We start from the raw sequence: 230,686 nt of genomic DNA, 5'->3' as shown, positions 1-230,686 counted from the left end.
TACTCGATCCGACTTAATCATAAGTCCTTGTCGCGATGCATTCGTTAGGGACGCCCAAAACACCTGTGTATGATTTCGAAATGTCTTTGAGCTTACCTCTTGTTCAAGGGATTCATGATAAACCGCAAAACCCAATTCATCGTTTAGGTTTCTATAATTTGCATGGGGTCCTTTTCCAAAATACGCCAAGGTATCATAAGCACGCTTTAATGGAATTGCAATTCCAATCATTGAGAGTCCTGAGTGATTTGCCGGTTTAAAGGTTTGTCGCACCCAAATACGTCCATCAGCAAAGATCTTATAAACAGTATGGGCCACAGACCCGTTTACAAGCACACTACGTGTTGTAATCCGAATTCTTGAATCATTAACGACTACAATAGAAAAATGCTGTGCTGACGATTTAACGCCTTCCTGCGCCCACGCATGTGTAAAAGTATTCCAATGCTCATTGTCTTCATAATTCATGGGACCACGATTACACAACAAAGACATCGGTCGTGAAAGCATTTCATCCCCATCGTATCGGTATGAGTCCATAAAACCCGTTTCTTTATCAAACGATAACGAGAACTTCTCACCTGTTACCGTGCAACGGGTTTGTGTCTCCACGACTGATAGCGGTTTAAATTCCTCCGACATTGTTACTTCTTGCTTTACCAAATGATGCAGACGTATTTGATGACACAATACCGCTTCATCGGTATAAGGGTCCATAACGTATAGATTTAGATGATACATCGCATCAAATTCATAAAAACTTGGTACATCGATACTTATTTCTTGAGTCTCACCCACATCTAAAACCAGGCTGAAACTTGACTTTGATCCTTCAATGCTGTGCCCATCCTTGAGCACACACGACCGAAACACCGCATGTTCCGTGTTTAGATACTTAAAATTATTGCGTACACTTATTGTTTTAGTTTGAGGATTAAATTGCGTAAACGTCAAAACGTGATAGCGTGGCGAAAAATGCCCCGATATCTTACCCTGACACCATTCATGAAGTTCATCCAATTGTTTTTTTATTGAACACTTCGTTGGTTTCGAATAATCATGTTTATACGACCCATCACAATCTGTATACCTTGGTTTTGTAGCAATGCATAACTGCCTATCTACACCTACGTCATTACCAAAACATCCACTTAGAAAATGACCGCTAACCTTCGGAATACTTATTGTTTTTTTCTTAGAGCTACACGGAAGTTCATCTTCCTGACTCTTCAACTCAATCTGATCGCATTTCATGATTTCGCCTCCTTAAAACACCTTGCATTTGAATGCGCTTTCTAAAAAGATACCACCCCAAAGTGTTGATGTCAAATATTATTCAATCCATAAGTAATTCGAGGCATATTCCTTTTTATATATACCCCCTGTGGTATAATGGTTGTGTAATAATAAGAGGTGAACAAAGATGTTTAATGAAGCATTGCAGAAATTAAAGTCACCGAGGTCTTTGATGAAACTTGCGTTGTTTACGATTTTCTTTCTAGGAATCTATACGCTCATCGATTCTTTCAACCTCAGTTACCGTGAGATGATGCTTGAATATGGTATTTATCTCGTTATTATCAATGTGTTTATGAATCTACTCATGGCCCTACTCAGTGGCCTGTTGATGGTATTAAACACAGTAATGGTAGATCTCAAAGGTATCGAAAGTAAAGGAGCAAATCTCAGCTTTGTATCCATTCTTTTCGGAATTCTTACCTACGGGTGTACCCCTTGTGTTATTGCATTTTTTGCGAATATCGGAATTGCATTCTCTGTGATTGCACTTCCTTTAGCCGGACTTCCGTACAAATTACTTTCTCTCGTATTAATCCTTCTCGGACTGATCTGGACTCGTTATGAAATCAATAATACAACATGTAAAATAAAAGCACCTACTGCATAGGTGCTTTTGTTTTTGTATTTAAATGTGTTTTAACGAGACTTTACAATAAGGTTGATTGCATCTTGAACCCGTTCATGATCACGACCCGATTCATCGACACAATCAAGGAGGTTATCTACGGCTATGAGTTTAATGATACGATCCACACTTGATCGAACAGCAGTCAATTGGACTAGCACATCCTGACAACTCTCTCCTTCTTCAAGCATACGTGTAACGCCACGTATTTGACCTTCCGCACGTTTTAAACGGTTTAATAATTGTTTTTCACATGTCATAGTGACATCGCTCCCTTATAAATCGACATACCACCCATTACATTCACAACATGATATCCTTTGTCCGCAAGAAAACGTGATGCCTCTTGAGAACGATGTCCCGTAAGACAAATAATATGGTACGTAATCTCTTTCGAAAGATTGGTATAGTGACGGTTTAATTCACCCAGTGGAATATTGATTGCGCCATCAATATGACCGCTTTCATATTCCCATTCATCCCGGACATCAATTATATTTAAAGGCACTTTGCGACCAAGTTGTGATTCTAATTCGGGGGTCATAATAGTTTTATACATAGTTATACCCTTCCTAAAAAATATAATGTGGCACTTGCCACATTATATAATATCTTTATAAATTATAATTTACTGTCTAAGTATTTTTCAAGTGCTTGTTTTGGTTGGAATCCACTGATTTTTTCAATAGGTTCGCCATCTTTAAACAAGATCATTGTCGGAATACTCATAACATTAAATTCCGTTGCTGTTTGACGGTTTTCATCAATGTCTAATTTCGCTACTTTAATTTTGCCTTCATATTTATCTGCAAGCTCATCAATAACAGGTGCGAGCATCTTACATGGTCCACACCATTCCGCAAAGAAATCTACAAATACAAGTCCCTCTGAAGTTTGTTCTTTAAAATCTTTATCTGTTATATGTAATGTCATAATTGTTACACTCCTTTTGGTTATTTACCTTATGACACTATTATACCCCCTACGGTATAATAGTAAAGACATTTGCTTAAAAAAAGACAATCTTTTAAAAGATTGTCCTTTTCTTATTCATGATGATCTTCAAGATCATTAAAGCGTTGTAGATCTTTTTCTTCTACCAATACAAAGAAGAGATCACCTTCGCGTACTTTGTATTCTGGACTCACAAGAATTTGAAATTCTTGATTATTATCACATTTCATACCAAGAATATTAAAACCGTATTCTTGACGAAGATTTAAGTCGTTAATGCTTTTACCATACCATGATGAGAGTGCATGAATCTCAACAATATTGTATCGATCATCAATGCGCAAGGCATCAATTACACTGTGTTTCGCAATTTCGTTTGCAAGTCTTTTTCCCATTTCAACTTCCGGTAAAACAACACGATCGGCTCCTACTTTTTTAAGAACTTCATAGTAATCCATATTTTTTGTTTTCACAATAACATGTTTACAGCCCAATTTTTTGAGATTTAGGACACCAAGGATTGTGGATTCCAAACGTTCTCCCGATGCAATAATTGCGATATCGGCATTTGCGACATCTGCAGCTTCGAGTTGTTCAAGTTTGGTGAAGTCTGCTTGGACTGCATGCTCCACTAAATTCGCTACTTCTTCAACACGTTCCATTTTCGAATCCATCGCAATAACATCAACTTTATGTCGCGCTAATGTTTTCGCAATCGATGCTCCAAATAATCCAAGCCCTAAGATAGCAACAGTTTTATTTGTCATTATTTCGCTCCTTTATCCGATTAAGACGTTCCCTTCAGGGTAACGAATTAACGGTTCTTTCTTTTCTGCACGGCCACCAAACGAGAGGAAGAATGTTAATAATCCAATTCGCCCAGCAAACATTAATACGATTAATACAATTTTACCAATCACTGTTAGATTTGGTGTGAGGCCCATGGTTAGACCCACAGTTCCAAAACACGAGAATACTTCTACCAATACGTATTCAATACCATAACGCTCAGGTATCGTTTCTGTAATCAGAAGGATGAGTGAAGCAAGTAAGACCATAATAATCCCAGCAAATACAATTAAGAGCGCCTTCTCTACTTTTTCATGAGAGATGGATCGATTCTTAAAATGTGTTTGTTCATCTCTTAATTTAGCACGAACAAAGAGCACAATGGTAGCAACGGTTGTTACTTTAACACCACCACCGGTTGAACCCGCTGAAGCACCAATAAACATTAAGAGAATTGTAACAAAAATACCCATTGACGAAACCGTCGCATAGTTAACATTCGCATAACCTGCCGTACGCGGGGTAATCGCCATAAAGAGATAATTAATAAGTTGCATATGGAATGGTAAATCCGCAAACGTTCCATTGCGACTCTCACTTAACCAAAAGAGTAAAAAACTTACTCCTAATATGGAAAGTGTGGTTATCAGTGTAAGTTTGGTATGCATAAGTAATTTACGATTTCGTCGATACGATAACACATCGCGCCAGACGATAAACCCTAAGCCACCCACGACTATAAGACCACCAATTGTAAGGATTACAAGTGGATTTTGAGTGAACCCTTCCAAACTGTCGCCAAATAAATCAAATCCTGCATTACAAAATGCGGATATACTATGGAAAACAGAGAAATAGATTCCTTTTAATATTCCAAATCTCGGAATAAAATCAATCGCCAAAAGGGATGCTCCAATTGCTTGAATTGTGAGCGAAAAGCGAATGATATAACGAATGAGAAACTGCGCATCCGATAAACTATCCGTATTTATGGCTTCACGAACAATCAGACGTTGACGCAGATTGAGACGTTTTCCTATAAAGACAAAAAACATCACGATAATTGACATGAACCCAAGTCCACCAATTTCAATTAAAGTAATGATCACCGTTTTTCCAAAATAGTTCCAATGTTCTGCGGTATTGAGTGTAACCTGACCTGTCACGCAGACTGCAGATGTCGCCGTAAATAATGCATCCAAAAAATTGGTTGCATGACCGCTTTGACTCGATATTGGCAAAGACAACAAGGTCGCACCAACAAAAATTGTTAGTGCGAAACCGAGTGCAATATATTGAGGAATTGTAAGTTTTTTAAATTTACGTTTCATTTTTTCAACCTCAACCTCGATAATGAACGCATAAGAGCAAGCTGAGCTCGTTTTAAATCAAGTCCATCCTCATACTCTTTCTTTTCATTTAGACGCTTTTCGGCACGAATTCGTGCCTGTTCAGCACGATGGAAATCAATTTCTTCTTCACTTTCAATTGTAGAAACCAAAAGTGTTCCTTGATTGTCTTCAAATGTGAACAACCCTTCCGAAACTGCAAAATTTTCTCTTCCATCTTTCGATTTTGTATACATAATTCCAATTTCAATTGGCAATACGATTGCCATATGTTCTTGGAGCACCGTGCGTTGCCCATCAGAAGTTGGGAGTGTGATGGAATCAATCTCCACACTCCGATATGCTCCTTCTGGTGTAACTATTTTTAGATTAAACATTTTCTTTTGTTACGCCTGCCTTACGGTAAACGTCATCAATTGTAGATGCGAACAAGAATGCTTGTTCTGGTAAGTGATCCACTTCCCCATCTAAAATTGCTTTAAAGCTACGGATTGTGTCAGCAATTGGCACATACGACCCTGGAATTCCTGAGAACGTCTCCGCAACAAAGAATGGTTGGGACAAGAAGTTACGGATTTTACGCGCACGGTTAACCGTCAACTTATCATCTTCACTTAATTCATCCATACCTAAAATTGCAATAATATCTTGTAAATCTTTATAACGTTGTAAGATTTTTTGAACTTCTGTTGCTACGTAAACGTGCTCTGCACCTACAACATCTTCCGATAGTAGATTACTGCTTGATTCAAGTGGATCAACCGCTGGATAAATACCAAGCGCTGCAATATTACGATCCAATACCGTTTTTGCATCTAAGTGCGTAAACGTAATGGCAGCAGCTGGATCCGTAAGGTCATCCGCTGGTACATAAATTGCTTGAATCGATGTAATCGATCCTGATTTTGTCGACGTAATACGTTCTTGTAATTGACCCATTTCAGTTGCAAGAGTTGGTTGGTATCCAACAGCAGAAGGCATACGCCCAAGTAGCGCGGAAACCTCTGATCCTGCTTGAGTAAAACGGAAAATATTATCGATGAAAAGCAGAACATCTTGTTTGTTTTGATCACGGAAATTTTCAGCCATGGTTAAAGCCGACAACGCAACGCGCATCCGAGCTCCAGGTGACTCATTCATTTGACCATAAACAAGAACTGTATTTTCAAGAACTTTCGCATCTTTCATTTCGTGATAGAGGTCATTCCCTTCACGTGTCCGTTCACCAACACCCGCAACAACAGAAAGACCACTGTGTTCAATTGCGATGTTATGAATTAATTCTTGCATTAAAACCGTCTTACCAACACCCGCTCCACCAAAGAGACCAATTTTTCCTCCTTGTGGGTACGGACAAAGTAAGTCAATAACCTTAATACCTGTTTCTAACACAGTATTAGTAGTTTGTTGATCTTTAAAGGGTGGCGCTTCACGGTGAATTTCATGCATTTCAACACCTTCTGTGTTAAATGTTTGTTCATCGATTGGCTCTCCCAATACATTAAACATTCGGCCTAAAATTTCTTTTCCGACCGGAACTTTGATAGCAAAACCTGTATCCTCAACTTCGAGGCCACGCGATAAGCCATCTGTAGGACCCATAGAAATACAACGCGCTAAATCATTTCCAATGTGTTGTGATACCTCAAGGGTAACATCCATTGATTCATGTTTTACTTTTAATGCATTGTATAGTTTTGGCATGTGCTCTTTATCAAAGCGAACATCCACAACAGGACCGACAATTTGTACGATACGACCTTTCATCTAAGAAACCTCCATTCCAGAAACAATTTCTGATATTTCTTGTGTGATTGCTTCTTGACGCACACGATTGTACTTGCGGCCAAGATCGTCAATCATATCTTGAGCACTATCAGTTGCTTTTTCCATCGCAATCCGACGTGTTGTATGTTCACTAACTTTTGAAGTTAGATATGTATATTTAACGAGACTCATCAATGATTGTTTAATCATCATTTCCGATGCTTCTTCAAAGCTTGGTTCATAGATGACATCATCACGACGACCGCTTGATTTCGTATTCAAGATATGAAGTTTAAAATCAAGGGTCATCGCATTTTCATACTCGGGTATGATTGCGACAATTTGATGTGTAGATACATACGGGTTAATCGTTTTAATAATATCGTGAAGTTCAATACGTTCGCTTGAAACTTCTTGATTAATGATGTTTACACCTCGTGTTTTTAAAAATTCATAAGCTTGGGCACCAAGACTGATAACCATATCCTCCTCACGATAAACTTCTAACAGTTTACGTGCAAGACCTTGGGTATATGCAGAACACAACCCTAAATCCGGCATGACTACAAGGTACAATCGCGGGGTGTCATCAATAATCGCCTCATCAAAATGAATAAATTGTTCAGAAACCTTAGTTACGGCTTCATAATATTCTTTGAACTCACTCATTTGATCACGATAACGTTGTAATTTACTCAAAGAAACAAGTTTCATCGCCTTTGTAATTTTTTGAGTTGAAGAGATTGATTTAATACGTTTTTTTATACCTGAAGTATTAGGCATGATGCGCCGCCTTAAAATCACTTATTTCTTCATCGATAATTGTTTTTAAGTCTTCGATTAATGCATCATCAAGGACATAGTCCTTTTTAATGCGATCAAGCACATCGGTATGTGTTTGAACAAAACGACCATGTAAATGTTTTTCAAACGGTAAAACTTCCTTAACCTCTAATTGGTCAAGATAGCCATATTTATTTAAAAACATACTAATAATCATCAACTCATGTGGTGTCTTTGTAAGTGCACCTTGTTTTAGAAGTTCTGTTAAACGACGACCATGGTCAATCGTTTTTTGAGTTGCTTCATCAATGTCTGAACTAAATTGAGCAAAACTCAATAATTCATGATACGTTGCAAGTTCTAGTTTTAGTGACGATGCTACATGTTTCATTGCTTTTGTTTGTGCTGCTGAACCTACACGTGAAACAGACATTCCGCTATCTACAGCAGGACGAACCCCACTGTTGAATGCATCTAAGTTTAAGAATAGCTGACCATCCGTAATTGAAATAACGTTTGTAGGAATATAAGCTGAAATATCACCTGCTTGCGTTTCAATAATTGGTAACGCAGTCATTGAACCGCCGCCGTAATTTTCATTAAGCTTTGCAGAACGTTCGAGTAAGCGTGAGTGAAGATAGAAAACATCTCCAGGATACGCTTCACGACCTGCAGGTCTTCTTAAGAGGAGTGAAATGGTTCGATAAGCAACCGCATGTTTGGATAAATCATCATAGACAATAAGAACATCTTCGCCATTATCCATCCAATGCTCTCCAATTGCACATCCTGTATAAGGTGCAAGGTATTGTAGCGGTGCTAATTCACTTGCAGTACTTGAAACAACAACTGTATAATCCAGTGCATCATGTTCTTTAAGTTTTTCAACAACCATTGCAACCGTTGATGCTTTTTGACCAATCGCAACATAGATACATTTCACATTTTGACCTTTTTGATTCAAAATAGCGTTTAAAGCAATACTTGTTTTTCCAGTTTGACGGTCACCAATAATTAACTCACGTTGTCCCTTTCCAATTGGAATCATTGAGTCAACGACTTTAATTCCAGTATGAAGTGGTTCGTGTACCGATTTACGCGTCATAACCCCAGGTGCCACACGTTCAATAGGACGGACATCAACCGTTTCAATGGCTCCTTGACCATCAATTGGTTGACCTAAAGCATTAACAACACGTCCTAAAAGTGCATCACCAACACCAACTTCAATAATATGGTTTGTACGGTAAACAACATCGCCCTCTTTTACAAGTTTGTCGTTACCTAAAAGTACAACCCCAACTTGGTTTTCTTCTAAGTTTAGTGCCAAACCAAATACTTCATCATTGAAACGGAGCATCTCACCAGATAGAACTTGATCTAAACCGCGCACAAAGGCAATACCATCACCAACTTTGAAGACTTTACCAACATCTACATTGGCTTCATCAAATTCGATAGTACTAATTTTTTCCTTTAACATCTGTAAGATGTTTTCAGTTTGGTTACTCATTCTCTAATCCTCCCTGGTTTAAGATTCGATCTAATTTACTTTTAATACTTGTGTCATAAATATCATGGTTGACACGTACCACAAGACCCTTAATCAACGAAGCATCAACATTATAGTCAATCTCAAAAACACCTTCATAGCGTAATTTTAAATTGGCCATTAATTGTTCTTTTTCGTTTTCACTTAATACATTTGGACTTGTAACCTCAACAACATTGAGATGCTTACCTTCTTCAAGGAAATCACGATATTCTCGTACAATACGATCAAAATCGCTCATCAACTTCGCATCTTGAATCATCTTGAGAAATTTTACAACTTCTTGAGGAAATGTTTTCCCCAATTCACTCCATACTGGTTCCAACGCATCTTGATCCAAGAACGTTGCCGTCATAATACGATAAAATTCTTCATCGTTTAAAAATTCTTGAAACGTTTGTAATGCGTTATAGAATTCCATGGGGTTTCTTGTTTCAACACCCACTTGATAAAGTGCCTCTGCGTAGACTTTAGTGCTTATAATCATAAGCATTCATTTCCTTCGCAAGATCATCCATCATATTTAGATTGTTGAGTTCCGCATCTTGTAAAACCTTACGGTTTACATCGACCGCAACTTGCAGCATGTATTGTTGAACTTCTGTATAAAGTTTTTTCTTTTCTAATTCATATTCTTTTTGCAATGCAGCTTCTCGACGATCGATTTCTACTTGAGCAGACGCAATAATATCTTTACGTTTTGCTTCAGCATCGGCCATCATATCGCCTTCAATTTTCTTTAGGCGCTCCATTGCGACAACATACTCATGACGTTGTTCTTCTTTAAGTTTTTTTGATTCTAGCTTAAGTGCTTCTGCTTCTTTTACTTCGCTCTCAATTAATTCCGAACGTTTTTCTAAGTATTCTTGAACAGGTTCGTGTAAATATTTTTTATACATCAAATATATTACGAATGTAGCACCAAGCTGAGCTGCCATCGTCAAGAGATTTGGCATTAACTTTTGTGCAATATCGATAGTCATAGAACCCTCCTAATATCTTACTTAAATACAAAGATTAACAAGAATGAAATTAACATACCATAAATAGCAGCTGTTTCAGCAATACCAGCACCAAGAATTAACATAGCGCGGATTTTACTTTCTGCTTCTGGATTTTTACCTACAGCTTCAACAGCTTTAGCCGCTGCGTAACCTTGTCCAATTGTTGAGAAAATCCCTGTCATAACCGCTAAAGCAGCAGCAATCGCTACTAACCCTCTACCAACACTAACTGTATCCATTTTAAATCCTCCTTATTCTGAATACTCGACAGCAATTAAAATTGATGTCAATGAAATAAATATAAATGCCTGCAAAAATGCAGAAAACAAATCAAAATACAAATGCAATACTGGGGCTACAATTACACCCATAAAGTTGAATCCACCAATTACTGGAACAAAACTACTTACCCATGCTGTAAACGTATAGAGTAATGTCATAATGACCGTTCCCGATAATACGTTCCCAAATAAACGTAATGACAAACTAATGAGCGGTGCAACTGTACCGAAAAAGTTTGGAATTACAAACGGGAAGAACGGTTCAAAGAAACCTTTGATGTATCCTTTAACACCATTCGCGTCAATCTTTGCAATTTGGATGAGAACAAACGTTATAATCGCAAGAACGAGTGTAACACTATAGTTACTTGTCGGTGCTTCTAATCCCGTTAAACCCATCATATTTGCTAAGAGAATGTAAATAAATACACTCCCAATGTACGCCGCCATGCGCTTCCCATGTTTTTCACCCATGTTCTGCACAGTAAACGTAGTTATGGTTTGAACATAGAGTACTGCTTTAAGTACCAATCCTTTCGGACGCTCCTCAAGCGTTAAATCTTTAAGCTTTGTACCAATAACATAAATCAAGGCGGAGACAGCAATCGTTAAGATCAAGACTGAATAGAGCTCACTCTGTACCATGCTTATTCTCCTTTGTAAATAATCCCGACATAAATAATATGAGTCGATCGATCAAATACGATGCCGCTAATGCATACGGGTTAATTGCATTAGGAAACATAAATGCAAGTAATAATGGTAACCATAAGATTACAAATACAAATATGATATACCGGATATATTTCCCTACAGTAAATTGATCCTCATCGAGCATAACCGCATAAAATTTTTCTCTGAAAAATCCCAACGTTAAGAGGCATGCCCAGCCAATGAGCCAACCAAGAGTCATTCGCCAATCAAAGAACATTAGAATCATTGCCACAATCGCAATCACACCAACTTGAATTTTCTTTGCCATAAGCACCTCCATAATCTCAAAAAAACCCCGTTTTGTTCGCATCCACTTTCTGTAAGAAAAGTTAGACATTCATAACGGGTTATCGACTCCTTCATTCAACACTGTGAATACGGGTAAATCGTAACACATTGAAGGTTTTTTTTCAATGAATAATACACCAGGGTATGTACGACATTTACGAAAGAAAACGCTTCAATTTGCCCCTATATAAATAGGATAGGAAAACGACCTTTTCACCACCAAAATTTAACACAAGCTTAACAAATCCTTGTTGTTCTTTTATTGTTTTTCAATCATTCTTTCGTCAAAGCACAAAAAAAGCCTTCACCTTTACGTAGATGAAGACCATTTTTTCTTATGAATTTGATTGTGACATGGGAATCATTGAAAGTTGAACACGTTGTTTGGCAGCATCCACATCCACAACCCAAACTTTCACAACATCACCAACTGCAACGACATCCGTCGGATGTTTCACAAATTGATTGCTTAGTTTGGAAATATGTACGAGTCCATCTTGCTTTACGCCAATGTCCACAAACGCTCCAAAATCGACAACATTTCGAACAGTACCATTTAGTTCCATCCCTGATTTCAGATCCTCCATCGTTAAAACATCTGAACGTAGAAGTGGACCACTCATCGCATCACGCATATCACGACCAGGGGCGATTAATGCTTTAAGGATGTCGTTAAGTGTCTCTTTTCCTAAATCGTATTTCTCCGATAATGCATTGATTGATAAGGACTCCAAATGTTTTCGTGTCGCTTCCGTACCAAGATCCTTCAGTGCAATGCCTTCATCGCTTAGAAGTTGTTTGGTGATGACATAGGTTTCAGGGTGAATTCCTGTGTTATCTAAAATATTTTTTCCTTTAGGAATGCGAAGAAATCCAATGGCTTGTTCAAATGATTTCGGCCCTAATCGAGGTACCTTTTTGATTTGTGTCCGCGAATCGAAGGAACCATTCTCTTCACGATACGTCACGATGTTTTGCGCAGTTGTTTTAGTGAGTCCTGCAACATGTTCCAATAATTGTGGACTCGCAGTATTGACATCAACACCGACTTGGTTAACGGCCGTTTCAACCACAAAATCCAGCTGATTTGATAAGTTTTTCTGACTTACATCATGTTGATATTGTCCAACTCCGACAGATTTTGGATCGATTTTAACCAACTCCGCTAAGGGGTCTTGTATTCGGCGTGCAATACTTACCGCCGAACGTTGTTCAACCTGTAAATCCGGAAATTCTTTGCGTGCAATATCACTTGCTGAATACACCGATGCACCCGCTTCGTTCACGATGAGGTAGAAGGTTTTTGTCGTTACTTTTTTAAGGTTTTCAGCTACGAATACTTCCGATTCTCGACTTGCTGTACCATTTCCAATCGCCACCATATCAACATGATATTTCTCAATTAAATCGATAAAAAGCTGAGCCGCTTCACGTTGCTTATGGGCAGGTGCGGGATTGTGTGGATAAATGACATCAATCGCTAAGACTTTCCCCGTTTCATCTACAATAGCGAGCTTGCATCCGGTACGATATGCAGGATCAAATCCCATGACAGTACGACCTTTTAACGGTGCTTGCAGCAGTAGATTTCGTAAGTTTTCTCCAAAAATAGATATGGCTTGTTTATCCGCTTCCTCCGTCAACATATTCCGAACTTCGCGCTCAATCGCTGGTTTAATAAATCGTTTATAACTGTCCTCATAAGCCGCTCTGACCCTGTGAACCGTTGGAGAATCCGTCTTGTTTCCAATAATTTGATGATCCAAATAACGCATTATTTTTGTTTCGTCGACAACGATATCGACCTTTATAACACCCTCTTTTTCAGCTCGATTAACTGCTAAAACCCGATGCGATGCAGCATTTTTAACGGGTTGGGTAAACGCGTAATACATCTCATAAACATGACGTTCATCTTTGGTGTCATCCTTTAGGACTGTCGATAAAACACCTGTATTTATTGTATAATCTCGAATCCACTCTCTAAATGCTGGCTCATCCCCGACGCGTTCCGCAATAATTTCATGAACCCCTTGGTAAACATCTTCCAACGTAATTAAGTCAAATTCAGCATTTAAATAGGACGTTCCTTGAGCTTCATCATTAAAATCACGTGGACAGGAGAAAACATCATCCGCGAGTGGTTCCAGACCTTTTTCCTTCGCAATCGTTGCTTTTGTGCGCCGTTTTTGCTTATAAGGACGATACAAATCTTCAACTTTTTGAAGTACGGTTGCGTTCCCAATCTCCAGCGCCAAAGAATCCGTTAACTTTCCTTGCTCATCAATAAGACGGAGCACTTCTTCTTTACGCGTTTCTAACGTTTCAAGATAGTGATGACGTTCTTCAATTTCTCGAATTTGGACTTCATCCAACGTCCCCGTAACCTCTTTACGATAACGAGCAATAAAGGGCACGGTATTTCCGTCTTCCAATAATTTTAAAACCGCATCAATTTGATGCGGACTGTACGCTTTAAGTTCTTGCTTGAGTAAATCAACTATATTTTTTTCCATTAAATTTCCTCACTTCTTCTCTTATTTTAACACACCTTTAAATAAATAAAAAAGCGTGCATCACGCTTTTGAAAATTCAGCTAATAAGCCTTCATATACGACCTCAAATGCCTCGACCTTTGTGAAATCATAAGGATGAACAAGATAAGCAGGTGTTTCCCAGAAAACAAGATTCGCTTGTTCCATAACCTCTGCAACAAACTCGGAGCAATAATATCCGTTCTCACGGGCTATGCGTCGATTAAACGCCGCACCAACAAGCCCCACAAAATTATAATGGTAATCATCCATATTTTCGACAAACACGCCGACATTCGCCTTTAATTGTGCATACGTCTCCAATTCAACATCCAGCTTTAAGACCAAACAACGGGTATTCTTAAAACGCTTAAACGTTCCTTCATAGAAACTTTCCTTCACAAAGCCGCCCCAAAACGGATTGTGCGGTTGTTTACGCCCAAAACTGTATAGTGTATGTAACGACGCATCAAAGGATATAGAGACATGATTATAAGGTGCTCCCGTAACCATTTTAATAACGCGCGTTAAAAGACTCCCCGTATCACTTAATACGATATAAACTTCTTTATGTTCCACAACTCACCTCAAATATTAATGAAGATATTATAGCACAACTTCTAACGCAATCCAGTCACCTTACCATCGATATAATCCATATCGACTGCATTTGGGTGTTTCGGCAACCCTGGCATTGTTAGAATATTCCCTAATAAAACGACGACAAATCCAGCCCCAGCAGCAAGGCGAACATCGCGTACATGTACCGAAAAATTTGCGGGTGCATTGAGTTTTTTTGGATCATCGCTAAATGATGTTTGTGTCTTCGCAATGCAAACTGGAAGACCATCAGGGTATTGTGATTCGATATCCTTAAGCTTCTCAAGGGCACTCTCAGAATATGAAACTGAATCGGCTCGATAGATTCTATGCGCTATCGTTTCAATCTCTTGTCTTAAACTTTGCGTTAGCGGATATAAAGGCTTGAAATTAGAAGGACGTTGACACATTTCAATAACAGCACGCCCCAATGCTTCACCGCCTTCTCCCCCTCTGGCAAACACGTTGGTTAAGACAACCTCACAACCCAGTTCCTGTCCCAAGTGTTTTAAATAATTGATTTCCTCTTGCGTGTCTGTTTCAAATTGATTAATCGCAATCATCACGTTATCTGAAAACTGCTTTAGATTTTCGTAATGTTGAATTAGGTTTTTTGATCCTTCCATTAATGCAGCGATGTTTTCGTCTTCCAATTCCGAAAGGGGAACACCACCATTATATTTAAGTGCTCGAATCGTTGCGACCAAAACCGTCGCATCCGGGACGAGATTGGCACCGCGACATTTTATGTCATAAAACTTTTCTGCACCAAGATCAGCCCCAAAACCGGCTTCTGTGACAACATAGTCGCTTACTTTGAGAGCCATTCGTGTCGCAATAACAGAATTACATCCATGGGCAATATTCGCAAACGGACCACCATGAATCAGCGCTGGTGTATTTTCGGTTGTTTGAACTAAATTGGGTTTGATTGCATCTTTTAGAAGCAAGGCCATGGCCCCCACCGCATCAAAATCTTGTGCTGTCAGCATCTCACCTTCAAATGTATACCCTACTACAATACGACTTAAGCGTTGCTTCAAGTCATCCATATCTTCCGCAAGACACAAGATAGCCATAATTTCCGATGCGACCGTAATATCAAATGACGTCGCATGTGAGACACGCTTACCAACAATTTCCAGTTCCCGAAGCGAGCGATCATTCATATCCATCACCCGATGCCATACAAGTCGCTCAGGATCAATACCCATTTCATTCCCATGATAGATATGGTTATCGATTAATGCTGCAAGAAGATTGTGTGCCGAGGTAATCGCATGAAAATCTCCCGTAAAATGAAGATTGATATCATCCATCGGTACAACTTGAGCATAACCCCCTCCGGTAGCACCACCCTTCATACCAAAACACGGACCCAAAGAAGGTTCACGGAGGGCACTGACAGCAGATACACCCAAACGGTTCAAAGCCATCGAGAGACCGATATTTACCGTCGTCTTCCCCTCGCCTGCCGGCGTCGGATTAATCGCAGTTACAAGAATCAACTTTCCCTGTTCAGGTTGTTTCATAATTTCCAATGAAAGTTTGGCCTTGCTGTTACCATAAGGTTCAATAAGATTGGCAGAAATTCCCAATTTATCCGCAATCGATTGCACCGGTAATATTTTTGTTGCTTCAGAGATCTCTACATCTGTTTTCATAACATTCCTCCTAAAATTTAAGAAAGCATAGGATGCCTATGCTTTCGTTAATCGAGTTTTATAAGGTTTCATATAGTCCAAAACCTTTTTAATGACAAAAATCTTAATGGGAAGCATAACTAAAGATTTCGTTACGCGAACGGGTATCATCGCAAGATAACTCTTTCCAAGTACCAAACTTAACCAATACGTATTTAATAACAAATTGATGGCAATCGTATTAAAAAGCGCAATCCCGACAATAACGGATAAGCGGCAATCTGCATCCTTCAACAATCCATACATCGCGCCAATAATAAATGCTGATAAGGTAAAACCGGGAAAATAAGCACCCCCTTGTGGGAAGAGCACTGCTCCCAATACATCTGCAAGTGCAGCTGCAACGCCACCAAATAACCAACCATATAAATACCCTGCAATTGCCATTGGTACATAGGTAAAACTAATCTTAACGATGGGTGTTGGTATTGCTAAAAACCGTGAAACAACGATTTGAAGCACCACAAACATCGCAAGATGTGTAAGCTTTCGTGTATTCATCATAAATTCCTCTTTTCTTTGTCAAGCAAAAAGAAAAGCTCTCGCAACGGACGCAATAACACATCGCGCTTTCGCTTCGTCATACAGCAACTTCCCATCCGTATGCACTTAACGCGTGTCATTTACTTTGCTTGATAAATTAAGAATACCAAGACTGCCCTAAGAAATCAACTTATGTTACTATATACTCAAATGAGGTGTAAAATGAAAAAAACGAACGCAATGCGCATTCTTGATCAAAAGAAAATTGACTATACCATGCGCGAATATCAAAGTGATGGCATTAATATTGATGGCATCTCGGTTGCCAAACAAATTCAAGAATCAGCCGAAAAGGTTTTTAAAACCATCGTCTTGCATAATGGAAATCAATATTTTGTTGCTCTAATCCCTGTTGCCGACCATATCGATCTCAAAGCATGTGCAAAAGGGTTAGGGGTCAAAAAACTTGAATTGCTACATGTGAAGGAATTATTCGACCTAACCGGGTATGTTCGAGGTGGTTGCTCGCCGATCGGTATGAAAAAACAATTCCCTACAATTATTGATGAAACGTGTTTGCTCTTTGAGACTATAATCTTTTCTGGTGGACGCATTGGAACGCAAATTGAGATGAAACCTGAAGCACTCATTAAACTGATTAATGCAAAAACCGGTGCAATCACTGCTATCGAAAATTTATAAATAAACAGAATCCGCTTAAGCTGTTAATTCAGGCCATCCAAAAAGGTAACACATCATCCGCGTTACCTTTTTTTGCGTTTAATTAATAATATCATCTAATTGGATAAATCCTGTTCAACATAAACGGTCCGAGTTGGAAACGGTAGTGTAATATCATGGGCTTCAAGTGCATAAATAATTACACGACGAAGATCACGCTCAACTGCCCAGTTTTTTCCTACATACGTTTTACATGTAATACGAATATTTAACGAACTTTCTTCATATGCTGTAACGCCTTGAACAATCGGTGTTTGCATAATCGATCCTGGATTTTGATAGTGTTTCACTGTATTATTTAAAATTTCTAAAATCGTATCCAGATCTTTGTCATAAGGAACCGGTACATCAACAACCGCAAACATAAATTCCTTCGACATATTCGTAACCATCTTAATTTCACCATTAGGTATGATATAAACTTTACCATCCGTCCCATTACGCAATCGCGTCGTCCGCAATGTGATGTCCTCGACTGTGCCTGTTACATTCGATAAGGACACAACATCACCGACATTAAATTGATTCTCCGATAAAATAAAGAATCCATTAATAACATCCTTCACAAGTTGTTGTGCACCAAATCCTACCGCAACACTCCCTATACTTGTGACTGCAAGAATGGGCTTCGTATCCAATCCGATTGTTTCTAAAATAATGATAAACGCAATAAAATACACAACATACACAAGTGTTCTCGAAATAATTGGGTAAACCGTACGTTGTTGTTTGCCAAGCGGAACTTTATTTTCAATTTTAACAAGACTCTTACGAATGATACGAACCACTACGAACACAATAAAAAGCGTTACAGCGATGCTTACCAAACGTAAGACAAATGGTTTTTCAAAAAAAAGAATCAATTTTTCCATAAACGTCAACTCCCTTTAAATATATTAACAAGGTTCTACACGCATTACAATTCAAAACAAAAAGAAACACCGTGGTGCTTCTTAGTCTTGTAAGTGTTCTGAATTGTCCTCAACCTCTGTAATGGCATCTTCCTTTACTGGGTGTTTGTTTTCAATATGATCATGAATAAACTTTTCTTCTCGTTCATCGATTTTTTCATTTGTTTTTTCCAGAATGGATATCAGTCGATGCTTCCCTTGAACAGGTAATGAATCATCACGAACAACATAGTTTATGCAATATCCAAAAAAGACAACCCAAGCGATAATCCACCCTGAAATTAAGAGAATCATTATCGATGCGAGTGGACCATAAATGGTTTGGTAATTCGAATATTGATTAATGTACACAAAGAAAAGGCGGCCTAATAGAATTAAGATGATTGAAGTAATTGCAGATCCCCAAATAACATCGCGAAATCGCGTGTATTTAAATGACAACAATCGGTAGAAAAAAACGAAGAAAAATGTAATGACTATTGGACTCGTAAATTTATTGATAAATGGAACATATCCAATTAAGATTCCAAAAGCCATGATTCCTAAAACAATCATGATAAAGTAAATACACGCTAAAATTCTTAAAAAGAAATGATTAATATTGACCCCATCTTGTTCACTACTTAACAGTAGGAACGAATAAATACTTTTTGAAGCAACCCAAATCGATACCCCAAGCAATGAGATGATCAACCATAAATTCGACAAATCCGATGTTTGAATGTAATCCACAAATGGCAGAATTAAGTCCGCTGGGACATAACGTTGTAAAAGTTGAATAATCTGTGATACATCGTATACATACGTCCCCACAAACACCACCGATATAATGATAAACGGTGCAATACCAACGATAATTGAATATGCCAAAGCATATGTAAAGAGTGTCCCTTCATTTGAGGACATCATCTCCATAACAGTTTGGATTTTTTTTATTATTTTTTTCATGCACCACTTCTCCTTATATCAATGTAACAAAAAGACTGGAATAATTCCAGTCTAAATGATTTTTTCGAAAAATGCGTTTACTTTAGATGGGTTTGTATCGAGCAATACCTCATCGCCACCGATTAAGGCAGGCGTTGCCATAATCCCATGATCCAACGCGATTGATTTAAAACGTTCTGGGTTTTCCTCTCGCTTTACCACTTCGATATGTTCGGCATATTTATTACGAAGTCCCAACTCGAGGTAGTTCTTTAATGCCATACATTTTGGACAGTTGTCCTGAGTTAACATCATAACTTTTGTCATTATCGTGTAATCCTTTCTTTATCAAAGAAGAAGTCATCATCATGTAATGATTCAGATTTCATTTTTTGATAACCATTTCCCTTCATCGAGAAGTTATCCATTGTTTTTGTTTCAGTGTTTAATCCATTAAGTACAACAGGGTTTACTTCTTCATATTCGTAATATGCATCAAACCCAAGATTCATCATGGCTTTGTTCGCATTGTAACGAACAAAGATCTTAACATCGTGCGATAATTCTACGGGATCATAAATTGTTTCAATGAGTTCAACTTCTTCCTCATAGATTGCATCGAGATAGGTTGTAAGCCATTCATAGAGCGACGCTTGTGTCTCAGCATCGAACTTGCGATAAAGTTCCATCGCCAAGTTTCCAATATAAAGCCCATGGATACTTTCATCACGCAAGATAAGATTAATGATTTCTCCAGCTTGCATTAATTTCCCTTGACCATAAAAATAGAGGGGATAATAGAAACCACTATAGAAGAGACACGATTCCAAGAACACGCTTGCAACCATGGCTTTCCACTGTGCAACATCAAATTCAAAGTCATCCACTGGATCCCCTAAATCTGCATATTGCTTGCGATAGGTAAGACGATCTAAGTTTTCATAGTAACCAACAATTAAAGCAAGAATATTTTGCATATTCTTATTTTGTTCGCCCCATCGATATAGGTCATCAATTTCTTCGTTTTTCATATATGTCATAAAAATATTTGAATAACTTTTCGCATGCACAGCATTTTCCATAGCTGCCATAAAGTTCAACACCGACTTACGCTGATGATATTTATGATCAATCGATCGCGAAACAACAGGCATTCCTATATCACCTTGATATGTATCGAGGAACGTAAGTACGAGTAAGTTTCGTCCATAGGCCAGTTTCACATCTTCAGGTAAACTCGCCCATAAATTTAAATCAGGCTGAAGACTAATGTCTTCCGGTCTCCAAAACTGACTTAAATTTTGTTCGTAAAACGTCTGTGTAAAATTATCTTCATGTTCATTCCAATTCGCGCCATCGTATTCGCGATCCGCCTTAATCTCATTAATTTGCTTTAACATCATCGTTTTCCTCCTCCTTAAACCGCACAACTTTCACATTCATCAATTCTCAATTTTTGTGTTCGTGTATAGTACAACGTCTTAATTCCTTGGTAATGTGCATAGAGGTAATAGCGTTGTAGACTACGTGTTGTCTCATCCGAAGTAATGCATAACTCAAATGAAATTCCTTGATCAACATGCTTTTGAGCCGTAGCAATCACGTCGATAATCTTATACTTATCCATTTGATATGCTGATTCGTACATAAACCCTGCAACATCCGCAGCAGGCATTGGGAAGTATGTTTTTGAATTTCCATACGTACGTTCTTCGACAATTTGTTTAATTGGCGTTAAGGAAGGTGTAGCACTCATAACATATGCAATCGAACCATTCGGTGCAACCGCTAATCGATTTGAGTTGTAGAGTCCATGGGTCATTACATCTTCTTTTAATTGAGCCCAGTCTTCATCCGTTGGTATTTCAATATCCGACAACAAGCCACGAACCACGTCAGTCTTTGGTAATACTTGACCCCGATCGTTGAAATAACTGCCGTCCGCATACGAACTTCGCTCAAAACCATAGAATTTCTCGCCGGTTTCTTTCGCTTTCTCCATTGAATGCACAAGACTATAATAGTTAATTAAACTAAAGAACACATCAATTAAGTCAATATCTTCTTCACTACCGTAACCAATGTAATTTTCCGCAATATAACCATGATGTCCCATAATACCAAAACCAACACTACGCATAATGCGGTTTGCGCGCGCTACAGCGGGAACATGCGCAATATTTGTTTTTTCGGAAACAGAGTTCATAATTTCCATTGCAGCAAATACGGTCTCTTTAATGGAGTTATTTTTGATCATATTTCCCATATGACCGCTCGCAAGGTTACAAGAAATATCGAGACCGATTTCATCTTCATCACGGCGATGATAATCACCATAGTGAGATACAATCGACGGCTGTAAAATTTCTGTACATAAATTCGAGAACTTGATTGGATCAGCAAGTGGATTTTCTTTGTTTACGTTGTCCGCATACATAATGTATGGATAACCTGACTCCCCTTGTAATTGCGCAATCATATCAAATAACTTACGTGGATTGATTTTGCGTTTGCGCACTTTAGGATTTTCAACCAACTTGTCGTACCATTCATCCATCTTAATGGCGACATCTGAGAATGGAATCCCGTATTCTTTATAGACCGTGTGTGGATAGAAGACATACATGTCTTTATCTTCACGCGCTAATTCAATCATTTTATCGGGCATCACAACCCCCATTGAGAGCGTTTTAACACGAACATCATCATCGGCATTGAGTTTTTTTGTTTGCAAGAAATCTTCAATATCAGCATGGAATACATTTAAGTAGACAGCTCCTGCACCTTGACGTTGTCCCATTTGGTCGGCGTATCGGAATGCATTATCTAAAAGTTTTGCTACCCCAACAACACCTTTCGCAACGTTTGGAATGTCTTTAATTGATTCGCCTTTTGCACGTAAATTGGTCAAGTTAATGGAAACGCCACCACCCAATTTTGAAAGTTGCATCGCAAATTCTTGAACTCGTGCAATATCGTTTAACGAGTCATCCACTTCCAATAAGAAACACGATACAAATTCACCGCGTTTTTTCTTACCGGTATTGAGAAGTGTTGGTGTTGCCGGTGTAAAATCTTGCGCAATTAACGACGTAATCAGTCTTTTAGCAAGTTCAAAGTCGCCATCCGCATGATAAAGTGCAATTACCGAAAGACGGTCTTCATAACGTTCTAAAAACACACGTTCCGCGTCAATGGATTTAAGTGCGTAATCATTATAAAACTTAAACGCTCCCATATATGTCGGGAAACGGAATTTGGCATCATATGCAATATCATAGACCGCTTGAATTTGATCAAACGTATACTTTTCTAAAAATTCTGTTTCGTAATAATCATTCGTTGTAAGATATTCCAATTTTTCTTCAAGTGAGTGAAAAAACTGAGTTTTCTTATTGATTTCATTTAAAAAGTAAGAGCGGACTGCCTCTTTATCTTTATTTAAATCCTTAATATTTCCATCGCCATCAACGATTTGATTATTTAGAATTACCCATTCTGGAATTTGATTTGATTTATTTTGTACTGTCATTTATTTTGTCCTCCCCTTATATGATTCAAGCCATTGTTGAACAATCTCCACATCTTTTGTGAATCCTGATCCTTCAAACTTTAAAACAAGTTCAATATTGTATTCATCATGAATTTTATCGCCTGCTGCACCGAAGTTTGTGCCCCAATTGCGATTGCCACCAACCGCAACGCCAACGACCTTTGCAGCTTCTTGTTCCAAAAATGCTTTGGTCTCTTCCGTTACCTTACCGAAATCCCATGACCGCGTTACCAAAAAAATGTCTTCATCCATCGGTTCATACTCTAAGATATCAATACATGGTACGCCAAGTTTTTCCGCAAATCGTTGACATTGCCCCGTTAAACTGTCAAAAACCACAATCACATCGTCACATCCTTTCGAACTAATTTCATTTAAACATAACCCTCCCCGAAATTCTTGAGTATTGCATGAAATTCCCGCGAAATCGAAGAATGTAAACTTGAAAGATAAATTAATTAACGTTTATCATTGTTAGTAACTTTGTTTTTCATTTCTCATTCTTTTTTGTGAGTTTTTATATTTTACATATTGACACACAAAACAAGCATTAAAACTCGGTTTTGAAACCGCTTTAAATTTATGCACGAACATTCGTGCAAAAGTCCCTATGGAACTAAAAACCAGAGATATGTATGATAAAGGCGAGCAAAGGAAAGAGAGGTGACTCAATGAATACATTAATGGATTGTATTATTGAAATCCCAGAAAAATTAAATCATTTACGTGATCAACGTGATGTGATTGCAACCGCAATAAACCAAGCGACACATGGAGATACTGTACGCAAAGTTGTGGTTGTGGGTTCGGGTTCATCTTACAATACGGCATTTACCACAAAAACATTTGCGGAATCTACATGCCACATTGAAGTTGAATTAATGTACCCCAGTATTTTTGTTGAACACTATAACCGAGCACTTTGTGATCAACATGCACTCTATATCTTCATTTCACAAGGAGGCCAAACAAAACTTGTGTACGAAGCGATTGAATGCGCCAATCAATTAGGACTGAAAACAGTTTCGATTACCGAGTCGCTTGAAACACCGATTGCGAAAAAGGCACAGACCGCACTTGAAATGGGCAGTGGAAAAGAACAATTTATTTTTCGAACACTTGGGTTTTCGACGACATGTACCGTTCTTTATCTTATTTACCTATCTCTTGGCGTTATAAACAATCAGATTGACCCCACACAATCTGAAGCAATTATCAAAGACTTAGACGTGATGATTCAGGAACTCCCCCACATTCGTGAAGCATCCAATGCCTTTTATCACAACAATAAGTTATATTTTTCAAAGACAGATGCTTATATCTTTTCCGGACCGGGCGCCTTATGGCCCATTGCTCAAGAAGCAGATATTAAGTTTATGGAAATGCTACCCAGTCTTACCAATAGTTTCGAACTTGAAGAATTAATTCATGGTCCACAAAATATGTTTACCCATGACCAAGGCTTCTTCTTACTTGCGTATCACGAAAATGATTTGCGTAAAAGCAGGAAGATTCAGAAATTTATAACACAGGAAGTGCATGCCCGCTGTATAATTGTCTCAAATACGGACAAAGACGATTTCAATATCAACACGAAATCAACGTATTTCTATCCACTTGCTTATATGACATTCTTCCAAGTGCTTGCATACCACATTGCTACAGATCGTGGTCGCGACCTTTCGAAGACAATGTATCCCCAACTTACGGAATACATCAATAAAAGTCTTGAGACGAAACGTTCTTAATGAAGGTACCTTCGAACTACATTAAATTGTCTAAAGCATTGGACCTTATGATTTACCGCACTGTGCGATGTTGGTTTTATTCGAATATCGATAACGGATAACTTCAATCCGACACTTACATCACTAACCGGTACTATATAAAGAAGGAGTATATTATGATACAAAAAATTAGAATCGATGACCGCTTGTTACACGGTCAAGTCGCTTACAGTTGGAAATCTGCACTCAATTATGAAGCAATCGTAATTGCAAGTGATGATGCAGCATCGGACCCAATTCGTAAACAAGCACTTAAACTTGCCAAACCTGACGGGGTTAAACTCGCAATTCGTTCTCTTGATGAAGCCATCGCCCTTTTAAATAATGAAAAATTAAAAGGTCTTAAGGTATTTGTTGTGACTGCATCCCCACATGATGCACTCAAACTCTACCAAGGCATTCAAGAAACACCTGTATGTACACTGGGTGGTGTTCAAATGAAAGAAGGTCGCAAAGCCTTCGCACCAGCTGTATACTTCACACCCGAAGAACTCCACGCCATGGACGACCTCATTGGTTTAGGAATCTCTGTCGAAGTGAAACAAGTACCCGATGACAAAGGTAAAGACTTTTCAGATTTACGTCAAAAATATTTAACACAGTAATCTACTAAAAATATATAAGGAGGAAATATCTATGCAAGAAGCGTTACTTGTTGGTCTTGTAGTCGCCTTGGTATGGTTCGTAGAAAAGATGCTCGGAACCCCAATGGCCAATCGACCACTTATTATCTCACCCCTTGTTGGACTCGTACTTGGCGATCTTCAATCAGGAATAATTATTGGTGCCAGTCTTGAGCTTGTCTTTATGGGTGCCATTCAAGTTGGTGCTGCAGTACCACCGGATGTGTTAATTGGTTCTGCACTGGGAACAGCATTCGCAATCTTATCCGGTCAAGGATCTGAAATTGCGCTTGCGCTTGCTTTACCGATTGCAATCCTTGCACAATCATTAAAAGTTATTATCTTTATTGTTCGATCATGGTTTATGGACTTTGCCATGAAACTCGCAGAAGATGCGAACATTAAAGGAATGTTTGCCCTCAATATTGGAGGTCTCTTACTTCACTGCCTCATGTACTTTACAGTAGCCTTTATTGCTGTACTCTTCGGTGCAAGTGCTGTAGAAGGATTTGTACAAGCCATTCCCGCAAATCTAATGAATGGTCTTGAAGTTGCTGGAAAACTGCTCCCTGCAGTAGGGTTCGCATTGTTACTCCAACCGATGATGAATGGAAAAAACATTCTCTACTTCATTCTTGGATTTATTCTTATTGCCTACCTTGAATTACCAATCTTAGCAGTAACCTTATTCGGTGTTATTCTTGCCTTCATTATTGTCTTTGAAGTCGGACAAGCACCTGCAGCCATAGAACATGATGAATTGGAGGACTTATTCGATGAATAAAATAGAAACAACAAAAGAAGATAAAAAGTTATTTCGAGAAATCTTCTGGTACTCATTCTTACTCGAAAATTCCTATAACTATGAACGCCAACAAGGACTTGGATTTGCGGTAGGAATGTGGCCAGCCATTAAACGCTTTTACCACACCAAAGAAGATCGTGCCGATGCACTTGTACGTCATATGCAAATCTTTAACACAACCCCTCATGTTGTTTCCGCCATCACGGGTGTTGCGACGGCACTTGAAAAAGAAGCAAGTCAAAATTCCGATTTTGATAAGAATACAATTAATAGCATCAAGATTTCATTGATGGGTCCATTTGCTGGGATTGGTGATTCCTTTTTCTGGGGAACCATCCGTATTATTGCAACCGCAATTGCGTTACCTTTATCACAACAAGGAAACATCCTCGGTCCGATTTTATTCCTAATTGCATTCAATGTTCCACACATGATTGTGCGTTACCTTGGTGGTGTCTTTGGATATAAATTCGGAACAAACCTGATGGATAGTGCATCCGAATCCGGTATTTTCGCAAAGATTACCAAAGCAGCAACCATTGTCGGATTAATGGTTATTGGAGGCATGAGTGCTCAAATGGTTAAACTTAAAACCATTGTGGCATTTTCATTTAATGAAACAGAGTTTTTACTCCAACAATACATTGATCAAATCTTCCCACTGCTTTTACCACTTCTTTATACACTTTTAATGTTCCATTTATTAAAGAACAAGAAAAAGAGTTCGATGTTCTTACTGCTTGTTACCATTGCATTTGGTATCATTGGTTCGTATATTGGATTACTCTAATTGCACAAGACAGGATGTTGCGTTATCGTTAAGATACGCAACATCTTTTTTTTAAAAGGAGGACTTATGGAATTCACAAATCGGCAACTTATCATCATGCATCATCTTGCACAAGGGCAAACCGTTACAGCCCATGAACTTGCACTTTCAAGTAATGTATCCATTCGAACAATCAAGAAAGAGATCCAAATACTTCGTGAAGTGTTGAAGTCATATCAGATTGAGGTTTGTTCCATTCCAGGCCATGGATATCGTCTAAATCCGCTAAATGAACACCAAGAAGAAAAAATTTTCGAGAACATTGGCTCGATTAGCTTGATTCGACGCATGAATAGTTTTTCGCGAAATAACTCCGAACGTGTTTCTTATCTAATTCGAACGCTCTTAAACGCCAACGATTACCTAAAGATTGAAGACCTCGCAGAACGGATGTTTGTCAGTCGTACCACCATTCACAACGACCTTAAAGATGTTCGACTGCAACTTCGCCGATTTCATCTTGAACTAAAATCTCGACCTGCATATGGACTGAAACTGATTGGGTCGGAATTCAACCTGCGGCTTGCCTTTGCGGAATACTTTTTCCATAATACCTTAAGTCTTGTGGAATCGAAGGAAAAAGAAGCATTCATCCTCAACAATGACATGCTTCATAAAACGGAAGCGATTGTAAAGGAATGTTGTTTTAATGCGAATATCCTTCTTTCTGATTTTTCACTCCAAAATATTGCAGTACATATTTTAATCCTTTTTAAACGTCGTCGTGAAGGTCACACCGTTGAAATTCATAAAACAACTGATTCACCACTACTCCCCCTTGCTCAAACGATGGCCAATGCGATTAGTACGCTTTTAAATGAAGACCCCTTAGAAAAATCAGAACTTCTCTACCTGGCAATCCACCTTGACAGCAAACAAATCATTGCGCACTCAGGAAAAACAAAACTGCAAGACGAGGCACTCATCTACGATATTTTCACTGAAATCGATAACAACTTCGCGATTAACTTTTTCGATAATCACGAACTTTTTCGTTATCTGTTATTACACATTCCCCAGATGATTAAACGGATTGAAAACGGATTGACCATTCGAAATCCGCTAATCCATCGAAACCTTCGTGAATTTCTCTTTGCCGCCAAGGTAACCATCTCTGCCGTTTCGGTCATCGAATCCAATTATCCCGACATTTCCATAAATCTTGATGAGTTTGGCTATTTATTACTTTATTTCCAAGGTGCACTCATGACCCGCCGCCACCAACAAACCCTCAACATTGGATTTATTGGTGGAAATGGACGGTCTGAAACCATTGTTTATGGCCAAACTTTGCGCGAACATTTTAATGATGATCATATTACTGTCAGCGTTTATGGATCCTTACAAGAAATTACACAACCTCTGGACATCGGCGTATCCATGGCCAAAATGACCATCCCACAAGCCCGTGAAGTCGTCGCAATCGAGGATGGGAACTACCTTACCCATATCGAACAAAAAATCAAACAATTCGATCTTGCTGAAGCCGATTTAGACCACTATCTTAAACCTCAATATGTAATTTATAACCTCCCTGGCAACAACAAAGAACAAGTCCTTCACAACTTAACTGAGAAAATGAATACCATGAACCTCCTCAAACCCCACTATGATTCAAACCCCTTCGCAACACATGAAATCGGACACAATCTTGTACATTTACAAGATCTCAAGAAACATGTTGATCGGGCTTTATGTTTTGTAGCGGTATTGGAAAAACCGATTATCTGGGATAAAAGTGAAGTTCACGTTCTTTTTCTTATTAAAACAAAACGTGATGGGGATCATGACCTCTTCTACCTATGTGATCGATTCTCAAGATGGTCTATGGACCGTCTTAAAGTCCAACAGCTTATCGAAGGTCAATCCTTTGATGAATTTAAACACGCGTTACTTTCTGCCTAGCGCATGACTTGTCCCAAAACCTTACATCATGTATGATGTTTTCATATTTACGACTTAAGGAGTACTCAAAATGATACATAAATTTATTGATAACGGAAGCGATAAAACGCTTGTTTTATTTCATGGTACAGGTGGTGATGAAAACGTATTACTGCCGGTAGCGAAAATGGTTGCCCCCACAATGAATCACCTTTCCATCCGAGGCGACGTCGTTACGTTTGGTAAACGACGCTTTTCTGCTGTACAAAGCGAAACTCAAATTCTTGATGAAGCGGACTTATTGGGCCGAGTTCGTACAATCTTGGATACTGTGAAGTCATTACAAGACACCTACAATCTTGGCGAACTATGGGCATTAGGTTTTTCTAATGGCGCCAATACCATCGCAGCCTTAATCCTAGAACAACCAACCCCTTTTAAAAAGTGTGTCTTACTGAGACCGATGAACTTCACAAGCGATACACAGGAACTTGATTTAAAGGGCATGGACATTTTAATCCATAGTGGTCGATTTGATGATATAATTCCTTATGAAAGTGCCGTCGCTTTGGAGAAACGTCTCATTAATAATAATGCACGTGTTACACACCGCATTTATGAATTGGACCATCGGATGCGCGCTTACGAAATTGAAGAAATCAAACAATGGTTTGATATGGAGCTCACATTATGAATAACCCTTATGAAATCCTAAATGTATCACAAACATTTGTGATAGCTGGAATTAATAACAAACCCGAATCGTATGCATACCGCATTTATAAATTGTTAGAACAAAAAGGTAAAACGGTTCTTGGTGTAAATCCAAACTATACCGAAATTAATGGCAAGACCGTCTACCCTTCCTTTTCGGAAATCACGGACACCGTTGATGTTGCTGTGATGGTTGTTAATCCTAAAATTGGCATTCACATGCTCGAATCAATTAAAGAGAAAGGCATCAACGTTCTCTGGCTTCAACCCGGCACCGTAAACGACGTTTTACGTGCCAAGGCAAAAGAACTTGATCTCAATGTAATCGAAGCCTGTGTGCTTAAGGAATACGCTATAAACGAGCAATAAACATGAAAAAACGGAATCTCATCCAAATTGGGTGTGATTCCGTTTTTTTTATTATCTATTTTACAAGCAGTGTTCGTAATTCCGCCATACGTTCACCAAATTTTTCCAGTGTTTTATCAACAGCTGTTGATTCTGTCATATCAACACCTGCTTTTCGTAGGACATTGATAGGATAATCAGAACTTCCCGATTTTAAGAAGTCAAGATACGGTGTCGCATCGCCACCATTATAAATTGTTTCACTGAATAAAGTTGCCGCACTAAATCCTGTAGCATATTGGTAAACATAATAGTTGTAGTAGAAATGAGGGATCCGTGCCCACTCATAACCAATTTCTTGGGTACTGATCGATTCACCATAATAGAATTGATTCAGTTTGTAGTACGACTCAATGAGATAATCAGCCGTTAAAGCAACGCCCTCCTGGTCTGATTTATGGATAAGGTGTTCAAACTCAGCAAACTGCGTTTGACGGAACACCGTGCCTTTAACCGTGTCTAAATAATGATTCAACAGGTAAGCACGAACCTTAGGATCCTCATATTGATCCAATAAATAATTCAACAATAAATTTTCATTTGTCGTTGAAGCAACTTCAGCAACAAAAATCGAGTAATCACCATAAATGTAAGGTTGATACTTACGTGTAAAGTAAGAGTGAACACTGTGGCCGAGTTCATGAGCAAGTGTAAAGACATTATCTATATTTTCTTGCCAGTTTAACAGAATATAAGGGGCACTTCCATAAGTACCTGATGAATAAGCACCCGATCGCTTCCCTTTATTCTCAACAACATCAATCCAACGTTCATTAAATGCACGTTTTAATACTGCACAATATTCTTCACCCAGAACACTCAAGGCATCCAAAATTACTTCTTGTGCTTCTTCATACGTAAATTTTAAATCCACTTCATCAACCATTGGGACATAGATATCATACATTTGAATATCATCAATACCCAATGCATCTTCACGAAGTGCAACATAATCATGAAGTAAATCAATATTATTATGAATTCCTTCGAGAAGTGAGTCATAAACTTCTTCGTCAATATTATTTGCAGCAAGTGCAGCTTGACGTGCTGATGCATAATTACGAATCGTTGCATTGAAATTATGAACCTTTACATTTCCTGATAAAGTACTTGCAAGTGTATTCTTTAAATTACCATACGTTGTTTGCATTGCTTTAAAAGCATCTTCACGAACTCGACGATCCGCACTCTCCATTAAGAGTGAATAACGTCCGTGTGATAATTGAATATCATTTCCTGATTCATCTTTAATTGTAGGGAATTGAATATCCGCATTATTTAACATACCAAATGTTTGCGAAGAAACGCCAAAGATTTCGCCTGATGATGCGAGAATACGCTCTTCCTTCTCGCTAAGAATATGAGGTCTTGATTTAAAAAGGCGATCAAACTCGTGATGATATAAAGTGAGTGCCTCATTTGATTCAAGATATTCGCGAATAACCGCCTCATCTGCAGATAAAATTTCTGCTTCATAGAAAGAAAAACTTGATCCAAATTGCGCAAGAAGCGATTGTACGCGTGCATTCATTGCTTGATACTTAGGGTTTGTGGTATCGACATCAAAACTTAGATGTGCATAAACATATAAAAATTCAATACGATAACTTAATTCATCACGAAATTTAAGACCCGCTAATAAACTCTCTGCGCTCTTGGTGAGTGTACCGCGATATGCAGCCACTTCACTTAAGTCGTTTTGAATCGCATCAAACTCTGCATTCCATGCGTCATCATCTTTAAACATAGGTGTTAAATCCCATGTATCTTTTATATCCACTTCACTTCGAAGTGGTAATTCATATTTATCCGACATAAATACACCTCTTATCTATTGCGGTTTTACCCGTTACATCTATTTTACCACAAGACGATTGACTGTGCTAAAAAACACATAAATCTACAAAATAAAAAAACTCACTTCCTAAGAAGTGAGGTTATTGACACTATGGTGACCCGTACGGGATTCGAACCCGTGAATGCATGCGTGAAAGGCATGTGAGTTAACCGTTTCTCCAACGGGCCATATAAATGGCGCTTGTTGCAGGACTCGAACCTGCGACCCACTGGTTAACAGCCAGTTGCTCTACCGACTGAGCTAAACAAGCATCACTTAAGTGCTCATAAAATATACCATACGAAATATGACTTGGCAAGCATTATTTCACAAATAAATCATACTTTTTGAATATATTGATTATATGTGAATTACAGTCACAATAAGACGGTAATGTCCTTATTTCTAAAAAAAAGTTACATCGTTAGGATGCAACCTGTAATTTACACTATGGTGACCCGTACGGGATTCGAACCCGTGAATGCATGCGTGAAAGGCATGTGAGTTAACCGTTTCTCCAACGGGCCATATAAAATGGCGCTTGTTGCAGGACTCGAACCTGCGACCCACTGGTTAACAGCCAGTTGCTCTACCGACTGAGCTAAACAAGCATCGCGTAAGTGCTCATAAAATATACCATACCCATCTCGACTTAGCAACCTTTTTTCGTGAAAATAATTGATTATTTTCGCTTTTTAAGAAGGTGTGATTTTGGGTCTTCATTTAGATGTCGTCGCATCTTGAAATTCTTTTAAATTAAGGAGATAACAAAGGATCTTCCGTGCCCATACAAATACCTTTGGACAAAGAAAAACCTCATCTTAACGATGAGGTTTGTTATTTACACTATGGTGACCCGTACGGGATTCGAACCCGTGAATGCATGCGTGAAAGGCATGTGAGTTAACCGTTTCTCCAACGGGCCATATAAATGGCGCTTGTTGCAGGACTCGAACCTGCGACCCACTGGTTAACAGCCAGTTGCTCTACCGACTGAGCTAAACAAGCATCGCCAAGTGCTTATAAAATATACCATACTAATATTGCCTTGACAAGCATATTTTAAAAATAGTTTAAGTTTTTTCAATAAATTCAACATGCGTTGGTTTTGGAATCAATATTTGTGACGGTTGACGTCGGGGAAGACAGAAAACCGCAACAAATAAAAGACTCGTTTGCACCGCAAATAAGGGAATATCGAAGATCCCATACATGATGGTCGCGACCAACACCCCTAAAGCTAAGGGGTAGTCTAAGTAATACGCATTTAAGTATATATCACGTAATTTTTCAATTAAAAATGCGACAAGAATCATCGTCCCACAAATTCCAAAACTTAAGAAACTTTCAATAAAAATATTATGTGCATCAATATTATCGAAAAGCAATGCATAGGTAAACATACCCTTACCAAACCACGGTTCTTTCAAAATTTGATGAATTGCTTTATCCCAAATCTCAAGGCGAATACCGCTGTGCTCAGCAATTTGCATAAATCGTGGAAACAAATCAGGTCTCGATAGAATAAATAAGGTTAAGAGCGCACCTAAAAGAATCATCACCTTAAATTGCGTCCATTTTTTTTGAACCAAAATTACAGTAAGAAGGCCAAACATTAACGCTACGATAATTGATCGTGTACCTGTCAAAAACATTGCATAGAGGTTAATGATAAAAGCTCCTGCATAGAAGGCACCCAATCGGTAGTTTTTAAATGTTATTTGAAATTGAAGTTGATTAAAACAAACCAACAGAACAATTAAAAGGATAAACGCATACAAGTTGGGGTTATCAAATGTAGAGTACGCTCTAAAGTATCCATCCCCATAAAATGGAAGATGCCCCATCTGTATTACACCATCAAACAATCCCATAAACGATTTATACCAGACCGGTCTCCAACGGATAAAGTTAAAGAAGAAGTTAAATAAGGAACACCAAACAATATAATATTGCATCTTCATGTATTCTTTAGGGCTCATTCTTCGATTTAAAACAAATGCATAGGCTACTAAGACGATCAAATATAACGTCCCCATAACCCCTTGCATATTCTTGTTCAACAGCGCCACACCCAAGAGATAGGCCCATAGAACCCAAAACAAACTCCATTTAAATCCTTTATAACGAATCCATTCGTACAATACAAAAATTCCTGCCACAATGACCGCTGGATATAACAAATAATCTGGTAAGAATAACACCATAATCATCAAAAAAATCACGTTTTCTGATAGCAGTGTTCTTACTTTTGTACTGAAGTCTTTTATTATTTTCATCATATATATTTTACCACATTAAAAAGTGACGACTATTACAATAGTGTCACTTTAATCTAAGAAGCCATCCAATAAAGCGAAATCACTATAATTTACTCTTCTTTTTTCTCTTCTTTCGACGGTTCTCCGTTTTCATTTGATTGTTTTTCTTTTGCTTCAGCTTGTTCTGTTTTTAAACGTTCGACAAGTTCTGAATCTTTCGACTCAGAAACAAGCTGAATTTGCTTATCTTCCATATTTCCGTTTTTTACTAATTGGTAATAAATAAAATCACCACGATTATCCTCAGTAACATCGGTAAAGTTGAAAAGATTAATTTCTAAATCATATTGTTTTTTCGAGCCCACTGTTGTGAAGTACTCGGTCACCGGTAAAATTTCAACCACGTGATCATATGCTGATTCAATTAAAGCAGATGCATCTTCTTTCGAAGTATCGGGCTTCATTTTGAGCTGAATACGAAGCGTAGCTGTCTTTAACGAGACGCTCACAGACTCAAACTCCGAACGCTCCTTCAAAGCCGCCTCGACCTTTTTTTGAAGGTCTGACGAGATTTCAGGATCATGATCATTCGCGAATCGTTGTCCGGTTAATGGTTTTCCAGATTCGATTGAAGCCTTAACGATTGTAAAGCCCAACCAAAGAGATGGAATTAGGATTAAAACAAGACAGATAATGATTGCATAATAAGACCAGTCATGTTTTTTTGTTTGTTTTTGTTTTTTAACTTGAACTTCTTTATTTTGCTTTGGATCCATTTTTTTTGTCATTGCGATCCTCCTTATGCATTTAAATATTATATTATTTTCTATTTATTATCAAGCACACGTACAACCAGTTCATTGGTTACACGAGGATTTGCTTGCCCTGTTGATACCTTCATTACTTGACCAACGACAAACTTAATGGACTTATCAAGACCATTTTTATAATCTTCAATAACTTGTGGACTTTGAGTCAACACGTCTTCAATCCACGCTGTAATTGTTGATTCGTCGCTGATTTGAACCATACCCGATTCTTTAATTACTGCTTTCGGAGATTTTCCTTCAACAAATTTCGCAAACACTTGTTTTGCTTGTTTTGAATTGATAGAACCGGATTGAATTGCTTCGATAAAATCAACAAAGTGATCAACATTGAGCCATGCGTCAAAGCTGCGGTCACCTTTTTGATCCAGTACCGCTAATACATCTTGTGTTAACCAATTCACCAGTAATTTATAAGCATCTGTTTTTTGAGCTAATACATCAAAGTAAGCGGATAATTCCGGGTTTTTAACCAAGACGCTCGCATCATATAAACTTAAACCCATTTGGTCTTGATATCGTTGAATGCGAGCCATAGGTAATTCAACCAATGTTTGGTTAAGGATATCTTGACCAATTCGTACAGGTACAATATTCGGTTCAACAAAATAACGGTAGTCAACAGCCGTCTCTTTAGTACGCATTGCGACTGTTTCTTGTGATTTTTCATCAAAACGACGTGTTTCAGTGATTACGTGTTGACCTGAATCTAAAATTTCTGCCTGACGCACACTTTCAAACTCAATGGCTTTTTGAACGTTGTTGGTTGAATTCAAGTTTTTAATTTCTACTTTTGTTCCAAAGGCTTCTTGCCCTTCAGGTCTTAATGAAATGTTGACATCGCAACGTAAAGACCCTTCATCCATGCGACCATCAGAAATACCTAAATATACAACCAATAATCGCAATGCGTCCACATAGGCCGCTGCTTCTTCACCAGTTCTAAAATCTGCTTCCGTAACAATTTCAAGTAAAGGTGTTCCCGCACGATTAAAATCGATTAACGTTTTATCCCCTTCATGAAACTGTTTAGCCGTATCTTCTTCCATATGAATACGGTTAATTCGTACATGCTTTACGGTTTCACCTACAAGCACATCAAAATGACCATGTTGACCTAATGGAAAGAATTGTTGCGTAATTTGATATCCTTTTGGTAAATCCGAGTAAAAGTAATTTTTACGATCAAAGCGAACGAGATCATCAATCTCACAATTGAGCGCTTTACATAAACGAACACCATAGTTCACCGCTTGTTTATTAAGCTGAGGTAAGGTTCCAGGGTAACTTAAATCAATTTCATTGATTGCGGTATTCGGTTTTTGTCCGTACCCAAGGGGCGCTCCTGAAAACATCTTTGTGCGTGTTTTTAGTTCACAATGAATTTCAATTCCAATAACTGCTTCGTATCCCATTAAAATGCTCCCTTCCAGTTAATTAATGCCTCAAACGCTTGTCCATATGCAAACATTTTCGCTTCCGTAAAGGGTTGTGTCGAAATATTGATTCCAACAGGAAGTCCATCCACAAGATCAAGTGGTAACGTCATACTTGGGTAACCACTAAAGTTATTAATGACCATATGGTTTTCCCCAATCAGATAAGCATCGGATAATTCATCCATAGGTTGATTCTCAACCGTTGGAGCAACCGTTCCTGAAGCTAATGTAACCATGATATCAACATCTTCGAAACAAGATGCATAAGCATCGACTAATAAACGACGAACTTTCTTCGCTTGGTCAAACACTTCTTTTTGATTTGCATCATCTAATGCGAAGGCACCAAAGATAAAGCGACGTTTAATAAGTGAGCTGAATCCATTTGTACGTGTATTCTTCATAATCTCTTCAAGTGAATCACCCTCTTGCGATAACCCAAAACGCACACCATCGAGATTCGCATGATTTGCTACAGCTTCTGAATTTGAAATTACACTGTAAACCGGAAGCATTGTACGCATTAATGTTTTATCGATTGTTTTTTCAACCAAAACTGCGCCTTGTGATACAAGTGCTTCCTTAAAACGACCAAATGATGCTTTAACAGCTTCATTTTCGATTGCATCTTCAACTGTTTTAAAAATACCAATGCGTTTTCCGTTTAAATCCATATCAAGAAGTTGTGAATACGGTTCAACCGGCTCCATGGAACTGGTCATATCACGATCATCACGTCCAGCAAGCACTTCGAGAAGGCGTGCTGCATCCGCTACATTTTGGGTGAAATAACCCACGTGATCAAGGGAAGACGCATAAGGAATCACACCATAGCGAGAAATTCGGCCATATGTTGGCTTTACCCCTACAGCGCCACAATATGCAGCAGGTTTACGAACACTATCGCCAGTATCGCTTCCTAATGCAGCGCGAACAGCTTTCGCACCTACAAGCGCCGCAGAACCACCTGAAGACCCGCCTGATATTCGTGAAGTGTCGTATGGATTGAATACGGGTCCTGTAATGGCAGAAAGATTTGTACCACCCATCCCCAACTCATCCATCGATGTCTTCGCCACAATAACAGCACCTTCATCTAAGAGGCGATCTACAACATGTGCGTTGTAAATCGATTGATGGTTTGAAAGCAACTTACAACTAGCGGTTGTAAGTGTTCCTTCCATATTAATATTATCTTTTAAAGCAAGATCCCATCCAGATATCAAACCTGCTTTAGCTTCATTTGGATCTACAAAACTGACAATCGCGTTAAGACGCTCATTTTCTTTTTTTAAATTGCCGATTATTTCATCGATTGATTTACTCATTTGTTAACCACCTTTACAATTTCAAAGTAATCCCCCTCAACCCGCGGTGCATTTTCAAATGCAAGGGATTGATCAATAACATGATTGGGTTCATCCTCACGAAGCCAGGTCGTTTCCATTTCAAAAGGATAAGACATCACTTCGACACCTTCAGTATCGATTGCCTGAATTTTATCAATATAACGCTCAAATACATGAGCATTTGCTTCAACCATCTCAAGTTCTTCATCGGTTAGACGAAACATCAAGTCGGAAGCAAATTTTTCAATAAGCTCTTTATCTAACTTTTTCATAAATCCTCCTAAGTTACTGTAATAATAATGGGTTTGTTATTCCCAGGTTCTTTACGAACAATCATTCGTGTATTTTGATAGACTTTGATATTTACGGTTATGGGCGCTTGAATGTCTGAAAATGCGCTGATCCGCTCGGACACATATTGCGCCAGTCCATAAATCTCAAGATAAGTCTTTGCACCTGTTGTTAAGTCAATATCAAGTTGTTGAACTTTTTTATCAACCACAAACATCTTACCGGTTACACCAATACTTTCGTCATTCATAAAGTCAACAACTTCACGTTTAAATACGGAGAAATCAGCAGAGGTTTCTGGATATTCTTCAGATGCTTCTGACGTCCCAAGGAGCGTCCATTTTTCATTGGTTTGTTCAAATTGACCACCACGCGATTCAAAATATCCCTCGCCAATGACACGTCCAGGTAAATATTTCCCTGGCAATGAGTCTGTATCACTTTCTTGTGCGTAAAGCACAAGGTAAATGGGTACATCACTCATCCCTTCAATCGTACGTAAATAGGAGATGAGTCGATTTCCAATCGAAGTTCTTGCAATTTCATAAAGCGTTTCATCCGATAAGCGAACAGGGAGTCCCGTCCCCGCCTCGGTTTGTACACGTTTCATGACGAGTGCAATCCCCACACCATCAATTTTATTGATATCATTACCTGAATGGAAATTTACCTCTACGACATCACGTACAAATGTGGGTGTTTGAATTTTACGTCCTTTTTCCACAAACTCCGTTCCATCTACCGGATTTAAACCATACGGATAATTCTTCGATTCATGACGGAGCAGTTGATCATAATGGTCATCGTTAATAATTGACCCTTCTGAAATATTGAAGTTGGCAGGATTAAAATGATCTTTTGACTTATCTTGAAGTCGCCGTCCAATTTCAATCATGTCCACTTCTCTAAAGTTTGTGCCATAATTTTGTCGCAAAGGCGACGTTTTAAACGGTGTAAGGATTGAATATTCTCCTTTACCACCTTGAATAACCGAAATATTTTCTTTATCTGTTTCCGGCTTGGTCTCTTGGCGTGCACATCCTGATATCAATAAGAGTCCCACCAGACTAACAATCATTATTTTTTTCATTTTCATGAGTTCACCTCATTCAAGAATTCTTCTTCTGTCCATGTTTTAACGCCCAATGATTGAGCTTTCGTCAGTTTTGATCCGGCACTTTCACCATATACAACAACATCCGTCTTACTGCTTACACTGCCTGATACACTACCACCAAACGATTCAATGATTTTCTTGGCATCGGTTCGCCCCATGGTTTGCAATGTTCCGGTAAGAACAAACTTCTTGCCTTCAAATTTATTTGAAGTTACTACATGATTGTAATTCCCATTGACGCCACGTTCAAGTAAATCTTCAATTAATTCTCGATTATGATCAATTTCAAAGAATGAAACAACAGACTGAGCAATCACGCTACCAATCTCATCAATTTCAATGAGTTCATCATACGTTGCGTTCATCAGTGAAGCAATGTTTTTGTAGTGAGCGGCGAGAACATTGGATGTTTTCGCACCAACATGTCGAATACCAAGTCCAAAGATTAACTTCTCTACCGAATTGTTTTTACTGTTTTCAATTGCCTCAAGTAATTTTTCTGTGCTTTTAGGTCCCAGCTTCTCAAGTTTCTCAAGAACATCTTTATGTTCATGTAAGGTATAGATATCAGTGATCGTTTTAAGCAAGTTCGCATCATGCAATTGATAGACACGACGCTCCCCTAAGGTATCGATGTTCATAGCATCTCTTGACGCAAAATGAACGAGTGCCTCAGATATTTTCGCAGAACAATCAACATTCACACAATAATGATCTGCTTCTCCTTCAAATCGAACTAAATGCCCCATACATACAGGACATACTTCAGGAAACTGATAAGGCTGAATTACATCCGTTCGATGCGTTACATCAACTGAAACAATTTCCGGAATGATCTCACCCGCTTTACGAACAACAACCTCATCACCAACACGAATGTCTTTGTTCATAATGTAATCCTCATTATGAAGGGTTGCGTAACTTACAAGCGATCCTGAAATCTGAACCGGAGTGAGTTTCGCATTGGGCGTAATTTTCCCTGTACGCCCCACTGTCACAAAGATATCTTCAACACGACTTTTCACTTCTTCTGCCTTAAATTTGTAAGCAATCGCCCACCTTGGCGTTTTAACGGTAAATCCAAGTTCTTCCTGCATCGCAAAGTCATTTACCTTAATTACGACACCATCAATATCATAAGGCAAGGATGCACGCATTTGTTCGATGTCTTCAATGCGTTCCCAAACGGAATCCATGGTATGGCATAAGCGGATTTCCGGATTTACTTTAAATCCAATTTGTTTTAAATACGTAAGCGAATCAAATTGACTTGTAATCCCTAATTCTTTTGCATTGACCAAAGTATACCAAAAACCATCAAGACCTCGGTTCGCCACAACTTTCGAGTCTAATTGACGAATTGTCCCTGCCGCTGCATTTCGACAATTCGCAAAAACCACCTCATTGTTTTCTTTTCGCGATTCATTAACCCGGGTAAACGATTTAACGGGCATAAACACCTCACCACGAACGGTAACATCTTCATCAACATTAAGCTTAAGTGGTATGGAATCAATCACACGAATGTTTTGTGTCACATCTTCTCCGACGGTTCCATCGCCCCGCGTCACAGCTTGTGTAAACATTCCATCTTCATAATCAACGGACATCGCAAGTCCATCGATTTTTAATTCCACAACATATGAGACAGTCGGAAATTGAGTACGCAAACGCTCATCAAAAGCTTCTAAATCAGCACGAGAAAACGCATTCCCCAATGAAAACATTGGAAATCGATGCGTTACTTTTGAGAAACGATCCGAAACCGCACCCCCAACTTTTTGGGTCGGTGAATTAACATCAAAAAACTCAGGATGTTGTGCTTCCAACTCGTTTAATTCAAGTAACAGTTGGTCATACTCGACATCTGAAATGGTTGGTTGATCCAAAACATGATACTCGTAATTATACTGATGGAGTTGTTTTCGTAACGCTAAAATCCGTTCTTTAATCATGACATATCTCCCTTCAATCGAATGCCTGCATATTTTCTTGAAATTACTTTCGTACCATGTGGGAAGTTAAAGGCGATTTTAATCGTATCATCCTCAACACGAATTACGATGCCTTCGCCAAAGTCATCATGAACAACCTGGTCTCCACTTTTAAATTTGATTTTTTTCTTTAACTTCGTAAGACCCGCTGCTTTTTCAAACGAACTGATTGTATCTTGAACTTCACTACGCGTTATGGTTGGCGTCGTTTCCAATCCTGAAGGTTTTTCATCTAAGTGCATTTCTTTAATAAATCGAGAAGCTCGCGCGTACCCGCCCGCAACAAAGTTGTATCCAATATTATTTGAAAGGAACAGCCGTTCTTTCGCACGTGTAATTGCAACATACATTAATCGGCGTTCTTCTTGGATTCCTCCAGAACCTTCTTGAATGCTGTTTTTATTTGGGAAAATATTATCCGCGAGCCCCATAATAAAGACGTTCTCAAACTCCAGTCCCTTGGCTGCATGAACGGTCATGAGACGGACATACTCGCCCTCCACCACTTCGCTTTTATCACCATAGAGACTCACCATCTGAATGTATTCTTCTAAACTCGGATTTTCATAATTTTCTTGGAACGTTAGTGCATCCCCAATTAATTCTTTGAGGCTTTCAACGCGCTCCAGTTCTTGAATTTTTTCGAAATGTTCACGAAGTCCACTTCGTTTTAATACATATTGCATAATCGTTTCAATTGATGCCTCTTGGGCCATTTCGCGAAAATCTTCAATCATCATGACATAGTTTCGTATCTTGGGCGTTGCTTGCTGATGATGAACATCATAGAGCATGCTCTCATACATCGTCATACCGCGTTCTCTTGCCTGAAACATAATGGTATCCAACGTTTTTTCACCAATACCACGACGAGGCATTGCGATACTTCTTCGCAAGGCCAAATCATCACCATGTGTAATCATCCGTAAATAACTCATCATGTCTTTAATTTCAGCTTGGTCGTAGAATCGTAAACCACCATAAATAACATAAGGGATTCGACGCGCCATCAAGACTTTCTCAAGTGCACGCGATAAGTAATTCGAACGATACAAAACAGCCATATCTAAGTAAGAATGCCCTTCATCGTGTAGCTCCAACATCCGATTCGCAACCCAAAACGCTTCGGCATCACCGTCATCCAATGTTGCATACTGTACCGGAAATTCACTTTCTTTATTTGCATAAAGGGCTTTATCAGGACGATCTTTATTATTTTTTATTAATGTATTTGCGCTATCGAGAATGTGTTGCGTCGAGCGATAGTTTTGATTTAGGGTAATCGTTTCTGAATCGGGATATTTCTTATTAAAATCGATAATAAAATCAACATTGGCTCCACGCCAGGTATAGATTGTTTGATCAGGATCTCCAACCACATAAAGTTGGTTCTCATCACCAACAAGTGCATCCACAATTCCATACTGAACATGATCCACATCTTGAAACTCATCAACTAAAACCACATCAAAACGACGACGCCATTTATCACGAACTTCAAGATTCTCCTTAAACAAACGATTCACTTCTAAAAGTAGGTCATCAAAGTCTAAAGCAAAAAGTTCATGCAAACGATTCACATAAAAACGATATAAATTCACTTTTTTCTGTTCGTGATAATTCGATCCCGCCATACGTTCCGCTTGCGCAACATCAACGCCTGCAAATTTATTATTTGAAATATAGGTCAATGCCTCTCGGAACGAAATATCTTTACGATCATAGTCAAATTGTTTATATGCTTCGCGCATCACTGCTTGCTGATCTGAAGTGTCCAAGATTGTAAAATTGCGAACTAAATTTAACGCTTCATACTCTTCACGAATAATACGCACACATAATGAGTGAATGGTTGATGTATGAACACGAATTGCTTCGGGCAACATCGCTTCCATACGCTCTTTCATTTCATTCGCCGCTTTATTCGTAAATGTAATTGCACAGATTTTAGATGGATAATATCCAAGATCTGCGATGAGATGCACGATGCGGGTTGTAAGAACTCGAGTCTTACCACTTCCAGCTCCCGCTATAACACGCACATGTTTTGCTTTTGTTAATACTGCTTCTTTTTGTTCTTTATTTAATCCTTGAATATAATCCATTTTATCACCGCTAACATTATAGCATATTCACTCGTTTGACTGAGTGACATTTACTAAGTAAATGTTTGCGCTCAAACACCTTTCTAACCTATAATATGAAGGAATATATTTAGAAACTGAGGTAAACGTATGAGAGTCCCTACTGAATGGACAGATTTTGAAGTCCTCGACGCAGGAAATGGATTAAAAACAGAACGCTATCATGATATTATTGTGCGACGTCCTGATCCTGTTGCGACATGGAAACCCACAACCCCGGGCATGCCGATTGATGCTTTTTTTAAGGAGGGATGGCATTTTAATCGAACCCTTCCCGAAAGTTGGATTATCAAATATAAAGATTTAAACTTTAAAGTTCGCCCAACATCTTTTAAACATACCGGGATTTTCCCTGAACAAGCTGTTAACTGGGATTGGATGCGTGCTGTTATCCAATCCCACAATGAGCCAGTTCGCATTCTTAATTTATTTGGATATACCGGCGGTGCGACCATCGCTTGTGCCAAAGAAAATGTTGAAGAGGTTGTTCATATTGATGCACTGAAAGGAATGATTGCTTGGACACGGGAAAACATCGAACTGAATAATTTAAATGATAAAAAAATTCGAACAATCGTTGAAGATGCTATGAAATTTATTGAACGTGAAAAACGTCGCGGACGGACCTATCATGGTATCATCATGGATCCGCCAAGTTTTGGACGGGGGCCTAAAGGAGAGCGTTGGAAAATTGAAGATCAACTGCAACCGCTCCTTAACGCTTCTATGGAACTTTTAGATCCCAATGCACTTTTTGTCGTCTTAAATACTTATACGACAAATCTTACGCCTAAAAAAGTTCGTCACGCGTTAAACGATGCACTGCGCAATCAAAAACTTCCGATAAACACACACAGCGAAGCGATAGGACTACCTATCACATCCATGGATACAATGTTACCCTGTGGCGTCACAACAAGGTGGTGTTATGATGAAAATCTTTTATGAAGATAACCACGTTATTGTCGTGGAGAAAAAACCGAATCAACCCTCACAAGGTGATGAAAGTAATGACCTTGACCTCCTTACAGAAGTCAAAAACTATATTAAAGTGAAATATGATAAACCCGGAAATGTTTATGTGGGGCTTGTCCATCGCCTTGACCGCCCAGTTGGTGGCATCATGGTCTTCGCAAAAACATCAAAAGCAGCAGGACGACTCAGCGATCAAGTTCGAACACGTACATTAGATAAAACGTATACCGCTATTTGTACAGGCTATGTTGAACCTACAACGTTCCGCGATACTCTAGTTAAAAATCGCAAGACAAACACTTCGTATGTGGTCGATAAAAACCATCCGGATGGCAAATATGCGGAGCTTCATGTCATCGAAGCCTACTATCACCCAACCGAAAATCTGTCAACAGTTAAGATTAAGCTCGTTACAGGAAGATCTCACCAAATCCGTGTACAATTTGCGTCCCGCTCGCATGCATTGTGGGGCGATGCACGTTACAATAAGCAGGCAAAACCAGGGCAACAAATTGCGTTATGGGCGACCGAACTCAGTTTTGATCATCCCATAACAAAAGAGCGTATGACCTTTACAAGTCACACGCCCTCAAAATTCCCATTTAATCTCTAGAAACCATTGCCATAATTTCGTCACGACGTAATTCGCAATCATCATGAGCCATCTTAAACAGGGCTTCAAACTGTTCTTCAGTTCCCTTAAAGCGACCGACCCCAACTTCTTGAGTTGGATAAATGTAGGTTGCTTTTTTCTCGTCCACAAGTTTGTTTATCAACGCACGTTCTTCATAATAAACATCACGACGACTTTCAAAATCATGCACAAGTTTCGGATACTTACGGTATACACTTCGTAAAAGCATCTTCTGTGCAAACCCTTGATCTTTACGAACGTAATCTGCCGACTTTGTGGTCACAACAATATGACGTGTACAGCCTTCATCAATACTTTTTTGAACTGGAATCATCGTAGTAATCCCACCATCCATATATTTACGACCGTTAATCCATACCGCACGCCCTGCCACCGGCAGAGTACATGCAGCTTTAATAAATAGAGGTTCTTTCGCCAATTGTTCTTTATCAATCCAAATCGTTTTTTCACCTGCAATATCATAAACTCCGATATCAATATTTCCCGGGATTTTATTGATTTCAGCAATTGGATAATCCAAATCTTGAGTCACTGTATTGTAAAGGAAATCATAACCTACAATTGTTTTTTCCGCCAAAACCGGACGAATTCCTACATTGCGTTTATCAGCCGCAACATCAATCGCTGCTTTCTCCAAGGTATCTGCTTTACCTAAAGCAAACATACCACCATACAACGCTCCCGATGAAATCCCAACGATATAATCAAATTCTATTTTTTCTTGTAATAACCAATGTAATACGCCTGCCGTGTAGGCTCCACGCATTCCACCGCCTTCTAAAACTAAACCAATTTTTTCCATTTTAACCTCACATTAAGCCGCTAAAAATACGGGCGATTGATCGAAAGAGTCTTACGGGATATGGAACTGAAAGACAGTCCTCTAACGTAATCTCAATCGCATTCTCTGTAATCGTATGCATTACATCATCATAACAATCACCAACGATGTTGTTATTGATGAAGAGAATACTGCACTCAAAGTGCAAATAATAACTTCTAAAATCCATGTTTGTCGTTCCTACAAGCGCGATTTGATCATCTGCTACAAATGTTTTTGAATGCACAAACCCTGGTTCGTATTCGTAAATACGCACACCACTTTCAATCAAGATTTGATAATTGGATTTCGTCACATGATTTACAATTTTCTTATCTGGAATATGGGGAACAATGATTCGGACATCCACGCCACTGCGTGCAGCCAGCTCTAAAGCCTGAATAACTTCATGTCCCACAATTAAGTATGGAGTTTGGATATAGATGTAATCACGCGCGTTGTTAATCATGGATAAATGAGCATCCAATCCCAAATCATAATTATCAGTAGGTGCATCCGCAAAAGGCATAACATATCCTTGTGCATTTTCTAAATCACCAAAGTCATATTTATAATCATTCGGATTTTCAATCTCTCCCGTATAATAACGGAAAAACTGTAGAAACATCAAGGTAAGTGAATGCACTGCATCCCCTTCGATCATGACTGCAGTATCTTTCCAATGACCAAATTTACTTCCGATATTAATATATTCATCCGCAAGATTGATTCCACCAATAAACCCAACACGACCGTCCACAACACAAATTTTGCGGTGATCACGATTGTTCATTTGGATTGCTAAACGCGCTACTAATGGATTAAATTCCACGCAAACAATTCCTGCCTCTTCACATTGCTTCTTTAAATCACGAAAGAGTGCACAACCCCAGTCATCATACATCAACCGAACATCCACACCCTCTTCGACTTTTTTTCGAAGAATAACAAGCAATTCTTGCCACATTAAACCTTCTTTAATGATAAAGTATTCTAAAAAAACAAACTTTTCTGCCTTGCGAATTTCTTCTTTCATATGCAAGAATTTTTCTTCACCACTTGCAAGATATGTTGCTTCTGTATTTTTATAAATTGGATAATGAGAACTTGCCATTAAATACTTCACAAGACGCGCCCAACGCGGGGTTGCCTCAATTGATTCTTCCAAAATACCAAATGACTCATCCTGTAAAAAAGCGTCTTTAGAGTAGGTATCACTAATTCGTTCACGCAACTTTTTCGGAACCTTTTTCCCTCCAAAAATAAGATAACACACAGCACCAATCGGAGGAATTACAAGAATAATAATGGTCCACGCCAAACGATAATAGGGATCGTCATTACGGTTTGTAATGTAGATAATTAGAAGGACTGATAAAAACACAAAAAAAGCGTGCATAAACGCGTAATTAAGCGATAAATTCCAAATTAATGCAACCACAATCGCAAACTCCGCAATCACAATAAGTCCAACCATAAAAATCTTATTCGTTAATAAACGTAGTAATGTTTTCATAAGTCCTCTTTCTATATGTAAATTATACTTTAAACTAAATTCAATAATCAAGTTTCTACTTGATTAAGCCTAATGCAAAAGTTATGATATTAAGGATAGAGAGGTTGATAATCATGACAATCAAACCAAATGACAATAAAGAACTTGAAGTAATTGTCGATGGCAAACGTTACCAACGTTTACCTTTAAAAACAAAATTAATCATGCGAGATGATAATTTAATTGAAGTTATCAAAGAATTTGCGGATGCTTCATTACACGATGGAGATATTTTATTTGTTACTGAGAAAATCGTAGCAATCACGCAGGGACGTGCATATCCAATTAAAGATGTGAAGCCACGTAAACTCGCATTCACATTATCAAAATACGTAACGAAAACCCCTCATGGAATTGGCTTAGGAATGCCTGAAACCATGGAAATGGCGCTTCGTGAATGTGGAACACCACGCATTATCCTCGCAGCAGGTGTTGCTGCAGTTACGAAACCATTTGGACGCAAAGGTGATTTCTACCGTGTAGCAGGTTCAAAGGCACGTGCGATCGATGGACCAACTTCCCATACAATTCCACCTTATAACGAATATGTGGTACTGGGACCCGAACGTCCAAACGAAGTTGCAAAAGCAATTAAAGCTGCATTTGATAAGGATATTGAAGTCATCGTAACTGATATTAATGATTTAGGCGGAAATATACTTGGATCAAGTTCTTCCTCAATTGATAATCAATTAATGGTTAAAATATTAAAGGATAACCCCCTTGGTCAAAAAGCACAATCAACACCATTAGGAATTATCCGTAAAATTTAAAGTTTAATCGTATATATTTCTTTAGACGTTTCACCAAGTTTAAACAAATCATGATCAGCCATAATATCAATGGTTGAGTGATAGTTGCCACCTAACTTGAGAATCGTCTTTTTTGATGCAATATTATCAGGATTACAAGTAATAATTAATTCTGGTAAGCCTGCTTTTACCGATTTCACAATTTCAAAAAGCGCAACACACGCATGATAAGCAAAATTGTGCCCTCGATAAGGTGGATAGATAATATAACCAATATTTCCATAATACCAAAGATCTCGCCCGTGCTCATTACGATACTCGCACCGTCCAACATAACGATCAATTTCACCTACATAAATATCAAATAAAAGTGTTTCAACACCGTTATCATCAAATTCATCTGAAATATCGATCAATTTTAGTTCCATTATGATTCACCTCGAATTAAAAATCTTTTTTATAGAATTTATAGCCTAGATAACCAATTGCGCTCATTGCAACAAGATTAATTAAAATTACAATGACAACACTACTTATGTAATACTTGGAAATTCCAATTAGAAGTCGATAGAATAGTAATATTGCTATCGAATAGAAGCCAAACACCATTTTTTTATCACGAGCAGTGAATAGACGATAGAGAATGATTAAGACTACAGTATAAACGATAAAATCACCATAAATTGAAACAATTAGATCGAGATAATTCATTGGTTTCATAGCAATAATCGAATCGATTGTATTTTGCACAGCTTCCGCATTTACATTCTCTCCGATAAATTTTGCGGTATCACCTTTATTTATCGCAACCGACATAACCGCAAAATTCGCTAAGCTCATGGCCGTTTGAAAAAAATGCATAAGCATAAATCCAAGAGCCATTATAATTGGTGTTCGATCGCTATGACTTTTTTTAACAAAAAAATGCATAACAATCGCAGAAATAAGTGTGTAACCAATAACCAAATCTAATGAATAAATCAACATTTGTATTAAGGGGTGCAACGCCATGAACCATCCTGATTTATTTAGTATTAATCCAAAACCCGTTACAAACACATTGGTACCCATAAAGATTACAAGTCCCCAGATTAGAGTACGACTTAAATCCTTATCACGACGATAACGTCCTAGTAATACAACCATCATTGCGATAATAAACACAAAACTCACAATCATCATTGCGATTTGCAAACCACTTACATGTATTGCTCCGTCCATAAAAACTACCTCCACGTTTACTTTTACCTTTATTCATTATATTATAAACAAAGGAGGAATACCATATGAATCATCGTAATGAAAATGCCAGTTTTATGGATATTAACGTCAATATTATCGCAATAATTTTATGGGCTTTTAGCTTTGCTGCCGCAATCGGCAATCGTGATTTAAGCGTTTTTCCATTAATCTTTGCGTTTCTCGTCCTGTTTCTAGAAAAGCATAGCAATTATCTTCGTAATCACGCAAGCCAGATTGTTATTCTAAACATCGCAATCTTTATGATCAATTTAATTATCGGGCTGATTCAGACCATCTTCTTATCCGTATTTGGTTGGATTATCTTAGTCGGCCCCACTGCAGTCTTAGTTTTCACCATTATTAATATTGCATTAGGACTGATCTATAGCTTATATCATATATTCGGCATCGCCAAAGCGGGTAAGTATCAATATTGCAAATTGCCGTTGATAGGATTTTTAGGCGATAAAATCGAACAAAGTGTTTATAATAAATCGTAAAAGAGCACGCTGAATCATACATTTTGAATAATGTGATTAACGTGCTCTTGATTGAAACAAAGAAAAAACAGTGGATAAATCCACTGTTTTATTTTAGCTCACTAATTAGATAGCTCTAACGTTTGCTGCTTGTTCGCCGCGTGGACCTTCAACAACTTCGAAGCTAACTTCTTGTCCTTCTTCTAAAGTTTTGTATCCATCAGCAACGATTGCTGAGTAATGAACAAAGATATCTTGCCCACCCTCGATAGTAATGAATCCGTAACCCTTTTCAGCGTTAAAGAATTTCACTTTACCTGTACTCATGCTAGTACCTCCTATCAGAATAAGATGTACTCAAGCGTAATTCGCAAACTAATATACCAGTTCTTCAAAACACATTGAGTTTATTACGATTTAATATACAATACTAATCATAAACATTCTTATTACAACTTGATATTATCACTTCTAAAACACCTTGTCAATGAATTATCGTACCACAAACCCATAAATATTAAGCGTTTACATTTTGACCTAAAAACTCAACAAATAACGCTTTAAGATTGATGATATCAATTCAATGATTACTATTGATTTATTCTATCGAAAATGATCATGTTCAAAATATGTCTCCATCATGATAAAACGAACACATGGCGATTCATAATCTCTATTATGCATTCCCGAGAATTAAACAGTTTAGACTTCTACGGCATCAATTCCATAGTAATTGTTAAACCTTCATAATATGCACTCTTGATTGGATTTTTGTTCGTTTTCACAATCGTGTATGTTTGCGATTCATTTGCGTACAGGACAAATTGGATTTGCATCACGTTTTTAAAGGTTTTTGTAATAGTTTTTAATGTTTAATGTTATTCATCGGGTCTTTAATGTTAAGAATATCCTCATAAATGATAAAAAATGAAAACTATTATTCCCGAACCCAAAGGTTTATTAATGCAAAACCTTTGAGTAATTCAGTTATAACCCCCTTGTTTTTAGATCGCCTCTCACAAAAGTTTCATTTTAAAATTCACACTAAAAGGGTGGGTACAGCTGCTTGCTTTGATCTTTCACTTCGAGAGCCAACTTATCGAAACGTATCCTGCATTCCCAAAATCACGCACGTTTTACTTCATATCATCATGTTATGAAAGAGTACGTGTATCTTTCATTAAGATTTTCTGTCATAATAGAGTACGAAATGAGGAATATATATGAAACATATTTTAAAAGTAAAACATAATGATGAACTTTTGAATTATCTTTTGAGCCAAGACTTACCGTATAGCCGCTCAAAGATTAAGTCACTCTTAAAACACGAGTGTATTTCAATTGATAATGAAGTTACAACACAATTTGATGATGCCATCACAGCAGGTCAAACAATCACAATCGTGAGTCATAACCAGCAACGTGATACACCTTTACAAATCCTTTATGAGGATAAGGATATATTAGTGGTTGATAAACCTTATAAACTCTTAACTGTTTCGACGCGTAAAGAAGAAGAATTAACTGCATACCGTCTCGCAAGTGACTACGTCAAAAAACAAGATTCAAAAAATCGTATTTTTGTTGTTCACCGTCTGGATCAAGATACATCCGGTGTTCTAATGTTTGCGAAGAGCGAATACGTTAAACGTCTATACCAAGATAAGTGGTCTGAACTGGTTAAAGAACGTTTGTATGTCGCAATCGTTGAGGGGGTCGTTCCGAAAGATAATGATGTCATCCGCTCCTTTTTAAGACAAAATAAGACAACACACATGTACTCCACAACATCCGGTCAAGAAGCAATCACAAATTATGCAGTGATTAAACGCACTGAAAACAATACTATTTTAAAGATTCAAATTGATACTGGACGTAAAAACCAAATTCGTGTTCATATGAATGATATTGGCCACCCCATTATTGGTGATAAAAAATATGATGCGAAAACGAATCCCTTAAAACGTCTTGGATTGCATGCTTATCGTTTGCAAGTTATGAATCCTAAAACAAAGAAATTGATGACTTTTGTATCACCATTACCACCAAAATTTAAAAAATTATCCAAAATCACACCTACACAAGAATCATCAATCTAAAAGAAAGAGCCCCACTTATTAAGCGTGGGGCTTTTTTTATGTTTTTATACGGATCGACCCTTTCAAGATCACAGTGTAACTCAGTGACGCAAGCATTAGGATTAACAAATGTTTGATTGAAAAAGTGCTTGTAAATACCATCACAATAATGCGCATTATACTAAGTTGAAGGACACTGATAATAATTAAATGCTCAAAGGAATGTTTCACTTCATTTGAGGTAAAACCCAGCGATTTTAGTTGTACGAGGTGATTTCCATCCTTAAATGTCTTAGTTGCACTATTTATCGACATTCCTATCATCACACAACTTCCAACTATCCAGATACTGCTAAGCATATCGAATGAATTGGGAGCCATCTCATTTCGAATCGATACAAATATGAGTAAGTCACAGATAAGTATGGCGATGCCTACTAAAAGACGTTCTCTAAAAAAAAATCTTTAAGATATGTTTTCATGTTGATCGACCAACGCTTTTAATATTGGAACAAGTGCCAAACGTTGCATCCTTTCATCGTAATAAAGTTTGCTATCAATTATTCGCAAGCCTGAATTTGAGATACCAATCACTGCATCATCTCTTTGTATTTTATTCCATGCCTCTTGAGTCATTCCCTGATAGCGATCTTTCAGATTTTCGATGGTTTCCGCAGCGATGCATCGCCCATTAGACATTAAAACGATTTCATCTGCAATCGCTTCAAAATGCTCAGGGGCATTTGTTGCGAGGATTACAGTGTGATCTTCGTTGAGCAGTTTTGTTTGGATATCATCTCGTAGTATTTGTAGATGGCGTGCATCAAGTCCGAGGGTTGGTTCATCCAAAAGATGGAGATTGCTCTGCTTCTGCATCATGAAATGATACAGAATTTGTTGTTGCTGTCCTTGAGATATTTCATCAACACGATCTAAATTTGTAAATCCCATCGCTTTAACTTGATTCATAAATAACCTAATATCCCAGTTAGGAATGAGTGCTTCTCCAAACCCTCCTAGATCAGATAATCGAATAGAGGTTTTAAATGGAAATTGAGAAGGGATATAACAAACCCCTTCAGTTAACGCATAATCTTGAGCCGTTTTGTTAGCAATCTTTACCGTTCCTGAATCAGCTTGCAGTCCTCCGCTAAGAAGTTTCAGTAATGTTGATTTACCATTGCCATTTGCTCCAACGACCAAAATTAACTTTCCAGAATCTAAGTCCAGTATTGGAATATCGAGTGTAAAAGTATTTCGTTTAATTTTTAAGTTGTTTATATGAATCATGTGCTGCATCCCTGCATCATTTGAATAAATTGCGTTAAACTCGGATTTTTATCAAATAAACGTGTATCAAGTTGACGTTCTAATAAACATTTTCGTGCTTCCTCAGGAAACTGTTCAATGTCGGTGAAAAGAACACAGTTTCCTTTTTCCATATACAAGATATAGTCCAGCAAGTTTTCGACTCCTTTCACATTATGCGTTGATATCAATGCGATTGCTTGGTGCTTGTAGATGTTTCCATGCAATAACCTGATGAATTCATCACGTTCAAAAGGATCGATGCCTTCAGTTGGTTCATCCAGAATATAGAGGTTCGCCTCACTGGCAAGGGCAATCGCAAACATCAGTCGTTGTTTCTCACCCAGACTTAATTTATTTAAAGGCATCATTAATTTTAAATTAAATTGAATGCGATATTTATCAAATACCGTCTGATTCCATGTTGGTATTAATAAGGATTCTAAAGTGACAATTTCTTGAAGTGTCATATGTAATGGATAGGGAATGACATCGGGTATATAGGCCGTTAATGCATTTATATTTAAATTTGAACCTAGTTTTATGGATCCTGATGTATGCTGATACAGTTGCATCATCATTTTCATGAGAGTTGTTTTCCCTGCCCCATTTTCTCCAATCACACCACAGATGGTTCCAGGCATCATTTCAAAAGAAATGGGTTCAATTTCAAACGACCCTTCAATTTTACGCCCAAAATGGTCGGCGGTTAAGTAGTCTGACATAGTTCCTCCTCTAGATTAAGTCTAAATGACTAACTGAATATTTATAGTTTTGGTAGATGAGCACAAGAAACGCAAGACTGCCGATAATTATTTTATAAAATAAAGTGATTGGCAGACTTACAATGCCGCCAACCAACACAATGGCAATGATAGTTTTCACGGCAACTGTCCCTATTTCTTTAGGACGATCAATATGAATTTTATAGATTCGCGTTAGACTAAATACCTGTAAGGTTCCTACAATCAACAAAACGGTCATATTCATATTTATTTCATTCCAAAAAACATCTTTTGAAATCTGAACTCTATTGAGCCCTTCTTGTTGGAAATAAATCATATTTTTTCCTGATATTAAGATTTCCGTTCCAAAGATACTACGAAGTCCAAAATAGAAAATCCCGACGATGACTGCATTAAATATTAATGTAATCAAACTAACACCGAGCATATCGACAAAGAAAGTTTTCTTAGAGTGATATCGCAGCGATACGTAACTTTTCCAGTTTGGTTGAGTAAATAAGATAATAGTCCAGATACCTGGGTTGATGCGATATTCTTGAAATACAAGTGCATAGACACACATACAAAGCATTAATACTAAAAATGTTTTGTATGTGTAAAATGATTTAAATAGAGCGTACTGTCGTTTGATTGCGTTTATCATAATTTTTCTCTCCCATTTCTATTGTTTTTCGTATGCTTCCTCTAAAATGTTAATTAAATCCTGCTTGGAAATATCAGCATTTTTCGCAATGTTTAAGATTGAATCGAAATGTGTCTGAATCGAATTTACCGAGTCCTTATAAAGTTTATCTTTTCCCAATTCAGATACATACGATCCCTTGCTTGGTATGGTATAAAGATATCCTGCTTTCTCAAGTTCTTCATAAGCTCTTTTAGTCGTTATAACACTCACCTGAAGCTCTTTTGCTAGAAATCGGATCGAGGGCATAGCTTCATGGGCCTTAAGCGTGCCGTTTCCAATTTCTTGTTTAATCTGAACAACAATCTGTTCATAGATCGGTAAATCATATTCTGTTTTGATATAGATGTTCATAGGAATCCTTTCTGTGTATATACACTATATACAGCCCTTGATTTTTTGTCAATCTGAAAAAATAAAAACAGCCGCTTAGCTGTTTTCGTATATTTCAATCCATGCTTCTGGTGTTATCTTGGATGCGAGATTTTGAATGAGTTGGATTGGAATTTCTGTTGTCTTTGTGAATCGAATGCATGACTTACCCATGTTTAGTTTAGTTGAGACCGTTTGTTCATAGGAAGTTTCAAACCACTTTAAGATTTCTGGTTGTGCATAGATACCCATATGATAAAGACCAATATGATGTTTTTGATATCCCAAACTGATAAAGGGTAATGGGACATTAGGATCGCCACGATATCCTTTTGGATATAACGATAACGGAACAACAAATGATGGCATATTGTATTGCATAACCAGTTCAAATCCTTTAGGGATGGAGGATTTGATGGCATCAAACAATAAAATGTATTGCTGTTTAAAGGCACCTTCCCCTTGATTGATATACGCTTGAATGTCCATTAAAACATTCTCCTTTTAACGTCCCACTCTTCGCGTAGCATACCATATTTCAATGCATCATAATACTTACCTTGGTAATAGCGAACGCTTCGAATTCTACCTTCCAAAGTCATTCCAATATTTTCACCAACTCCCATCATGGCTTTATTACCAGACCATGTTGAAAATCCAAGACGTTGTATATCTGGAAAGGCTGTAAACAGCTGGTCCATCCAAAACATGGCACACGAGCTACCAAGACCGTGACCCCACTCATTCTCGTCATAGATAACAATTCCAAATTCAAGCCATCGTGTCTTATAAGACTCCCAATAATATGACACAAGTCCGATTAATCGACCATCCTTGAATATACCTTGTCGGAAATCCACATCCAAGTACAATTCAAGTCGTGATGCTTCAAAATCTTCATAAGACAACGGAAGATGTTCATCAAGAAACGGAGCATCAAAGGACATCCATGGTCTTTCTTTTTGAAAGGCATATTCCCATAACATCGTCATATCTTCTTTTTTTAATTTACGTATCTCTATCATATGTCACACTCCTTAAACCTATTATACCTTAAAAATCATTGAAGTTTTGTCTTTGGTCGTTTTGAGGTATAATATGCGAAAAAGGAGGGGCGAATATGGCTGATTTTACTGTCGTGAAAATCCTAACCTTAATGTGCCTTGGCTTTGCATCGATTCTCTTTGTATCCTTTAAACAAAATCGTGGGCGCATCTTAAATGGTTTTTTATTTAATGCTTTAGTTTTCCTTGTGGCTCTTGATATCATTGCGCTTTCGTTCTCTTATGAAAATCCCTTTCTTCGTGGGTTTGCCCTGTTATTAATCATAATTGGAATTTTATTTTTCCTCTTCGGTTATTATGTACTCATCATCGGACTTTTTAAGAATGCGAAGCAGTTAATTCAAAAGGAAGGAATTCGTTTTTCGAATTTATTAACGCTTTTCGCTGCTATTGGTTTGATTCTGTTTGTCTTTATCATTCCCTTGCTATCGAAATCAATTCCACAAGAGTTACGATGGGTGCAGGCTCTTTTAGCTTGTATTACATTTTCATGTTTTTATTTTATCTTTGTCTTTATTAATTTTTTGTCCTCTTCTTATCTTTATCAACGGTTTAAACCGCATAAAGATCGAGATTTTATCATTGTTTTGGGAAGTGGGTTGCGAAATGGGTGTGAGGTACCTCCTCTTTTAGCCGCACGGATTGATGTCGCACTTACCTATTATCACCGTCAAGAAGTACCACCGCATCTTATTTTTAGTGGGGGACAAGGTGTGGACGAATTGATTCCTGAGGGTCAAGCAATGCGGGATTATGCACTCGCGCAAGGAATCCCTAAGTCCCATGCACTTATGGAAATCAAATCCACAACAACGTATGAGAATATGCTTTTTTCAAAACAGATTATGGATGCCATGAAACCCCATCAGCCTTATACATGTCTTTTTAGTTCCAATACATTTCACATTTTTAGAGCCAGTCAATATGCGCGTCAAGTGGGTTTAAATGCACAAGGCATTGGCGCAAAGACTGCCGGTTACTTTGTACCTAATGCAATGATTCGTGAATTTATAGCCTTAATGGTGATGCATCGACGCTTTCATGGATTCATTAATGGTGTCGCATATTGCCTTATCTTTGGAGCTACGCTGGTCTAATCGAATCTTAAAGAGTCTTAAACGGCTCTTTTTTTTGTGATTATTATTGACAATATTTGTTCATTAAAGTTTAATTAAAAAATAAAATTAAAAATTAAGGGGTATTCATATGAATAAATTATCAAAATCACAATTACTGTCTGTTAGTTTAATGTTGTTTTCCATGTTCTTCGGTGCTGGAAATCTTATTTTCCCAACAATGATTGGCTACCTTGCGGGTTCACACAAATGGATTGGAATCTTTGCATTTAGTATTACAGCGGTACTCTTACCAATCCTTGCCCTTGTTGCCGTTTCCAAACAAGATGGTTTTTTAAATCTCGCAGACAAAGTACATCCGTGCTTTGCACTAATTTTCCCAACCATTTTATATCTTTTAAGTGGTCCACTCTTATCGGTGCCACGAGCAGGGATTATGCCATTCGAAACGTCACTTCGCCTCCTCTTTAAGGACCAAAGTCATATTCAAATTGGATTATTGATTTATTCATTCCTATTTTTTCTTCTATGCTTTGGTTTTTGTATAAAACCACAAGCGCTCAGCGATCGTGTTGGAAAAATCTTAACACCGTTGCTTTTGTTATTTATATTAATATTGTTTGGTGCGGCTTTCGTCACCACTTTATCCAGTAACACCCTATCGCATGAGCCCTACCTCACATCAGGGTCTGCATTCGCGAGTGGTTTTGTGGATGGCTACTTAACACTCGATGGATTAGGTGCTTTAAATCTTGGTATTTTGGTTACAATGTCAATCAAAAGTTACGGTTTGAAAGATGAACAACAAGTTCGAAAATCAACCATTCAATCGGGTGTGATTGCAGGCATTCTCTTATTTATTGTTTATTGTATGCTTGGTTTTTTGGGTAATTTAATGTCGAGTGAATTACTTCATGCGCAAAATGGTGCGGAAGTTATTGCCCGTCTTGGAACACGTTTATTTGGAAACTACGGTCCATTCGTATTGGGGATGCTCTTCTTTCTTGCATGCCTTACAACATGCGTTGGGCTCATCAGCTGTTCTTCTGAATTTTTCGCAGAACGTTATCCACGCTTAAGCTATCGCCGTAGTGTATCAATCCTTTGCTTCCTAAGTTTCGCAATTTCAAATATCGGATTAACAACAATCCTTAAAATCAGTGGGCCCATCCTCGCATGTGTCTATCCTGCGGCCATCGTTTTAATTCTCTTAGGTTTGTCTTCAAAACCTTCTGCTCTTACATACCGTATTGCAATCATCTCAAGTACGATTTTTAGTATTATTACGGTGCTTGATCACATTAAAATTTCCATTCCCGTAATTACACAATGCTGTCGAGCACTGCCCTTCTATTCACTCAACTTGGGATGGGTCGTTCCCACTTTCATCCTTGCCTTCTGCAGTTTGCAACTTCAATCCATCCAAAAGAAAGAGGAACTGATATAAGTTCCTCTTTTATTTTTGCGTAAGTCGGTAAATTGCTTCAATCTCATTGTGTTTAAGGTGATGTTTTAGATAGACAAAATGCAAGGGACGTTTTAATTCAAAATCTTCTAACTCAAGATACGTTAACGTTTTGTTTTCAATATCATCATGAGCTACTTTGGTATACATAAACGACACCGCATCCGATCGTTTTAAAAATGTTTTTATGGTTTGAAAACTGCCAATCTCTTGGACTGATTTAAACGAGGTTAAGCGATGATTATGAGCCGTCAGCCAATTTTCAAAAATTGAACGGGTCCCTGAACCTTGCTCGCGTACGATAACGGGATAGTACAATAATTCTTCCACGCTCACCCCTTGTCCTGCCAAAGGATGGTTTTGTGCCACCACAGGCATAAAACGTGCCTCTGTAAAGATATGTGATGTAAAGATATCTTGGTCAAACATTCCTTCAACCAAGGCACAATCAATAACACCCGATTTCAAATCCTCCAAAAGCGTCTCCGTATTCGCAACTTTAATCTGGAAATTGACACACTCATCAATCAGATACGATCGTAATGACGTCGGAAAGTAATAATCCGCAATTGATAATGTCATTCCAATGGATACTGGATTTTCGATACGTTCAAGTTTTTGAAATAACACCTCTTGGTGAGCACTTTGAATTTTGGCGAAATCATACAGAAGATAAGCAGCTTGTGTAAAATGAAGCACACGCCCTTCAAAAAACACCAATTTACACTGATACACCGATTCCAAACGTTTAATATGTTGCGATACTGCGGGTTGGGTTAAATGAAGTGCCTGAGCCGCCTCGGTATAACTTTCCAAATCCATTACCGTCATTAATGTTTTTAACTTTGGATCCATACGCCCTCCATAAATATTCTTTATCTATTATAACACAGAATAATAAACCGTTATGATTGGACATGTTATACTTTCTTTGGAAAGAGGGGTCTTATGAACTCAATTAAAAAATATACACCCGGTTTTATGCTTTCATGCATTGTCGCTTTGATTGCGGTCGTCCTTGAAAGCTTATTACCCGTAAAATTTGTCGGTGCATCCGTCATTGCACTTCTTATTGGAATGCTTGTGAATACATGGAAAGAACCAAGTGCATTGATTAAAACAGGTTTAAAATTCACATCGAAACACGTTTTAAAATTCGCAATTATTCTTTTAGGTGCATCGCTTAATATCACCATGATCTTAACTGTAGGAAAACTTTCTTTAGCTGTGATGGTCTTTACCCTCCTTACATGTTTTGGCGGGGGTTACTTTATCGGTAAGAAACTTGGCTTAAATTGGAAGTTATCCAATTTAATCTCTGCCGGTACTGGAATTTGTGGTGGTTCCGCAATCGCAGCGATTGCACCTGTTATTGAAGCAGAAGATGAAGATATCGCCTATGCGATGTCCGCAACTTTCTTGTTTGATGTCCTAATGATTGTTTTATTTCCAATTATGGGTAAAGCACTTGGACTTACCGACATGGCTTATGGCTTGTGGGCAGGCACTGCGGTGAATGATACATCAAGTGTTGTGGCCGCTGGCTATGCATTCTCTGAGGCTGCCGGTGATTTCGCGACCATGGTTAAGTTGACACGGACACTGGCAATCATTCCAACCGTTATTGTCTTCTCGTTAATTCATGCTCACGTAAAAAAACGTGACGGTTTAACACCCGCAAATGAATCCATTAAATTCACCCAAATCATCCCATGGTTTATACTATTATTTATTGGCATGGCCATCCTCAACAGTACGGGTCTCATACCTGTTGGCATCAGTCATTTACTGAAACAAATTAGTAAGTTTTTAATGGTATGTGCACTGGCTTCAATTGGATTAAATACAAAATTTAAATCTATGATCAAGACCGGACTCAATCCGTTCCTTCACGGTTTTATTATTTCATTACTGGTTGTGGTTGTTGCATTGGGAGTTGAATTTATGATGGGAATTGTATAGATAGACGACACAAAAAAAACAGGAATATAAATCCTGTTTTTTTGTGTCTTATTACAACTGAAGGACTGATCGTGGAAAGAATATGGATTGATAACAATCGTTATCAAATCAACGAGATTAATTATGTATACGGTCATTCAGTTTTAAGACATTGATAGTATACAAAAGAATACTAATAAATCCTATTCTTTCTTACTTAATAATTCTTAACCGTCAATGCAAGGCATACTTGGAATCGATTTCCAATCCGATTCCAAGTCAATGAACCATCTTGTAGACTCATCAAGCGATCACAACTTCTTAACCCAATACCATAACTCTCCTGATTTCGTGGTTCTACGGCAACATCATTCTCAATGATCATCCATACCTTGGATCCTTTCATCATGATTTTCACCGTAACCCCTTGTTCATATTGAGCGTATTTAATAATGTTTGAGGTGATATTATCAAAAATGCGATGCATTAAGATATGGGATACATAGCACCATCCCAGGTCTTGAACACAGTCCTCTACAACAATATCCAAACCATGTACCTCAAGGGAAGCCATTAGTTGTTTTAAAAAGTCCTGCTTCAAGTCTTGAAAAGAGGTTTTAATTATTGGAAAAGAATGATCTTCTTGATTGGCAATATCGGTGAAGCATTGAAGTAACGCTTGCGCTAAATCTTTAACTTGATGCGCTTTTTGATAACAACGTTGAATCTTATCGTGATGCGAAGGATCGAGTGACTGATCATTTTGTAGGTATTCAAGATAACCCAACAAGATGGTCATTGGCGTTCGTATATCATGCGATAACGTTGTGGTTGCATCTTTCAAGGCTTCTTGTGAACGCACAACCATCTCCGTATTCGCAATCAGCGCTTCGCGCATCATATTAATGCCACGCGCTAAATCAGTCAGTTCATCATTCCCCTGCTCCGACACTTTTGTTTCAAACATCCCACCGCCAATCGCATTCAGTTCGTTGGTAATCGTTTCAATGTATAAGGTCATGCTTCGCAGTAAAATACACATAACCGTTATAAATGCGATAAACGAAACAACCCGATTCACCTGATCAAAACGATCGAGAAATTCAATAATATCTTGACTCATGATATCAACACGAAGGGAATCCCCATCTACCTTTAATCCAAAGGTTTGTAAGGGGTAGGAGGCATCATTGACCGTATCAAAGGATCGCACCTCAACCTCAAGATCATTGGTATACAAAAGTTTTGAATTATTATAGATATAAAACAGTGAATAAGGATATTGCTTAGCCCAATCATTCAGTTGATCAAAGGATTGCTCGGTAATGTTTTTATCATCAATATACGTTTGTAAAGATTCGACACGTTGAAAAATCGTGTTTCGATTGGGGTGGACACTGGTAATATAGATTTCAGAGAAACGCTGCATCGTAAAATACAAACACGAACTCACGACTGTTGCGATAAAGATATAAACCAAAATTTGAAACGAAAGATGCGTTGGCTTCTTTGTTTGCCTAAAGACCATCGTATGTATACCCTTTACCCCAAACGTTCTTTACAATTTTGGGTTTATTGGGTTCATCCTCGACTTTTTTACGCAGGTTTCGAATATGAACCATCACCGTATTGGAACACGAATAAAAATATGTATCCTCCCATACAATTTCAAAAAGCTGTTCCATCGTATAAATGCGGCCTGGATTCCCTAAAAGAAGCCGTAATATACGATACTCACGTTCTGTAAGATCGAGCAGTGCTCCCTTTTTATAAACTTCATTGGTCCTACGATTTAAACGCAAGTCCTTTGATTCAAGAAAATCGGACTCATACCTTTGTGGTTTGCTTCCGTAATTACAGTAACGTCGAAGCAGTGCTTTCACACGCACACTGAGTTCAAGATACGAGAAGGGTTTCATGACATAGTCATCCGCACCTGCTGAAAATCCTTTGACTACATCTTCTTCTCTTTCTTTTGCAGTTAGAAATAAAATTGGAATGTGATGTGCATCCCGAATTTTCCGGCAAAGCTGAATACCATCAATTTCTGGCATCATTACATCTAAAATGGCTAAATCAAATCCATCATCAAGAGCCTCCAGCGCGTCATAACCATTCGCATATGTCTGCACGTGAAAACCATCGTTTGTGAGTAGTAATTCAAGCAATTCTCTGATTTCAAAATCATCATCAACCACCAATATCCGATTCATAATACATCCTCCTCAAGTAAATCAAGTTTAAATATAGAGATTCTCACTTTTCTTGTCAATAATTGTTATTCAAAATCACGTAAAAAAAACGATCCTGGAAAGATCGTTTTACTTAATTGGGGGATGGTGTGATGTACTCCATAAAGAATGGCCCTCGATTTCGATAGCGTTCAAGATGTCCATTCGCGGTTACTTCAATCATCCCTGCACGTTTGACTTCTGTTCGCTCCAGCCCAATAACATAACGTGTCATGATGGACCCTAAATAAAAAATACATCCCAGTAGAAATACTGTGAGAAAGATGCGTCGAGTTAAGTTGTCAATGCCATACCGTCGATCAAAGGCGTTGGGACGCATTAGAAAATAAACCATGTAAATCAACAAGAGGATGATACAGATAAAGAAACATCCATAAAGAAACATCTTAAAATGGGAGCGATAAACTAAATGCAATTCAGAATAGAGAATCACGCGAACTATCGTCAACATCGTAAAATTAATTACGGCGATTAAGACGATGATATTTTTAAATTTCATAAGTTTTTGATTCATAAGCATCGTCTCCTTCACTTTATTATACGTGAGAAAACGAAGTGTGTCACTGAAGTGAGAAGGTTAAATTAACTTTAAATAAATCGCCGTCAATTTCCAACTTAAACGCGCCCCCCATGACTTCAGTTAATGCTTTTGCGATTGAAAGCCCCAGACCGCTCCCTTCTGTATTTCGGGAAGCATCCCCGCGTACAAATCGCTCCATTAATTCATCCGAACTGATGTTTAACGATACATCCGATATATTTTTAATTTCGATGACTGCATTGTGATCAATTTGATTTAACGATACATAAACACGTGATTTGGTTAAGGAATACTTGCAAATATTTCCAAATAGATTATCCAAAATACGGAAAAGGACATTACCATCTAAATGCGCATGAACCTCATCTTGTATCACAATAAGTTCTAATTCATTCTGATTCAAACGATCACGGTACTCTCCAATGACTTGATCAAGAAGGACATTAAGGTCGGTATCTTCTTGATTGAGAGGGATTGTTCCTGAACTCGCTTTCGATGCTTCAACTAAATCCTCAATTAATTTTTTAAGACGTAACGATTGTCTTGAAAGAACGTTTAAGTATTCCTGCACTTCAAGATCGTCAAACGATTTTTGTTCAAGAAGACCAATATAATTGATAATTGATGTCAACGGTGTTTTGATGTCATGTGAGACATTTGTAATCAAATCCGTTTTCATGCGTTCCGATTTCATTTGTCGCTCAACCGCACGATGCATCCCATCAGATAGTTGATTTAAATCCTGTGCATGGTCTTTTAAGACGCCATTAAGTTTTGAAGTATCAAGGGACTTATCGAAATTTCCTGAAACCATTGCTTGTGTCGCTTCACGGATTGCTTTACCATCAAGTGCAAATTTCAAGATAAAATAGACAACCACCCCTGTTTTAATCAACCAGAAAAACAACATGGTTCCACTATTATGATTGGAAATTGATATCATCGTTATAAAATCAAACAGTAACGATGCTCCCACAATCATGGAAACTTTTAGAAGCAAGTCACGATTGGAAAATGACGCTTGATACAAACGTTTTATCGGGAGGTAACCCCATCGATAGACCCATGAATTCCCAAAGAGCTGTTTTGCTTTAATGCGTTTAATTAAAGAATGATAAAAGACAAAGGATAATCCCAGTCCGATGAGCGAAATGCTCGTACCCATCAAAAAGGCATTGGGAACATCGCGATAGAATACATTAATACTCTCGCCAAGAAGACTCATTGAAAAGCCAAAGACCAGCAAATATAATAACACAAAAGGTTCTAAAGGTAAGCGATCGAAGGTATTCTGTTCGATGTTACCGTCTTCTTGTCGAATCCCTGCATGTTTTGTATATGTAATCATCGATGCAAGCATTAAGAATGCAGAAACAATGAGAATGCCATACAATCGGTAACCAATCTCTAAAAGCGTCGTGATCAAAAGATCCAGGTACCAAAACACATCGGGTGCTCCCTCAACGATTTGGCTTTCAACCCGGTAATCTTTTTGAATCATTTGTGATTTTATATAATTACCATTCGAATCACGTTCATCCACGCTTTGATAATCCGAAAGAGTATAGACTGTGATAAATCCAGATTTAGAAGGGGATTCCTTGCTGTATAGAAGTGCATTGTCCGAATTATAGATTTTAAAAAAATGATTTGGAGACACGACAGATTGTTCCATGTCTATAAGTCCTGCGGAAAAACGTTTGTCAGACGCATTATCAAACGATGACGTTCGAATCAAAGCCTTAATTTGTTCTTGGGCTGTTTCTTTGAAAACATGCTCCCGTAATGCTTCTGGCGTCATGCTGTTCACATGAAGATCTTGCATCTTCACCAGACCATATACACTCCCTACAAATCCCCCAAGGGATACGATAAATACGGCCGCTGAGACGAAACGAATCATAAAATGTTTGCGTTTATTTCGATTCATGGTTTATATCTCCTTCTATTTTATATCCTTGTCCCCACACTACTTTAAAATAACGTGGTTCGGATGGATTGATTTCGAGTTTTTCTCTTAAGTGGCGAATATGAACTGCAACTGTCCCTTCTGCACCATAGGAATGGTCTTGCCATACCTGTTCGTAAATCTGCTTGGGTGAAAAAACACGGTTTGGATGTGCCATCAAAAACTTTAAGATTTCAAACTCAGTGGGTGTACAACGGACGTGTTTTCCATCCATACTCACCGATTTGGTTTCATCATTTAATTCCAGTCCACCTACTTTTAAAATATGTGACGATTCTATATAACCTTGATTAAATTGTCTATACCGACGAAGTTGTGATTTTACGCGCGCAATCACTTCCATTGGATTAAACGGTTTCGTTATGTAGTCATCCGCCCCAACATTTAATCCTAAAATCTTATCCGTATCTTCTCCCTTAGCCGTCAAGAATATAATTGGGATTGTTGTTGTTTGACGAATATGCATTATCGCCTCCAACCCATCCATTTCAGGCATCATAATATCCAGTAACACCAGATCAATCCGCTCCTTCTTAAGCACATCCAATGCTTCGACACCATTAAATGCTTCATAAATCATATAATCTTCTTGTGATAAATAAATTTTTAATGCGTTCACAATATCTCTTTCATCATCACAAATCAAAATTTTAGCCATCTCGTCACCTCATAGTTCTATTATAGGGACTAACTGTTTAAAAACCAACGGGTCAAATGTTTAAGAATTGTTTAAGATACAACATTGTTCTATAATAAATTCAGGAGGACATAAAGATGAATCTAAAAAATAAACTCACACCCATTCAATATGAAGTCACCCAAAACAGTGCCACTGAAGCACCGTTTACGGGCGAATATGATGATTTTTATGAGCCGGGAATTTATGTCGATATCGTAAGTGGCGAACCCCTTTTCTTATCAAATGATAAGTTTAATGCAGGTTGTGGATGGCCAGCTTTCTCAAAACCAATTGATGCATTGCTTGAGGTTGAAGATGAAACACGACGTATCGAAGTCCGTTCCTTAAATGCAGATTCGCATTTAGGCCATGTCTTTAACGATGGACCGAAAGAACTTGGTGGACTTCGTTACTGCATTAATTCCGCAGCGCTTCGCTTTATACCACTTGATCAAATGGAAGAGGAAGGCTATGGACACTATATCCAACACATCAAACATGACTGATACTGAATTACTGGAAACACTTTTAAAAGACACACCCAAACCCATTGTTGTCATGTGGGCTGGTGATTGCTTGGAACATGCCTTAACTCTTTGTCGATATCGTGATGTGCACGCCACCGCGTCCCTTAAAGCAACACGAGATTGGGTTCAAGGCACTATGACGACTGATGAAGCACGAAAACGTGCCTTAAAAGCCCATGAACGTGCACGTGAGCTTACAAAAACAGAACACATCTATTTACTTAGAGCGAGCGGTCATGCGGCAGGAACGACACAGGTTAAAGCACACGGCATTCAATGTGCAAACTATGCCTTAAAAGCAGTTCAAGTTGGAAAACGCAGTAAACGTTCCCTTGAGCGAAAATGGCAACTTGATACGTTGACCAATTATCTCGATAAAAAAACTTCTTAAAAGAACAAAACAAGTTCTTCTCAAGAAGTTTTTTTATGATTAAACCTTGATTCTTTTTTTAATAATTTCATCATATTCCGGTACACCCATAAAATGCATGACGAGCATATAGACCGCAATACCAAAGGCAATCACAATCACAACACCTTTTTTACCCATATCACCAAGCACCGTTGGGTAATAGATGGCATAAACCGCAAATCCCATAATAAGTGAAGCGATCATCGTTTTTGAGAACGAACGCATAAATTGACCCGTTCTCAATCCATTTAAACGGATACGCAGAGCATTATAGAGTAACAGTGATCCGATGAATGCAGCCAATGTGGTTGCAAGTGCAAGACCGGTTACCCCCATTGTCTTTGAAAGCAGAAGATTTAAAACAATATTGGCGACTACAGAAATAACCCCAATACGTACGGGTGTCTTTGTATCTTCCAGTGCATAAAAGGTTTTCGTTAGAACCTGTCGCATTCCAAATGCCACAAGACCCAAGGCATAGAAAAATAAAATTGTACCCGTAACCACAATCGCTTGATCATCAAACTTACCATGACCTAGAAGCATCATAACAATCGGTTTTGAAAGCACCATAATCCCAATTGACGCAGGAATCATTAATAAATTCACAACATTTAATATTTTCGTAACGGTTTCTTTAAGTTGTTCGGTTTCATTTCGAACTGCATTCCCCACTAGGGTTGGATAGAGTACTGTTGCCATTGTGGAGACGAATACACCTAAGACTGCGTCATTGATTTGCGATGCATAACTGATGGCGGAAATCGATCCATCCGCAAATGTAGAGGCAATGGTGCGATCAATGACGAGATTTACTTGATCAATTGAAGCCCCAAGAATAATTGGAATCGCCATCACCGTCATCATCTTCACATAAGGATTGCGAACATCAAAGGTTAAACGACGTTTAAAGCCTTTACCTTTTGATGTTAGGAAGGCAAATAGATATTGAATGACACTCGCAACAAAAATCCCAATGGGTAAGACCATGATATCCGTTTTCACGCTCATAAAAATGGATAAAATCACGACAATATTCATCATAAAACTTCCGATTGGCGCAATAAGAAAGCGATTATGAATCTCATGATAGCTCTCATAAATCGACCGTGCCCCAATAAAAAAGATGGATAACAATGTCACTTTAGTAAAGCGAACCGCAAGTGCCAGTTTGGCTCCTGTATACCCATGTGCGAATACGAGTACAAGTTCTTGGGTAAAGACAAGCCCCAGTAATACAAGTACCAAAGCTAAAAGCGCAATCAGATTGAGGGCATCACTCATGTATCGATCGGCAATGCCTTCACCGTGCTCTTCTGATGCTCGAATATAAACCGGAATAAACGTACTTACCAATCCGATTGCTACAAAACCAAAGATAACATTAGGAATACTCCATGAAGTAAAGTAAACATCCGATACCATGGATGTTCCGTAAAAATATGATAAAACAAGGCCTCTTACAAGACCCAATATTTTTGAGATAAGAATTGCGATGGTTAAATAAGCTGCATTTCGTTTCATGGGATTCCTCTTTTCTTTTCTATTATACCCTTTTCAGCGTTGAAACATAACGAAAATGTTGTGTCACACAATTAAACATCATCGAAGGTGTTTTATAAAAAAAAGGTTAAAGCGACAGTGCTTTAACCAAAAAGATTATTGATATTTAAAATAATAGAAAACACCAAGTGCCGACCAAATAATCATAAAGATAAATGAGGGCAACTGGAGTTGTCCAGGTGATCCCGGTATGACGAGAAGTCCCACAAACACAAGACTTACTAAAGCACCAGCAGCACTTAAACGCCCCGACGATTTTCGATAGCTAATCATACACACATAGAAATAAACGATGGCCGCTAGAAGCGATGACATATCTACTATATAGATAATCATCTCACGTCCAAACCATGGCGCAACAAGACTCACGATCGTAATAAATCGAATTGCTTTCGTGTACATCCCATTTTGGTTTTCATAGCTATACTTTTCAGGAATGAGCTTATATTGAGCTAATGCTCCAATAAGTTTGCTTCCCCCAAGCATAAAGCCATTAATACCACCCGATACCGCACCTGCAAGTGAAATCAGCAGCAAGATAAACGCCGCAAATCCCAAGTGACTTAAAACCGCTGACCCTAATGCCCACTCCTCAAGCAAACCTGCTTGTGGCGCAAAGACCAAGGCTGTCGTGATGTTATTGAGATTATAGAATACAACACCTGCAAACACAGCGAGAATGGTAACCCGAACGGCTTTTGAAGGACTAAAGTCTAAATCTGTTGAAACCTGTGGTATGACATCAAACCCTACAAAGAGAAACGGTGCAATCGCAAAAACTTTCGCAATTTGAGCAAAATCAAAGGTATAGGGTGTAATATAGTTTTCTTTTAGAACGGAAGTTCCTTGAGTGGCTAGCATCATGGTGAAAATTACCATAATATTTGCGACTGTAAGTAAAATCATCACATTTTGAACTTTCGAACTCATCTTAAGTCCTTGGATGTTTATTTTCGCAAAGATAATAATGATAAAGCTTGCGATTAGTATTTCTGAGAGATATACAGAGGTTCCTCCGATATCATAGAGGTATCCAAACGTTACAATTGATCCAAAAAGTTTTTTCACGACAAGCACAAATGCTGTCGCATTCAGAGGCACCATACTGATATAACAAAGAATTAAGAACCAGCCTACAATGAAACCGTGCTTTTTTCCTAAATTATTGTATGTATATGAGAACTCACCACCATCTTCATTATGGGAAGACATCATGACATGATAGCCTTGAACAATAAAGATAATTGCGATGCCACCAAGAATAAGCCCGATCGCAGTGTTAATTACACCGCTTTCGGGCAAGAACTTGGTCCCCGGGAGCGTAAACGATCCCCAACCGATAATTGAACCTAATGCAAGCGCCAAGATATCCAATTTACTGAGTCTTTTGCGCATACTGTTTCCTTAGTTAAAGTTGTATTCTGTAACGATTTTATCACGGCCTGTGACTTGATCGTTAAAGTATTCATAGACACAGATTCCAAGATATGATCCAGAAATATTAATTACATTATCAAATCCAAGGTTTTGAAGTGCCATTACAGCATTATATGAACGTTGGCTCGAACGACAGTGTAAATATACAGGCTTATCCGTAGGAATTTCATCCAAGCGATCACGAATTTGGCTTAATGGAATGTTGATTGCATTGATAAGGTGACTTAAAGCATATTCATGTTCTTCACGCACATCAATAATACATGCATTGGATTCTACCAATTCGCGAACTTGCGTTACAGGAACTTGGTTGAAACGACCGTAAAGAAGGTTTAAACCAACAAGCGCTGCATGATTCACAACATCTTTGGCAGTACCAAATGGTGGTGCATAGCATAATTCAACTTCTTTAAGATCTTCAAGCGTTCCACCCATTTGAATCATTGTCGCAATGACATCAATACGTTTATCAACATTTCCCTTACCGATTGCTTGTGCACCCAGTAATTTACCTGTTGGGTATTCAAATAAAAGTTTAAAGTGCATTGGATTTGCATCGGGCATTAACCCTACTTTATCACCCGGGATAATGTAAACAAAGTCATAGTCGAAACCGTTAGCCTTTGCCATTTTTTCATTAAGACCAGTTGATGCAGCGTTCAAATCAAATACTTGTACACATGATGATCCGACAACACCTTTATTGTTATGAGGAATTCCATACATGTGATCTGCAGCTGCACGTGCTTGACGTTGAGCAGGACCTGCAAGTGCAAGACGTGTTGGTTTATGTGTAATTTGGTGGAAGACTTCAATCGCATCACCCACTGCATAAATATTTTTATCGTTTGTAAGATAATTGTGATCTACCTTAATTCCACCAGTAACACCGATTTCAAGATCTGCGGCTTTCGCAAGACTTGTTTCAGGTGCAACACCGATTGCCATGACAACTGCGCCGGATTCTAAGATGGTTCCTGAACCCAGTTCCACACTTGTTTCTGTAATCTTTTTAACGCCATCACCAAGGATTAGGTTGATGCCGTGATCCATCATTTCTTTATGTAGTACTTGTGCCATATCATAATCGAATGGACTCATGATTTGATCAATCGCTTCCACAAGTGTTACGTTTTTGCCTGCATGACGCAAGTTTTCCGCAACTTCTACACCGATAAATCCCCCACCAACAACGGTAATGTTTTCAATGTTGTTGTTGACGATATGTCCGTTTAATTTTTTAATATCGACAACATTACGTACGGTAAAGACATTATCACCGTCAATGCCTTCGATACTGCGTGGTAAGATTGCACTTGCTCCTGGTGATAGGACAAGCTTGTCATACGCTTCATCCATTTCTTCACCAGTTTCAAGGTTTTTAACCGTAACGGTTTTCGCGTCACGATTAATTTTTAGAACTTCAGTGCTTGTGCGTGCAATGATGTTATATTGTTTTTTAAATTGTTCAGGGGTCATTAAGACTAAGTCATCACTTGAAGCAACAATGCCGCTTAGGTGATATGGTAAAGCACAGTTTGAGAAGGACACATTCGGTCCGCGTTCAAACATAATGACTTCCGCATGTTCATCTTGACGACGAACACGAGCTGCAACTGAAGCACCTCCAGCTACCCCTCCAACAATTAATATTCTTTTACTCATGGTAGAATCCTCTTTCTTTTCTAAGTTATCGTTTTAAGACTTTATTTTTGTAAATGTTTTGCGAGCTTGTTTCCCAAGTAACCACCGATTACCATCACAACAAGGAATACCCAACCGGATAATGAGAAGTTCGCAATCGGTGTATATAAAGCACCAACATTACATCCGTTCGCAAGACGTGTTCCAACACCCATTGTGATACCACCCATTGCATAAAGCAGTCCATCTTTAACGGTAATGTGTAGCTCTGACATAAATGTATTTTTAAATTTACCTGCTGTCAGTAAGTATACTGCAGTTCCAACAAGGATACCCATGTTTTGAACTGTTACAGGGTTTGCTAAGAATGGTTTTGAGAATACAGCTGGATCCATTTGTGTAAATGATCCCAGGGATTCTGCGGATACACCAAAGAGTGTTAAGAATTTACCAAACCAGAAACCGTAAGGTGTTGATGCACCCCAACCTGCTTTAGTAACACCCATTAATAATGTAAAGAGGATCGCGATGATCACTGCACCTTGTTTTAAAGTCCATGTCTTTACAAAAAGACGTTCATAAGTACTTTCTGTTGGGAAAGCATAATCTTTTTCAACTTCAAATGATTCCATACTATCTTGGCCTTTTTCCACAAAGTGCCCTGTGTATGTACCCTCTTTTTTACGTTTTGCTTCGTATTTGTTCGCAAGCACAACCACAAGACCACAAAGCAGTGCTGTTAAGATTAATGCGCCAAGGTATCCACCAAGACCATCCCATTTAAAGAGGTCTGGTAAGAAGACACCACCTGCTGTTTGTGATCCAACTTCAGATACAAACCATGATGTCGCAACCCAACCTTGTTTTTGAAGAGGGAATCCAATAAAGACCCCAAAGCTAAAGAATACGAGTGTAATTAAAGCACGTGGTAAACTTGTAATTAAATCCGTTAAAACACCGGATGCACAGCAGGATGAGAATGCCATCCCAAATCCGAAAAGCACACCCCCAACAAGTAACCCACCATTAATTGGATTAACCCATAAATCCATTTGTGATGGATCTTGGAAAATCATAAATGATGCGGATAATGCTGTTGTAATAAAGAACATAAACATTAAGGTTTTCATTAATTTTGTGGAACCTGTATTTGCAGCACGGTTCACACTTCCTGCAAACCCTGTTGCAGCACGTGTTAATGTATATCCTAATGCAATCCCCATTACAAGTCTGAATAAATGCATATCAGACGCTAAAAAATTCTTTCCAAGGATGAATACTGCGATAAGCAATACAAATCCAATAATATTTTCTGTCTTCTTCATGTTCTCCTCCTATGAATGACAAATAAGCAAACGACACCTTACATTTATAGGATTATCAGATCCCCGTATCTTTTGCGCATCACCGCATGGATAATCATCAAATGTTTAAGGCTAATCGTTGCCTTGCTCATAAATCGTATCACGTATTGTTGACATTACAACTAATTAACTCACGAGTTTTTACGACTTTAGCCATAATCTGCCCTTATATCACTTTTTTCGATTTAAAAGTGATTTATTTCTTTTGTATTTGTGAAATTAATAACTTGTATCACAAAATTTGACCGTTTTGGCCATTCAGTCATAAGCAATACTTATAACTAAAACCTATTGCGTAATAATCTCTGATTATAGCGCATTAAAAAAGCCGCTTAGCGGCTTTGGATACGTCGATTCATTTCTTCAAGTTCTTGGACGCTTAGATAACGCCATTCTCCTACCTTTAAATCACCCAGTTTAATATTCATGATTCGAACCCGGTTTAACGTTGTGACTTTAAATCCCAATGCCTTTGTCATCCGGCGAATTTGTCGGTTTAAACCTTGATTTAAAATAATTCGAAAGGTTTTCGGTGCAACTTGCTCCACATCGGATGGATTGGTCACTTGCATACGATGGGTTTGTTGGTTATAGATCTCGACCCCTTTGGACATTTGTGTAATAAAGTCTTCATCAATCATCTTATTCACCGATACGATATATTCTTTATCATGACCGTATTCTTCACGTAATATTTTATTAACAATATCACCATCATTGGTAAGTAGAATTAAGCCACTGGAATCTTTATCCAACCGTCCTATTGGGAAGATCATCTTTGGGTAGTTCATAAAATCTGAAATATTGCCCTCAATGGCACCATCCGTTGTACATGTAATACCACGTGGTTTATTTAAGGCGATATAAACTTTCTCGTCATCGATGGTCACGTGATTGCCTTCAACGGTTACACGTTGCCCTGGCAGTACTTGTTGGCCAACAATAGCCGTAACACCATCAATGGCAACTACCCCTTCCGCAATATAACGATCTGCTTGTCGACGTGAACAATAACCCGAATCACTGATATATTTATTTAAACGCAACGATTCCCGCGCTTCGTGCTGAATGGGATTGATGTTTTCATTGGCGTTTGATGCTTGTTGTCGTGCTTGTTTCATAAAGTCCTCAATCTATTTTCTAATTCTTTACATCTATTCTACCATTTACCGTATAATATGTCACAAGGAGAATAATCATGATATCGATACAAACAACTTCACTTCAACAGGTTTTACCCATCCGCCATCACGCAATGTATCCTGATGGACCCATAACCTTAGCACAAACAGAGGATGACGCCATGGCACTTCATTATGGTCTCTTTATGGACCAACACTGTCTTTCCGTAATCTCTGTCGTTAAGCATGATGACACGGTCCAACTTCGAAAATTCGCAACCCTTCCAGGCTTCCAAAATCAAGGATATGGAAGCATGTTATTAAGCCATGTGCTATCATTATATAAGGGGCGCATCATTCTTAATGCGCGAACAAGCAAAATTTCATACTATAAACGTTTTGGTTTTACACAAACAGATCAAACATTTACCCGCAATGACATCGACTATTGTATTATGGAGGTATTACGATGACAAACCCATACCCTTTTTCCCTTGATAACAAGCGTTATCAAACATATAACTATTTTACCCAGAAAACTTATGGCCAAAAAGCATTTAAAGTCAGCATCGATGCAGGATTTACCTGTCCAAATCGTGATGGTACGTGTGGAAGTGGCGGTTGTAACTTCTGTAGTGCCCGTGGATCTGGGGATATGATTTTAAAAAATCCAGACTTAGAAAAGCAAATCGAGCACAGCCAAAATATAATGCTTCAAAAATGGCCCCATGCCGCTAAGATTGCATACTTTCAAGCCTACTCAAATACACATGATTCCTTAGAAAACCTCAAAAAACTCTACGACCCTTTCTTCAAGGATGATCGTTTTGTGGGGATTGATATTGCGACACGCAGTGATTGCTTGGATGATGAGAAGATTGCATATTTTGAAGCAATGAGTCGTAAGAAAGACTTGACCATCGAAATTGGCTTGCAGACCATTCATCCTGAAACTTCCGAATGGATGAATCGGGGTCACGATCTTGAATCGGTCACAACTTGTATACAAAAACTCAAAGCAGCAGGCATTCGTACTTGTGTTCATATTATTAACGGATTTCCTCAGGAAACGCCTGAGATGATGCTTGAAACTGCCGATTACCTTGCACGAATGCATCCTGAGATGGTTAAAATACACATGCTTCATATTATTAAAGGAACAAAACTGGGTGCAGAATATCAAAAAAATCCGTTTCCACTTCTCTCCCGTGATGACTATGTGGATGTGGTTGTGAAACAAATTGAACGCCTACCCGAAGATATTGTGATTGCTCGACTTACTGGAGATGGTATGGCGGATGATTTGCTTGCCCCACTTTGGACGGTTCGCAAAATTGCAGTCACCAATGAAATCGATAAACTCATGGTTCAAAAGAACACCTGGCAAGGTAAATATGCGAAGGAGCGCTAAGCTCCTTTTTTTGGTAATTATTTTCGCTAAATTGCGGGTTTACAAGCTAAAATTCAACGCTTAAGGAAACTGATTTTCATGAATATGAAATTTTGTAAATTGTTTTGGACATGGCGAAAAAAGATGCTATAATGTCGATGAATGAAGCGCTTACATTTGAATCATCCATACATTACTTATATGAGAGGGGTATTTAAATTGAAGAAAATAAGTAACATTTTCGTCGTGCTTCTTACACTTGTATTGGGTATAAGTCTTTACCCAAGTTCTATCTTTGCTATGAATGATCTAAATCTTAATGACCTACACTTAAAGGGAGAAGGTGCTGATATTTCCGACCATTTATCACACATCAAAGAATTTAACCAAGGTTCCCTAACCTTGCGTTTCCGTTCTGAATCACTATCCAGTGATCTTACTTCACTGTTTTCAATATCAAACGCAAATTTGGAAAACAACTATTTCGCGCTTTACTATCAAAACAGTACCGGTAAGCTTGGCATTGAATTCAGAGATGAAACCGGAAAACATATTATTAATACTTCGGGCACAAGTACCCAACTTGCCAACGCAAACTGGCACACCGTTACCGTCCTTAATCATGGTAATCGTGTAGAAATTTATGCAGATGGACTCTTACTTGCATCCCAAGATGATATTGATTTCACGAAAATCCAATCCATACCTTGGAACCGTATGAAACTGGGTGGCGTTGCCCGCTTAAAAGGTGAAAACTTATGGCCTTTTAGTGGAAAGATTGCTTCATTAAACCTAACCCACAACATCCTCGATGTTGATACCATTAAAACATTACATTCCGACACCGCTTCAACCGTTGATCCATCGACTTCAGAAGCAATTGAACTCTATGCACCGGGACAAGATGGCAGTAAAAACTACCGCATTCCAAGTCTTCTCACAACTCAAGATGGGACCGTCTTAGCTGCGATTGATAAACGTATTACCCATCAAGCAGACTGGGGAAATATCGATATCGCAATCCGTAGAAGTCAAGACAGTGGTAAAACATGGTCTGATACCCAAGTGATTATTGATTTAAAATCAGACCCAAATGTTTCCCAGGAAAATGTGAATACAAACTATCAAAGTTCCGCATTCCTTATTGATGCGGCAATGGCACAAGATAAACGGAATGGCCGTATTTATCTTTTAGTTGATATGTTCCCAGAATCACGTGGATTCTTTAGTGTTCAAAATGAAGACCAGGACTTTGGTCAACCTTATGTAACCAAAGAAGACGGTACGCATATTGTTCTAAAAGGTACTGATGGCAAGAAATACTACGCAAAAGCTGATGGGACCGTATTTGATTTAAATACGGATATCATCACGAATTATCGCGTTGTCTTAGAATCTGAGAAAGGCATGCCTTTCAATGATCTTGGAGATATTTATGAGGGCGATGCATATGTGGGAAATATCTACCTTAAGAAAAGTCCCCTACGCATCCGTCAAACGGCTTATCTATGGTTAACCCATTCGGATGATGACGGTCAAACCTGGTCATCACCTCATGATATTACACCACAAGTCAAAGCAGATTGGATGCAGTTCATAGGAACGGGTCCGGGCGTTGGCATTCAACTTGAAAATGGCGAACTCGCTTTCCCGATTTACCATACAAACCGTCATGGCGGTAATTCTCAATCCACATCCATGATCAAAAGTGCCGATGGTATTACGTGGCATAAAACGGAATCCCTCAACGATAACCGTAACTTTAACGGTCAAGTTTTAAATTCCGAAACCTTAAATAATGGGGGTGCCCTGGTCACCGAATCCCAAGTGGTCCAACTTAATAACGGTACCCTGAAACAATTTGCGCGAAATGTTTCCGGAAAAGTTCTGGTAGGTACATCTTATGATAATGGAGAAACCTGGGAGAATGATCTTGAAACGCTTCCCATTACCGATGTTTACTCACAAATGTCGGCCTTACATTATAACCATGAAGGTAACGAGTATATCTTACTTGCAAATCCAAATGGTCCTAAACGAACCAATGGGGCAGTAAAGCTGCTTCAAGTTTTAGAAGGTGAACGACTCGTTCTGCTCTCCAATACGCATATGCAAAGTGGAAATTATGAGTACAATGTGGTTCAACCACTTCCTGATGGACATTTTGGTTTAATGTACGAACATAAAAAACCTGAAAACGGGGATAATATGTCGATGATGTTTAAACGTTTCTCGTTTGAAGATTTAGGTGTTAAAGATACCTCAAGTTTAAATCTTGATATTCAGGATACCTTCCTTGAAATAAAATCGGATAAGGCTTTAATTCCTAGCTCAAACTTAACGTTAACGTATAATACACATCAAACATCAACACCAAAACGTGTTGATGCGAACACAATACGCTTTAACTTAACAGAACCCATCACCATTCTCAATGGCTTTACTGAAGGCTATCTTGAAACACTTGATGGGAAAGCACTCAATATTGCGAATAAACACGGTCTTGATGCAGCACTCGAAACACTTAAAGCCCTTGATTTTGAAAACCTAGCACCAAGTGTAAAAGATGCAGCGGATCAACTGATTACCAAAGCAGAACTCTTAAGTGATAATCCCTTTACCATTGGTGATTTCATCCAACAAATCCATGCAATGATTGATGCGATTGATCCAACCTACATTCCAAACTCAATGTTTGATGTAACGGCATCAAGTCAAGAAGATGAAAAAGGGAACACACTCGTTGAAGGTCCTATCGGCTTAGCCTTTGATGGCGATCCAAGTACCTTCTGGCACTCCAAATGGGGCGATAAGAACCCGCCATTTGATGTAACGATTTCATTCCATCATGAGATGGTTGTGAATGCCTTGACCTATCTACCACGTCAAGATGGAACGATCAACGGTGTCGTCACAGAATATCAAATCTTAGGTAAATTGGGTGATGCACCGCTTCAGGTTCTCACTGAAGGCACTCTCGATACAAATCTTTCAAAGAAAACCATTACGTTTGAGGATGCTCATGTGGATACACTAGTTTTTAAAGTCGTGAAAGGTCTTGAAAACTATGGAAATGCTGCGGAAATTACCCTGCATGGAAAAACATATCGTGCACCTCTCGATTATTCAAGCTTAAATCACATTCTTGAAACACTTGAAAGCTACGATCAAAACCTTTATACCGAAGCAAGTTTTAAACCATTACTTGAATTAAAAGAAAAAGCCTATGAGCTTCTTGATAACTCAGAAACAACACAGGAAATAATTGATGAAATGGTTCAAAACCTCAATGAATTGATCAACAATCTCGAGTTAAGTAACTACACTTTAGATTCATTACGTTTAAAAATTCAAGAGGTTGAGGATTACATGAATACCCTTGATCTGTCTCTTTATACAGAGACAAGTGTGCAGAATGTATATGATGCGTTGGAGTCTGCGAAAGCACTGCTTCAAACACCACGCTTCAGTTTTAGAAGTCTCTTCAAAGCTTCTACACCAAATGAAGCGCAGATTAAAGAAGCCATTGAAGCCTTAGACTCAGCCGTTAGAGGTTTAAGCAAACGTGAGGTTGAAACAGAGGAACCATCAAATCCTGATGAAAGCATCACACCTCCGATTGTAGATCCAAAACCGGATAAGGATTCTCAAAAACCCGAAACTCCCGATAGCACAACTGAAGGTGATGTTCAAACAACACCGACAGACAAAACCGATGCAACACTTCCTAAAACAGGAAAAGCTGTTTCTGGATTTGTCGGACTTGGAATGCTTGTATCACTTTGCGGATTTGTGATTTTTAAACGCAAACAATAATTTTTTATCGCTAACGTATCTTTTTTAGAAAAAAACTGTAGCTGCCTCCTTTAAGGTGCAGCTACAGTTTTTATTTTTTTATAAGAGGCGTTCGTATTCCGTTTTATTGGCACGGTTTACTTTACGAGGTCTCCCCTTAATGGGCATTGTTTTAAGTGCTTTTAAAACAAGGTCTCCTTTACCATTAAGAATCTCCACAAAGGTTGAAACATCGACAATACTGATAACCCCAATGTCTTCTGCATTCATGCCTTCAATGGAACACAATGCACCCACAATATCGACCGGTCTCATTTTTGTTTTCTTACCTGCGTTAATATGAATTTTGGTGATTTCTTGTTTAAAGTCATGCGCTTTATCTTTTTTGACTTTAGGTTTGCGATCACGTTTGGCTTCAAATGCATCACGCCGTGCATCCACAAGGCTTTGACTTGGTTTCACAACTTTTTGAAGTTCATGATCCGTTTCATTAATAATTAAATTCATAAATTTCATTTCGTAGGGACTAGCGAAGGTTACGGCTTTACCATATTTATCCACACGTGCGGTACGGCCCACGCGGTGTGTATAGCTTTCCGTATTTTCAGGAACATCGAAGTTCACCACGAGTGAAACATCATCAATATCCAATCCACGTGCTGCCACATCCGTAGCCACAAGATAACGGAAAAGACCATGTTTAAAGTCCGCTAGGACTTTGGTTCGAAAACGTTGTTCCATCCCACCATGAAGGGTATCTACCTTGCACCCTAAGTCTTCCATAAAATCAGTCACGGATTCTACTTGTTCTTTGGTATTGCAGAAGATGATTGAACTATCTGGATTTTCCGTTATGAGTACGGATTCAAGTAACGCCATTTTATCGGGATAATCAACAATATAGTAACGTTCATCAATACGGTCTTCAACACGACTTTCTGTTTCGATATCAATCCACTGCGGATTTTTTATGTAAAGCGTACAGAGATCTTTAACGCGTTCTGGCATGGTTGCGGAAAAGAGTAATTTTTGACTCTTTTTGGGAATACGGTTAATAATACTTGTAATTTGATCAATAAAGCCCATATTAAACATTTCGTCAGCTTCATCAATCACTAATGTTTCAATATGCGAAAGATCCACGGTTTCTCTGGCCATATGGTCTAATAAACGACCAGGCGTTGCGACAAGGATGTGGGTCATTTCTTTTAAACGTTGTGCCTGTTTCTCAAATGAACTGCGCCCAAATAACGCTTCAACCTTTAAGCGTTTAAAACGACCAAGATTAAATAAATCTTCTTGGATTTGGATGACAAGTTCACGCGTCGGTGCTAACACTAAAACTTGAGGCTTACGTTTTGCCCAATCAACCTGATGACAAATAGGAATCCCAAATGAAGCGGTTTTTCCACTACCTGTTTGTGATTGCACAACAATATTTTTCCCACTTAATACAGCAGGAATCACTTCTTGTTGAACATCAGTTGGGGCATCATAGCCCAAATACTGAATTGACTTTAGAATTGAGTCATCAATTCCATAATTTTTAAATGTATGTTTCACGATATCATCTCTTTTCTATGCATGGTTATTCTAAACCGAATTCACCATACCGATTGGACATGTGTGAAAGTGCTTTTTCATTATACACTATCTCAGTACAAAGTGGTTAATGAGCATCCAAAAACACACACATCTTTTAGATTATATATTTTTTATAACGATTTTGATCTGATTCACGAATGACAGCTCGAAATTCTGCCCCTTTTTCCGTATAATTTAAACCAATGATTTCATAGTTGGAGGCAATCGCATCTAAGATTCCAAGATCCGCAAACGGGATTTCAAAACTTACTTTCTTAAAACTTGATTCCAGTTCAACTTCAATCGCATCAACCAGTCGATCTATGTCTTCCATGTCGAGGGCACTGATGTACATACGATTTCCAAATTCACTTTGATAGTAGACAATATCTTGATCCATTGCCTGGTCCATCTTGTTAAAGACGGTAATGATTTTACGATCCAGCACATCCAAATCGCGAAGCATTTTATACGTTGTATCCATTTGAATGTTTAAGTCAGGATTGGACGCATCCACCACATGAATAATTAGATCTGAATACTTAATTTCTTCAAGAGTCCCTTTAAATGCTTCTACAAGTGTATGGGGTAATTTTGATACAAACCCTACGGTATCCGTAAGAATGACATTCAGTCCATTATTAAGACGGGCTTTACGCAAGGAGGGCTCCAAGGTCGCAAAGAGCATATCCTTCACAAACACATGTTTATCGTTAGCTTGGGGATCACCATTGGTTAAAATTGCGTTCATTAAGGTTGATTTACCCGCATTGGTATATCCAACAAATGAGATAATTGGAAGATTTGAATTTAATCGTTTACTACGGGTAATTTCACGGTTTTCTTCAGATTTGGTTAAGGCATTTTGGACGTGAAGAATCTCCCGTTGGATGTGGCGTCGATCCAATTCAAGTTTTTGTTCACCGGGACCCCGTGTCCCAATGCCACCACCAGTACGAGATAAATAATCACTATACCCAATTAAGCGCGGTAAACGATATTTTAGTTGCGCAAGTTTTACTTGAAGTTTCCCTTCGGCCGTGGTTGCACGCAAAGCGAAAATATCAAGGATTAAATTGGTTCGATCAACAATCTTACAACCAATTAAACTTTCCAGATTTCGAATCTGTGATCCACTGAGTTCATCATTGAACACCACGGTATCGGCATCATAGGTTGCGACTGCACGCATCACTTCTTCAATTTTCCCAATTCCAATATAGGTCGCACTTTCAGGGTGATCTCGGTTTTGCGTAATCTGATAAACAACCGTTCCCTCAGCCGCTTCAACCAAGTCCCCCAATTCAATCATGGATGAATCCAAGTCAAAATCTTTTTTCCCAAAATCCACGCCAACTAAAACGACGCGTTCTTTAATTGTTTTTGTATCTAACATGCATATCCTCAACCTTCTCTTATCAATATAACAAGTTTTATGAAAAAGATACACACCTATCCGTGTGTATCTTTTGGGTCTATTCTGATTTGGTATCGTTTAAGTGAGCTTTAATGATCCGTTTATAATTTATAAATGCATCCGTTAACAAAAAGTCTTCATTTCGAGGTTTGGGCGTATCAATGATTAATTCATACGTAATTTTCCCCGGTTTTCCACTTAAGACATAAATACGATCCGAAAGGAGTATCGCTTCATCAATGTCATGCGTTATAAAAAATGTGGACAGATTTAACTGACTCATGATATCCAAGTACCATGTTTGCATTTGATGTTTGGTAATTGTATCCAATGCGCTAAACGGTTCATCCAATAAAGCAACATCATCTGAGAATAAGAATGTTCTCAGAAATGCGACACGTTGTCGCATTCCACCCGATAATTGGGCAGGATACAGATGATCCGTTCCCTCTAAGCCAAAGGTCGCGAAATATTTTAGAGCCGCTTCACGGCTTTCTATTTTGCTCTTACCTTGAATCCGCAACGGCAATGCCGCATTATCAATGACCGTCTTATAAGGCAACAATAAATCCTTTTGAAGCATATACGAAACATGACCCGTCGCCCCTGTAATATCCTGTTTATGTAAAGATACGGAACCCTTATCAGGGTGAAGAAGTCCTGCAATCACATTAAATAATGTCGTCTTGCCAACACCACTTTCTCCCAAGATGCATACAACTTCACCTTGATTTAACGTCACCGAAACATCATCCAAGACACGCTTGGATCCATAAGCCATGGAAACATGTTCAAGCACTAAAACAGGTTTAGTTGAGATAGTCATTGGTAAATCCTACATTCTCAGCAATGGGCATATCAATTAATTGATTATCATAAAGCCATGCGTAGAATTGATTCCAACGCGCACCATCAAAGGTACCCCACTTCGTAACTTCAGCTTTATATTCTTTCGCAAGAAAATGTTGGCTTGCCTTAATCAAATCAAGATCAAGTTCCGGTACATGTTTCACAAGAATCTCCGCTGCTTCATCAGGATTTTCAATCGCAAACTCATACCCTTCTTCTAAGGCTTTTAAAACTTTCTTTGCTTCTTCCCCATTTTCTTCCAAATAAGCATTATTCGCAATCAAGACGGGACTGTAGAAATCAAGTTCTTGGCCATAATCCGCAAAGTTTAAAAAATGTGTATCCAAACCGGCTTGTTGGATGGCCATGCCATCCCATGCTTTAAAAATCCAGACTGCATCAATATCTGTTTGGAGTGCTGATACCACATCAGTAACGGTATTTGGAACCATTTTAATATCCTCATAATTCCCACCATCATCCGTTACAATTTTACGAATAATCGCTTGTTCGATCGGTGAATCCCATGTGGCATACGTATGTCCAGCCATTTTACGGGGTGCATCAATGCCTTTTTCTTTTAATGAAACAATACCTGACGTATTGTGTTGAATTAAAGCTGCTACCGCAGTAATTGGGAGTGGATGTTCACTTGCCAGTGCCGGTGCCATGGTATCTTGGAAACTAATACCAAATTCTGCACCCCCTGCTCCAATTAACGATGTTGTAGATCCTTCAGGCGGTTGTACAATCTCCACCTCAAGACCTTGCGCTTTAAAGAATCCCTTTTCCTGAGCTACATAGAGCCCAGTATGATTCGTATTTGGGGTCCAATCCAATACAATCCGAACCGGCTTGGACGACTTAGCGCCACATCCCGTTAAAAGTAACCCCAAAACCAATATCCCCATTAATTTCTTTTTCATGAATTATTTGCTCCATCTCTTTGTAAGGTTTCCGCATCAAGCCATGGCTGAGCTCGTTTTTGTAACCACGAAACAAGTCCCATTAATACCAAGCTTAAGAAAGATATAAAGAAAATTACGGCAAACATCTTATCAAACGAATACGATTTCCGTACACGCGTCATATAAACGCCCAATCCACTATATCCCCCCAACCATTCCGCAATGACCGCACCGATTAAAGAATACGATACTGAAATTTTTAAACTGGAAAAGAAATAAGGTAAGGCATGTGGAAATTTTATATGACGAAAAGTTTGAAAGGTATTTGCTCCCATTGATTTCATTAAGTTTAAAGCATCCTTATCACAGGACTGAAATCCATTCATACATCCCATTGTAATGGGGAAAAACGACGTTAAAATGATTAACGTAATTTTTGGAAGTAATCCATAACCCATCCAAAGTACTAAAAGGGGCGCTAATGCAACCGTGGGAATTGTCTGTGTCAAGATAATCAACGGATAAAACATTTTATGAAACCATGAAACATGATCCATAATGACCGCAAAGATAAATCCTAACAAAATCCCAAATGTTAATCCTAAAAAAGCTTCTAAGAGCGTTGTTTTCGCATGATACATAAGTAAACTAAAATCATTATTAAATGCTTTCACGACATCACTGGGAGCGGGTAACATAAACCGTGGAATCACTCCAAGTGATGAAAGACCTTGCCATAATACCAACAATCCAACAATTGCGGATACGGACAATAATCTATTTTTGATGTTTTGTGATTTTTTCATCAATGGTGAGAATGTGCGCTGTTGGCGCATAAGCAATCTTTACATATGCTGATACTTTATCGGCACCTGCCTTAACCGCAATGAGTTGACAGTTCTTAACAATTTCCATCAATTCATCATAATCCCCTTCTATTGATGTTTCAAACGGTCCGACAACATAGTTTAGACCCGTTTGCGCAATATATGCGATCACCTCATCCACAATACGAATTGTTTCTTCATTTGATGTTGTATTCGGTAAAATTTGAATTGCGACACTTGCGTTCATATGAACCTCCTTATAATATAAAAAAACCTCTTCTCGTACGAAAAGAGGTATACACGTTTACTCAAAAAAAAGTATGCGATTAATACATCCCTCCGCCAGTATTAGCTGGATCAGGTACAAAGCTTAAAGCTTAGAGTTTAAAACGTAACCGTTTATTCTCAGCCCGAAATACGAGCACCCCTTGTACGAATTCAATTTTCTTAGTCTCTATCAGAAACTAACCCCATTATACTAAACCCACACTAATATGCAATCAAAAGACAAAAAAAATATAACCTGGCACTGGTTATATTTTCACAAGCAATTACGATTATGTATAAAGCACTCAGATGTGGTTTGCATCACGAGCAAGAAACAGTAACACTGGAGATATGAATGCAAGAACGCTTGTTAACCCGAATAACAGCGAATCATAGGGTGTTAATGTTATCGCTTTATAAACATTGTTGTAATATAAGAAAGCTGTAAACACATTTAATACAGCGTTAAGATAGAGCAATCTCTCATCACTCACTTCATGCTTTAAATTAAATATTTGTGTTGTCGCAAATACAAGAATCACCAAAAACGTTACGATACCCGTTACGGTCAAAAGTAAGTCTGGATGAATCACGGTTCGTGTAAGAACAATGAGCGTAAATGCAATAAACACGGCATAATAGTTTTTCATAAAATCCCCCTAACTATATGCATGTTTAGCTCTCTACACAGATTATACACAAACTACACAAATATAGCAAGCGCTTACATTAAAGAAGTGAATGCAAATACTAAAAGCGAGAACGTAAAAGGACTGTCACACACTCTAACAGTCCTAATTCAAACTCTAAAGCCGCTTATTGGGCCTCACACTTAAAATTATTTGCTTGCAATTCATTTAATACTTTTTCAACGGTAGCACCATCTTGATAAGGTGACATCAACAACATTGCATCCCGATCAAGACTCCCATCACGAAGCACCATATTGGTATAACCGTAATTATCTGCAAAATGCGCAACATCATTGCCGCGGATGCGATCAAAGCTATAAATAAACATCAAACTTCCTTTTGAATACCCATGTTTATTAAAGTAATCGACCGCATTCACATTATTTTGAGTATCGGCTGCATAACATGCATACTCTAATTTAAAATTCGTATACGTATCCGGATGTTTCGCATAATCTGCTTTGATTTTGCTTAATGCAAGATTTTGTAACTCTTTATATTCCTTCACATCATCCATGCTTGCATAAACATCACTCAGGCCTTCAACTTTAACGGTTGTTTGTTCCTCAGAAATTTTAACTTTATGTTGATTCATGGCAGCCATTGCTTCTTTATTAAAGGTTGCCTTGACGGTGATTTCCTCACCATTCACAAGATTTTTATCTTTAGAGAACGTTAAGGTTGTCCCTTCCACAATCGTTTGGAGATATGCCTCTTCAACATCTAAATTCGTATCATAGGCAGCAGTCCCACTTCCGTCCATACCTTTAAATTTAAATGTGAATTGTTCGAAAAGATTAAATTGCTCGGAATCATATAAACCTTTAACCACGACCTCTTTCTCCAAATGATCAAGACGGTACTTATGGGTTTTGAGAAGCTTATCTGTCAATTCTGATTTCTCAACCGTTAATTTAATCCGGTTTCCATTCGATAGCCCTTCTTGAGGACTCAAGTTATACGTTAAGCTCTCATAGATTTCTTTTTGATCAGGATTGTTGATGGCATCCAAATCCACGTCAAATGTAGCCGTTCCTTTTGTATCAACACCCTCAAATTCAACACTGACATATTTAAATGCGTCCAATGGTTGTCCACTAAACTTCAGTTTCCAGACCGCAAACCCACCACCGCATGCGACAATTAAAACTAATAAGGCGATTAACGCATTGCGTTTATGCTTTGATTTTTTATGTTTTGTCTTGATGTGCTTATCAGAACGTTTTGGTTTTGACGTTTTGACCACAGTTTCTTCAACTGATTTTGGGGATGTTTCCACAACATAAACAGTTTCGATAACGTCATCCGGTTTTGATTCCACCTCATCGAGTATGTCATCAAGATCGTCGATGATTTCGTCTTCTTCATGGTTCGTTTCGATTTCTTCCAATTCTTCGAGTCGTTTTGCCTCTGCATCAAGCTCTACGGCTTTCGCATCAACTTCATCAAGAATGTCATCCAATTCATCTTTTTCTTCCATCTGTATGCCTCCTACGCTTGTACTTTCACAAGAACTAATTCATCTTGTTTCACAAAGACCACGATAAATGCAATCACTGTCAGAAGACAAATGACCGCGGTAATTTTTCCTAAGACTAGTGAAAACATAAGTTTTAAAACTAAATTAAATGAGCTCGCACTCATCAAGACAAAAATACCCATAAGCGCATTCATTAAACCCAGACCACTCATCCATAAAACCAATTTACGGCTGAGGTAATACTTAGCATGTGCGTTTTCATTGCGCTCGATCATACGAATCACAAGCATCGATACAAAAAGTAAAATGCTGAGGATAATCCAAATCAAAGGACTCCCTTGATCAAACATACTCGTCATCTTCCCAAAACTACGATTACTCATCATCACCACACCCAAACTTACGACAGAAAGGCCTGTAAGTAAGGTCGCAAAAAATTGGGTACTGAATCCTGCTGTTGATGTCTCAAGAGGTTGTTCCAGTTCTTCAACTTGGGGCATTTCATCCACACCATCATTTTCGGGTTGGTTTTCATAAAGTGCTGCATAATGGTTTGCTACTGAAGCAACAACCTTCGCATATTTTTGGGGTGAAACCTTTGGTTTAATGTCACGTCGTAACTGATCCAACGCTTCATCCAACGATTCCACATGTTCGAGTTTTAACCGTTCTAATTGTTTTGAATTAAGCATGATAGGTTACCTCGCGTTCCATCACTATCCGTGAATTTTGTTTATAAGCATGAATAAGACCCAAGACTAAACCTAATACCGCGATTACACCCCATGCAATAATACGGTATACCGATTGTGTTGGTTCAGCGATTTCAAAAATCTTTGTAATTTTATTGACATTAACTAAAGTTAAAAAGTAAAACAGCGTCCCAACCAAACTGTAAATACGATTTAGATCCCCACGCTTTTCTTTAAAAGCGATATAATCCCAAACCATCAACAAACCCACACAGATTGAGGCAACCATCAAAAGCGAAACCATGACTTTCGTCTTCGTCACATTGCCGGCAAAGCGTTCAATATGGGTCATGGCATCAAAGATATTTCCAAATGTCATTTGCGCTAATACCAATAAGAGCACTGCTCCACCTAAAAGCACTGCTGGTCCCCATTTATAAATTATAGTTCCAAAATTTCCCTTTGTTTTAAGTCGATATTCTTCAATCATTGTTTGCATACAATACCTCCTTGTCGGTCTTTACTCTTCTATCTTAGCACAAAGCATACCCAGGCTAGATTATTGACTTGGGTTTTCATGGATAATTCATAAGAAAAAAGGTGCATCGCACCTTTAAATTTTGTCATTTCGATTTGAAATATATTGAATGATATAAACAAGTGCCACAATCACCCCAATACCACCGAGGCCTCCTAAAAACCACCGATACGATTGTACACTTGGTTCATTAAACGCTAAATAGAGTAATAAAATCGCTAAAACACCATACAACGCACTATTAAGAAGCATATTGGATGAAGCAACCGTTTTGTGTTTAACTTGTGCCAATGCGACCCGTTGACATTTTTTTAGAAAATCAAAACGATAACGAAGTTCCGCAATAATAGCAAAGCCGCCTGCCAATAAAAGGCTGAGGTATGGTGGAACGTTAAAACTGAGAAGAAAAATCCCCATCATAATCGCAATGACATAGCGATTGCGATAAAAAACAACCTGTTTTTCTTGATTTTTATTCACTCGGTACACATCACGTGTTAGAAAATCAGTAAATGTATTTTTTTGGTTTTCGCTCATATTTGACTCCTTTTCTTTATTGTACTGTAAACAATTTCGAATTCACTTGTCTTTTTTAACGAGGTTTTTGTATCTTTAACCAATTTGGTTGAGGTCCCCTCACCGCTTACCTATAATGACAGTGAACAATGAAAGATAGGAGACATACACACTATGTTTAACAACAACGAACAAACTTGGAAGGATCTCAAAGCGTTTGATACTGCAAATGAAATCCACCAACAACCGCAAACGTGGGATAAAACATACCACATTATTCTAGAACGTCGTCAAGAAATCCAAAATTTTATTAATCAAGTGATTAATGAAAAAGAATACGATGTAATCTTTACTGGAGCAGGTACCAGTGAATTTGTAGGAAATGCACTCGCACCTGTACTCGTTAAAGAGTTTAATTCAAACTTTAAATCCATCGCAACAACGGATATCGTAGCAACACCAGCGCTCTTTATTGATCCTGTGAAACCTACATTACTTGTATCCTTTGGTCGTTCCGGTAACTCACCTGAATCCATTGCAGCGGTAGATGTTGTGAATGAAATCAATAAAAATGCGAAACACTTAGTGATTACCTGTAATCATGAAGGAAAGCTTGCACTACGTGATGATGAAAACATCTTCTCAATCAAATTACCAAAAGAAACAAATGACCTCTCATTCGCAATGACAAGCAGTTTCTCAAACATGTTCCTTGCTGCGTTCTTGGCTTTCAACACTGACAACCTTGAAGCACTCTACCCTTCAATTAAAGACATTATCCGTGTGGGTTATGCATTTAATGAAGAAGGCTATAAAGTCGCAATGGAACTTGTAGAAAACTTTAAATTTGATCGTATTGTTTATCTTGGCGATGCAGATCAAAACGGTTTTGCTCAAGAATCCGCATTAAAAATGCTTGAACTGACTGCAGGTGAAGTTGTGACAATGCATAACTCACCACTTGGTTTCCGTCATGGACCTAAATCAATTGTAAATGGTACAACCCTGACGGTAGTCTACATGAAAGAAGATCCTTACACACGTCAATATCAAGTTGATATTATTAAGGAAATGAGTCCTCAACGTAATGGAAACCAAATCATGGTTGTAGATACAATGAACGACGATACAATTCGTGAACTCGTTGATGTTTATGTTTCAATTAACTATAATGAAGATACAAACAAAGATTTAGTTGGACTTAATATGGTGATGTATGCACAAGTACTTTCACTTTACAAATCGCTTGATTTAGATAAGTCACCGGATAATCCATGGCCATCAGGACTTGTAAACCGTGTCGTACAAGGTGTTATTATTTATCCATATTCCTACGAGGAGGAAAAATAGATGATTGGTATTGTCGTAACAGGACACGGACGTTTTGCGGAAGGTTTAACGTCTGCTGTAGAATTAATCGCTGGGAAACAACCCTCATATGAATCCGTACTCTTTTTAGAAGAAAAAGGACCTGAGGCGTTGTCTGAAGACTTAAAAGTTGCAATCAACAACGTTAACACTGGAGATGGTGTTCTTGTCTTTACAGACTTAAAAGGTGGAACACCGTTTAAAGAAGCCGTCATGATTGCGACACAACAAGAAAACGTGGAAGTTCTCACAGGAACCAATTTATCCATGTTACTTGAAGCCAGTCTTATGAGACTTGGTGAACCATTACTCCATGATTTCGCTTTATCATTAAGCGAAACCGGAGCATCGCAAGTCGATCTCTTTGACATCGCAGACTTACAACGCGATGATGATCTTGAAGATGGCGATGGCATCTAATCATTAAATCGAATTTGATAATCTTTCAAAGCTTATCAAATCAAATAAAAATACCAGCTAATCATCGCTGGTATTTTTATCTTTTATCAAATCTCAACCGCACCACTTTTACTTTTATTAAAGTCTATCTCATAGGCCGTTTTGAAGTCAAATATTTTTCGCGGCATTGAGTTAATTTTGAAGCAAATATCATCAAGATATTGTTGCGCTATATCATACATTGATTTACCTTTTGGTATAAACCTTCTCACGATTGCATTCGCTCGTTCATTGGTTCCACGTTGAAAAGAACAGTATGGATCACACTTATATAGTTTCACACCCAACCGCTTGGCTGTAATTCCTAATGTTTTAAATTCAAGTCCATTATCTACTGTTATCGATTTCGTGGTTATATTATTCTCTTCAATAAATTTTCGAATTAAGTTTGATGTGTAATAGTCATATCGATATTCTGCTTTAATAAGCCAGGTCATTCTTGAGCAGCGGTCTACAATGGATATAATCGCTGCAGATTCATGTTTCTTACCGATTATAGAGTCGATTTCGAGATGGCCAATCTCGTTACGTTCCTCAATGTATTTAGGTCTAAGGCTAATTGGAAGTACTGTTTTCTCTTCCAAGTTCCATTTCAAGTGATTCATCATTCCACTAATTCTCTTTTTACGTTTTCGACGTTTATAGCACATTCTATTTGGTTTTATATCAAGTTTACCTTGATTAATCCAGTTATAGACTTGCTGCGATGAAACACACGGTTTATATGGATGATATCGTTTATAGTTACTCAAGCATACTTCTACCGAATGAACTTTAGGATCATAGTGAGAATGCAGATATTCGATTAGGTGGGAATATTTTTCTCGAATATCAATCGTTCGTTTCTTATAGACATTATTTTTATATCTAGAAATCGTAGAATGAGATATATTGAGTTTACGTGCTGCCTTGCGCATAGAGTAGCCGATGCTTAATAGAATATCAATTTGGTCTTTCATTTTTTTATCTAATTGTTTATACTTCATATGGGAGCTCCTTTTAGTCGGGTGGGCTCCTTTTATTATACAAAAACAACCGCACCTTGGGTGGTGCGGTTGAGATTTGAATTTAGGAAAAATACCAGCTAATCATCGCTGGTATTTTTATTGTATAAGGACTGCGCATACTCAGTGGGAGACAAGCCGAATTGTTTTTTAAACTTACGCGAAAAATAGTGAATTGAACTAAAACCTAAACGCATCGCTACCTCAGTAATGGGTAAGTTTTCTTCTAAAATCATGACTTGTGCTCGCATCATCTTAATGTCATTTATATACTGCTTTGGAGGCATATCCATGTTTTTCTTAAACAAAACCTGTAAACTTGAACGACTGATCGCAAAATGATCGCATAAATCCTCGACTGATATGGGTTCACAAATATTATTTAAGATATACTTGTTGATCTCATTAACCAACTCATTTTCAAAATTCGCTTGAATGGGATTGGAGTTCAAATGCTGTGTATGATTTGGACTGTCATACTGGATGACTAAGATAATCAATTCTTGGAGGTATGAAATCATTAAATCTCGTGAATACGGCACATTATATGTTTCTAAAATCGTTGAATGTTTAATAAAACTATTAAACAAATTATACATTTCTTGCGTACACGTAAAAACCTTATTCTTAATGTGATCAATATCATGCACATTGATATTCATGTCAAACATGATTGTTAAGTAAGAACATGATTTATCGCCCGCAATGCGCTGTTTATGAAATTGATTTGGGAAGTATAACATCATGCTTTGACTTTCAAGCGTGAATTCTTTGCCATCAATTTCCGTCACCAACTCCCCCGTATCCACATACGTAATTTCCCAATAGAAATGCGATTCTCCCGAAAAATGATAGTTTCTTCCCTTTACACTGTAATAATAGGAAAAAATATCTGTTACATAAAATTTAGGACGAATGGGTAGGTAACCAACTTCTTGTTCATTCTCGTAATGATGTACCGCGTAAACACCGTCCGATTGAATGGATTCTTCAATCACAGCACTTTGGGTAAGCGGAATTACGGTATAAGGAATATCTGGGTTTAATCGTGCAATCCGATGGATTACAAACTGTTCCGGATCGCCAGAAGGATCTAAAATCACAACCAATGCAATCCCTTCTAGAACTTCAAGGGTCACGGGTGCTGATACCGATTTTAAATATTTAGGAACCTTTCCTTCTACAAAGAATCGATGAACTTTATAGTTTGAAGGGTGATCTTGTACTTGTCCATACTTCAAGAATTGTGGGCTTGTCGTTTTTAAATACATAGTTTCTCCTTTTTTATTACGAATATTCTAATTTAATCATAAGATATTCTTGTTCTTATTGTGTGATAAGCAAACGAGTAAACACAAAAGTGCAAAACAAGTATAAAATTGTGCAAATATTATTTGTGAATGATAGGGTACACTTATAATATAAGAGCGCTTACATCTCTTATGGCAGAAGGAGGAGAGTTTAGATGCCTAATATTGTATTAACACGAATTGACAATCGATTAATTCATGGTCAAGTCGCAACACAATGGTGTTCCGCAATCGGAGCCAACTTAATTCTTGTTGCAAATGACGAAGTAGCATCAAATAAAATGCGTCAAGGTTTAATGGATATGGCTGCACCAAGTTATGCAACCACACGCTATTGGACTTTGCAAAAGACAATCGAAACAATTCATAAGGCTTCAAACAAACAAAAGATTTTTATTGTTTGCGAAAGCCCTGCTGACGTATTAACACTTGTGGAGGGTGGTGTTCCCATTACGAAAGTCAATATTGGAAACATGCATATGTCAGAAGGAAAGCGTCAAGTAGCACAAGTTGTTGCTGTTGATGATCATGATGTGGAAGCATTTAGACGATTGAAAGAACTGGGTGTTGAACTTGAAATACGAAAAGTTCCAACCGAAAGTGCTGAAAACATCGATAAATTATTTCAATAATATATAGGAGGAAAGAATTATGAATAGTTTTTCAATTATTCAATACTTGCTCGTATTCATCGTTACATTTATTGTTGCGATTGATCAATTCAGTTTCCTTGAATCGCTATACCAACCAATCGTTGTTGGTCCCGTTGTCGGAGCGATTTTGGGTGATATGAAAACCGGGCTTGTTGTTGGGGGAACATATCAATTAATTCAAATTGGTAGTATGCCTGTTGGGGGAGCACAACCACCAAATGCAGTTATTGGTGGAATCATGGCAACAATCTTTGCAGTTTCCATGCCAAGTGTTGATCCAAGTGCCGCTGTGGGGATGGCGGTTCCATTTGCACTATTAGGTCAATATGCTGTAACAACAGCCTTTACCTTAATGTCACCTTTAATGAAGAAAGCGGATGAGGCAGCAAAAGCTGCGAATCCAAAAGCCATTGAACAAATCAACTATATCGGAATGGGTTTAATCGGGCTTCTCTTTGCAGTAATCATTATGGTAGGTATGAAACTTGGTGTTTCCTTTAGTGGAGCAATCGTTGATTGGTCATCCAATAACAGTTGGTTTATGGCTGGTCTTGCAGCGGGTGGTAAAATGATGCGTTATGTCGGATTCGCAATTCTTATGAAGATTATGCTTTCCGGAGAACTCTGGGGATTCTTCTTCCTTGGATTTGCATTCGCTACGATTATCAGTAAAGTTCCAGGACTTGGTGGTTCCGCATTGCTTATTATCGCAATGATTGGTACCGCAATCGCAATCTACGATTTCCAAACAAATACAAAACTACGTGACTTAACAGCAGGTGGAGGTGATGAAGATGGAATCTAATACATATAAAGATCTCAATCCAGCGCAACAACTGGATAAGAAAACATTAAATAAAATGGTTTGGCGTTCACTCTTCTTACAATCATCGTTCAACTATGAACGTATGCAAGCAGGTGGATGGCTCTACGGTATTTTACCTGGACTTGAGAAAATTCATACAGACAAAGATGATCTCTCAGCATCCATGGAACATAACTTAGAGTTCTTTAATACGCACCCATTCCTTGTTACGTTTGTAATGGGTATTGTGCTTTCACTTGAACAACAAAAAGCTGATATTCCAACCATTCGTGCCGTACGTGTTGCGGCTATGGGACCACTTGGTGGTATTGGGGATGCGCTCTTCTGGTTAACATTAGTACCAATTACGGCGGGACTTACTGCTAACATGGCAATTAATGGAAGTTTAATGGGACCAATCTTATTCCTCTTAATCTTCAATATTGCGCAATTTGCAGTTCGTTACTTCTTAATGCATAAATCGTATGAGCTTGGTACAAACGCTGTATCACTCTTTACAGAAAATGCGAAAGAGTTTACACGTGCCGCAAGCATTCTCGGTGTATTTATTGTTGGGGCACTTGTATCAAACTATGGTGCTACATCCCTACGTATTTCAATTGATCAAGGTGGTGGGGCCTTTATTAACTTCCAAGAAGTCTTGGATGGTATCTTACCTCAATTGATTCCGTTAATTATTACACTGATGCTCTTTGTACTTGTTAAGAAACACAACTGGACCCCTACAAAATGTATTGGATTATTACTTGTAATGGGTCTTGTAGGTACTGCATTTGGTATTTGGGCTGAAGACTCGGGTGCACTTGATGCAAACGGTAATCCAATCCAAGGTGGTTATACACCAATTGTGGAATGGTATAAATTACCGACTCCGAAAGAAGCAAAATAATCAGAAAATCAGGGATGCTCGCATCCCTTTTTTATTTGTCCAGATAATGTAATTTGTGTAGTTTATGTAGGTTTTATAACATCTATGGTGTTTTTTATGACAGATAACCCATTCCAAACGGACTTGGATTATACAATGGTTCTATCAAAGAATGGAGAACCAGTTATGAAAAAAACCTTACAAAAACTAAGTCTTGGACTTATCACCGCAGTTTTAGTATCGACAACATTTACCGCAGTATCTGCGCAAGAACCAACCATCGTCGAAGATGTCATCATCGACCAAAAATTTGCGCATGCATCCGGACGTGTTGATTCCGACTTTTTCTATTATGAAGTTGTAATCAACAATAACGGGAAAAATACCGAACGCTTTGATGGTTATGACTTTAATGCCAACTTCAGCCTTAAAACCGCTCCTGAGGGACGACGTTTAAAATATGTCACCAATGCAATCGATCATGTCTATTACAAGAAAGATTGGTATGGCGGGGACCGCAAAGCCGCTACTGCGATGGTATGGGATAATGAAGAAGGACAATGGAAAGTACCAAACCCTTGGGTTGATATTGATGGGAATCCATTGGCAACAGTAACACCGGGGAATCCAAATGGCATTCGACTTCGCATGTTTGATACCGGTAAAGGTGCCTTGGCTCTACGTCCGAAATCTGAAACACCCCTCCCTGAAACGGGTCTGTCTGGTCCGTACCAATCCCTTTTGAATGGTGGTTGGAATTTAAAAGAAATCTCATTTAACAGCAAAGACAACAACGTGCTTGCATTTGATTTATTTGATGGCGAAACAAATATCGTAAATAATGGAAAAATCTTTGAAATCAGCCAAGAAAAAGATGAATCATTATGGCCTCATGCCCATGGTGCTTGGCATTCATTTAGCTTCGGTAATTATGTTTACTATGAAGTGGAAAATGATGCAAAGATTTCATATGAGCCTTTAACCATTCAAGATTCTTATAATCTTGATGAATCACTAACACTCAGCACATCAGCATCCATCACCGCACCGGTAACGTTTAAATTAAACTATCAATGGCAAGTAAGTGCCGATAACGATGTCTTTACCGATCTTGAAAACGAAAACGAAGCAACACTTTCACTTCAAGCAACAAAAGACAACGATGGCGCATTCTACCGCCTTGTGATCGGTGTTGATCGTTCAAGCACCGAAGTTACAACAAATGCCGTACAACTCAATGTAAATAAAAACCTTCTCTCATTTAATACACAATTAAGTGATGTTGTAAATCCTAAGTCACAATACCGTTATGCTCAAGAGTCCGTAGGAACCTTACCAACCCTATCTCATGAAACGCATGAGTTTATTGGATGGACTTACGATCAAGAAGGATTACAACCTGTAACAGAAACCGACACGCTTGAAGGGGATACTGTTTTATATGCTTCTTGGAATCGAATCCATGCATTAGAGCTTGTGGTCGATTCAAGCATTGAATACAAACTGGGTACTGTATGTGAAGAAACAGACTTCCTGCGAGATATCAACGCTCATGTGCGTCGTGTGGATGCATCCCGTATGCTTCCACAAATTCAACTAACTTCAAATTTTGATACCGTTGTGAATTTAAACCAACTTGGCAATTATGAAGTTACAGTATCCGTTTCAGATCCCACAACTTATAGTGTTTCCGAACAGAAGGTTATGGTAGGAATTGTGGATGGCGATGTGGAAACACCAACACCATCACTTCCAGAAACAGAAACACCCATTAAACCCAATCCTCGCCCGGAAACAAAACCCGAAGTAAAACCTAACTTACCACAAGGTCCAACACATATACAATCCGAAAACAACCTTGAAGAACGTGTTGAAAATGGAAATATCACAACATCAAAAAATACGGTCTTTGTAATTAATGATAACTCGGGACAGATTCATAGTAATGATGCGGTCGATATGGATTCACTTCCTAATACAGGAATGAATGCGAGTATCAAACCCTTTATCGGTCTTGGTATTGTCGTAGTTGGTATGTTCATGGCGACACGTCGCCGTAAAGACTAAAAAAACCCATTCCAATTGGAATGGGTTTTCTTTAACTAAGCTTCAAGCTCATCAACATGCGTTGCATATTGATAATCATCAAGGTAAAGCTTAATGTAATCTTTAATGAGGGCATCCGCATGATTCTCTACGATACCATCTTTAATACGACGGTATTGGTATGGCATGTATTGTGAGATCAATGTCATTGGAATTTCCACAGCATCTAAGTTTGCAACAAGTTTTGTAATCGCTGCTTGAACTGAAGGTACCGGCAAGTAGTAACGTGCACGATCACTGTAGCTGTATTTACGTTTAATAAAGAGTTCTGCTTCGGTCCCATGGTAATGTTTTTGCCAGTTACCCGGTTGGTCAAGCATTGCTGCTTCTAAAACATCCACAAAGTTTGATGGATCCGTACAGATTTGGCTTTCGATATGTGCAAGGGCAAAGAGTGCTTCACGGTATGCAAACGTTAATGCTGGCCCAACCTTCAAGATTGTGATACCATCTTCAACCATTTCACGTAGATGTGTCGGTGTTTGATAGTCTGTTGAATGACCTTCAAATACAAATGAATCAAATTCACGTTTTAACGTATCTGTAAGTTCTTTTGCATTTTCACGATTGTATTGGAATAAATCCGCATCACCAAACTCAACACCCGGTTGTACAACAATACCAATTACTGAATCAAATACTTTTTCCACATTGGCTGCTTTAAACGTTTCTTGGAATACACGGTATGTTTCTTTAAATGCTTCAGGAGATGTTACTGCTAAAGTATCTTCTTCCTCTTGAGCACCACCTGGAATTGGCACTTCACTACCAATAATAAATGCAGGGAATACTGCTTCGGGATCTTCTTTGAGTAAATCATCATAAGCTTCTAAACAAACTTTTGCCATCATTGCTGAACGACGTGCAATAGTTTCATTTGATAACACTTCTTCAGTGCTATCATCTGCAACACGCATTGATGTATCTAAGTGAATTTTTGTAAAGCCGGCACGAACATAAGCATAGACTAAGTCACATGCATTTTTCATTGCTTCATCTTCATTTAAATCCGTCCATGTTAAAGGACCTAAATGGTCACCACCAAGAATAATGCGTGATTTGTCATATCCAACTTTGTCGGATAATTCATAAACAAACGCTTTAAAATCAGCAGGTTGCATGCCTGTATAACCACCAAATTGATTTACTTGGTTTGCAGTTGCTTCGATTACTACTGAAGAATTGTGTTCTTTTGCGAACTCTAATGTTGCTTCAAGTACGGGTCCGCTTGCCGTACATGCAGAATAAACACCCACAGGACGTTTATTGTTTAATAAAAATAATGGATTTTTTTTCATCTATGTCACCTCTCGAGTATAGATTATCATGTTCAACGTAACAGTGATTTAGTTTAATAAACAATTCAGTTGTACTTTTCGATTTACGTTTGAAAAATGCAAACGAAACATTCGAAAGAAAAAAACGGCCGAAGCCGTTTTATTAATAAGTCTCTTTTATTTCTTTTGGTTTATCGATGAAATTTAAGAATAGGTTTAAGAGAATTCCAACAATCGCCGCTAAACTCATCCCTGTTAATGACGTTTGTGATGTAATTTGAACACTCGCACCACCTAGACCAATCACCAACATGGATGCAACGACAACCAAGTTTTTCATATCGGAGAGATCGGTACGATCTTTAATCAGCACCTTAATACCGTTTGATGCAATTAAGCCGTAAAGCACAATCGTCATACCACCAATAACAGCCCAAGGAATGCTTGTGATAAAGGCTTGAACCCAACCTAAGAATCCAAGTAAGATTGCGAAGATTGCAGCCAATCCGGTTACATACACTGAACCAACACCGGTCATTGCAATAACGCCTGTATTTTCACCGTAAGTCGTGTTAGCCGGACCCCCAAGGGCAGCCGAGACAAATGTAGCCAATCCATCACCTAAAATAGTACGGTTTAATCCTGGACTATCAAGATAATCTTCACCCGTAATCTCACCGAGAACTACGTGATCTCCAATGTGTTCCGCAATCGTTACAAGCGCTAATGGTGCGAAAGCCGCAACGGCTGTGAAATCAAGTTTATATGTTCCAATAAATTGGAATTTTGGAATTTGGAAGAAACTGTATCCTTGGAACACGGTACCCAGATCCACCAGTCCTAAAGCAACTGATGTAAAGTATCCTACAAAAATAGCGACTAAGAATGGAACAACTTTAATAAAGCCCTTTCCTTTAATTGAGACGAGCACAACACTCATAAATGTTACAAATGCTACTAAAGGAACTTTCCAAGCAGCACCCTGTACACCAAGATATTTACCTTGTTCTAAGAGAACATCAATACCCATTAAACCTGCTTCTTTAACCGCTGTTGGTGCAAGGGATAATCCGATAATCACAATCATCGGCCCTACAACAACGGGTGGTAATAATTTCTTAATCCAACCACTGCCCGTAAATGTAATGATGATGGAAACAACTAAGTAGATAAGACCTACAACCATAAGACCGGTATAAGCACTTGCTGCGCCTCCGGTTGAAGCGATTGCGGCAGCAACACTTCCAATATATGCAAAGGAGCTTCCTAAATAAATTGGAACCTTAGCACCTGTACATAGAATGTAAATCAAGGTACCGATACCACTTGCGACCAGTGCGACCCCTACATCCAATCCCGTTAAAAATGGAACGAGAATGGTTGCCCCAAACATCGCAAAAACATGCTGCAAGCTTAGAATAATCCACTTGCTTGTTGAGCTGGGTTTTTCTTGAACCCCGACTGTAAGATTATGACTCATGTGTAAAACCTCTTCTTTCTCCCGTATGGTCTTTTATACAAAAGGACACCCGAAGGTGTCCTTTAAGTTTAAATAAGGTAAAAAGCAGCTTTATGCATCATAATACAAAAGTTGACTGCGTACCTTGTTGTGCTCTCTGTCACAACTTAAAGGACTCATACTATCGAGATTATAGCATAGGTTTAAAGATAAATACAACCGTAATTTAAAGATCTTAATTGTTCTGGGTATCCTTACGATTCGCGAAGATGAATAATTTGGCCAAACGCAAACGTTATCGTAACCACCATAATGACATTCATCACCACTAAAACAATATCAAAGATACTTGGGAGTGCTAAAGCAAGAATAAATAAGATGAAACACATGATAATAATGTAACTCATAAATCCGGTGTTTTTATTTAGGCGAATGTTATTGCGGTTAAATAAAAATACAAGCATGATTGATCCACAAAATGCTGATGATAAGAGCATATAAGGGACCTTGAAACTCGTGTCAATCACACTTGGACCAAATACCGAGAAGACATAGGCAATCACCGTCATAGTAAAACATCCCAAAAAGGTACTTGAGTGGAACGTATCATCCAAACTCCGCAAAGCCCCTAACATCACAACAAACGCCAGTGTGGGTCGAAAGCAATGAAATACAATCCCCATTAGAATGATAAAACCAAACGTAAACAGATTGGACATCACAACTTCTAAAGCAAAACGCATGCGATCACAATCATCTTCATCAATATACCCGTATTTATAAAAATTATGACTTAGTTTCAATGATATTTTTTTCATGTAACACCTCTATTTGTATTATATGAAAAAAAGATACTTGATAAATCGAAATGGTTTATATTGTATCTTTTTATGCATATTATGATGATTTGGAAAGGATTAGCGTTAATTTGAAATAATCATCTTCAATCTTGCTATCCATTTTCCCCATATATTTTTCGGTTGTTTCTTTCATGGCAACCATTCCAAAACCACGTTTATCCCCTAACCGTTTTGATGACAGATAAACGCCATCTTTTATACGTGGCATTTCATGAAATGTATTCAAGACTTGAATCTTACAGAACTGACTGTTTTCTTCAAGATATAGTTTGACGACCCGTCGTTCACACTTACCTGCAGCTTCTATCGCATTATCCAATGCATTCCCAAGCAACACCGTTAAGTCATAGGGTTCAATTTGAAATTCAGAAATACCAACCCGCGTAACAAAATGAATATGTGGGTTTTGCGTGATTTTAGAGTTTACGATTGCATTTATAACCGGATTGGGAGTGTTCACATACGTCTTTAAAGCTTCATGATGAATCAGCTCATGAATGTAATTTCGCGCTTCATCATCCTTTCCCGATTCAATCATATAGGAAAGTGAGGCCATGTGGTTTTTAAGATCATGTTTAAGTTTCATGACTTCCACATCGGATTCAACACGCTCCACTTCTCGTTTTTGATAGAGATTGAATGCATCGATCATCGTTTGATATGTCTCGTTTTTTACTTTCATTTCAAAATAGTTACTGATAATCATAAACATAATCGAGATTAAGATTGTTTGGATAATAATAAAATAGAAAATAAGATTTTTCGAAATAATGTAGTCCTGAGTTAACACAATATCAAAAAGGACGATAATTACGAGCAGATTAACCACGAGGTAACCCAATGTATAGTTGGAAACAAAAATATCTTGAGTAAACTGCTTGGGGCCTAAAAATCGACGCAACAACTCAATGAGAATGATTGTAATGGTCTTAATACCAAACATCACAATCATTCTTAATTCGGTTGCCCCCATTAGCACATCAACATGAATATTGGTAATTTTAACGACTGCGGAAATTACCAGAATCGTGATAATACCTAAGAGAAGATAATAGACAATGGCGGACATTACTTTCGCAAACACACTACCATCAAACAATACAAACACATAAACAATTAGTAAAACACCCATAATAATCGAAACAAAAGAAGAAAACGCGGTCGAAACGGTGGCACTAAAAATCAAAAAGGATGTTAGGAAGGTAACACCCCAGAATTTAAATTTATGATTATCTTTAGTTGTAAGAAAGACTTGCGCAGCTCTAAAAAGCAACAATACATCTAAAAGACAAAACAATGCTTCCCCAATCAGCATCATGCCTTCATTTGTCATCTACAATCGCTCACTTTCTACTAAGAAATCTAAATAATTTTGATATAAATTTTTAAACTGACCGCGCGATACTTCAATTACGTCATCATATCCCTTCAGTTTAATAACGCCCTTTCGCATTTCTTGAATATACATCATATTCACAATATAGCGACTGTTAGGTTGGATAAACATTGATTCAGGCAAACTTTCATAGACCTTCGTCAAACTGGTGGACTTCATAACATACGACTCATCTTGAGTATAAATCGTAATATTACGGTTTTCATAGAGCGCAAAAACAATCTCCATAAGCTCCAAATTTAAAATCCCCGAATCAAATTTAAAAACAATACTATCGCGTTGGGTTAAGCGCGTCGTAAGCTGAATTAACGCCTCTGGCAACTGTAAATCCAATTCTTGCTTTAAGATATAGTCATAGACATTAAGACCAAAAGCGTCCTTAATATAGCCCTCATAGGAGGTGATAAAGATAACGACTGTACTTGGACTATCCAAAGAAAGACGTTTCGCTAATTCAACGCCATTTCGAGAACCCAATTCGATATCCAATAAAACAATATCGATCTTGGTCTGTTTTACACACGACAACACATCATCTGGATTATCAAAGATTAAGACACGATAATCAATATCTCGGCTAAGCAGTGTTTGATTCACAACTTCCCGAAGACGATCATGCATGATCGTTTCATCATCAACAATTGCTATTTTAATCATAACCATACCATTCCTTTGCCTAAATTATAGCATAACCTTTCCCTATAATTGAACCATAAAAAAACCTTGGTCCGTTACTAACCAAGGTTTTTTATTATTTTTTCTTTGGTAATTCCGGCTTATAGAAAGACCATAGCGATAATGTTGTTGCTTGATCTGAAATTTTCAACAGACCCTGTACAACGTGATTAACTATTTTTTTCATTGGCCTCCTCCTTCCGCCCCAAAAATCTGTATTGCTTCACATCCCCTTGATCAAAACAAATTTTGGTACGATGTGCTTCGTTTACATCATTTATAGAATGCAAACGGATCGTTATTCGTAATAACTGAAGTAACAATGCTTGACTATATGGTCAAGTATAACCAAGCGATAAAATCGATTATGTGCGATATAATGATTTATAGGAAGTCAATATATTATTTAGAATATCCCACCATACCTAAATAAGAGCTCCGAAGTGTGTTCATCTTCGTTTAAACATTCCTAACTGTTACTTAACTTCATCGAAAAGCAGTCGTCTCACCAAAGACGGTTGCACACGATTCATCACACACTGATGAATCATTATTATGGTGTGTGCTGCATACATACAAAGAAGGTTATGATTTTTTTTTGTATTGTTATGCTAACCTATAATAACGGAAGAATGACATATTTTGATATTTTATGTATAATTTGTATGAAATTAAGGATATTTTGTATTTTTACACAAAAAAAGAAACTTGAGGTGCCAAATGGACACGAAATATTTACCTGGATTACGAATTCTCAAAACAACCCTTGCGGTTGCAATTTGTCTTATTGTTGCTTGGACATTAGATTATCCTGCTCCCTTCTATGCAGCAATTACTGCCGTATTGATGATGAAATCATCCCCTGAGCATGCTGTACGTGCTTCACTCGATCGAATATTAGGTACCCTCTTTGGAGGGATTATCGGTATCCTCTTTCTTCTTATTACCATCTATTTTAATATCCCTAATGATTCCTTAGGATACACCGTATTGATTGTACTGGTACTACTGGTTGATCTTACGTTATGTAAAATATTAAACCTTCGCGAATATGCAACATCCATGTCCGCAATTTTGGTTCTTGCGGTACTCCTTAATCATAATGGCACACAAGGGGATGCCATCCAATACATGATTCGCCGGATTCTAGAAACATTATTCGGAATCTTTATCTCGGTCATTATTAATAAGTACATTAATCATAAAGAAGACCTGTCTTAAATTTAAAAAGTCTCAACGACCGCAATCGTTGAGACTTTTTTAGTAAGCTACAATTCCATGTAGTAGCATCTGCATTGTATTTTCGACGGCTTCTTTTTGCGTTACATTTCCCACATAAACCTGAACCCATGCAATTGAAACATAATTATTGATGGTATTGATAATCCATCCTTCATTAACGTTTTGATTCAACATCTTCTTTTTATACATTTTAATTACAACAGTATAAAGGGGCTTAAGGATTGCATGACATTCTTGTCGAAGTTCATCCGAATTCAGACCATCCGGATAATAATATAAGAAGTACACGCGATCACCCAATTCAATCAGTACATCTACAATATCTTTTAAAGATTCAAATAAATCCAGTTTACGTTCAAGTCCCTTTAGGGCTGTATCAATCTCCTCAATACAAGCGCGAGCCATTACGTCATAAAGCTCATCACGCCCTGTAAACGTACGGTGAAACGTCGCGCGACTGATACCGGCATTTTTTGCGATATCATTTACCGTAGCGGTCGGATTCATAATTATAAAGGGCACAGTTCTTCGAATAATTTCTTGTTGTTTCATCATAACCTCTTTGCGACATAAGTGTGTCATTCCACTTATAATACAACTGCCACATGGACAAGTCAAGGAGATTTGCGGTCATTTTTCACACTTATTTCATAATTAAATTGATTCCGTATCAAAACAACAAAAAAAAGCGCACTTAATCGCGCTTTCGGTACTTCATATAAACCAACTGGCCCTTTGTATCACTTTCAATTAGATCAAGGTGGTGGCTGTTTATCGATTCATCAAATAATGGAATCCCCTTCCCCAGTAAAACCGGAGCAACCGCAATCCAATATTCATCAATAATCGCTGATGCCACAAGTTCTGAAACTAACATTCCACCACCAACAATCCAAAGATCCTTGCCTTCTTGTTGCTTTATGGCATTCAGTACTCCAACAACATCGTCCGAGATGATTGCCATGTTTTTACGCAGTTTTATATCCTGTGATGAAACAACATAGGTAAAGGAATCCTCATATGGATAGACATCCGGTGAAAGTACTTCTGTAACCTGTTCGTATGTTTTCCGCCCCATGACGACGGTATCAATGGATTTGTAGAACCAATCATAAGTATCATCATCTAAAGAGTTATAAGGGTCTAACCAATCAATAGCTCCCTTCTCATCCGCGATATAGCCATCCAGACTCATGGCAATGAATAGTTTAATTTTTCTCATCATACCACTTCCTAAGTTCTACGAACTAGTCTTCGCGCATCACTCTACCCGTCATCGCATCAATTTTAATATCGATCGATTTTTGATGTGCACCAACAATCTCAACCTCATAGACTAAGGCATCATCCTTCTTCTTGAGTTCAACTTCCACAAAATGTCCAGGCTTAACTTTTAATGCTTGATGCATTGCATCCGAAACAGGAATCACCGTATCAAATTCATCCCGCGTAAATCCATCCCGTTCAACCTCAAGCTGTTCTTCATGGTCCAAGTATTCATTTGTCTCCGAAAGAATGGCATGATTACTATTAAATACGATTTCAACTTCACTATCTTCAATCGCTGCCTTAACCTCATAGACTCCCTCTTCATGAAGAGGTCTGTAGGCAACTTCCGTAATGATTGATTGTTCATCGTGTAACGAGAAATAAAAATCAAGTGCATCTTCGAAGGAAACTTCAGGGAGATGGTTTGGATTTTCTGTATTTGGTTTGATTGGTGGAAGCTTTTGAACTTCTTTATCAACGGGATGTGGCTTTATCGAAGTCGCAGTTTTCCCGCGATCGGAGCACCCAGCAGTAATCCCTAACATCAAACAAATACAAATGATCTTTCTCATGTCGACAGTCCTTCCTCATTATCTTCTATTTACATTTTAGCACACACATCTCATAACAACTGTGTGTTGTATTGTGATTTTAATAAAAAAGAAGCCGAAGCTTCTCTATTTTAGAATAACAGTGGTTTCACAACATAGAAGAACAGTAAAACAATTACCCCTAAAACAATTCGATAAACACCAAATGCTTTAAAGTCATTCTTCTTAAGATAATTTAATAGGAAACGGATTGCGAATACCGAAACGATAAAGGACACAACCATTCCGACAACTAGTAAGCCAAACTCAGAGAACATAAATCCATTCCCTTTAATGAAGAACTTCGCTAATTTTAAAATACTTGCCCCAAACATAACGGGTACTGCCAAGAAGAATGTGAATTCTGTAGCGACAATGCGGGACACACCAATAATCAATGCCCCAACGATTGTTGCACCGGATCGTGATGTCCCTGGGAATACAGCTGCAATTAATTGGAATAGTCCAATAATCAATGCCGTTTGATATGTAATTTCAGAAATTTTTGTGATTTTTGGTTTCGCATTTTTATTGCGATTTTCAACAACAATGAAAATTACCCCGAATAAAATTAACATAATTGCGACAACGGTCGGATTATACAAATGTGCGTCAATCCAGTCATCAAATAGAATTCCAACAATTCCAGCTGGAATGCAAGCAACCACAATCTTTAACCACATATTGATGATGTCTTTTTCGACAGTTATGTTTCCCGCTTTATTTTTCTTAAATGGGAACAGCTTATGCCAATAAATAACGACCACGGCGAGAATTGCACCTAATTGTATCACCACAAAAAACATGGATTTAAATTCAGGTCGTGCATTCAATTTTAAGAATTCATCTACAAGAATCATATGACCTGTACTACTGATAGGTAACCATTCTGTAATTCCTTCAACGATACCGAGGATTATAACTTTTAATAACTCAATCAAACTAGAGTCCTCCTATTTATATTATGTCTATTACAGACTATGATTAGAATAACATATTGAGGACTTGTTGTGATGAATTTGGTGTAAATTTTAGTAAAACATCATGATTGTTATTTTATGTGATTCTTTTTATCACTTATAATTCGTAACACAAGACCTAATCCTAAAAGTGTATAACCACGATATTGAGGTGTAATACCTGTTTGCGGTAAAGATTCACTTGCGATACCAAAATGAACTACTGGTTTTTCAGGTTTGACACCTTCATCACGTGATGGTGGTGAAACAGGATCTTTGGGTTTAATAATTGGTTTTTTCAAATCGTCAATTGGTTTTAATCCCCCATCTACAGGTTCTTTTGGTTTTATTGGGTCTACAGGATCCGCTGGTTTTACGGGATCTACGGGATCTTTTGGTTTTACGGGATCCACGGGATCTTTTGGTTTTACGGGATCTACAGGATCTTTTGGTTTTACGGGATCCACGGGATCTTTTGGTTTTACGGGATCTTTGGGATTTTCGGGATCGATTGGATTTGTGGGAACAACTGGATCGATTTCTATGGGTTCCGGTTTGGCTTTAACCGTAACCGCGACGGATTGTTCTTCACCATCTTTAGTGCGATAACGGATGTCCGTTTGACCTTCTTTAAGCCCTTTAAATATCATATCCTGACCATTATTTTGAGGTGTTCCTTCAAGATATGCTTCATCCCAAATCCATTTTCCTTGAGCTGGTTTCGGACTGAGTTTAAAGGTATTCCCTACTTCAACGTCCATTGAACTCGGTAAGTTTTTAATGACCAAAACAAGTTGGTTCAGGGATTGTTTGAGCTTGTCGACCATATTATCAATAAGATTTTGATCAATCCCTTTTTGATTGCGAAGTGTTTTCGCTTCTTGAAGTGTGGTCATTAAGTTCGTAAAGGAAGTTTGGGTGTAATCGGCAGCATTTAAATTGGATGCTTGACTGATTAGAATATCTAATTTTTTCATATCCAAGCCCCCTACTTTTACTTTCGCAACGGCTCGTGTTCCATTTTTAAGTTCCGCAATGACTGCAGCTTCACCAGCATGCTCCCCTGTAAATTTAAGGCCGGCTATGCTCACGTGTTCCTCGTTGCTTGTAAGTAATCGTGTTACAACTTCAGGATTGCTTGGATCATCGTTTTCTATTGTAAATTTCGGAGCAACAACCGTTCCCGAATTAATTTCGTAGACGTTTTTCTCAAAGCTTAGCGTTGGTTTGTATTGTGGTTGATCCACAACTTCAACCTCATACTCTAATTTTTCATACGCATTTTGAACCGTAATTTTTGCTTTACCGTTTTGATGGGCTTCAATTTCGCCCGTATCAAGAGCTGAAACAATGTGTGGAGCATCCGAATCAAAGGTACGTGTTCCCTCTAACTCATAAGATACAAGTTTACGTTTTTCTCCAACCTTCATTTGAAGTTTCAGCGATTCTTCTTCAAATACTTCGATAAGTGCAACAAGATCAATGCCATTTTTATCTTGGATTTTAATAAAAGTCGCTCCAGGTTTAATGCCCGTTACAAGTCCTTTATCATTCACACCCGCAACATCACGATCTTCCGATTCAAACGTTGGTGTCTGCCATTTAAAATTACCTGGTTCAAGTTGAATTTGTTCACCCACTTTTATTTTAAACTCATCCACTTTAAGGTGTGGTTTGGGTGTGCCGGGTACCACAGTTTTATAATTGGATTCAAGCATTCCGGCATCAACTGCGGATATCACAACTTCTTGACCTTTTAAATTCGTCACATCCACATCAAAGGCATGACGGGATACAAGATCATAGGGTGTATACTGTTTCTTTAGCGGACGGTTTACTTGGACTTTGTCATTATAAACAGGATAAAGGGCAGTTTGCGTTAAAAATGTATTATCACTGCTTTCCACATGCATCATCACCGTTCCATTTTTTTCTGTAAACTTAATTTTATCTTGTGGAATGACCGGTTTTGTATGATCGATATGAATTGTATGAACAAGTTCTTGATCAATTCCTTTACGATATCCCAAATCAGCACTGATTTTTAAATCATAGCGACCTTCTGGGAGCGGATTTTTATGTTGATCTAGGCCTGTAAACGTTGAGAAAGGCCAGAAAAGGATGTTTGGAACTTGTTTTCCATAGGTATTGTTGTAGAAGGTTTTACGAATATTTGGACGTTCTTCTTTCATAATGACCTGTTTTGTTTGTTTGTTGGTAATTTCCATGGTCATGGATTCAACATTTCTTAATTGACCTAAATTAATTCCATTCAACTTATCAAACAAGCCATCTCCATTTGGAGAGAGTACAAAACGACTTGGATTTGTATGAATCATCCGACGATCAAAAATATTACCACCCATGGGCATTTTGTCAGAACGATAACGGTGTGCATAGTTACTTGCACGGACACCCATCTCATATTCCGCGGCATGATCAAAGAGGGGTGGCTTTTCCCAATCACCATAAAACGCTAAGAATGGAATGCTGATTTGTGGATGACTGGCATGCGTGAGTTGTACAAAACCTTCCACATACGTGCCATTTTCAAATTCCTGGTTGAGTCGATTTTTTTCAGCTTGGGTAAGTTGAACGGTAATCGATACATCCTTTGTTTCCTGCGGCTTTACCGTCACCGATGTAGATCCTGAACGTGTTACATCCGCACTTCGGTTATCATCCGTCATAAACACACGTTCGCGATGATCATCCATGATACTGCGTTTGATTGCGGGTACACTCACTTTTTCTTGAATTTGATACGTTTCGGCTTGTGTTCCGATATTGGTAACTTTAAATTTTAACGTATAATTACCCGTTTTGTTTTGGTCATCTCCCAATTCGATTTTAGGGCGATTGGAGCCATCATGATTTTGCTTGGGATCAACACTTAAATAAACTGGGGTCTTAATAGCAGCATTAATATCCATCATCCCTGCCCCTTGTTTTCGAACCGGTTGGGGCGCACCATCTTTTTGTACAATCGGATGGGCGGTACTCATCAATAGATTATTGGTAAGTTCCATCTTTTGAATGTTGGTAAGGCTTCCAAATTTATCATTTAAGTATTGTTTCATTAATGCGGATGCCCCTGCAACATGCGGTGTTGCCATGGATGTTCCGGACATCTCATCATAATTACGTCCATTTAATCGGGGCATCGCGGAACGTATCCATGCCCCTGGCGCTGAAATTTCTGGCTTAATACTAATGTTAGGGGTTGTCCCGATACTGGAGAAACCAGAAAGGGTGACTTGAGTTGGATCAACGGTCTTACTTCCCGGACGATATTTCGTATTATTCACACTTGCTACAGATACCGGAGACGCATACGTTGACGGACTCCCAACAATACCGTGGTCGGGATCTGAAGCAAGCGTTAAATCATTCCCATATAAGTTTTTCTCAGAAGCGGACATGGCATTTCCTGCCGCAACATCAAGGACAATACCGTTATCTCGAATACGATTATACATATCGTTTGTAGGCTTGTAGGCATCATGCATAAACCCCGCATCACTACCCAAACTCATATTAATGACATCAACGCCTAAATAAACACAATCTTCCAATGCCGATACCAAGCTAATATCACTGGCCCCACCGCCTTTATCGCTAAACACTTTAAAAATCATGAGTTGCGCCTCCGGTGCAACGCCTCTAAAATCTGCTTGATCTTTTCCCGCTACAGTTCCTGCAACGTGAGTTCCATGGGCTAAACGTCCATAATTATGCGCACTCGGATCAACAATCGGATCGTTATCGGCATAGTCATAAACAAATGGAACTTTATCATTGATATAAACATGATCTACAGTAAGTCCGGGTGTATTGGCTGTCGCCTTGAGTTTTTTATTATTTAAAACCGTTTGGATCTTTTGTTTATTAATTCTAAATTGTGTTGGTGCTACCGCAAAGGCAGGATGTCCTGTATCAAGACCCGTATCCAAAACCGCTACCACTGTATTCTCACCTTTGTAGTGTGATTGCGTCCAAACGGTATCCGAACCAATGGTACGATTACTATCAACCATTTGTGGTTCGGGAATGTCATAGGTTTGACTGACAAAAGCACTCTTAACGCCCTCGATATCTTTTATTAAATTAAGATCATCCAAGGATGCTCTCAGAGAAAAACCATTCATAACCCGCGTAAAATTACGTTCTACTTCCACATCCTTTTGAATCACTTCAGAAATCTTATCAACTACAACGTCATGAGATTTGATTAAGTTTTCTTCGAGGTCTTGAGCTTGTTTGGTTTCTGAAAACGCCCCTAAACTACCAACCCTATGGATCTCATTTTCGTAATCTAAAATTGGTCGTGCTTCCAGTTCTACGATAATATCGACTGGGTCACTGGGATCAACTGAAACCTCAGATGCTTCCTCTTCAACATCCGTCGCTTCTTCTTCCAGAATCGCTTGAACGATCGATATATCATCCACTGGTGTGAGTTCTGCACCAATTCCTTCGTCATTTGCACGGATATTTGTGCCGGTTGTAATCACTAAAAGAAGTGAAAGAACTATGGGCATCATCGCTTTAAATCGTTTCTTCATAAAATCACCGCTATCCTTATATATAGTATTTATTATTTTCTTTTTTTTATAATACATGAATTATTTTTTGATAGGTTAAGATTTAAGAAAGTTTCCAAAATCATCAAAAATCGCGTGATTTTATATCAAATTCAGAGAAATTTAAGTACAACATTGCCCATATAAAACAAAAAATGTCTCTTTAAAGACACAAAAAAACTCTCGTTTCCGAGAGTTAGATGATAATGTTTTAATTAAGCAACTTTAACGTTGATAGCTTTATCACCACGTGTATCACTTTCAATATCGAAAGTAACAACATCACCGTCATTTAAAGTTTTAAAACCATCGCTGATAATTCCTGAGTAGTGTACGAAAATTTCTTTTCCACTGTCAGTAATGATGAATCCAAAACCTTTATCTGCATTAAAGAATTTTACTTTTCCTGATTCCATAAGTATGCCTCCAGTTCTAGTTAATTAAGAAGGTCATGCTTACCTTGTTCACACAATTGCAATGAGTATCTTATAACTTCTAAAGTATATCACAACATCTTCCCAATTACTACTAAACATTTAAACTTATTCATTTCTCACCAAAATCCCATATTTAAAAGTTTCATCCATTTATCTTGTTGCTTCCAACAATCTAACGTAAAATTAATCTATAGAAATGAGGATGCCTATGAAGAATCTATTTAAATTAATAATCAAAGTGGTCTTAGCTTTTTTACTGATTGTTCTAATTGTGCTGGGTGGATTTATAACCTATGCTTTTGTTACCGATTATAAGCCTGAGCCGCGCATTCAACTCGAGATTGATCAGGGAACCCACCAGTCCACGATTACAACGGATAAACTCTATTCAATTTTAACGTATAATATTGGCTATGGTGCTTTAGGAAAAGATCAAGACTTCTTTATGGATGGCGGAAGTAAAGCTGGGGCTGATTCCTACGATGAAGTGATGACAAATATGGATGCGATCAATCAATTCTTCATCAAGCAAGATCCTGATTTTGCGTTCTTTCAAGAAGTTGATTTATCCGGTAATCGCAGTTATGACATTAATCAGTATGAATTGTTGCGTAAAACCGAATACAACGGTATTTATGCTCCCAATTACAAAGTGAAATACGTACCGGTTCCTTTTACACATCCAATGGGTGGAGCAGAAAGTGGTATTGTAACCCTTTCAAAATCCGTTCCAACGCTTTCTGAACGTTATCGTTTCGATGGAGAAGAACCAATAATTAAACAATTATTTGATCTAAAACGAGCATTTAGTATGACGCGCTATCCAACGGATAACGGTAAAGAACTCGTTCTTATTAACGCTCACTTCTCTGCTTTTGATGAAGGCGGTAAAGTCCGTGTTCAACAACTTGCCCAAATGCGTCATGTGCTTGAAACCGAGTATGCTCAGGGAAATTACGTTATTTTAGGTGGTGACTTTAATCATGAGTTACCGACAACGGATGCACAACAATTTCGTTGGACGGATGCTTATCCAGATTGGATTATGAAGCTTCCTGACGACTTTGCCCCCAAAGGGTATCATTGGGGTGTAGACCCTACAAATCCTTCGGTACGGGCCGTCGATAAGGCTTACCGTCCTCAAGAGACCTTTACCGCAGTCATTGATGGTTTCCTCGTATCGGATAATATTGAAATCAAGCAAACAATTGGACATGGAACACTTAACTTTGAACATTCCGATCACAACCCGGTATCCATGACCTTTAAGTTAAAATAAAAAAACGTAGCCATACGGTTACGTTTTTTACTAGGACCAACGTTTGGATCAAGCATACGATTGCATCCAATTGTCTTATCTTTAATCATGGGGTAAATGATCGACTAATTTCTTAAATACAGCATGACCTAACGGTTGGCAATGAATCACGTCACTTTTAAAGGTATGCATATTTTCAAAGCGGAGCGTCATTTCTGAATCCTGTACAGTAATGTGATAGTCATTAAAATCATAACGTTTTTTGACACGAAAGAGTTGGTACGAAATAATACGGGTATCATCCAGTTCAAATCGAATGGCATCCTTAAGAATAATAAAGTAAATACACAAAATAGAGACAACCCCACCAAGAGATACATAGATGCCTAAAACATTGGCCCAATCAAGGCGTGTTTGGTTTTGAAGGATCAATGTAAGCACGCTTAAAAAAACAAAGATTATTAGAGCACTTAGAAGATACCTGTTTAAAACACGTGTCAGAGGTCGTTTAAACGTTCTCATCATGACCCTCCTTTTTGTAAGATTATACAAAGTTAACACGAAATTTTAGTTAAGAACGTGTGATATTTTTATACAAAAAAAACACGTTTCAACGATTGTCGATGAAACGTGTTTTGTATATTATCTATTGAATTGTGAGAAGGTCTGCTGTTGAGGGATCAACAGCTTCATCTTCTTTATGAAGTGTAATGGTTTGTCCTGATGTAAAGATAAAAGGACTTACTAAGGATTTGCCTTGTGCTTTCACAAAGTCGATATCAACATGCGTTAAGACATCGCCTTGTTTCACCTTATCACCTTGTTGTACTACAGCATGAAATCCTTCACCTTTTAATTCTACCGTATCAATACCAATGTGTATGAGAACCTCAAGCCCTGAATCCGTTAGAATACCGAATGCATGACCTGTAGGAAAAATCATCGTAACCTCTCCACTCATTGGCGCAACAATTTCACCATCTGTAAGTTCGATTGCGTAACCATCACCCATCATTTTTTGAGAAAAGACTTGATCTGGAACCGACGTTAATGAACGTGCAATTCCAGTTCCAAATGCTTTCATTGTTTCTTCTTTTTTCTTAAATCGTTCAAACATGGTGAACCTCCATTTATATTTTAAAAATTCTGTTCAAACTCGTACTTATGTTAGTAACGAAACCTACTCGTCAATACCTAAGATATCAACAATATTATTTTTATAGAGAATTGCTTTCGCGCCATAAATCGCTTGAATGCCATCTCCAACCACAAGTACATCCGTAGCACCAAGTGCTTTTAAACCTTCTTTGTTTACGCTATCTTGAGATTTTACCGCTACACGCAAACGTGTAATACATGCGTCAACATCTTCAATATTTTCTTGACCACCAAGATATTCAATAATCTTAATGGAGTCATCTTTTAATGAATCTTTCGTTGTAACCGCTGCTTCTGGAGCTGCCTCATCTTCACCACGACCTGGTGTTGGTACATTGAATTTCAAGATATATGTCTTGAATACAAAGTAATAAATTACAAACCAAAGTGCCCCTACTGGTAAGACATAGAGCCAGTGTGTTTTAGCTTGCCCTTGTAAGATTCCAAAGAGTAAGAAATCAATAAATCCACCTGAGAATGTGTTCCCAATTGAAATACGAAGAACATCCGCAATTAAGAAGGATACACCGTCTAAGAACGCGTGAATTACATAAAGGACTGGAGATACAAATAAGAACATAAATTCAATCGGTTCTGTAATCCCTGTAATAAATGATGTAAGTGCAACACCTAAGAATAAACCACCATATTGTTTGGCTTTATCTTTCGGTACACAGTGATACATTGCAAGACATGCTCCAGGTAAACCAAACATCATCGTTGCGAAACGACCTGCAAAGAATCGCGTTCCTTGTGTATAAAGACCGACATGGTTTGGATCTGCAAGTTGCGCAAAGAATATTTTTTGAGCACCCGCTACAGAAACACCATTTACAACTTCAACACCACCAAGCTCTGTAAACCAGAACATTGGATAGATCATGTGGTGAAGCCCTGCAGCACCACATAAACGCATTAAGAATCCGTAAAGGAATGTTCCGATAGGACCTAAAGTAGCAATAAAATCACCGCAACTTACAAGAAGTTGTTGGAAGGGAGGCCAAACAAGATAGAATGCGGCTCCTACAAAAATTGCTGCAAATGAAGTAATAATTGGCACAAAACGGGATCCTCCAAAGAATCCAAGAACTTGTGGCAATTGAATATTGTGGTATCGGTTATGGAAATATACCGCAACACTACCGATTACAATACCACCAATAACACCAGTATCAATCGCTGCCCCTTCAGGACTAAAAATCCCAAGAAGCGCCGTCATGGTTCCATTCATGACAAGATAACCAACAACACCCGCTAAAACCGCTGTTGCTTTATCTTTTTTCGCAAGACCTGCACAAAGACCAATTGTTAAGAGTAATGCAAGATTTCCAAATACAGTACTTCCGGCTGCAGACATAACTTGGAATACAGCCTGTAAGATTGGTTGATTTAAAAATGGATAAGCTGCTACAGTATTTGGGTTTGATAGTGCTCCACCAATCCCTAAGAGCAATCCAGCAGCTGGAAGGATTGCAATTGGCAACATAAATGATTTACCAATTTTTTGTAGTTGTTTAAACATTATTTCTCCTTAATCGCTTCTATAAAGCGTGTCGCAATTTCTTGAGGACGGGTAATGGCACCCCCTACAACAGCACTATGAACCTTTAAATCCATAATACGTTTTAATTGCTCGGGATAATGTATTTTCCCTTCCGCAATTACGGGAACCTTTACCGATTGAACCATCTTCTCTACCAGTTCAAAATCCGGTCCATCAACATTTTTAGAATACGATGTGTAGCCTGCAAGTGTACATGAAACACAATCGAAACCAATACGTTCTGCCTCGATGACTTCTTCAAGAGTTGAGCAGTCTGCCATTGCAAGACGTCCACCATCATGAATTTGTTTGACGAGGTCTTCCGTTTTCACGCCCATGGGACGAACACGGTTTGTTGCATCAAGTGCAATCATTTCACATTCCGTTTCAAGAAGTGCTTCAACCTCTTGATGTGTTGCAGTGATGAACACTTCACTGCCTTCATAGTTTTTCTTAATAATACCAATGACCGGTAAATCTACCATCTTTTTAATTTCATTGATATCATTAACCCCTTGAGCTCGAATCCCTACAGCACCTGCTGCCTTTGCAGCAATCGCCATACGACCCATAATCATCGAGCTTTGTAACGGTTCCCCATCAAGTGCTTGACAAGAAACAATAAGTCCGCCTTTCACAGCTTCTAACATAATCTAACCTCCTCAACACTAAGAGTGTTGTAAATTGTAAATGTGTAGTGCAATATAACCAATTTCTGATTCAGGAAGTTGAATATTAAACTCTTGATCAAGCATTAATGCAAGATCTTCAGAGATTTCATAGGCTTCACAATACCGTTCACGTAGAATATCAATCAATGGATTCGTAAGGGTTACATTATCTTCTGAACGTTTAAATGCAAATTTGAGGTGTGTAATTAAACGTGCTTTTCCCACACTATTTTGAGTGAATTCTTCTGGAATACGATTGTTGATAAAGTCGACGGATGCAGTAATCACCTGAGCATAAAAGGCGCTGTTTGAAACCTTACCTTGATGCATGGCAGCATGTAAATGGAGAATTACCGAGCCAACCTCAGAATGAGGGAGTTCTACATCCAATTCGGCATTGATCATTTCAACCATATGTTTTGAAATATCATAAAGCTCAGAATACATAAGATAGTATTCCTCGGTGAAGAAGTTGCTCATCTTAACGCGATTATGATAACGATAAATCGCAAAATTAATATGATCGAGTAATGAGATATGAATCGATTCATCAAATTTATAATTAAGGGTTTTTTCCGCATAAGCAATTGCCGCTTCCGTAACGAGCAATACGTGATCATCCGTGTTCATAACGATCTTTTCATACTGACTCATTTTATCTAAATCTTGAATACGGTAAAAACTTGTGACAGATTCCTCATCGATGACCGCTTTGCTCTTAGCGTCAAAGCCGATGCCCTTACCAATCAAGATATAGTCATACTTATCAAGTTGGGCAAAGACAATATTATGGGTGAATGCTCGAACTACTTTGAACTGATTCTTCATACGTTCATCTCCTTCTTCCTGGATTACACTAGAGCTCCTGCAACAAAAAAAACAACTATCCTCGCTGAAAACAAGAGCTCACGAAAAAAATTTCGAGTCGCTAATGCCTATATGCGAAATATAGTTGCACGCATATGGATTATAGCCGAAATCCCTTACAAAATCAACGAGTTTGTAAAATATATTTAAAATTTCACATTGTTGAAAATCATTACCGGAATATCTTCCATTTCTATACATATATTAAATTAATTATCATTTTTTATCAAATTTATCACCAAGATATCACAACGCGCCGTTTTGCCACGCGGTTTAATTATTTCAAATTAAGCGTATAATAGAAATATAAGTAAAAAAGGAGTATCTATGATTACGATTAAATCAAAACGCGAAATTGACGGTATGTATCAATCCGGTCAATTACTCGCATCCATTCATGAGGCTTTACGAGACTTTATTAAAGCAGGAATATCAACACATGATATCGACCAATTTGTACAAAAAATGATTGAGGACAACGGTGGCGTTGCTGCCCAAATCGGTTATGAAGGTTATAAATACGCAACATGTTGTAGTGTAAATGACGAAATGTGTCACGGCTTTCCTACCCATAAAAAATTGAAAGATGGCGATCTCGTTAAGGTAGACTTTTGTGTTGATCTTAATGGATTTCTTTCCGATTCATGTTGGGCATACTGTGTTGGAAATAATCCAAGTCCAGAAGTAAAACAATTAATGGAAGTTACTGAAAAAGCACTTTACATCGGCATCGAACAAGCCCAAGTTGGCAATCGTGTTGGTGATATCGGTGCAGCCATGGATGAATACATCACACAATTCGGTTATAAGATGTCATTGGATTTTTCAGGACACGGGCTGGGTCCTACCATTCACGAAGAGCCCATGGTTCCTTTTGTCGGTGTTTACGGAACAGGTGCTAAGCTCAAAGAAGGCATGGTGATTACGGTAGAACCGATTGTTAATGAGAGCACACCTTATGCGAAATTAGACGATAACGGCTGGACTGCCCGTACCAATAACGGATGTCTTAGCTGTCAATATGAACATACTTTCGCCATTACGAAAGATGGTCCCTTCATTACAACCAAACAAAAATAAAACGTTCCGGCATCAGCCCGAACGTTTTTTTATGCATCTGTGTATTTTAATTTACGTCCACAATATTCACAAGGAATGGTTTCATGTTGGATTACTTCATTTGAAGCACCACACCCAGGACAGCGAATCATCTTCGACTGGACGCGCGCTTTATAATTTGAGACAAATAAACCTTCAATCATTTTTGAATCACGATTAACACTCATATCTTGAAGATAACCTTTTCGTACAAGTTGATCTAAATCTTGTAAAGTCTCTTGATATGTTTGATCCATTGATCGCGCAAGGGTATCAATCGAAAAAATTCCTTTTTTAAAGATAAGTTGATTGTATGCGAGATATCGTTCTAAGTTTAAGTTTGATTTGGTTGCGGAATAAACCATCGCCAAGCCACCAAACATAAATGCAACACCAAGAATCATTCCACTGTAATCATATCGGTATGCATCTTGCACTTCCGTGACCAATCCGAAAAGTCCAAAGAAAAACAGCACAACACCCCACACTAAACGTCCTGTTTTGCGTTGATAAAGTCTTGTTTTGGGGTTAATAGTTATTTTTTTAAATTGCATAGTCTATTTCATTTCCAAGCGATCAGCTTTATGCTTAACAATTAAAAGTAAGATGATAAGAAGTGCATGAATCACAATTTGACCAATTAAAAGGGTTTGGTCTGCTTGATGAATAAGAAATGCTACGATAAGTGTATAACTGATTGATAAGAGCGCATAGAGTGCTGTGATGGTCGTGACACTGCTTTTTAAGAATGTTGACTTCATCGTACCCACAAACCCGGTGATTAAAAAGAAAACAACCTCAGTAGTTAAAATCCAGATAAACGATATCTCGGTAATCATCCCACTGAGATATCCAATCAAAATCGTCGCAAGCACGGTAATTAATCCGATGATATTATAGTTTTTATTCATGGTCATCAACCTTCTTTCCACATGATCCACAGAATTTCGCATTATTTGTTAACAGTGCGTCACATGATGGACATTGTTTTTGGAGTTGGATTCCGCACTCATGGCAAAATTTTTGCGAAGCATCCTTGAGGTCTGCATGACATCCAGGACATTGTTTTTCTTCATGATTAAGCATTTCGGAACATGTCCCACAAAACTTATCCGAGTCCATGACTTTCGCACCACAATGAGGACACGACGTATCCACATCAACACTTAGCGTGCCCATGGTTTCACTCATCGTTTTACCAAGACCTGCGCCAAGACCTAGTCCCATTCCAGCACCCATAACACTACCCAAACTTCCTTCATTTTGCGCAGCACCTACCAATGTATCGAAAGAGCGCTCCTGTTTGTAGTCGTATCCAACAATATCCATCTCAGCACGTTTTGAAAGTGCTTCTTTAAGACGCATAACCGCAGCATCAGTATCTGGAACACTGATATCCGCAATATAGAAATTTAAGAGTTCAATTCCATATTCAGAAAATGTTGGCTGCATTTGTTCTTTAACGTATTCTGAAAGTTCTTTAAGATATGCATTCAACTCCAGCACGGTAATACGTTTTTCCACAAGGTAGGTAGAAATTGCATCTTTCACATGCGTGTTATAAAACCCTCTAAAATAGTTAATAATTTCATCACGACCTAAACTTTTTAACGTTCCAACAAGCTTTATGAGAAATGCCTTTGGATCGTTGACCGTAATTCCAAATTGACCGTATGCGCTTAAAGGCACGTAGATCCCATACTTAGGATCTTGAATTTGAATGGGTGATGTTGTTCCCCACTTAATATCAAGTGTATGTGCTTTATTAACAAACCATACTTCAGCCTTGAATGGCGATTTCTTACCAAAAGGTAGGTTGACGATTTTATTTAGAAGCGGAATGTTTGCGGTATCTAAGGTATGTCTTCCTGCTTCAAAAACATCATAGGCAACGCCCTCTCTATATAAAACTGCCGCCTGTGATTCATTCACAATAAGTTGTGTAAATGTTGTGAGTTCATCGCCTGGATATTTCCAAGCGAAGATATCTTGATTTCCTTCATATTTAACGATATCAATTAATGCCATAATAAGCCTCCTATTTTTCTAGTGTAAAGGTTCCCGTTAATAAGGTGCGATTACTCTCTGATACAACGGTGAATTCGAGTTGATCCCCGCTATTGATTTTCATGACAGAATTGCTGTGTTCTTCCAATTCATACAAAACTTCTTTCGGTTCATTTGGATTAATGAAGCTTCGACTTGATGCTGGATAATTCGAACGTTTACGCCCTGTATTGACCGATTCAAGTGCCGTTTGTAAATCAGTCACCTGGATTGGTCGGGTACCGTGATTTTCAAATCGGACCCGATACACCATAGACCGTTGCACCCCTTTTTCCGCGTAGCGTCTTCCTTCACGGTAGGATGGTTTGTATTCAGCATTAATAAAATCGATACGTTCCAACGTTGCGGATAAAAGTCCGTCCTCAGATTTAAACGTAACATCGGGTAAATATTGCTCAGTTACCACACCATGACCATTCGCTGAACGCAGCATGTTTGTCGGTAATGCAGCTGATGTATCATAGATTTTCGCAACTTCTGTTTCAGCAATCGGAAGATCCAATTGACGATAACTTTCAAACAAGCGATCATCCGATAAGTCATCTTCAAAATCGATTTCAGGCGACTCCACTTTAATGCCGCCATCCATAAAGAGATTGGCATAATGAGTCGGACTCAACGCAACCAAGAGATCTCCTGCTTGGGACGATTCGGGTTGTATCGTAATTTGCCCGCCCGTTGCAGATGCACTGGTCCAATTTAAATTTGGGTAACTGGCATCGGTTTTAATCGCGGTAAGATAATCCCGTTCAAAATTGAAATTTTGAAAATTCTTCACCACAATTGGTTCTTGTTGGTGATTTTCCATAACTACATGGATAATCAAATACCGTTTTGTTTTTGGCGTTCGTGATGCAGTTCCAATCTGAATTGCTTGTTCAAGTTCAACAAGTTCATATCCTTGAAAAACAACATCAACTTTATTGGCATTATAGGTGTAGGGTTTTTCCAGTTTGAAAAGTGATTGCGAGACTGGAGCACCCAATGACTCAAAATAAGTATATGTATCGGTAAAGTCATAGGATCCCGTGATGGTTTCATAGTTTTGCACATTGGTATAACGGGCTGAACGCATTTGCGCTGGGCGATTTTCCCATCCCAACCATGTTACCGTCATCAATCCCACCAGAATGAGCAGAGCCAGCACTTTATAATCTTTAATCCGTTTTTTTAATTGTTTACAATTCAATGCATCCACCCCTTTTTTATCTTAATTTTAGGAGTTCCCAACGAATTTCATGGTGCAATGTTATAAAACATTAATATTATGTTCTAAACGTCAAAAAAAAAGACAGTTTATACTGTCTTTTTATGATTTTCAATAATTTCTAAAATGGTATTAAGATAATGTTCATCATAATCTACTTGATAATCTGCATAAGGTGCAAGGCGTTCATTAAAGTTGATCATAATTCCGGGATTGGCATGATCGAGCATCTCTATATCATTGATATCATTTCCCATCGCAAAATAATCTTCGATGCCAAGACGTTTTAAGGCATCATATTTCGATGTTTTAAATGCCAGTATATCTAAAGTTCCTGTCGATTCATGACGGTAAAATGAAACCGGTAGATCACTTAGACGATCGTGAACACGATTCATATCTTCAGCCTCTAAAACGATTAATTTCATAACCCCATCTAATGATTCAAACGGTACATTGTCGCCAAGATTCCCTCGATTAACATACTGCATTAATTCATGGGAGCCATCTCCGTTATAACTAAAGTTCCATCTGCCATCTGCTAAATAGATCACAGATTCATCTTCTAAAACGTCCATAATCGATTTTAAAAGATCCGCTTCAAAAAGACATACGTCCACAATTTGGTCATTTTGAGAAATGATTGAACCATTTCCACCAATTAACGTATAGTTACGATAGCGATCTTTTAGAACCGGTAACATATCACGAATGGGTCTTGCGGAAGCAAACATTACGTGATGACCTGCTTCTTCAAGCGTTTCTAAAAGTTGAACCCCTTCTTCACTTAAATTCATATAATCAAAACAAATTGTTCCATCGATATCAAAAACACAATTCATAATCTTCCTCATAGTTTTCTATCTGTTTAAAAGTAATCTGAAAAATATACACGGTCGGACACTACAATACGTTTAAGATTTCGTAATGCACGTTGCGAACCCACTATGCGTCCAAGTCGTGATAAATACGATACGGATTTATATCCCATTAATAATGTAGTAAGGGCTCCAATATCCAATCGAATTTCAGGACCTACCGCTTCATTACTAATCAGAATATTCTCTTCATCATCCCAGTTGATACCAAAAATTCGATGATTCCATGGCGCTGCCTGATCTTCGACGATAAAATGAAACGGTTCGCAGATGTCTGCGAAGGGATAGTTACGTAGAAACCCTTCCACATCCACAATCCGAGCCATGTAGTAGGGCTGAATCGTTTCAACAATATCGCTGTCTTCAAGATAAAATGCAATGGGTTCTCCAGAATAGTTTTTTCCACTCACCGATTCAATCATTGAAAAGTGAGCGGCAATAAAATTCCAAATTCCTTTGCGCGCATCTTGATTAATAAAGATCATCTCTTTAATATTGAAGACTTCATCGGAAATCCAATAAAAACAGAGACCAGTAGGTTCCTCATCTGCATTATAATAAACTGCGGCAAAACGATCTTCTTCATTTTCCCATCGCCAGTATTCTTCCCAAGCTAAACGATCACGAATCATCGCACCGTGATTATTACGAGCAAATTGATCATAAACACGATAGACATCCTCATCATCAATTTCTAATCGTTCAACATGTCCTTTTACAGGAACTGTTTTGGGTAATTGGCTGTCTTTAAGAGTAAATGTCATTTGATCTGAAATAATCTCCCAGCCCTTATGCCGGTAAAACGGGATACTATAAGGATACAAATAGGAGATATATTGTTTGTTTTCACGCATGGATTCTAATGCTTTTTGAATTAACTCACGCACTAAGCCCATATTGGCATACTCAGGATACGTACCAACACCGGTAATGCCTCCCATTTGATACAAGGTCCCATGGACATTAACTTCACAGGGATAGATTGCGATTTGAGACACCAACTCATCTTGATTGTACCAACCAAAAACATCAGCTTGACTTAGAATTGGACGTTTAGCACGTACAATTTCTTCTTCGTCTTCATACCCTGAACTGATTATTTCTTCCCCAGTAACTTGAAATACATACCGCAACAATTCATTAAACTGATCAATATCCTCAACGGTTACGGGTTTAAGTTTTAGTTTTCTGTGCGTAGAATGCTTACTCATTCTTTCACCTCTTTGTTTTTATTATAATTAAAAATAAGTCACTTTACAATTGGTTCAAAATTTGAGTATTATTTACAAACTCAAAAATCCGTGAATCTTCACTACACACGAGTTTTGAAACACTTAAGTTTTCAGGACTGCGATTTAACCAAACACCTTCTGCATATAATTTAAAAAGTTGTGCACACACTGCACCGTGACATACGAGCATGACGTTCTCATAACCTTGTTTACGTGCATCTTCTAATGCATCATCAAGACCTGCCACAATACGATTTTCGAACTCAGCGGATGATTCAGCACCACAGTTATCAAATTGATGGATCCAATCGAGTCGATCAATCATATTAACTTCTTTTTGTAAGTGTTCAAAGTTTTCATATCCGCGATGTTTTGCGATTTTATTCCACAACTCCACAACAGGAACACCTTCAAAATGTCCAAAAAAGAATTCGCGGAAACGGCGGTCTGCTTGCATCGGTAAAGCATGTCCATAACCTTCGAGGATGCAGTCACGTGTTTGGTATACACGTCCACTATCACTTGAATAGAGTGCATCAAAATCTATTGTTTTTAAGTTTTTTCCTAATTGACGTGCAAGTACTTCACTTTCTTCAAGTAAAGGGGTATCACTCCACCCTTGCATGCGGTCATAATTATTAAAAATTGTTTTTCCATGTCTAATAACATATACATTAATTGGTTTACTCATATTTACCTCCAACAACCATACTGTGATAGTATAGCAGTTTCTAAACATTCCTGCTTTGAGATACCCCCGAAAAAAAAGTGCACAAGGCACTTTAAACAGTTATTGATAAGCATGTTGCTGTTCCAGAAATGTGGATATCCTTTGTATTGGCCTCAAGGAAGAGTGTTTCTCCTGGTAGAAGGGATAGTTTCTGTTCTTGATGAATCACATCCATCGACCCCTCTAATACGACCCACGCTTCAAAACTCTCCGGACCTACGACATACTCGAAAGCACCCGATAGATTCATTTTTGAAGTTTGAAAGTAGGGACATGATACAAGGCATTGTTTTTGATAATTATTATGGACTTCAAGGTCGCCTTGGGGTTTGAAGTTGGTATCCAGTGGTTTTAAGTTTGAAACATCTAAAGCTTGTTTTAGATGTAGTGGACGAAGATTACCGTAGACATCCTTTCGGTTATAATCATAAACACGGTAGGTTGTATTGGAATTCTGTTGGATTTCACAGATAACAATTCCTGCGCCAATGGCATGAATGGTTCCTGCTTCCACAAAGATTACATCACCCTTTTTAACAGGTACACGGTTTAAAACATCAAGTACCGTATTCGCTTCAATTGCTTGGGCAAAATGATCGCGACTCATTAAATGTTTGGTACCATAATAGATTGCGGAATCAGGATCTGCTTCAACAATATACCACATTTCTGTTTTACCATATTCCCCTTCATGTTTGAGTCCGTATTCATCATTAGGATGCACTTGAATGGATAGGTCCTCTTTCGCATCGATAAACTTAACCAAGATAGGAAAAAAATTAAAATCCTGTGCATGTGTACCCAAGATTTGGGTTCCATAATATTTGATGTATTCCGCAAGTGTTTTTCCTGAGTCTACACCACTTACTACATAGCTCGGACCATCTGGATGGGTCGATACTTCCCAACTTTCTGCCACAATATCTAAATCTGTTTGTTTTTGATACATTTCTTTTAAGCGTGTCCCACCCCAAAGATAATCTTTAAATGCAGGACTTAGTTTAATTACAGCCATATTAACCTCCCTTAAGGTTGGTCACGTGTTGTGGCCAACCACAACACTTATGAAAGTGAATTAAACACGAGTAAAGCCCCACCAAGAAGACCATTGTCATCCCCCAGTTTTGCTTTCTCAATTCGAATGTTTTCTTTTTGAACATCGTATACTTTTTCTTTAACACGGTGCGTCACATCCTCAACATACCCATCGATGTTTAATGCCACACCGCCGCCTAATACAATAAGATCCGGATCAATCATCCCAACCATGCCGGCAAGGGCATTCGCCAGGTATTCTTTACTTTCATCAAGAATCCGTTGAGCATCAAGATTTCCTTTTGTCGCATAAGCCACCACATCACCTGCATGTTCTACCTCAAGGCCTAAAGCCTTGGCACGTGCAACCAGTGCAGTTCCACTGCACATTGATTCTAAACTTCCAGGCATCAATGGTTTTAATTGATGTCCCCCAGGAACAAGAATCATGTTCGCAATTTCTTGCGCAAATCCATGGGCACCTTGAAATATTTTTTGGTTGATTACCAAACCGCCCCCCACACCGGTACTAATCGTCAAAAACTGAACGATTTCAAAGCCTTGTCCCGCGCCTTGACACGCTTCCGCAAGCCCAGCAAGATTCGCATCATTTTCAACATAGACAGGACATTTAAAAATGGACTCCGCATTTTGTTTTAATGGAAAACCATGCCATCCTGTAAGATTGGGTGGGGTCAATACAATCCCTTTTTTGAGATCAAGTGGACCCGGACATGACATGCCTACACCCAGGATGGGTGTATCGAATGCCACTACAACTTCATAAATTTTTTCGAGATTCGCCTTAGGATCTTGAGTGTCCGTTGGAAACATTGTGCGCGTAATGATGGTTCCCATCTCATCGATTAGGGCTACGCGTGTATTGGTGCCCCCTATATCTACACTTACGGCATACTTCATGATTTTCCCCCTCCACATTGACTTAAATGTGATGCAACCGCGCCAATCAGATTCGCATCATTATGATATGCACAAGCCTTTAGGTTAATGTTTACGTCTTCAAGTTGCGCTTGTTTTAAAAGACTTGTAATGCGATGATTGAGTTCAGAAATTAATTCTGGATGTTTCGAAACGCCACCTCCTAAAACAATGCATTCGGGATCGAGCGTGAATTGAAGATTATAAAGCCCTAAGGCAAGAGCGTCATAAAATTTATGCACTTCCTCTAGAGCAATTGGATCACGTTCCGCTCGTTGAAACACTTCCGCTCCCGATACCGAATCGAGTGCCAGACCACTGCGAAGGCAATAGCGTTCTGCCATGTGAACGGCAGTACCGGCCATACTCCATGTCGTTTCCCCATCAAAAATCATGCAGCCAAATTCACCTGCAAAGCGCTGTGTTCCGCGTTGCAGCACTCCATCAACAATAACTGCACCCCCAATACCCGTACCAATCACGACAAAGAGGATATTGTTTAGATCTTTCGCAACACCACGCCAACTTTCCGCCAGCGCCGCGCAATTCGCATCATTTTCAATGCTTACCGGAAGACCAAATAGCGATTCCATCTCCGTTACAATCTCAAAGTTATGAATGTAGTCAATCGCACTTAAACCACCGATAACGCCTTTTTCGATATCAACACTACCCGGTGTAGAGATCGCTATCCCTGCCACTTTATGTTGGTAAGGTTTAAACCGCTCTAACATCTCAATTTTCAGATGTTCCCACGTTGTTGGGGTTTTAAATGCGCCATGTTCCCTTAAGGCTTCTCCATCCCAAAGCGCATATTTTACAGACGTTCCGCCCCAATCAAAGACAAAGTATTTCATTCATTCGCCCCCCTTTTGATGGTGTTCAATAACATCGCGCATCCAAAAACTGCTTTGTTTTGGATAGCGTTTTTGTGTTTTTAAATCAACACGATAGAATCCATAGCGATTTCGATATCCATTAAGCCAAGACCAACAGTCCACAAAGGTCCACAAATGGTATCCAAAACAATTAGCACCATCCGCAATCGCCTGTTCCAAAACACTTAGGTGATCGTAGATAAACTCAATGCGATAATCATCTTGAATCGTTCCGTTTTCATCGACAAACCGCATCTCATCCGCAACTCCCATGCCATTTTCAGATAAATACCAAGGGATATTGTGGTAATCTTCTTTAATAAGTGTTGCGATATCCGTGAGCGCTTCTGGATAGATTTCCCAGCCACGATAAGGATTCATTCTCCGTTTTGGCCAAGTATAAGGAATGTAGAGATCTTTTGGATCTTGCGCTGGATATGTTGCTTTTACAGGTGCTTGAACACGACGTGGTTGATAATAGTTCACACCGATAAAATCAAGCTTCACCTTTGAAATAATTTCAAGATCATCATCGTTTGTATCCGGGATTAGATCGTGTTCACGCAGTAAATCCAGCAATGGTTCAGAAAACCTTCCAAGTACCATGCCATCAAGAAAACTTTTCGTATTCAGTAAATCCGCCGCTTCTTGTGCTTTCCGATCGGCAATGTGATCACTTTTACCATAGACCGGCGTTAGGTTGAGGATGGTGCCAAGTTTTAAATTTGGATTAACCATCCGCATTGCCTGAATGGCTTTGGCGTGAGCTAAGATAGTTTGATATCCTGCATGAATCGCTTTTTTAAAATCATGAATTGCAGGATAGTGATATCCATAGAGGTAACTGCACTCCACATGAACAATCGGTTCGTTAAATGTTGTCCAATAGGTCACCAAATCCCCAAATGTTTCAACACAAACCTGTGCATAATAAGCAAATGCATCACTTACTCCTTCATACTCCCATCCCCCTTTTTCCATCAACCACCAAGGCATATCGAAGTGGAAAAGATTGATAACCGGTTCAATCCCACCTTCTCGCATTGCCTTAAAATAGTCGCGATAAAATGTGACTGCCTTTGGATTCAAGGTGTTTCCATCGGGTAAAAGACGGGTCCATGCAATTGAAGTACGATATGAATTCAGTTTCATTGCTTGCATGCGTTTAACATCATCACGATAGTGATGGTAAACATCACTGGTTACATTTGGACCCATCGCTTGATCAAAGCGCTCCGGTTCTAATGTGTGCCACATATCCCATGTGCTGGGGCTTTTGCCATCGATTTGCGCAGCCCCTTCTGTTTGTGGCGCGGACGCAGCAGCTCCGAACCAAAAGTCTTTCGGTAAGTTAATTTTATCGGTCGGTTTCATGAGCATCCTCCTCTTTAAAGCGAAGGGTCACAATTTCTGCTGGTTTGATAATCCCATCAAAATGTCCTTTATCGCGTTCTAAGACATCGGATTTGATAACAGTGTACTGATTGAAAGATACCTCCAAAGAATCACCGGCATCCGATTCCATATTGTATAAACGCAGGATTGGATCTTCACCATGCTCGTTACGTTTTAAAGCCGTCATCCACATATGTTGGCTTGTAACGTTTAGATATGTCTGAGTCGGTGCAAGGTTTCCTTTGTGATGGTTACATTGCTTCACTTGGAATCCAACATGTTTTGCTTTAACGGCTTGATATGTTTGAACACGATCACCCTTTCCATGACATGCAAGATAGAGGGTCATTTGATGGTCTCCTAAACATTGTGCTTCCGGTGTTGGGAAATATCCCCAATCCCCCATTTCTCCGACACTTCGAAGTAACGTTACAGCCATCGTGTCATTATTGATAATTTCATATTCATTCAAGCCAATATTCCCAACAACCACACCCTGATCTTGAGTGTAAAGCCCGCAGAAAGCTTGTTGGTGTTGTGGGTTCGAAGGGTTTTCCCATGATTTACTTACCGCATTCGGACGGGTTACGACTTCATAAATACTTTCAGCTTGATGATGACTGGTCTTAAACCCAACATCAAAACACGCACGTAGACGGTGATCTTTCATTTCGTTTGTAAATCGTGTCTCGATTTTTAATACCGGACTGTTTGCTTCGAGCGTAAATTCTGTCGTCAGGGTGAGCGGTGCTGTCTCAAGGCTTCGTTGAGCCGTACGCTGACGCATTTCGGTAACAGAAATTTGTTCATACAATAACGTTTCATCTGCGCTTACGGGAATCTCAAGATTTTGAGTCATCGCGATACGTTGAATCAGTGGACTACGCTCCAGTACCTCAACGTGCGCTTGAACATGGCGACTGGTTCGTGTTTGGTCCCCGTAAGGCTGTTTAAAGATGTACTCATTCCCAATATCCCCCGCATCATCGTAATAAAACACATCTAAATAGGATTTGTGATTCACTTTGTCATAAACATCCACCGTTCCGTTTTCATGTATGGTCACTTTCAAATGGTGATTTTCAAGCGTATTGCTTTCGACAGGTTTCTCAATGTGCTCAGGCTCATGTTCCCCTTCAACAAGTGCGAAGCTCTTCCAACTGAGCGCAGGCAATTCACACGACATTCTCACCTTAATGCGTTTGGACATATAAGGTACACGGAATCCATCTTTGGGTAAGTCGTAATCAAACTGCACCCAAGTATCTAAAATTTCTGCTTGAACCGTATTTCCTTGTTCATCTTGAACACAAAGAGGTGGTAAAACACGTGCTTCGAGTTGCTTATAAAGGTGGTCGGGTTGTTCGCGGTTGAAATTTAAACGTTCCCATTCCAATGTGACGGTTACAGTTTCATGGCGTTTGACACCAAGTGTATTGAAAATTGTGAAGGGACGACTGGCCTTTGGAAACATCGACGTATCCATTTGTTTTTCCAAATGATCTAATGCAAGATCTCTAACATACAATCCCACTTCCTCCGCATTTTCAAAACGGGTCATCATTTGTCGGTGTACCGCATCGACTGAGCAACCACAAATGCTATCATGAGGGTGATTTTGCATCAGAGTTTTCCACGCATAACGAAGCATGTCATGTGGGTAATCTGCCTTCATTGCCATCGTAGCTAAAGGTTCTGCCACAAGTTCAAGAAGGTTTTGGACTTCGGTGTTTTTTTGTTTTAAATAAACACGTGCAGATGATGTATTCGCAAGTGTATACCAACCATCTGTTTCTTGACTTGTCAGTTCCCCTTTAACCCGACCTAAGTCATCTGGTAATTCTGCCATCACCGCTTCGAGATAATCATCGAAATTACTATGAATAAACTCATAGTCGGGATACAGTTCACGAGCAGTACGAATGGCTTTTGTTACATCTTTTTGAACCGGCTGATGATCAACCCCATTCATCATGAGTAAATGACGTGTAGATGCGTATTTCTCAACATCCGCAAGTTTTTGATCCCAAAAGGCCTGAGCAGCCTCTTTTTCAACAGGAATTTCATTTCCGTTGCTATACCAATTCGCAAACAAAATACTGAATATTTCAGTTTTGTCTGCTCCTTCCCACATCAATTCGGAATAATTTGATACATACGTCTCATCCACAACAACATTATTAAATCCAGTCGTTTTTACTCCACGTCCATACGCAACCGCATGAATATCTGCTTGTTTCATCAATTGTGGCGCTTGTCCCATGTTTCCAAATGTATCCGGGAAATAACCCAACATTACTGGTTCTCCCCATTGTTTACTTTCATCAAGTCCTACCAACATATTTCGTGTATTCGCCTCAGCGCTGATTAAAAAATCATCTTGAAGAATATAGAATGGTCCCACTTTTAGTTTCCCAGATTGCGTTGCCTCAAGAACTTCTTGACGTCGATGAGGACGAACCGCTAAATAATCATCAAGTGGAATGGTTTGTCCATCCAGATGAAAACTTTTAAATTCTGGGTCTGTTTTAAATAAATCCAAAAGATCATCAATAAGTTCAACTAAACGCATATGGTGTTGCTCGTAAGGTAAATACCACTCTCGATCCCAATGACTGTGGGATATGATATGTACAATTTTTTTCATCTTTATTGTTCCTTTCCAACACGAATTCCGAAGTAGTCCATAACCAGTTCACAGAACATCATGTTTGCCCAAGAAAACCACTCACGTGTATATTGTGTTGGATCTTCTACATTAAAACTTTCATGCATCATTTTCGTACCACCATCCGTTTTAACAAGCGTATCGATAATTTGCTTTTTCTCTTCGAGAACAGGTGTAGTCAATCCTTCAATTGCCAGTGCAATTGGCCAAATATAACCTTTAGGTGTGTGAGAACTTCCACACCCTGATGCGAAAGTTCCCGATTCGAAATATCGGTTTGATGGACTTAGAATATGATTGCGTGTACGAAGATACATTGGATCATCCCATGCACAGTACCCAAGATAGGGTGCTGCTAATAGTGAAGGAACATTTGGATCATCAATCAGACTCGAATTGCCAAGACCATCCACTTCATAGGCATAAACTGATCCATAATCTGTATCCACAACGCCAAACGATTCAATTCCTTCTTTAATTTCATTACGAAGTTTTTGTGCCCGCTCTACAATTTCCGAGTCCTTTAGAATATCAGAGTATATTTCTTCTATATATTCCAGAACAACCACCGCAAACATATTTGAGGGCACAAGATAGTGATACTCACACGCATCATCACTGGGTCTAAAACCAGACCATGTCATCCCTGTATAAGCTACAGGTGTTCCGCGACCTTCATTTACTAGAGTATCCTCAGGACGATCTGTTGGACGCGTAAACGTATATGGAGATGTTTCATGATTTTGTTCTGTTTCCCATACATCTAAAATTGAACGTACTGCTTGCGTATAAGCTTCACTAAATACCCGAGTATCTTGAGTAGTTTGGTAATAGAGATAGGACAATTGAATCGGGTAACATAAAGAATCGATCTCATATTTACGTTCCCAAATAAACGGTGTCATGTAAGTGTTATCCGTTTGGTGACCTGCTCCATTTTCCGTCTCATTAAATGCATTCGCATACGGTTCATGGTTAATACAGAAAATTTGACGATTGATCAACCCTAGAATCATTTCTTTAATGGACTCATCTTCATTCGCGAGAACTAAATAAGGGCGAATTTGTGCTGTAGAATCGCGAAGCCACATCGCAGGTATATCACCCGTTAAAACAAACGTATCATCTTCTGCAATCCGTTTAACCGTTGTGAGTAATGTATTGGAAAAGACGTTTTCAAATATTTCTCCCCAAGCTTTATGTTCTTCACCACATTGCGTTTGAATTTCGCGAATCAGCTTCTCTACTGATTGCGGTACCGTATTGTAAGTTGTCATAAACCCTCCTAGTTGATATATCATTTTATGATTACTATTTACACAATCATTGTATGATATACCAACATTTAAAATAATGGACAAATTATAGGTTTTTAAGTACGTTTTATTGGATTGATTTAAGCCTTAAACATGCTATAATTTCGATATGATATATCAACTAGATAGAGGTGCGAATCATGACAAAACCCTTATATGAAAAAATAAAAAACGATATCCAACGAGATATCATGAACGGAACCTTATCGGTACACAGTCAATTACCGACAGAACTTGAACTTTCCACCACTTATGGCGTAAGCCGTATTACATCAAAACGAGCCCTAAACGAACTTGAACAAGATGGTTTAATTTATCGCATTCAAGGAAAGGGGAGTTTTGTAGCAGAATCCAATACAAAAAAAACATCCGAAGATGTCTATGATTTATTATTTATGATGCCTTTCCCCGATGCTTCGAATTTTGGTGATTACACGTCCGGAATGCTTCAAGCTCTACAGGGAACGCCTTACCGCTTACAGATTCAACGCTACGATTTAGAAACGCAATACGATGATTTCGCTGGCGTTATCTTTTATCCCATCGACAATCACGATGCACTGGAAGCCGTCTTTACTCTCTATGCACGAAACATCCCGGTAGTAATCTTGGATAAGGAAGTTTCCGGTATGCCAATCACAACCGTGGTTTCAAATAACGATCAAGGTGGTTACGAAGCAACTAAACATCTGATAGAACAAGGTGTAGATGAAGTCTTGTTTGTGACTTCGGAAGATATTGAGAACGTGTCCTCGATTCGTACACGTTACTTCGGTTATTTAAGAGCACTGTCAGAATCATCTGATTACACGCATCAAAATCCAATTTTATGGTCCCCATCTGATCGAACCTTAGATTCAGACTTCTTAGAAAGACTACAATCCAAGCATTGCGGACTTGTGTGTGGCAATGATATTTTAGCTCTAACCTTAATGGCTGAACTCAAACACCTCGGCTTTCTCATTCCTCAAAACTTAAAGATTGTTGGATTCGATAATACACAAGCAAGCGCATATGTTGATCCTCCTCTTACAACCATCGCTCAAAATTTTGAGGAGATAGGACGTGTCGCCATGAATGAGTTACTTTCACGAATTAAAAATCCAAGTCATCCGGTATCCCGTCAAGTCCTTGACGTAAATCTTATAAAGCGAAATTCTACGAATTAAAGGAGACTCTATGAAATCACTTAATATCGATACACGCATTGGTACCAATAATCAACACAGCTTTTCAAGAGGTAATGCTCTACCCTATACAGGTGTACCCTTTGGAATGAATTACTTCGCCCCACAAACTGATGGATCCAAAGGAAGTTGGTGGTTCCACCCGGAAACAGAGACCTTTCAAGGTTTTCGGGTAACGCATCAACCCAGTCCTTGGATGGGGGATTTTTCGTCCATGTTGATCAGTCCCTTCTCTGGAGACCAACGCATCCATTCACTTTATGACATTCAATCCACATATCGCAAACAGGAAGCAATTTTCGAACCACATTATCTAAAACTCTACAGTCCGAGATATCAACTCACAAGTGAATTAACACCTTCAATGTATGGGGCTACTATACGACTACAAGGCTCACAAGCCATTTCTGTAGCATTCAGCGCCATCAACGAGATTGATATTTCTCAAGACGGTCAAAACCTAGTCGGTTGGGTATCGAATCCTTCTGGATGTGAGGACCCAAATCTTAAGATGTATTTTGTATTCACAATGACTCAGCCTGGGACCTTGATTCAAGAAAAGGATTTTTATGTTTTCAAATCCGACGCCAACAACTTACAGATTCACGCTGCTTTTTCCCATCAATCACTCAATCAAGCACACTTGAACCAAACTCGGGAAATTGATAATTTCGACGTCATGTGTGATCACGCCCAAATACTTTGGACACAAAATCTTGATCGGATTACGTTTAATCATCACAACCCTTCGCAAAGTCAAATGTTTCGACACTGTCTCTATCGTGCACACTTATTTCCAATGACTTTTTACGAATACGATGAAAATATGAAACCTTGTCATTATAATACAATGGCAAAACAAACCAAACCGGGTTATATGGTTACCAACAATGGCTTTTGGGACACATATAAAACAGTCTTCCCTCTTATGAGTCTTGTGAATTCTGATCAATATGCATTAAGTCTAAAAGGATTTTTAAACCACGCCAACAATACCGGTTATTTGCCCAAATGGCTTTCTCCCGATGAACGTGGACTCATGCCAGGAACGCTCATAGATGCAGTAATATGTGATGCCATCTTAAAAGGCATTGGAACTGAAGATGCGGATCAACTCCTTGCATTTATGATTCATGCAGCTTCTGAAGAATCATCCAATGCGAATTATGGACGTCGAGCCGTTCGCGACTATCTTAAGTACGGATACGTACCGAATCACTATCACGAAAGTGTCAATCAAACGCTCGATAATGCGTACTCTGACTTTTGTATCGCGCAAGTTGCAACGTATTGCGGAAAACCCGAGCAGGCAGAGACCTATCTCAAACGTTCTTACAATTACCAAAACCTTTTTGATCCACAGACCGGGTTCATGCGACCACGCGATACATCCGGAAACCTCGAAGAACCCTTCAACAACCATCGATGGGGAGGTGCTTATACAGAAGGTTCAGCATGGCAAAACAGTTTTGGCGTTTACCACGACATCCAAGGACTGATCAACCTTTATGGTGGACCCGTCCCATTTACACAAAAGTTAAATGAACTCGTAAATCAAAAACCAACATTCGATGTAGGAAGTTATGGTTTTGAAATACATGAGATGAGTGAAATGGCCGCAATTGATTTTGGGCAAATGGCAATCTCAAACCAACCATCCTTCCATATCCCTTATCTCTACACCTACGCAAATCAAGCAAGTTCAAGTCAGGTTTTATTAAAACAATTAATGACTCACTGTTTTACAGATTGTTTTCCCGGTGATGAAGATAATGGCAGTATGAGTGCTTGGTATATCTTTAGTGCTCTCGGATTCTATCCCGTGTGCCCTGGTAGTTTAGAGTATGTGATTGGAATACCGCTTCTAGATTCTGCGCAAATCCACCTAAGTAATGGTAATACCTTCAATATCACTACCCACAACAATCATCCGCAATGTAATTTTATAAACGAGATTCTGTTCAACGGAATTCCTTATCATGATTGTATCCTGGAGCACGATACAATCATGCGTGGTGGACATCTCGAAATAACACTTGGTATTGTTCCGAATGATGATTGGTTCAATAACATAAAACCATTCTCAAACACAAAAAAGCACATCTAAATGTGCTTTTTCTTTCGCTTATTTGGAGTTAGATATGGTATAGTAAATCCTAGACAAAGGAGCATTAATGATGACATTCACTTCAATCATTAAAAAAATTGCGCCCCTACCCGACTTAGATGTTTTTTTTCAACGTTCGAATCGATAGGAGGACTATTTTTTGAGAAAAAACATCGTAAATTCAGAACCAACATTTTTATTAATAATTATACTATTGGGATTTCCCCAACTTCATGAGGCATTATTTGCGCCATCCTTACAACATGTCATGCAAACATTTTCTGTAAGTCCAAACAGTGCCCAAAATACCATTAGCATTTATTTTCTAGTATTTGCTTGCGGTGTTCTCTTTTGGGGAACCTATTCTGATTCCCACGGACGAAGACCGGCAATGATGTATGGATTGTCCATATATTTAATTGGTGCTTCTTTAGTATTTATAGCATCTAATTTCACTTTATTTGTTATGGGTCGTGCAATTTTAGCCTTTGGAATTGCTACTACTTCAGTTACAACACAAACAATTTTACGTGAAGCATTTTCACCGAATGTGCGCAATCAATTATTTTCAAAAGTATCTGTTGGCTTAGCTTTTGTTCCAGGTTTAGGACCCATACTCGGTGGATTTATTGTGGAACGCTACACCCTATATTCTTTACTCGCACTATTAGTTGTATTAGGACTGAGCATACTTGTTCTCGCTTACAACAAATTACCCGAAACACGTATTCAAGAAGACTTACCGAAAAATAGTGTTCTCAAAGTCTTTTTAAGGTTAGTTAGAACCCCAACAGTTTGGATCTACGGATTCTTTATTGCGGTTATGAACGCGGTAATGTCCTGTTACTATGTGGAAGCGCCTATAATCCTGCAAGCATTTTTCAACCGTTCGCTCACAGAAATTGGAAGTTACAGTGTGTTTTTCGCAATATCTACAATCCTGGGAGCGCTCTTAACTCAAATGCTTTTAAAACACTATAAACCCGAACGCATCATGCTCATTGGTAATATTGTTTTCGGACTCGGTAGTTTAACTATGGTTTTTGCTTCACACAATCCATCTCTTGTGTTTTATATTGCAGGAATGATTGTTGTTAGATTTGGTACAGCCATTTCACTATCCAATGCAATCAGTTTAGCTCTAAATGGCTTCGAAGATGTTTACGGAACCGCAGGTTCCCTATTCAGTCTGGGTTACTACCTATGTATTAGCTTGTTAGTTCGTATTATGGCAAAACTTCATACGGGTAGTATGCTTTTGATGCCACGATACTTTTTAGTACTAGCAAGTACACTAATCATTCTTTCCATTTATACACTTAAGTCCAAAAAATTATAACGTTACAAAAGTAAAGCCTCAATACATTGATGTTGAGGCTTTTTTTATCGTATACGATCTGGTTGTTTCAAATAACGTTCCCGATATTCTTTCGGTGAAATACCGCATTCCTTTTTAAAGTTTTTATAGAAGTATCCGGAACTTGTATAACCCACAAGTTCCGCAATTTCATTAATATTATGATTCGACTTTAAGAGGAGATTTTGGGCCTCTTTAATCCGAAAATGATTTAAGTATTGCGAGAAACTCTTGTTTGTTTCTTTCTTAAAAAGTTGACCAAGGTACATCGCGTTCATATGCAATGTATCCGCAATTGAACTTATGGTAATATCTTTAGCGTAGTCTTTCAAAACAATTTGAAGGACTTTTTGAATATTTGGATTATGTTGTTTTAAGACCTGATCATTGCGTGTCGCCTCTAAAGCATGATGCAAGACTTCGCGAATTTCCGCGATGCTATCACATTTATTTAACTCATGAAGCAAGTCATGATACATCTGTGAACCCACACTTTCATGTTGGCGATAAATATCGGAGAAAATCACAAATCCAATATAACGAACATATTCAGGATCTGCCTCATATTCAAACAGCAGTTTAAACATTGCTCCGATTTCAGATTTAATTAAATGGATATCCCCAATCGATAAGGCATGATGAAATTTTTTAAATGAAATTTCATACATCGATTCATTCTGTTCAAGTTTATTTTTAAGCATCATGCGTTCGGTAATCGGATGGTCTCCGTAGAATCGCGAAACACTTACCAGCGTTTCCGCTTGTTGATAACTGTTTGGTACTTCTTCAAGGGGCACCAACAGTTCCCCCACCGCAAGAATTTGTTTTTGGTGGTCAATATGACTTGAAAGATCTTTTCGAATTGCATCAAACGCAATGCGATTGCCTTCTAAAATCATCACAAGATCGTGATCATCATAAAACGCATAATATTGATTGTGGTCCATAAGACGTTGAATCCATGTTGTTTGTTCCGGTTCTGGAATTTGGGTAATAATCATGCACGTATACAGTGCATTGGCTTGTAATGGTTTATCAACCTGTTTTAGAATACGACGTAAATCCACATTATCAATATCATCATTCACCCATCGTTCAAGCGTATTCTCAAACAGCAGTGTATCCGTATGCGCATGTCGTTTTTCACTATCAAGCTTGGATACTGTTTTTCGTAACGTCTCATTTAACTCATCTTTATTAATGGGTTTAAGTAAAAAGTTCTCCGCCCCAAGACGTATGCCTTCTTTCACATACTCAAACTCTTGATATCCTGATAAGACCACAAAGTTGAAGTTGATATCTTCTTCTTGGGCAGCTTGTACAAATTCAATCCCAGACTGTTCAGGCATGCTTACATCCGTTACCACAATATCCACAGGGTGACTTCTCACAAATTCCAAGGCCTCTTGGCCATTGGAAGCAGTACCTATACATTGAATGCCTAACTCATCCCAATTTATTATTTTCTGTAAACCACTTAAAATCATATACTCATCATCAACCAGTAATACGTTATACATTTTTATCCCCCTCCTCATCGAAGCGCATGGTGACGGTAAAACCTTTAAGATTATTGATGCTGATTGTCATACTGTAATGAGAATCACTAAAGTATGTTTTGAGGCGTTCATGAACATTTAATAACCCCACTGAATTGTGGTCGTTGATGTTAAAGACAGACTCGTCGATCTGTTTCTGAATATGGGCTAAGCGGGTGTTATCCATGCCTTTACCATTATCAGAGACCTCTAATACAATTTGGCTTGCTTCACGATAGGCTGTAACCTTGATCGCATTATCCACCCGGCCAAAATCAATCCCATGAACAAAATAATTTTCAATCAGGGGTTGCATGGTGAATTTCGGCATAATGATTTGTTCCAAACCGGGTTCAATATCAAATTTATACGCTACGCGATTTGGATAACGCATTTGATGCAAATAAACATACTTCTCGCAGAACTCAAGTTCCTTAGCCAAAGTCGTCGTTTTTTCTAAAGATATATTATTACGAAGTAAACTCGCAAAGGTATAAACGACATCTGCCAATTCATCGACCCCTTCACTAACTGCATACATACGTATAAATTCGAGTGTATTATAGAGAAAATGAGGATTGATTTGTGATTGAAGGGCCCGAAGATTGATGTCTTGTTGACGAATCTCGAGTTGGTATATTTCCTCCACATACCGACTGATGCTGTCTAACGTTTCATTAATACCAATAGAAATATCCCGTAATTCATCTTCTTTATCTTCGGTTGGTATGCGGTAGTCAATGGCACCATCTTTGACGCGTCCCATGGACTGCAAGATATCATCAACTTGGTGACTGTATCGACCAAAGGTTCTAAAAAGAAGCCATAATAAAAGCACATCCAAAACAATACTTCCCAAAATAACTGAAGCATATGTTTTAAATGATTTCGCGACAATATCTGCGCGATTGACAGCAACTACTACACGATTTCCATTCTGAAGGGGTACTTCATGTTTAAGATAATGTTGATCAATTAACGTACTGTAATCACGTCCTGTCTCATAGCTTTGACGCAACATCACACCCAAACCTTCATCTTCACGATCAGTATAAGCATATTTAATTTTCCCATTATCGGTCAAAATATAGATTGAACGTGGCACGGAATGATTGATGGAATCAATTTGTGTATTAATGCTTTGTGAATCCGCAATGAGATGGATAATCCCTACAGGATCATACGAATCATAATTGGTTAAGATTCGATGAAACATAAGTTGTTCACCAATATTGGGAACACGCTTTGGTTTATAACCCATTTTCTGTAAGGTATGCGAATAATACAAATCGTTTGAATTATTTAAAGTAATCATAAACCCCTCAATCCCATCATAACGATCGTAGAGTTTCTGAATATCTTTAGGAAAGAAGATAAAGGGGTCTTGTGATAATTGTTGCGTATAATACGTAGGTAGATCCATATAAAAGTAATCTTTCATACTTTGTACATGATCCGCGTCCGTAAACAAATCAAAAACAATTTTACGCAGATCCTGCTCATAACTTTCAATAATTTCCGTCATTTTTTGACTGATTGCTTTATTCTGTAGTACCGCCTCATCGTAGTCTCGTTTTGATGTGACATACCCTACCGTAATCGCGAAAATTGTAATGATGATGATTAAGATAACCGAATAAGACTTAATCAATTTTTTCATTAAACTTGTGTTTTCTGTATTCGCGTTAAAGGATTTCAATCTTTTCATCAACTTCATGAATCCAACCGTTTAGACTCCAATGCATAAGCGCAATATAGATTCCAATACTACCAAAAAGAATTAATCCCTTATATCGATATGTTAGTGCGAGTACACACATCATTAACATAACGATACGAAAGATTTTGAAAAAATTTACGAATACAGAAATAACACTCAGTTTAATAAGGTTATAGAATTCAATCTCAAATGCGGCATTTAAAACCAAACCGTAGATATATGCAATTGATAGGAAAATAAACATTGCAATCAAGACAAAATCTAACACAAAAAATAATGGATGTTTCACTTGCGTTGCAAGGTACACATTATAACCAATCAAGATTTGCGGTACCAAAACAGCATACAGTAACGCATTCCCACGTTTAAAGTGAGTTTTGAAACATGACACAAGATTACGCCATGCATAACCACGATATTCCCAACCGTGTTCATGATACAAATCCATCAAAACAAGAAACGCTGGACCAACACCTAAAATAACACCACCCATTAAGGTGAGTGCCCAAAACATTAAACTCATCTTCATAACGGTATAAACGCGTTCAAAGACGTTTGTTATTGTTGAAGCAACCATAGAAATAGACCCCCTGACATGATAATCATAGCAAAAATCGGGATATCAAACGATACCCCAATTTGTGCTCTTTGTTCAATTTATTTATTATTTACTTGCTTGGAATGCATCGTATTGTGATTGCATTTCATCCAAGACTTTATCCCAACCTGCTGCTTTAAGTTTTTCCACAAATTCTGGAACTTTAACTTCTGGATCAACCGTTCCTGTATTGATAACTGCTGAGTATTCTTCCATAACGTTCATTAAAGCACTGATCTCTGTTTTAACTTCATCTGTCTTGAAGTTAAAGCCTAAGATTGGTGAAACAGGTGCATTTTTAGTATCTTCTGCACGTTTCGCAATCATTTCATCGGTAATCTTAGCTTGTTGGAGTAAAAGGGCACTGTTCCCTGTATTCCATGCAGCCATATGATTATCTTCTTTATAACCATCTAATAATTCTAAGTGGTTATCATCTATTTTTTTCCATGCTTCGCCTTCAATACCATAGATCAATGTATTCATCATTTGTGCATTGGTATTTAATAAGTTTAACCATTTTACCGCTTCAACTTTATGTTTTGAGTTGATTGCAACGATAAAGTTACCCATTTGTGCTTGAGCTGTAGATTTTAAAGGTTTGTTTAATGGACGTGAAATAATTTCTTTACCCGCTACTTGTGATAGTAGAGAATCACCATAGTCTGCAGGTCCTTGTGTTTCTTGTCGCATAAACCATACTGGACTTTCAAGTGCATATCCGGTTGTGGACGTTGCTGCATCTTGAGGAATTAATCCTTTTTTGTAAAGTCCGTGAATTTGTTTTAAGGTTTCCATACCTTGTGATGTTTCATAAGCATTCACAATTTTTGTTGTATCGCCATCAAGGTTGATTGCAAATGGTAACTTATCACCTAAAATATAGTCAAAGTTTCCAAGAGTTGCTTTGTAGCCACTACCGATTGCGAATGGTGCTACTTCAGGTTCATTATCTTTTACCGTTTGAAGTGCTGCTTCCGCATCTGCGTAGCTGTTGATGTTTGATACATCAATATTGTATTTGTTTAGGTAATCGGAGTTAAATGTAAGCATTTGTTGTGCAAACACGTTCCCGTTAATTGGGAAACCGTATAGTTTACCGTCAATTACGTTACCATCGTAGTAAATTGGATCTACGGAATCAAAGAACTCTTTCGCGTGTTCTTTGACTAAATCGGTTAAGTCTGCATAAGCACCTTTTTGTGCGTTAATGGTATAGTTATTCGCAAATGCTAAGTCAAACTCATCACCTGCTGTAACCATTACAGACATTTTTTGTTCATAGTCTCCCCAACCAATGTAGTTAAATTTAACTTTAACCCCAATTTCTTCTTCAGAAATTTTATTGATTGCATCCGTTAATTCATCAAGATTTTTGGGTGCATCCCCTACTTGATAAAGTTGTAACGTCACAACTTCTCCCTCTGGTTTATCAGTTTTTTTGCCGCAACCTGTTAATACAAGTAAAGCAGCCATTAAAACTGTAAACGTTTTAAAAACGCCTTTTTTCATGATGTTCCTCCTCTATAAAATATCATAATTAGGCAAAGCTGTTTATATCGCTCTTATTCCTTTACGCCCCCAATGGTTAAACCACTGACAAAGTATTTCTGGAAGAATGGATAAGATACTGCGATCGGCAATGTGGACAGAACAACCATCGCCATACGTGCAGATTCTTTCGGTAAACCGATACCACTGTTAATTCCAGATAACCCTACATTTTGTGAGATATAATCAAGATTTGATTGAATCTTCATCAATAAGTATTGAAGCGGGTATAAGGATTCAGAGTTGATATACAAGAGTGCATTAAACCAGTCGTTCCAGAAAGCCAGGGCCGCAAATAAACTAATGGTTGCGATACCAGGAACCGCAAGTGGTAAAACTATTTGAATAAAAATACGAAACTCACTTGCGCCATCAATACGGGCTGATTCAATGATTGCGTCCGGAACGGTCCGTTTAAAGAATGTTCTCATGACGATGATATTAAATGGACTTAAAGCCATTGGCAGAATTAATGCCCAGACCGTATCCTTAAGTCCCAATAATTTAGTCATCACAATGTAGTTGGGAATCATTCCCGCACTGAATAACATTGTGAGTAATGCGAATTTGGTAAAGAAACGACGGTATTTGAAGTTTGGACGTGAGATTGCATACGCATACGTTGATGTAAAGGTTGTATTAATCAGTGTCCCAACAACCGTAATAAATACCGTAATACCAAATGAATTTAAAAGTTGTCCTTTAAAGTCATATAAGAATTTGTATCCATCCAGACTTACTTCTTTTGGAAAGAGTGAGTAACCATTTACCATCAATGCTGTTTCCGTAGTAAACGAAACAACAATTACAAAGATAAAGGGAAAGATACAAGATAACGCGAATAATCCAATAATAACATTAAAGACGCGGTCGGTATTTTTACTAAAACTTCTTACTTCTACTTTTTCAATTTTCTTCTTTTTCATACATCCTCCTAGAATAATCCTGATTCAGGATCAACACGGCGAATGATGGCATTAGCAGAAACTAACATCACAAATCCTACAACGGATTGATATAAACCCGCAGCGGATGACATCCCTAAATCCCCCGATGCCGATAAGCCTTTATATACATACGTATCAATAACCATTGTAACTTGGTTTAGTGGACCTGAGTTACGCGTTACGTTATAGAACAATCCAAAGTCCGAGCGAATAATATTTCCAATCGCTAAAATCAACATAATACTGATTAATGGAATAATTTGTGGAATCGTAACGTGACGAATTTGTTGCCATCGGTTGGCACCATCCACAATTGCTGCTTCATAATACGTTGGATCAATTCCCATAATGGAAGCAAAGTAGATAATACTGTTATATCCGATATTCTTCCATATTCCGATAATTACAATAAATACCGGCCAATATTTTGGCTCATTATACCAGTTAACAGGTTCTTTACCCATCATGGCTAAAATACTGTTTAACGCACCCTTATCAGGACTTAAGAATGAATATACAAAGAATCCTATGATAACCCAGGATAAGAAGTATGGAAATAACATCGTCGTTTGAAATACTTTTATTTTTTTCTTCGATCGTAACATACTCATAATAACAGCCAAGACTACTGCGAGAAACGTTCCGACGATAATAAAGACTAAGTTATACAACACGGTATTGCGCGTCATAATATAAGCATTGTCGGTAGCAAACAGAAACTTAAAGTTCTGGAATCCTACCCACTTACTGTTATACAGACTTGCGAAAAATCCATCCGGAGAAAATCTGAACTCCTTAAATGCGACTACGTTTCCAAGGACTGGAATATAGAAAAAGAAGATCATCCAAATTGCCCCAGGTAGTGCCATTAAAAGAAACGGTGCATTTTTTTTAAAATTGCGTAATACTTTTTTCAATTGATTCACCCCAAACATCTATAAATTCAAAGGTCTTGCTGTTGTTTTACATATTAAGTGTACCGCTTTCATTTCAGAGATATAAGAGACAAAATATACTAATAAATCAACAAATTATAGTTATCTTTATCCAAAAAAACTATAAAAAAGACATCCTTTTCGCATTGATCCTATCAATACCACAACCGAGAAGGAAGCAGGTATCTCAATGCGTAAGCATGTCTTTTAAGGTCTTAAACAGGAGACACCGTTACAAGACCTTGTGTACTCGATTATCAAGAATTATAGGCTCTTGATACATAAAGTTTACGAAAATTTTAAGAAGCTCACAAGAAACGGATTATAGGTATTCACCTATTAATCTTAGTTTTCATGCCAGCATTTTAAAGCAAATGCACGTAGTGGATCTTGAATCTTTAAGGCAACTTCTTCAGTCGATAACGCTTCCGGCTTATCACACCAAATTGAAAACATTGCACCCAGGGTTGTGGCACGTTGTTCTAAATCCCCCTCGCAAGATTCATGACGATTTGGAAAGCGTTCTGGTTCAAAGGATGTCATGATGGTTGTTTCGGTTGGATATGTATACCCTGCATTTTCCCCCAAAACAAAATACAGTAGACTATCCATATAATTCACCACATCATGACCGCGATCCACAAAGGTTTGAACCGGCGCCATCATAGGATTCCAACTGGTCCAATAGGTAATGATGATGTCTTTGTTAAGGATTATAGTGGGTTCTTGGTCGATGCGATACAAACCGTCATTCCAAGCTCGAACAGTTTTACCTCGACCTTGAATGTGAGACGCGATATCATTAACATAATCCACGAAGGTATCAAAGCCTTTCGCATTTGGACCAAAGTGTTCCTTGGCATATGCTTCAAGTTGCGGGAACTCATCATATTTTCCAAAATCGATAAACTCATCGGCTCCCATATGAAAACTTGTGGATGTCTCAAATAAATCATCCATCTCATCGTATATTTCTTTAATAAAGGCGCGGGCATCTGGATTGGTAATATCAAGTCCCATTGTTGTGTTTTCCATTAAATATTCAGGGAACGCTTCTAATACAACTTGAAGATGACCGGGTGAATCAAACGATGGAATAACATCGATATAATAATCGTTCGCGTGCTTAATGATCCGTCTTATCGCATCCTGACTTAGATGCTCGGCTGATACGATTTGTGGAAAACGTTTTGACTCAATACGAAAGCCTAAATGTTCTGAAAAATGCATCTGTAAGGTATTGAGTTTAAGGCGTGCCATCAACTCAATGGTATCCATAAACCATGCTTCACTGAAAAATTTACGACCCATATCCACATGCAACCCACGTTCTGCTACCTTTGCTTGATTGAGTGTTGTGGAAGGATTGCCCGAAAAAACATCCAAAAGACCGTAAAAATGTCCCCGTTCTGTATTCGAAGCCACAATAATTAAGTCGTCATCATAATGAATTTGATAGCCATCATATGCATAGTTCTCAAGTACATGATGGTTTAGCTGTATTTTTGCTCGATTTACATCAGTGTTTGGATAGAGTGCTTGTGCTTTTTGTATTAATCGGTTTGCGTCCATGGTATTTGCTCCTTTTGAATGAATGTTTGATAAGTCATTGTACTTTCTTTTCGCCATGATTTTGCGCCCATCGCACAAAGTGGCATATGGATTTGTTTCATAATTTCAACCTCGCTTTGAAGTTCGGGCTCATCACACCATAATGAATAATAAGCACCTGTTACGTTCGGGGTGAATTGATTGGAAGGAAAATGATTGGGGGTCCATGTTTCAAACCACCCTTGTGGATCAATGCATTTTACCCCCACTTCAGGATGTAAGACATAATAGAAGTTCTCAGCATGAAAGTTAATCAAGGCAATGCCTCGGTTTTCAAACGCCTCTATCGGTGCCATATATCGGTTATACTTGGTCCAGTAACAGACTTGTATCGACGCCTTTAAGTCGATGGCAGGATTTTGATTAAGACGATATAAACCGTCATTCCATAATCGTACCGTAAATCCTTTTGCCTCCAGTCGTGACGTAATGGTATTGAGGTAATGAATATACGTATCGTATCCCGTTTTACCGTCTAGCTGGTCTTGGGCATAGGTCTTAAGTTTTGGAAACGCATCAAACTGCTCAAAGTCAATAAATTCATCACCCCCAATATTGAAATAGCGTGATTTTTGAAAGACCTCGGCATAGTAATCGTACAGCTCATAAATCATGTTCAATGCGTCTGGATTGGTAATATCCCATGCTTCACCCTCAGATCCAGGGAGTGCATAATCCGGATATGATTTTAAAACATGTTTAAGATGACCGGGACTGTCGAATGACGGAACAATTTCGATACAGTATTCATCCGCAAGTTCCATAATTTCTTTAAGTTCTTGTAAGCTTAATGCTTTTTGGCTTACGATTTCAGGGTACTGTGTACATTCCAAGCGAAAGCCCTTGTTTTCACTAAAGTGTAATTGAAGCATATTAAAATTATGCCATGCTAAGGTATCCAGCAGTTGATGAATCCATTGCGGCGTAAAATATTTACGTCCACAATCCAAATGGAAACCTCGCTCCTCTACGCTGGGTTCATCCTTAATCTTACCTTTTTGAAGTTCACCATAGGTTTGTTCATATTTAAGAAGTGTTTGAACTGCATAAAGGGTGCCTTCTTCATCGTTTGCATAGATTTTAATGGTCTCGTCAATTGTGATGGCATAACTACCACGAAGGTTTTCATGATTTAGAGGTAAGATCCGAAGGGTCGTCACATCCTCCCCACCCACATCGACTAGGGTTTTATGATTTTGTTGAATGCGCTTGTAGATTGCTTTTGAAATAAGACGCTCAGTTTTAATAAAGATTTTAGATTTCAGTTGAACGACACCGTCACGAAGTTGATACTCTTTTACTTCAGGAGTGATGGTGCGCTTTGAGTAAGATTCCATAAGCCCCTCCTTATACAACTAAGTCATATCATGCTTTTCTACCTGCGTCATCAACAAAACAGGATGTTCAATAATATGTATCGAAATGTCTAAAATAAATACTTAGATAAAAAAGCACATCGATCTGATGTGCTTTATTTCTTATTGAGATATTGATCAATTTTCGTCTTGATATTTGTAACTTTGGGTCCATAGATAACCTGTACGGTATTCCCGCTGATTAATGATCCAGCAGCACCCGTTTGACTCAATTGGTCTTTGTTTACATGGCTTGCATCGGTAACTTCAATACGAAGTCGTGTCGCACAATTATCAACGCTGACAATATTCGCTTGACCACCTAACGCTTCCACAATCAATGCGGAAACATCCTGTTTATCGTTTAAATCTTTTTTAGTGTAAAGTTGTACATTCCCGTTTTTCTCCCGTCCCGGGGTTTTTAGATCAAATTTTTTAATTGCGAATATAAAGACAAAATAATAAATTAAACCGTAGAGAAACCCAACAGCGACAATTGGAATCCAATGGGTCATTTGATTTCCAGGTAAAATCCCGTATAAAATCAAATCAAGAAGCCCTCCCGAAAAGGTAAGACCCACACCAACAGCAAGGATATGCATCAGCATAAATGATAATGCCGCCAGAACAACGTGTACACCAAAGTAGAGGAATGGGGATGCAAACAGGAACGAAAATTCAATTGGTTCCGTAATTCCCGTTACAATTGAAGTAATGGATGCAGACACCAACAAGCCTTTAACTTTTTCCTTATTTTCAGGATATGCCGTTTTATACATTGCAAGTGCAGCTGCTGGAAATCCAAATATCATAAAAGGAAACAATCCTGAGAAAAAGCGTGCGTACGACGGATCTACCGGAACCCCTGCCGCAAGTTGTGCAAAGACAATATTTTGTGCCCCTTCAACAACCGTCCCCGCAACCATCGTACTTCCACCGAGAGCGGTTTGCCAGAAAGGTAAGTAAAAGACGTGGTGTAATCCCAACGGGATTAACGCACGATAAATAAATCCATAAATAAAGGTTCCAAGATACCCCATTTTTGAAATTGCGACACCTAGAGAAGCAATCCCAAACGCAATGCTTGGCCAAATCCAAACAAAAAGAATACCTAAACCAATTGCGAATAAGGATGAAATAATGGGAATAAATCGCGTCCCACTAAAAAACGAAAATGCATCATTAAATTCAATTTGATAAAATTTATTATGGAGCACCGAAACCATAACCCCCACAATAATTCCACCAAACACCCCTGTATTTAATGTATTTTCAATCCCTAAAACATGAGTAATCAAACCCGAGGTTTGCATTAAATGTTCAAGATTACCGAATTGTTCAATCGTGGATGCCATGGCTACATTCATCATCAAATAAGCAATAGCAGCTGCAAGTGCAGCAACCTCCTTAGATTCTCGTGCCATACCAAAAGCAACCCCGATTGCAAATAAAAGCGGTAAGTTCGCAAAGACTATCTCACCACAAGACTTCATAATTACTAGAATTTTATACAACACTCCCGTTTGCGCTAAAATCCCTTCTAAATGATACATTTCAATTAATGATGGATTGGTAAAGGTTGCACCCAACCCCAGTAGAAGTCCCGCAAAGGGTAATAAAGCAATTGGTAACATAAAGGTACGTCCTAATTGCTGTAGAAAATCAAAAACCTTCTTTTTCATACTTTACCTCCTCAAGTGTTTATACTTTACCGAAAAAAGTAAGGGATTTCAAGATGGTTTTGATAAAAAATGATAAATTAAGATAACACCAAATAAGTGTTTGATTTAAGGCGTATTATCCCCTTATAAGCACATAAAAAGACTGTTAATTGAATCAACAGTCTTTCGGCTTCCTAAACATTACACTACTCGTTTTCTTTCGACGCTTTGTTTAACTTCAACATCACATAACCAATACATGTGAGTGATAACGCAACCACAATTGCGAAACTTGACGTGTATTGACCCGTATTCGGTAGGGTCGATTCCGTTGATGTGACGTCCTTGTCTTTTTTCTCGCCAAGAACTTCCGCAGGTTTGTTCTCTTCTTTGGGTGTTTCTGTCATTGTTCGAAGTGATACATGCACGGAATGCTCGTCCTTATTGACGCCAAATAAAACCGTAAACATTCCCGCTTCATTAACAACAAAATCTGGATTCTTCCATGTCCATCCTTGTGGTAATGTGAGCGTTGATAAAGCATCGCCTTTGGTTATTTCAAGTTCAAACGATTGAGGAAAGGCTTGCTTTGAAACAACCAGGGTGGTTGCTTGACGTGCAACCGGTGTTTTAATATCTTGTGTTAAGTCCACCCCTTGAGGTGTTGCGCTATAATGAAGATTATAGGTACCTTCTGGAAGATTTGAAATAAGATCCATCTCATCCATACCCTTTACAAGAAGTTTCACATTTGAATTTCCACCGCGTGGATTAAACATCGGTGTATCTTCTATTGAGAAATCTAAATCATAACCTTCAAGAGTATTAATGCCTTCAAGTGGATTGATTGTTCCTCCTTGCATAACTGTGAGTGGTTTAACCCCCTCCAGTTTGGGAGCACGATCATAATATGCTTGAGCCGCTTTCGCTTGCGCAGCAGTTTGTTGATACGATACCGAATCAATCACAAATTCAGTGCCGGCCAGGTTTTCCCCTACAGGTCCAGGCCATGCGCCACCCATCGCTAAGTTTAGCTGAATGTATTGCGGCTTGTTGAAAATATCTTTAGCCATTGGATCTTGTCCATACGGTACAGTACGAACTTTTTGATCATCAACATACCATTCAAGGGTATCTTCGGTCCAATTTAATGCAAAGGTATGAAATTCGTCATTAAAATTACCTTGAGGAATGGTATGCGCAGTTCCGTTTCCAGAAAAACGTCCTACATTATCCTCAGCAGGGCCATAATGAACGGTTTGGTAAACAGTACGGTTACCATGAGCACCATCGCGATCCTCACCAATTAATTCCATAATATCAATTTCACCCGTGCTTGGCCATCCACGACCTTGTTCCGCTTTAATCTTGCCATCAAGTGTAAAGTCAGCACCTAATGTCCAAAACGCTGGGAATGCACCTCTTCCTTTTGGAAGTTTTGCACGAATTTCTAATTTTCCGTATAAAAATTCGCGTTGACCATGCGTACGAATGCTTCCTGAATTATAAATTACCTTCCGGGATGCATCACGTGGATGTAAATATTGATCCGCAACATCACGATCGGTTGCACGTAGCACAAGGTTACCATCGCGTAAAAATACGTTCTCTGGATTGTTTACATAATGTTGTTGTTCAATACCACGAATCGAACCCAGTTCATAACCCCAATCTTCCATATTTAGGGATTCTTGATCAAAATCATCACGCCACACTTCTGTAAAGACGTCATCTTCTTTTTCTTCTGAAACATTTGATTCTTTCGTTACCACAACGTTATCAATATAAGCATTGGATTGCTTTGTTTCTTCTTTTTCAGACCACTTAACAAGTTGAATTAGTGCTCCTTGTTCCGTACCTGAATTAAATGTATAACTGACTTTTTGCCATTCTGTAGATGATACAAGTTGATCTACGGTTTGACCGTTTTCTCCCTTAATAACATCACCTTGTTGCCCATTCCAAAAGCGTGCTGTAAAGATGGCATCCGCCCCTTTAACATCTACTTTCGCATAAGCACTTACGTGATACGTTGTATTCGGTTCAAGTCGAATAACTTGACCAATAAACCCATTTGCAAAGTTGCCTGAGATTGCTGTATTTGGCACAACCCCTGCATATTTTCCATCATATGAAACTTTGTCTTGAACTTCGCCTTTATTGCGTTGCGTCCATGAAGTTCCACCTTGTTCAAAATCACCATCTTGAATTAAATTCTTAGCATCACCCTCAAGTGCTGAGATTGATGTCATTGATAAAGCTAAAACCATAAATACTGTAACGATATTTTTTAAACCTTTACGCATTTCATGCTCCTTTATTAATGTTTATCGATTTATTGAACGGGCACATGATGACAATGTGTGTCGAATACCTCGAATTGCTTGACCGATTGCAAAAATGTTTTCAACCGGAGCTAATCCTGCATATCCAGCGTCACCAATGTGATGAATATCCACGCCACAAATCTTATTTTGAATTGACATTTGCGCAATAATTTCTGGAGTTGAACCTTCTTGGCTCGTTCCAATTGCACTCATAACTAACGTATCGCGGGCATGTGCAAATTGCACAATTTCTTTAAGTTCATCCGCATCAAATCCTGGAACCGTTCCAACAGCAGGGACTAAAATCACATCCGCGCCTGCATTAATAAACGCTTCCACCGTTTCTAAATCAATAATTGGTCCCACAACACCAGCACCATGCATTTTACCTGCGATAATGAGCCCGGAGAACTTCTCCTTCGCAATCTTAATGGTAGAAATAATGGCTTCGTTGGTTACCCCTGTCCCTGGATTTCCCGTAAAACAAACAAAATCAAAATTACGACGTTCAATTTCTTCAATTGTCTCTACAGTTGCCTGTCTTCCTAAAGCAATCTCAAAACGTGACTCCGTCATTTCCGCATTTTGATCAATGGGTTCTAAATTGACACCAATGGGCGCTCCAACTAAACGATGAAGCTCATCCACAAAGTTCTTTTCAATACATTCAATTGCAAATAAATCCGGATTAAATACATCGACGCCATTGAGTAAAATTAAGTCTGCACCACATGCACGTGCAATCTCAGAGTTACTAATATCTCCCACAAAGCTTTCGCGAGCAGCGTAGTTTTCCGATAAAACTACGCGTCCCTCACTCGCTTTAATACTTTGTTTAAGTTCTTCAGCGGTCATGTTTAAAATATCACTCGTATTTGCACTAATTAATCGTTTCATCATTTCACACTTTCTATATAATAATTACTATTCTGCTGTTTCTTCTGCCTTAAATCCTTTTTCAACCATTGCAAAGAATGGTAAGTATAAGAGAATATCAAGTGCAATTAAGATAATTTGTAAGATTGATCCACGAATACTACCTGTTGTTAAGAATCCACTGATTACTGGAGGCATCGTCCATGTTGCTACAGTACGTGTTAAAGGAACAAGTCCCGATGCCATTGCGAAATAAGTAATAAGTGCATTAAGCATTGGTGCTAAGATGAATGGAACAATTAATAATAAGTTAAGTACTACTGGAAGTCCAAACATTGTTGGCTCATTAATATTAAAGAGTCCTGGTACAACTGTAATTGGCGCAAGAGCTTTAGTACGTAAACTTGTTTTTTTCTTACGTGCATAGTATGCAATTGCGAGTACAAGACCGATTGTGGCTCCACCACCACCGATGTATACAAAGTTATCCATAAATGGTTCTGTAATAATGTGTTGTAATGCCTCGCCTGCTTGATAAGCAACACGGTTCGCATCTAAGTTTGCAATCCAAATTGGTTTCATAATTGAGTTTACAACATGGCCCCCGTGAATTCCTAAGAACCAGAAAATACTGTTAAATGCAACAACAATCATTGTACCAATAATGTTATTTCCAAGTAATCCAAACGGTTTTCCTAACACAACAGCTGCAATATCATGTAAGTTTGGTAAACCAAATTTATCAAGTAAACCAAAGATGGTTAACCACATTGTAATAATCACTGCACCCGGAATAATTGCACTAAAACTTTTCGCAACTGCAGGTGGTACTGTATCTGGCATTTTGATTTCAATATTATTATTGATAAACCATTGGTAGATAAGACCACTAATAATTGCTAAGATGATCGCTACAAAGAGCCCACGAGCACCCACAAGTCCAACCGCAATACCAGCACCTGTTTCCCCCTTAACAAATGGCGTTACAACGATAAATGCTGATAAAGCAATAATCCCTGCTGAAATTCCATCTGTGTTGTGCTGATCTGCAATACTGTAAGCAATACCAAATGCTGAAATTAATCCAACTAATCCAAAACTACTGTCGACACCCTTCCAAAGATAGCCGGCAACACCAATATCTCCCAACCATGCTTCCCAACCTGGTACTGGAAAACTTGCTATAACCATAAAAATAGAACCGATAATAATTAATGGCATTGAAAGTGTAATACCATCACGAATTGCAATTAAAAATTTATTACTTGAAAGTTTCGCTGCTACAGGCAGAACTTTTTCTTCTAAAAAATCTCCTACTTTATTCATAATATCCTCCTCTTTTGGTTATAATATAGAACAATTAGAATGAAAATGTGCGCAATATCTCAGTAATTAATTATTTTATATTACCAACTACCTACACTATAGAACACTTCACCTTAAATGTAAAGCCTTACATTTGATAATTGTGTTGGTTTTGTTAAATTTCCCCCATTAATGATTACAAATTATAATTAATAGGTTACAATGTTCTTAATGGAGGTGAAATATGCAACTCAGTAAAGCAAAAACAAAGCAAACGGCTTTAATCCTTGATTTATTATATTCAAAGGGACCGCTTTCACGCATTGATATTTCAAAGTCGCTTCACATTACCCCCGCGACTGTTAGTGATTTAACCCAACACCTAATTAACGATAACATTATTTGTGAAATCGGAGAGGATACCGATAATACACGTGTAGGAAGACGCAAAATTTTATTAGGTCTTCTTCCCCATCACTCCTATTATCTCGGTGTGGAGTTATTTGAACACTCTTTCACCTTAGCGTTATCCGATAACCTTAATGAAATTCTCTTTGAAGAGGCATACACACTCTCTAAATCAGACCATGTTCGTCACGACTTATTGGTAAAGACGATCCATGATTTTATGGATAAACATCGCGATACCCCCATCACAAGTATTGGCATTGCCATACCAGGACATTATGATAAATCATCATCCCACATTTTAACCAATAACCATTCATGGTCAAATTTCTCACTGGATTATTTAAAGAAACATTTAAAGTATCCCGTCTATTTTGAGAATAATGTAAATGCGATGGCTATACGTGAACGTTTATTCGGACATGATAAAACGGATGCGAATTTCTTATTCTTACATTTTAGACGAGGAATCTTCTGTTCATATATATACCAAGGGAATCTGTATGCACGAAATAATTACTTTGTTGGAGAAATTGGACATCTTGTTGTGAATCCATTTGGCGAACAATGTGAGTGTGGTAAAATTGGTTGCCTTCAAACCTATGCGAGTCAAACATGGTTGCTTCACAAAGCAAGTTTATTATTTAATAGTTCTGCGAACACCTATCTCAAACAACTGGTAACCGAAGAACATGAGTTATCGATGGATATCCTGCTGCAAGCCTATCATCTTGGCGATTCTGCAGTCATACAGTTATTAGAAAATGCAATTAATTTTTTAGCCATTGCCCTTAATAACATCATCGTTACCCTCGATACGGATATTATTTATTTACACGGTCAATTGTTTGATGATGATCAACTTTCGACATTACTGCTCAATAAGATACGCGAGCACGATTCCGAATTCATCTCTCGACAAACAATTCAGAAAAAGATTAAACCCTATTCCAAGGCAAATGGAGCCCGCGCAGCATGCGCACTGGCCATTAGTGAAACCTTACTTTGCGAATAAAAAGAGCCTACTTTAAGAAGTGGAGTTGTCAAACAAAAGTAGACATTAATAAAAGACTAGAAACCCTTATCCATTTTATATTGGATAGGGGTTTTGTAATTTAAACAGTAAGCAGGTCTTTCAAAATTGAAATAATGTACATATTCTTCGATAAAATTTTCAAAGTTATCTACGGACCAGTATTGATAATCACACGCCATTTCTGCTTTAATCCATCCATTTAATGATTCGATAATTGGATTATCTGTAGGTGTTCCAGCTCGCGACATAGATCTAATTATGTTATAATTTTCATGCGCTTTAGCGAAAGCTTTAGAGTGGTAGACAGCTCCTTGATCTGTGTGAAGAATCGTGGGAGCTGTTTTTTTATTATCCTTAAGTAGCGCAAGGAGATCCTCGAGACACTTGTAGTAAGGCTTAGGATCACCAGTTGTACGCGATAATGCAGAACTTATAATTTCATTGTTGAAAGTATCAACCATTAAAGTCCATTCATAATTAATCCCTTTGTTTCGAATATGTGTCATATCTGAAACAATAATTTCTAAAGGTTTGGTTGCCTTCCATTGATTCTTTATAATATTAGGATAAATTCGACTTTGTGTTCCAGGTTTTTTATAGGAATAGTGTTTAACTTTTGATTTAATATTTAAAAACTTGCAACACTTGTGGATTAAATTATCGGAAAATTCAATCCCTAAATCACTTTGCTTTCTCATGACTGCAGCGATATCATGATAACCATAACTTGGAAAACGGCGATGCCAGTCTTTAATCACAAAGCTAAGAATCGCTCTTTTTTGTTCATAAATATTGAGATCATCCTTATGCTTTAACCACTTGTAATAACCAGATCGGTTCAAATTCATAAATCTAAGAATGAACGTAATCGGATGTTTAAAAGATAAGTCATGTGCTATTTGGAATTCTTGTCTTTTAAAGTAACGAACTCCTTGTTTACACCAACTCCTTTCACCTGGTACCCTTTTTTTAATCGTGCAATCTCAATATCTCGTTTTAGAATTTCGAGTTGAAGTCGTTCGATCTCAGTTAATGATTTACTCGTATGAAGCGCAGAAAAATGATTTCCTGTCTTTTTCTTGTTTTTTAAACCCTCTTTACCATCGCGCATGAATCGATCAATCCAACCATTAATCGTTCCTTTAGGTATTCCTGTTTCTTGTGATAGTTTCGCAGCACTTATATGTTCATCAATATGACGTGTAACGACTTTAATACGATCCTCATAAGTCCATTTATTATTTAATCCACCTTTGGGTCTTCCCATCATTAATACCTCCGTTTTATCTCTGATTTTATTATTACACAAAAAAAGTAGACAAGTCTTTTTTACTTGTCTACTTTTAGTTTACTACTCCACTTTAAGAAGCTGGCTCTTTTTTGTATCCATAAATGCATTTCACATCCTATTTCGTGATATTATTTGATGATTTTGCGCGTGATTTGATGACTCTTTGTGCTGAGACAAAAGATTCTAAATCTGTTGTATGATGATATTTTTTTGAAGCTTCTTTATCTTTTGAGAGGATCATTGCATTCATATCAATGTCATTGAGTGCCGCAATGGCCATGGCATAGTGCATTAGATCTGCCAATTCATGACCTAATTGCAAGTCTAAATCTTCATCACTTGATGTTTTACGACCAGCTTTTTTATTTAGAACCTCAGCCACTTCCCCCATTTCCTCGACCAGTTTCATAAACAAACTTTGATCGACACCACCATCTTGGTAATGATCCTTTAAATATTCTTGTAGTTCCGTTATTGTAATTTCCATTACCTACTCCTTTTCACACTTCTTAATTTATGGAATCCATACGAATCTTCTCAACCCCTTCCTCGGGATTACGTTCTTTTACCTTCTCCACAATATTTATGCAGTGATCCCCTAAGCGTTCTAAAGACGCAAGAATATCTACATACAAACTACTTGCAATCGGATCGTCACAAATACCATCCGAGATACGATGGAAATGACGTTCACGGTACTTCTCATCAATTAAATCGAGGTAGTCTTCATCCTGTACAAGTTTTTCATATCCTTGAAGTGAATCCGATTTAAGCATTTTAAAACTTCGTTGAATCATATCCAAAACGAGTTTATACATTGTTTCCAAATCAAACAGTGCTTCTTCTGAGAACGTACCTCGATTTTCAAAGATGCGTTCATAAAACTCCGCAATATTTGTCGTTATATCTCCCATTCTCTCAATATTTTTCACGATATCAACACTGGTTGAGTACTGTTCTGCCATACGGCCATCAAGTTGCGTATCCTTCGCAATCGCAAGAAGATAGCGCGTTAAATTGTAGTCCAAATCATTAACCATCTCCTCCAACTGTCCGATGACATCTAAATCTTCTTCGTCTTGCGTTGTTAGGTAGTCATGCGTTGTTTCCAAAGATTCAACAACCAAATCAGCCATCTGAAGTGTTTGTTTTTGTGCTAATTGAAACGCACCATCCGGGAACGTCTTAATTAATTCATAATCCAACGCTTCAATTTTTTCTCGTTCTTTAATGCGATCTTCCCCTGGTATTAGAACTTTTAAAAGACGAATACATGCGGGAATAAAGGGAATAATCCCCACAACCCAAATTAAATTGAATACAAAATGATTAATTCCTACAGCCATTTCTGGTGAACCACCCATCTTCCCATTAATATAGAGAATAAAATTCGAGTACGGATAGATAAATAACATGGTTATCAAGGCACCAATCACGTTATAAAGTGCATGGAACCAACCGGCTCGTTTCGTCGATACAGATCCTCCCGCAGAAGCAAGAATTGCCGTTAAAGTTGTGCCGACATTGGATCCATAAACAAATGCGGAAGCTGCAACCATTGTCATACCGCCCCCTGCATATATTTTTTGTACAAGGGCAATCACAGCCATCGAAGAGTTTATAACTGCAGTACCAATCGTTCCCGCTAAAAGCGCAAGCCATGGATTATCAGACATCTTAACCAAATATGCTTCAAACTGTGGAACATCTTGTAAGATGATCAATTGATCACTCATCAACTCAAGCCCTACAAACGTAATTCCAAGTCCAAAGAATATTTGCCCGACACTTTTATATCGTTTCTTTGTGAGCAGGATTAAAGCCCCAATAAAGACAAAATAATAACCCATCGCTTCAATATTCAAACCAATCATTAATGCCGTTACCGTCGTCCCTAAATTCGCTCCCACAGAGATTCCAATCGCGGCTTCAAGACTCATAAGGCCTGCACGCACTAGACTAATGGAAATAACGGTCGCAGCGGTGCTGGACTGCATTAATGCTGTAATAACAGTACCTACAAGAATCGCAGAAAGTAAATTACCCGTATAGCGCTCAATATAATCTCGTATTTTTGATCCCGCTGCATCTTTAAAACCATCCCCAAGCAACTTGATTCCCAGTAAAAACATACCAAAACCACCTAGTATGACATTAAATGCAATATCTGAAAACTGTGCAACTTCTCCAAGTAATATCATCATACACCTCCCGGCTTTTTTCTTATATTTATCGTATCATCCAATGCCAGAGCTCGTGTGATATTTTGTTAATAAATTATGGATGAAAGAAATATCGCGTCATTATGCTTTGTGATGGAATCATGATATTCTTGCGAAATCGGGCTCGTTTTATGTATTCTATTAAGAATTCCCCTATAATGGTCATGCAAGGTAAACTTGGGAGGTGTTTTTATGTGTACAAACATCACATTAAAAAGTACTCAGGATCATTTTTTAATGGCTCGCACGATGGATTTTTCTTTCGAACTTGATCCAGAAATGATTCTCATTCCACGCCATGTTCCGCTTCATTTTGCCTTTTTAGATAATGAAGTTACAAATCATTTTGCTTATTTTGGCCTCGCTAAAAACATTGGTTCTTACGCATTGGCAGATGGCGTCAATGAATACGGTCTCGCCGCTGCTGCATTATACTTTGAAGGTTTTGCGCATTATGAGCACGATGCGATAGTCAATCAATCACTTGCACCGCATGAAGTCGTGATGTGGGCTCTTGCACACTGCAAGACTGTTGAAGATGTTCGGCTAATGTTTGCACGACATCCGATCACACATCATGTTATTGAATTTTTAGGAATTGTACCACCCCTGCATTGGGTATTTCAAGATGCAACCGGTGCCTCGATTATTGTAGAACCGACACCACAAGGAATCCAAATTTATACAAATCAAATTGGCGTCCTCACAAATAGTCCCGATTATCCTTGGCATCTAACCAACATTCGAAATTATATCGGCCTTGATCCGGGACATGTAGAAGCAAGAACGCTCTACGGTCAAGAGTTCAAGCCATTCGGACAAGGCAGTGGGACTTTTGGAATTCCTGGGGATTTAACACCGCCTTCTCGATTTATTAAAGCGCTCTATTCCAAACTAAGCGCCCAAAAACCCGAGTCAGATCACGAACTCATTATTACCGCTCAACACATCCTTAATGGTGTTGATATTGCTAAAGGTAACGTTATAACACAGCGAAAAACCATTGACTATACACAATATATGTCGTTTATGATTCCTTCATCACAAACCTATGCCTATAGGACTTATGATAGTTTCAACACGTACAGCTATTGTCTTCATGATTATAATCTTAATCAATCTGAGTTCATTAAAATATAGGGGGAAGATATTATGAGTACATTTTTCAAACTTAATTGGCTCGTTATTGTCGTAACCATCGCGATTCTTTTGGCAGGATTTTATGCCGAAAAAAAGAAGCATATAATTAGTCACCAATTTGGGATTGCGATGAAGAGCTTCTATGGTCTAATTACATTATTAGGAATTATCATTGCAATGATTAATTATATCGCAATCGTAGTCTTTGGCTCCTGGCAAACAATGATATTCGCAACCATTCTGACACTTGGAATTGGTTCCATCGTATTTTACTTTTTAAAGCATCGAACTAAAAAATAGAAAAGAGGATTTATATGAAATCATCATACTTTGACGGATCAATCTGGTCCTATATTACATTACAATTGGTTAATATTATTATTGCAATCTTTACACTCGGTTTAGGGACACCTTGGATTCTCGTTCGAACATACCGTTGGGAATCCGAACATACTGTCATTAATGGTGAGCGCTTCCGCTTTAACGGTGATTCTGTAAGTCTTTTTGGTCATTGGGTTTTATGGTGGTTTTTAACCCTCATCACATTTGGTCTTTATGGCATCATTGTCCGCGTTAAACTTATTTCGTGGCGCGTTGAGAACACTGAAATGTTAGGACGTTATGAGTATTAATTAAGGCTTCACTTTCGTAAGTTAATAAAAAAAACAGCGTGTTACACTCGCTGTTTTTTTATGGGTTTATGGGTAATTCTACTTTCGTTATAAATACACCTTCATTTTGTGATGTGGAAAAATGGCCTTTATGCGTATCTACAATTTTTCGACATGAGAGTAATCCAAAACCTGAAGCATTTTCTGTCACCTGGTCTATCCGCGTGATATTGGAAATCTCGAGGGTACACCATAAATTTTCAAGCGTAATTTGAATTTGAATCTCTGACATGGGTTCTGCATACTTTAAGAGATTCGAAATAATATTTTCAAACAAGCGATCCATATAGTATAGATTCAAATTTACATAATAGTCATCATCTGTTATCGTTTGACGAACTCCAACTTCAAATTCATTTAACTTTAAATCAGATTTTAGACGGTCTACAGCACCCTCAATAAAATCTTGAACATAAACTCGTTCGAGGGGTAATTCGCTGTCTTCATTTAACGAGAGCGTTGAAAAAAGTGAAAACAGTTCATCCGAAATGGTTTTCATTTGAAGTGCCTTCTGCTCACATCGATTCGCAAGCTCTTCGATATCTTCAGATTGAGACTCCAATTTAATAAGGGTAATATAACCGATCAATGAAGTAAGTGGCGTTCTTAAATCATGAGCAAGACTTGTCACAAGTTCTTTAAGTGCATTTTCAGAAATAACCAGTTCTTGGTTCTTTTGAGATAACTCAGTAATCAGTGCATTAATTTCAAAACTTAAACGTCCAAGCTCATCGTTCCCTTTGTCACTAATGTAACTGTTGGGGGTTCCTGCCCCAATAATTTCAATTTCATTGGTAAGCTGCTTAACCCTTTTGGTGATATTTCGGATACCATAATAAAAAACAAGTAAAAATGTAATGGATGAAAGCGTGAGTCCAAGATAGGTAGCGTAGTTTTCCACTTCCGCCCGCACTGAATACAACATATCAATATAGAAGTATTTACCACCAATATAAAGCATTGTCGATTCAAGTGACGTATTTCCGGCAATCTCGAGTTCTTTACTTATAAAGAGATCGTCGTTTGTATAGACGATGTTATTATTGTCAACATCTACGATATAGATAATCATATACTTATGATTTTCCAACCATGGACTTAGATCTTCAATGTTCATTTCGGTAATGTCGTTATCAATAATGTAATGCTGGAGATCTTGCTTGTCACGAAGCATTCGCGAGTGAATCCGCTCTTCACCCTTTACATATGTTGCAATCGGGTCAATCGAAACCGATATCGTAACAACAAATACGAATAACGATACAAAAATTGATCCCACCGTTATAAGAAATATTTTTAAGCCAAGTGTGAGTGACTGCTTCTGATGTTTAATCAATTTTATATCCTCGACCCCATATGTTTTTGATAATATTTGGGTTTTCAGGACAATGTTCAATTTTCTTTCTTAAATTACGAATATGAACCATGACTGTATTTGCAGAGGAGTAGAGATACTCATCTTGCCAAACATTTTCATAAATACTTTGAATTGAGAATATCTTCCCACGATTAGTCGCCAATAATTTTAAAATACGAAATTCTCGTTCTGTTAAATCGAGGGGTAACCCATCTTTTAAAGTGATTCCTTTTTCAAGATCGATGGTGATGGAGTCAATGGTGTTTATTATGTTTTGTTCTGCCCGATGCTCCGTAGCACGATCGTATTGAATGTATCGTCTTAGTAATGATTTTACACGGAGGCTGAGCTCAGAAAAAGAAAATGGTTTGCTTAGGTAGTCATCCCCACCAACAGAAAAACCTACAAATTTATCTTGCTCTGTAGCTTTTGCAGAAACAAATAAGATTGGAACATTATACTTTCTTCTTATGGCCTCGCTTACCTCAAATCCCGTAACCTCAGGCATCATAACATCTAAAATCACGAGTTTGATGCTTTCATCGAGATAACGCATTGCGTCATTTCCATCAGAGGCAACAACAACCTCATAACCATCAATTTCTAAATAGCGTTTCATCAAATCTCTAATCTCTTTGTCGTCGTCAACAATTAGTATCTTTTTCATAGGCACCTCCTTTCTTCTATTATATGTTTCTTTTACAATACATTGTGAGTTATTTAAGAAATTTTAAGATTTAACACCTTTAATTTCTTGTTAAATTAGGGGTTAATTTGCTGAATAAATGCATCAAAATCTTTTTGCCATAAAGCACGTTCCGCTTCGTCGGTGTCACTTTTAATGTTGTAGTTTTGAGCGATGTATTCAATTAGACGCTTCGTTACTTTTTCAGCACCTTTTAAATTCAAGTGGTCCCCTTTGTCATATGTGTCTTCCTGCCAATTCATGCCAATAGAATCTGCTTCCAAATTTAAATCTAGAAATGGAATGTTATTTTCGTTAGCGTAGGCACTCACACCATTATGTTTTTCGTAGGTCCAATTTCTTGGAGACGGTACGCTCACTAAAATTAATTGAATGTTTTCTTCTTTGCACAGTGCTACGATTTGATCGAGATAGTGTCGATTCAAGGAAGGAATTTCTTTTGATTCTAACGTCTGGTGCATATACGGTCCACGCTCATACGCACTTTCTTTACGATTAATTCGCCAGCCTTTTAGAGGATTCCGCTTGATTTCTACGCTTTTTGCTTTTTGTAGCGAAAGTATTTGTTTCCAATTATCGTGATGGTTTAAGATGGGGAACACATTCGCCAAAGTATTGGTCATGGATTTATCCACTAGATTCGCGATACCACCAATACTGGTATAAATTTGATTCGTCTCTAACACTATCACTTTCGGATTTTGTTTTTGAATGATATGGCTTATGGTCTTATGTCCATCCGCTAAATTTTGAGAAGCAACCGCAATGTTGTAAGACTTTATCCCTAATTTCTCCCAAAATCGCATGGGCATAAAAGAGGTGAAGGATTCACTGTCTCCACTAAATAACATATCCAAACGATTCGTATCTTCGGCAAAAATACCATTAAATGCAGTACTATTCCCTTTCGCAAATTGATCGATTTCATATGGCGCAAAAAGAGGTGTTATTGTAAATAATATAGCAATAAAACCGAGGGTAAACACAATTGATCTAATTATTTTCATAATACCTCCTAAAAATTTGCATAGATAAGCTCTACGATCGCATAGCCGTAACCATAGGCTCCAAAAATAACTAAGAATAACATCGCAGCATAGTAAAACGGAGTGCGCACATACCACTTCCACTGCGAAATACGATTTCTAATGTGCACACCCTTTTCTTTAAGAAAGCCCACAACAACCATGATCACAAAACCCACAATAACAACACCAAAGTCATGAATATCCATCCCCTTATTCAGCAGTGAGCCATCGGTGATTTGTGTCATATTAAAATCACCAAGCATCCGCGTAAACATGAAAATTGCTTTTGAGATACCGTGTGACCGAAACAACATCATTCCAACATTCACAATCGCCATGGTTCTGATCCATCTCATTGCATTTAAACCTTTGCTTTCGCGATTGATTTTTGTTTTCTTAAAAAAGAGCGAAAACAGCGGTTCTAAAAGCATTCCGACTGCAATAATGACAAAATAGTACATTCCATATGCGAGATATTGCCATTGGGCTCCGTGCCATAAACCATTGCAAATCCAAACGACCAATAACGCTCCTAAGGTTGGGACTAATCGACTGTAGCGTTTTCCTATTTTTGTTTTTAACCATTTTGTGAGTTTACGATTAAATTTCGATAAAGAAATGGGATAAAAAATATAATCTTTAAAAAAACCTCCCAAAGTCATATGCCAACGTCGCCAAAATTCTGAAGCACTTTTGGAGAAAAAGGGTTGATTAAAATTCTCCGGGAGCTTTATCCCAAAAATTTCAGCGGTACCCAACACGATATCCATCGTTCCAGAGAATTCGGAATAAAGTTGAAGCGTGTACGCAAGGATGGCAATTAGAATTACAACACCACCATTTGTATCAACATTTTTGAATACAGATCCTACAAAGGGGTCTAATCGGTCAGCAATCACAATTTTCTTAATAAGACCCCAAAGCATTCTTTGTAGACCAAAAGTTAATGATGCATACGTAATTGATTCCCCGGTATTCAATTGTGGAATCACTTGATTGTATCGCGCAATAGGACCTTCAATGATTGTCGGGAAAAAGGATAAGAACAATATGATTTTTAGTGGATTTCGTTCTGCTTGAATGTTTCCCATTTTCACATCTACAAGGTAACTCATTGCTTGTAAAGAGAAGAATGAAATTCCAATGGGTTGTATGAATTTTCGATATGGAATAGTCACTTCAAAACCTTTTAGAACTGAATTAAGGTTTTCACCGATAAAATTGTAATATTTAAAAACGGTTAATATCGTAAGTGGTATTAAAATCCCAAGAAATAAGAGTAACTTTTTATGTTTGGATTGGGCTAGACCCAATCCAATAGCATATGTTGATAAACTTATGATGAGTAGGTAAGTGATTAGTGTTGAACTCATCAAGAGATAAAAAGTAATGCTTCCAAGAAGCATTACAAGATAGCGATATTTTTGATTGCATATTTGATATGCAATCATCACAATCGGTAAAAACAAGAAAAGGTAAATATAATTGTGATATGCCATTAATTTTCACCGCTAAGACGACTTACCATTTCCCACATATTCTTGAGTGTATTAAAATTATTTGGTTTAATCTCATCAAATGGAATTTCAATATCAAAGGAATCTTCCAATTCAGCAACCAATGTAAGAATTGAAAACGAATCAAGAATTCGTTTATCAACCAATTCACACTCATTCTCATAATCAATATTTGGTTTTATATCTTCTAATATTTCTAATAATTTATTCATTCTGATTTCTCCTTCGCTGAATTTAGCGTATCAATGTGTACGATGTCTCTAAGTGTTACGAGTCCTTGGTCTTTACTAAATACATTTACTTGTGGCAGATCTCTACTGAGAAAAAGGCTTATCCCTTCTGTGATGCTATACGCACCAACATTTTTAAATGCAATCACGTCATTGTAAGCAAGAGCAGTCTCAAAGTCTTTTACCAAGACATCCGCCACAGTACATAGAGAGCCGCATAAATTCCAAGTTGCTTGCGTTTCCATAGATTCTCCTAAAGCGATACGCTCAATATTGGGACACTTCATCCCTAGAAACTGACCGTAGTAACTAACGTGGTGAATACCGCCATCAAGTATTGCGTAATGCTTATGATCGTTAAGCTTTAAATCAACAACTTTGGTTAAATAAGTACCACACGATGCAACAATAATGCGTCCCATTTCCAAAACAACAGTTCCATCAAAATCCAAATTTTGAAGCATTGAACCAAACTCTGAAACGGAGACCGTTGGTTTATCGGATTCAAAATATTGAACACCCAATCCCGGACCAAATTCTAAACACGGTAATGCAATCTTGTAGCGATCGCGTAAATCTTCAATGTATTTTTTCTGAGTTTCGAGTTCCTTTTGAACCTTATCAAGCTTGTGCTTTTGGGTTCCTGAATACAATTGTATTCCATACCACTTCAAATATGGATATTCATCCTTTCGATCTAGTATTTCATCAATCATTGAGGCATCCATACCGAATTGGTTTCCGCTTGTAAGCCTTAAAATAACCGATATGGTTTTTTGATACGCCTTCGATAAATCATTCAGTATTTCAAGATGTTTCATGGATTCAATTGTATAAATGGGTTGTTCGTCCATTTCAATAATTTTCCTGATGTCTTCATCGTTTTTGTAAACACCCGAAAGAATTATTTTTTGGTTTGAAATGTGGTTTCTTTGACAAATACGGAATTCTCCGGGTGAACACACTTCGAAAGAATCCACATAAGGATCTAAGATACCAACTAGAAATGGATTTGCTTTCATGGCGTAACACAACTTTGCATTGTGAGGTAATAATGACTTTATTGTATTTACATGATTTTCTAGATGATCAATATCAAAAACATAACTTGGTGTTTTAAGTTCCTTATAAGAAGTACATAGTTTGTTTAGATTCATACGTGGATCCCCACTTCCGATTTTAAGAGTTGTCGATCAATCTTACCGTTCTTCGTCAAGGGCATCTGGTGTACCTGAATAAAGGTATTGGGAATCATGTAATGGGGAAGCTTTGTTTCCAGATACGATATTAACGCCTTAACATCCAAATTCCCCTGGTAGATTCCATAAATCTTATATTTTTTTTCATGGTATACGCAACAGGCTCTCGAAACGGATGGATGTTCTTCAATTTTCCGTTCAATTTCTTCAAGTTCGATACGATGACCCATGTGTTTAATTTGAAAATCTTTTCGACCCCTAATACATAATTCACCGTTTTGATTATAGAATCCTAAATCACCCGTACGATAGATGATGTCTCGATAATAGGGATTCAACGGATTTTGAATAAATACCCGGTCCGTTTGTTCTTTATTATTAAAATATCCCAGTGCTAAACTCAATCCGCCGACGCAAATTTCACCCAGGACATTTGAGGAGACCACTTTAGAATTAGAATCATCTAATAAAAATACTTCGTCATCATAAAATGGAATTCCTATTGGAAGGTCTTCATCGTATTTACATTCCGATTTCAAAACATAATATGTACAATTGCATGTAATTTCAGTTGGGCCATATAAGTTTACAAATGTCGTATTTGGACACGCTTCACGCCACGTTTCCAAATGCTTGATTGGCATGCGCTCCCCACTGAACATTATTTGTCGTAACTGATTTGGTTGTCGATACGATAATCCTTTTAGCTGACTTACTAAACATAACGCAGAGACCGCCCATGTCAGTACCGTTGCATTTGATTCACAGATATAGTCTAATAACATAACTGGATTTGTAAAATACAATTTCGGTATTAAAACCAAGGTTGCACCTGTCCTGAGAGCACTATAAATATCTTTTACCGAAACATCAAAATCAAAAGGTGCTTGATTCGCAATTACATCGTCTTTTGAAAATTGAAACGTCTTAGTAAAATCATTGATAAATCGAATGACCGATGAATGGGATACAACGACACCTTTTGGATTCCCTGTCGAGCCTGATGTAAAGAGAATATAGAGCGGATGCGTTGATATATGCGATCCCATACGTTGTTTAATCTGATCTTCTTGACTGATTCCGTTCAATATGGATTTTGACTCAATATAATTAATCTGAGCATTCAATTGTTCAATTCGAGATTTTTGCGCTTCATCAGACACGATGAAATGCGTCTCTAATGTCTTTAGAATCGAAATAACACGATCATCGGGTTGTGAAGGATCCACAATGACGTAAGGACAACACGCGTAGGCTGCCCCAAACATTAACGCAAGCGTTTCAATTCCCTTTTCTCTGAAAATAACGATTGGTTGATTTTTTTCGAAATGATTAATAAAAAATGTTCCTGCTATACACGCTTTATCTTTTAAATCACGATACGTAATCGACTGATTCGGTTCGACTACGGCGGTTTTATTGGGATAATGCGCTGCACTTAATTCAAGATACTTTAAGATATGATTCATCGTTAAACTCCTTTAATTTCGTGCCAATTATACCATTCGTATTCTTAACACAATCTTAAGAACGGCTTATAGATTCTTAAGTCTACGAATCAAAGATCAAAACAATGATATGCTTGCATTATTAAGGAGAAATTTATGGAAAATCATGTCATTATTTATCAATCAAAAAATCCTACAAGCCATACACTTGATACTTGCATTCATGACTTTACAGATCGCAATCAACTGGATGATACATGGTATCTTTATAAAACTGAAAATGGTAAACCAGTCATCTTAAACAATGATTTTTATTATAGTAAGACGATAACCGATGCGTTCTCTACTTATGCGTTCAGTCTTAATCCATTAAGTATTGATATCCAAAAGTACAAGGAAGATGTGAACTTTCAAAAAATCGCGAATCGCTTCTATCATCCCAACGAAATCGAATTTGTGAGACAGCACGGTATCCAAAGTTTCTATAAATTATGGTGTCTCAAGGAATGTTATATTAAATTTTTCGACTTAAAAATTGAGAAAGATTTCCCAAACTTCTCTGTCTTAGAGATTTTAGAAAACCAAATGAAAAATTTAACCTATACATCGCTACCATTAAGTGCAGGCTATTACGGTTCATTACTTACTGAAAAAAAGACCACATTCGAATTCATAGACCTTGATTGATGAAGATTACATAACAATTCACAAAACCAATAAGACAAAATTCACACGTTGAATTAACAAAATCCTTATAAACCGGTTCACTTATCTAAATATATGTTAAGATACATATATAAATGAGGAAAGGAATTAATATGAAAAAATTAAAATTAGCTTTAATTGGGCCAGGATTTCTTAATGACATCGTTGCTCAAGCGTGGGTAGATGGCTACCTACCTGAATACGAACTTGTAGGTGTTCTAGGTCGCAATCCACTTCGTACAGCAGCATTCGCAAACCATTATGGTTGTAAAGCATGTGCAACAATCGAAGAGTTAATGGCACTCGAACCTGATTATACATCTGAAGCCGCTTCGGTTAAATCAGTCGTTGACTATACTGAAACAGTTCTTCGTTCCGGTTCAAATCTTGTTGTACTTTCAATCGGAGCTTTTGCTGATGCATCATTCTATAACCATATACAAGATGTAGCGCGCGAAACTGGTAAAAAGGTTCATATTGCAAGTGGCGCAGTCGGAGGATTTGATATCCTACGAACGGCTACATTAATGAGCCCTGTCAATGTAAAAATGACGGGTATGAAATCCCCTCGTGCCCTAGTTCATACATCTCTAAATCGAGAAGGACTCATCGATATTCAAGAACCTGTAGAAGTCTTCGCAGGAACCACAAAAGAAGCCATTGCTGCATTACCAACACACGTAAACGTTTCTGTAGCAATAGCCCTTGCAAGTGCTGGTCCCGAAAATACAACGTTAAACATTAATGCCGTACCAGGTTATGTGGGTGACGAACATCGCATAATGCTTGAAGGCGAAGAAATAAAAACAGACTTGAAAATCTATAGCCGCACCAGTCGTGTAGCAGGTTGGAGTATTGTTGCAGTCCTACAGAATATTGTAGCTCCAATCGTATTTTAAATAAAAACTCAATGATCGATATCAAAAAAAAATAACTCTTTAAGAGTTATTTTTTTGCTTTCAGTATGTCTTTAATTTTTAATTTATTTCCATAATTTAACGAACCAAAACGATAGATGTAGACCGAAATCTTCGCAATCACTAAGGTTGATAAAATCATAATTGCCATTGAAACCACAATTTCAATCCAATTTACCGATGTAAGCATAAAACGAATTGGCATTGTAAATAACGAGACAAACGGTACATAGGAACTAATAATCGTTAGTTGGCTATCCGGCGCACTTAAACTACTTGAGGCAATAAAGAATGCGATAACAAATAAAACAGTAATTGGTGTAGTCGCAGAACTTACATCTTCTACTTTAGAAATCAATGAACCCAATGCCGCAAAAATATAAAGGTATAAAATATAACCTGCAATTGAGAATACTAAATACACAATTGCTGTATAGAACGTAAGCGATCCTTGTACCATCATTAAAATATCTGGATCATAATTCACCTTATTTACCATAAAACCTATAAATACGGACAATAAGATTGTACCAACTTGCAACAATCCAACAGCTCCCATTGCAAATACTTTTCCAAGAATAAGAACTTTAGGATCCGTGCTGGTAATAAGCAATTCCATGGTTCGACTGTCTTTCTCACGTGCAACGGACGTTGCTACGGATTGACCAAAGAAAAGAATCAACATATACATTGCAAACATAATAACGTAAGCTATAAAGAATCCTTGTGAGGAATCCTTCCCGATTGTTTCGACCTCTGATGTAATTGAAACATTCATCGCATTACGCGCTTCGTTTACATCAATATTATTTGCCTTAAAATTTTCATCAATGGCCATTGTTTTTAATGTATCTTCAATTATACCATCTTCAAAACCAAACATATCCTTGTCAATTGTCAGTACTTTATAGGATGTACTGCTTTGTAAAATAAATCCTTTTTTTATTTCTTTATTGAGCAATGATGTTTTCATTGTCGCCTCGGAATCAAATTGTTTAAGATGGTCGAGACCAAGCATTGAAGCAAACATTGCTTTATCAATCGATTCATCCTCGAAGATAAATCCCCACTCATTTCGGATTTCAGTTACCACTTCACCTGTTTGAGGTTCACTTGATGGATCTTCCTTAAAGAATGTTTGGATTGTCGGAATTGATGTGATGAACAAAACCGCCATGCATAAAATTAACGTTGTTACTTTTACACTGCGTTTTCGTAACATTTCTAAAAATTCAAATTTAAATACAGTACTCAGTTTATTCATGATGATCTCCTACCTTTGCTACAAAAATATCTTGAAGACTTGGTTCATAATCTGACAAGAGTTTTAAATCAATATCGGATTCAATCACGGATGCCATCCATGCCTTCTTTGACAATTCTTTTGATAAAGAAACAATCACCGATTTCTCATCCGCCTCAACATGCACTTGATCACTGCTCAACAATGCCATGAGTTGATTCGAATCATAATTATGGGCTTGAATACGAATTTTATCCTTTCCAAGCTCTTTTTTAATTGTATTAAGGGATCCATTTAAAACAATTGATCCTTGATTAATAATGGCAATGTCATCACAAAATGTTTCGACATAACTCATTTGGTGACTTGAAAAAATAATAATCTTATCATCCGCAATATAATTCGTTAAGGCATCTTGAAATACTTGAGAATTCACAGGGTCTAAACCACTAAATGGTTCATCAAGGATTAAGATGTCTGGATTATTTAAAAAAGCTTGCGTAATTTGTACTTTTTGTTGGTTCCCTTTCGACAAGGTTTCCAATTTACGGTCGAGATATTCTTCTATCTTAAATTGTTTAGCCCAATAGTTTACAGAATCCATCGCTTCTTCGCGGGTAGCACCGCGAAGCATTGCAAAATAGACAAGTTGATCAATAACACGTGTTTTAGAATACATACCACGTTCTTCGGGAAGGTAACCAATGCGATAATCTTCGGGACTAAATGGTTTCCCATCTATGGTAATATTCCCCGAATTGGGTTTAAAAACATCCATTAAGATTCGAATTGACGTTGTTTTTCCCGCTCCATTACGACCAAGATAGCCAAAGATTTGACCACTGTTCACTTCAAATGAAATATCTTTGAGCACATGATGTTCGTCAAAATACTTGTTAATCTGATTAAATTCTAATTTCATAACATTTCTCCTTCTCACTTTAAAAATATTTTATCATGGGAATTTGTAATAAAGGTGATGCGGTTCTAAATCGACCTATTTCATACCCAAATGACATAAAATGCTCCCACTCTCAAAAAAAGCTTAGCATCTCTCAATGCTAAGCTTTCTAAATATCCGTCCTAACTATGCTTCTTCTTGTTTACGTTTTTTAACAAGTACCAAGCCTAATCCGATTAAAGTAATACTTGCAATCACTGCAACACTACTATCAGATACCCCAGTTTGAGGTAAATCCGTCTGATTGTTTTCGCCAGGTTTTGTTGGATCTACTGGTTTTGTAGGGTCAACAGGTTTTGTTGCTTTAATCCATTGTGCGTAGAGTTTAACATTTCCTACTACATCAATTGAGTCGCCAGGTGCATAACTATCACCTTTTCCATCCGCTTGAGTATTCCAGCCAATAAAGTTATAACCTTCTTTAACTAAATTATTTGAACTCATTACGATAATGTTTTCACCCTTTTCGTAAGGATGTGAATCAATCGGTGCATTTCCGGAAGTGTTTCCATTTCCATCATACTCAACCGTATATGTATCTACAACAACAATTACTTTTTTCCACTGTGCATAGAGTGTAACATCCGCATTAACAGTCACTGAGCCACTTACTGTGTCACCTTTTCCATCAGCTTGGGTGTTCCAACCTATAAATTCATATCCGTCTTTTGAGAGGTCTCCAGCACCAAGAATGGTTGCTGATTCACCTTTTTCATATTCTTTAGTATCAACAGGTGCTGTTCCAGCTGTATTCTCATTACCTTTATAAGTAACTGTGAATTTTTCTGTAACTGGAGGTGTAACATCTTCTTCCCATTGTGCATAAAGATCTACATTTTGTGTCATCGTAATGTTGGCATCTTTCGCATAGTCCGTTCCTGTTCCATCAGCAAGAGTATTCCAGCCAATAAAACTCCAACCATCTTTAACTAAAGTCGATTCACCTAGAACAACTGCATTTTCATTTGTATCATAGGTATTTGAATCTGTTGGTTCAACACCCGCTGTATTTCCATTACCATGATAGGTAACCGTGAACGCATCCCCTACACGCCATACAGCGTATAGACGTAGACTGTCATCAGCAACTTTCACAGGTTTACGTGTGTTAAAGTCTGCATCTGGTGTTGTTGCATTGATATCTTTTGACCATCCCATAAACTTGTATCCTACACGTTCTGGATGAATGCTATCTTCTGTCTGTTCTTCTTTAATAGACTCAGCTGAAGTTATATCATAATAGGAAACAACTTTTGAAGACGCATCTTTTTCATAGTAAGTTTCACCTTCGTAGTCATTCATTTCCTCTAAGTCAAAATTCCCGCCATTAGCATCATAGTTAATCCAAAGGATTTCTACAGCACCAATATCACCTAAACGTTTCTTCCCACGTTGATCGTACCCATCAGTATTTCCACCGATGAAGCCATCATCTGCTGGTCCTTCAGGTTTAATTGCGATTGTAGGAATGACTTCCCCTTCAATCCCTGCCACTAACTCCGATTGATCACGACTTAAGCCAACATTTTTAAATCCAAAAATTTCTTTTTTAGCTTGAGTTGCTACTTCTGGTGTGCTTTGATCGATATTAATAATATTACCATTTCTCATTACCGAAGATGAACTATTCGAAATGTCTTTAAATTTAGCCGTTGGGTCAATCACGCCATTTTTGTAAACTTGATTGCCGAAGAATAGTGATCCCTTATAATTAATCGTAGCAGTAGCGAGCATTCCCGCACCACTTAAAGAGATCGCTCCACCTTTAAACTCAGTATCAACATCTGCATTCCCTGCGACATTATCCATAAATGTAGAGCCCGAAATAGTGTTCGACATTTTCGAAGATCCACCATTTTTAAAGTACATAATTGCTCCACCGGGTAGATTCGCTCCATCAGTACCGCCGGCTTTATTGCCATAGAATGTACTGTTGTGGATGTTTGTAGTTAATCCTGCGGGAGTACCTGAACCTTGGAATAAGATTGCACCACCATCATCTTTTGCTTCATTGTATGCAAAGGTTGTTTGATCAATATCGACGGTTGCGCCATCACGACCATCAAAGATATAAATTGCGCCTCCATCATAAGTTTCAGAATGGCCATCACCACCTGCTTTATTTCCTTTGAAATAACTTTGTTTAATCGTCATATTTCCACGATAGTAGTGTAATGCGATTGCACCACCACCACCACCAAATACACCGGTATTAATGGAATCGTTGTGATTATTACTTAAAATTGTATTTGCAATATTAATATCACTGTAGATGTTTTTACCACCGATGGCTCCTGAGGTATATCCGCCACTAGTACCCGTATTATTTGAAATTGTACTATTTGTAACGTTAAAGGTACCTCGGCTGTTTTCAGAAAGTTGTACAGCAGATCCACCTGTCACACCCTTATTATTGTTAATAAGAGTTGTATCAATCGTGAACTCAGCTCCTGACTGAATATTTGCAGTAATTGGTGTTGCACCGTTATTGATAAATTTACTGTTACTTAAATTAATAACACCTGTTGGATTTGAAATACGAAGTAGATTTGATGTATGTCCTACCCCATCCATAACAAGATTCTTAATATTAAGTGTTACGTTGTGAGCAACCGTAACTTCAAGGGTTGAATTTGTCCAGATAACATGATTCGCATCAAATGTAATGTTTGCATTTGGAACTGTTATTGAAACATCTTCGGCTACAAAATCAGATGCTAAAGTGATGACGTCACCTTCAAGAGCGCCTGCAAATGCTGCTTCAAGCTCTGTTTTGTTTTTAATTGCGCCAAGATTATATTTGACTGCTTTAACCTTCTTAGTTTCTTCTTTAACTTCTTCTTTTACAGTTTCATCTGTTGTTTCTTCTTCAACTGCATCAGTAGATGGTTCAACAGTTTCCGTTAAAGTCGCTTCTTCTTCAACTGTTTCGTCTATTTCTTTATCGTCAACTTCTGCAGATTCTGTTGCTTCCTCATCTGTTGACTCTGTTTCATTCTCATCCACAACTTCTGTAGATTCTTCTTGTTCTTGATCTATTGCTTCTGTTGTGACAACGGAATCTTCCGAAATAAATTCCGGGTCTTCATTTGCGAATGCAACTTGAGCGCTTCCCACACCGAGCATTAGACATAACATAATTACCAATGATTTCTTAGCATAAGTACTTTGTTTTTTCATACCCTTACCTCCATGCAATCATTATATTTTCTATCAAATAAAAATTTATTCAAATGTCATTAATCGATAAATCTATGTTATAAAGAAAATATAGTTTATGAATCAAGCAACAATTTCTATGATTTATTTATTAATAATAAATAAAAAAAAGGATGAGGTTTCCTCATCCTTAACACTGTATTATGATTCTTTTTTCTTTAGAATAACAAGCGTAATACCAATAATGATTATTCCTGATCCTACAATTGGAACAAGAAGATTCTCATTCACACCCGTACTTGGTAGTACTGCATCACTTTGTACATTTCCAACACCATCTGGATGATCTTTCTGTATTTCATCGATATTTAAATCAGGCTGTGTCACTTCTGGTTTTGTTACTTCTGGCTCTGTTGGGATCGGTTTTTGTTGTATTTCCCATTGAGCGTAAAATACGATATCGGACTTGATAGTCAATGTGTCTTCACCGTCATAATGATTACCTGAACCATCCGCTTTATCATTCCAACCCATAAATTTATGGTTTGCAAGGATAAGGTCATTTTCATTTCCTAAAACTTTATATACCGTGTTCTCTTCAACTTTCGCTCCGTTTGGTACTACTCCCTGGTCTGCACCATTTGCATCATAGCTTACAGAATACTCAACCGTTGGAATAATGTCTTTCTTCCACTGTGCATAGAATATTGTATCTTCAGTTACCGTAAATAACTCATTAGGTTGAACTGCTTGACCCGTTCCACCTTGTGCAGTATTCCATCCATCGAATGTATATCCTGGTTTCGATAGATTTGGAAGGGTATCGAGAACTGTATAAACTTCGTTTTCTTCAACACGTGTTCCATTAGGAACATCACCACTTAAAGCCCCATTTCCATCATATGATACGGAATAATCCACAATCACAGGATCTTCAGACCAAACAGCAAATAAGTCCTCGTGCCAATCAACCAATTGGCTATCGAGATTCCACATATAACCACTACCCGCAAAATCCATTTCCCATCCTACAAATGTAAATCCAGGACGAACAGGCTCTTCATAATTTTGATCATATGTTAAAAGTTGATCCAAGTAAGATGCCATCGAATAAGTGTTTGAACCATTTTGAAATGTTCCACCTTCTGCATAAAATCCTGCATTAAATCTATTTGATGAATCAAATGTACTCTTAGCAATAAGTCCGGGCTGTTTGTTCACCATTAAGATGTGTGATTGGACTAGGCCTAAATTAACATTATCTACTAATTTAAATCTGACCGTCTCCATAACATCGGCTTCATCATCACAAATCACTGTGTCAATCAAATCAATAACGCCTGTCTCATATTCGAAATAGAGTTCGTATACGATTGGATAAGATAAGGCTGAGGGATTTGTGACCTCGGGGATAAATCCTACCTGGTATGATGGTGATAAAATATTTGAACTATGATTTCCCAAAAGATCCGCTGGACTGTAGTCTGCTTTCACACCACTGCTGATATTCACGACGTTTACCATTAACATCGTTACTAAGACAAAACTTAAAATATGTTTTCTTAAATTTTTCATCTTAATTCTCCTTTATTAGATGTATTCTCAATTTAACATCTGTTAAGAAAATTAAGATTAATATGACACAATCCTGTCAGATTTTGTAATAAACGGACATTTTTTGGCTTTTTTTCATAAAATATTATTACAAATGCGTCGCATTCCTAGATTACGCTTTACCGAATCGAATCTAATTATGATTTGAAAACGTGTTCATACAAACACATTTAATGTTTGACCGCATTCTTCGTAATTCTCAATTAATTCATAAACTTAACATTTTAGTTTTAATACTTTCATCTTTTTTTAATGAAATCTTTGTCCTTACCCTTCAATCTTCTTGATTTTAATGACACGCGATTGATCCTTACAACCCTTCCTGCAAGGAGGCATCGTAAGTAAAATTTTTAATAAAGGCTATTATGAAGACCTTGAATCCATACAATGCGCTTGAGAAGAAGCTGTATTTACTAACTATTGCGGAAAAATACGATATCCTTCACCCACGAGACAAAAAAAACAAACAATGAAATTGTTTGTTTGATTATCATATTGGCTGGGCCACCTGGGATCGAACCAGGGAATGTCACAGTCAAAGTGTGATGCCTTACCGCTTGGCTATGGCCCAATATCTTTCCGTGTTTGCTTGTTTATTATAGCATAACACGTAGGCAATGCAAGGGGTAAAACACATTTTTTTATATAATTCTTAAACTTTTAAACATTACCTTCTAAATGTGATTTTCGTTCACGATTAACAAGCCAAATAACAGCATAATCATCGCACCACATAGTGATATACAATAAGTATCAACATCGGTAAGACAATAAAAAACATATCTGTAGAAACGCTTATCAGCTCCGAACGTTGTTTCTTATGATTACTTTTAGGATGTTTTTTCTCTTTACGACCTAGAATCACATTTCCAAGTCCAACCAAGACTATCCCCAATAAAACTAAAGACGCTAAGAACTCTAACATGGAATAAAATTGAAACGGTAGAACAAAACTTAATCCATAAGTAATTGCGGAAAGAATCAAACCTAATGCTATATAAATCATATTCTTATATTCTTTCATAGTTTCTCCTTATATATATGGGAAAAAGGAGACTGAGTCTCCTTGAATAAAACCTACTTAATAATATTTTCTGAATCAATGTCGAAGAAGTGACCTTTACTTAAGTTCATTGAGAGTTCAACTTCTTGACCTGAGCTATACGCTTCATTAACCCCAAGACGAGAAATAAAGTCTTGTCCGTCGATTGAAGCATGAACCATTGTTTCAGCTCCTAATAACTCTGATACAGAAATCAATGCCTTAACAATTGATTCCGGTTGTGAATCAAGAACCAGTGGTTCATCATGAATATCTTCTGGGCGGATTCCAAAAATAACATCTTTTCCTTCATAACCATTATCTTGAAGGACTTTGTATTTTCCTTCTGGAATTGGTACATTTAGATTTTCACTTGCGATGAAGTGTCCATTTTCAACGCGTCCTTTAAAGAAGTTCATGGCCGGTGATCCGATGAATCCAGCTACGAATACATTATTTGGTGAATTGTAAACTTCTTTTGGCGTTCCGATTTGTTGTACAATTCCCTTTTTCATAATAACAATTCGGTCTGCCATTGTCATCGCTTCGGTTTGGTCATGAGTAACATAGATTGTTGTTGTTTTAAGACGTTGGTGTAATTTCGTAATTTCCGCACGCATTGCTACACGTAATTTCGCATCAAGGTTACTTAATGGCTCATCCATTAAGAATACTTCTGCATCACGAACAATCGCACGTCCAAGTGCAACACGTTGGCGTTCACCACCTGATAGCGCTGCTGGTTTACGATCTAAATAAGTATCCAAGCCTAAAATCTCAGCTGCATTTTTAACCGCCTTATCGATTTCATCTTTTGGTGTCTTACGAATCTTAAGACCAAAAGCCATATTGTCATACACTGTCATATGCGGATATAAAGCGTAGTTTTGGAAAACCATCGCAATATCACGATCTTTAGGTTCGACATCATTTACCAGACGATCTCCAATCCATAATTCACCAGAAGTAATATCTTCTAAACCTGCAATCATTCTTAATGTCGTTGATTTACCACATCCAGATGGCCCAACAAACACAATAAATTCTTGATCTTGAATTTCGAGATTAAAATCAACAACGGTATCGTGATCATTTTTGTCATATCGTTTATAAATACTCTTTAAGCTAATATTTGCCATGTAATTATCCCCTTTTACTTTCTTAAATACATTATAATAAAGCGGTTACAAATATGATATAGTATTGTTGAACAAAGAAATTGTGCAAGGAGACCATATGACATTTAACGACCTACAAAAACTCTATCCCAGTGCTCGGGTAAGCCAAATTAATAATGCTTCCGAATCAGAGTTTGTGCTTTATGATGGATATCAATATTTGATGATTAATGTTTCTGTTCTCAACAAAACAGAGAAAGACTTATTATCCTTAATGTTTAAAGAAAAAGATCAAAAATCAATGTGGTATCAGCATCTTATCAACGGTGAGGCCTTGACGCTTGCATCTACCAAGTCTTATCATTTTATCCATTTTCATGTGAAGTATCTCAATCAAAATCATGACTTGTGGTTGAAAACGTTTAAGCACTTCTTTGAAAACCCATTAGATGCTTTCTATATTAATAATCATTCAGGTCTTGTGGTTTTAGATTCACGACTTTATGACTTAGAATCGCTTAAAGGGTTTATCGCTGCCTTGGATGATGATTTCTCTACAAACACATCCTTATATATAGGTTCCGATCGAATGATGAATGATGACTTGATTGCTTTATTTAAAGAAGAAACGTTGTTATTTCATAAGTCAGGCTACCCGGCACGTATTAATAACTTTTCAAATACTTACCTTCAAGCATATGTAACGCCACATATACGTTCCAGCTCAATTGGTTCCTCCATGCGACAACTCATTTTGTCACAAGATGATATGGTTGAAACAATTATTTGCATGTGGGAACACGAAGGTAATGTAACCTCTTCAGCGCAAGCACTATTTATACACAGAAATACGCTTAACTACCGTATTGATAAATTTCATGAATTGACCGGATTATCATTACGTCATTTGGATGATCTGCTTTTAGCATATCTTCTTGTTCTATAAATTGTTCTTTTTGGTTTCTTTTTAAGCCATTTTCTTTTACTCGTGAACATTTGGTGTATAATAAGTAAATGTATATAGGAGGTAAACTTACAAATGGATTTATTTGAAGGTTTAAAAGAAAAGATTTCCGGAAAAGACATTAAAGTTGTTTTTCCAGAAGGTGTTGATGCACGAATTATCGGTGCTGCAGTACGTTTAGCAGCTGATGGACTTTGTCATCCAATCATCTTAGGTAATAAAGAAGTAATTTTATCGTCAGCACAAGATTTAGGTTTCTTGATGGATAAAGTAGAGATTATCGATCCAGAAACTTACCCTGAAGACAAAAAAGAAGCAATGGTTGATGCCCTTGTGGAACGTCGTAAAGGTAAATTAGCTAAAGAAGATGCTTACGAATGGATTAAAAATGTAAACTACTTTGGAACAATGTTAACGTATATGGGAGATGCTGATGCTATGGTGAGTGGTGCAATTCACTCAACAGGTGATACAGTGCGTCCAGCATTACAAATTATTAAGACAAAACCTGGTGTGAGTCGTACAAGTGGTGCATTTATTATTTTCAAACGTCATGAATCATACTTATTCTCAGATTGCGCCATCAACATCAACCCTAGTTCACAAGAATTAGCAGAAATTGCTGTTGAAAGTGCAAAAACAGCTGAACTCTTTGATATCGACCCAATTGTATCACTCTTAAGTTTCTCAACTAAAGGTTCTGCAAAGAGTGAAGAAGTTGATAAAGTTGTGGAAGCAACACGTATCGCTCAAGAGCTTGCGCCTGAATATCAAATTGATGGAGAATTGCAATTTGATGCATCATTTGTGCCTACAGTTGCTCAATTAAAAGCTCCTGAATCAAGTGTAGCAGGTAATGCCCGTGTATTTATCTTCCCAGATCTTCAATCCGGAAATATTGGATATAAGATTGCACAACGTCTTGGTGGATATGAAGCAATTGGACCAATTCTTCAAGGTCTAAACAAACCAGTATCTGACTTATCACGTGGATGTGTTGAAGAAGATGTTTATAAACTTGCAATTATTACTGCAGCTCAAACATTAATTAAATAATATCGGACACTCTTCGGAGTGTTCTTTTATTTTTGTGGACTCAGATTAAGATAAGAAATACACTATAAATATGCATAATAATGCTTTAAAAAGGGCTTATTGTACCTTTTAAAGAACCTTTTCACATTTAATAAAAACTTTATTCAAATATTTGAAATAAATCGACTTTTAGTGTTGACTATATCAAGAAGCGTATGGTATATTATTAAGGCGTTAAGGAATACAAACAAACGCAACAGACCTGGAGGTTTAGCTCAGTTGGGAGAGCATCTGCCTTACAAGCAGAGGGTCAGCGGTTCGAGCCCGTTAACCTCCACCATATTTGCCGACTTAGCTCAATTGGTAGAGCAACTGATTTGTAATCAGTAGGTTGGGGGTTCAAGTCCTCTAGTCGGCACCATTTTGAATAAGAATGGGGAGATAGCGAAGTGGCTAAACGCGGGTGACTGTAAATCATCTCCTTAGGGTTCGGCGGTTCGAATCCGTCTCTCCCCACCATTCTTTTGTCTCGTTAGCTCAGGTGGTAGAGCAACTGACTTTTAATCAGTGGGTCGTAGGTTCGAGTCCTACACGAGACACCATTCAAAATGCGGGTGTAGTTTAATGGTAAAACTCCAGCCTTCCAAGCTGGCTACGGGAGTTCGATTCTCCTCACCCGCTCCAATTATATAAAACCTAAATCGTTTATTACGATTTTTTTATTTGTCTCATCAGATTTCTAAATTTTTTTAAGAAAAAACATATTTTTTATTCATCTCATATTTACAATTTTGATGATATTTGTTAGAATAACTAAGCAAGCAATCCTTGCGGGTGTAGTTTAATGGTAAAACTCCAGCCTTCCAAGCTGGCTACGGGAGTTCGATTCTCCTCACCCGCTCCAATTATATTTATAACAACCGTATGTACGGTTTTTTTTTGCTGTTTTTTATTCGTTTTGTATATATTCTGATCCAATATCCTCATAGTATTGCTCAGATTCCAGAACTGATTGACTTCATATTTTTCCCTCGTTATGATAAAAGTGCTCAAGATATGTGATCGAAAGCAAAAGCAGAATTCATGTTCTGCTTTTTTTACCTTTAACTTACTTCATATCCAAGTTATAATAGTCGAAAGGAGATTTATATGATACGTATATGTGATGCAATGGATTTGGACGACGCAATAGACTATGCATGGTCTCATCAATCAAATCCTTTAACTCAATCATTTCCAAAATATAAGACAAAATCAGAACTTTCAAAAATCATTAAGAAATCGCTTTGCCTTGCTAAATTCAACGATCATCAGGAAATTGTTGGATTTGGTGCATTCGCAATTGCAGAAGACGATTGCATTATGCAAACCGTAGCAGGTATCTATGCTTCGAATGATTACCAAGCAGTGTTAAGGGCATTTATTGATTATTTAAAAGCTGCGTTCCCAAGCTATCAATTACTTTGCGGTTTTCCAATCTCAAATCAAACCGCTTTAGAGGCTTACGATGATTTCGATGCGAATCTAATCGATGATTGTACTGTAATGACCTTAGATGTCGAACGCATTCCAAAATTGAAGCACGCTACTTTGCATATGGAACCTTTACTTGAATCGAACGAACAGCGATTTAAGCACCATCACGACCAGGTAAACCCCGATATTTTTTGGTCTGCAGATAAAATATTTAGAAATAAGAAACCATGGTTTGTTTTTCTAGAAATGAGTAATCAATCCGTGGTAGGTTCCATCACATTAAAAAAATACAACCATATCTATGCAGAGGTATTTTCGTTTTATTCAAGCATGGAGTCCGCATATGAATTCTTGAACCGTTCTGTAAGGTATTGCGCAGATCAAGGAATCGAAGAAATACTCTTCTTCGTAGATACCGAAAACGCTATCGCCCTTGCTGCCGCTACAGCGAATGGTTTTAGAGAACAAGACCATTATTTTAGTTTTAAGATTTCCCTTTAAAATATTTCCTGGGTGATTTTTAAGAACAAATAAAAACACACGCATTTATTGTGGAGTTGTCAAACAAAAGTAGACATTAATAAAAGACTAGAAACCCTTATCCATTTTATATTGGATAGGGGTTTTGTAATTTAAACAGTAAGCAGGTCTTTCAAAATTGAAATAATGTACATATTCTTCGATAAAATTTTCAAAGTTATCTACGGACCAGTATTGATAATCACACGCCATTTCTGCTTTAATCCATCCATTTAATGATTCGATAATTGGATTATCTGTAGGTGTTCCAGCTCGCGACATAGATCTAATTATGTTATAATTTTCATGCGCTTTAGCGAAAGCTTTAGAGTGGTAGACAGCTCCTTGATCTGTGTGAAGAATCGTGGGAGCTGTTTTTTTATTATCCTTAAGTAGCGCAAGGAGATCCTCGAGACACTTGTAGTAAGGCTTAGGATCACCAGTTGTACGCGATAATGCAGAACTTATAATTTCATTGTTGAAAGTATCAACCATTAAAGTCCATTCATAATTAATCCCTTTGTTTCGAATATGTGTCATATCTGAAACAATAATTTCTAAAGGTTTGGTTGCCTTCCATTGATTCTTTATAATATTAGGATAAATTCGACTTTGTGTTCCAGGTTTTTTATAGGAATAGTGTTTAACTTTTGATTTAATATTTAAAAACTTGCAACACTTGTGGATTAAATTATCGGAAAATTCAATCCCTAAATCACTTTGCTTTCTCATGACTGCAGCGATATCATGATAACCATAACTTGGAAAACGGCGATGCCAGTCTTTAATCACAAAGCTAAGAATCGCTCTTTTTTGTTCATAAATATTGAGATCATCCTTATGCTTTAACCACTTGTAATAACCAGATCGGTTCAAATTCATAAATCTAAGAATGAACGTAATCGGATGTTTAAAAGATAAGTCATGTGCTATTTGGAATTCTTGTCTTTTAAAGTAACGAACTCCTTGTTTACACCAACTCCTTTCACCTGGTACCCTTTTTTTAATCGTGCAATCTCAATATCTCGTTTTAGAATTTCGAGTTGAAGTCGTTCGATCTCAGTTAATGATTTACTCGTATGAAGCGCAGAAAAATGATTTCCTGTCTTTTTCTTGTTTTTTAAACCCTCTTTACCATCGCGCATGAATCGATCAATCCAACCATTAATCGTTCCTTTAGGTATTCCTGTTTCTTGTGATAGTTTCGCAGCACTTATATGTTCATCAATATGACGTGTAACGACTTTAATACGATCCTCATAAGTCCATTTATTATTTAATCCACCTTTGGGTCTTCCCATCATTAATACCTCCGTTTTATCTCTGATTTTATTATTACACAAAAAAAGTAGACAAGTCTTTTTTACTTGTCTACTTTTAGTTTACTACTCCACATTTATTGCGTGTGTTTTTTTGTTAATGTTTTTCCGATAGCACGATGCCACTCTGATAATTTAAGTTGTCGTTTCTCATCATCAATTCTTGAGTCCCACGAAGTATTTTTTGTGCGCACATCAATAAATGCCGCTTTATCTTTAAAAAAACCTGTCTGTAAGCCCGCTAAGAAACAAGCACCAAGGGATGTAGACTCCGACGTAAAGGATCGTTGTACATTCACATTTAAAAGGTCAGCTTGAAATTGCATCAAGAAATTATTGTTTGATGCACCGCCGTCAACTTTAAGGGATGTGATGTTAATGTTTGAGTCTTCTTCCATCGCCTTCATAATATCATAGCTTTGAAAAGCAATTGATTCTAACGCCGCTCGAATGATGTGATTTTTGTTTGTACCTCGGGTCAATCCAAATATGGTCCCTGTTGCATCCATATCCCAATAAGGTGCACCCAAACCAGTGAGTGCAGGAACAAAGTAAACACCCCCGCAATCACGGACTTTTTGGGCGAAGTATTCCACATCAGAGGCATCATCAATAATCCCCAATTCGTCACGCAACCATTGAATCACAGCGCCCGCAATAAACACCGACCCTTCTAAGGCATATTCTATCTTCCCATTTAGCCCAATCGCAATGGTTGTAAGCAAGCCATTCTCACTCTCTACAAATCGTTCTTTTGTGTTCATAAGTAAGAAGCAACCCGTTCCATATGTATTTTTCACATCTCCCGAATTGAAACACGTCTGTCCAAATAAAGCCGCTTGTTGGTCCCCTACAACACTGGAAATTGGAATTTGATACCCTTGAATGTTTGTATAGCCATATAAATGACTGCTGTCAAACACGTGGGGCAGCATGGACCTTGGAATATCCAATGCACTTAAGATGGTGTCATCCCACTCTAAATCCCTTATATTATAGAGCATTGTTCTTGAGGCATTTGTATAATCTGTAGCATGAATTTTGCCTCCCGTGAGATTATAAAGCAGCCATGAATCAACAGTTCCAAATAACAATTCTCCTCGATCTGCTTGTTCCCGCGCCCCTTCAACATGATCAAGAATCCATTTCACTTTAGTTCCTGAAAAATAGGCATCAACAATTAGACCCGTATGTTTTTTAATATAATCTGATAATCCGAGATCTATGAGGTCTTCACAAATTGGAGCGGTACGACGACATTGCCATACTATCGCATTATAGATGGGGCGCCCCGTATTTTTATTCCACACAACCGTTGTTTCACGTTGATTTGTAATTCCAATCGTTTCAATATGCTCGGGTCCAATACCCGCACGTGCTAAAACTTCATTTAAAACACCACTTTGTGTCGCCCAAATTTCCATGGGGTCTTGTTCGACCCACCCTTGTTTGGGATAGATCTGTGTGGTCTCTGTCTGTGCTTTCGCAATAATATTGTATTCTTTATCGAAAATGATGGCACGCGAACTTGTTGTTCCTTGATCTAGTGTAATAATATAGTCCTTCATGATTATCTCCTTACATGATTTTATTATACCATTCTAGTTCTGTTCTTATGTGAGTATTTGTAGGTTAAGGTTATTTTAATCCTCAATATGTGGAGAATAAATCACGTTTTGAATATTTAACCATAATATTTCATTTTTTCACTTTTTTTGCTTTACATTGTTCAGTTTGTTTGTTAATATAGTAAAGCATTAAGGAAGTAATTCGGAGGTTTAGCTCAGTTGGGAGAGCATCTGCCTTACAAGCAGAGGGTCAGCGGTTCGAGCCCGTTAACCTCCACCATTTTTTTTTGCTCAAACTGCCGACTTAGCTCAATTGGTAGAGCAACTGATTTGTAATCAGTAGGTTGGGGGTTCAAGTCCTCTAGTCGGCACCATAATGTCTCGTTAGCTCAGGTGGTAGAGCAACTGACTTTTAATCAGTGGGTCGTAGGTTCGAGTCCTACACGAGACACCATTTAATTTAAAAATATAAGCATCGTTTTCGATGCTTTTTTTGTGCTCACATCTTTCTCCATACAAATAATTTCTACAGAAAGCGATAACATCATGTTTTTTTTACACAATACTTCGGAAAAGTGATAAAATGTATGCAGTTTTATTAAGGAGATTTCTTATGAACATACTTAGTCAATTATTTTTAATCCTTGCATTTTCTTATGCTGGCGAAACACTTACAACCCTCCTTCATCTTCCAGTTCCAGGAAGTATCGTTGGGCTTTTTCTTTTATTCGGTGCACTTCAATTTAAACTTATTAAAGTCAAGCACGTTGAGGAATCTGGTTCGTGGCTTAAAAATAATATGGCATTTCTCTTTGTACCTGCAACGGTTGGAATTATGCCTTACTTTGATATTATTCAAAAATCATGGATAAATATTACGATCATCTTAATTTGTTCGACCTTGATTACCTATATCGTTACAGGTCTCGTCGCAGAGTTTTTAAATAAGAAGGGAGTGCATTAATGATGAATTCACTCTTTAACAATCCTTTATTTGGTCTTGTACTCACTTTCGGTGTTTATTTAGGTTCTCAAACACTCCAAAAAAAGTTTAAGTCCCCGCTATTAAATCCACTTCTTATTACTTCCCTAGCAATTATTGTAATGCTCACGGTATTTGGTATTGACTACGAAAATTATAACCAAGGTGGAAAATTTTTAACAGCGTTAATTGGGCCCGCAACTGTAGCCCTCGCAATTCCCCTTTATAATAATCTTGATCTCCTCAAAAAATATAAAAAATTAGTCTTGATAAGTACGCTAACCGGTGTCATTGTACACGCAGTGTGTATTCTGATTTTATCTCTAGTTTTAAATCTTGATTCTCAAATGATTGCAACTGTTATTCCAAAATCTGTAACGACCGCAATCGCCGCAGATGTTGCGCTGAGTTTAGGTGGTCTTAAGACACTTACAATATGCATTGTGATTGTGACTGGAATCCTTGGTGCCGCACTTGCTCCAATTCTTAATAAGGTCTTTCACATCGATAATCCCTTAGCGCAAGGTCTTGCTTTAGGAACTGCCGCACATGCAGTAGGAACTTCTAAAGCAATTGAGATGGGTGAGTTACAAGGAACAATGGCGACTTTATCTCTCATTCTTACAGGACTTGTTACCGTAGCGTTGAGTCCACTAACATTGAAAATTATAACTGCTATAATATAGTAGAGGTGAATTATGAAACATATTTTATTTGTATGTCTAGGTAATATTTGCCGTTCTCCGATGGCAGAAGGAATTTTTAAAGATTTATATGGAGATAAGTATGTCGTGAAATCAGCAGCAACGAGTTCTTGGGAGCATGGAAATCCGGTCCACCCCGGAACTGCATCGATTTTAGAAGCGATGGGAATTTCCTGTAAGGGTATGACCTCTTCACAAATCACAATTGAAGATTTCTATCACTATGACTATATCATCGGAATGGACAAAAGCAATATCCAAAATCTTTTAAAAATCGCACCCAAAGGTACTGAACACAAGATTCATTTGTTTTTGGATCAAGTTGATGACTTAAAAGGACATGAGGTTCCAGATCCTTATTATACCGGAGATTTCGAAGAGACTAAGGATCTTGTTTTACGAGGTTCACACGCTTGGGATCAATATCTTAGTAAAAAAGAATAAACTTTTGTTTATTCTTTTTTTATGCTTTTAATTAATTCTCCAACTAAGGCAATTATTGGAAAGATAATCCAACCGGGATGCCATAAGTTCATGGTGAAGCCAAGAATAAGGTAAACCATTGACGCTAACCCCATTAGAATTCCCGTTATGTTTTCAAGTCGCTCTTCCCGTTCTAATGTTTCTTTTAAACTTGAAGACTGCGCCTTACTTTTAGCCCACTCATAACGTGTTGTCAGTGCATCAATATGAGTTTTATTAACACCCGCATTAATAAATAATACGACCGCAACTGCGGTAATACTCATAAACACTAAAGGGGCGTACTCGCTAACAAACAAATATTCTTCCAAATACACAACTGAAAACACTGCGATGATACAGAGGGCAACACCCAAAACAATTGAACGAATAAATGAAGGTTGATTGTCTTTTTGGATTTGATCAATTCGTTGATATTGAACTGAGTCCACAATCCCTTTATTCGTAATATCGTCATAGGTTGCATAGATCATGCCATAGTATACAAAGAGGGTTACGCCCACAATCAGAGATAAAAAGAAAATTATTAAATTATTGAAAGACGCTGTTGCGCCTACACCAACCATAATGACCGCAACCCCTAATGAAATCATCATCGCGAATCGCTTAATAAAGTTGAGATATGCTTCAACTCGTGTAGCTTCCAGATAAATATTCACTTCATCATCAGCCATGTTTAAATCTAAGGCCTCTTTCAGTTCATCAATACTGCCAAACTCTCCAATTACCAAACCAATTGCTTCCGACTCTCCTTTTCCTTCTTCAATATACTGATTGAATTTTAATTCCATTGAGTCTGTTATGTTCATTTTTAGTTTTACAACTTCATCTGTTTGTGGCAGTGATTTAAACATCACTTCGATATAATCTAATATTTGATTCATAAGGTGTCCTCCTGATTTTGTGTAAAAATATCAATAATTTCTTTTACGAGATTCCACTCAACACACTTCTCTAGATAGTATTGATTTCCTAAATCTGTAATATGATAGTACGTTCGTTGGCGTCCTTTGGTTTCGTCACCACCGCTGTAAGATTTGATATACCCATTTTTCTCGAGACGCGCAAATGTGGAATAGAGCGTTGTTTCTTTTATTATGTACTTTCGATTGGATAGCTCTTGGATTTTTTGACCAATTTCATATCCATAGGAATCATTTGTGCGTAAGATATAAAGAACAATCGTATCATTGTATCCACGCATTACATCACTACTTAACATTAAACCACCTCTACTTCATCTGTCGTAGTAAATATAACACATCTACTACGACAGGTAAAGTAGTTTTGTGATTTTTGTCCATTCTCCACAAAAAAAACCAACTGCGAATGCAATTGGTCTTGTTTAAAAATCGATGACAACAATTTCAGGTCGAGCAAAGAGACGCATCGGAAGGACATCCACCGTTCCTCCAACACCTGAAGTTATATAGATACTCATATGGTCATCATGGACCATTCCGTAGCGATAGCGCTGTCCATACTCACTATGATTCGCAGCTGGAGCATAGAGACCAAAGAATGTTAGTTGTCCACCATGGAGATGACCCGCTAATGCGATGTCAATATCAGCACCCTTACTGAGTTTGGGTGCATAATCAGGGTTATGTGTAACAAGAAGATTCAGACTGTTATCATACTCAGGAAGTTTTATTTTACCGCGTTTATAGTCATCCACACCAATGATATTCATACCATGAAATCGAACTGTTTCGTTCTTAATCACCTGAACGTCAGCGTATTTCAAACCTTCAAGCGATGTTTCAAGATCACGATAATCATGATTACCAAGAACTCCAATTTTAGGTGCTTCAATTTCTTTTAAGTAATCAAAAATTCGTGTGTTTCTACGATGTTTTTGATGAATATAATCCCCACCAAGAATGACTAAGTCTGGTTCAAGCTGATTTGTTTTATCGACTACGTTTTGGGCTGCATGGTCCAGAAAATTACGGGCGCGATGATCGAATTGAAAATCAGACAGGAAGATAATTCGCTTTCCACGCAATTGTTCGGGAATTTCTTTTTTAATTTTAAAGTCTTTTACATTAATCTGTTTTGTTTTAAGCCAATAGTACTCAATCATTCCATAAACGATCAATACTATGACTAGGATTAAAATAAATAATATTAGTTTAAATACCATACGTTACTCCATTCATAAACTTATCGAAAGTTCGGAAACAAACTATATCATGTTCACTATTCATTGTCATTAATGATACTTGTTGATTTCAAATCCCTTCGTTGATACAGAATTCTCAATCCGTCATTCAGTAAATCAGGATTATAAATAAATTCTTTCATTTGGCTATGGATAAGTTGAGCATACCCGCCCGTAATGATTTTGGTGCATTCCATGCCCAATTCTTTCTCCATCATCATTGCAAGTCCGCTTATTTGAGCTATTAATCCATATGTAATCCCCGATTGAATACAATGCTCTGTATTGGTTCCAATTACATGGACTGGGATGTCCAACGCCACCTCCGGAAGGTGGGGAATATATTGTATTAACGCATCCAGTGATGTTTGTAAACCTGGAATAATTGCACCACCCATAAAGGAACCATCCGCGTCAATCACACTTAATTTTGATGCACTTCCAATATCTGCAATTATCATCGGCGCTCGATATTGTGCATAAGCACCAACAGCCGTCGCAATGAAATCCGCACCTATTTCATGAGGTTTATCTAATTTAACCCTAAAGTTTTTGGTGTTTTCGATTGACACACAATGAATATCACATTGAAACTGTTTTACCAAAACATCCATAATTGCTTGAGTGATACTTGGTACAACACTTGAAAGGACTACAGCATCAACCTTCGTTTCAATCGTTTCAAAAACTGAAGTATAGTATTTAAGTACATCTTTTTTTTCTGTGATTACTCTTTTTTTATAAACACTTTCGTTATCAACATAACCAATTAGAACAGTATTTGAGTTACCAACATCGATTGTTAAGATCATAGCCTTACCTCTTTTCATAATTACCATACACCATTTCATCATATTATTCTATAATTCATGATACAGAAAATCATGTCTGTATCATGTACGTAAGCCCGAAATCTTCTAATTTCATCGGTAAGTCTATGAAGAACAAAGAAATGTTTTTCATCAGTATGATCCGGTATCGCTCACCTTCTTGTGCAACTTGAATTGAGGTGCCTTTGCACATCTCTAAATCCGATGTGTTGATTTTTATACTGTGAAAATGGTTCATTCTCGAAATCACGTGTTCCTTACACAGCGCCAAGTTATTTTGGTTTCGATTCAAATCAACAATACAAAGAAAAAAACACATCGAAAGCATCAGTATTAAGATTTGTAGGTATCCTTCAAGGGCTTGTTTCATTAATTACGTGTTGTCATTGTTTGCCACTGATTAAGTAGTGTGGTTTTGAGCACGTCTTTAAATTCATTCGAAAAGACGATCATCCCCGTAGCAATGACTGTTACCACAAGGACTAAACCATATTCCTCAAAAAATGCTTTTATACAACTCACCCCCCTTCCATAAGTGAGACAACCACAAGTCCCATTAAAAGTAAAAACAATAAGCCTACACAAATTAGTGGAATTAATCCCAGCGCACTCACATGGGTTATTCTTACTTCTTTTTTTTGATTTCGAGAAAACATTAACCAATGATGCGACTCGACAATCATGGCATTGAGCCGTATGGTTGCATCATTGGTTCCTGAGACGCTGACGCGATGAAGCACCTTCATAACCTTTCTCACCTCTAAACTATCATAGTCTTTTAGGAAATTATGATATGGACCAATCGAAGATGGCTGTTCCTCAATACCTTTTACAAGTTCTTTAATCGAGCCGCGCAATGATTTTGGGGCAATGGGATAACTCAACTTAATTGCTTGATAAACCGTATTGTACGCTAAAAGGCACTGCAGTTCTCTTAACCACATTGGAAACTCATAGAGTAACTGCTCAAGTTGTTTTTTATACTGACGATAGACGTTCAAGTAAATCATTCCCTCTAAAAGCAGAAGTATTATGATACCACTCAAAAGAACTTTTCCACCAACTAAAATAAATGGAACAAGTATAAACATGAGGTTCTTATGAAGTTTCATGTACGTTGATGGATTTTCTTGTGTTATCCGTTTAAATCGATGATATCTACGAAGCAACAGCGCATCAAATAAAGGATCTTTGACGGCATGAATAAAGAAAATATAAACGAAACTCACACACATTCTAATCAATACATTCTTCCTCACAAATCCATGATGCCTTCATCCCTTTCATGGTTTCCATCAATACAATTAAAATTACGATAAGAAATCCAGTCACTGTGTATTGGTAAAACAAAGAATGATTAATGGGTACGGTCTCACGTAGCATTCCAATTGAAAGATAAGCAATCCCTACACTCATTACTATAAGAAGCAAAACTTTTAATCGCATTCCCAAAAGTTCTTGATTTAACTTCTCAGTGTATACCTTCCATTGATCGAGATCTTCCTCATAACTAAGAAGTGCGTGATCAAGACCCGCATTTCCATATGTTTCAGCCATCTCCATGATCACCGCAAGGGTCACAACTAAGTAATGTGGAGAGACGCGTTTATAAGCTTGTATCAATGATTCTCCCGAATTTATCGCCTCTAGAATAACTTCGGTATAGCAGTGAAATTCAGGTTCGATGCTTGCAAGGTGTTCTAAGCATGGCAAGGCTTTCTCCCAGTTTCGAAAAAAAGATGCATTCGAACTTAAAAATAGATACAGCGACTCAAAGGCAATTTTCTGATTTTGATAACAGCAAAGAATGTGAAGTTGAAACACACCACAGCATAATGCGAATCCACTTAGGAGTAGAATGAGAGTGGCTTTTAGTTTGAATATCGTCCCTAGATAAATAATCAACGATAATAAAATCGCTCCCATAAGATACAATGTGCACATTTTATCCATGCCGGTATAAAGATGTGGTTTTGTGATGCGTTTTATTGCTTGACTAAAATCACTACGATTTTTGTAGATATAAATTAGTAAGATTCCTATAAGTATCACCATTTGACACCATACAATTCTGCTTTTTCTTTAATCAACTCTGGTATTTTGGCCTGAAGCCGTTTTCCTTTAAAAGAATAGAGACGATAGTGACCTTCTCGTGTAAAAACTACAATTTCACGAATAAATCGTTGAATGCCATTCGCGCATATTTTTAAATCAATATGAATCCCAATATTAATCGCGTCAAATATTTTCTGTTCATTGATATATTCTGTAACAGGTGTCATTTGCTGAATCCGATCTGGTATTTCCATTGCACTTCGAGCATGCACTGTACTCATTACACTTGCACCCGTTGAAATACATCTCAATAAATCAACAATCTCAGCACCGCGAACTTCACTCAATAATAGCCAATTCGGTCTTTGTCGCAAACACGCTTTAATTGCATGCGAATAGCTAAATCGTTCATCAACCTTAATTTCAACAGTATCGAGCGTTGGGTAGATTTGCTTAAGATGCAATTCATAAGAATCCTCGATTGTAATAATTCGTTCATCACGACTAATATATCCCGCTAAAAACTTTATAAGTTCTGTTTTCCCAGCTCCAGGCAGTCCACTCACTAAAATATTACACTTAGACCGAACTGCATATTTCAGAAATTTTAACGCCGATATGCTCATATATGAGGAAGCCCCAATATACGCTTCACTTAAACGTAGTTTATAAGTTGTCTTTCGAATCGAAACGCTTAAAAATCGGGTAATGCTCGGATGAATCACACTTATCCGCAAATGATTAAAATCCGTTTCTAAGACAGGGTGTTGCTGATTAAAGGGTAAATTAACGATGTTTGACAGACGTGAACAAATCCTCCACATGACTTCGTGACTGGAAAAATTACGATGAACGAGTCTACCTCTCACAAGATCATCGATCCATAAATCAACGCCATTAAAATTAATATCTGTAATATTTTCATCTTCCACAAAGGGGGTTAAGGGTCCAAAATCAAAGATTGATGTTAAAATGTTCAACCACCTCTTTTTGTAGATCATTAATAACGTGAGGAATCCCGCTACAAATAACGACTGACAAGTCACCCATTTCCAATGCTTTATGAACAATATTCTCTAATTTTTGCGGGATTGCAAAACTGAGTACATTGGGTTGTTTTCCGGCTTCAATCTCATGTCCATCACGATCACGTACATTCACAATACGCACTCCTTTTAATAATGGAATTATCTTCCCTGAGCCATCAAACTCTCGCACTCGTACGCTTAGATTCACGTAATCACCGGCCCTCAAGAGATTACCACCCGTATTTACCATTGATGCTTCCGCACTCATTAGCACCTCTTCAGGTTCAAGTAATAATAGCGGCTTACCTTGTGAATCATCAAAATGCTCAAAATCACGACGATCCAAAATTTGCCCTTTGTAAAGAGTATGACCTAAACGTACATATCGTCCAACGATATTTTCCTTTGTACGGATCATCGTTTCATTAAGAATTTTCTTTGGAATTGATATTTCTTCCAAATGATGCGCTTCAATTTTTTCTCGTTGCACTAAATCCGTATTAAGACGATATACTTTTTCAAATTGACACCGAATTCGCGTCATAATTTCAACCAAACTCCCCATCATAATAATAGATAGCACCGCCAAAAAGACTCGTTTTTTTATACTAAAATCCCTCCTCAATCATTAATTCTCCAAAGGTAACTTCCCAGCCTGCTATTTTTGTTTTATACATGACTTGGATTAATTTTGGATAAAAATGGTATGTAATATCAAGAACCTCCCCCTGTTGATCTTTCATAAGATTTAAAAACTTCGACTCGAGATGATCAGTGGGTTGCATTTCTGTCATTAACGTTTCTAAAGCATTGCGATATTGGAATCGTTTTTGTTGGTATTCACGCTTAAAGACAGAATAGGAAACCATCAGGGCCAAGAGCATCATCATCACAACAGTATAGCCATACGCTAAAACAATACCTTTCATAAATCACCCACTTCTAATTAATTCAAAATCATTGATTTCCCTTTTAAAAATAAAAAAACAGACTTTCGTCTGTTTTAGTTTGGCTTCACAACCAAATTAACAATCTTATTCTTAATCACAATTTCTTTGATAACGGTCATACCTTCAAGATTTTTTTGAACTTGTGCTTGATCATATACAAGAGCTTTTAATTCATCTTCTGGTAAATTATTAGGTGCAATAAATTTAGCACGTACTTTCCCGTTAATTTGAACAACAATTTCTAATTCATCAAGTACTAATTTACTTGGATCAAACTTTGGCCATGGTTCATAGCTAATATCGCCATTACCAGACACAATTTCATAAAGTTCTTCACCCAAATGCGGTGCAAAACATGCAAGCATTTTAATAAATCCGAGAGCGTAATCTTTATACAATGTCTCTGCTTTATATGCTTCATTCACAAAAATCATCAACTGTGAAATTGCAGTATTCATACCAAATGTTTCAATATCATGTGTAACTTTTTGAACCGTTTGGTTATATACAAAATCAAGGCTACCATCATTAGTTTCCGTAATCTTATCAGACTCAACCATTAAACGGTAGACACGATCAAGCCATTTACGAATTCCATCAAGGCCACGTGTACTCCATGCAATAGCGCCATCTAAGGGGCCCATGAACATTTCGTAAACACGAAGAGCATCCGCACCATGACTTTCTACGATATCATCAGGATTCACAACATTTCCTCGTGACTTACTCATCTTCTCATTATTAGCACCGAGAATCATCCCTTGGTGATAAAGTTTACCAAATGGTTCTTTGGTATCCACAACACCTAGGTCAAATAGGACCTTATGCCAGAATCGTGCATAAAGAAGGTGGAGAACAGCATGCTCCGAGCCACCCATATAAAGATCCACAGGCATCCAATGTTTTAGAAGTTCTGGATCACCGATTGCATCATTATTTTCTGGATCAATATAACGTAAGTAGTACCAGCAAGATCCTGCCCATTGTGGCATTGTATTTGTTTCTCGGCGTCCTTTTGTGCCATCCGCAAACGTTACGTCCAACCAATCACCGGCATTCGCAAGTGGCGATTGACCATCACTCGCTGGTTTGTAATTTTCAACCTCAGGAAGTTCAAGAGGAAGTTCATCAAGTTCAACTGTACGCATGGTTCCATCTTCTAAATGAACAATTGGAATTGGCTCTCCCCAATAACGTTGTCTTGAGAATAACCAATCACGAAGTTTGTACGTAGTTTTCGCTTCTCCGTAACCATTCTCAACCAACCACGCTTGCATTGTTTCTATTGCTTCATCCTTACCCATACCATCTAAGAATCCAGAATTGATATGAATTCCATCTCCAGTGTACGCTTCTACAGAAGTATCGCCACCTTCAATCACTGGAATAATCTCAAGATTGTATTTCTTAGCAAACTCAAAATCACGTGTATCGTGTGCAGGTACTGCCATAATTGCACCCGTACCGTATGCTGCGAGAACATAATCTGCGATGTAAATTGGAACCTTTTTTCCATTTACAGGATTAATGGCATATGCTCCTGTAAATACACCTGATTTTTCTTTATTGAGTTCAGTACGTTCTAAATCAGACTTATGCAACACTTTCTCAACATAAGCATTTACTTCATCGATATTATCTGGCGTTGTAATTTCCTTAACAAAAGGATGTTCTGGAGCAAGAACACAATATGTATTTCCAAATAACGTATCTGCACGCGTTGTAAATACTGTAAATTCTTTATCATGATCTGCAATTTTAAAGATAACATTCGACCCTTCAGAGCGACCGATCCAGTTAATTTGCATTTCTTTTGTTGAATCTGGCCATTCGACTAAATCCAAATCTTCCAATAAACGATCTGCGTATTCCGTAATTTTTAAGACCCATTGACGCATTGGCATACGAATTACATCAAAACCACCCACTTCACTCTTACCGTCAATGACTTCTTCATTCGCAAGAACAGTTCCCAATTCAGGACAGAAGTTTACGGGTTTCTCATCAACGTAAGCCAATCCCATGTCATAAAGCTTTGTAAAGATCCATTGAGTCCATTTGTAGTAACCTGGATCTGTTGTGGAAATCTCACGACTCCAATCATAAGAAAGACCAAGACTTTTAATTTGATCAGTAAAGTGCGCGATATTTTGTTTTGTAAATTCATTTGGATGATTTCCAGTTTTCAGGGCAAATTGCTCTGCAGGTAGACCAAAAGCATCCCATCCCATAGGGTGTAAGACATTAAAACCATTCATGCGTTTATAACGTGCAATTACATCCGTCGCAGTATACCCACGTGGATGCCCTACATGAAGTCCATTTCCTGATGGATATGGGAACATGTCTAAAACATAATATTTTGGTAAATCAAAGTTATGAACATCTGTCTTAAACGTTTCATGTTCATCCCAATATTTTTGCCATTTTTTCTCAATTTTTAAATGGTTATACATTTTTTATCCTCCTATAACATAAAAAAAGTACCTCTAAAGGACGAATTGCTCGCGGTACCACCTTAATTCCTATCGATATTCGATAGACTCTCAATCCTTTAACGCAGGGGACGTAATTTCCTACTGATTCAGAAATTATGCTCAAAGATGAGTTCAAAAATCTTAATACACCGATTCACACCAACCATCAGTTCTCTTCGCTATTTTAATTTTCTACTATTTCTTATCATCGCTTTCTTAAATAATAGTGGAAACATCACCAAAAGTCAATAAACCAAGTCATTAAAAAAGGCGTCTTACGCCTCTTCATTTTTAGTTCCTTCTTTAACAATTGCCATGAGAACAATATTGGTTACGACTAAACCCGCAGCCAATAACATTGAGGGCTTCCGATTCGCCTTTTTAACCGCTTTATTTATAATTTTTTTCAAATGAGCCTCCTAAAGATTTAATCGCGATTCTAATTTATCTAAGTGATAAACATCCCACAGATTAATGCGTTTTATGTTTGAATACTGTTCAGCTTTTTCAGTGAAAACACCATTGGTAACAACAATACCAATCTTCGCCTTATGAAACACCAAAGCAGCCGCGAGCTCTGAAATCGGATCGGTCCCTACTTCCTTAGGATTAAATACGATTTTAAATGCACAACGCATCCCATCTTTCTTTGCAACAACATGAACGCCATGCGCATACTTCGCCTCAGGAACTTGAATCGAATCATAACCCAACAGCGGTAACAGATTTAAGAAATAATTTTCAAATGCCTTCTGATTACGGACCTCTAATATGTGTTTAGGAGTTTTAGTTTTAAAAAGCGAAGCAATAAAATTCATATTTAATACCACCTTTCGTTAATCAATAATTAAACCGAGATAACCAATCAACGCACTTGCTTGATCAGCACGAATGCGCATTCCTTTTATAAGTGAGGGAGAATATACAATCGTATCAAAGGTGCAAGTCGTTAAATCTAAAGCGTTACAGCGCGTATCCGAGAGATTTAACCCTGTAAGCTCGCAATCGTTAAACTTCATATTCTTATATTTTGCCATCATCAAGGATGTCTCATTAAGTCGGCATCCCTCAAACACGACATTTTCAAAACTTGATTGTGACAAATTCATAAAATTCATCAATGTATCTTTAAATAACACATCCTTAACTTTGCTATCGTAAATTTCACTCGCCATTAACTTACAGGACAAAAATTCACAGCGGTAAAGATAACTTTTTTGTAAAGAATGATTACTTAGATCACAACGATCAAACACAACATCCAGAAATTCGGCACGATCACACGCATCCATTTCAAATTCACATTTACTAAAACAGACTTGTTCACACTTTACTAATGCGTGATCTTGATAAATTAAACATGATTCATAACGTGTATTACACTTTAATTCCGAAAAGAGTACACGAGCATTGCTCACTACCAACTCTTCGATAAACTGAGGTCTTTTCATAATTTCTCTTTTCTATAGATTGCAAGACCAAATTCTAAGCCTACATTTAAGTGTGAATACTTCGTCAGTCTTTCAATATTTTCTTTGGGTGTACGATGGGCATAAGGAGTCATCTTGAAAACATTTAAAATATCCTCGGTTGAGGTTATCTCTATGGGTCCCTTAATTTGCATCACATCGAGTAATTGGAATCCTTCATACATTTTCACGTCAACATCGTTTGCATAAGGCTGATCATAGACGATTTCTTTGAGTTCCATCAAATGATTCGCAAGTGGAAATACCTGAACAAAGATCCCATCGTCTTTTAAAACCCGAAAGATTTCTTCAATCTTAAAAGGAGCAAAAACAGATAAGCATGCATCGAATGAATCATCAATGATCGGTAAATCAAAGGTACTTCCCACTGCAAGCATCAAATCTGAGTTTCGTTTTGATCCCAAATCAACGGCATTCTTTGAAATATCAACACCATAAACCGTTCGTCCTGACTTGAGTAACGATTCCGTATACCAACACTCACCGCAACCCGCATCCAAAATGTGATTACTCGAGAACCTATCAAAGACATTCTTGATTTGATCAAGCAATAATCCGTAGTATCCTTTATCTAAAAATTCTCTCCGAGCACGAACCATCAGCTTATCATCACCATGTTGCTTCATTTTATCTTTTTGGGACATGAGTAAATTTACATAACCACTCTTAGCTCGATCAAACTGATGACCCTTAGAACAAACGTAAGATCGTTCCTGTTCTTCCAATGCTTGTCCACAATTAGGACACTTAAAATATGTCATATAAATCCCTGCCTTACTTAGTAATAATTATACCACACCTCATTCTCTTTTCTACCAACATACTTAACATATATATGGACTATGTTTATCTTGCAATTTTAGAAAAAAGTTTTATAATTTAAGAGACTAAGGAGGTCATTATGAAAAAAACATTACTCGTCCTACTCGTTTCAATTTTCGTATTAACAGGTTGCACCTCAAATAATCTCATGAAAGATTATAAAGGATTCACCAAGAAAGATCATCACTACGTAACAACTGATTCTGAAACGATCATCAAAAACTTAGAAGATTCTAAAGAAGGTATTTACTATATCGGTTATGCTGATTGTCCATGGTGTGTTGCCCTTGTTCCCGAAATGGAAACAGTGATAACAGACTTAGAAGCAAGCTACAAAGAACAAGGAATCGAAATTAAGCCTGAAATTATGATGTTGGATGTTCAAAATTCAGAATACAGTAATAGCGATGACTTGAAAAAACGGTTGTCTGATTGGGATAAACAACTTCCTGAAGCACTCCGATCAAATGGATATGTACCTTTTGTTGTAGCGATTGATAAAGATGGAAAAATTCAAACACATTTAGGTACAGTTGATGGACACAAACCTCCAGTTGCACTCACTGAAACTCAAGTTAAGTTCTTGCACTTACGTCTTAAAAATATGTTTGACGGTATCGATGCTCATAGAAATTAGAGCCTAAGGTTCAATTCTATTTAGCACATAATGAATCAATAAAAAACGAATCCCAATGCTTGCTCGAAGCATTGGGATTCGTTTTTTATTAGAACCTATTTAATGGGTTTATGAACAAACCACCAGTCAAGGTACTCTGTATCGCCTTCATTTGCTTGCGCTTTGCGTTTCTCAGCATCTGCGATTGTTGATGCTGGTGGAACAATTCCATGATCACCGATAAATTCATTATTTGGCCAATTTTCAGGGATTGCAACACTGTATTTATCCGCTGTTTGAAGCGCCTTTGTAGCACGAAGAATTTCATCAATACTACGTCCAACTTCTTGTGGATAATACATTGTTAATCTTAGCACACCTTTATCATCTACGATGAATACTGCACGAACTGTATTTGTACCCATTGCAGAATGAAGCATGCCGAGTTGTGATGCTGCACGTCCAAGTTCATCCGCAATAATTGGGAATGGAATCTTAACATTTGCATGTTCATCGATCCATTCAATCCATTTCATATGTGCATGAACCCCATCAATTGATAGACCAATGAGGTCTGCCCCAATTGCATTAAATTCATCTGCTGCTTTCGCAAATCCTATAAATTCTGTTGTACACACGGGTGTAAAGTCACTTGGGTGACTAAATAGAACGAACCATTTCCCTGCATATGCATCCGGTAAGGTCATTTGACCTTGTGTCGTTTTTACATTTAATGTAGGAAATTTTTCTCCCAACAATGGGAATGTACTGTTGTTTTCCATATATATCCTCCTAGTATAGGGCACCTGCCTTATACATTCATTATAGTGATAATGATTATCATTGTCAACTTAATCCAGTGATATTCTCTAAGGATTTATGGTATGCTTATCTTACATTTATAAGGATTGAGGAAACGTATGCCAAAGATTATACATAACATTGAAGAAGAAATTTTTGCCAGCGCAGAACACCTTTTTTATTTACATGACTATGAAGACGTAAGTATGAAGATGATTGCGAAGGAGACAAACATCGCTGTGGGGACGCTTTATAATTATTATCGTGATAAAGCATCTCTCTATGCTGCAGTTGTGCATAAAAGTTGGGCTGACACATTTGCTCGTTTAAAAAATTGCATTACAACTGAAGTTGACTTTAATGCAAAATTTAGGAAGCGTTTGGAAGTTTTATACTACGACTCCGAGAAAAGACATGGCCTTGGAGTACATTTTAAACGTGTTCGAGGAATGAACGCTGAGAGCTTGGAAGATCTTCAAGGCTTTGTCCTTACCAATATTAAAGAAGTCTTCAAAGACATGCCGATTGCGAATCCTTGGGTATTTGATACTGAGATTATCACAAAGTTAATCTATTCATTATTATCGAATCTTTCATTTTTAATTGAAAACTATCCGTTTTCGAAAGAAGATAACATTGATTTCTTATACCATTCATTGATTGCTTTTTTTCATTAATACAACGTAAAAGACCACACTTGGTAAAAGGTGGTCTTTTTTTAGAATTTTTTAATGTGATTATATAAAGATGGATCAATGTGCTCTTGTTCTTCAAGTTTTACGAGCATCGCTTGCATGTTCTCGGTAAAATGGGGCATTGGGACACATTGTCGCTTTCCTTCATGAAACACTTCGTAGCATATATACATCAAATCATCGATATTATTGTGTCGCTTCATCGATTCACGTGCAATTCGACTCGTTTTAAATTTAACTTTCATTCCCCAACCCGAAATACCCGCTGGAAATTTATAAGGTAAAATTTCTTGCTTGAAGTGATTCATATTGATGCCTCGTCCTCGAGCAATTAAGAGTGTTTCACGAATTGTTCGTATGCAATGCGCTAACGCTTTACTGTTTGTCATCACATACTCGACAGAAGCACCCGGAAAACTAAGATTCCCATACAAAGCTACAGTTGATACAATTGCAGCACTTACTGACATTCTTACCCACATCCATTCTAACATATCATGTGGTATCTCAAAGGTAATGTCACAACTTTTAAAAAGCGACATCATAAGATTGTAGTTTGGAATTCGAGCATTCGACTTTGACTCAATCATGACATACTCATTTACGACGGCTGTAAGAACGCCTTCTTCATCCATCGAACCGCCTCCAACAGGATATCCTAAAATATAATTGTAGAATCCCATGATTTCATCGAGACGTTTGTGATCGGTCCAAACCCCCGTAAAGAGTAATACCGTTCCATGAATCTTCGCTTCCCGTAGGCAATCCATTGCTTCTTTTAGATTCCCTGATGATACACTAACAAAAATAAAATCATACTCTTTTTTTGTAGAAGGTTTAATTTTATAGTCAAAAGAAAGCTCTTTCCCCTTAGGATTGAGTCTTCCATCAAGTAATTTCACATGAACACAATCGACATGGTCTTTTCCTTCTCGAAGGAAATGTTCAACATTATGGCCCGCACGGAAAAACAAGGACCCGTATAGAGTTCCAATCGTGCCCAGTCCTAGAATTAAAATATCCATGAGCTCACGCCTCACTTCCTTTAACTCTATTTTAAACGATTTCTAAAATATTTTCATCTTTCTTATTATTTTCGTAGGCGATTATAGTTTCTATAGAAACGTTGATAACGTCGCCGTGATATCGGTAAACGTGTTCCATCATTTAAAAAAAGTAAGCTCGATGACACAGCGCGAACATATTTTAGATTAACCATTATGCCCCGATAACAGTGCTCAAATGTAAATCGTGACAAAAGCCGTTCCCAAATTGAGAAAATACGATTACTATAAAATCTTCCGTTCTTAGTCACAACCGCAATTTTTCTCCCTTCTGTCTCTACATAGTAGATATCCTCTGCCCGAATACACTGGGACGGCTTCCCATCGATTACAATATTATCAGACCAAGGACGGTGCTCCTGAATAATCGTCACTAAGCACTTGTACAGTTTTTGCGGACAAAATGGAATATGGTATGTATACCTCAAAACATCATCTGTAAGAGGAACATCTAGATAGACAACATGCTGATCCATACCAACATGCTTTGACTGCGACATGCAATGATCAGTAATCACAATTTGATAATGCTGGTCCGCTTTACGAACACAGTCCGCAACAATGGGCAACAGCAACAACTCACTACATTGAGTCACTACCTTTTTCACAAGTTCTCGATTTTTTTCTGCTTTAATACACATGGCAATAAATATCACTTCAATCACCTCATATCTTTCTCCACAAATTTATCGAATGTATAAACGCTTGTAAATGTAGTTTGCTTAAGTGGTATTTATATGCATAAGTGGCATTTTTTAATTAAACTTTTTCATCAATCTCGCCTAAGCATTTACCTTGACTTATACCGACTACAACTGTAATCTACTAGTAGAGGTGATTGAATGAAAGACACAAAATTAGTTTCCGATTCAGAATGGGAAGTTTTACGTGTTTTATGGACATTGAACCATGCTACAAGCCGTGAAGTTGCTGATCATTTTAAACTGTCAAAAAATTGGGAACCCGCAACGACGAAAACTTTAATTAGTCGATTGGTTAAAAAAGGTTATGTGAAAGCAGATACTGAGGGTAAGGCATATGTTTATCGCCCCACACTATCTGAAAAGCAAGGAACACAAAGCCGAATCATGGAGGCATTTGATTCAATTTGCGCCCAAGAAGTTGGTAGTACCTTAAAAAATATCATCGAGCACTATGAACTCTCGCATCATGATAAACACCTACTTTTGGAGGCGTTGAATCAAAAAACGTCAGTCGATGTTGTTAAATGTAATTGTGTCGTTTCATGTAACTGCGGTCAAGATACTTGTACTTGTAAGAAAGCATAATCTGCTTTCTTTTTTTATTCTTAAGAGAGTCTTAATAGGTTTTTATATCGTTCTCTCATATAATAGAAACGAAAGGGGACTTTATGAAAACATTTAAAATACTTGAAACACTCAAGAAAAGTTTTATTCAAATTAAAGATGACACATTTCGTTACGTATTAATCATAATCCTCGCGGAATCCATGTCACTACTTTTAATTAAACAAATTGCAGATCGTGTGTTTAAGATTGCGCTTTTTAGAGCAAATATAATTGGAATTACCAATGAAAACTTTTGGGAATTACTTAGCAGTCCCACGGCGCTCTTTTTTCTTATTCTAAGCATCATTCTCATTGCCATTTTTATTTTATTTCAACTCACCGTCATCATTAAGTTTGCAAACCGACCTTATGAGAAGCAAAAATTGGTTAAAAATGATTTTATTAAACCACTTCGTAAAATATTTTCGTCACAGATTCTACTCATCCTGGTTTATATATTTTTAATTATGCCTAACGCAAACATTGGTATGACCACCAATATTACCTCTAATGTACACTTACCTCGATTTGTGGTTGATGCGGTCTTGGAGAACCCAGCTGGATTAGTTGCTTATACTATTGCGATTGTTACTGCATTTATTCTTAATATTCGTCTTTTCTTTACACCGGTAATTTTTATTACGCGAGACGAACTGAGTTTTATAGAAGCTGCAAAGGAAAGTTGGGCCCTAACAAAACGCCGTACATTTAAAATATTTCAGCTCGTCACAGTCATTGCCTTGCTAACCACTGCGGTTACGGTTGCAGGTGTTTTTATTCTCTCAATACCTATGGCCATAGTTCCCGAATCAAACATGCAAGTCACAAAGATTACGGGTGCTTTGTCTGTTTCTATGATTTTCTTTTTTCTAGCTTTTACCATTTCATACTCGAATATCTTTACCTTGCAAGCTACGGTTGTCGCCTATCACGAGATTCTAGATGAAAAGCCAATTCTTACTGAAAAGAACTTCGCCCCCAAAAAACATCATCTTCGCATCAATATTATTATGGTGGCAGTCTTTTCCTTGTTTGGTATCAATGTTTATTTAAGTACACCCAGTGATGCTTTAACTTCATCGACAAAAGTCGTATCTCACCGTGGTGAGTCTGTAAGAGCCATTGAAAATACATTGGAGTCTTTACAAATAGCAAGTACTTACAAGCCTGATTATGTTGAAATGGATATCCAAATGACAGGAGATGGACATCTGGTTGTGTTTCATGATAATACGTTGAAACGACTGAGTGATCAAACGGACAACATTCATCTCCTCACACTTGAGGAAGTTCAAAATGTAACATTAGTACACAATGGATATGAAAGTCGTATTCCCACATTTGATGAATACGTTGCTGAAGCAAAACGCCTCAATCAACCGCTTATGGTTGAACTCAAAACATCAAAGTATGATGATCATACGTTTATTGATAAAATGATTGAGACACTGGATAAATATGACATGCGCTCTGTGACTGCGTTCCAATCCCTTGATAAGACCGCAATACTAAAACTTAAAGCCATGTACCCTGACACGTATACCGGTTATATCTTAGGGTTGAATATCGGTGGTTTGGAACGGTTAGATGTTGATTTTTATTCGATTGAAGATTCATCAATTTCCTCTCGCACCCTTAATGATATTGCGCGTTATAATAAAGATCTCTTTGTATGGACGGTAAACGAAGAAGATCGTATGGATTTATATCTCACAATGAAAGTTACGGGTATTATTACGGACCACGTGGAAGCTGCACAAAAAGTAATTGAAGATTTAAAAGCGGCAACACCTTTTGACCGTATTTACAAAGATGTTTTGTCTTCTCTAAATTGAAAATTGTGAAAGTCGTTCCTCATTCTTCTTATAACTAATAAATCTTTTGCTTCTTCGTAAATTCAGTCATATTTTTTCAAAACTATCGTTTAAGACCTTTTCAAATTAAGTGAAAATCTATAAACTTATCCCGAGAGGATGTTGTAAGTATGAAAAAAAATTATTTAATTATATTTCTAATTATCACAAACCTATGTGCATTAAGCTACATTGGGTGGAAACAGTCACAACCTGTTCCCTATAAATCGGAGTTGAGAGTATTTGTGGAAGAAATTGCACGAATAACAGGCGAAAGTCCCGATACGATTAAGGAAGAAATACGAACACTTGCAAAAGATAATAACCTAAATAAAATGGAAGCTGCGCAGATTCGACTACGCGATGCAATTTTATCGCAGAACGAACACAATTTATTTCAAGAGTAAGGACCGCTATTAGCGGTCCTTATTGATTTCATTCAACGTTAATCGCAACGCACCTGCAATTGTAGCGGGATTATTACGAGGCTGCCCAAAGTGATGCGATACATGTTCCATTTGTTTTAAAAAAGTTTCTTGAAATAATTTGGTATCAATAACTTCACGGTTGATGGATTCATGATAAATATATGCATATTCGCGCAGTCCTTGTTCAAACCAATAAACCTGATCTGATGACAACGCATACGCGCTCAGCCAATCCCAAATTATCTCTGAATCACTGACATTTGGATTATCAATATGACAATGTTTACAAAGTAAAACAAAGTTTGAAGGGGTATCCGCACCTCCAAGTGCATCCGCAAGTATATGACATCGATCTAATCGCTTTTTGACACCGCAACGCCAACAATGGGTGCTTGCTTGACTTGAAGATACGGTCAAATTCATCGTATCGATACGATCTGCCCAATAATCCGCAATTTCTTTTTTCGTTGTTTTGATACGTTTTGTCATCATGGCCTCCTACAAAAATAACACAGATATCTGTGTTATTTTTTCATTGCTTCAATTGCTTGTTCGAGTTTCAAATGAGGGTCTTCCCAACCCTTTGGTTTAATTGTTTTCCCATCTTCATTGTAATGAGGTTTTCCATCTTCCCAAAGTTTGCTCATATTTGCATGTTGGACAATTTCAAAAAGTGGTTCTGGTTCAATCCCCATCTCAACAAGCGTTCCTAGCGCAAAATATATTGTATCAATCATCGCGTCTGCTTGTTCAACAAGATCTTCTGCTTCAATGAACTCATTGATTTCTTCAAGCATCCATGCATAACGCTTTGCTGCACGATCCGCATCCATCATTACTGGTGATTCTTTGACAGGATGTCCAAACTTCTCATGAAATTCTTTAACGGCATTAAATTCTTTATTCATTCCCATAATAAACTCCTTTTATATCTGATATTAAGATACGTTACCTTAATCATATCAAATAAAGCTTTGAAATTCATGTCATTAACTAACCTTTATCCTCTTCGTCGATTTATGACGATGAGCGCCATTCCCAATCCGACCAGGAAAATCGAATCAAATTTTGATGACACACCCGTAAGCGGTAAGTAATTCTCGTTTGAATCATGATCCAGTGACTCGGTTTCGGGTTTTCTATTCGGACGCTCTGATGGTTTTTCAATCGGTTTATCGGTCGGGTTCTCTATCGGTTTATCAGTTGGGTTTTCCTCTTTATATTCTTCAAGGTTTTGATAGGCATTTGCCAATCGGATGTACCCCTCATCCACAACATCTTGGCTTAACGCTTGAAGACTAAGTTGGTCTTTCACTTCGTTCAAGACCTTTTGAAGATTACGCCAACTTCCAACCGTATATCGACGTTCCGACAGCCCTTCAACGGTTTCAATCAGTCTCTTGATTTCTTCTAAATTTAGTTTCTGTGCAAGATTTACGGCTTCAAATTTACGATGGATGACCGTACGTTTATCTTCAAATGAAACCTTCATAATTACATGTCGAGAGGCAATTCCACTGTGACTACGATTTTCTTTAGGCACATCGTAGAATGTTGTTTTAATATTTGATTGACCCGCATCGACGCTTAAATCTTCCAACTGAAATTTGTGTCTAAAATCAATCGTGTTGGCATCGGACGCAATCGTTTCATTCCCCAATCGTATTTCCACACTATTTGGCGTAATCGGCGCATTGCGCAAAACGTGGATGACATGTGTAGCGGTCGTAATCCCATCTTCCGCAACGGCTTTTATATGATAACTTGTTACGCCATTAAAAATATCGAGACACACGCTTCCAGTTTCATCAACCGTTTTGATTATGCCGTGATCTTCATTCACAACCGTCACATTTTCATGAGGAACACTGGTTTTGATTTTTAAGTCAAGTGTATTCTCAGTATCCGTAAAAATAAATGTGTCATGTTGGCTTAAGTCAATGTTTCCAAAAGATGGTTCAATTGCTAGAATCTCAACTTCATTCGACTGAATTTTATTAAGATAGACGTGTTTGTTATCAAGTGTAATTGAGTCACGGTCTGCAATCGATACCGCCTGCAATGTTCCATTCAAATCAATGTAAGATAATTTAAGAAGATCTGCTGGAACTGTGAGAATCATCTGATCTTCAAGTTTTTGATTGTGTATTAAAGCATAGGCTTCTCTGTCTTGGGTTGTATAGGTTTGGTGGATACGGTTCGAAAATTTTCCACTTGATGCTTGATGGATCACATCGATGTCATAGGTCTTCCCATCTTGTAAGGGGAATCGACCCTGGTCCACATAGTTGATTTGCTCTTGGTTTCGAACAAATACATGTGTTTTTCCTTCATAATTCGTTTTAACGTGATACATGTTTGCTTCAGCATTCATTATCTCGAATGTTTCGAGATGATACGTATTCGAGTCTGGAATTTGTATTTTTAGCGGTTCTATATCACTACTTTCAAAGAGAGAGCCACGATATGCTTTAATATCACTCACTTCAAGTGTGCGATTCTTTTGTGTATTGCCCCAGCCTGCAAACGCGAAAACTGGATGATCTCCAAGATGCTCAATATTTTCAAATGTATGAATGTGTTTGAAGCCCCCATCATTTAGAACATAGGCATGTACTTGGTTATTGCGATGTTCCAACGCAAAGGTTTGCTTGGTCGTCGGATTATCCTCTATCGTGTTTGTTGCGGCTTCTTTCCCCTGTCCATTAATCTCCTGAACAAACCCAATACCATCAGCATGAGCCCGTTTACCCATCGAGATATAGTTATCGCGATCTAAGGTTCCATCTTCCTTTTGCTTCATTAATAACATATAACTTGAATCCCAACTGTTCTGAGCACGTAAAGGCAAGCCATCCATTGTCGCAATGTATACGCGAGCTTCATCGGATGTTGGTTCGAGATCGACGCGTACAAGATTCGATAATCGATTATCGTTTTCCCATAAATCTTGGCCATTTTCACGATCGATTGTAAAGGATGTCGTGTTAAGGTTTAGCGCATGATTTCGGTCTTCAATTTGAACTTGAGAATTTAGAACCAACTGGTCTTCAAGTTGATCCACAACAAAGTACACAATGCCTTCTTTTTCATTGTAAGTTATCAATGCCTTGGCGATTCCGCTCTTTCTAATAGTTGGAATTCCACCTTCAAAAGATACTATCGCTTCATCAAAACTTTGAATGGTTAACGTGCTCATGTCAAAAGTCTCACCACCAATAAGCACCGATATGGAATCCATTGAAGGGTCTATATGGATAATGGGTTCATCAAATACAAGTCTTTCGGTCTGTATCTCATCAACGGTAATTGATTTCATGTTTGATTTGATGAGTGTATCATTCCAAACGGTATAGGCATAAATGTCTGTTTTTCCTTTTCGATGTGTTTGAATCACACCTTCAGCATCCACACTTGCGATGTCGGGATGCGTCGATACATAGTAAATGGCCCCCACAGGTTCAGTCGGTTTTTGATTTTCACGCTTGGTTAAAACATCGAGATCGACATCGTTAATCTGATAATGGTGAGGTTCCATCTCCTCAATAAGAACATTTTTCTTGAGTCCATCATCATAATTATTTCCTTCGACAATTACATTCTTACTATTCTTAAATTCTAAGACATTCGCAACTGAACCCGAATTGTTTTCTGGACCGTTGGGCAAGACACCTAGTCCTTGAACTTGATTACCATTCGCTTCCAAGCGGAGGGGGTATTCACGCCCAACTGCCAATGTTTCATCCCCGTCCAGGTGCAGACTTATTTCTGGGTTAAGACGTAATACCTTATTATTTCTAAAGGTGAGGTTCTCGACACTTTCTGCACGTAAGACACCATCACTTTCGAGATAAAAGGTATTATCCTCTATAAGAATATTTTTATGAATTGGATGCTCTGCGGATGGTAGATGGCCGCCTTTGGTTACAGGATGGAAGTAGATAGCCGGTGCATATTTCCACCAGGTCCTTCCTAGTGATCGAATTTTAAATGTATTGTTTCGAATCTCTAAATCACGGATTGGACCGGATTCATACCATTCATCCGAGTCATTCGAGAAAAATAAAGTTGGCATTGTCGGTGCATCAAAACGATTGTCTTCAATGATTACCTTTTTTCTTGAAGTTACAAGAATCATCCGAGTAAATACATTTTTGAAATCATTGTTTTTAATCAAAATTTCCGGTGTGTAGGTAATGTTTTCCGCAACATATTTGGGCTCGTTTCCAATTTTCTCATCAACATAATCGGGAATCCGCTCTTCAAATTCGACGACCATCGTACGAGGATTGGATGCATCAGGACCTTGAACATTTTTAACGGTATATTCCGTTTCTAAATCCTTAGATTCCAACGTATCGCGTGAATAGAAGATTACCTTGTCTCCAGGGTAAAATTGTGGAAACCCTCCTTGTTGTTTATGAATATAGTTTAATTGAAGTGTGGTGTCGGAGATTCTTTTTTCCACACGGGTAAATGTTCCGTGAATATTTATGGGATCATCATGGGTATTATTAAAAAACGAATTGGTAATTTCAATCTTCCCTTTTGATCCCGATACATGAATTCCATCTGCATAACTTGAAGTATTTTTACCTGTTTCAATATCTGTTTCCATTCTTAAACGATTAAAATAAACATTCTCAGACATTTGAACCAGCAGTCCAAAACCATGCATGTATGAAATCTTAACATCCTCAAACGTTACGTCTTTACTCTCCCACACAAGCGCTCCCGCAGTACTGCGTTCGGTATTGGACAGCAATTGATAATTCATGCCCAATACCGGATCAATCTGAGGTTTTGAGTTGTAGGTGAACCGTAGGAGTCCGCTGGGTAAGATTTCAATATTTGAAACACCATGAAATGGGTCTTGATTCGCATAATAGCTTCGTCCCATCATTTCAGTAGGATATTTAACTTGAATTCCATAGTTCCTATGACCATTACGTTCAGTCCAATACGGCTTCCCACTTGTATCTAACTCGGATTTCCATAAGATCGAATTCCCTTGAATTTCATAATTAAAATATGATGGAATAAAAAAATCCACCGTTCTATTTTCAGTATCGAAATCAAAAACCGTCATTTCAGATGTTGTGGGAACTAAGAAATCCCACGATAAGTTTTGTATGGTAATGTTTGAAGATTGGACGACCGCCAAAGCCATCATATTCCCCTCAAACAGTATTTGGGCTCCTTGACCATTTAGCGTTAAATTATGATTGTCTTCAATCAGAATCCCAATGTGTTTGGTTGGAAAATCAACACTATCTGTGTTTGATGTATGAATATCACGTGTTTGCGCAAATTCTTTGGTTATCCGGTAAGTTCCCGGATTAAATTGGACTTCGACTGGACCTTCAAACGCTTTCGCTACTTCAAGTGCTCGTGCAACAGCCGGTCCACTTTCTTTCATTCCCGATGCATCCGCACCATAATCATTCACTGAGATGATTTTCATTGAGTTATCCCCGCTAATTTTTGTAATTGGTAACAATGGTATCGCTAGGCTAAGTGATAAAAGTGTCATCACCATGCGATATTTACTTTTTTTCATATTCCCCTCCTGTATACGCTTTCATTAATCATTATAGATAAATCGATGATGACTATCAACTTTAATCCAGTAAAGATTAGGCGGTAACAATACTGAAGTTTACTAAAAATACCGCATTGGCGCATTGAATCCAATTAGGGTGCGCAAATGATTGGAGTTTTTAGGGGGGAATTTGTTATATTTAGTGTACAAAGTGATTTAAAAGCATCGCAGTTACATGCTCTAAACAGCATAAAAATAGAAAGAAGGCATACAATGAAGAAAGTAAAAAATGTTATTATTGGTTTTGGAAAAGCTGGGAAAACACTCGCTAAACGACTCGCTTCAGAACAAGAAGAAGTCTTCGTTATTGAGACGTCATCGGAAATGTATGGCGGTACCTGCATTAATATTGGGTGCATCCCTTCGAAGTCCTTAATTCATGATAGTGAAACGCATATTTCTTTTACCGATGCAGTTCGTTCAAAAGATCAAACGGTTTCGCTGCTTCGACATAAGAATTATCACATGCTTCAGGACAATCCACTTATCACGGTTGTAGATGGGACTGCACGTTTTGTTTCAAATACAGTCCTTGAAATCACAAATGACACAACGGAAACGTATCAAATCGAAGCTGAACGGATTTTTATTAATACAGGATCTGTTCCAATTCCACCCCAAGCTTCAATGCTTCAAAACAGTAAATATTTAATCGATTCCACACAGGCCATGAACCTTTCAAAATTACCCGAAGAGTTAATTATTATTGGAGCAGGCTATATTGGTTTGGAGTTTGCTTCGATGTTTAACGCTTATGGTTCCAAGGTAACCATTCTTGATGAAAAAGCGGTTTTCTTGCCTCGGGAAGATCGTGACATCGCCAATGCGATTTACGATGCCTTTACCGATCGAGGAATCGCGATTAATATGGGTGTTTCCTTGAGCGGTGTGGATGATTATCAAGACCATGCATTAGTAAGCTATATCACACAAGACGAACTGCACAGTACTCGTGCCTCGAAGATTCTCGGTGCAATCGGTCGTAAGCCAAATACCGAAAATCTTGGATTAGAACATACCGATATAAACGTTGATGATCGAGGTGCCATTCTTGTCGATTCACACCTTAAAACCAATGTCCCTAATATTTGGGCTTTGGGAGATGTGAAAGGTGGACCTCAGTTTACGTATATTTCTCTCGATGATTTCCGCATTGTGGAAGATGATCTCTTTGGTAATCATCAACGCACAACGGATAATCGAACAACCGTACCTTATACGCTCTTTATCACTCCTCCTCTATCACGAGTTGGCCTTACGGAACAACAAGCCCTTGATCAAAACATTGACATCCAAGTGTTTAAACAACCCCTCAGCACCATTCCTAAAGTACATGTAAGTGGCAATACAACGGGACTCTTTAAAATCATAATTGACCGCACCACAAATCATCTTATCGGTGCCTCACTCTTTGGCATTGAATCCCACGAAATGATTAACTTAATCACACTTGCCATGGATTTAAAACTCGATTATCGTATCTTGCGAGACCGTATTTATACTCACCCTACAATCACTGAGTCATTAAACGATATCTTGAAATAAAAAAACAGAGTAGAACGCACATAGCTGCGTCACACTCTGTTTTTTTTGGCTACTGTTTGATAAGCAATGCAATGGTTTCCACATGTGTGGTTTGAGGGAACATATCGACCGGTTGGACTTTTTCCAATCGATAACCACCGTCGATAAACATTCTTAAGTCTTTCGCAAGTGAAATCGGATTGCAACTTACGTAAACAATACGACGCGGATGTGATGTCAATGCGGCTTCAATAAATACAGGATCAAGCCCCTTACGTGGGGGATCCACCACCAACACATCAATTTCAATGCCTTGCTTAACCCATGCAGGCATAATTTTTTCAGCTTCACCCGCCTCAAACTGCACATTCTCAATGTGATTGAGTTTCGCGTTTTCTTTCGCCATAGTAATTGCATCTTCGACAATTTCAACACCATAAACAAACTTCGCTTTATCGGCAAGGTTTAAGGTAATCGATCCAATTCCACAATAAGCATCTACGACAACATCATCGTTTGTAACTTCTGCCATTTCAATGGCTTGTTGATAAAGAAGTTCCGTTTGTTTTGTGTTGATTTGGAAAAAGGACTTCGAAGAAATCTTAAATGTTTTTCCTAAAAGTTGATCCTGATAAATATCTTCTCCATAAAGAACGTTCTGTTCTCTTCCCAAAATAACATTTGTTTGTTTTGGATTAATATTTTGAACGATACTGACCGTTTTGGGTAAAGCTTCCACAATGGCATTCACAATTTCTTTTTCGAAAGGAAGTTTTGAACCATTTGTTACCAAAACCACCATTAATTCTTGCGTGTAATGGCCTTGACGCACCATAATATTTCGAACTAATCCGGTGTGATTTGTTTCATCATAGGCTGTAATTTTATATTGACGAAGTAAATCCCGAATCACTAAGATTGCTTTGTCCAAAGCTTCTTCTTGAATATAGTAATCTTCGATTGGAATAAGATCATGAGTTCCACGCTTAAAGAATCCTGTCTCTATGACACCGTTAACGGATTGGACCGGTATGGTTGCTTTATTACGGTAGTGCCATGGATTTTTCATTCCAAGTGTTGGTAGAACCGGAACACCATCAAGATTAATTACACGACCTAAGGTTGCCTTAACTTGATTTTGTTTAAACTCACATTGAAGGTCATATGCCATGTGTTGAAGGGGCATGGTTCCAATGCGTGTTCCGACTTTATCAACCAACTCTACACGTTTGGGTGATGGATTTTCAATGCTTAATATACGTCCGTAAGCATAGCGTTTGGTCACCTTCGTGACCCTTAGAGTAATGATTTCCCCTGGAATTGAATTTTCCACAAAAATTGGAAATCCTTCTTTTTTAACCACACCAAATCCTTCAAATGTGAGGTCCATTACTTCCAGTGTTAATTGTTCGTTTTTTATTACAGGTATTTTCTTCATATCCATCACCTTTTCTTCCTTTAAGAATAGCATAAATCCGGGCCATTGACACGACTTAAAGCATACAAGATGCAACCATCCTCCTTTAATTCTATAATAGGTATAAGGAGCGTGATTAATATGGAAATAACAAAAAAAGGTGTTCCAACCGCTTTAGCAGGATCTCAACCTGTTGTTGGAGAAAAAGCACCGACATTTAAACTTAAAAATTTAGAGGACGTTTATGTAGGAACGGATACACTCACCGGAAACGTTGTATTGCTGAGTGTCTTCCCAGACATCAACACGCGTATCTGTGATTTACAGACGCGTCATTTCTTCCAAGTTGCGAGCGAACTTGACGATGTAACGATTGTGAATATTTCAAATAATACCAAGGAAGAATTTGCTTCTTGGTGTGCAACGAATGGCATTGATAGTGAGATGTTGCGTGATGAGGATCATGCATTTGCCGATGCTTATGGTATTTGGATTCCGGAATTTGAAGTGCTGGCACGATCTATATTTGTGATTGATCGCAAGGGCATGCTTGTTTATTCTGAGATTGTTCCCGAAATGGCACAAGAACCCAATTACGAAGCAGCAATTGCTGCCGCAAAAAATATTTAATAAAGAAAAACGAACATGAATCCACATGTTCGTTTTTTCTTTATTTTTTCTTCTTTGAGAACCAGTAGAAGATGCCTCCTATGAGGACAACTCCAATTCCCACATAAAGTGCAGTTTGAGTTGGCGTAACACCTGTTCCTGGTAATTTACCACCTGGTTTCTCTGCTTCTTTTTCTAAGATAGTAATGGGAAGCTCTGTTTTTTCACCTTTTTTGTTCGTATAGGTGATGGTTGTTGTTCCTGCTTTGAGTGCAGTAAAGGTTGCAGGACTGTTGAAGGTTGCAGAGAAGAATACTTTATCGTATACCCATCCTTCGCCTTTTTCTTGGTCATCGTTGCTTGGTGTTAATACGAAAACATCGCCAACCCGAACTTTATCAGGTAATCCTGTAAGTTTTAAAGTTACTTTGGGATCCGGTTTTGGTTCTGGTTTTGGTTCTGGTTCCGGTTGTTTAACCTCAATATCCATCGTATCACCTAAGTATTTGGTGAAAATTCCATTGGTCACATAGCGATAATCATCTTTTTGATGTGCTTTGTTTGTAATCGAGTTTGCGAAGATTAGAAGATCATGTGTATCATTTTTAAGCTCGATGGCCTGAATTGAATTTTTATAAGTGTCAATATGATCTTGTGACATAAAACCTTCAATGGGTTCATCATCAGTCGTTTTAATAAGTACTGTTGATCCTTCAGGTGCTTTTACGATACTGTTTCCACCGTGACCGTACATAATATAATCATTTTCTTGAGCATATTTTAATGTTATATAACTGGATTCAGGATACGTAACCGTTGTGAGGGCATCAAAGCTCATATCATAATTCGCTTCAATTTCGAGCCCCATTTTTTCAAGTGAATCCAACGCGTATCCACCATATCCAATATAGGACTTTCCAGCATTTACGGCATTCCGTTCATCCTCTCGTAATGGACGGTTCCCAATCACAATATCTGCTGCGTCAAGATCCTGGGTTAAATCAAATCCAAGTTCTTGTCCCCAAACATAATAATCCCAATTGAGGTTTGTATTGAGTCGATTTGTATAATTTGTATGACCGTAAGGCTCACCCGTGTCTTTTTTCACCGAGAATGATGGTGCAGCACCCGGCACATAAAGCAGTGCGGATTTTGTGATAACTTGTGCCTTAGGCATTGTATTGGTTCGCGTTGCTTGAAGAATATAATCGTCTTCAATCAAATCAAAGGTTGCTTCAGACATTACAAAGTCTCCACGATAATCGCCATCGGTTATAAACCCAACTGCTTCTTCAGATTTAAGTAATGCATTTATGGCTTGGATTGAAGCGACACTGTTATTGGAAACAATCACAATTTCACCCTTACCATCAACATGCGTTGTGGTTTCAGGTGCTGCATCAAGCCATGTAAATTCTGCGCTTTCGAAGGCACCAACTTGGGTGATCACATCCATATCAAAGCCACGTAGCTCTGAGAATGCGGTGAGTGGTTCTGAATAGAGGTCGGTCCAATTTTTAATAACGATGTTGTTGTAGAGTGCTGCATTGGCCATATTTCGTTTTGCCTGATGCAAATCAACAATCATGGTTCCTTTAGGATACGTGATGCCCTTAACGTCTATCTCATTTCCTAACACTTTTACCTTAACATCATTACGTAAAAGATATTCCATCATCTCGGATGCTGCGTGTAAGTTTTTTTGCATTGCCGGTTCCATTGGAATAACATAATACTCAGGGAAGAAGTTATTATTTTCTTCATAACGGGCACGGAAGATATCTGCTTCTGCGCCTTTTTCATCTTGTTGATTTACGTAGTATGGGCGAATTTCATCGGCATCAATATTCTTATGACCTCGGTCCCAACCTTTCAATTGGTTGGTATAAAATGCTTTTTTATGCATTCCCACATAACGTCCATTGTTGAGTAGTGCATACTTAACTGCTTGCGTCGCATCCTCATTTCCATATGGAACTTCAACGGTATAAGCAACGACACCGTGAAGCATCGAATATTGGGGTGTATAACTTGAGGACATATCGTCAAACGGTTCCCATTCATAGCCACCTTTATCGCTTGCTTTTAAATAATCACGCATCGGCATTTGGAAACTGTTAATTGATTTATTATTTGTAATCGCAACACCCCCAAACTCCTCACCTTGTGCGAGTGCATTCTCAATAAACAAATCATACTCCACGTTTGGCTCATGGGTTGGTGAGCAAGGTTCAATTTGGAATTGATTATAGAAACCATGAATTTCATAAAGGTTCACAGGATTCCACGTTGAAATAAGACGCGCCATGGCTTGTGTTTCTGGTTGTGTTTGGTAAGTGTTATCACGATTTAAATCGAACCCATTACCATTTGTTCGAACATTTGTTGCGGCTGCATCCGCATTTTCTGCAGGCACAACGATAAAGAACACATCCTCGAGCATCGTTTTAATGTTTAAGTCTACTTGCTCCATTTCATAAAATTTCGCAAGTTGTTCTTCACTTAAATTCGCAGCTGCATCGGTACTTTTAGGATGTTCTTCACTTTGAACGCCATCCCGGATATAACCCACTCCGGTGACATCATTTGCAATGAGTTCAGACCACTTAATACCTCTGCTTGCTTTTTCTGCCTCGACTTGTGCTTTTCCTTCAGACGTTAATCCATTAATACGACGGTATTCAACACTTCCATCAGCATTCTCGATCATCACGGATAAAAATTCCATAATCGCATCAATTCCCGGATTTTCATCGGAGTGAATGTTATTGTAGAGAATTGGAACTTTATAATCAATTGATCCCGATTCAATATCTTGAATCACAGATTGTGGATCCGCTTCTGCGCGTTCATTTAACGCAAGATGATTCGACAGCGTCTCAGCCGTATCCGCAATAAAGATTGCATTCATCGGTCTTCCCATTGCCGTACGTCCGAATTCGCGAACTTCCGCATGAATTCCCTTGGATAATGCGAGTGCTGCAAGATCTGCAAGACGTTGATCGATTTCATTATAAAGTGTGTAGCTATTATAAGGTTTAAAGGACACGGGCGTTGTTGCCAATACCTGTTCCCCTTCCACCAGTTTTAAATCATAGGTCCCTGTGTAATCAAGAAGTGCATTACGGATTAAGGCGCGATCACGACCATCAATTCCATTCACACCAAACATCAGCACATTCTTAAACGTTAACTGCAATCCTCCAGGAATGACTTCCGTTTTTATATCTTTAAATAGAGTATCGCCTGCAGTGGTAAAATTAGTTTTAAAGACAGTCCATTCATTCAAAGGTCCACCCAAATACTGATAAGGGAAATCCTCCTCATTTTGACCCCCTTCATCCCGCGTCAAAGTCCAAGACGTATTCTCAGCCAAAACTTTAAGTTCCTCAGGCGTTTTCCCCTCAAACATTACTGTCGCTTTATATTCTTTTGACTCTGTCATGGAAATGACTTCAGACTCACCCGTAGTATTTATAAAATCAATGACCGGTTGAGTATCACTATAAATTGGACGCGCATGACTGAATACCAGTCCAATCGATAGTACAAATATGGTTAAGCATTTTAGGATTCTATGTTCATTTCTTTTGTCCATTTTTTTCTCCTCATAGTATTAATAAAAATATACGAACATCCAATACTTAAACCGCTACAATCCCCCTTCCTTTACTTTTAATATTTTTGTGAGTTCACGGACTCACGCTAAGCATATTGTAATCAATTTTATTGGGTGTTGTAGGACATTTATAACGACTTTTTATGTATAAACGGTTGCACTTTTAGGGAAACTTTTTATTGAAATGGCAAGATATCAAAGCCTTCGTCCCAAATTACGCAGACATTCATAAAAACCGTGCAATTTTGTATTAAAAATAAAAAAAATGATTGAAATCCAATCATTTTTTATTTTTGAGAAAATTCATACCATATTCGATTGATTCACAGACTTCTTTGGTAAAGGCAGCCACAAAAATGCAACCCATATAAATAAAAATCAACCCCGTAAAATCGTCTAGAAAAAATACAGCGAGCATCATTATTATTTGTGCTCCGATAAACAACACTTCTTCAAATCGTTCTTTATTGATCATCAACACGTGATTATCTTCGGTCTCAGACTTCAATAAGTCATCCACACGCACACCATAATACTTCGCAATTTGAAGCAGCATATTCGCATCGGGGTAACGTTTCCCTTGTTCCCAATTTGAGACAGCTTGACGTGAAACGTTTAAGGCCTTCGCAACCGTATCTTGTGTAAGCGATCGTTTTTCTCGTAATCGTTTTAAATTATCATTAAGTTTCATAAAGCCTCCTCTAACTCACATTCTAAAGTAGCTTCACCGAATCGTAAAGACACATTTTGTTGCATCAAAGTTTTTCAAGGACCATAACACCAATTCCCAAAAGTCCCGTCAAAACAATAATCTTCGTAGGATCTAACTTAAATTTTCGTAAACCAAGGGTTGCGAATACAAATAGAATACCGTTTGAAACATCAAAATGACTTATATCGCGGACACCTTCACCAAAAAACGCAGTAATAAGGATTGTAAGCCCCGCTGAAGCAATTAAAGCCACCACGGTAGGTCTTAGTCCATCCAAAACATTTTGAATGATGGTGATATCACTAAACTTGTAATAGATTGTTGCAAGAAGAAGGACAATTACAATTGAAGGAAAAACATTACCTAAGGTGGCCGCAACGGCACCTGGAATCCCTGCTACCCTTAATCCAACAAACGTAGCTGCATTCAACGCAATGGGTCCAGGGGTCATTTGCGATATTGTAATTAAATCCGTAAACTCGGTCATCGTAAGCCAACCATGACCGACGACCACTTGACTTTGAATGGGTGCAAGCGCTGCATAACCACCGCCAAAACTTACCAAACCAATTTGCATAAAAGAAATAAAAAGTTCCCAAAGAATCATTGTGAAACCTCTATCTTTCCACCACGAGACAATGCCCCAACAATCCCTGCCGCAAGGATAATATAAAGGACATTAATCTTAAGGAAATATGCAGCAATAAATGACGTAACCATTATCACGATTGGTAAGGTTCGTTTAAGATTAAATACCTGCCGTGCCATCGTCATAACCACATCCACAATCACTGCCGCAACGCCCGCTTGCATCCCATGAAGTGCTGCATTCACAAACACATTGGATTTAAACTCCGCATAAAATTGAGAAATTATTGTGAGGAGAAATAAAGGTGGTAAAATGGTGCCGAGAATGGAAAATATCGCGCCTATAACCCCATCAACTTTATATCCAACTAAAATGGATGCATTCACCGCTAAAGATCCTGGAGAGGATTGCGCAAGTGCCATCAAATCCATCATTTCATCCTCATCAATCCAGCCTAATTCTTCCACAAATTTCGTTCGCATTAATGGGATGATGACATAACCACCTCCAAACGTAAATGCACTTAAGTGAAACGATGATTTAAACAATTTCCAATATACCTCTGATTTTTTCATAATCCACGACCTTCCACTGTTTACTATTCTATCGCGTATCTTTTCAAGATTGCAAATGCGAAAAAAAAGAGCGTAACTCACGCTCTAATTATTTAACTAAATTTTCATAGATATCTTCCAGTTTTTGAACATTTATCCGCTCGTCAAATCCTTTTTCAATTAATTGTTCCCGAGTACTTCGACGCTCATAGTCTAGATGTCCCACAATATAATCAGCCCACTCATGGGGATTATCTATGGGTAGAAAATGAAAATGATCTGTGAGAGCACTTTGACGATCAATTGTATCGGATGCAAAGCATAAGAGTCCTGCCGCTTGAGCCTCTACCAGCACATATGGCAACCCTTCAAAAACGGAAGGGAGCAAAAAGACATCGAGAACTTGTAAAACATCCGGAATATCATCCCTTAATCCAAGAAACTTAACATGATCTTCAATTCCAAAATTTTTCACTTGCAATTTCACATCGTCAAACAACTCCCCTTCGCCTGCTAGTGCTAAGATTGCATTGGGTTTTGTTTTCACGACTTCATTAAACACTTCAATCAGAAATTTATGATTTTTTTGGAAGTTAAAACGACCGATATGACCAAATACCAATTGGTCATCCACATTCAATGCTTTACGTAATCGTTTTCGTTTCGTTTCATTATACTCGTATTGTTCAAGATCAATTCCGTTATTCATAATTGTATATTCTAAATTAGGGTAGAGAAAATCGCCTGCTTCTTTTGAACACGCTAAAAGCACATCCGCATAATCAGGAATCTTCTTCATCAATTGATCCTTATATTTGATTAATAGAACATTGTCAACAAAATGACGACTCCCATGGGAATGTGAAATCATATAGGGAATTCCAATCTTACGAGCAGCTTGGAATATGAGTGGATTCAGTGCGTTCATATGACTGTGAATAATATCATATTGCTCTTTTTCTAACATTTTTAGAATTGTTTTACGTGAAGGATGTTTCCCAAAAAAATCATGGGGGGTTAATGGAATTCTAAAAATTTTACCCCCATGCGTAATGACTTCCTTATCGTAATAACCTTCCTTGCATCCAAAAACAAGAAAATCAATATGAACTTTTTTTGGATCAATATTTCGAAATACACTCATCATATATGCTTCAGTACCCGCTTTTTCAAGCGTTCCACCGTGGGCAAATAATACTTTAATTGGTTTCATAGACACCTCGAAAATAATCGTATCATTTAAAAATTACGATTGCAATGACCACAAAATACCACTTGACTGTTATTGCTTGACTTGATTGTAATATTCTATAAATTGATTCATGACCCCATCGATAAAGGTTACAGTCCCTTCATCAATTAACATCCCGGATTCATCAAATTTTGTATGTACAGCACCAATCAAGATATCATTGCCCGGTAGAAGCCACATAGGCATTGTATCAAGCACTGTATAGAGGTTTAGATAACCTCGTGCCCCAGCCGTTTGTCCCATCGAACAAGAAGCAATTAAACCCGGTTTATTCTTAAGTCCTGGTTGCGTACGGCTTGCCCAGTCAATAGCATTTTTTAATACACCTGATAATCCATGATTATATTCTGGCGTAATCATAAACACTGCATCCGCATCATGAATTTTTTGATTCATAACTTTTACCTTTTCAGGTGTATCCGTTGGATTATCCAAATCACCATTATAGTTTGGAACATCGATATCTAGTATTTCAATTTCCATCTGATCTGCATATCGTTTTTGTATATGTTTTCCCAACATCATATTGTAAGAACCTTTACGTAAACTTCCAACCATCATCACAATTTTTATCATAGCATGTGCTCCTTTTTATTTATAGTATACGTGATTTTAAGGGTTCGTATTTGAAATCTGTATTAAATGTTAAATTAATGTGACGAAATGGTGTTTTTTAATTGATATTATCTTGCTCTTTCTATATGATAGTCTTAGCGTTTTTAGAAGGAGGTCGAATCGATGAATCTAAAGCGATTTGTAGGCGATAAAGACTTTTATAAAAAGGCTTTATTTATTGCAATTCCGTTAATGCTCCAACAGCTTATCAGTACATCCGTAAACTTACTGGATAACTTGATGATCGGTCAGCTCGGGGACCATGCATTATCGGGTGTTGCCACCGTAAATCGTTACTTTATTATCGCTGTATTTGGAACAAATGGCGTGATTGCTGCATCAGCTGTATTTATGGCTCAATTCTTCGGAGCAAGAGACGAAGATCATATGAAGCAAACATTCCGTTTTTCAATTCTAACATCAATGTTGATAATGAGTACATTCGTCATCCTCGCATTACTTTTTCCAGGAAATATTATCCGGTTCTTTGTAAAGGATCCAAAAGTAATTGAGCAAGGTATGAGATATATTTACGTATGTGCGTTGGCGTTTATTCCCAACCTATTTACATTGGCCATAGCGGGCTCAATGAGAGCAACTGGAGATTCAAAAACTCCTCTTGTTGCAAGTGTTATTTCAATGATTACAAACTTTTGTTTTAATTATTGTTTGATTTATGGTAACTTCGGTGCACCACGTCTTGGTGTACTAGGTGGTGCAATTGGAACGTTTATTGCACGATGTGTTGAATTAACATTTATCAGTTATTTCCTTGTTACGGGAAATTATGCGTTTAAGACACGCATTCGTGATATGTTTGATATCTCTAAAACACTCGTAAAACGAATTACCGCCAAAGCCTTTCCCCTTGCTTTAAATGAAGTATTGTGGGCATCAGGAATGGCATTATTACTTCGTTTCTATGCAACCCGTGGAGCGGAAGTTATTTCTGGTTACTCGATTGCGACTACGGTTTCGGATATGTTCTTCACCATGAATGCCGGTATGTCTGTCGCCATTACCATTCTTGTTTCTCAACCACTTGGAGCTAATAAACTCGACGAAGCGCGCGAAAACGGGTATCGCCTTATTGGATTTGGTGTATTACTCAGTGCAGTCTTTGGCACCCTGCTTTTAGGTTCCACGTTCCTTATACCGAAAATTTATTCAGTATCGGCTGAAGCGATGTGGACCGCTCAAACATTCTTGAGAATTCAAGCACCATTATTTAGTATCTATGTGATTAATACAACATGTTACTTTATTCTTCGTGCTGGTGGTGATACACGTTCTACATTACTTCTGGACTCAGGGTATATGTGGTGTGTGAATTTGGTTGCGGTGGGCATTGCAACCTACACAACAGACTTAAGCATTCTTTGGCTTTATATTGTAGGGCAATCTACAGATATCTTAAAAATGATGCTTGCATTACGATTTGTGAATAAAGAAAAATGGATCGTAAATCTTGCGGAAGAAGAAAAGCAAGAAGAAGCATTTGTTTTAGAGTTTGAATCTTAATCGATCAATTGAAACGAAGAAAAACACCATCATAGTGAAAGGGAACTGACCTAGTTCCGTGGGACTAAAGAAAAAACCAAGTTAGGATGAAGTTAACCGATAATTTACGGGAGATTGATATCCTAGCTTTTCTTGTATTCGATTTTCATTGTAATATTTTAAATAGTTTATCACAGTTTGTGATACAATTTCAGTAGAACCCTTTAGTTCTGGGTTTAATTCGAATGTTTCACACTTTAGCGAGGCATGAAACGATTCGATAGGAGCATTATCAGCGGGTGTACCCTTACGGGACATACTCATGGTAATGCTTTTATTTTTACTTTGAGTTGATACTCTTTTGATGTATAGACACTCCCTTGATCAGAATGAAGAATACATGGCTGAACGATATCCGGAAGTTGATTTAATGTATCAACCACACATTCTAGGTTTTGTCTGTCACTCAATGTAGACGCAATAATCTCACCATTATATAAATCCATGATCGTAGATAAATAGAGCATCTTATGGCCATAAGGGATGTAAGTGATATCTGTCACCAATTTCTCTAGAGGACGTAGTGATTTAAAGTCGCGATTAATGATATTGGGCATAATGATCTTCGGATTTTTGTTTTTTCGATACCTTTTGACCTTAACACGGCATTGACATTGGTGTTTCTCATTATCTTTTGAACAGTATTCTTATTGATAATTCTTTCTTTTCGAATTAATGCAGTTATTTTTCGATATCCATAACGAAATTTATTTTCTTTACAAAGTTCAATTACTAATGCTTCATTGACAGAATAATTATTAGAATCTAGTTGCTCTTTTTTAGTCCAACGGTAATACGTTGACTTAGGTACCCCAAAAAGATTCAAGATATCTTTAATTGATACAGTGTTGCGATACTCTTCAACGAGCTTGATGATTATTTCAGGAACCACATCCTCTCTCTTTCCAAATACTTTTTTAATAGTTCAATTTGTTGCTCCAAAGATTTAATTCTAAGTCTTTGTGTTTCTTCGACCGTGTCTCCTTCAGGCCCTTTTCCAAAAGTATATTGCTTGCCTACCGGTTGAGAAAATCGGTAGTGTTCACCATTTCGATACCATCTCCACCATGTTTTGACTTGAGTTACATTTTTTATTCCTAGTTCAGTCTGAATAAACTTGCTTGAGTATCCTGCCAACTTCATTTCTATAACTTTCATCTTTGTCTCATAGCTATGCATAGTTCGTGTTCCCATATAAAAACCTCCTATATTGAACTATTTTACAATAATTCTCATACAAGAGGTTTTTTTCTTTAGTCCCACGGAACTAGGTCAGTTCCTAGGTCAGTTCCTTCCAAATGATGGTGTTTTTTTTAATGATCTGGTTTTTCTTTTGCTAATTCAAAGGACACAATTTTAGAACCATTGATTGTTATGATTACATGAGTGCCTTTAGTCAAGAATGCAAGTTCATCATTTAGAATAAGATTTGCTTGATAAATGGCTTCATCCCCTTCAAGACGAATGAGGTAATGCGTATTGCCATCAATGATAACTTGTTTAACATCTGAAACGACCCCGGTTTTCTCCACAATTTCTTCTGGAACAATACCTACTTGATTTCCCATAACATTGAGATAATTCTTCTCAGATAGTTGATAGGTGTCGCCTACGGCTGACTTGGTGTAATCTTGGTAATTAACCATTGAGAAACCACGAACTACACTCGATGTATCTTTGAGAGACATCACATATGTAGGGAATCCTCCAACGTTTTGTAGAATTGGTGTTGTTGGTGTATATCCTTTTTCTTGGATCGAACCAACTGAAGTCATTTCAGCCGCTGTAATAGAAACCCCTGGTAAATCCATTTGAAGCGTCTCTCCAGTTCGCTTATTCATAAATAAGAGCCCTGTTGTTGAACTTGAATCTAATTTTATGGGACGTATTCCAGTAAAGATATAGATCTCATCGTCGATACTTACATAGTTATAAGAACCTTCTTGCTGGTCTACAGCCATCACACCTTGTTGTTGCATGAAAGAGTTAAAATAACCTCCCTTTAAAGTGAAATGATCTTTCGCATGCGATAACATCATATCCGTTGGATAAACGGAATCCACCCACTCTGGGATTTCACTGAGTTCATAACGTGCAGTTTCTCCAGTGACCGCATCCACAACAATCACAGCATCCATGTCTTTAGCGCCCCAAATCCCAACACGTTTTGTAATCGATTGAACAATCCAATAGGGATGTCCTGCATCGTCAATTTCAAAGTTCCAATCATCAAGATAACTAAATTTATGGTGTAAAGCCACATGACGACGTAGATCATATTGTAATGGTGCACCTGGGTAATATTTAATGGGTGCGGGTAACGTTACAATCTCTGATTTCGCATTCATATTTCCGTCCCCTGTAGTTACAAGAACATAGTAGGGCACACCACTTGAGAAGTTCGTATATTTTTTAAAAGTATCCGCATAAACAAACGGTGCAACACGCGCCATTTTGCCTTGATAATTTATTTGGGTAAATTCATTGGTATTAATATCAAAACGCGATGATACCTCACTGAGTTCTCCCATTTTTTTCTCTGCCGATAACAACGCTGAGTCCTTATCTACATAAGAAACTTCAATATTATGATTTTCACCATAGAGATCTTTAAACTCTACTGGTTTTACTTGACCCAATACATTTGCATAACGTTTCGCATTAATCATACGTGATGATGTCACACTACCCACTAAGAAAACAATGGCAAAGATCCCTACGATGATGCCGAAGGTATTAAAGAACTTTTTATAGTTTTCACGGTCGATAAACAGTATTCCAGCAATCACTAAGATAAATGTACTTAAATAGAGCATCGAGCCGATATCCATGTAGTGATATGTATTTCCAAACCAGATATCAAGTAGGATAAATACAATCACAACGATACCGATTTGTATTGATTTGCGTTTATTCATAGTAGAACCTCCATCTCCTTATATCTTAACGATTTCTCACACGCAGTGCAAATAAAAAAGCTAGATAACCTAGCTTTTTTATTCAACAGTACAAACCCCATCAGTACACATCATTGCATCATTTTTTTGAGCATTAAGCGTCTCAACATGTTGGAGCGCTGACTTAAATGTTTCAATAGGTTGAGCTCCTGATAAGGATACTTGGTCATCAATTACAAAGTGTGGAACACCTCGAGCACCAATCATCTGTGCCCATTGCTCGTCTTGACGAACACTTAATCCGTACTCATCAGATTCAAATGCATGTTTGATGCCTTCTGCATCAAGTCCAACTGAGACACCAAGTTCAATTAAGGCCTCAAGATCGTTTAAGTAAACACCTTTTGAAAAATAAGCATCCATTAACTTTTCACTGTATTCATTTCCTAAACCTTTAAACTTTGCATACTGAAATACTTTATGTGCTTTAAATGTATTAGTATATTTCATCGCATCAAAATCATAGTTTAATCCAACTGTCTGAGCCATGGACCCTACACGTTCGTTATTCAATCGTGCTTCATCAACGGATATGTTATATTTTTGAGCCAACATTTCATGAATGTTTAAATCCGGTTGATCAACATAGTTTTGATCTAATTCAAAACTCATAAACTCTACTTCAATTTCTTTATCTAATTGCTTTATTGCTTCTTCCAAATGTCTTTTTCCCACATAGCAAAATGGGCAGACAAAATCGGACCATACTTGTACTTTCATCACATTCACCTCTAGATACATATTGTATCGACTAAGCGATTTGAGCGCCATCAATATGCCCCCCATGGTATAATATGACCAAGGAGGAATTATGAATAGTACAATTAAACAACAACTCAACCATCGTACCATTCGTCAATTTACGGATGAACCCATTTCTCAAGAAATTATTGATACGTTGGTTTCCGTCGCTCAAGCGACATCCACAAGTAATTACATGCAATCTTATTCAATTATTAGCGTAACGGATAAAGCAAAGAAGAAAGCAATCGCAACCATAGGCGCACAACCTTATATCGAAAACGTTGGTCACTTATTTATTTTTGTGATTGATCAACATCGTAATGGGAAAATTGCACACGAAGGAAATATCGACGACATCGAAGTCCTTGAAACATTTGATCGTATGATGATTGGATATACCGATGCGATTCTCGCTGCACAAAACACAATGGTAGCTATTGAGAGCCTAGGCATGGGTGGGGTATTTTTAGGAAGTATTCTCAATGATGCTCAAGCAATCATCGACTTATTAGAGTTGCCTGAATATGTTTTCCCTGTACTGGGACTTGGTTTTGGTTATCCGAATCAAAAGCCTCAGCTCAAACCGCGAATGCCACAACAACTCATGCATTTTGAAAATACATATCCTAACATGGATGCAATTACCGATGCGATGCGCGACTATGACGAGACGGTTACAGAATATTATGACTTACGTGATGCAAACAAACGCATCGACTCATTCACAAATCAGATTAAACAAAGCATGAGTCGACGACATCCTGGACGCATGCAGTTAAAAGATACGATGCATAAACAAAAGCTCGGTCTAAAATAAAAAAAGTCTATCACTTAAATGTGATAGGCTTTTTTTATTGATTTAAATATTCATCAAGCGTTAAACCACTGTTATAGATTTCAGTCGCAGCATTGCTACCAACATAGCGCAAATGCCATGCTTCGGGTTGATATCCTGTTATATGTTCTTTGCCCGCTTGATAACGAACAATAAAACCAAAGCGATGAGCATTGCGATTCACCCATGTGGATTGTTCGGTCTCAGAAAAAGCAAACATATTCCCACCTGGTGTCACCACATCAATAACGAGCCCCGTTTGATGTTCCGAATGTCCCGGTCTTGCCGACATTAAATCCGCTTGAACTTGGCCGTGAGATGCAACGTAATTGGTATACAGTTCTTCTTGGAAGTCATAACCTCGGTAGGATGAAGTAGCAAGCAACCACAAACCCGTTTCATCATAAAGAGCATCTACCATCTTAACAAATGATGAAACCGTATTAGGGGTTGCCTCATAACCCTCGCTGACAGCATAATCCGCAGGAATATAACTGAGGTTTGGATAAAAATCCCGTGATAATGATCGATGCTTATTTACCAAAACAAGTTCTGAATGAGAATCCACCACTGCAGATGTTCCACTATCATAATCCGTAGGATTTTCAACATCATGTGGTTTCCCTTCCTCCACATCATTAGCATGCTCTTTCAACACATGAACGGTCAATTTACGTTCAACTTGGTTTGTCTTATCATCGACACTATAGATCATGTCATAGGTTCCGGGTTCATCATAATCAATCGAGCCTTTCACATTTACCTTTAAAGATTCGCTTAACGATCCAAAAGCATAATCCTTTGCGACTGCAGTAATCTTTGATGATCCTATCGAAATTGATTGTTCGTCCCCCTTAATCGTAGTTCCATCATGTGTAATAATAATTTCGGGAGCTTTCGTATCTTCAGTTTTAATCTTCAAAAGGACGTCACGTTTCGGATTTTCTTTTAAATAGACACGCAATTTTAGATTTTCTTCTACTAAAATACCTTTGGGCTGTAATTCAAGCTTTCGCCTTTGAATTATCGCATCATTATGGTCTTGAATGGATAATTCCCCTTTATCCGAAACCACAACCATTTCATACTCAGATGTCTTCGGATCCACGATAATCTTATCGTGGACAACCGATAAAGCTACATCACTATCTGCTTCAACCACGAATTCATTGCCATCAACGATGCGAATCGCAGCACCAGACATCATGTATGCCATTACTGCTAAACCCAAAACGGTAACCACAAGCGCTGCGCCC

217 protein-coding genes, 16 tRNA genes, 1 pseudogene, 2 riboswitches and 1 other annotated feature (2 of these 237 running past the window's edge) are annotated in these 230,686 nt (G+C 37.9%); of the genes and pseudogenes, 64 read left to right on the top strand and 170 right to left on the bottom strand.

Translation table 11 applies throughout. The features are described 5' to 3' along the window. Window positions 1-1,254, bottom strand: the 5' portion of a protein-coding gene (locus tag AAG186_RS01955) for a benzene 1,2-dioxygenase (RefSeq protein ID WP_342621890.1). The gene continues 192 nt to the left of window position 1, outside the view; only the first 1,254 of its 1,446 coding nucleotides appear in the window; it begins with the start codon at window positions 1,252-1,254; the stop codon falls past the left edge of the window. Between the two features lie 214 nt (window positions 1,255-1,468). On the opposite strand from AAG186_RS01955, the gene AAG186_RS01950 reads away from it, so the two are divergent. Continuing rightward, complete coding sequence (locus AAG186_RS01950; RefSeq protein WP_202606000.1) at window positions 1,469-1,906, top strand: hypothetical protein; 438 nt, start codon at window positions 1,469-1,471, stop codon at window positions 1,904-1,906. A 29-nt stretch (window positions 1,907-1,935) separates the two neighbouring features. Here AAG186_RS01950 and AAG186_RS01945 read toward each other — a convergent pair whose 3' ends face one another. From AAG186_RS01945 to AAG186_RS01860, 18 genes are all read right to left on the bottom strand, one after another. Further along, window positions 1,936-2,184: a metal-sensitive transcriptional regulator gene (locus AAG186_RS01945; RefSeq protein ID WP_003775485.1), complete on the bottom strand. Its 249-nt coding sequence runs from the start codon at window positions 2,182-2,184 to the stop codon at window positions 1,936-1,938. After that, complete coding sequence (locus AAG186_RS01940; protein ID WP_161637042.1) at window positions 2,181-2,483, bottom strand: rhodanese-like domain-containing protein; 303 nt, start codon at window positions 2,481-2,483, stop codon at window positions 2,181-2,183. The genes AAG186_RS01945 and AAG186_RS01940 overlap by 4 nt, the downstream gene beginning before the upstream one ends. 62 nt (window positions 2,484-2,545) lie before the next feature. Then, a complete protein-coding gene (trxA, locus tag AAG186_RS01935) occupies window positions 2,546-2,857 on the bottom strand; it encodes a thioredoxin (RefSeq protein ID WP_161637041.1) in 312 nt (103 codons plus the stop codon). 113 nt (window positions 2,858-2,970) lie between these two features. Continuing rightward, a complete protein-coding gene (locus tag AAG186_RS01930; protein WP_161637040.1) occupies window positions 2,971-3,645 on the bottom strand; it encodes a TrkA family potassium uptake protein in 675 nt (224 codons plus the stop codon). A 12-nt stretch (window positions 3,646-3,657) separates the two neighbouring features. Next, on the bottom strand, window positions 3,658-4,998 hold the full coding sequence (locus AAG186_RS01925) for a TrkH family potassium uptake protein (RefSeq protein ID WP_161637039.1): 1,341 nt from the start codon (window positions 4,996-4,998) through the stop codon (window positions 3,658-3,660). After that, complete coding sequence (gene atpC / locus AAG186_RS01920; protein ID WP_125164204.1) at window positions 4,995-5,393, bottom strand: ATP synthase F1 subunit epsilon; 399 nt, start codon at window positions 5,391-5,393, stop codon at window positions 4,995-4,997. The genes AAG186_RS01925 and atpC overlap by 4 nt, the downstream gene beginning before the upstream one ends. After that, window positions 5,386-6,783 carry a F0F1 ATP synthase subunit beta gene (gene atpD, locus AAG186_RS01915; RefSeq protein ID WP_161637038.1) on the bottom strand — a complete coding sequence of 466 codons (1,398 nt, stop codon included), beginning with the start codon at window positions 6,781-6,783 and terminating at the stop codon, window positions 5,386-5,388. The genes atpC and atpD overlap by 8 nt, the downstream gene beginning before the upstream one ends. Further along, window positions 6,784-7,566 carry a FoF1 ATP synthase subunit gamma gene (locus tag AAG186_RS01910; RefSeq protein ID WP_125164202.1) on the bottom strand — a complete coding sequence of 261 codons (783 nt, stop codon included), beginning with the start codon at window positions 7,564-7,566 and terminating at the stop codon, window positions 6,784-6,786. Then, window positions 7,559-9,079, bottom strand: coding sequence for a F0F1 ATP synthase subunit alpha (atpA, locus tag AAG186_RS01905; RefSeq protein ID WP_125164201.1), 1,521 nt, complete (start codon window positions 9,077-9,079; stop codon window positions 7,559-7,561). The genes AAG186_RS01910 and atpA overlap by 8 nt, the downstream gene beginning before the upstream one ends. After that, a complete protein-coding gene (gene atpH / locus AAG186_RS01900; protein ID WP_342621889.1) occupies window positions 9,072-9,611 on the bottom strand; it encodes an ATP synthase F1 subunit delta in 540 nt (179 codons plus the stop codon). Before atpH ends, atpA begins: the two co-directional genes overlap by 8 nt. Then, the gene (locus AAG186_RS01895; RefSeq protein WP_125164199.1) at window positions 9,589-10,101 is read right to left on the bottom strand and encodes an ATP synthase F0 subunit B; all 513 of its coding nucleotides are present in this window, start codon (window positions 10,099-10,101) and stop codon (window positions 9,589-9,591) included. Before AAG186_RS01895 ends, atpH begins: the two co-directional genes overlap by 23 nt. 17 nt (window positions 10,102-10,118) lie before the next feature. Then, window positions 10,119-10,361, bottom strand: coding sequence for an ATP synthase F0 subunit C (gene atpE, locus AAG186_RS01890; RefSeq protein ID WP_003775506.1), 243 nt, complete (start codon window positions 10,359-10,361; stop codon window positions 10,119-10,121). Between the two features lie 12 nt (window positions 10,362-10,373). Beyond that, on the bottom strand, window positions 10,374-11,048 hold the full coding sequence (locus tag AAG186_RS01885) for a F0F1 ATP synthase subunit A (RefSeq protein ID WP_200549223.1): 675 nt from the start codon (window positions 11,046-11,048) through the stop codon (window positions 10,374-10,376). Continuing rightward, window positions 11,035-11,385, bottom strand: coding sequence for a hypothetical protein (locus AAG186_RS01880; RefSeq protein WP_125164197.1), 351 nt, complete (start codon window positions 11,383-11,385; stop codon window positions 11,035-11,037). The genes AAG186_RS01885 and AAG186_RS01880 overlap by 14 nt, the downstream gene beginning before the upstream one ends. A gap of 355 nt (window positions 11,386-11,740) precedes the next feature. Further along, window positions 11,741-13,921: a Tex family protein gene (locus AAG186_RS01875; protein ID WP_161637036.1), complete on the bottom strand. Its 2,181-nt coding sequence runs from the start codon at window positions 13,919-13,921 to the stop codon at window positions 11,741-11,743. Between the two features lie 60 nt (window positions 13,922-13,981). Next, window positions 13,982-14,518, bottom strand: a complete 537-nt coding sequence (locus tag AAG186_RS01870) for a hypothetical protein (RefSeq protein WP_125164195.1) — start codon at window positions 14,516-14,518, stop codon at window positions 13,982-13,984. Window positions 14,519-14,559: 41 nt separating this feature from the next. Continuing rightward, window positions 14,560-16,203, bottom strand: a complete 1,644-nt coding sequence (locus AAG186_RS01865) for a formate--tetrahydrofolate ligase (RefSeq protein WP_342621888.1) — start codon at window positions 16,201-16,203, stop codon at window positions 14,560-14,562. A 36-nt stretch (window positions 16,204-16,239) separates the two neighbouring features. Then, window positions 16,240-16,746, bottom strand: a complete 507-nt coding sequence (locus AAG186_RS01860) for a folate family ECF transporter S component (RefSeq protein WP_125164193.1) — start codon at window positions 16,744-16,746, stop codon at window positions 16,240-16,242. A 39-nt stretch (window positions 16,747-16,785) separates the two neighbouring features. Further along, window positions 16,786-16,875: riboswitch (THF riboswitch) on the bottom strand. A gap of 72 nt (window positions 16,876-16,947) precedes the next feature. Between AAG186_RS01860 and ybaK the strand changes: the two genes are divergently transcribed. Then, window positions 16,948-17,427 carry a Cys-tRNA(Pro) deacylase gene (ybaK, locus tag AAG186_RS01855; RefSeq protein WP_125164192.1) on the top strand — a complete coding sequence of 160 codons (480 nt, stop codon included), beginning with the start codon at window positions 16,948-16,950 and terminating at the stop codon, window positions 17,425-17,427. A gap of 95 nt (window positions 17,428-17,522) precedes the next feature. On the opposite strand, the gene AAG186_RS01850 is transcribed toward ybaK, so the two are convergent. From AAG186_RS01850 to nrdI, 6 genes are all read right to left on the bottom strand, one after another. Next, complete coding sequence (locus tag AAG186_RS01850) at window positions 17,523-18,338, bottom strand: mechanosensitive ion channel family protein (RefSeq protein WP_200549221.1); 816 nt, start codon at window positions 18,336-18,338, stop codon at window positions 17,523-17,525. Window positions 18,339-18,419: 81 nt separating this feature from the next. Further along, window positions 18,420-19,325: a YhjD/YihY/BrkB family envelope integrity protein gene (locus tag AAG186_RS01845; RefSeq protein ID WP_200549219.1), complete on the bottom strand. Its 906-nt coding sequence runs from the start codon at window positions 19,323-19,325 to the stop codon at window positions 18,420-18,422. Between the two features lie 51 nt (window positions 19,326-19,376). Continuing rightward, the gene (locus AAG186_RS01840) at window positions 19,377-19,631 is read right to left on the bottom strand and encodes a glutaredoxin (RefSeq protein WP_125164189.1); all 255 of its coding nucleotides are present in this window, start codon (window positions 19,629-19,631) and stop codon (window positions 19,377-19,379) included. Continuing rightward, a complete protein-coding gene (gene nrdF / locus AAG186_RS01835; protein ID WP_125164188.1) occupies window positions 19,631-20,707 on the bottom strand; it encodes a class 1b ribonucleoside-diphosphate reductase subunit beta in 1,077 nt (358 codons plus the stop codon). The genes AAG186_RS01840 and nrdF overlap by 1 nt, the downstream gene beginning before the upstream one ends. Before the next feature lie 14 nt (window positions 20,708-20,721). Continuing rightward, window positions 20,722-22,836: a class 1b ribonucleoside-diphosphate reductase subunit alpha gene (nrdE, locus tag AAG186_RS01830; RefSeq protein WP_125164187.1), complete on the bottom strand. Its 2,115-nt coding sequence runs from the start codon at window positions 22,834-22,836 to the stop codon at window positions 20,722-20,724. Beyond that, window positions 22,837-23,202: a class Ib ribonucleoside-diphosphate reductase assembly flavoprotein NrdI gene (gene nrdI / locus AAG186_RS01825; RefSeq protein WP_342621887.1), complete on the bottom strand. Its 366-nt coding sequence runs from the start codon at window positions 23,200-23,202 to the stop codon at window positions 22,837-22,839. Between the two features lie 326 nt (window positions 23,203-23,528). On the opposite strand from nrdI, the gene AAG186_RS01820 reads away from it, so the two are divergent. The 7 genes from AAG186_RS01820 to AAG186_RS01790 all read left to right on the top strand — a co-directional run bounded on the left by AAG186_RS01820 (window position 23,529) and on the right by AAG186_RS01790 (window position 29,868). Then, window positions 23,529-24,605, top strand: a complete 1,077-nt coding sequence (locus AAG186_RS01820; RefSeq protein ID WP_237558297.1) for an SIS domain-containing protein — start codon at window positions 23,529-23,531, stop codon at window positions 24,603-24,605. Between the two features lie 155 nt (window positions 24,606-24,760). Then, window positions 24,761-25,249, top strand: coding sequence for a PTS sugar transporter subunit IIB (locus AAG186_RS01815; RefSeq protein WP_200549217.1), 489 nt, complete (start codon window positions 24,761-24,763; stop codon window positions 25,247-25,249). A gap of 31 nt (window positions 25,250-25,280) precedes the next feature. Continuing rightward, window positions 25,281-26,051 carry a PTS sugar transporter subunit IIC gene (locus AAG186_RS01810; protein WP_161637027.1) on the top strand — a complete coding sequence of 257 codons (771 nt, stop codon included), beginning with the start codon at window positions 25,281-25,283 and terminating at the stop codon, window positions 26,049-26,051. Next, complete coding sequence (locus AAG186_RS01805) at window positions 26,044-26,862, top strand: PTS system mannose/fructose/sorbose family transporter subunit IID (RefSeq protein WP_342621886.1); 819 nt, start codon at window positions 26,044-26,046, stop codon at window positions 26,860-26,862. Before AAG186_RS01810 ends, AAG186_RS01805 begins: the two co-directional genes overlap by 8 nt. A gap of 66 nt (window positions 26,863-26,928) precedes the next feature. Beyond that, complete coding sequence (locus AAG186_RS01800) at window positions 26,929-28,806, top strand: BglG family transcription antiterminator (protein ID WP_342621885.1); 1,878 nt, start codon at window positions 26,929-26,931, stop codon at window positions 28,804-28,806. A gap of 70 nt (window positions 28,807-28,876) precedes the next feature. Beyond that, window positions 28,877-29,479 carry a phospholipase gene (locus tag AAG186_RS01795; protein ID WP_161637024.1) on the top strand — a complete coding sequence of 201 codons (603 nt, stop codon included), beginning with the start codon at window positions 28,877-28,879 and terminating at the stop codon, window positions 29,477-29,479. After that, window positions 29,476-29,868 (top strand): CoA-binding protein, encoded by a 393-nt coding sequence (locus AAG186_RS01790; RefSeq protein ID WP_342621884.1) that lies wholly within the window; start codon window positions 29,476-29,478, stop codon window positions 29,866-29,868. The genes AAG186_RS01795 and AAG186_RS01790 overlap by 4 nt, the downstream gene beginning before the upstream one ends. A gap of 55 nt (window positions 29,869-29,923) precedes the next feature. Here the strand turns inward: AAG186_RS01790 and pepF are convergent, their stop codons facing one another. The 15 genes from pepF to AAG186_RS01715 all read right to left on the bottom strand — a co-directional run bounded on the left by pepF (window position 29,924) and on the right by AAG186_RS01715 (window position 43,127). Beyond that, on the bottom strand, window positions 29,924-31,723 hold the full coding sequence (gene pepF, locus AAG186_RS01785; RefSeq protein WP_200549211.1) for an oligoendopeptidase F: 1,800 nt from the start codon (window positions 31,721-31,723) through the stop codon (window positions 29,924-29,926). A 133-nt stretch (window positions 31,724-31,856) separates the two neighbouring features. Further along, window positions 31,857-31,932 (bottom strand) — tRNA-Glu (locus AAG186_RS01780). A 7-nt stretch (window positions 31,933-31,939) separates the two neighbouring features. Beyond that, window positions 31,940-32,015 (bottom strand) — tRNA-Asn (locus AAG186_RS01775). Window positions 32,016-32,195: 180 nt separating this feature from the next. Beyond that, window positions 32,196-32,271, bottom strand: a tRNA-Glu gene (locus tag AAG186_RS01770). Between the two features lie 8 nt (window positions 32,272-32,279). Next, window positions 32,280-32,355, bottom strand: a tRNA-Asn gene (locus AAG186_RS01765). Between the two features lie 238 nt (window positions 32,356-32,593). After that, window positions 32,594-32,669 (bottom strand) — tRNA-Glu (locus AAG186_RS01760). 7 nt (window positions 32,670-32,676) lie between these two features. Continuing rightward, window positions 32,677-32,752, bottom strand: a tRNA-Asn gene (locus AAG186_RS01755). A 65-nt stretch (window positions 32,753-32,817) separates the two neighbouring features. Then, window positions 32,818-34,026, bottom strand: a complete 1,209-nt coding sequence (locus tag AAG186_RS01750; protein WP_161637021.1) for an O-antigen ligase family protein — start codon at window positions 34,024-34,026, stop codon at window positions 32,818-32,820. Window positions 34,027-34,115: 89 nt separating this feature from the next. Next, window positions 34,116-34,793, bottom strand: coding sequence for a hypothetical protein (locus AAG186_RS01745; protein ID WP_161637020.1), 678 nt, complete (start codon window positions 34,791-34,793; stop codon window positions 34,116-34,118). A 38-nt stretch (window positions 34,794-34,831) separates the two neighbouring features. Then, a complete protein-coding gene (gatB, locus tag AAG186_RS01740) occupies window positions 34,832-36,247 on the bottom strand; it encodes an Asp-tRNA(Asn)/Glu-tRNA(Gln) amidotransferase subunit GatB (RefSeq protein ID WP_342621883.1) in 1,416 nt (471 codons plus the stop codon). Next, window positions 36,247-37,599, bottom strand: a complete 1,353-nt coding sequence (locus tag AAG186_RS01735) for an amidase family protein (protein ID WP_161637018.1) — start codon at window positions 37,597-37,599, stop codon at window positions 36,247-36,249. Before AAG186_RS01735 ends, gatB begins: the two co-directional genes overlap by 1 nt. After that, on the bottom strand, window positions 37,596-37,892 hold the full coding sequence (gene gatC / locus AAG186_RS01730) for an Asp-tRNA(Asn)/Glu-tRNA(Gln) amidotransferase subunit GatC (RefSeq protein WP_125164176.1): 297 nt from the start codon (window positions 37,890-37,892) through the stop codon (window positions 37,596-37,598). Before gatC ends, AAG186_RS01735 begins: the two co-directional genes overlap by 4 nt. Before the next feature lie 8 nt (window positions 37,893-37,900). Next, window positions 37,901-39,007 (bottom strand): CamS family sex pheromone protein, encoded by a 1,107-nt coding sequence (locus tag AAG186_RS01725; protein WP_331836816.1) that lies wholly within the window; start codon window positions 39,005-39,007, stop codon window positions 37,901-37,903. Next, window positions 39,004-40,983: an NAD-dependent DNA ligase LigA gene (gene ligA / locus AAG186_RS01720; RefSeq protein ID WP_200549207.1), complete on the bottom strand. Its 1,980-nt coding sequence runs from the start codon at window positions 40,981-40,983 to the stop codon at window positions 39,004-39,006. The genes AAG186_RS01725 and ligA overlap by 4 nt, the downstream gene beginning before the upstream one ends. Continuing rightward, entirely contained in the window at window positions 40,980-43,127 is a 2,148-nt protein-coding gene (locus AAG186_RS01715; RefSeq protein ID WP_331836815.1) for a UvrD-helicase domain-containing protein, read from the bottom strand. Before AAG186_RS01715 ends, ligA begins: the two co-directional genes overlap by 4 nt. A 129-nt stretch (window positions 43,128-43,256) precedes the next feature. Here AAG186_RS01715 and AAG186_RS01710 point away from each other — a divergent pair, with 129 nt between their 5' ends. Beyond that, a complete protein-coding gene (locus tag AAG186_RS01710; protein WP_342621882.1) occupies window positions 43,257-44,114 on the top strand; it encodes a class I SAM-dependent methyltransferase in 858 nt (285 codons plus the stop codon). Beyond that, a complete protein-coding gene (locus AAG186_RS01705) occupies window positions 44,095-44,754 on the top strand; it encodes an RluA family pseudouridine synthase (RefSeq protein ID WP_237558296.1) in 660 nt (219 codons plus the stop codon). Before AAG186_RS01710 ends, AAG186_RS01705 begins: the two co-directional genes overlap by 20 nt. Here the strand turns inward: AAG186_RS01705 and AAG186_RS01700 are convergent. Further along, entirely contained in the window at window positions 44,744-45,598 is an 855-nt protein-coding gene (locus AAG186_RS01700) for a patatin family protein (RefSeq protein ID WP_125164171.1), read from the bottom strand. The two genes, AAG186_RS01705 and AAG186_RS01700, sit on opposite strands and share 11 nt — an antisense overlap. Before the next feature lie 7 nt (window positions 45,599-45,605). Next, window positions 45,606-47,132, bottom strand: a complete 1,527-nt coding sequence (gene cls, locus AAG186_RS01695) for a cardiolipin synthase (RefSeq protein ID WP_123171829.1) — start codon at window positions 47,130-47,132, stop codon at window positions 45,606-45,608. A 113-nt stretch (window positions 47,133-47,245) separates the two neighbouring features. Between cls and AAG186_RS01690 the strand changes: the two genes are divergently transcribed. Continuing rightward, complete coding sequence (locus AAG186_RS01690) at window positions 47,246-47,944, top strand: coenzyme F420-0:L-glutamate ligase (RefSeq protein ID WP_161637012.1); 699 nt, start codon at window positions 47,246-47,248, stop codon at window positions 47,942-47,944. Here AAG186_RS01690 and AAG186_RS01685 read toward each other — a convergent pair. Continuing rightward, window positions 47,941-48,351: a GNAT family N-acetyltransferase gene (locus tag AAG186_RS01685; protein ID WP_125164168.1), complete on the bottom strand. Its 411-nt coding sequence runs from the start codon at window positions 48,349-48,351 to the stop codon at window positions 47,941-47,943. The genes AAG186_RS01690 and AAG186_RS01685 overlap by 4 nt on opposite strands. A gap of 16 nt (window positions 48,352-48,367) precedes the next feature. Next, on the bottom strand, window positions 48,368-49,144 hold the full coding sequence (locus AAG186_RS01680; RefSeq protein WP_161637011.1) for a hypothetical protein: 777 nt from the start codon (window positions 49,142-49,144) through the stop codon (window positions 48,368-48,370). A 65-nt stretch (window positions 49,145-49,209) separates the two neighbouring features. On the opposite strand from AAG186_RS01680, the gene AAG186_RS01675 reads away from it, so the two are divergent. After that, a complete protein-coding gene (locus tag AAG186_RS01675; RefSeq protein ID WP_161637010.1) occupies window positions 49,210-49,665 on the top strand; it encodes a hypothetical protein in 456 nt (151 codons plus the stop codon). 105 nt (window positions 49,666-49,770) lie between these two features. Here AAG186_RS01675 and AAG186_RS01670 read toward each other — a convergent pair whose 3' ends face one another. Beyond that, on the bottom strand, window positions 49,771-49,971 hold the full coding sequence (locus AAG186_RS01670) for a cold shock domain-containing protein (protein ID WP_018580069.1): 201 nt from the start codon (window positions 49,969-49,971) through the stop codon (window positions 49,771-49,773). 896 nt (window positions 49,972-50,867) lie between these two features. Here AAG186_RS01670 and AAG186_RS01665 point away from each other — a divergent pair. Continuing rightward, on the top strand, window positions 50,868-51,743 hold the full coding sequence (locus tag AAG186_RS01665; protein WP_161637009.1) for an RluA family pseudouridine synthase: 876 nt from the start codon (window positions 50,868-50,870) through the stop codon (window positions 51,741-51,743). Window positions 51,744-52,187: 444 nt separating this feature from the next. On the opposite strand, the gene AAG186_RS01660 is transcribed toward AAG186_RS01665, so the two are convergent. From AAG186_RS01660 to AAG186_RS01635, 6 genes are all read right to left on the bottom strand, one after another. Continuing rightward, entirely contained in the window at window positions 52,188-53,012 is an 825-nt protein-coding gene (locus AAG186_RS01660; RefSeq protein WP_342621881.1) for an ATP-binding cassette domain-containing protein, read from the bottom strand. Beyond that, window positions 53,009-53,755 carry an ABC transporter ATP-binding protein gene (locus AAG186_RS01655; RefSeq protein ID WP_342621880.1) on the bottom strand — a complete coding sequence of 249 codons (747 nt, stop codon included), beginning with the start codon at window positions 53,753-53,755 and terminating at the stop codon, window positions 53,009-53,011. Before AAG186_RS01655 ends, AAG186_RS01660 begins: the two co-directional genes overlap by 4 nt. A gap of 10 nt (window positions 53,756-53,765) precedes the next feature. Then, window positions 53,766-54,419, bottom strand: coding sequence for a hypothetical protein (locus AAG186_RS01650; RefSeq protein ID WP_161637006.1), 654 nt, complete (start codon window positions 54,417-54,419; stop codon window positions 53,766-53,768). Between the two features lie 18 nt (window positions 54,420-54,437). Continuing rightward, complete coding sequence (locus AAG186_RS01645; protein ID WP_161637005.1) at window positions 54,438-54,812, bottom strand: GntR family transcriptional regulator; 375 nt, start codon at window positions 54,810-54,812, stop codon at window positions 54,438-54,440. Window positions 54,813-54,887: 75 nt separating this feature from the next. Beyond that, the gene (locus tag AAG186_RS01640; RefSeq protein WP_161637004.1) at window positions 54,888-55,319 is read right to left on the bottom strand and encodes a DUF1801 domain-containing protein; all 432 of its coding nucleotides are present in this window, start codon (window positions 55,317-55,319) and stop codon (window positions 54,888-54,890) included. Beyond that, window positions 55,319-55,855, bottom strand: coding sequence for a GNAT family protein (locus AAG186_RS01635; protein ID WP_200542522.1), 537 nt, complete (start codon window positions 55,853-55,855; stop codon window positions 55,319-55,321). Before AAG186_RS01635 ends, AAG186_RS01640 begins: the two co-directional genes overlap by 1 nt. A gap of 95 nt (window positions 55,856-55,950) precedes the next feature. On the opposite strand from AAG186_RS01635, the gene AAG186_RS01630 reads away from it, so the two are divergent. Together AAG186_RS01630 and brnQ are read left to right on the top strand one after the other, a co-directional pair. Further along, window positions 55,951-56,991 carry a YdcF family protein gene (locus tag AAG186_RS01630; RefSeq protein WP_200549191.1) on the top strand — a complete coding sequence of 347 codons (1,041 nt, stop codon included), beginning with the start codon at window positions 55,951-55,953 and terminating at the stop codon, window positions 56,989-56,991. A 109-nt stretch (window positions 56,992-57,100) separates the two neighbouring features. After that, window positions 57,101-58,417, top strand: a complete 1,317-nt coding sequence (gene brnQ, locus AAG186_RS01625; RefSeq protein WP_342621879.1) for a branched-chain amino acid transport system II carrier protein — start codon at window positions 57,101-57,103, stop codon at window positions 58,415-58,417. 9 nt (window positions 58,418-58,426) lie between these two features. Here brnQ and AAG186_RS01620 read toward each other — a convergent pair whose 3' ends face one another. After that, a complete protein-coding gene (locus AAG186_RS01620; RefSeq protein WP_161637000.1) occupies window positions 58,427-59,290 on the bottom strand; it encodes a LysR family transcriptional regulator in 864 nt (287 codons plus the stop codon). Window positions 59,291-59,383: 93 nt separating this feature from the next. Between AAG186_RS01620 and AAG186_RS01615 the strand changes: the two genes are divergently transcribed. Beyond that, window positions 59,384-60,397, top strand: coding sequence for a YeiH family protein (locus AAG186_RS01615; RefSeq protein ID WP_161636999.1), 1,014 nt, complete (start codon window positions 59,384-59,386; stop codon window positions 60,395-60,397). Between the two features lie 196 nt (window positions 60,398-60,593). Here the strand turns inward: AAG186_RS01615 and AAG186_RS01610 are convergent, their stop codons facing one another. From AAG186_RS01610 to AAG186_RS01590, 5 genes are all read right to left on the bottom strand, one after another. After that, entirely contained in the window at window positions 60,594-61,904 is a 1,311-nt protein-coding gene (locus AAG186_RS01610) for a HAMP domain-containing sensor histidine kinase (RefSeq protein ID WP_342621878.1), read from the bottom strand. Continuing rightward, window positions 61,894-62,589 (bottom strand): response regulator transcription factor, encoded by a 696-nt coding sequence (locus tag AAG186_RS01605; RefSeq protein ID WP_342621877.1) that lies wholly within the window; start codon window positions 62,587-62,589, stop codon window positions 61,894-61,896. Before AAG186_RS01605 ends, AAG186_RS01610 begins: the two co-directional genes overlap by 11 nt. 112 nt (window positions 62,590-62,701) lie before the next feature. Then, window positions 62,702-63,142 (bottom strand): hypothetical protein, encoded by a 441-nt coding sequence (locus tag AAG186_RS01600; protein ID WP_161636997.1) that lies wholly within the window; start codon window positions 63,140-63,142, stop codon window positions 62,702-62,704. Between the two features lie 46 nt (window positions 63,143-63,188). After that, window positions 63,189-65,099, bottom strand: coding sequence for a HAMP domain-containing sensor histidine kinase (locus tag AAG186_RS01595; protein ID WP_342621876.1), 1,911 nt, complete (start codon window positions 65,097-65,099; stop codon window positions 63,189-63,191). Then, a complete protein-coding gene (locus tag AAG186_RS01590; protein WP_161636995.1) occupies window positions 65,086-65,796 on the bottom strand; it encodes a response regulator transcription factor in 711 nt (236 codons plus the stop codon). Before AAG186_RS01590 ends, AAG186_RS01595 begins: the two co-directional genes overlap by 14 nt. Window positions 65,797-65,912: 116 nt before the next feature. Between AAG186_RS01590 and msrB the strand changes: the two genes are divergently transcribed. After that, the gene (gene msrB / locus AAG186_RS01585; protein ID WP_125164157.1) at window positions 65,913-66,323 is read left to right on the top strand and encodes a peptide-methionine (R)-S-oxide reductase MsrB; all 411 of its coding nucleotides are present in this window, start codon (window positions 65,913-65,915) and stop codon (window positions 66,321-66,323) included. Continuing rightward, complete coding sequence (locus AAG186_RS01580) at window positions 66,289-66,735, top strand: putative immunity protein (RefSeq protein ID WP_331836794.1); 447 nt, start codon at window positions 66,289-66,291, stop codon at window positions 66,733-66,735. Before msrB ends, AAG186_RS01580 begins: the two co-directional genes overlap by 35 nt. 39 nt (window positions 66,736-66,774) lie before the next feature. Here AAG186_RS01580 and murJ read toward each other — a convergent pair whose 3' ends face one another. The 5 genes from murJ to AAG186_RS01555 all read right to left on the bottom strand — a co-directional run bounded on the left by murJ (window position 66,775) and on the right by AAG186_RS01555 (window position 73,885). After that, entirely contained in the window at window positions 66,775-68,280 is a 1,506-nt protein-coding gene (gene murJ, locus AAG186_RS01575; protein WP_342621875.1) for a murein biosynthesis integral membrane protein MurJ, read from the bottom strand. 135 nt (window positions 68,281-68,415) lie between these two features. Further along, window positions 68,416-69,714 carry an APC family permease gene (locus tag AAG186_RS01570; protein ID WP_342621874.1) on the bottom strand — a complete coding sequence of 433 codons (1,299 nt, stop codon included), beginning with the start codon at window positions 69,712-69,714 and terminating at the stop codon, window positions 68,416-68,418. 9 nt (window positions 69,715-69,723) lie between these two features. After that, window positions 69,724-71,421, bottom strand: coding sequence for an FAD-dependent oxidoreductase (locus AAG186_RS01565; RefSeq protein WP_161636992.1), 1,698 nt, complete (start codon window positions 71,419-71,421; stop codon window positions 69,724-69,726). Window positions 71,422-71,462: 41 nt separating this feature from the next. Continuing rightward, window positions 71,463-72,725, bottom strand: coding sequence for a YeeE/YedE family protein (locus AAG186_RS01560; protein ID WP_161636991.1), 1,263 nt, complete (start codon window positions 72,723-72,725; stop codon window positions 71,463-71,465). A 371-nt stretch (window positions 72,726-73,096) separates the two neighbouring features. Further along, entirely contained in the window at window positions 73,097-73,885 is a 789-nt protein-coding gene (locus AAG186_RS01555) for a pseudouridine synthase (RefSeq protein WP_161636990.1), read from the bottom strand. Between the two features lie 77 nt (window positions 73,886-73,962). Here AAG186_RS01555 and AAG186_RS01550 point away from each other — a divergent pair, with 77 nt between their 5' ends. From AAG186_RS01550 to AAG186_RS01540, 3 genes are all read left to right on the top strand, one after another. After that, window positions 73,963-74,358, top strand: coding sequence for a GNAT family N-acetyltransferase (locus AAG186_RS01550; protein ID WP_331836786.1), 396 nt, complete (start codon window positions 73,963-73,965; stop codon window positions 74,356-74,358). Continuing rightward, window positions 74,355-75,296 carry a TIGR01212 family radical SAM protein gene (locus AAG186_RS01545; RefSeq protein ID WP_331836785.1) on the top strand — a complete coding sequence of 314 codons (942 nt, stop codon included), beginning with the start codon at window positions 74,355-74,357 and terminating at the stop codon, window positions 75,294-75,296. The genes AAG186_RS01550 and AAG186_RS01545 overlap by 4 nt, the downstream gene beginning before the upstream one ends. Window positions 75,297-75,575: 279 nt before the next feature. Continuing rightward, on the top strand, window positions 75,576-79,091 hold the full coding sequence (locus AAG186_RS01540) for an exo-alpha-sialidase (RefSeq protein ID WP_342621873.1): 3,516 nt from the start codon (window positions 75,576-75,578) through the stop codon (window positions 79,089-79,091). Between the two features lie 78 nt (window positions 79,092-79,169). Here the strand turns inward: AAG186_RS01540 and AAG186_RS01535 are convergent, their stop codons facing one another. The 11 genes from AAG186_RS01535 to AAG186_RS01485 all read right to left on the bottom strand — a co-directional run bounded on the left by AAG186_RS01535 (window position 79,170) and on the right by AAG186_RS01485 (window position 88,861). Further along, window positions 79,170-80,633, bottom strand: coding sequence for a DEAD/DEAH box helicase (locus tag AAG186_RS01535; protein ID WP_161636987.1), 1,464 nt, complete (start codon window positions 80,631-80,633; stop codon window positions 79,170-79,172). A gap of 136 nt (window positions 80,634-80,769) precedes the next feature. Beyond that, the gene (hflX, locus tag AAG186_RS01530) at window positions 80,770-82,050 is read right to left on the bottom strand and encodes a GTPase HflX (protein ID WP_342621872.1); all 1,281 of its coding nucleotides are present in this window, start codon (window positions 82,048-82,050) and stop codon (window positions 80,770-80,772) included. 79 nt (window positions 82,051-82,129) lie between these two features. Then, on the bottom strand, window positions 82,130-82,897 hold the full coding sequence (locus AAG186_RS01525) for an ABC transporter ATP-binding protein (RefSeq protein WP_331836777.1): 768 nt from the start codon (window positions 82,895-82,897) through the stop codon (window positions 82,130-82,132). Then, window positions 82,881-83,846, bottom strand: a complete 966-nt coding sequence (locus tag AAG186_RS01520) for an ABC transporter substrate-binding protein (RefSeq protein ID WP_161636984.1) — start codon at window positions 83,844-83,846, stop codon at window positions 82,881-82,883. The genes AAG186_RS01525 and AAG186_RS01520 overlap by 17 nt, the downstream gene beginning before the upstream one ends. Then, on the bottom strand, window positions 83,843-84,634 hold the full coding sequence (locus AAG186_RS01515; RefSeq protein WP_161637072.1) for an ABC transporter permease: 792 nt from the start codon (window positions 84,632-84,634) through the stop codon (window positions 83,843-83,845). The genes AAG186_RS01520 and AAG186_RS01515 overlap by 4 nt, the downstream gene beginning before the upstream one ends. Further along, window positions 84,606-84,902, bottom strand: coding sequence for a thiamine-binding protein (locus tag AAG186_RS01510; protein WP_013852597.1), 297 nt, complete (start codon window positions 84,900-84,902; stop codon window positions 84,606-84,608). Before AAG186_RS01510 ends, AAG186_RS01515 begins: the two co-directional genes overlap by 29 nt. Before the next feature lie 70 nt (window positions 84,903-84,972). Beyond that, window positions 84,973-85,094, bottom strand: a riboswitch (TPP riboswitch). A gap of 133 nt (window positions 85,095-85,227) precedes the next feature. After that, window positions 85,228-85,572, bottom strand: coding sequence for a hypothetical protein (locus AAG186_RS01505; RefSeq protein WP_125164145.1), 345 nt, complete (start codon window positions 85,570-85,572; stop codon window positions 85,228-85,230). A gap of 166 nt (window positions 85,573-85,738) precedes the next feature. After that, window positions 85,739-87,094, bottom strand: a complete 1,356-nt coding sequence (locus tag AAG186_RS01500) for a hypothetical protein (protein WP_342621871.1) — start codon at window positions 87,092-87,094, stop codon at window positions 85,739-85,741. An 11-nt stretch (window positions 87,095-87,105) separates the two neighbouring features. Continuing rightward, on the bottom strand, window positions 87,106-87,786 hold the full coding sequence (locus tag AAG186_RS01495; protein ID WP_200549465.1) for a hypothetical protein: 681 nt from the start codon (window positions 87,784-87,786) through the stop codon (window positions 87,106-87,108). Then, the gene (locus AAG186_RS01490) at window positions 87,779-88,285 is read right to left on the bottom strand and encodes a hypothetical protein (RefSeq protein ID WP_342621870.1); all 507 of its coding nucleotides are present in this window, start codon (window positions 88,283-88,285) and stop codon (window positions 87,779-87,781) included. Before AAG186_RS01490 ends, AAG186_RS01495 begins: the two co-directional genes overlap by 8 nt. Window positions 88,286-88,399: 114 nt before the next feature. Continuing rightward, window positions 88,400-88,861, bottom strand: coding sequence for a hypothetical protein (locus AAG186_RS01485; RefSeq protein WP_161636980.1), 462 nt, complete (start codon window positions 88,859-88,861; stop codon window positions 88,400-88,402). 153 nt (window positions 88,862-89,014) lie between these two features. Here AAG186_RS01485 and AAG186_RS01480 point away from each other — a divergent pair, with 153 nt between their 5' ends. Both AAG186_RS01480 and agaF read left to right on the top strand, forming a co-directional pair. Continuing rightward, complete coding sequence (locus AAG186_RS01480) at window positions 89,015-90,190, top strand: SIS domain-containing protein (protein ID WP_161636979.1); 1,176 nt, start codon at window positions 89,015-89,017, stop codon at window positions 90,188-90,190. Next, a complete protein-coding gene (agaF, locus tag AAG186_RS01475; protein ID WP_125164140.1) occupies window positions 90,191-90,628 on the top strand; it encodes a PTS galactosamine/N-acetylgalactosamine transporter subunit IIA in 438 nt (145 codons plus the stop codon). Window positions 90,629-90,714: 86 nt separating this feature from the next. On the opposite strand, the gene AAG186_RS01470 is transcribed toward agaF, so the two are convergent. Beyond that, window positions 90,715-91,653 carry an IS30-like element ISErh4 family transposase gene (locus AAG186_RS01470; RefSeq protein ID WP_342621592.1) on the bottom strand — a complete coding sequence of 313 codons (939 nt, stop codon included), beginning with the start codon at window positions 91,651-91,653 and terminating at the stop codon, window positions 90,715-90,717. 98 nt (window positions 91,654-91,751) lie between these two features. Beyond that, window positions 91,752-92,942, bottom strand: a complete 1,191-nt coding sequence (locus AAG186_RS01465) for an AraC family transcriptional regulator (protein WP_342621869.1) — start codon at window positions 92,940-92,942, stop codon at window positions 91,752-91,754. A gap of 194 nt (window positions 92,943-93,136) precedes the next feature. On the opposite strand from AAG186_RS01465, the gene agaV reads away from it, so the two are divergent. From agaV to AAG186_RS01445, 4 genes are all read left to right on the top strand, one after another. After that, entirely contained in the window at window positions 93,137-93,613 is a 477-nt protein-coding gene (gene agaV / locus AAG186_RS01460; RefSeq protein ID WP_331836767.1) for a PTS N-acetylgalactosamine transporter subunit IIB, read from the top strand. 19 nt (window positions 93,614-93,632) lie between these two features. Then, complete coding sequence (locus AAG186_RS01455) at window positions 93,633-94,439, top strand: PTS sugar transporter subunit IIC (protein ID WP_161636976.1); 807 nt, start codon at window positions 93,633-93,635, stop codon at window positions 94,437-94,439. Beyond that, the gene (locus AAG186_RS01450; RefSeq protein WP_125164136.1) at window positions 94,429-95,349 is read left to right on the top strand and encodes a PTS system mannose/fructose/sorbose family transporter subunit IID; all 921 of its coding nucleotides are present in this window, start codon (window positions 94,429-94,431) and stop codon (window positions 95,347-95,349) included. The genes AAG186_RS01455 and AAG186_RS01450 overlap by 11 nt, the downstream gene beginning before the upstream one ends. 165 nt (window positions 95,350-95,514) lie before the next feature. After that, complete coding sequence (locus AAG186_RS01445; protein WP_342621868.1) at window positions 95,515-97,395, top strand: LPXTG cell wall anchor domain-containing protein; 1,881 nt, start codon at window positions 95,515-95,517, stop codon at window positions 97,393-97,395. A gap of 35 nt (window positions 97,396-97,430) precedes the next feature. Here AAG186_RS01445 and AAG186_RS01440 read toward each other — a convergent pair whose 3' ends face one another. From AAG186_RS01440 to AAG186_RS01415, 6 genes are all read right to left on the bottom strand, one after another. Beyond that, window positions 97,431-98,732, bottom strand: coding sequence for a class II D-tagatose-bisphosphate aldolase, non-catalytic subunit (locus AAG186_RS01440; RefSeq protein ID WP_161636975.1), 1,302 nt, complete (start codon window positions 98,730-98,732; stop codon window positions 97,431-97,433). Window positions 98,733-98,874: 142 nt separating this feature from the next. Then, on the bottom strand, window positions 98,875-100,191 hold the full coding sequence (locus tag AAG186_RS01435; RefSeq protein WP_161636974.1) for a solute carrier family 23 protein: 1,317 nt from the start codon (window positions 100,189-100,191) through the stop codon (window positions 98,875-98,877). A gap of 233 nt (window positions 100,192-100,424) precedes the next feature. Beyond that, window positions 100,425-100,988 carry an accessory gene regulator B family protein gene (locus tag AAG186_RS01430; protein ID WP_331836764.1) on the bottom strand — a complete coding sequence of 188 codons (564 nt, stop codon included), beginning with the start codon at window positions 100,986-100,988 and terminating at the stop codon, window positions 100,425-100,427. A gap of 79 nt (window positions 100,989-101,067) precedes the next feature. Beyond that, entirely contained in the window at window positions 101,068-102,363 is a 1,296-nt protein-coding gene (locus AAG186_RS01425; RefSeq protein WP_125164131.1) for a GHKL domain-containing protein, read from the bottom strand. Further along, window positions 102,364-103,083 (bottom strand): LytTR family DNA-binding domain-containing protein, encoded by a 720-nt coding sequence (locus AAG186_RS01420; protein ID WP_237558291.1) that lies wholly within the window; start codon window positions 103,081-103,083, stop codon window positions 102,364-102,366. Between the two features lie 94 nt (window positions 103,084-103,177). Next, window positions 103,178-103,288, bottom strand: a complete 111-nt coding sequence (locus tag AAG186_RS01415) for a cyclic lactone autoinducer peptide (protein WP_018580021.1) — start codon at window positions 103,286-103,288, stop codon at window positions 103,178-103,180. A gap of 533 nt (window positions 103,289-103,821) precedes the next feature. On the opposite strand from AAG186_RS01415, the gene AAG186_RS01410 reads away from it, so the two are divergent. After that, window positions 103,822-104,322, top strand: a complete 501-nt coding sequence (locus AAG186_RS01410; protein WP_125164130.1) for an FUSC family protein — start codon at window positions 103,822-103,824, stop codon at window positions 104,320-104,322. Window positions 104,323-104,361: 39 nt separating this feature from the next. Here AAG186_RS01410 and AAG186_RS01405 read toward each other — a convergent pair whose 3' ends face one another. The 6 genes from AAG186_RS01405 to AAG186_RS01380 form a co-directional block, all read right to left on the bottom strand. Further along, the gene (locus AAG186_RS01405; protein WP_342621867.1) at window positions 104,362-104,898 is read right to left on the bottom strand and encodes a TetR/AcrR family transcriptional regulator; all 537 of its coding nucleotides are present in this window, start codon (window positions 104,896-104,898) and stop codon (window positions 104,362-104,364) included. A gap of 139 nt (window positions 104,899-105,037) precedes the next feature. Beyond that, window positions 105,038-105,568 carry a dihydrofolate reductase family protein gene (locus AAG186_RS01400; RefSeq protein WP_161636971.1) on the bottom strand — a complete coding sequence of 177 codons (531 nt, stop codon included), beginning with the start codon at window positions 105,566-105,568 and terminating at the stop codon, window positions 105,038-105,040. A gap of 22 nt (window positions 105,569-105,590) precedes the next feature. Then, window positions 105,591-106,184 (bottom strand): PepSY domain-containing protein, encoded by a 594-nt coding sequence (locus tag AAG186_RS01395; protein WP_342621866.1) that lies wholly within the window; start codon window positions 106,182-106,184, stop codon window positions 105,591-105,593. A gap of 110 nt (window positions 106,185-106,294) precedes the next feature. Then, entirely contained in the window at window positions 106,295-107,143 is an 849-nt protein-coding gene (locus AAG186_RS01390) for an undecaprenyl-diphosphate phosphatase (protein ID WP_161636969.1), read from the bottom strand. A gap of 110 nt (window positions 107,144-107,253) precedes the next feature. Beyond that, window positions 107,254-111,726: a S8 family serine peptidase gene (locus AAG186_RS01385; protein ID WP_342621865.1), complete on the bottom strand. Its 4,473-nt coding sequence runs from the start codon at window positions 111,724-111,726 to the stop codon at window positions 107,254-107,256. Window positions 111,727-111,959: 233 nt separating this feature from the next. Further along, complete coding sequence (locus AAG186_RS01380; RefSeq protein WP_003775691.1) at window positions 111,960-112,160, bottom strand: cold-shock protein; 201 nt, start codon at window positions 112,158-112,160, stop codon at window positions 111,960-111,962. A 229-nt stretch (window positions 112,161-112,389) separates the two neighbouring features. Here AAG186_RS01380 and AAG186_RS01375 point away from each other — a divergent pair, with 229 nt between their 5' ends. Further along, a complete protein-coding gene (locus AAG186_RS01375) occupies window positions 112,390-113,460 on the top strand; it encodes an endonuclease/exonuclease/phosphatase family protein (protein ID WP_342621864.1) in 1,071 nt (356 codons plus the stop codon). Window positions 113,461-113,541: 81 nt separating this feature from the next. Here AAG186_RS01375 and AAG186_RS01370 read toward each other — a convergent pair whose 3' ends face one another. The 5 genes from AAG186_RS01370 to AAG186_RS01350 all read right to left on the bottom strand — a co-directional run bounded on the left by AAG186_RS01370 (window position 113,542) and on the right by AAG186_RS01350 (window position 117,639). Then, window positions 113,542-113,961, bottom strand: coding sequence for a hypothetical protein (locus AAG186_RS01370; protein WP_125164124.1), 420 nt, complete (start codon window positions 113,959-113,961; stop codon window positions 113,542-113,544). Between the two features lie 124 nt (window positions 113,962-114,085). Beyond that, entirely contained in the window at window positions 114,086-114,556 is a 471-nt protein-coding gene (locus AAG186_RS01365) for a PTS glucose transporter subunit IIA (protein ID WP_161636966.1), read from the bottom strand. A 63-nt stretch (window positions 114,557-114,619) separates the two neighbouring features. Next, a complete protein-coding gene (locus tag AAG186_RS01360) occupies window positions 114,620-116,119 on the bottom strand; it encodes a PTS transporter subunit EIIC (RefSeq protein ID WP_161636965.1) in 1,500 nt (499 codons plus the stop codon). Beyond that, the gene (locus AAG186_RS01355; protein WP_161636964.1) at window positions 116,119-116,790 is read right to left on the bottom strand and encodes an N-acetylmannosamine-6-phosphate 2-epimerase; all 672 of its coding nucleotides are present in this window, start codon (window positions 116,788-116,790) and stop codon (window positions 116,119-116,121) included. Before AAG186_RS01355 ends, AAG186_RS01360 begins: the two co-directional genes overlap by 1 nt. A gap of 18 nt (window positions 116,791-116,808) precedes the next feature. Continuing rightward, a complete protein-coding gene (locus AAG186_RS01350) occupies window positions 116,809-117,639 on the bottom strand; it encodes a PRD domain-containing protein (protein WP_200542512.1) in 831 nt (276 codons plus the stop codon). Between the two features lie 366 nt (window positions 117,640-118,005). Here AAG186_RS01350 and map point away from each other — a divergent pair, with 366 nt between their 5' ends. After that, a complete protein-coding gene (gene map, locus AAG186_RS01345) occupies window positions 118,006-118,758 on the top strand; it encodes a type I methionyl aminopeptidase (RefSeq protein ID WP_125164121.1) in 753 nt (250 codons plus the stop codon). 29 nt (window positions 118,759-118,787) lie between these two features. Here map and AAG186_RS01340 read toward each other — a convergent pair whose 3' ends face one another. The 13 genes from AAG186_RS01340 to AAG186_RS01280 all read right to left on the bottom strand — a co-directional run bounded on the left by AAG186_RS01340 (window position 118,788) and on the right by AAG186_RS01280 (window position 133,082). Continuing rightward, a complete protein-coding gene (locus AAG186_RS01340) occupies window positions 118,788-119,330 on the bottom strand; it encodes a hypothetical protein (RefSeq protein ID WP_125164120.1) in 543 nt (180 codons plus the stop codon). A gap of 3 nt (window positions 119,331-119,333) precedes the next feature. Further along, on the bottom strand, window positions 119,334-119,687 hold the full coding sequence (locus AAG186_RS01335) for a hypothetical protein (RefSeq protein ID WP_331836752.1): 354 nt from the start codon (window positions 119,685-119,687) through the stop codon (window positions 119,334-119,336). Next, window positions 119,680-120,804, bottom strand: a complete 1,125-nt coding sequence (locus tag AAG186_RS01330) for an SPFH domain-containing protein (RefSeq protein ID WP_342621863.1) — start codon at window positions 120,802-120,804, stop codon at window positions 119,680-119,682. The genes AAG186_RS01335 and AAG186_RS01330 overlap by 8 nt, the downstream gene beginning before the upstream one ends. A 10-nt stretch (window positions 120,805-120,814) precedes the next feature. Next, window positions 120,815-122,041 carry a hypothetical protein gene (locus AAG186_RS01325; protein ID WP_200542508.1) on the bottom strand — a complete coding sequence of 409 codons (1,227 nt, stop codon included), beginning with the start codon at window positions 122,039-122,041 and terminating at the stop codon, window positions 120,815-120,817. 98 nt (window positions 122,042-122,139) lie between these two features. Then, window positions 122,140-122,892 carry an HAD-IIB family hydrolase gene (locus AAG186_RS01320; protein ID WP_331836748.1) on the bottom strand — a complete coding sequence of 251 codons (753 nt, stop codon included), beginning with the start codon at window positions 122,890-122,892 and terminating at the stop codon, window positions 122,140-122,142. Between the two features lie 26 nt (window positions 122,893-122,918). Next, window positions 122,919-124,139: a GNAT family N-acetyltransferase gene (locus tag AAG186_RS01315; protein ID WP_254007222.1), complete on the bottom strand. Its 1,221-nt coding sequence runs from the start codon at window positions 124,137-124,139 to the stop codon at window positions 122,919-122,921. Between the two features lie 43 nt (window positions 124,140-124,182). Further along, on the bottom strand, window positions 124,183-124,851 hold the full coding sequence (locus AAG186_RS01310) for a histidine phosphatase family protein (protein WP_254007221.1): 669 nt from the start codon (window positions 124,849-124,851) through the stop codon (window positions 124,183-124,185). Between the two features lie 91 nt (window positions 124,852-124,942). Beyond that, on the bottom strand, window positions 124,943-125,905 hold the full coding sequence (locus AAG186_RS01305) for a type I phosphomannose isomerase catalytic subunit (protein WP_342621862.1): 963 nt from the start codon (window positions 125,903-125,905) through the stop codon (window positions 124,943-124,945). A gap of 47 nt (window positions 125,906-125,952) precedes the next feature. After that, window positions 125,953-126,846 (bottom strand): ROK family protein, encoded by an 894-nt coding sequence (locus AAG186_RS01300; RefSeq protein ID WP_342621861.1) that lies wholly within the window; start codon window positions 126,844-126,846, stop codon window positions 125,953-125,955. Then, window positions 126,843-127,721: an ROK family protein gene (locus tag AAG186_RS01295; protein WP_125164112.1), complete on the bottom strand. Its 879-nt coding sequence runs from the start codon at window positions 127,719-127,721 to the stop codon at window positions 126,843-126,845. Before AAG186_RS01295 ends, AAG186_RS01300 begins: the two co-directional genes overlap by 4 nt. Next, window positions 127,722-129,116 carry a glycoside hydrolase family 1 protein gene (locus AAG186_RS01290; RefSeq protein WP_342621860.1) on the bottom strand — a complete coding sequence of 465 codons (1,395 nt, stop codon included), beginning with the start codon at window positions 129,114-129,116 and terminating at the stop codon, window positions 127,722-127,724. Continuing rightward, window positions 129,100-131,784, bottom strand: a complete 2,685-nt coding sequence (locus tag AAG186_RS01285) for an alpha-mannosidase (RefSeq protein ID WP_342621859.1) — start codon at window positions 131,782-131,784, stop codon at window positions 129,100-129,102. Before AAG186_RS01285 ends, AAG186_RS01290 begins: the two co-directional genes overlap by 17 nt. A 2-nt stretch (window positions 131,785-131,786) precedes the next feature. Next, complete coding sequence (locus AAG186_RS01280) at window positions 131,787-133,082, bottom strand: glycoside hydrolase family 125 protein (protein WP_342621858.1); 1,296 nt, start codon at window positions 133,080-133,082, stop codon at window positions 131,787-131,789. A 179-nt stretch (window positions 133,083-133,261) separates the two neighbouring features. Between AAG186_RS01280 and AAG186_RS01275 the strand changes: the two genes are divergently transcribed. From AAG186_RS01275 to AAG186_RS01265, 3 genes are all read left to right on the top strand, one after another. After that, window positions 133,262-134,290, top strand: a complete 1,029-nt coding sequence (locus tag AAG186_RS01275; protein ID WP_342621857.1) for a LacI family DNA-binding transcriptional regulator — start codon at window positions 133,262-133,264, stop codon at window positions 134,288-134,290. 10 nt (window positions 134,291-134,300) lie between these two features. Beyond that, a complete protein-coding gene (locus AAG186_RS01270) occupies window positions 134,301-136,415 on the top strand; it encodes a GH92 family glycosyl hydrolase (protein WP_342621856.1) in 2,115 nt (704 codons plus the stop codon). Between the two features lie 160 nt (window positions 136,416-136,575). Continuing rightward, window positions 136,576-137,754 (top strand): MFS transporter, encoded by a 1,179-nt coding sequence (locus AAG186_RS01265; RefSeq protein ID WP_342621855.1) that lies wholly within the window; start codon window positions 136,576-136,578, stop codon window positions 137,752-137,754. Between the two features lie 44 nt (window positions 137,755-137,798). Here the strand turns inward: AAG186_RS01265 and AAG186_RS01260 are convergent, their stop codons facing one another. The 12 genes from AAG186_RS01260 to AAG186_RS01205 all read right to left on the bottom strand — a co-directional run bounded on the left by AAG186_RS01260 (window position 137,799) and on the right by AAG186_RS01205 (window position 154,217). Then, window positions 137,799-139,292, bottom strand: a complete 1,494-nt coding sequence (locus AAG186_RS01260) for a response regulator transcription factor (protein WP_200542446.1) — start codon at window positions 139,290-139,292, stop codon at window positions 137,799-137,801. Then, window positions 139,285-140,970: a sensor histidine kinase gene (locus AAG186_RS01255; RefSeq protein ID WP_244660360.1), complete on the bottom strand. Its 1,686-nt coding sequence runs from the start codon at window positions 140,968-140,970 to the stop codon at window positions 139,285-139,287. Before AAG186_RS01255 ends, AAG186_RS01260 begins: the two co-directional genes overlap by 8 nt. A 25-nt stretch (window positions 140,971-140,995) precedes the next feature. Further along, window positions 140,996-141,607: a DUF624 domain-containing protein gene (locus AAG186_RS01250; protein ID WP_200549157.1), complete on the bottom strand. Its 612-nt coding sequence runs from the start codon at window positions 141,605-141,607 to the stop codon at window positions 140,996-140,998. An 87-nt stretch (window positions 141,608-141,694) separates the two neighbouring features. Then, window positions 141,695-143,140 carry an ABC transporter substrate-binding protein gene (locus tag AAG186_RS01245; RefSeq protein ID WP_161637080.1) on the bottom strand — a complete coding sequence of 482 codons (1,446 nt, stop codon included), beginning with the start codon at window positions 143,138-143,140 and terminating at the stop codon, window positions 141,695-141,697. A gap of 53 nt (window positions 143,141-143,193) precedes the next feature. Further along, window positions 143,194-144,105, bottom strand: a complete 912-nt coding sequence (locus AAG186_RS01240) for a carbohydrate ABC transporter permease (RefSeq protein WP_161637081.1) — start codon at window positions 144,103-144,105, stop codon at window positions 143,194-143,196. Window positions 144,106-144,113: 8 nt separating this feature from the next. Beyond that, window positions 144,114-145,052, bottom strand: a complete 939-nt coding sequence (locus tag AAG186_RS01235) for an ABC transporter permease subunit (protein WP_342621854.1) — start codon at window positions 145,050-145,052, stop codon at window positions 144,114-144,116. A gap of 354 nt (window positions 145,053-145,406) precedes the next feature. Next, window positions 145,407-146,633, bottom strand: coding sequence for a family 20 glycosylhydrolase (locus AAG186_RS01230; RefSeq protein ID WP_200549155.1), 1,227 nt, complete (start codon window positions 146,631-146,633; stop codon window positions 145,407-145,409). Continuing rightward, window positions 146,615-148,009, bottom strand: a complete 1,395-nt coding sequence (locus AAG186_RS01225) for a family 20 glycosylhydrolase (protein ID WP_342621853.1) — start codon at window positions 148,007-148,009, stop codon at window positions 146,615-146,617. Before AAG186_RS01225 ends, AAG186_RS01230 begins: the two co-directional genes overlap by 19 nt. Window positions 148,010-148,143: 134 nt before the next feature. After that, window positions 148,144-149,709: a PTS transporter subunit EIIC gene (locus tag AAG186_RS01220; protein WP_342621852.1), complete on the bottom strand. Its 1,566-nt coding sequence runs from the start codon at window positions 149,707-149,709 to the stop codon at window positions 148,144-148,146. A 185-nt stretch (window positions 149,710-149,894) separates the two neighbouring features. Next, a complete protein-coding gene (locus AAG186_RS01215; RefSeq protein WP_342621851.1) occupies window positions 149,895-151,994 on the bottom strand; it encodes a family 16 glycosylhydrolase in 2,100 nt (699 codons plus the stop codon). 21 nt (window positions 151,995-152,015) lie between these two features. Further along, window positions 152,016-152,915: a haloacid dehalogenase-like hydrolase gene (locus tag AAG186_RS01210; protein ID WP_161637086.1), complete on the bottom strand. Its 900-nt coding sequence runs from the start codon at window positions 152,913-152,915 to the stop codon at window positions 152,016-152,018. A gap of 24 nt (window positions 152,916-152,939) precedes the next feature. Next, a complete protein-coding gene (locus AAG186_RS01205) occupies window positions 152,940-154,217 on the bottom strand; it encodes a PTS transporter subunit EIIC (RefSeq protein WP_161637087.1) in 1,278 nt (425 codons plus the stop codon). 223 nt (window positions 154,218-154,440) lie between these two features. Here AAG186_RS01205 and AAG186_RS01200 point away from each other — a divergent pair, with 223 nt between their 5' ends. Further along, window positions 154,441-155,619 carry an ROK family transcriptional regulator gene (locus tag AAG186_RS01200; protein ID WP_161637088.1) on the top strand — a complete coding sequence of 393 codons (1,179 nt, stop codon included), beginning with the start codon at window positions 154,441-154,443 and terminating at the stop codon, window positions 155,617-155,619. A 56-nt stretch (window positions 155,620-155,675) separates the two neighbouring features. On the opposite strand, the gene AAG186_RS01195 is transcribed toward AAG186_RS01200, so the two are convergent. The 4 genes from AAG186_RS01195 to AAG186_RS01180 form a co-directional block, all read right to left on the bottom strand. Beyond that, window positions 155,676-156,539, bottom strand: a complete 864-nt coding sequence (locus tag AAG186_RS01195; protein ID WP_275143506.1) for an IS3 family transposase — start codon at window positions 156,537-156,539, stop codon at window positions 155,676-155,678. Continuing rightward, window positions 156,536-156,910 carry a helix-turn-helix domain-containing protein gene (locus AAG186_RS01190; protein WP_181950053.1) on the bottom strand — a complete coding sequence of 125 codons (375 nt, stop codon included), beginning with the start codon at window positions 156,908-156,910 and terminating at the stop codon, window positions 156,536-156,538. Before AAG186_RS01190 ends, AAG186_RS01195 begins: the two co-directional genes overlap by 4 nt. A 136-nt stretch (window positions 156,911-157,046) precedes the next feature. Further along, window positions 157,047-157,418 (bottom strand): MazG nucleotide pyrophosphohydrolase domain-containing protein, encoded by a 372-nt coding sequence (locus AAG186_RS01185; RefSeq protein WP_200549149.1) that lies wholly within the window; start codon window positions 157,416-157,418, stop codon window positions 157,047-157,049. Window positions 157,419-157,440: 22 nt separating this feature from the next. Further along, entirely contained in the window at window positions 157,441-159,135 is a 1,695-nt protein-coding gene (locus tag AAG186_RS01180; RefSeq protein ID WP_342621850.1) for a Na/Pi cotransporter family protein, read from the bottom strand. A 210-nt stretch (window positions 159,136-159,345) separates the two neighbouring features. Between AAG186_RS01180 and AAG186_RS01175 the strand changes: the two genes are divergently transcribed. Genes AAG186_RS01175 through AAG186_RS01165 form a run of 3 tightly spaced genes read left to right on the top strand, consistent with a single transcriptional unit; the run spans window position 159,346 to window position 160,925 of the window. Continuing rightward, the gene (locus AAG186_RS01175) at window positions 159,346-160,293 is read left to right on the top strand and encodes a choloylglycine hydrolase family protein (RefSeq protein WP_161637091.1); all 948 of its coding nucleotides are present in this window, start codon (window positions 159,346-159,348) and stop codon (window positions 160,291-160,293) included. 12 nt (window positions 160,294-160,305) lie between these two features. Further along, window positions 160,306-160,593 (top strand): MFS transporter, encoded by a 288-nt coding sequence (locus AAG186_RS01170; protein ID WP_161637092.1) that lies wholly within the window; start codon window positions 160,306-160,308, stop codon window positions 160,591-160,593. 14 nt (window positions 160,594-160,607) lie between these two features. After that, on the top strand, window positions 160,608-160,925 hold the full coding sequence (locus AAG186_RS01165) for a DUF898 family protein (protein ID WP_125164098.1): 318 nt from the start codon (window positions 160,608-160,610) through the stop codon (window positions 160,923-160,925). 58 nt (window positions 160,926-160,983) lie between these two features. Here AAG186_RS01165 and AAG186_RS01160 read toward each other — a convergent pair whose 3' ends face one another. The 7 genes from AAG186_RS01160 to AAG186_RS01130 form a co-directional block, all read right to left on the bottom strand. After that, entirely contained in the window at window positions 160,984-162,300 is a 1,317-nt protein-coding gene (locus AAG186_RS01160; protein ID WP_342621849.1) for a HAMP domain-containing sensor histidine kinase, read from the bottom strand. Continuing rightward, window positions 162,293-162,988 (bottom strand): response regulator transcription factor, encoded by a 696-nt coding sequence (locus AAG186_RS01155; protein WP_161637094.1) that lies wholly within the window; start codon window positions 162,986-162,988, stop codon window positions 162,293-162,295. The genes AAG186_RS01160 and AAG186_RS01155 overlap by 8 nt, the downstream gene beginning before the upstream one ends. Window positions 162,989-163,083: 95 nt before the next feature. Then, window positions 163,084-164,034, bottom strand: coding sequence for an SGNH/GDSL hydrolase family protein (locus AAG186_RS01150; RefSeq protein ID WP_342621848.1), 951 nt, complete (start codon window positions 164,032-164,034; stop codon window positions 163,084-163,086). 8 nt (window positions 164,035-164,042) lie between these two features. After that, window positions 164,043-165,554, bottom strand: coding sequence for an MBOAT family O-acyltransferase (locus AAG186_RS01145; protein WP_342621847.1), 1,512 nt, complete (start codon window positions 165,552-165,554; stop codon window positions 164,043-164,045). Then, window positions 165,554-165,784 (bottom strand): phosphopantetheine-binding protein, encoded by a 231-nt coding sequence (locus AAG186_RS01140; RefSeq protein ID WP_125164836.1) that lies wholly within the window; start codon window positions 165,782-165,784, stop codon window positions 165,554-165,556. The genes AAG186_RS01145 and AAG186_RS01140 overlap by 1 nt, the downstream gene beginning before the upstream one ends. Further along, the gene (locus AAG186_RS01135) at window positions 165,781-166,959 is read right to left on the bottom strand and encodes an alanine racemase (RefSeq protein WP_342621846.1); all 1,179 of its coding nucleotides are present in this window, start codon (window positions 166,957-166,959) and stop codon (window positions 165,781-165,783) included. The genes AAG186_RS01140 and AAG186_RS01135 overlap by 4 nt, the downstream gene beginning before the upstream one ends. Further along, window positions 166,956-168,470 (bottom strand): amino acid adenylation domain-containing protein, encoded by a 1,515-nt coding sequence (locus AAG186_RS01130; protein ID WP_342621845.1) that lies wholly within the window; start codon window positions 168,468-168,470, stop codon window positions 166,956-166,958. The genes AAG186_RS01135 and AAG186_RS01130 overlap by 4 nt, the downstream gene beginning before the upstream one ends. Before the next feature lie 135 nt (window positions 168,471-168,605). Between AAG186_RS01130 and AAG186_RS01125 the strand changes: the two genes are divergently transcribed. Both AAG186_RS01125 and AAG186_RS01120 read left to right on the top strand, forming a co-directional pair. Further along, window positions 168,606-169,136 carry a 4'-phosphopantetheinyl transferase superfamily protein gene (locus AAG186_RS01125; protein ID WP_200542458.1) on the top strand — a complete coding sequence of 177 codons (531 nt, stop codon included), beginning with the start codon at window positions 168,606-168,608 and terminating at the stop codon, window positions 169,134-169,136. Between the two features lie 131 nt (window positions 169,137-169,267). Then, a complete protein-coding gene (locus AAG186_RS01120) occupies window positions 169,268-170,053 on the top strand; it encodes an aspartate dehydrogenase domain-containing protein (protein ID WP_161637108.1) in 786 nt (261 codons plus the stop codon). A gap of 46 nt (window positions 170,054-170,099) precedes the next feature. Here AAG186_RS01120 and AAG186_RS01115 read toward each other — a convergent pair whose 3' ends face one another. The 7 genes from AAG186_RS01115 to ugpC all read right to left on the bottom strand — a co-directional run bounded on the left by AAG186_RS01115 (window position 170,100) and on the right by ugpC (window position 179,229). After that, window positions 170,100-171,335, bottom strand: a complete 1,236-nt coding sequence (locus tag AAG186_RS01115; protein ID WP_342621844.1) for an ABC transporter permease — start codon at window positions 171,333-171,335, stop codon at window positions 170,100-170,102. Further along, on the bottom strand, window positions 171,328-172,236 hold the full coding sequence (locus AAG186_RS01110; protein ID WP_200542460.1) for an ATP-binding cassette domain-containing protein: 909 nt from the start codon (window positions 172,234-172,236) through the stop codon (window positions 171,328-171,330). Before AAG186_RS01110 ends, AAG186_RS01115 begins: the two co-directional genes overlap by 8 nt. A 165-nt stretch (window positions 172,237-172,401) precedes the next feature. Then, entirely contained in the window at window positions 172,402-175,455 is a 3,054-nt protein-coding gene (locus AAG186_RS01105; RefSeq protein ID WP_342621843.1) for an InlB B-repeat-containing protein, read from the bottom strand. Between the two features lie 180 nt (window positions 175,456-175,635). After that, the gene (locus tag AAG186_RS01100; protein ID WP_342621842.1) at window positions 175,636-177,009 is read right to left on the bottom strand and encodes an InlB B-repeat-containing protein; all 1,374 of its coding nucleotides are present in this window, start codon (window positions 177,007-177,009) and stop codon (window positions 175,636-175,638) included. A 535-nt stretch (window positions 177,010-177,544) separates the two neighbouring features. Beyond that, window positions 177,545-177,619 (bottom strand) — tRNA-Gln (locus AAG186_RS01095). A 150-nt stretch (window positions 177,620-177,769) separates the two neighbouring features. Further along, window positions 177,770-178,072: a hypothetical protein gene (locus AAG186_RS01090; RefSeq protein ID WP_125164844.1), complete on the bottom strand. Its 303-nt coding sequence runs from the start codon at window positions 178,070-178,072 to the stop codon at window positions 177,770-177,772. 53 nt (window positions 178,073-178,125) lie between these two features. Further along, window positions 178,126-179,229 (bottom strand): sn-glycerol-3-phosphate ABC transporter ATP-binding protein UgpC, encoded by a 1,104-nt coding sequence (gene ugpC, locus AAG186_RS01085; RefSeq protein ID WP_161637116.1) that lies wholly within the window; start codon window positions 179,227-179,229, stop codon window positions 178,126-178,128. A gap of 97 nt (window positions 179,230-179,326) precedes the next feature. Here ugpC and AAG186_RS01080 point away from each other — a divergent pair, with 97 nt between their 5' ends. From AAG186_RS01080 to AAG186_RS01040, 9 genes are all read left to right on the top strand, one after another. Further along, window positions 179,327-180,154: a helix-turn-helix domain-containing protein gene (locus AAG186_RS01080; protein ID WP_161637118.1), complete on the top strand. Its 828-nt coding sequence runs from the start codon at window positions 179,327-179,329 to the stop codon at window positions 180,152-180,154. Window positions 180,155-180,247: 93 nt separating this feature from the next. Further along, a complete protein-coding gene (gene pta / locus AAG186_RS01075; RefSeq protein WP_125164847.1) occupies window positions 180,248-181,228 on the top strand; it encodes a phosphate acetyltransferase in 981 nt (326 codons plus the stop codon). 243 nt (window positions 181,229-181,471) lie between these two features. After that, window positions 181,472-181,547 (top strand) — tRNA-Val (locus tag AAG186_RS01070). A gap of 5 nt (window positions 181,548-181,552) precedes the next feature. Then, window positions 181,553-181,628: transfer RNA gene (locus tag AAG186_RS01065), tRNA-Thr, on the top strand. A 14-nt stretch (window positions 181,629-181,642) separates the two neighbouring features. Further along, window positions 181,643-181,726, top strand: a tRNA-Tyr gene (locus AAG186_RS01060). A gap of 7 nt (window positions 181,727-181,733) precedes the next feature. Beyond that, window positions 181,734-181,809, top strand: a tRNA-Lys gene (locus AAG186_RS01055). An 8-nt stretch (window positions 181,810-181,817) separates the two neighbouring features. Further along, window positions 181,818-181,891, top strand: a tRNA-Gly gene (locus AAG186_RS01050). Window positions 181,892-182,037: 146 nt separating this feature from the next. Further along, window positions 182,038-182,111 (top strand) — tRNA-Gly (locus AAG186_RS01045). A gap of 245 nt (window positions 182,112-182,356) precedes the next feature. Beyond that, window positions 182,357-183,184 (top strand): acyl-CoA acyltransferase, encoded by an 828-nt coding sequence (locus AAG186_RS01040; protein ID WP_161637119.1) that lies wholly within the window; start codon window positions 182,357-182,359, stop codon window positions 183,182-183,184. A gap of 87 nt (window positions 183,185-183,271) precedes the next feature. On the opposite strand, the gene AAG186_RS01035 is transcribed toward AAG186_RS01040, so the two are convergent. From AAG186_RS01035 to glpK, 3 genes are all read right to left on the bottom strand, one after another. After that, the gene (locus AAG186_RS01035; protein ID WP_275143506.1) at window positions 183,272-184,135 is read right to left on the bottom strand and encodes an IS3 family transposase; all 864 of its coding nucleotides are present in this window, start codon (window positions 184,133-184,135) and stop codon (window positions 183,272-183,274) included. Then, window positions 184,132-184,506, bottom strand: coding sequence for a helix-turn-helix domain-containing protein (locus AAG186_RS01030; RefSeq protein WP_181950053.1), 375 nt, complete (start codon window positions 184,504-184,506; stop codon window positions 184,132-184,134). Before AAG186_RS01030 ends, AAG186_RS01035 begins: the two co-directional genes overlap by 4 nt. Before the next feature lie 92 nt (window positions 184,507-184,598). Further along, window positions 184,599-186,089, bottom strand: coding sequence for a glycerol kinase GlpK (gene glpK / locus AAG186_RS01025; RefSeq protein ID WP_342621841.1), 1,491 nt, complete (start codon window positions 186,087-186,089; stop codon window positions 184,599-184,601). 204 nt (window positions 186,090-186,293) lie between these two features. Here glpK and AAG186_RS01020 point away from each other — a divergent pair. From AAG186_RS01020 to AAG186_RS00995, 6 genes are all read left to right on the top strand, one after another. Next, window positions 186,294-186,369: transfer RNA gene (locus tag AAG186_RS01020), tRNA-Val, on the top strand. Window positions 186,370-186,387: 18 nt separating this feature from the next. Then, window positions 186,388-186,463: transfer RNA gene (locus AAG186_RS01015), tRNA-Thr, on the top strand. Window positions 186,464-186,467: 4 nt separating this feature from the next. After that, a tRNA-Lys gene (locus AAG186_RS01010) sits at window positions 186,468-186,543 on the top strand. Window positions 186,544-186,702: 159 nt separating this feature from the next. Continuing rightward, entirely contained in the window at window positions 186,703-187,053 is a 351-nt protein-coding gene (locus AAG186_RS01005; RefSeq protein ID WP_161637122.1) for a CidA/LrgA family protein, read from the top strand. Then, entirely contained in the window at window positions 187,053-187,757 is a 705-nt protein-coding gene (locus AAG186_RS01000; RefSeq protein WP_342621840.1) for an LrgB family protein, read from the top strand. The genes AAG186_RS01005 and AAG186_RS01000 overlap by 1 nt, the downstream gene beginning before the upstream one ends. Window positions 187,758-187,769: 12 nt before the next feature. Then, complete coding sequence (locus AAG186_RS00995; protein ID WP_200549140.1) at window positions 187,770-188,219, top strand: low molecular weight protein-tyrosine-phosphatase; 450 nt, start codon at window positions 187,770-187,772, stop codon at window positions 188,217-188,219. Window positions 188,220-188,227: 8 nt separating this feature from the next. Here AAG186_RS00995 and AAG186_RS00990 read toward each other — a convergent pair whose 3' ends face one another. From AAG186_RS00990 to AAG186_RS00920, 15 genes are all read right to left on the bottom strand, one after another. Next, window positions 188,228-189,142: a permease prefix domain 1-containing protein gene (locus tag AAG186_RS00990; protein ID WP_342621839.1), complete on the bottom strand. Its 915-nt coding sequence runs from the start codon at window positions 189,140-189,142 to the stop codon at window positions 188,228-188,230. Beyond that, complete coding sequence (locus AAG186_RS00985; RefSeq protein ID WP_161637126.1) at window positions 189,139-189,480, bottom strand: PadR family transcriptional regulator; 342 nt, start codon at window positions 189,478-189,480, stop codon at window positions 189,139-189,141. Before AAG186_RS00985 ends, AAG186_RS00990 begins: the two co-directional genes overlap by 4 nt. Window positions 189,481-189,603: 123 nt before the next feature. Further along, complete coding sequence (locus AAG186_RS00980) at window positions 189,604-190,404, bottom strand: metallophosphoesterase (RefSeq protein WP_161637128.1); 801 nt, start codon at window positions 190,402-190,404, stop codon at window positions 189,604-189,606. A 56-nt stretch (window positions 190,405-190,460) separates the two neighbouring features. After that, window positions 190,461-191,252 (bottom strand): type III pantothenate kinase, encoded by a 792-nt coding sequence (locus tag AAG186_RS00975; RefSeq protein WP_342621838.1) that lies wholly within the window; start codon window positions 191,250-191,252, stop codon window positions 190,461-190,463. Window positions 191,253-191,621: 369 nt separating this feature from the next. Further along, window positions 191,622-191,774 (bottom strand): hypothetical protein, encoded by a 153-nt coding sequence (locus AAG186_RS00970; protein WP_003775800.1) that lies wholly within the window; start codon window positions 191,772-191,774, stop codon window positions 191,622-191,624. After that, on the bottom strand, window positions 191,771-192,364 hold the full coding sequence (locus AAG186_RS00965; protein WP_342621837.1) for a hypothetical protein: 594 nt from the start codon (window positions 192,362-192,364) through the stop codon (window positions 191,771-191,773). The genes AAG186_RS00970 and AAG186_RS00965 overlap by 4 nt, the downstream gene beginning before the upstream one ends. A gap of 124 nt (window positions 192,365-192,488) precedes the next feature. Continuing rightward, window positions 192,489-193,205, bottom strand: a complete 717-nt coding sequence (locus AAG186_RS00960; RefSeq protein ID WP_342621836.1) for a beta-carotene 15,15'-monooxygenase — start codon at window positions 193,203-193,205, stop codon at window positions 192,489-192,491. Between the two features lie 95 nt (window positions 193,206-193,300). Next, window positions 193,301-194,287 carry a CpaF/VirB11 family protein gene (locus AAG186_RS00955; RefSeq protein WP_237558304.1) on the bottom strand — a complete coding sequence of 329 codons (987 nt, stop codon included), beginning with the start codon at window positions 194,285-194,287 and terminating at the stop codon, window positions 193,301-193,303. Then, window positions 194,262-194,879: an SAF domain-containing protein gene (locus AAG186_RS00950; protein ID WP_237558305.1), complete on the bottom strand. Its 618-nt coding sequence runs from the start codon at window positions 194,877-194,879 to the stop codon at window positions 194,262-194,264. The genes AAG186_RS00955 and AAG186_RS00950 overlap by 26 nt, the downstream gene beginning before the upstream one ends. Before the next feature lie 64 nt (window positions 194,880-194,943). Beyond that, a complete protein-coding gene (locus AAG186_RS00945) occupies window positions 194,944-195,264 on the bottom strand; it encodes a hypothetical protein (protein WP_200542468.1) in 321 nt (106 codons plus the stop codon). Window positions 195,265-195,338: 74 nt separating this feature from the next. Continuing rightward, window positions 195,339-197,741, bottom strand: coding sequence for a leucine--tRNA ligase (leuS, locus tag AAG186_RS00940; protein WP_125164859.1), 2,403 nt, complete (start codon window positions 197,739-197,741; stop codon window positions 195,339-195,341). A gap of 33 nt (window positions 197,742-197,774) precedes the next feature. Next, window positions 197,775-197,980 (bottom strand) — a binding site (T-box leader). Window positions 197,981-198,037: 57 nt separating this feature from the next. Beyond that, on the bottom strand, window positions 198,038-198,172 hold the full coding sequence (locus tag AAG186_RS00935; RefSeq protein WP_272926458.1) for a hypothetical protein: 135 nt from the start codon (window positions 198,170-198,172) through the stop codon (window positions 198,038-198,040). A gap of 9 nt (window positions 198,173-198,181) precedes the next feature. After that, on the bottom strand, window positions 198,182-198,580 hold the full coding sequence (locus AAG186_RS00930) for a restriction endonuclease (protein WP_161637135.1): 399 nt from the start codon (window positions 198,578-198,580) through the stop codon (window positions 198,182-198,184). Between the two features lie 18 nt (window positions 198,581-198,598). Then, window positions 198,599-199,213 (bottom strand): pentapeptide repeat-containing protein, encoded by a 615-nt coding sequence (locus tag AAG186_RS00925; protein ID WP_342621835.1) that lies wholly within the window; start codon window positions 199,211-199,213, stop codon window positions 198,599-198,601. Beyond that, entirely contained in the window at window positions 199,210-200,013 is an 804-nt protein-coding gene (locus AAG186_RS00920; RefSeq protein ID WP_125164861.1) for a putative RNA methyltransferase, read from the bottom strand. Before AAG186_RS00920 ends, AAG186_RS00925 begins: the two co-directional genes overlap by 4 nt. A gap of 140 nt (window positions 200,014-200,153) precedes the next feature. Here AAG186_RS00920 and AAG186_RS00915 point away from each other — a divergent pair, with 140 nt between their 5' ends. Next, window positions 200,154-200,711: a thioredoxin gene (locus AAG186_RS00915; protein ID WP_161637139.1), complete on the top strand. Its 558-nt coding sequence runs from the start codon at window positions 200,154-200,156 to the stop codon at window positions 200,709-200,711. Window positions 200,712-200,806: 95 nt separating this feature from the next. Here the strand turns inward: AAG186_RS00915 and AAG186_RS00910 are convergent, their stop codons facing one another. Then, window positions 200,807-201,472: a peroxiredoxin gene (locus tag AAG186_RS00910; protein WP_125164863.1), complete on the bottom strand. Its 666-nt coding sequence runs from the start codon at window positions 201,470-201,472 to the stop codon at window positions 200,807-200,809. 138 nt (window positions 201,473-201,610) lie between these two features. Here AAG186_RS00910 and AAG186_RS00905 point away from each other — a divergent pair, with 138 nt between their 5' ends. After that, window positions 201,611-202,168, top strand: a complete 558-nt coding sequence (locus AAG186_RS00905; protein WP_161637141.1) for a TetR/AcrR family transcriptional regulator — start codon at window positions 201,611-201,613, stop codon at window positions 202,166-202,168. A gap of 41 nt (window positions 202,169-202,209) precedes the next feature. On the opposite strand, the gene AAG186_RS00900 is transcribed toward AAG186_RS00905, so the two are convergent. Together AAG186_RS00900 and AAG186_RS00895 are read right to left on the bottom strand one after the other, a co-directional pair. Further along, window positions 202,210-203,211 carry a 2-dehydropantoate 2-reductase N-terminal domain-containing protein gene (locus AAG186_RS00900; protein WP_161637143.1) on the bottom strand — a complete coding sequence of 334 codons (1,002 nt, stop codon included), beginning with the start codon at window positions 203,209-203,211 and terminating at the stop codon, window positions 202,210-202,212. A gap of 65 nt (window positions 203,212-203,276) precedes the next feature. Continuing rightward, entirely contained in the window at window positions 203,277-203,915 is a 639-nt protein-coding gene (locus tag AAG186_RS00895) for a LytTR family DNA-binding domain-containing protein (RefSeq protein ID WP_161637144.1), read from the bottom strand. A 177-nt stretch (window positions 203,916-204,092) separates the two neighbouring features. On the opposite strand from AAG186_RS00895, the gene AAG186_RS00890 reads away from it, so the two are divergent. From AAG186_RS00890 to AAG186_RS00880, 3 genes are all read left to right on the top strand, one after another. Continuing rightward, window positions 204,093-204,539: a CopY/TcrY family copper transport repressor gene (locus AAG186_RS00890; RefSeq protein WP_125164867.1), complete on the top strand. Its 447-nt coding sequence runs from the start codon at window positions 204,093-204,095 to the stop codon at window positions 204,537-204,539. A gap of 83 nt (window positions 204,540-204,622) precedes the next feature. Then, window positions 204,623-206,395: a glycerophosphodiester phosphodiesterase gene (locus tag AAG186_RS00885; protein WP_342621834.1), complete on the top strand. Its 1,773-nt coding sequence runs from the start codon at window positions 204,623-204,625 to the stop codon at window positions 206,393-206,395. A gap of 149 nt (window positions 206,396-206,544) precedes the next feature. After that, window positions 206,545-206,820, top strand: coding sequence for a hypothetical protein (locus tag AAG186_RS00880; protein ID WP_125164869.1), 276 nt, complete (start codon window positions 206,545-206,547; stop codon window positions 206,818-206,820). Between the two features lie 9 nt (window positions 206,821-206,829). On the opposite strand, the gene AAG186_RS00875 is transcribed toward AAG186_RS00880, so the two are convergent. From AAG186_RS00875 to AAG186_RS00865, 3 genes are all read right to left on the bottom strand, one after another. Continuing rightward, window positions 206,830-207,330, bottom strand: coding sequence for an HNH endonuclease signature motif containing protein (locus AAG186_RS00875; RefSeq protein ID WP_342621833.1), 501 nt, complete (start codon window positions 207,328-207,330; stop codon window positions 206,830-206,832). Window positions 207,331-207,365: 35 nt separating this feature from the next. Beyond that, the gene (locus AAG186_RS00870) at window positions 207,366-207,755 is read right to left on the bottom strand and encodes an HAD family hydrolase (protein ID WP_125164871.1); all 390 of its coding nucleotides are present in this window, start codon (window positions 207,753-207,755) and stop codon (window positions 207,366-207,368) included. Between the two features lie 86 nt (window positions 207,756-207,841). Further along, window positions 207,842-212,401 carry a pectate lyase gene (locus AAG186_RS00865; protein WP_342621832.1) on the bottom strand — a complete coding sequence of 1,520 codons (4,560 nt, stop codon included), beginning with the start codon at window positions 212,399-212,401 and terminating at the stop codon, window positions 207,842-207,844. 255 nt (window positions 212,402-212,656) lie between these two features. On the opposite strand from AAG186_RS00865, the gene AAG186_RS00860 reads away from it, so the two are divergent. Further along, window positions 212,657-213,988, top strand: coding sequence for an FAD-dependent oxidoreductase (locus AAG186_RS00860; protein WP_342621831.1), 1,332 nt, complete (start codon window positions 212,657-212,659; stop codon window positions 213,986-213,988). A 49-nt stretch (window positions 213,989-214,037) separates the two neighbouring features. Here the strand turns inward: AAG186_RS00860 and rlmD are convergent, their stop codons facing one another. After that, the gene (gene rlmD, locus AAG186_RS00855) at window positions 214,038-215,405 is read right to left on the bottom strand and encodes a 23S rRNA (uracil(1939)-C(5))-methyltransferase RlmD (RefSeq protein ID WP_342621830.1); all 1,368 of its coding nucleotides are present in this window, start codon (window positions 215,403-215,405) and stop codon (window positions 214,038-214,040) included. 120 nt (window positions 215,406-215,525) lie between these two features. Here rlmD and tpx point away from each other — a divergent pair, with 120 nt between their 5' ends. Beyond that, complete coding sequence (gene tpx, locus AAG186_RS00850; protein ID WP_342621829.1) at window positions 215,526-216,014, top strand: thiol peroxidase; 489 nt, start codon at window positions 215,526-215,528, stop codon at window positions 216,012-216,014. A gap of 40 nt (window positions 216,015-216,054) precedes the next feature. Here the strand turns inward: tpx and AAG186_RS00845 are convergent, their stop codons facing one another. The 6 genes from AAG186_RS00845 to AAG186_RS00820 form a co-directional block, all read right to left on the bottom strand. Then, entirely contained in the window at window positions 216,055-219,591 is a 3,537-nt protein-coding gene (locus AAG186_RS00845) for an LPXTG cell wall anchor domain-containing protein (protein ID WP_342621828.1), read from the bottom strand. A 301-nt stretch (window positions 219,592-219,892) separates the two neighbouring features. After that, window positions 219,893-220,303 (bottom strand): helix-turn-helix transcriptional regulator, encoded by a 411-nt coding sequence (locus AAG186_RS00840; protein ID WP_342621827.1) that lies wholly within the window; start codon window positions 220,301-220,303, stop codon window positions 219,893-219,895. Between the two features lie 64 nt (window positions 220,304-220,367). Next, the gene (locus AAG186_RS00835; protein WP_342621826.1) at window positions 220,368-220,931 is read right to left on the bottom strand and encodes a chromate transporter; all 564 of its coding nucleotides are present in this window, start codon (window positions 220,929-220,931) and stop codon (window positions 220,368-220,370) included. Further along, the gene (locus AAG186_RS00830; protein WP_342621825.1) at window positions 220,928-221,488 is read right to left on the bottom strand and encodes a chromate transporter; all 561 of its coding nucleotides are present in this window, start codon (window positions 221,486-221,488) and stop codon (window positions 220,928-220,930) included. The genes AAG186_RS00835 and AAG186_RS00830 overlap by 4 nt, the downstream gene beginning before the upstream one ends. Window positions 221,489-221,576: 88 nt before the next feature. Next, window positions 221,577-222,680: a glycosyltransferase gene (locus tag AAG186_RS00825; protein ID WP_342621824.1), complete on the bottom strand. Its 1,104-nt coding sequence runs from the start codon at window positions 222,678-222,680 to the stop codon at window positions 221,577-221,579. A gap of 69 nt (window positions 222,681-222,749) precedes the next feature. Continuing rightward, window positions 222,750-223,295, bottom strand: coding sequence for an NAD(P)H-dependent oxidoreductase (locus AAG186_RS00820; protein ID WP_161637166.1), 546 nt, complete (start codon window positions 223,293-223,295; stop codon window positions 222,750-222,752). A gap of 162 nt (window positions 223,296-223,457) precedes the next feature. On the opposite strand from AAG186_RS00820, the gene AAG186_RS00815 reads away from it, so the two are divergent. Beyond that, on the top strand, window positions 223,458-224,855 hold the full coding sequence (locus AAG186_RS00815; RefSeq protein WP_161637168.1) for an MATE family efflux transporter: 1,398 nt from the start codon (window positions 223,458-223,460) through the stop codon (window positions 224,853-224,855). An 81-nt stretch (window positions 224,856-224,936) separates the two neighbouring features. Here the strand turns inward: AAG186_RS00815 and AAG186_RS00810 are convergent. The 3 genes and pseudogenes from AAG186_RS00810 to AAG186_RS00800 form a co-directional block, all read right to left on the bottom strand. Continuing rightward, window positions 224,937-226,088: pseudogene (locus AAG186_RS00810) on the bottom strand (IS3-like element ISErh1 family transposase). Between the two features lie 119 nt (window positions 226,089-226,207). After that, window positions 226,208-227,812, bottom strand: coding sequence for a hypothetical protein (locus AAG186_RS00805; RefSeq protein ID WP_342621822.1), 1,605 nt, complete (start codon window positions 227,810-227,812; stop codon window positions 226,208-226,210). Window positions 227,813-227,890: 78 nt separating this feature from the next. Then, entirely contained in the window at window positions 227,891-228,571 is a 681-nt protein-coding gene (locus AAG186_RS00800) for a DsbA family oxidoreductase (protein WP_125164885.1), read from the bottom strand. A 91-nt stretch (window positions 228,572-228,662) separates the two neighbouring features. Between AAG186_RS00800 and nfsA the strand changes: the two genes are divergently transcribed. After that, window positions 228,663-229,412 (top strand): oxygen-insensitive NADPH nitroreductase, encoded by a 750-nt coding sequence (gene nfsA / locus AAG186_RS00795; RefSeq protein ID WP_161637172.1) that lies wholly within the window; start codon window positions 228,663-228,665, stop codon window positions 229,410-229,412. 34 nt (window positions 229,413-229,446) lie between these two features. Here the strand turns inward: nfsA and AAG186_RS00790 are convergent, their stop codons facing one another. Then, window positions 229,447-230,686 carry the 3' portion of a D-alanyl-D-alanine carboxypeptidase family protein gene (locus tag AAG186_RS00790; protein WP_342621820.1) on the bottom strand. Its footprint extends 38 nt past the window's final position, so the window shows 1,240 of its 1,278 coding nt (coding positions 39-1,278); its start codon lies off the right edge, out of view; the stop codon is at window positions 229,447-229,449.

Source organism: Erysipelothrix sp. P66 (genome assembly GCF_038682365.1).
GTDB lineage: Bacteria > Bacillota_I > Bacilli_A > Erysipelotrichales > Erysipelotrichaceae > Erysipelothrix > Erysipelothrix piscisicarius.
This window is presented reverse-complemented; position numbering and strand designations above follow the sequence as displayed.

Excerpts from the sequence above, each read along its gene's own strand:
- AAG186_RS00920 (WP_125164861.1), bottom strand. The coding sequence starts at position 200,013 with ATGACATATTTTAAGTGTCCTAATTGTGGACAAGCATTGGAAGAACAG.
- AAG186_RS01675 (WP_161637010.1), top strand. The coding sequence starts at position 49,210 with ATGAATCATCGTAATGAAAATGCCAGTTTTATGGATATTAACGTCAAT.
- AAG186_RS01000 (WP_342621840.1), top strand. The coding sequence starts at position 187,053 with ATGATGAATTCACTCTTTAACAATCCTTTATTTGGTCTTGTACTCACT.
- agaF (WP_125164140.1), top strand. The coding sequence starts at position 90,191 with ATGATTGGTATTGTCGTAACAGGACACGGACGTTTTGCGGAAGGTTTA.
- AAG186_RS01145 (WP_342621847.1), bottom strand. The coding sequence starts at position 165,554 with ATGGCATATCACAATTATATTTACCTTTTCTTGTTTTTACCGATTGTG.
- AAG186_RS01620 (WP_161637000.1), bottom strand. The coding sequence starts at position 59,290 with ATGGATCCAAAGTTAAAAACATTAATGACGGTAATGGATTTGGAAAGT.
- AAG186_RS01595 (WP_342621876.1), bottom strand. The coding sequence starts at position 65,099 with ATGAATCGAAATAAACGCAAACATTTTATGATTCGTTTCGTCTCAGCG.
- AAG186_RS01555 (WP_161636990.1), bottom strand. The coding sequence starts at position 73,885 with ATGAAACAAGCACGACAACAAGCATCAAACGCCAATGAAAACATCAAT.
- AAG186_RS01540 (WP_342621873.1), top strand. The coding sequence starts at position 75,576 with ATGAATGATCTAAATCTTAATGACCTACACTTAAAGGGAGAAGGTGCT.
- AAG186_RS00975 (WP_342621838.1), bottom strand. The coding sequence starts at position 191,252 with ATGAAAAGAGGTAAGGCTATGATCTTAACAATCGATGTTGGTAACTCA.
- AAG186_RS01445 (WP_342621868.1), top strand. The coding sequence starts at position 95,515 with ATGAAAAAAACCTTACAAAAACTAAGTCTTGGACTTATCACCGCAGTT.
- AAG186_RS00845 (WP_342621828.1), bottom strand. The coding sequence starts at position 219,591 with ATGGACAAAAGAAATGAACATAGAATCCTAAAATGCTTAACCATATTT.
- AAG186_RS01795 (WP_161637024.1), top strand. The coding sequence starts at position 28,877 with ATGATACATAAATTTATTGATAACGGAAGCGATAAAACGCTTGTTTTA.
- AAG186_RS01945 (WP_003775485.1), bottom strand. The coding sequence starts at position 2,184 with ATGACATGTGAAAAACAATTATTAAACCGTTTAAAACGTGCGGAAGGT.
- AAG186_RS01135 (WP_342621846.1), bottom strand. The coding sequence starts at position 166,959 with ATGAATCTAAACAAACTATGTACTTCTTATAAGGAACTTAAAACACCA.
- AAG186_RS01570 (WP_342621874.1), bottom strand. The coding sequence starts at position 69,714 with ATGCGCAAAAGACTCAGTAAATTGGATATCTTGGCGCTTGCATTAGGT.
- AAG186_RS01605 (WP_342621877.1), bottom strand. The coding sequence starts at position 62,589 with ATGAATCGGATATTGGTGGTTGATGATGATTTTGAAATCAGAGAATTG.
- AAG186_RS00930 (WP_161637135.1), bottom strand. The coding sequence starts at position 198,580 with ATGAATTTTATTGCTTCGCTTTTTAAAACTAAAACTCCTAAACACATA.
- AAG186_RS00905 (WP_161637141.1), top strand. The coding sequence starts at position 201,611 with ATGCCAAAGATTATACATAACATTGAAGAAGAAATTTTTGCCAGCGCA.
- AAG186_RS01565 (WP_161636992.1), bottom strand. The coding sequence starts at position 71,421 with ATGAGTAAAAGAATATTAATTGTTGGAGGGGTAGCTGGAGGTGCTTCA.
- AAG186_RS01185 (WP_200549149.1), bottom strand. The coding sequence starts at position 157,418 with ATGGAAATTACAATAACGGAACTACAAGAATATTTAAAGGATCATTAC.
- AAG186_RS01425 (WP_125164131.1), bottom strand. The coding sequence starts at position 102,363 with ATGACAAATGAAGGCATGATGCTGATTGGGGAAGCATTGTTTTGTCTT.
- AAG186_RS01515 (WP_161637072.1), bottom strand. The coding sequence starts at position 84,634 with ATGAAAAAATCACAAAACATCAAAAATAGATTATTGTCCGTATCCGCA.
- AAG186_RS01925 (WP_161637039.1), bottom strand. The coding sequence starts at position 4,998 with ATGAAACGTAAATTTAAAAAACTTACAATTCCTCAATATATTGCACTC.
- AAG186_RS01560 (WP_161636991.1), bottom strand. The coding sequence starts at position 72,725 with ATGAAGAAGACAGAAAATATTATTGGATTTGTATTGCTTATCGCAGTA.
- AAG186_RS01610 (WP_342621878.1), bottom strand. The coding sequence starts at position 61,904 with ATGGTCTTTAGGCAAACAAAGAAGCCAACGCATCTTTCGTTTCAAATT.
- murJ (WP_342621875.1), bottom strand. The coding sequence starts at position 68,280 with ATGAAACGAAATGCAGCTTATTTAACCATCGCAATTCTTATCTCAAAA.
- AAG186_RS01450 (WP_125164136.1), top strand. The coding sequence starts at position 94,429 with ATGGAATCTAATACATATAAAGATCTCAATCCAGCGCAACAACTGGAT.
- glpK (WP_342621841.1), bottom strand. The coding sequence starts at position 186,089 with ATGAAGGACTATATTATTACACTAGATCAAGGAACAACAAGTTCGCGT.
- AAG186_RS01365 (WP_161636966.1), bottom strand. The coding sequence starts at position 114,556 with ATGTTTGAACGATTTAAGAAAAAAGAAGAAACAATGAAAGCATTTGGA.
- AAG186_RS01375 (WP_342621864.1), top strand. The coding sequence starts at position 112,390 with ATGAAGAATCTATTTAAATTAATAATCAAAGTGGTCTTAGCTTTTTTA.
- AAG186_RS01280 (WP_342621858.1), bottom strand. The coding sequence starts at position 133,082 with ATGACAACTTACAATACGGTACCGCAATCAGTAGAGAAGCTGATTCGC.
- AAG186_RS01040 (WP_161637119.1), top strand. The coding sequence starts at position 182,357 with ATGATACGTATATGTGATGCAATGGATTTGGACGACGCAATAGACTAT.
- AAG186_RS01155 (WP_161637094.1), bottom strand. The coding sequence starts at position 162,988 with ATGAAAAAGATACTAATTGTTGACGACGACAAAGAGATTAGAGATTTG.
- ligA (WP_200549207.1), bottom strand. The coding sequence starts at position 40,983 with ATGATTAAAGAACGGATTTTAGCGTTACGAAAACAACTCCATCAGTAT.
- AAG186_RS01470 (WP_342621592.1), bottom strand. The coding sequence starts at position 91,653 with ATGAAGTATAAACAATTAGATAAAAAAATGAAAGACCAAATTGATATT.
- AAG186_RS01670 (WP_018580069.1), bottom strand. The coding sequence starts at position 49,971 with ATGAGTACAGGTAAAGTGAAATTCTTTAACGCTGAAAAGGGTTACGGA.
- AAG186_RS01580 (WP_331836794.1), top strand. The coding sequence starts at position 66,289 with ATGGACACTATATCCAACACATCAAACATGACTGATACTGAATTACTG.
- pta (WP_125164847.1), top strand. The coding sequence starts at position 180,248 with ATGGATTTATTTGAAGGTTTAAAAGAAAAGATTTCCGGAAAAGACATT.
- AAG186_RS00990 (WP_342621839.1), bottom strand. The coding sequence starts at position 189,142 with ATGAATCAAATATTAGATTATATCGAAGTGATGTTTAAATCACTGCCA.
- AAG186_RS01615 (WP_161636999.1), top strand. The coding sequence starts at position 59,384 with ATGAACTCAATTAAAAAATATACACCCGGTTTTATGCTTTCATGCATT.
- hflX (WP_342621872.1), bottom strand. The coding sequence starts at position 82,050 with ATGTTAGATACAAAAACAATTAAAGAACGCGTCGTTTTAGTTGGCGTG.
- AAG186_RS01005 (WP_161637122.1), top strand. The coding sequence starts at position 186,703 with ATGAACATACTTAGTCAATTATTTTTAATCCTTGCATTTTCTTATGCT.
- AAG186_RS01805 (WP_342621886.1), top strand. The coding sequence starts at position 26,044 with ATGAATAAAATAGAAACAACAAAAGAAGATAAAAAGTTATTTCGAGAA.
- AAG186_RS01300 (WP_342621861.1), bottom strand. The coding sequence starts at position 126,846 with ATGAAGTATGCCGTAAGTGTAGATATAGGGGGCACCAATACACGCGTA.
- AAG186_RS01335 (WP_331836752.1), bottom strand. The coding sequence starts at position 119,687 with ATGAATAAAAACTATAATATCATCGGATTAATTACCGTGCTTGCGACG.
- atpE (WP_003775506.1), bottom strand. The coding sequence starts at position 10,361 with ATGGATACAGTTAGTGTTGGTAGAGGGTTAGTAGCGATTGCTGCTGCT.
- AAG186_RS01875 (WP_161637036.1), bottom strand. The coding sequence starts at position 13,921 with ATGGAAAAAAATATAGTTGATTTACTCAAGCAAGAACTTAAAGCGTAC.
- AAG186_RS01210 (WP_161637086.1), bottom strand. The coding sequence starts at position 152,915 with ATGATGAAACGATTAATTAGTGCAAATACGAGTGATATTTTAAACATG.
- AAG186_RS01285 (WP_342621859.1), bottom strand. The coding sequence starts at position 131,784 with ATGAAAAAAATTGTACATATCATATCCCACAGTCATTGGGATCGAGAG.
- AAG186_RS01200 (WP_161637088.1), top strand. The coding sequence starts at position 154,441 with ATGCAACTCAGTAAAGCAAAAACAAAGCAAACGGCTTTAATCCTTGAT.
- AAG186_RS00890 (WP_125164867.1), top strand. The coding sequence starts at position 204,093 with ATGAAAGACACAAAATTAGTTTCCGATTCAGAATGGGAAGTTTTACGT.
- AAG186_RS01295 (WP_125164112.1), bottom strand. The coding sequence starts at position 127,721 with ATGAAATACTTTGTCTTTGATTGGGGCGGAACGTCTGTAAAATATGCG.
- AAG186_RS00950 (WP_237558305.1), bottom strand. The coding sequence starts at position 194,879 with ATGACGCGAATTCGGTGTCAATTTGAAAAAGTATATCGTCTTAATACG.
- AAG186_RS01405 (WP_342621867.1), bottom strand. The coding sequence starts at position 104,898 with ATGATGAAACAACAAGAAATTATTCGAAGAACTGTGCCCTTTATAATT.
- AAG186_RS00985 (WP_161637126.1), bottom strand. The coding sequence starts at position 189,480 with ATGTTAAGTAGTGATGTAATGCGTGGATACAATGATACGATTGTTCTT.
- AAG186_RS01430 (WP_331836764.1), bottom strand. The coding sequence starts at position 100,988 with ATGAAAAAAATATCATTGAAACTAAGTCATAATTTTTATAAATACGGG.
- atpH (WP_342621889.1), bottom strand. The coding sequence starts at position 9,611 with ATGCTTATGATTATAAGCACTAAAGTCTACGCAGAGGCACTTTATCAA.
- AAG186_RS01690 (WP_161637012.1), top strand. The coding sequence starts at position 47,246 with ATGACAATCAAACCAAATGACAATAAAGAACTTGAAGTAATTGTCGAT.
- AAG186_RS00880 (WP_125164869.1), top strand. The coding sequence starts at position 206,545 with ATGAAAAAAAATTATTTAATTATATTTCTAATTATCACAAACCTATGT.
- AAG186_RS00815 (WP_161637168.1), top strand. The coding sequence starts at position 223,458 with ATGAATCTAAAGCGATTTGTAGGCGATAAAGACTTTTATAAAAAGGCT.
- AAG186_RS01665 (WP_161637009.1), top strand. The coding sequence starts at position 50,868 with ATGAAACATATTTTAAAAGTAAAACATAATGATGAACTTTTGAATTAT.
- AAG186_RS01150 (WP_342621848.1), bottom strand. The coding sequence starts at position 164,034 with ATGAAAATAATTAGATCAATTGTGTTTACCCTCGGTTTTATTGCTATA.
- AAG186_RS01225 (WP_342621853.1), bottom strand. The coding sequence starts at position 148,009 with ATGGAATCTTACTCAAAGCGCACCATCACTCCTGAAGTAAAAGAGTAT.
- AAG186_RS01500 (WP_342621871.1), bottom strand. The coding sequence starts at position 87,094 with ATGGAAGAAAAAGATGAATTGGATGACATTCTTGATGAAGTTGATGCG.
- AAG186_RS01930 (WP_161637040.1), bottom strand. The coding sequence starts at position 3,645 with ATGACAAATAAAACTGTTGCTATCTTAGGGCTTGGATTATTTGGAGCA.
- AAG186_RS00840 (WP_342621827.1), bottom strand. The coding sequence starts at position 220,303 with ATGAAACTTAATGATAATTTAAAACGATTACGAGAAAAACGATCGCTT.
- AAG186_RS01465 (WP_342621869.1), bottom strand. The coding sequence starts at position 92,942 with ATGTATTTAAAAACGACAAGCCCACAATTCTTGAAGTATGGACAAGTA.
- AAG186_RS01330 (WP_342621863.1), bottom strand. The coding sequence starts at position 120,804 with ATGGCATTAATTGATATCGTTAAATATGAAGGAAATCAAGATATCTTC.
- AAG186_RS01370 (WP_125164124.1), bottom strand. The coding sequence starts at position 113,961 with ATGAGAACGTTTAAACGACCTCTGACACGTGTTTTAAACAGGTATCTT.
- AAG186_RS01080 (WP_161637118.1), top strand. The coding sequence starts at position 179,327 with ATGACATTTAACGACCTACAAAAACTCTATCCCAGTGCTCGGGTAAGC.
- AAG186_RS00820 (WP_161637166.1), bottom strand. The coding sequence starts at position 223,295 with ATGATAAAAATTGTGATGATGGTTGGAAGTTTACGTAAAGGTTCTTAC.
- AAG186_RS01525 (WP_331836777.1), bottom strand. The coding sequence starts at position 82,897 with ATGACTATCTCAACTAAACCTGTTTTAGTGCTTGAACATGTTTCCATG.
- agaV (WP_331836767.1), top strand. The coding sequence starts at position 93,137 with ATGCCTAATATTGTATTAACACGAATTGACAATCGATTAATTCATGGT.
- AAG186_RS01705 (WP_237558296.1), top strand. The coding sequence starts at position 44,095 with ATGATGAAAATCTTTTATGAAGATAACCACGTTATTGTCGTGGAGAAA.
- AAG186_RS01120 (WP_161637108.1), top strand. The coding sequence starts at position 169,268 with ATGAAAAAATTAAAATTAGCTTTAATTGGGCCAGGATTTCTTAATGAC.
- AAG186_RS01650 (WP_161637006.1), bottom strand. The coding sequence starts at position 54,419 with ATGATAAACGCAATCAAACGACAGTACGCTCTATTTAAATCATTTTAC.
- AAG186_RS01215 (WP_342621851.1), bottom strand. The coding sequence starts at position 151,994 with ATGCGTAAAGGTTTAAAAAATATCGTTACAGTATTTATGGTTTTAGCT.
- AAG186_RS01710 (WP_342621882.1), top strand. The coding sequence starts at position 43,257 with ATGAGAGTCCCTACTGAATGGACAGATTTTGAAGTCCTCGACGCAGGA.
- AAG186_RS00860 (WP_342621831.1), top strand. The coding sequence starts at position 212,657 with ATGAAGAAAGTAAAAAATGTTATTATTGGTTTTGGAAAAGCTGGGAAA.
- AAG186_RS01850 (WP_200549221.1), bottom strand. The coding sequence starts at position 18,338 with ATGGAAAAATTGATTCTTTTTTTTGAAAAACCATTTGTCTTACGTTTG.
- AAG186_RS01175 (WP_161637091.1), top strand. The coding sequence starts at position 159,346 with ATGTGTACAAACATCACATTAAAAAGTACTCAGGATCATTTTTTAATG.
- AAG186_RS01105 (WP_342621843.1), bottom strand. The coding sequence starts at position 175,455 with ATGAAAAAACAAAGTACTTATGCTAAGAAATCATTGGTAATTATGTTA.
- AAG186_RS01395 (WP_342621866.1), bottom strand. The coding sequence starts at position 106,184 with ATGAGAAAGATCATTTGTATTTGTTTGATGTTAGGGATTACTGCTGGG.
- AAG186_RS01845 (WP_200549219.1), bottom strand. The coding sequence starts at position 19,325 with ATGAAAAAAATAATAAAAAAAATCCAAACTGTTATGGAGATGATGTCC.
- atpC (WP_125164204.1), bottom strand. The coding sequence starts at position 5,393 with ATGTTTAATCTAAAAATAGTTACACCAGAAGGAGCATATCGGAGTGTG.
- tpx (WP_342621829.1), top strand. The coding sequence starts at position 215,526 with ATGGAAATAACAAAAAAAGGTGTTCCAACCGCTTTAGCAGGATCTCAA.
- AAG186_RS01840 (WP_125164189.1), bottom strand. The coding sequence starts at position 19,631 with ATGACAAAAGTTATGATGTTAACTCAGGACAACTGTCCAAAATGTATG.
- AAG186_RS00865 (WP_342621832.1), bottom strand. The coding sequence starts at position 212,401 with ATGAAAAAAAGTAAATATCGCATGGTGATGACACTTTTATCACTTAGC.
- AAG186_RS01230 (WP_200549155.1), bottom strand. The coding sequence starts at position 146,633 with ATGGACGCAAACCGATTAATACAAAAAGCACAAGCACTCTATCCAAAC.
- AAG186_RS00915 (WP_161637139.1), top strand. The coding sequence starts at position 200,154 with ATGAAAAAAACATTACTCGTCCTACTCGTTTCAATTTTCGTATTAACA.
- AAG186_RS01435 (WP_161636974.1), bottom strand. The coding sequence starts at position 100,191 with ATGAGTCATAATCTTACAGTCGGGGTTCAAGAAAAACCCAGCTCAACA.
- AAG186_RS01800 (WP_342621885.1), top strand. The coding sequence starts at position 26,929 with ATGGAATTCACAAATCGGCAACTTATCATCATGCATCATCTTGCACAA.
- AAG186_RS01745 (WP_161637020.1), bottom strand. The coding sequence starts at position 34,793 with ATGACAAAAAAAATGGATCCAAAGCAAAATAAAGAAGTTCAAGTTAAA.
- AAG186_RS01125 (WP_200542458.1), top strand. The coding sequence starts at position 168,606 with ATGGAAAATCATGTCATTATTTATCAATCAAAAAATCCTACAAGCCAT.
- AAG186_RS00945 (WP_200542468.1), bottom strand. The coding sequence starts at position 195,264 with ATGAAAGGTATTGTTTTAGCGTATGGCTATACTGTTGTGATGATGATG.
- AAG186_RS00900 (WP_161637143.1), bottom strand. The coding sequence starts at position 203,211 with ATGGATATTTTAATTCTAGGACTGGGCACGATTGGAACTCTATACGGG.
- AAG186_RS01810 (WP_161637027.1), top strand. The coding sequence starts at position 25,281 with ATGCAAGAAGCGTTACTTGTTGGTCTTGTAGTCGCCTTGGTATGGTTC.
- atpA (WP_125164201.1), bottom strand. The coding sequence starts at position 9,079 with ATGAGTAACCAAACTGAAAACATCTTACAGATGTTAAAGGAAAAAATT.
- AAG186_RS00910 (WP_125164863.1), bottom strand. The coding sequence starts at position 201,472 with ATGGAAAACAACAGTACATTCCCATTGTTGGGAGAAAAATTTCCTACA.
- atpD (WP_161637038.1), bottom strand. The coding sequence starts at position 6,783 with ATGAAAGGTCGTATCGTACAAATTGTCGGTCCTGTTGTGGATGTTCGC.
- AAG186_RS01940 (WP_161637042.1), bottom strand. The coding sequence starts at position 2,483 with ATGTATAAAACTATTATGACCCCCGAATTAGAATCACAACTTGGTCGC.
- AAG186_RS01865 (WP_342621888.1), bottom strand. The coding sequence starts at position 16,203 with ATGAAAACAGATGTAGAGATCTCTGAAGCAACAAAAATATTACCGGTG.
- AAG186_RS00835 (WP_342621826.1), bottom strand. The coding sequence starts at position 220,931 with ATGATTCTTTGGGAACTTTTTATTTCTTTTATGCAAATTGGTTTGGTA.
- AAG186_RS01115 (WP_342621844.1), bottom strand. The coding sequence starts at position 171,335 with ATGAATAAACTGAGTACTGTATTTAAATTTGAATTTTTAGAAATGTTA.
- AAG186_RS01600 (WP_161636997.1), bottom strand. The coding sequence starts at position 63,142 with ATGAATCAAAAACTTATGAAATTTAAAAATATCATCGTCTTAATCGCC.
- AAG186_RS01820 (WP_237558297.1), top strand. The coding sequence starts at position 23,529 with ATGAATACATTAATGGATTGTATTATTGAAATCCCAGAAAAATTAAAT.
- AAG186_RS01400 (WP_161636971.1), bottom strand. The coding sequence starts at position 105,568 with ATGATGAGAAAAATTAAACTATTCATTGCCATGAGTCTGGATGGCTAT.
- AAG186_RS01165 (WP_125164098.1), top strand. The coding sequence starts at position 160,608 with ATGAAATCATCATACTTTGACGGATCAATCTGGTCCTATATTACATTA.
- AAG186_RS00800 (WP_125164885.1), bottom strand. The coding sequence starts at position 228,571 with ATGAAAGTACAAGTATGGTCCGATTTTGTCTGCCCATTTTGCTATGTG.
- AAG186_RS00830 (WP_342621825.1), bottom strand. The coding sequence starts at position 221,488 with ATGAAAAAATCAGAGGTATATTGGAAATTGTTTAAATCATCGTTTCAC.
- AAG186_RS01735 (WP_161637018.1), bottom strand. The coding sequence starts at position 37,599 with ATGAGTAAATCAATCGATGAAATAATCGGCAATTTAAAAAAAGAAAAT.
- AAG186_RS01750 (WP_161637021.1), bottom strand. The coding sequence starts at position 34,026 with ATGATGAAAATAATAAAAGACTTCAGTACAAAAGTAAGAACACTGCTA.
- AAG186_RS01320 (WP_331836748.1), bottom strand. The coding sequence starts at position 122,892 with ATGAATTGTGTTTTTGATATCGATGGAACAATTTGTTTTGATTATATG.
- AAG186_RS01635 (WP_200542522.1), bottom strand. The coding sequence starts at position 55,855 with ATGATAGAGATACGTAAATTAAAAAAAGAAGATATGACGATGTTATGG.
- AAG186_RS01715 (WP_331836815.1), bottom strand. The coding sequence starts at position 43,127 with ATGGATTATATTCAAGGATTAAATAAAGAACAAAAAGAAGCAGTATTA.
- AAG186_RS00980 (WP_161637128.1), bottom strand. The coding sequence starts at position 190,404 with ATGGTATTTAAACTAATATTATTTATTTTAATCCTAGTCATAGTATTG.
- AAG186_RS01310 (WP_254007221.1), bottom strand. The coding sequence starts at position 124,851 with ATGAGTAAACCAATTAATGTATATGTTATTAGACATGGAAAAACAATT.
- AAG186_RS01340 (WP_125164120.1), bottom strand. The coding sequence starts at position 119,330 with ATGCAATTTAAAAAAATAACTATTAACCCCAAAACAAGACTTTATCAA.
- gatB (WP_342621883.1), bottom strand. The coding sequence starts at position 36,247 with ATGGGATACGAAGCAGTTATTGGAATTGAAATTCATTGTGAACTAAAA.
- AAG186_RS01550 (WP_331836786.1), top strand. The coding sequence starts at position 73,963 with ATGATATCGATACAAACAACTTCACTTCAACAGGTTTTACCCATCCGC.
- AAG186_RS01355 (WP_161636964.1), bottom strand. The coding sequence starts at position 116,790 with ATGTTAGAAGCTGTGAAAGGCGGACTTATTGTTTCTTGTCAAGCACTT.
- AAG186_RS01815 (WP_200549217.1), top strand. The coding sequence starts at position 24,761 with ATGATACAAAAAATTAGAATCGATGACCGCTTGTTACACGGTCAAGTC.
- AAG186_RS00885 (WP_342621834.1), top strand. The coding sequence starts at position 204,623 with ATGAAAACATTTAAAATACTTGAAACACTCAAGAAAAGTTTTATTCAA.
- ybaK (WP_125164192.1), top strand. The coding sequence starts at position 16,948 with ATGAAAAAAACGAACGCAATGCGCATTCTTGATCAAAAGAAAATTGAC.
- pepF (WP_200549211.1), bottom strand. The coding sequence starts at position 31,723 with ATGTCGGATAAATATGAATTACCACTTCGAAGTGAAGTGGATATAAAA.
- AAG186_RS01240 (WP_161637081.1), bottom strand. The coding sequence starts at position 144,105 with ATGAAAAAGAAGAAAATTGAAAAAGTAGAAGTAAGAAGTTTTAGTAAA.
- trxA (WP_161637041.1), bottom strand. The coding sequence starts at position 2,857 with ATGACATTACATATAACAGATAAAGATTTTAAAGAACAAACTTCAGAG.
- AAG186_RS00925 (WP_342621835.1), bottom strand. The coding sequence starts at position 199,213 with ATGAAAAGACCTCAGTTTATCGAAGAGTTGGTAGTGAGCAATGCTCGT.
- map (WP_125164121.1), top strand. The coding sequence starts at position 118,006 with ATGATTACGATTAAATCAAAACGCGAAATTGACGGTATGTATCAATCC.
- AAG186_RS00825 (WP_342621824.1), bottom strand. The coding sequence starts at position 222,680 with ATGAAACCAATTAAAGTATTATTTGCCCACGGTGGAACGCTTGAAAAA.
- AAG186_RS00995 (WP_200549140.1), top strand. The coding sequence starts at position 187,770 with ATGAAACATATTTTATTTGTATGTCTAGGTAATATTTGCCGTTCTCCG.
- AAG186_RS01790 (WP_342621884.1), top strand. The coding sequence starts at position 29,476 with ATGAATAACCCTTATGAAATCCTAAATGTATCACAAACATTTGTGATA.
- AAG186_RS01520 (WP_161636984.1), bottom strand. The coding sequence starts at position 83,846 with ATGAAAAAGAAATTAATGGGGATATTGGTTTTGGGGTTACTTTTAACG.
- AAG186_RS01510 (WP_013852597.1), bottom strand. The coding sequence starts at position 84,902 with ATGAACGCAAGTGTCGCAATTCAAATTTTACCGAATACAACATCAAAT.
- AAG186_RS00875 (WP_342621833.1), bottom strand. The coding sequence starts at position 207,330 with ATGACAAAACGTATCAAAACAACGAAAAAAGAAATTGCGGATTATTGG.
- AAG186_RS01725 (WP_331836816.1), bottom strand. The coding sequence starts at position 39,007 with ATGAAAATGAAAAAAATAATGATTGTTAGTCTGGTGGGACTCTTATTG.
- AAG186_RS01130 (WP_342621845.1), bottom strand. The coding sequence starts at position 168,470 with ATGAATCATATCTTAAAGTATCTTGAATTAAGTGCAGCGCATTATCCC.
- AAG186_RS01170 (WP_161637092.1), top strand. The coding sequence starts at position 160,306 with ATGAGTACATTTTTCAAACTTAATTGGCTCGTTATTGTCGTAACCATC.
- AAG186_RS01030 (WP_181950053.1), bottom strand. The coding sequence starts at position 184,506 with ATGATGGGAAGACCCAAAGGTGGATTAAATAATAAATGGACTTATGAG.
- AAG186_RS01885 (WP_200549223.1), bottom strand. The coding sequence starts at position 11,048 with ATGGTACAGAGTGAGCTCTATTCAGTCTTGATCTTAACGATTGCTGTC.
- AAG186_RS01290 (WP_342621860.1), bottom strand. The coding sequence starts at position 129,116 with ATGAAACCGACCGATAAAATTAACTTACCGAAAGACTTTTGGTTCGGA.
- AAG186_RS01545 (WP_331836785.1), top strand. The coding sequence starts at position 74,355 with ATGACAAACCCATACCCTTTTTCCCTTGATAACAAGCGTTATCAAACA.
- AAG186_RS00960 (WP_342621836.1), bottom strand. The coding sequence starts at position 193,205 with ATGGATAAAATGTGCACATTGTATCTTATGGGAGCGATTTTATTATCG.
- AAG186_RS01700 (WP_125164171.1), bottom strand. The coding sequence starts at position 45,598 with ATGGAAAAAATTGGTTTAGTTTTAGAAGGCGGTGGAATGCGTGGAGCC.
- leuS (WP_125164859.1), bottom strand. The coding sequence starts at position 197,741 with ATGTATAACCATTTAAAAATTGAGAAAAAATGGCAAAAATATTGGGAT.
- AAG186_RS01950 (WP_202606000.1), top strand. The coding sequence starts at position 1,469 with ATGAAACTTGCGTTGTTTACGATTTTCTTTCTAGGAATCTATACGCTC.
- AAG186_RS01680 (WP_161637011.1), bottom strand. The coding sequence starts at position 49,144 with ATGGACGGAGCAATACATGTAAGTGGTTTGCAAATCGCAATGATGATT.
- AAG186_RS01360 (WP_161636965.1), bottom strand. The coding sequence starts at position 116,119 with ATGTTTAAACAACTACAAAAAATTGGTAAATCATTTATGTTGCCAATT.
- AAG186_RS01895 (WP_125164199.1), bottom strand. The coding sequence starts at position 10,101 with ATGACTATCGATATTGCACAAAAGTTAATGCCAAATCTCTTGACGATG.
- AAG186_RS01410 (WP_125164130.1), top strand. The coding sequence starts at position 103,822 with ATGGACACGAAATATTTACCTGGATTACGAATTCTCAAAACAACCCTT.
- AAG186_RS01910 (WP_125164202.1), bottom strand. The coding sequence starts at position 7,566 with ATGCCTAATACTTCAGGTATAAAAAAACGTATTAAATCAATCTCTTCA.
- AAG186_RS00805 (WP_342621822.1), bottom strand. The coding sequence starts at position 227,812 with ATGAATAAACGCAAATCAATACAAATCGGTATCGTTGTGATTGTATTT.
- AAG186_RS01495 (WP_200549465.1), bottom strand. The coding sequence starts at position 87,786 with ATGCTTAATTCAAAACAATTAGAACGGTTAAAACTCGAACATGTGGAA.
- AAG186_RS01490 (WP_342621870.1), bottom strand. The coding sequence starts at position 88,285 with ATGCAAACAATGATTGAAGAATATCGACTTAAAACAAAGGGAAATTTT.
- AAG186_RS01250 (WP_200549157.1), bottom strand. The coding sequence starts at position 141,607 with ATGGTTGCTTCAACAATAACAAACGTCTTTGAACGCGTTTATACCGTT.
- AAG186_RS01110 (WP_200542460.1), bottom strand. The coding sequence starts at position 172,236 with ATGAAATTAGAATTTAATCAGATTAACAAGTATTTTGACGAACATCAT.
- AAG186_RS01305 (WP_342621862.1), bottom strand. The coding sequence starts at position 125,905 with ATGGCTGTAATTAAACTAAGTCCTGCATTTAAAGATTATCTTTGGGGT.
- AAG186_RS00965 (WP_342621837.1), bottom strand. The coding sequence starts at position 192,364 with ATGAAACTTCATAAGAACCTCATGTTTATACTTGTTCCATTTATTTTA.
- AAG186_RS01590 (WP_161636995.1), bottom strand. The coding sequence starts at position 65,796 with ATGGCTAAAATTTTGATTTGTGATGATGAAAGAGATATTGTGAACGCA.
- AAG186_RS01645 (WP_161637005.1), bottom strand. The coding sequence starts at position 54,812 with ATGAACATCTATATCAAAACAGAATATGATTTACCGATCTATGAACAG.
- AAG186_RS01205 (WP_161637087.1), bottom strand. The coding sequence starts at position 154,217 with ATGAATAAAGTAGGAGATTTTTTAGAAGAAAAAGTTCTGCCTGTAGCA.
- AAG186_RS01640 (WP_161637004.1), bottom strand. The coding sequence starts at position 55,319 with ATGGACATTCAAGCGTATATCAATCAAGGGGAAGGTGCCTTTAAACAG.
- AAG186_RS01270 (WP_342621856.1), top strand. The coding sequence starts at position 134,301 with ATGAAATCACTTAATATCGATACACGCATTGGTACCAATAATCAACAC.
- AAG186_RS01480 (WP_161636979.1), top strand. The coding sequence starts at position 89,015 with ATGTTTAACAACAACGAACAAACTTGGAAGGATCTCAAAGCGTTTGAT.
- AAG186_RS01415 (WP_018580021.1), bottom strand. The coding sequence starts at position 103,288 with ATGAAAAAAATAGTTAATCACGTTGTACAGGGTCTGTTGAAAATTTCA.
- AAG186_RS01505 (WP_125164145.1), bottom strand. The coding sequence starts at position 85,572 with ATGAAAAACTATTATGCCGTGTTTATTGCATTTACGCTCATTGTTCTT.
- AAG186_RS01255 (WP_244660360.1), bottom strand. The coding sequence starts at position 140,970 with ATGAAAAAATTGATTAAGTCTTATTCGGTTATCTTAATCATCATCATT.
- brnQ (WP_342621879.1), top strand. The coding sequence starts at position 57,101 with ATGAATAAATTATCAAAATCACAATTACTGTCTGTTAGTTTAATGTTG.
- nrdE (WP_125164187.1), bottom strand. The coding sequence starts at position 22,836 with ATGACAGTACAAAATAAATCAAATCAAATTCCAGAATGGGTAATTCTA.
- msrB (WP_125164157.1), top strand. The coding sequence starts at position 65,913 with ATGAATCTAAAAAATAAACTCACACCCATTCAATATGAAGTCACCCAA.
- AAG186_RS01455 (WP_161636976.1), top strand. The coding sequence starts at position 93,633 with ATGAATAGTTTTTCAATTATTCAATACTTGCTCGTATTCATCGTTACA.
- AAG186_RS01880 (WP_125164197.1), bottom strand. The coding sequence starts at position 11,385 with ATGGCAAAGAAAATTCAAGTTGGTGTGATTGCGATTGTGGCAATGATT.
- AAG186_RS01260 (WP_200542446.1), bottom strand. The coding sequence starts at position 139,292 with ATGTATAACGTATTACTGGTTGATGATGAGTATATGATTTTAAGTGGT.
- AAG186_RS01100 (WP_342621842.1), bottom strand. The coding sequence starts at position 177,009 with ATGAAAAATTTAAGAAAACATATTTTAAGTTTTGTCTTAGTAACGATG.
- AAG186_RS01315 (WP_254007222.1), bottom strand. The coding sequence starts at position 124,139 with ATGAGTAAGCATTCTACGCACAGAAAACTAAAACTTAAACCCGTAACC.
- AAG186_RS01245 (WP_161637080.1), bottom strand. The coding sequence starts at position 143,140 with ATGAAAAAAGGCGTTTTTAAAACGTTTACAGTTTTAATGGCTGCTTTA.
- AAG186_RS01655 (WP_342621880.1), bottom strand. The coding sequence starts at position 53,755 with ATGTCAGACTACTTAACCGCCGACCATTTTGGGCGTAAAATTGAAGGG.
- AAG186_RS01220 (WP_342621852.1), bottom strand. The coding sequence starts at position 149,709 with ATGAAAAAGAAGGTTTTTGATTTTCTACAGCAATTAGGACGTACCTTT.
- cls (WP_123171829.1), bottom strand. The coding sequence starts at position 47,132 with ATGAAAACATTACTACGTTTATTAACGAATAAGATTTTTATGGTTGGA.
- gatC (WP_125164176.1), bottom strand. The coding sequence starts at position 37,892 with ATGAAAAAGTTAGATAAAGAGCTTATTGAAAAATTTGCTTCCGACTTG.
- AAG186_RS01140 (WP_125164836.1), bottom strand. The coding sequence starts at position 165,784 with ATGAATAAATTATTAGAAATATTAGAAGATATAAAACCAAATATTGAT.
- AAG186_RS01860 (WP_125164193.1), bottom strand. The coding sequence starts at position 16,746 with ATGATGAATACACGAAAGCTTACACATCTTGCGATGTTTGTGGTGCTT.
- AAG186_RS01440 (WP_161636975.1), bottom strand. The coding sequence starts at position 98,732 with ATGAAAAAAAATCCATTATTTTTATTAAACAATAAACGTCCTGTGGGT.
- AAG186_RS01090 (WP_125164844.1), bottom strand. The coding sequence starts at position 178,072 with ATGAAAGAATATAAGAATATGATTTATATAGCATTAGGTTTGATTCTT.
- nrdF (WP_125164188.1), bottom strand. The coding sequence starts at position 20,707 with ATGATGTTAAAGCAAATTAATGAGATTAAGGCGGATCGCGAATACGAT.
- AAG186_RS01630 (WP_200549191.1), top strand. The coding sequence starts at position 55,951 with ATGGCTGATTTTACTGTCGTGAAAATCCTAACCTTAATGTGCCTTGGC.
- rlmD (WP_342621830.1), bottom strand. The coding sequence starts at position 215,405 with ATGAAGAAAATACCTGTAATAAAAAACGAACAATTAACACTGGAAGTA.
- ugpC (WP_161637116.1), bottom strand. The coding sequence starts at position 179,229 with ATGGCAAATATTAGCTTAAAGAGTATTTATAAACGATATGACAAAAAT.
- AAG186_RS01660 (WP_342621881.1), bottom strand. The coding sequence starts at position 53,012 with ATGATTCATATAAACAACTTAAAAATTAAACGAAATACTTTTACACTC.
- AAG186_RS01485 (WP_161636980.1), bottom strand. The coding sequence starts at position 88,861 with ATGAGCGAAAACCAAAAAAATACATTTACTGATTTTCTAACACGTGAT.
- AAG186_RS01180 (WP_342621850.1), bottom strand. The coding sequence starts at position 159,135 with ATGATGATATTACTTGGAGAAGTTGCACAGTTTTCAGATATTGCATTT.
- AAG186_RS01275 (WP_342621857.1), top strand. The coding sequence starts at position 133,262 with ATGACAAAACCCTTATATGAAAAAATAAAAAACGATATCCAACGAGAT.
- AAG186_RS01190 (WP_181950053.1), bottom strand. The coding sequence starts at position 156,910 with ATGATGGGAAGACCCAAAGGTGGATTAAATAATAAATGGACTTATGAG.
- AAG186_RS01420 (WP_237558291.1), bottom strand. The coding sequence starts at position 103,083 with ATGATTAAAATAGCAATTGTTGATGATGAAACGATCATGCATGATCGT.
- nfsA (WP_161637172.1), top strand. The coding sequence starts at position 228,663 with ATGAATAGTACAATTAAACAACAACTCAACCATCGTACCATTCGTCAA.
- AAG186_RS01380 (WP_003775691.1), bottom strand. The coding sequence starts at position 112,160 with ATGGAATCAGGAAAAGTAAAATTCTTTAATGCAGATAAAGGTTTTGGA.
- AAG186_RS01685 (WP_125164168.1), bottom strand. The coding sequence starts at position 48,351 with ATGGAACTAAAATTGATCGATATTTCAGATGAATTTGATGATAACGGT.
- AAG186_RS01350 (WP_200542512.1), bottom strand. The coding sequence starts at position 117,639 with ATGAAGAATCAGTTCAAAGTAGTTCGAGCATTCACCCATAATATTGTC.
- AAG186_RS00870 (WP_125164871.1), bottom strand. The coding sequence starts at position 207,755 with ATGGGAATGAATAAAGAATTTAATGCCGTTAAAGAATTTCATGAGAAG.
- AAG186_RS01385 (WP_342621865.1), bottom strand. The coding sequence starts at position 111,726 with ATGAAGAAACGATTTAAAGCGATGATGCCCATAGTTCTTTCACTTCTT.